The organism is Patescibacteria group bacterium (assembly GCA_041650995.1).
In the GTDB taxonomy this organism is placed as follows: domain Bacteria; phylum Patescibacteriota; class Patescibacteriia; order XYB2-FULL-38-15; family XYB2-FULL-38-15; genus JAHIRI01.
The window spans coordinates 395,217-567,161 of record JBAZJZ010000001.1; the positions used below are offsets into that span (position 1 = coordinate 395,217).

Annotated in this window: 165 protein-coding genes, 7 tRNA genes and 2 pseudogenes (1 of these 174 cut by a window edge); 45 read left to right on the top strand and 129 right to left on the bottom strand. The window is 42.1% G+C overall.

The features are described from left to right. The 7 genes from gpmI to WC445_02280 form a co-directional block, all read right to left on the bottom strand. A protein-coding gene (gene gpmI, locus WC445_02250) for a 2,3-bisphosphoglycerate-independent phosphoglycerate mutase (protein MFA5128770.1) crosses the window boundary here: on the bottom strand, window positions 1–1,132 show its 5' portion. It extends 431 nt beyond the left edge of the window; 1,132 of the gene's 1,563 nt are visible here — the first part of the coding sequence; the start codon lies at window positions 1,130–1,132; its stop codon lies off the left edge, out of view. Window positions 1,133–1,185: 53 nt separating this feature from the next. Beyond that, window positions 1,186–1,965 carry an SIMPL domain-containing protein gene (locus tag WC445_02255; GenBank protein ID MFA5128771.1) on the bottom strand — a complete coding sequence of 260 codons (780 nt, stop codon included), beginning with the start codon at window positions 1,963–1,965 and terminating at the stop codon, window positions 1,186–1,188. A gap of 75 nt (window positions 1,966–2,040) precedes the next feature. Further along, entirely contained in the window at window positions 2,041–3,237 is a 1,197-nt protein-coding gene (locus WC445_02260; GenBank protein ID MFA5128772.1) for a phosphoglycerate kinase, read from the bottom strand. Between the two features lie 89 nt (window positions 3,238–3,326). Beyond that, window positions 3,327–3,584 carry a hydrogenase/urease maturation nickel metallochaperone HypA gene (locus WC445_02265; protein MFA5128773.1) on the bottom strand — a complete coding sequence of 86 codons (258 nt, stop codon included), beginning with the start codon at window positions 3,582–3,584 and terminating at the stop codon, window positions 3,327–3,329. A gap of 37 nt (window positions 3,585–3,621) precedes the next feature. Beyond that, window positions 3,622–4,887, bottom strand: coding sequence for a nickel-dependent hydrogenase large subunit (locus WC445_02270; GenBank protein ID MFA5128774.1), 1,266 nt, complete (start codon window positions 4,885–4,887; stop codon window positions 3,622–3,624). 278 nt (window positions 4,888–5,165) lie between these two features. Beyond that, window positions 5,166–5,627: a hypothetical protein gene (locus WC445_02275; GenBank protein MFA5128775.1), complete on the bottom strand. Its 462-nt coding sequence runs from the start codon at window positions 5,625–5,627 to the stop codon at window positions 5,166–5,168. A gap of 400 nt (window positions 5,628–6,027) precedes the next feature. Further along, window positions 6,028–6,786: a hypothetical protein gene (locus WC445_02280; protein MFA5128776.1), complete on the bottom strand. Its 759-nt coding sequence runs from the start codon at window positions 6,784–6,786 to the stop codon at window positions 6,028–6,030. Between the two features lie 143 nt (window positions 6,787–6,929). On the opposite strand from WC445_02280, the gene WC445_02285 reads away from it, so the two are divergent. Then, window positions 6,930–7,571: a phosphoribosyltransferase gene (locus tag WC445_02285; protein ID MFA5128777.1), complete on the top strand. Its 642-nt coding sequence runs from the start codon at window positions 6,930–6,932 to the stop codon at window positions 7,569–7,571. A gap of 102 nt (window positions 7,572–7,673) precedes the next feature. Here WC445_02285 and WC445_02290 read toward each other — a convergent pair whose 3' ends face one another. From WC445_02290 to WC445_02340, 11 genes are all read right to left on the bottom strand, one after another. After that, window positions 7,674–8,393, bottom strand: coding sequence for a DUF6390 family protein (locus tag WC445_02290; protein ID MFA5128778.1), 720 nt, complete (start codon window positions 8,391–8,393; stop codon window positions 7,674–7,676). Further along, entirely contained in the window at window positions 8,390–8,626 is a 237-nt protein-coding gene (locus tag WC445_02295; GenBank protein ID MFA5128779.1) for a HypC/HybG/HupF family hydrogenase formation chaperone, read from the bottom strand. The genes WC445_02290 and WC445_02295 overlap by 4 nt, the downstream gene beginning before the upstream one ends. An 8-nt stretch (window positions 8,627–8,634) precedes the next feature. Next, on the bottom strand, window positions 8,635–9,546 hold the full coding sequence (locus tag WC445_02300) for a DMT family transporter (GenBank protein MFA5128780.1): 912 nt from the start codon (window positions 9,544–9,546) through the stop codon (window positions 8,635–8,637). Between the two features lie 15 nt (window positions 9,547–9,561). Next, window positions 9,562–10,380: an FAD/NAD(P)-binding protein gene (locus WC445_02305; GenBank protein MFA5128781.1), complete on the bottom strand. Its 819-nt coding sequence runs from the start codon at window positions 10,378–10,380 to the stop codon at window positions 9,562–9,564. Then, window positions 10,377–11,342, bottom strand: a complete 966-nt coding sequence (locus tag WC445_02310; GenBank protein ID MFA5128782.1) for a 4Fe-4S dicluster domain-containing protein — start codon at window positions 11,340–11,342, stop codon at window positions 10,377–10,379. The genes WC445_02305 and WC445_02310 overlap by 4 nt, the downstream gene beginning before the upstream one ends. Window positions 11,343–11,422: 80 nt before the next feature. After that, complete coding sequence (locus tag WC445_02315; protein MFA5128783.1) at window positions 11,423–12,067, bottom strand: hypothetical protein; 645 nt, start codon at window positions 12,065–12,067, stop codon at window positions 11,423–11,425. A gap of 81 nt (window positions 12,068–12,148) precedes the next feature. Further along, window positions 12,149–13,162 carry a type I glyceraldehyde-3-phosphate dehydrogenase gene (gap, locus tag WC445_02320; GenBank protein ID MFA5128784.1) on the bottom strand — a complete coding sequence of 338 codons (1,014 nt, stop codon included), beginning with the start codon at window positions 13,160–13,162 and terminating at the stop codon, window positions 12,149–12,151. Window positions 13,163–13,193: 31 nt separating this feature from the next. Further along, entirely contained in the window at window positions 13,194–13,985 is a 792-nt protein-coding gene (gene ricT / locus WC445_02325; protein MFA5128785.1) for a regulatory iron-sulfur-containing complex subunit RicT, read from the bottom strand. A 6-nt stretch (window positions 13,986–13,991) separates the two neighbouring features. Then, window positions 13,992–14,582, bottom strand: a complete 591-nt coding sequence (gene tsf / locus WC445_02330) for a translation elongation factor Ts (GenBank protein ID MFA5128786.1) — start codon at window positions 14,580–14,582, stop codon at window positions 13,992–13,994. A gap of 84 nt (window positions 14,583–14,666) precedes the next feature. Further along, a complete protein-coding gene (gene rpsB, locus WC445_02335; GenBank protein ID MFA5128787.1) occupies window positions 14,667–15,464 on the bottom strand; it encodes a 30S ribosomal protein S2 in 798 nt (265 codons plus the stop codon). Window positions 15,465–15,724: 260 nt separating this feature from the next. Beyond that, window positions 15,725–16,417 carry a hypothetical protein gene (locus WC445_02340; protein MFA5128788.1) on the bottom strand — a complete coding sequence of 231 codons (693 nt, stop codon included), beginning with the start codon at window positions 16,415–16,417 and terminating at the stop codon, window positions 15,725–15,727. A 281-nt stretch (window positions 16,418–16,698) separates the two neighbouring features. Between WC445_02340 and WC445_02345 the strand changes: the two genes are divergently transcribed. The 4 genes from WC445_02345 (at window position 16,699) to prmC (ending at window position 20,035) form a co-directional block, all read left to right on the top strand. After that, window positions 16,699–17,118, top strand: coding sequence for a hypothetical protein (locus WC445_02345; GenBank protein ID MFA5128789.1), 420 nt, complete (start codon window positions 16,699–16,701; stop codon window positions 17,116–17,118). 9 nt (window positions 17,119–17,127) lie between these two features. Further along, window positions 17,128–17,385, top strand: a complete 258-nt coding sequence (gene rpmE, locus WC445_02350) for a 50S ribosomal protein L31 (GenBank protein MFA5128790.1) — start codon at window positions 17,128–17,130, stop codon at window positions 17,383–17,385. 76 nt (window positions 17,386–17,461) lie between these two features. Beyond that, on the top strand, window positions 17,462–18,499 hold the full coding sequence (gene prfA / locus WC445_02355; protein MFA5128791.1) for a peptide chain release factor 1: 1,038 nt from the start codon (window positions 17,462–17,464) through the stop codon (window positions 18,497–18,499). Between the two features lie 651 nt (window positions 18,500–19,150). Beyond that, a complete protein-coding gene (gene prmC / locus WC445_02360) occupies window positions 19,151–20,035 on the top strand; it encodes a peptide chain release factor N(5)-glutamine methyltransferase (protein ID MFA5128792.1) in 885 nt (294 codons plus the stop codon). 67 nt (window positions 20,036–20,102) lie between these two features. On the opposite strand, the gene WC445_02365 is transcribed toward prmC, so the two are convergent. The 6 genes from WC445_02365 to WC445_02390 all read right to left on the bottom strand — a co-directional run bounded on the left by WC445_02365 (window position 20,103) and on the right by WC445_02390 (window position 25,874). Next, entirely contained in the window at window positions 20,103–21,203 is a 1,101-nt protein-coding gene (locus WC445_02365) for a DUF3048 domain-containing protein (protein ID MFA5128793.1), read from the bottom strand. Between the two features lie 17 nt (window positions 21,204–21,220). After that, window positions 21,221–21,919, bottom strand: a complete 699-nt coding sequence (locus WC445_02370) for a 50S ribosomal protein L25 (GenBank protein MFA5128794.1) — start codon at window positions 21,917–21,919, stop codon at window positions 21,221–21,223. 70 nt (window positions 21,920–21,989) lie between these two features. Then, window positions 21,990–23,087, bottom strand: coding sequence for a rod shape-determining protein RodA (gene rodA / locus WC445_02375; GenBank protein MFA5128795.1), 1,098 nt, complete (start codon window positions 23,085–23,087; stop codon window positions 21,990–21,992). A 144-nt stretch (window positions 23,088–23,231) separates the two neighbouring features. Further along, complete coding sequence (locus WC445_02380; GenBank protein ID MFA5128796.1) at window positions 23,232–24,098, bottom strand: hypothetical protein; 867 nt, start codon at window positions 24,096–24,098, stop codon at window positions 23,232–23,234. A gap of 18 nt (window positions 24,099–24,116) precedes the next feature. Then, window positions 24,117–24,980 carry a hypothetical protein gene (locus WC445_02385; protein ID MFA5128797.1) on the bottom strand — a complete coding sequence of 288 codons (864 nt, stop codon included), beginning with the start codon at window positions 24,978–24,980 and terminating at the stop codon, window positions 24,117–24,119. 369 nt (window positions 24,981–25,349) lie between these two features. Beyond that, entirely contained in the window at window positions 25,350–25,874 is a 525-nt protein-coding gene (locus tag WC445_02390) for a hypothetical protein (protein MFA5128798.1), read from the bottom strand. 505 nt (window positions 25,875–26,379) lie between these two features. Here WC445_02390 and gyrB point away from each other — a divergent pair. The 15 genes from gyrB to gatB all read left to right on the top strand — a co-directional run bounded on the left by gyrB (window position 26,380) and on the right by gatB (window position 38,159). Then, window positions 26,380–28,413, top strand: coding sequence for a DNA topoisomerase (ATP-hydrolyzing) subunit B (gene gyrB, locus WC445_02395; protein ID MFA5128799.1), 2,034 nt, complete (start codon window positions 26,380–26,382; stop codon window positions 28,411–28,413). A 119-nt stretch (window positions 28,414–28,532) separates the two neighbouring features. Continuing rightward, window positions 28,533–28,730 carry a preprotein translocase subunit SecE gene (secE, locus tag WC445_02400; GenBank protein MFA5128800.1) on the top strand — a complete coding sequence of 66 codons (198 nt, stop codon included), beginning with the start codon at window positions 28,533–28,535 and terminating at the stop codon, window positions 28,728–28,730. Window positions 28,731–28,788: 58 nt separating this feature from the next. Next, window positions 28,789–29,334, top strand: coding sequence for a transcription termination/antitermination protein NusG (gene nusG, locus WC445_02405; protein MFA5128801.1), 546 nt, complete (start codon window positions 28,789–28,791; stop codon window positions 29,332–29,334). A 67-nt stretch (window positions 29,335–29,401) separates the two neighbouring features. Next, window positions 29,402–29,824 carry a 50S ribosomal protein L11 gene (gene rplK / locus WC445_02410; GenBank protein MFA5128802.1) on the top strand — a complete coding sequence of 141 codons (423 nt, stop codon included), beginning with the start codon at window positions 29,402–29,404 and terminating at the stop codon, window positions 29,822–29,824. 24 nt (window positions 29,825–29,848) lie between these two features. Beyond that, a complete protein-coding gene (locus WC445_02415) occupies window positions 29,849–30,283 on the top strand; it encodes a hypothetical protein (protein MFA5128803.1) in 435 nt (144 codons plus the stop codon). A 139-nt stretch (window positions 30,284–30,422) separates the two neighbouring features. Further along, a complete protein-coding gene (gene rplA / locus WC445_02420) occupies window positions 30,423–31,100 on the top strand; it encodes a 50S ribosomal protein L1 (protein ID MFA5128804.1) in 678 nt (225 codons plus the stop codon). Between the two features lie 140 nt (window positions 31,101–31,240). Next, window positions 31,241–31,771, top strand: coding sequence for a deaminase (locus WC445_02425; protein MFA5128805.1), 531 nt, complete (start codon window positions 31,241–31,243; stop codon window positions 31,769–31,771). Between the two features lie 83 nt (window positions 31,772–31,854). Then, window positions 31,855–32,403: a hypothetical protein gene (locus WC445_02430; GenBank protein MFA5128806.1), complete on the top strand. Its 549-nt coding sequence runs from the start codon at window positions 31,855–31,857 to the stop codon at window positions 32,401–32,403. Next, window positions 32,400–32,903 carry a GNAT family protein gene (locus WC445_02435; GenBank protein MFA5128807.1) on the top strand — a complete coding sequence of 168 codons (504 nt, stop codon included), beginning with the start codon at window positions 32,400–32,402 and terminating at the stop codon, window positions 32,901–32,903. Before WC445_02430 ends, WC445_02435 begins: the two co-directional genes overlap by 4 nt. A gap of 9 nt (window positions 32,904–32,912) precedes the next feature. Then, window positions 32,913–33,911, top strand: a complete 999-nt coding sequence (gene thyA, locus WC445_02440; GenBank protein ID MFA5128808.1) for a thymidylate synthase — start codon at window positions 32,913–32,915, stop codon at window positions 33,909–33,911. Window positions 33,912–34,007: 96 nt separating this feature from the next. Further along, window positions 34,008–34,505 carry a dihydrofolate reductase gene (locus tag WC445_02445; GenBank protein MFA5128809.1) on the top strand — a complete coding sequence of 166 codons (498 nt, stop codon included), beginning with the start codon at window positions 34,008–34,010 and terminating at the stop codon, window positions 34,503–34,505. A gap of 8 nt (window positions 34,506–34,513) precedes the next feature. Continuing rightward, the gene (locus tag WC445_02450; GenBank protein MFA5128810.1) at window positions 34,514–35,095 is read left to right on the top strand and encodes an AAA family ATPase; all 582 of its coding nucleotides are present in this window, start codon (window positions 34,514–34,516) and stop codon (window positions 35,093–35,095) included. A gap of 4 nt (window positions 35,096–35,099) precedes the next feature. Next, on the top strand, window positions 35,100–35,822 hold the full coding sequence (locus WC445_02455) for a hypothetical protein (protein ID MFA5128811.1): 723 nt from the start codon (window positions 35,100–35,102) through the stop codon (window positions 35,820–35,822). 36 nt (window positions 35,823–35,858) lie between these two features. Further along, window positions 35,859–36,584 (top strand): glycerophosphoryl diester phosphodiesterase membrane domain-containing protein, encoded by a 726-nt coding sequence (locus WC445_02460; GenBank protein MFA5128812.1) that lies wholly within the window; start codon window positions 35,859–35,861, stop codon window positions 36,582–36,584. Window positions 36,585–36,614: 30 nt separating this feature from the next. Further along, window positions 36,615–38,159 carry an Asp-tRNA(Asn)/Glu-tRNA(Gln) amidotransferase subunit GatB gene (gene gatB, locus WC445_02465; GenBank protein ID MFA5128813.1) on the top strand — a complete coding sequence of 515 codons (1,545 nt, stop codon included), beginning with the start codon at window positions 36,615–36,617 and terminating at the stop codon, window positions 38,157–38,159. Between the two features lie 406 nt (window positions 38,160–38,565). On the opposite strand, the gene miaA is transcribed toward gatB, so the two are convergent. After that, the gene (gene miaA, locus WC445_02470) at window positions 38,566–39,498 is read right to left on the bottom strand and encodes a tRNA (adenosine(37)-N6)-dimethylallyltransferase MiaA (protein MFA5128814.1); all 933 of its coding nucleotides are present in this window, start codon (window positions 39,496–39,498) and stop codon (window positions 38,566–38,568) included. 46 nt (window positions 39,499–39,544) lie between these two features. Between miaA and WC445_02475 the strand changes: the two genes are divergently transcribed. Continuing rightward, entirely contained in the window at window positions 39,545–39,769 is a 225-nt protein-coding gene (locus WC445_02475) for a hypothetical protein (protein ID MFA5128815.1), read from the top strand. Window positions 39,770–39,776: 7 nt separating this feature from the next. Continuing rightward, on the top strand, window positions 39,777–39,980 hold the full coding sequence (locus WC445_02480; GenBank protein ID MFA5128816.1) for a hypothetical protein: 204 nt from the start codon (window positions 39,777–39,779) through the stop codon (window positions 39,978–39,980). Window positions 39,981–40,009: 29 nt separating this feature from the next. Here WC445_02480 and miaB read toward each other — a convergent pair whose 3' ends face one another. Then, on the bottom strand, window positions 40,010–41,287 hold the full coding sequence (gene miaB / locus WC445_02485) for a tRNA (N6-isopentenyl adenosine(37)-C2)-methylthiotransferase MiaB (protein MFA5128817.1): 1,278 nt from the start codon (window positions 41,285–41,287) through the stop codon (window positions 40,010–40,012). A 90-nt stretch (window positions 41,288–41,377) separates the two neighbouring features. Here miaB and WC445_02490 point away from each other — a divergent pair, with 90 nt between their 5' ends. From WC445_02490 to WC445_02500, 3 genes are all read left to right on the top strand, one after another. Beyond that, entirely contained in the window at window positions 41,378–41,542 is a 165-nt protein-coding gene (locus WC445_02490) for a hypothetical protein (protein MFA5128818.1), read from the top strand. A 130-nt stretch (window positions 41,543–41,672) separates the two neighbouring features. Next, window positions 41,673–42,092: a hypothetical protein gene (locus WC445_02495; protein ID MFA5128819.1), complete on the top strand. Its 420-nt coding sequence runs from the start codon at window positions 41,673–41,675 to the stop codon at window positions 42,090–42,092. 143 nt (window positions 42,093–42,235) lie between these two features. Further along, on the top strand, window positions 42,236–43,615 hold the full coding sequence (locus WC445_02500) for a protein phosphatase 2C domain-containing protein (GenBank protein MFA5128820.1): 1,380 nt from the start codon (window positions 42,236–42,238) through the stop codon (window positions 43,613–43,615). A gap of 46 nt (window positions 43,616–43,661) precedes the next feature. Here the strand turns inward: WC445_02500 and thrS are convergent, their stop codons facing one another. From thrS to WC445_02555, 11 genes are all read right to left on the bottom strand, one after another. Next, on the bottom strand, window positions 43,662–45,428 hold the full coding sequence (gene thrS / locus WC445_02505) for a threonine--tRNA ligase (GenBank protein MFA5128821.1): 1,767 nt from the start codon (window positions 45,426–45,428) through the stop codon (window positions 43,662–43,664). 127 nt (window positions 45,429–45,555) lie between these two features. Continuing rightward, window positions 45,556–46,737, bottom strand: coding sequence for a hypothetical protein (locus WC445_02510; GenBank protein MFA5128822.1), 1,182 nt, complete (start codon window positions 46,735–46,737; stop codon window positions 45,556–45,558). Between the two features lie 24 nt (window positions 46,738–46,761). After that, on the bottom strand, window positions 46,762–48,216 hold the full coding sequence (locus WC445_02515; GenBank protein MFA5128823.1) for a thrombospondin type 3 repeat-containing protein: 1,455 nt from the start codon (window positions 48,214–48,216) through the stop codon (window positions 46,762–46,764). A 97-nt stretch (window positions 48,217–48,313) separates the two neighbouring features. Next, entirely contained in the window at window positions 48,314–51,910 is a 3,597-nt protein-coding gene (locus WC445_02520; protein ID MFA5128824.1) for a DNA polymerase III subunit alpha, read from the bottom strand. Window positions 51,911–51,913: 3 nt separating this feature from the next. Continuing rightward, the gene (locus WC445_02525; GenBank protein MFA5128825.1) at window positions 51,914–52,576 is read right to left on the bottom strand and encodes a hypothetical protein; all 663 of its coding nucleotides are present in this window, start codon (window positions 52,574–52,576) and stop codon (window positions 51,914–51,916) included. A gap of 106 nt (window positions 52,577–52,682) precedes the next feature. Continuing rightward, window positions 52,683–52,964, bottom strand: a complete 282-nt coding sequence (locus tag WC445_02530; GenBank protein MFA5128826.1) for a hypothetical protein — start codon at window positions 52,962–52,964, stop codon at window positions 52,683–52,685. Window positions 52,965–53,000: 36 nt separating this feature from the next. Next, a complete protein-coding gene (pheT, locus tag WC445_02535; GenBank protein MFA5128827.1) occupies window positions 53,001–55,427 on the bottom strand; it encodes a phenylalanine--tRNA ligase subunit beta in 2,427 nt (808 codons plus the stop codon). Window positions 55,428–55,519: 92 nt separating this feature from the next. Continuing rightward, window positions 55,520–56,545: a phenylalanine--tRNA ligase subunit alpha gene (pheS, locus tag WC445_02540; protein MFA5128828.1), complete on the bottom strand. Its 1,026-nt coding sequence runs from the start codon at window positions 56,543–56,545 to the stop codon at window positions 55,520–55,522. 4 nt (window positions 56,546–56,549) lie between these two features. Next, the gene (rseP, locus tag WC445_02545) at window positions 56,550–57,659 is read right to left on the bottom strand and encodes an RIP metalloprotease RseP (protein MFA5128829.1); all 1,110 of its coding nucleotides are present in this window, start codon (window positions 57,657–57,659) and stop codon (window positions 56,550–56,552) included. 150 nt (window positions 57,660–57,809) lie between these two features. Beyond that, window positions 57,810–58,595, bottom strand: coding sequence for a glutamate racemase (gene murI / locus WC445_02550; GenBank protein MFA5128830.1), 786 nt, complete (start codon window positions 58,593–58,595; stop codon window positions 57,810–57,812). Between the two features lies 1 nt (window position 58,596). After that, complete coding sequence (locus WC445_02555; protein MFA5128831.1) at window positions 58,597–59,946, bottom strand: phosphomannomutase/phosphoglucomutase; 1,350 nt, start codon at window positions 59,944–59,946, stop codon at window positions 58,597–58,599. Between the two features lie 144 nt (window positions 59,947–60,090). Here WC445_02555 and WC445_02560 point away from each other — a divergent pair, with 144 nt between their 5' ends. The 7 genes from WC445_02560 (at window position 60,091) to WC445_02590 (ending at window position 68,930) form a co-directional block, all read left to right on the top strand. After that, window positions 60,091–60,654: a LemA family protein gene (locus WC445_02560; GenBank protein ID MFA5128832.1), complete on the top strand. Its 564-nt coding sequence runs from the start codon at window positions 60,091–60,093 to the stop codon at window positions 60,652–60,654. Between the two features lie 109 nt (window positions 60,655–60,763). Further along, window positions 60,764–61,660 (top strand): M48 family metallopeptidase, encoded by an 897-nt coding sequence (locus WC445_02565; protein ID MFA5128833.1) that lies wholly within the window; start codon window positions 60,764–60,766, stop codon window positions 61,658–61,660. A 42-nt stretch (window positions 61,661–61,702) separates the two neighbouring features. Beyond that, window positions 61,703–62,950 (top strand): hypothetical protein, encoded by a 1,248-nt coding sequence (locus WC445_02570; GenBank protein MFA5128834.1) that lies wholly within the window; start codon window positions 61,703–61,705, stop codon window positions 62,948–62,950. A gap of 33 nt (window positions 62,951–62,983) precedes the next feature. Beyond that, window positions 62,984–65,227 carry a GDSL-type esterase/lipase family protein gene (locus WC445_02575; protein MFA5128835.1) on the top strand — a complete coding sequence of 748 codons (2,244 nt, stop codon included), beginning with the start codon at window positions 62,984–62,986 and terminating at the stop codon, window positions 65,225–65,227. Window positions 65,228–65,244: 17 nt separating this feature from the next. Further along, a complete protein-coding gene (locus tag WC445_02580) occupies window positions 65,245–66,948 on the top strand; it encodes a pilin (GenBank protein ID MFA5128836.1) in 1,704 nt (567 codons plus the stop codon). A 19-nt stretch (window positions 66,949–66,967) separates the two neighbouring features. Next, on the top strand, window positions 66,968–68,350 hold the full coding sequence (gene radA / locus WC445_02585; protein MFA5128837.1) for a DNA repair protein RadA: 1,383 nt from the start codon (window positions 66,968–66,970) through the stop codon (window positions 68,348–68,350). Next, window positions 68,337–68,930 carry a DNA-3-methyladenine glycosylase gene (locus tag WC445_02590; protein ID MFA5128838.1) on the top strand — a complete coding sequence of 198 codons (594 nt, stop codon included), beginning with the start codon at window positions 68,337–68,339 and terminating at the stop codon, window positions 68,928–68,930. Before radA ends, WC445_02590 begins: the two co-directional genes overlap by 14 nt. Window position 68,931: 1 nt before the next feature. Here WC445_02590 and recG read toward each other — a convergent pair whose 3' ends face one another. The 15 genes from recG to WC445_02665 form a co-directional block, all read right to left on the bottom strand. Further along, entirely contained in the window at window positions 68,932–70,980 is a 2,049-nt protein-coding gene (gene recG / locus WC445_02595; GenBank protein MFA5128839.1) for an ATP-dependent DNA helicase RecG, read from the bottom strand. Window positions 70,981–71,013: 33 nt separating this feature from the next. Continuing rightward, window positions 71,014–71,085: transfer RNA gene (locus WC445_02600), tRNA-Arg, on the bottom strand. A gap of 216 nt (window positions 71,086–71,301) precedes the next feature. Further along, window positions 71,302–71,796 (bottom strand): hypothetical protein, encoded by a 495-nt coding sequence (locus WC445_02605; GenBank protein MFA5128840.1) that lies wholly within the window; start codon window positions 71,794–71,796, stop codon window positions 71,302–71,304. 154 nt (window positions 71,797–71,950) lie between these two features. Next, window positions 71,951–72,041, bottom strand: a tRNA-Ser gene (locus WC445_02610). An 11-nt stretch (window positions 72,042–72,052) separates the two neighbouring features. Further along, window positions 72,053–72,142, bottom strand: a tRNA-Ser gene (locus tag WC445_02615). Window positions 72,143–72,183: 41 nt separating this feature from the next. Continuing rightward, window positions 72,184–72,837 carry a ComF family protein gene (locus tag WC445_02620; protein MFA5128841.1) on the bottom strand — a complete coding sequence of 218 codons (654 nt, stop codon included), beginning with the start codon at window positions 72,835–72,837 and terminating at the stop codon, window positions 72,184–72,186. A 37-nt stretch (window positions 72,838–72,874) separates the two neighbouring features. Continuing rightward, on the bottom strand, window positions 72,875–73,471 hold the full coding sequence (locus WC445_02625) for a hypothetical protein (protein MFA5128842.1): 597 nt from the start codon (window positions 73,469–73,471) through the stop codon (window positions 72,875–72,877). A 40-nt stretch (window positions 73,472–73,511) separates the two neighbouring features. After that, the gene (locus WC445_02630) at window positions 73,512–75,419 is read right to left on the bottom strand and encodes a DUF87 domain-containing protein (GenBank protein MFA5128843.1); all 1,908 of its coding nucleotides are present in this window, start codon (window positions 75,417–75,419) and stop codon (window positions 73,512–73,514) included. 25 nt (window positions 75,420–75,444) lie between these two features. Then, window positions 75,445–76,122 carry a hypothetical protein gene (locus WC445_02635; protein ID MFA5128844.1) on the bottom strand — a complete coding sequence of 226 codons (678 nt, stop codon included), beginning with the start codon at window positions 76,120–76,122 and terminating at the stop codon, window positions 75,445–75,447. An 8-nt stretch (window positions 76,123–76,130) separates the two neighbouring features. After that, window positions 76,131–76,556, bottom strand: coding sequence for a PrgI family protein (locus WC445_02640; GenBank protein ID MFA5128845.1), 426 nt, complete (start codon window positions 76,554–76,556; stop codon window positions 76,131–76,133). An 85-nt stretch (window positions 76,557–76,641) separates the two neighbouring features. Further along, window positions 76,642–78,222, bottom strand: a complete 1,581-nt coding sequence (locus WC445_02645) for a hypothetical protein (protein MFA5128846.1) — start codon at window positions 78,220–78,222, stop codon at window positions 76,642–76,644. A 20-nt stretch (window positions 78,223–78,242) separates the two neighbouring features. After that, entirely contained in the window at window positions 78,243–79,481 is a 1,239-nt protein-coding gene (locus tag WC445_02650; GenBank protein ID MFA5128847.1) for a hypothetical protein, read from the bottom strand. 8 nt (window positions 79,482–79,489) lie between these two features. Then, window positions 79,490–80,575 (bottom strand): hypothetical protein, encoded by a 1,086-nt coding sequence (locus WC445_02655; protein ID MFA5128848.1) that lies wholly within the window; start codon window positions 80,573–80,575, stop codon window positions 79,490–79,492. Window positions 80,576–80,580: 5 nt separating this feature from the next. Further along, the gene (locus tag WC445_02660) at window positions 80,581–83,124 is read right to left on the bottom strand and encodes a hypothetical protein (GenBank protein MFA5128849.1); all 2,544 of its coding nucleotides are present in this window, start codon (window positions 83,122–83,124) and stop codon (window positions 80,581–80,583) included. Window positions 83,125–83,191: 67 nt separating this feature from the next. After that, entirely contained in the window at window positions 83,192–83,830 is a 639-nt protein-coding gene (locus tag WC445_02665; GenBank protein MFA5128850.1) for a hypothetical protein, read from the bottom strand. Between the two features lie 282 nt (window positions 83,831–84,112). Between WC445_02665 and WC445_02670 the strand changes: the two genes are divergently transcribed. Further along, window positions 84,113–84,490, top strand: coding sequence for a hypothetical protein (locus tag WC445_02670; protein MFA5128851.1), 378 nt, complete (start codon window positions 84,113–84,115; stop codon window positions 84,488–84,490). A 153-nt stretch (window positions 84,491–84,643) separates the two neighbouring features. On the opposite strand, the gene WC445_02675 is transcribed toward WC445_02670, so the two are convergent. Then, the gene (locus WC445_02675; protein MFA5128852.1) at window positions 84,644–85,129 is read right to left on the bottom strand and encodes a hypothetical protein; all 486 of its coding nucleotides are present in this window, start codon (window positions 85,127–85,129) and stop codon (window positions 84,644–84,646) included. Between the two features lie 448 nt (window positions 85,130–85,577). On the opposite strand from WC445_02675, the gene WC445_02680 reads away from it, so the two are divergent. Continuing rightward, on the top strand, window positions 85,578–86,048 hold the full coding sequence (locus tag WC445_02680) for a hypothetical protein (protein MFA5128853.1): 471 nt from the start codon (window positions 85,578–85,580) through the stop codon (window positions 86,046–86,048). Between the two features lie 81 nt (window positions 86,049–86,129). Here the strand turns inward: WC445_02680 and WC445_02685 are convergent, their stop codons facing one another. From WC445_02685 to WC445_02820, 28 genes and pseudogenes are all read right to left on the bottom strand, one after another. Beyond that, window positions 86,130–94,475: a hypothetical protein gene (locus tag WC445_02685; GenBank protein MFA5128854.1), complete on the bottom strand. Its 8,346-nt coding sequence runs from the start codon at window positions 94,473–94,475 to the stop codon at window positions 86,130–86,132. 20 nt (window positions 94,476–94,495) lie between these two features. Further along, complete coding sequence (locus WC445_02690; GenBank protein MFA5128855.1) at window positions 94,496–94,885, bottom strand: four helix bundle protein; 390 nt, start codon at window positions 94,883–94,885, stop codon at window positions 94,496–94,498. A 5-nt stretch (window positions 94,886–94,890) separates the two neighbouring features. Further along, on the bottom strand, window positions 94,891–95,652 hold the full coding sequence (locus WC445_02695) for a hypothetical protein (GenBank protein ID MFA5128856.1): 762 nt from the start codon (window positions 95,650–95,652) through the stop codon (window positions 94,891–94,893). A gap of 116 nt (window positions 95,653–95,768) precedes the next feature. Then, the gene (gene rsmA / locus WC445_02700; protein MFA5128857.1) at window positions 95,769–96,614 is read right to left on the bottom strand and encodes a 16S rRNA (adenine(1518)-N(6)/adenine(1519)-N(6))-dimethyltransferase RsmA; all 846 of its coding nucleotides are present in this window, start codon (window positions 96,612–96,614) and stop codon (window positions 95,769–95,771) included. 149 nt (window positions 96,615–96,763) lie between these two features. After that, complete coding sequence (locus WC445_02705; protein MFA5128858.1) at window positions 96,764–97,249, bottom strand: transposase; 486 nt, start codon at window positions 97,247–97,249, stop codon at window positions 96,764–96,766. 51 nt (window positions 97,250–97,300) lie between these two features. Beyond that, a complete protein-coding gene (locus tag WC445_02710) occupies window positions 97,301–98,455 on the bottom strand; it encodes an MFS transporter (GenBank protein MFA5128859.1) in 1,155 nt (384 codons plus the stop codon). 47 nt (window positions 98,456–98,502) lie between these two features. Continuing rightward, a complete protein-coding gene (locus tag WC445_02715) occupies window positions 98,503–99,465 on the bottom strand; it encodes an NAD-dependent epimerase/dehydratase family protein (GenBank protein ID MFA5128860.1) in 963 nt (320 codons plus the stop codon). A 36-nt stretch (window positions 99,466–99,501) separates the two neighbouring features. Beyond that, a complete protein-coding gene (prfB, locus tag WC445_02720) occupies window positions 99,502–100,605 on the bottom strand; it encodes a peptide chain release factor 2 (GenBank protein MFA5128861.1) in 1,104 nt (367 codons plus the stop codon). Window positions 100,606–100,638: 33 nt separating this feature from the next. Then, on the bottom strand, window positions 100,639–101,886 hold the full coding sequence (locus tag WC445_02725; GenBank protein ID MFA5128862.1) for a trypsin-like peptidase domain-containing protein: 1,248 nt from the start codon (window positions 101,884–101,886) through the stop codon (window positions 100,639–100,641). A 129-nt stretch (window positions 101,887–102,015) separates the two neighbouring features. Further along, complete coding sequence (locus tag WC445_02730; protein ID MFA5128863.1) at window positions 102,016–102,330, bottom strand: MGMT family protein; 315 nt, start codon at window positions 102,328–102,330, stop codon at window positions 102,016–102,018. A gap of 253 nt (window positions 102,331–102,583) precedes the next feature. Further along, on the bottom strand, window positions 102,584–103,648 hold the full coding sequence (locus WC445_02735) for a radical SAM protein (protein MFA5128864.1): 1,065 nt from the start codon (window positions 103,646–103,648) through the stop codon (window positions 102,584–102,586). Window positions 103,649–103,707: 59 nt separating this feature from the next. After that, window positions 103,708–104,382, bottom strand: a complete 675-nt coding sequence (locus WC445_02740) for a hypothetical protein (GenBank protein ID MFA5128865.1) — start codon at window positions 104,380–104,382, stop codon at window positions 103,708–103,710. A gap of 59 nt (window positions 104,383–104,441) precedes the next feature. Then, the gene (locus WC445_02745; protein MFA5128866.1) at window positions 104,442–105,149 is read right to left on the bottom strand and encodes an anaerobic ribonucleoside-triphosphate reductase activating protein; all 708 of its coding nucleotides are present in this window, start codon (window positions 105,147–105,149) and stop codon (window positions 104,442–104,444) included. 71 nt (window positions 105,150–105,220) lie between these two features. After that, window positions 105,221–107,433, bottom strand: a pseudogene (locus WC445_02750) (ribonucleoside triphosphate reductase). A gap of 145 nt (window positions 107,434–107,578) precedes the next feature. Next, window positions 107,579–108,799, bottom strand: coding sequence for a cell division protein FtsZ (ftsZ, locus tag WC445_02755; GenBank protein MFA5128867.1), 1,221 nt, complete (start codon window positions 108,797–108,799; stop codon window positions 107,579–107,581). An 83-nt stretch (window positions 108,800–108,882) separates the two neighbouring features. Next, a complete protein-coding gene (gene ftsA, locus WC445_02760) occupies window positions 108,883–110,118 on the bottom strand; it encodes a cell division protein FtsA (GenBank protein ID MFA5128868.1) in 1,236 nt (411 codons plus the stop codon). A gap of 144 nt (window positions 110,119–110,262) precedes the next feature. After that, on the bottom strand, window positions 110,263–110,628 hold the full coding sequence (locus WC445_02765; protein MFA5128869.1) for a diacylglycerol kinase: 366 nt from the start codon (window positions 110,626–110,628) through the stop codon (window positions 110,263–110,265). 42 nt (window positions 110,629–110,670) lie between these two features. Next, window positions 110,671–111,096, bottom strand: a complete 426-nt coding sequence (gene ybeY / locus WC445_02770) for an rRNA maturation RNase YbeY (protein MFA5128870.1) — start codon at window positions 111,094–111,096, stop codon at window positions 110,671–110,673. Between the two features lie 19 nt (window positions 111,097–111,115). Continuing rightward, window positions 111,116–112,099: a hypothetical protein gene (locus tag WC445_02775; GenBank protein MFA5128871.1), complete on the bottom strand. Its 984-nt coding sequence runs from the start codon at window positions 112,097–112,099 to the stop codon at window positions 111,116–111,118. Window positions 112,100–112,284: 185 nt separating this feature from the next. Further along, window positions 112,285–112,449, bottom strand: a pseudogene (locus tag WC445_02780) (type IV secretion protein Rhs). A gap of 427 nt (window positions 112,450–112,876) precedes the next feature. After that, window positions 112,877–121,597, bottom strand: a complete 8,721-nt coding sequence (locus tag WC445_02785) for a DUF4215 domain-containing protein (protein MFA5128872.1) — start codon at window positions 121,595–121,597, stop codon at window positions 112,877–112,879. Window positions 121,598–121,659: 62 nt separating this feature from the next. After that, window positions 121,660–122,559, bottom strand: coding sequence for a hypothetical protein (locus tag WC445_02790; protein MFA5128873.1), 900 nt, complete (start codon window positions 122,557–122,559; stop codon window positions 121,660–121,662). Between the two features lie 19 nt (window positions 122,560–122,578). Further along, on the bottom strand, window positions 122,579–124,459 hold the full coding sequence (locus WC445_02795) for an Ig-like domain-containing protein (GenBank protein ID MFA5128874.1): 1,881 nt from the start codon (window positions 124,457–124,459) through the stop codon (window positions 122,579–122,581). 44 nt (window positions 124,460–124,503) lie between these two features. Beyond that, on the bottom strand, window positions 124,504–124,956 hold the full coding sequence (locus tag WC445_02800; GenBank protein MFA5128875.1) for a GatB/YqeY domain-containing protein: 453 nt from the start codon (window positions 124,954–124,956) through the stop codon (window positions 124,504–124,506). Window positions 124,957–124,970: 14 nt separating this feature from the next. Then, window positions 124,971–125,222, bottom strand: coding sequence for a hypothetical protein (locus WC445_02805; GenBank protein MFA5128876.1), 252 nt, complete (start codon window positions 125,220–125,222; stop codon window positions 124,971–124,973). A 54-nt stretch (window positions 125,223–125,276) separates the two neighbouring features. Beyond that, window positions 125,277–126,659: a histidine--tRNA ligase gene (gene hisS, locus WC445_02810; GenBank protein MFA5128877.1), complete on the bottom strand. Its 1,383-nt coding sequence runs from the start codon at window positions 126,657–126,659 to the stop codon at window positions 125,277–125,279. Between the two features lie 6 nt (window positions 126,660–126,665). Next, a complete protein-coding gene (lepB, locus tag WC445_02815; protein MFA5128878.1) occupies window positions 126,666–127,301 on the bottom strand; it encodes a signal peptidase I in 636 nt (211 codons plus the stop codon). Between the two features lie 37 nt (window positions 127,302–127,338). Continuing rightward, a tRNA-Val gene (locus tag WC445_02820) sits at window positions 127,339–127,415 on the bottom strand. 216 nt (window positions 127,416–127,631) lie between these two features. Here WC445_02820 and WC445_02825 point away from each other — a divergent pair. From WC445_02825 to topA, 5 genes are all read left to right on the top strand, one after another. Continuing rightward, entirely contained in the window at window positions 127,632–129,077 is a 1,446-nt protein-coding gene (locus WC445_02825; protein MFA5128879.1) for an LCP family protein, read from the top strand. A 6-nt stretch (window positions 129,078–129,083) separates the two neighbouring features. Continuing rightward, the gene (gene der / locus WC445_02830) at window positions 129,084–130,445 is read left to right on the top strand and encodes a ribosome biogenesis GTPase Der (protein MFA5128880.1); all 1,362 of its coding nucleotides are present in this window, start codon (window positions 129,084–129,086) and stop codon (window positions 130,443–130,445) included. Between the two features lie 7 nt (window positions 130,446–130,452). Beyond that, the gene (pth, locus tag WC445_02835) at window positions 130,453–131,025 is read left to right on the top strand and encodes an aminoacyl-tRNA hydrolase (GenBank protein MFA5128881.1); all 573 of its coding nucleotides are present in this window, start codon (window positions 130,453–130,455) and stop codon (window positions 131,023–131,025) included. Window positions 131,026–131,347: 322 nt separating this feature from the next. Then, the gene (gene dprA, locus WC445_02840) at window positions 131,348–132,448 is read left to right on the top strand and encodes a DNA-processing protein DprA (GenBank protein MFA5128882.1); all 1,101 of its coding nucleotides are present in this window, start codon (window positions 131,348–131,350) and stop codon (window positions 132,446–132,448) included. A gap of 156 nt (window positions 132,449–132,604) precedes the next feature. After that, entirely contained in the window at window positions 132,605–134,818 is a 2,214-nt protein-coding gene (topA, locus tag WC445_02845; GenBank protein MFA5128883.1) for a type I DNA topoisomerase, read from the top strand. 105 nt (window positions 134,819–134,923) lie between these two features. Here the strand turns inward: topA and WC445_02850 are convergent, their stop codons facing one another. Beyond that, entirely contained in the window at window positions 134,924–135,223 is a 300-nt protein-coding gene (locus tag WC445_02850) for a hypothetical protein (GenBank protein ID MFA5128884.1), read from the bottom strand. Window positions 135,224–135,561: 338 nt separating this feature from the next. Here WC445_02850 and WC445_02855 point away from each other — a divergent pair, with 338 nt between their 5' ends. Next, complete coding sequence (locus tag WC445_02855; GenBank protein ID MFA5128885.1) at window positions 135,562–137,043, top strand: RelA/SpoT family protein; 1,482 nt, start codon at window positions 135,562–135,564, stop codon at window positions 137,041–137,043. Window positions 137,044–137,095: 52 nt separating this feature from the next. Here the strand turns inward: WC445_02855 and WC445_02860 are convergent, their stop codons facing one another. After that, window positions 137,096–137,956, bottom strand: a complete 861-nt coding sequence (locus tag WC445_02860) for a ParB/RepB/Spo0J family partition protein (GenBank protein MFA5128886.1) — start codon at window positions 137,954–137,956, stop codon at window positions 137,096–137,098. A gap of 18 nt (window positions 137,957–137,974) precedes the next feature. After that, window positions 137,975–138,739, bottom strand: a complete 765-nt coding sequence (locus tag WC445_02865) for an AAA family ATPase (GenBank protein MFA5128887.1) — start codon at window positions 138,737–138,739, stop codon at window positions 137,975–137,977. Between the two features lie 87 nt (window positions 138,740–138,826). On the opposite strand from WC445_02865, the gene WC445_02870 reads away from it, so the two are divergent. The 4 genes from WC445_02870 (at window position 138,827) to WC445_02885 (ending at window position 139,752) form a co-directional block, all read left to right on the top strand. Next, a tRNA-Leu gene (locus WC445_02870) sits at window positions 138,827–138,910 on the top strand. Window positions 138,911–138,961: 51 nt separating this feature from the next. Next, a tRNA-Met gene (locus WC445_02875) sits at window positions 138,962–139,036 on the top strand. Between the two features lie 170 nt (window positions 139,037–139,206). Further along, a tRNA-Met gene (locus WC445_02880) sits at window positions 139,207–139,283 on the top strand. A 7-nt stretch (window positions 139,284–139,290) separates the two neighbouring features. Continuing rightward, window positions 139,291–139,752 (top strand): hypothetical protein, encoded by a 462-nt coding sequence (locus WC445_02885; protein ID MFA5128888.1) that lies wholly within the window; start codon window positions 139,291–139,293, stop codon window positions 139,750–139,752. A gap of 44 nt (window positions 139,753–139,796) precedes the next feature. Here the strand turns inward: WC445_02885 and WC445_02890 are convergent, their stop codons facing one another. From WC445_02890 to WC445_03110, 45 genes are all read right to left on the bottom strand, one after another. After that, entirely contained in the window at window positions 139,797–141,008 is a 1,212-nt protein-coding gene (locus tag WC445_02890; GenBank protein ID MFA5128889.1) for a glycosyltransferase family 1 protein, read from the bottom strand. Window positions 141,009–141,027: 19 nt separating this feature from the next. Next, window positions 141,028–141,996, bottom strand: a complete 969-nt coding sequence (locus WC445_02895) for a serine hydrolase (protein MFA5128890.1) — start codon at window positions 141,994–141,996, stop codon at window positions 141,028–141,030. Further along, window positions 141,993–142,565, bottom strand: a complete 573-nt coding sequence (gene scpB, locus WC445_02900; GenBank protein ID MFA5128891.1) for an SMC-Scp complex subunit ScpB — start codon at window positions 142,563–142,565, stop codon at window positions 141,993–141,995. The genes WC445_02895 and scpB overlap by 4 nt, the downstream gene beginning before the upstream one ends. 7 nt (window positions 142,566–142,572) lie before the next feature. Continuing rightward, the gene (locus tag WC445_02905) at window positions 142,573–143,283 is read right to left on the bottom strand and encodes a segregation/condensation protein A (GenBank protein MFA5128892.1); all 711 of its coding nucleotides are present in this window, start codon (window positions 143,281–143,283) and stop codon (window positions 142,573–142,575) included. 18 nt (window positions 143,284–143,301) lie between these two features. Then, window positions 143,302–143,769, bottom strand: a complete 468-nt coding sequence (locus tag WC445_02910; GenBank protein ID MFA5128893.1) for a YbaK/EbsC family protein — start codon at window positions 143,767–143,769, stop codon at window positions 143,302–143,304. Between the two features lie 4 nt (window positions 143,770–143,773). Beyond that, the gene (locus WC445_02915) at window positions 143,774–145,195 is read right to left on the bottom strand and encodes a DUF2330 domain-containing protein (GenBank protein MFA5128894.1); all 1,422 of its coding nucleotides are present in this window, start codon (window positions 145,193–145,195) and stop codon (window positions 143,774–143,776) included. Window positions 145,196–145,222: 27 nt separating this feature from the next. Further along, the gene (gene lon, locus WC445_02920; GenBank protein MFA5128895.1) at window positions 145,223–147,586 is read right to left on the bottom strand and encodes an endopeptidase La; all 2,364 of its coding nucleotides are present in this window, start codon (window positions 147,584–147,586) and stop codon (window positions 145,223–145,225) included. Window positions 147,587–147,621: 35 nt separating this feature from the next. Continuing rightward, window positions 147,622–147,918, bottom strand: coding sequence for a hypothetical protein (locus WC445_02925; protein MFA5128896.1), 297 nt, complete (start codon window positions 147,916–147,918; stop codon window positions 147,622–147,624). Between the two features lie 79 nt (window positions 147,919–147,997). Further along, window positions 147,998–148,411 carry a hypothetical protein gene (locus tag WC445_02930; GenBank protein ID MFA5128897.1) on the bottom strand — a complete coding sequence of 138 codons (414 nt, stop codon included), beginning with the start codon at window positions 148,409–148,411 and terminating at the stop codon, window positions 147,998–148,000. Between the two features lies 1 nt (window position 148,412). Beyond that, window positions 148,413–149,804, bottom strand: a complete 1,392-nt coding sequence (aspS, locus tag WC445_02935) for an aspartate--tRNA ligase (GenBank protein ID MFA5128898.1) — start codon at window positions 149,802–149,804, stop codon at window positions 148,413–148,415. Between the two features lie 9 nt (window positions 149,805–149,813). Beyond that, window positions 149,814–151,106 (bottom strand): asparagine--tRNA ligase, encoded by a 1,293-nt coding sequence (asnS, locus tag WC445_02940; protein ID MFA5128899.1) that lies wholly within the window; start codon window positions 151,104–151,106, stop codon window positions 149,814–149,816. 83 nt (window positions 151,107–151,189) lie between these two features. Next, entirely contained in the window at window positions 151,190–151,534 is a 345-nt protein-coding gene (locus WC445_02945; protein ID MFA5128900.1) for a hypothetical protein, read from the bottom strand. A gap of 82 nt (window positions 151,535–151,616) precedes the next feature. Continuing rightward, window positions 151,617–152,297: a DUF5701 family protein gene (locus tag WC445_02950; protein ID MFA5128901.1), complete on the bottom strand. Its 681-nt coding sequence runs from the start codon at window positions 152,295–152,297 to the stop codon at window positions 151,617–151,619. 90 nt (window positions 152,298–152,387) lie between these two features. Further along, window positions 152,388–153,149, bottom strand: coding sequence for a DNA repair protein RecO (gene recO, locus WC445_02955; protein ID MFA5128902.1), 762 nt, complete (start codon window positions 153,147–153,149; stop codon window positions 152,388–152,390). Beyond that, on the bottom strand, window positions 153,146–153,538 hold the full coding sequence (gene ruvX / locus WC445_02960; GenBank protein MFA5128903.1) for a Holliday junction resolvase RuvX: 393 nt from the start codon (window positions 153,536–153,538) through the stop codon (window positions 153,146–153,148). Before ruvX ends, recO begins: the two co-directional genes overlap by 4 nt. Further along, window positions 153,535–154,323 (bottom strand): type I methionyl aminopeptidase, encoded by a 789-nt coding sequence (gene map / locus WC445_02965; protein MFA5128904.1) that lies wholly within the window; start codon window positions 154,321–154,323, stop codon window positions 153,535–153,537. Before map ends, ruvX begins: the two co-directional genes overlap by 4 nt. 4 nt (window positions 154,324–154,327) lie before the next feature. Continuing rightward, the gene (locus tag WC445_02970) at window positions 154,328–154,975 is read right to left on the bottom strand and encodes an adenylate kinase (GenBank protein ID MFA5128905.1); all 648 of its coding nucleotides are present in this window, start codon (window positions 154,973–154,975) and stop codon (window positions 154,328–154,330) included. A gap of 166 nt (window positions 154,976–155,141) precedes the next feature. Further along, window positions 155,142–155,426, bottom strand: coding sequence for a hypothetical protein (locus WC445_02975; protein MFA5128906.1), 285 nt, complete (start codon window positions 155,424–155,426; stop codon window positions 155,142–155,144). A 44-nt stretch (window positions 155,427–155,470) separates the two neighbouring features. Then, window positions 155,471–156,742: a preprotein translocase subunit SecY gene (secY, locus tag WC445_02980; GenBank protein MFA5128907.1), complete on the bottom strand. Its 1,272-nt coding sequence runs from the start codon at window positions 156,740–156,742 to the stop codon at window positions 155,471–155,473. 24 nt (window positions 156,743–156,766) lie between these two features. Then, complete coding sequence (gene rplO, locus WC445_02985; GenBank protein ID MFA5128908.1) at window positions 156,767–157,207, bottom strand: 50S ribosomal protein L15; 441 nt, start codon at window positions 157,205–157,207, stop codon at window positions 156,767–156,769. A gap of 4 nt (window positions 157,208–157,211) precedes the next feature. Next, entirely contained in the window at window positions 157,212–157,706 is a 495-nt protein-coding gene (gene rpsE / locus WC445_02990; GenBank protein MFA5128909.1) for a 30S ribosomal protein S5, read from the bottom strand. Window positions 157,707–157,724: 18 nt separating this feature from the next. Beyond that, complete coding sequence (gene rplR / locus WC445_02995; protein ID MFA5128910.1) at window positions 157,725–158,138, bottom strand: 50S ribosomal protein L18; 414 nt, start codon at window positions 158,136–158,138, stop codon at window positions 157,725–157,727. Window positions 158,139–158,161: 23 nt separating this feature from the next. Then, complete coding sequence (rplF, locus tag WC445_03000; protein MFA5128911.1) at window positions 158,162–158,716, bottom strand: 50S ribosomal protein L6; 555 nt, start codon at window positions 158,714–158,716, stop codon at window positions 158,162–158,164. 21 nt (window positions 158,717–158,737) lie between these two features. Beyond that, window positions 158,738–159,121, bottom strand: coding sequence for a 30S ribosomal protein S8 (rpsH, locus tag WC445_03005; GenBank protein ID MFA5128912.1), 384 nt, complete (start codon window positions 159,119–159,121; stop codon window positions 158,738–158,740). Window positions 159,122–159,168: 47 nt separating this feature from the next. Then, entirely contained in the window at window positions 159,169–159,354 is a 186-nt protein-coding gene (locus WC445_03010; GenBank protein MFA5128913.1) for a type Z 30S ribosomal protein S14, read from the bottom strand. A 12-nt stretch (window positions 159,355–159,366) separates the two neighbouring features. Beyond that, window positions 159,367–159,918 carry a 50S ribosomal protein L5 gene (gene rplE / locus WC445_03015; GenBank protein ID MFA5128914.1) on the bottom strand — a complete coding sequence of 184 codons (552 nt, stop codon included), beginning with the start codon at window positions 159,916–159,918 and terminating at the stop codon, window positions 159,367–159,369. Between the two features lie 19 nt (window positions 159,919–159,937). Next, window positions 159,938–160,249, bottom strand: a complete 312-nt coding sequence (gene rplX, locus WC445_03020; protein MFA5128915.1) for a 50S ribosomal protein L24 — start codon at window positions 160,247–160,249, stop codon at window positions 159,938–159,940. A 4-nt stretch (window positions 160,250–160,253) separates the two neighbouring features. Next, window positions 160,254–160,625, bottom strand: coding sequence for a 50S ribosomal protein L14 (gene rplN, locus WC445_03025; protein ID MFA5128916.1), 372 nt, complete (start codon window positions 160,623–160,625; stop codon window positions 160,254–160,256). A 22-nt stretch (window positions 160,626–160,647) separates the two neighbouring features. Next, window positions 160,648–160,890 (bottom strand): 30S ribosomal protein S17, encoded by a 243-nt coding sequence (gene rpsQ / locus WC445_03030; GenBank protein MFA5128917.1) that lies wholly within the window; start codon window positions 160,888–160,890, stop codon window positions 160,648–160,650. An 11-nt stretch (window positions 160,891–160,901) separates the two neighbouring features. After that, window positions 160,902–161,135: a 50S ribosomal protein L29 gene (gene rpmC, locus WC445_03035; protein MFA5128918.1), complete on the bottom strand. Its 234-nt coding sequence runs from the start codon at window positions 161,133–161,135 to the stop codon at window positions 160,902–160,904. 12 nt (window positions 161,136–161,147) lie between these two features. After that, entirely contained in the window at window positions 161,148–161,558 is a 411-nt protein-coding gene (gene rplP, locus WC445_03040) for a 50S ribosomal protein L16 (protein ID MFA5128919.1), read from the bottom strand. A gap of 5 nt (window positions 161,559–161,563) precedes the next feature. Continuing rightward, window positions 161,564–162,205: a 30S ribosomal protein S3 gene (gene rpsC, locus WC445_03045; GenBank protein MFA5128920.1), complete on the bottom strand. Its 642-nt coding sequence runs from the start codon at window positions 162,203–162,205 to the stop codon at window positions 161,564–161,566. A 23-nt stretch (window positions 162,206–162,228) separates the two neighbouring features. Then, window positions 162,229–162,783 (bottom strand): 50S ribosomal protein L22, encoded by a 555-nt coding sequence (rplV, locus tag WC445_03050; protein MFA5128921.1) that lies wholly within the window; start codon window positions 162,781–162,783, stop codon window positions 162,229–162,231. Window positions 162,784–162,786: 3 nt separating this feature from the next. Further along, on the bottom strand, window positions 162,787–163,125 hold the full coding sequence (gene rpsS, locus WC445_03055) for a 30S ribosomal protein S19 (GenBank protein MFA5128922.1): 339 nt from the start codon (window positions 163,123–163,125) through the stop codon (window positions 162,787–162,789). A 10-nt stretch (window positions 163,126–163,135) separates the two neighbouring features. Further along, complete coding sequence (rplB, locus tag WC445_03060) at window positions 163,136–163,966, bottom strand: 50S ribosomal protein L2 (protein ID MFA5128923.1); 831 nt, start codon at window positions 163,964–163,966, stop codon at window positions 163,136–163,138. A gap of 22 nt (window positions 163,967–163,988) precedes the next feature. Next, on the bottom strand, window positions 163,989–164,387 hold the full coding sequence (gene rplW, locus WC445_03065; protein MFA5128924.1) for a 50S ribosomal protein L23: 399 nt from the start codon (window positions 164,385–164,387) through the stop codon (window positions 163,989–163,991). Between the two features lie 6 nt (window positions 164,388–164,393). After that, window positions 164,394–165,026, bottom strand: a complete 633-nt coding sequence (rplD, locus tag WC445_03070) for a 50S ribosomal protein L4 (protein MFA5128925.1) — start codon at window positions 165,024–165,026, stop codon at window positions 164,394–164,396. Between the two features lie 3 nt (window positions 165,027–165,029). After that, entirely contained in the window at window positions 165,030–165,635 is a 606-nt protein-coding gene (gene rplC, locus WC445_03075; GenBank protein MFA5128926.1) for a 50S ribosomal protein L3, read from the bottom strand. A gap of 264 nt (window positions 165,636–165,899) precedes the next feature. Further along, complete coding sequence (rpsJ, locus tag WC445_03080) at window positions 165,900–166,244, bottom strand: 30S ribosomal protein S10 (GenBank protein ID MFA5128927.1); 345 nt, start codon at window positions 166,242–166,244, stop codon at window positions 165,900–165,902. 53 nt (window positions 166,245–166,297) lie between these two features. Further along, the gene (tuf, locus tag WC445_03085; protein ID MFA5128928.1) at window positions 166,298–167,488 is read right to left on the bottom strand and encodes an elongation factor Tu; all 1,191 of its coding nucleotides are present in this window, start codon (window positions 167,486–167,488) and stop codon (window positions 166,298–166,300) included. Window positions 167,489–167,596: 108 nt separating this feature from the next. Then, on the bottom strand, window positions 167,597–167,914 hold the full coding sequence (locus WC445_03090; protein ID MFA5128929.1) for a hypothetical protein: 318 nt from the start codon (window positions 167,912–167,914) through the stop codon (window positions 167,597–167,599). Window positions 167,915–167,952: 38 nt separating this feature from the next. Beyond that, entirely contained in the window at window positions 167,953–170,034 is a 2,082-nt protein-coding gene (gene fusA / locus WC445_03095) for an elongation factor G (protein MFA5128930.1), read from the bottom strand. A 15-nt stretch (window positions 170,035–170,049) separates the two neighbouring features. Continuing rightward, entirely contained in the window at window positions 170,050–170,520 is a 471-nt protein-coding gene (gene rpsG / locus WC445_03100; protein MFA5128931.1) for a 30S ribosomal protein S7, read from the bottom strand. 28 nt (window positions 170,521–170,548) lie between these two features. Further along, window positions 170,549–170,965 carry a 30S ribosomal protein S12 gene (gene rpsL / locus WC445_03105; protein ID MFA5128932.1) on the bottom strand — a complete coding sequence of 139 codons (417 nt, stop codon included), beginning with the start codon at window positions 170,963–170,965 and terminating at the stop codon, window positions 170,549–170,551. 190 nt (window positions 170,966–171,155) lie between these two features. Continuing rightward, window positions 171,156–171,788: a site-2 protease family protein gene (locus tag WC445_03110; protein MFA5128933.1), complete on the bottom strand. Its 633-nt coding sequence runs from the start codon at window positions 171,786–171,788 to the stop codon at window positions 171,156–171,158. A 69-nt stretch (window positions 171,789–171,857) separates the two neighbouring features. Between WC445_03110 and WC445_03115 the strand changes: the two genes are divergently transcribed. After that, a partial coding sequence (locus WC445_03115) for a L28 family ribosomal protein (GenBank protein MFA5128934.1) occupies window positions 171,858–171,945 on the top strand: 88 nt, incomplete at its 3' end.

Genomic DNA, 171,945 nt, shown 5'->3' on the forward strand with positions numbered 1-171,945 from the left:
TTTCCGGCCTATCTTCGTAATGCGGTGTTGCAAGCGACGGGATTCTGATGCGTTCTTCGCCGTAAAGCGCGTCAGCGTTACCGCCATTAAAAAAATACGTGACGTGCGCATATTTTTCTGCTTCAGCAATGTAAATTTGTTTTTTATCGCGAAGAACCGCCGGTAGGGCGCTTAAAATATTACGAGACGGATAAGCTGTCAAAAGATAAGGAAGATCCGGACCAAAGTCCGTCATCGCCGCGAAAATAATATTTTTAGGAATTTTTTTTCTTTTGAACGAACCTGGATTTTTCCCCGTAAAATCTTTTTGCACAAAGGTTTTTGTGATTTCTCTCGCTCTGTCTGAACGTAAATTAAAGAAAATTATCACATCATTATCACCTATTGTCGCGACGGGCTTATGATCATTTGTAATAACCGTAGGTATAATAAATTCATCTGTCTCGCCGCGATTGTATGCGGAAGAAATCGCCGCTTCGGCCGATTCCGCCGTCGCTCCCTCGCCCGCGACCATTGCGTTGTAAGCCGCTTCAATTCTCGGCCATCGCTTAATGCGATCCATGGCATAAAAACGCCCCATAATTGATGCGATCTTTTCGCCATTATGAAAATGCGTTTTTAATTTTGGCAACAATCTGATCGCGGCGAAACGCGAAGAATCGCGGCCATCGGTAAAAAGATGCAAGAAAACTTTTTTTATTTCGTGCCGACTCAATAAATCTAACACAGCGTAAAGATGACCTGGGGAAGAATGAGCGCTCTCGCCATTTGATAATAAGCCCATTACGTGAACTTTACTCTGATACTTTTCTGCATATTTTATGGCTTCAAGGAAAGCGGTATTTTTAAAGAATGTCCCATCTTTAATACTTTCATTAATATAAACCGCATCTTGCTTAACAACCCAACCGGCAGACAAGTTCATATGGCCCGCCTCCGAGTTTCCCTCCTGATTGTGAGGCAATCCAACATTTTTTCCGTGCGCCAAAAGAAGGGTGTGGGGAAATTCTTTCCAAAGCGCTGACATGGTCGGCGTCTTGGCCAACGTCACGGCATTGCCAGGGCCTGGCGGCGCGATTCCCCAACCATCGAGAATAACTAAAACGATTGGCTTTTTATTATTTTTAGCCATAAATTAAATCTTAAATCTGGAACTTTAACTTTCTGGAACTTTAACTTTTCAATCTATTTTATCTCGTAACTCACAGTCACATTCACGACAATATCCATGCTGCCGCTTTCTACGGTAGGCGCAACTGCTTCTTCACCCCCTCCGCCATAACCAAGTGCGTCAAATGATTTATACGCCGAATATGGAGTTGACGTGTATTCGCTAAAAGATACTATTTTTCCAAGATCCACGCCAGCCACGCGCGCCAAGGCGTCTGCTTTTTCTTTCGCGTTTTCTAAAGCCTTCACTCTCGCTTCTTGCCGCAAAGCTTCAGGGTCATCAATATTGAAAGATAAGCCGCTCACTTGATTCGCGCCATTTTCACCAGCTGCCGCCAAAATGTCTCCAATTTTTGTCAAATTTCTAATTTTTACCGTAACGCCCTGGCTCACTTGGTAACCTCGTAAAATCTGTTTTCCGTTCGGCCAATCATACTGAGGATAAATATTGTAATAACTTGTTTGGATATCTTTACTCTCCACTCCTAAATTTTTTAAATTCGTGATAAGCCTGTTCATTTTATCAGTATTTTCTTTTTGGGCACTCTTCACGTCAGGTTTTTCGGTCTGCAGCCCCACGCTAATCGTAGCAATATCCGGGATGCCGGTAACTTTCCCTTCGCCGGAAATGGCAATTGTGTCTCGCTCCGCCGTCGGTTTACCGATGTATTGGTAGCTCTTTAGATTGTTCGCGACGAGCGTCCCTAAAAATACCAAAAATCCGAGTATCACGAGCGAGACAAACACCGCGAAAACTTTGTTGTTTTTCCACGATGGCCAACAACAATTTTCCATATTTTTGACAAACGACAGACAGCTCGCGACGAACAATAAAGTGTTGGTCGTTAGTTGTTAGTCGTAAGTTGTTAATTATTTTAATAATGGTTTAACTCCGGGCAAAATTTTCCCCTCCAGGAATTCCAACATCGCTCCCCCGCCAGTGGAAACATGATCAATATATTCGGACATACCGGTTTTTTCTATTGCTTCAATTGTTTCCCCTCCACCCACGACACCAAAAACTTTTCCCTTAGATCGCGCCGCAATAAGCCGTCCGAGCGCAACCGACCCATGACTATATTTTGAAATTTCAAAATACCCCATTGGCCCGTTCCAAACAATAGTTTGCGCTTTTCTGATAATTTCAGAATATTTTTTAATAGTTTCCGGACCGATGTCTAAAAGCGCATAAGGTTTTTTACAAAGTACTGTTTTATTTTTCAGCACACCAGCCACTCGCGCTTTCTTCCCTTTAAAATCCCCTACTACAAAATCTACGGGCAAAATAATCTTTTTGTTCTTCAAAAGTTTTTTTGCCGTTTTTAATTCTTTTGCCTCATACACCGAGGCGCCGATGCCATAGCCCTTTGCGGCAAAAAAATTATTAACCAGCGCTCCGCCCAAAAGAAGCGAGTTAACTTTTTTCAATAAATTTTCTATTACGGAAATTTTTGTGGAAATTTTTGCTCCGCCAATTAAGGCGACAAACGGTTTTGACGGCTTCCCGACCAGACTACTTAAAACGCTGATTTCTTTCTTCATTAAAAGTCCCGCATAGCTCGGCAAAAATTTTGGGACGCCAACAATAGAAGCGTGCGCCCGATGTGCCGCGGCAAAAGCGTCATTTACGTAAAGATCTGCCAAACTCGCGAGTCCCGCGGCAAATTTTTTATCATTTTTTTCCTCGCCTGGATGAAAGCGCAAATTTTCTAGCATCATCACTTCACCGGTCTTCATCGCGTCAATTTTTTTCAATCCTTTTTTACCAACCCAGTCGGTAGGCACTCTCCCTTTCATTAATAAAAATTTTCCGAGCACAACGCCAATCGGCTTCAAACTTAAATTATTCTTCACTTTCCCGCCCGGATCCCCCAAATGGCTCATCAATATTACCTTAGCTCCTTGCCCTAAAAGATATTTTATTGTTGGCAAAGCCGCCCTGATTCTCGTATCATCGGCCACAACAATTTTTGTCCCGGATTTTTTAAGCGGAACATTAAAATCAACTCGGACGAGCACCCGCTTGCCTTTTAGACTTTTGATTTGGTCAATCGTTTTTAATCTCATAATATTTGATAAAAACAACCAATTACTTAATTACTACCAATTACTTAATTACAACGAGGTAATTAGGTAATTGCTATTTTATTATTTTGCTATTTATCCCCCTCAATTTCTTCAAGTTCCCACGTGTCGGCTTTTATTTTTTTTACCACCACCTCTGCGTTTTCCGCTTTTGTCCCACGCGCGAGCGTGCCGACGTTAAATTTCAAATTCTCCGGATTTATTTCCGAACCATGTTCAATCACGCTGCCAAGGCCAATGACAATTTTTGTCACCTTCTTCAATTTATTTTTCTCGGCATGATCCAAAACTAATTTTAAAATTCTATCTGCTTCATGTAAGTCGTGCATACAATAAATTACGTATTAATAAATTTAAAGTAACAATTTAATGCGTCGCGCAAGTCATGCAAGGATCATAAGCGCGGACCATCATATTTATTTTCCATCTTCTGTCTCGTTCATCTTTAATGTCTGCCTCATTCAAATATTTTTCTAAATCATTTTCCAAATTGTCCAAAAACTGCGCTGTTGGCGTGACAATATTGCAAGCGCGAACAATGCCGTATTTATCAATTTTATAATAATGATAAAGCGTGCCTCGCGGCGCCTCGGTCGCGGCCAAACCTTCAGAATTTTTTAAAGTATGTTTCACCATTAAAATTCTTGATTTCTCACGCAAATATTCTTTAAGTAGTTTTCTAACTTCTTCAACGCAATGGACGAGTTCCACGGCCTGCGCGTAAATATTATGGAAAGTGTTGTAAGTCAAAATTTTTCCTGATGGCTTGTCAAAAAAAGTTAAAAATTTTTTTGCTTCGGGATTCAAATAGCGATGGCTCAAATTCAATCGCGCAATCGCGCCAGGCATAAAACTTTTTCCAAGATGGCGCGCGCGTTTTGTCGGATCACCGCTTGTTTGCTTCTCCACAATTTCTTTATAAAATTTTTTCACCGGACGGGACGATTGCACAGTTGATCCAATTATCCCATCATAAAACGGATATTCCCGCGGCGCGACAAGCCCAGTGTATTCCGTTTTCCTCTCATATTTTGGATAGTCAAGCGCCCGAAAAAATTTTGCCGCGCCAATCGCCGCTTCAAGTACCGACTCGGTTTCGTCAATTAATCCTCTAATAATTTTATCATCAAGCACTCTTCTAAATCCGCCGATCTCCGTCACAATCAAATGCATATCCCGGCCGCCGACCACATCTTTAATTTTATTCCCAAAATCTCGAATTAAAATAATTTTTTGGGCGAGGTTTGGATATTTTTTTATTAAATCAACATCGCTTTCATATTTAAAAAAATCCCCGAGCGATAAAAAGAAAAGATGCGCCGCGTGGCTTTGAATCGGCTCGGCAAGGACCAAAACTTTTCGGAGCCGCTCAATCTGCGGATTAATTTTCACGCCAAGAGCGTTTTCAATCGCTTTAATGCTTGTGATATTATGCGCCACCGAACATATTCCACAAATGCGCGAAGTAACAATCGGCGTCTCAATATAATTTCGATTTAAAATTATTGATTCAATCAATCGCGCGCCAATCGTAACTTTCATTTTAGCGTTTTTAATGTCGCCAGCGAGCATGTCGGCAAAAAAACTGGCGTGACCTTCAATTTTCGCGAGATGGCTTATTTTTATTTTCATATTTTCTTATATTTACTGATTAGACAATTATATCAAAAAATTAAAATTAAAACAAAGCCCCCGAGTGATGCCCGGAGTGACACGCTTTAGCGTGTTACTTACCGAAATAACAGCCTAAAGGCTGTCAGTCCGATTTATTAAAAATAAAAAAATGCCCCGTTCCATTTCTTCGGCTTTGTGAAAGCTTCAGATTTGAAACGGGGCCAAGAGACCGAAAGTCCAAGGATCCGAGTGACCCGGCCTTTTTGAAGGGCCGAGTTACCCAGGATCCAAGGACCCTACTTGCGACGGAGCACCCGGAAGCCGCCGCCCCAGTCGTAGCCGAGCCAGCGCCAGTCCTGGCACCAGCCGTCGTCGTGCCAGCGGACGCACGCCACGAGCCCGCGGTCGACCGGGAACCGCCAGTCCGGGAAGACGAAGACGACCTTGCCGCGGAGAGCGGCAGGGACCTCGTCCTGGTGGGCGAGGAGGAACTCGCAGTCCTCCTTGCCGAGGTTGGCGCCGAGCCTCTCGGCGCGGGCGACCATCACGCGGCCGACCACCGAGGTCTCGCCCTCCCAGAGGAAGGAGAGGATCTCGTAGGTGCGGCCGCCGATGGTCATCTCGGTGGGGAGGGAGGACTTGACGAGCGTCTCGGCGAACTCCCGCACCGCCTCGGTGTTGTCCGAGGAGACGAGTGCCGAGAACAGTTCGTCGCCGATCTCGCGCTGCAGATGGGCCGTAGAACGCAGAGTATCCATTGCCGTTTCCTTTTGCCTCCTCTTTCGAGAAAGCGCACTCCTCGCCGACCTGGCAAAGAGGAAGCGCCGGTTTCCCAGCCTTCTTTCCAAATTTTATTATTCTTCGAGCGGAACGGAGCGAAGTCGAGAAGCGGTTCTCGACACCCCGCCGAATTGGCGGGTTGCTCGAACAATAAAATAGAGAAAGAAAACCGGGAAATTAACCAAAATTTCGCTTAAAAAGAACTATTTACTAACAATTAAATATACCATATTTTAATGGTTTTGTCAACCCCATTTTTCTATGTCATTCCCGCGAAAGCGAGAATCCAGATTACTGGATCCCCGGGTCAAGCCCGAGGATGACAAAATAAAAACCCGACTTTCGTCGGGACTCCGCCTTTAAAATCAAATAAAAAAATTATTTTTCAATTCTCAAAAAATCATCCTCCGCGCCATAGGTTTGCATAATTTCCCGGAGATATTTTTTTCCGACTAATTTCTGAATATTTTTCAAATGTTTTTTAATTTGCGGTCCGGCTCCGGGAAGCGGTCCGCGGCAACCATAACAAAATCTTTTACTGCGCAAACATATTGCTTTGCATCCGCCAAGAGTGATCGGCCCCATGCATGGCTCCCCTTTTTGCAAAAGACACTCATAACCTTGAGCCTGACACTCGAAGCACACCGGTCTTTGAGGAATTCTTGGCTCCCGTCCAAAAATAATATCTGAAATAACTCGATAAAATTCATCTTGATCAATCGGGCAGCCTGGAACAGTGTAATCAACTTTTACCACCTTAGAGAGCGGCACAACTCTGGAATTTTGAATGCGCTGATATTTTGGATAGACGTATTTGACCTTTTCGTTTTTCAATTGCTCTGAATAATTTTTTATCTCCTGAACTCCGCCCAAATGAGCGCAACTGCCGATGGCCACCAAAATTTTTGATTTTTTTCTCAACTCCTTTAAATATTTTATGTCTTCCTTGGTAAGCGGCGTCCCTTCAATCACGGCCACGTCATAACTCGGACGCTCCCGTTTTTCTTCCGCCCAAGAAAAATTTCCCAAATCAAAAACCTGAAAAAGATCCAATAATCTTTTTCCCAAATTTAGGATTTCCACCTGGCAACCCTCACAACAAGTCATACTGGCAATGGCAAGTGTCGGCTTCGGCATATGTTTCATTATAGCACTTTTTAAAGGGTATGAAAAACTGTATAATTTAATCAGGATTATGGCCTGAGCCTGTCGAAGGCCAACTTATCAATAGCACCCCCTTCGACTTCGCTACGCTTCGCTCAGGGAATAAATGGATATATATGATATTCAAAAATCGCGTGGAAGCTGGCCAAAAATTAGCCGAAACGCTCAAAAAATTTAAAGACGCCCAAGGCACGCTTATTTTAGCGCTTCCCCGCGGCGGGGTTGTTGTCGGTTTTGAAGTAGCAAAAACCTTAAGCTTGCCGATGGATATTATTGTCCCGCGAAAAATCGGCGCCCCGGGAAATCCGGAATTTGCCATTGGCGCGATTACCGAACAGGGCGTTGGAATTTTTGACGAGATGGTAATTGGCACTTACGGAATAACCGAATCGTATTTACAAAATGAAATAAAAAAAGAAAAAGCCGAGGCGGAACGGCGGTTGAAATTATACCGCGGGACTCGTCCGCCACTAGATTTAAAAAATAAAACGGTCATTATTGTTGATGACGGATTAGCAACCGGAATGACAATGCGCGCGGCCATTAAGACGGCCAAAAAACTCAGAGCGGAAAAGATTATTGTCGCAATCCCCGTTACCTCGCCCGAAGCGGCAGAATTAGTTAAAAAAGAAGTTGATGAAATAATTTATCTTGAAGCTCCGGCATTTTTCGGCGCTGTTGGATCTTTTTACGAAGAATTCGGACAAACAACAGATGAGGAAGTAATAGATTTGTTAAAAAAATCGGAAAATTTTTAAAAATAAAAAACCACCTCGCCATATCAGTCGTTCAGGCTCGCGCAATGACAAAAAAACAAAACTCCGCCAACCAGCGGAGTTTTAAAATCTATTTTATTAAATTTATAAATACTTTAACGTCCTCCCAGTCCAATATTCAAGCCGTTGCGCCGTTTCCCTTGAAATAATTTCGACCGCTCTACCCCAATGGTAAGAAACCGTATCCCCAGCTTTAACTCGCGGAAGAATCAACGGGTCGCGTTTTATTTCTATCAATTTTTCCTTGCCGATTTTTGGTAAATATTTACCCCGTAATTTTATAAGCGTTTTTGCGCGTATAACAAGCGCGTCACCCTTAATCAACTTTACTTTTCCCCACCCGATACGGCAAAGTTCTTGGCCAATCGTACCGCGTTCTACCCTGCCGGTAATGCTACCAACCACAAAAACGTGAAAGCTATGGTGCGGCCTATGCCTTTTATGAACCCGCGAAGCAATCTTCTCGGCCGCGGCAGCAGTCATTCGTCCTTGATTAGCAAAACTGCGTACAAGATCAGCTAAATCCTTAGAGCTAACATTTTCTAATAAATTATTTCCAATCCAATAAGCATCAAATACTCGCGGATCAAACCAATCGGCGATTTTATTGCTCTCGGCGATAAGTTTAAGATAGGGAGCTAGGGCAATAAATTCTCGAAGAATTTTTTTTAGCTGTGCGTCACTGACTTTATCTGTCGTCAAATATCGATAAAGTTTCCCCTTCCCTGCTCCCTGCGGCCCGCAAAGACCAAGCTCGTGTGGATGCAGGGAATATTTAACTCCCCTTTTAAGATATTTTTTCATTTTTTAACCCCTCTATTTTTTATTTTTGAAGGCTCACGAAATAATGCCAAAAATTCCTTTGCTTCTGCTTCGGAAATTTTTTTAATCCCCACATCTCCCTGTACCAATATCCACTCTCCCTTCTTTGTCCCCGATAAAAGCGACGTATCAACATTAAAAACCTTGCCACCATTTTTTATGGTGGCCTTATTTTTAGAAATTTTTTCAATTTTACAGGGGATCCCAAAGCACATAAAAAATCTCAAACCTTAAAACTCAAAACTTTTTCTTTTTTAAATTTTGACATCAAATCTACGACGACAATCACCCCCAAAAATATTATCAAGCTACCAAAGAAAATTTGCCAATCAAAAATTCCTTTCTGCGCCATTTCAAGTAAACTCGTTATCGGCGCGCCAAGCGCGAGAACGCAGGCCGCCGAAGAAACCGGGATATATTTTAAACCGGCATACCAGGTTAAAACATAGCCCAAGAGGAAAATCGCCGTTATCCAGACCCAACTTAACTCTGCCACGCTCATACTTCCGAGCAGTTTCATCTGCCCGGTCGCCGTCCAAAAAATAAAAATAAATAAAAATCCAAAAAACATTCTGCCCCAAGCAACAATTTTTGGAGAAATATTCTCCAATGCTTTTTTAGAAATAATTTGTTCTGCCGCCCAAAATAACGTAGCAACTAAAACTAAAAACTCACCATACCCGAATTGTAATCCATTAAAAATTTTCAAAAGAAATATGTTGCCCAAAAGAAGCAATGAAGCACCAATCACTAAATTTTTACTTACTTTTTCTTTCAAAACTAACACCGCTAAAACAATTACATAAATAAATAAAGTTTTATGGATAAAAGATGTACTCGCCCCGCTTGTCGCGGCCAATCCCTTAAAAAAAAGTAAAAACGGAATACTGCCGCCAACCAAACCGATTAAAACCAACACCCCCCATTCTTTAATTTTCAATTTTGCCAACAACTTCCATTCCTTAAACCAAAAAATTAAGCACAACAAAATTACGGCCACAACTATATTTTTCAAGCCGGTGAAAATATCTGAATTAATAACTTTAACACCGAATTGATTTATAAAAATAGAAACGCCGGAAATTATTGCTGTTCCTAAAACTAACAAATATCCCTTCTTCTTATTAATGTTCATAATAGTTGTTTAATATTAAATCGCGCCTTTGATATCCTTCAACTCCGCCCAGGAAAAAACCGGACCGTCTTGGCAGACGAAAAAACTGCCGACGGCGCAATGGTTGCAGACGCCAACGCCGCAATGCATCCGCCGTTCAAGCGAAAGAAAAATATCACTATCTAAAAAAGCTGATTCTTTTAATTTTTTGATAACAAATTTATACATCACTGGCGGACCGCAGAGAAATGCGACTGGATTTTCGGCAAGAGGCTCCTTTTCAAACAAAACCGTAACCAATCCCTGGATTACCGGGCAAGATAATTTAAATTTATCCGTGGGTTTATCAAGACATAAATGAAAATCAATATCATTTTTCATCCACAGATCATATTCATTGCGGAAAAGTAGATCATCTTCAGTTCTCGCTCCGTAGAAAATTTGGACTTTTTTATATTGATTTCGGTTTTTTACGATTTCAAAAATTGCCGTCCGAACCGTTTCAAGTCCCAAACCGCCAACAACAATAAGTAGATTTCTTTGTTTAGCCAATTCTAAGGGAAACGGCCGGCCATACGGCCCGCGCACCCCGACTTTATCCCCCACCTTTAGAGCGTGCATCGCTTCTGTCACCATTCCGACATTTCTTGCGCAAACCTGAAATTTATTTTTCAATGAAGCATCGGAACAAAGACAAAACGGCGCCTCTCCATATCCCGGCAGAGAAATTTCCACAAATTGACCGCTTCGAACCATAAATCCGCGCGGGGCAACAAGGGTAAATAATTTTGAATTTGAACCCTCGTCCTCAATTTTTAAAATTTTTACCGATTGCGTTTCGTATTGATTTTTCATAACTCCGCCAACACTTTAAAAATATTTATATTTACCGGACAAACCTTCGCGCAGCGGCCACAACCGACGCAACCCATAATTTGAAATTGATCGGGAATTCTAACAAATTTATGGTAATACCAAAAATGAATTCTCTCGGCCGTAGTGCGCAAAAACTTATGCCCGCCGGCAACTTCCGAAAAATCATTATAAAAACAAGCGGACCACGCGCGCTTGCGAACACCACTGCCATTGATTAAATTTGGCTGATCTTTTATATCAAAACAAAAACAGGTCGGACAAATTAAAGTACATTTGCCACATTCAATGCATCGCGCCCCAACATCTTCTTCCCAAATTTCTTTTTTATAAGTTTTCCGAAGCGCGTCGCGATATTTTACCATCATCGGATCTAATCCCTCTTCCTTAATCGGCCCGGCGTACGCGATATGTTCGTAATTCTTATATCCAAAATCCTCTAAAATTTTTTGTCCTTCTTCCGAGCCGGTATAAACAAAATATTTATTATTCTGCACTTCCAAAAAGATATCAAACTGCAAATGTTCCAAAATATTTTCTTCATATTTAACCTGAAAAAGATTTTGCTCCACATTTTCCGGAATCAAACTTTGGCCAATGATAAACGTCTGCCGCATTCTCTCCTGATACCATGGATCGCGTTCAAAAACTTGATTCAACAGTACAACCGCTTTCAAATCTATTGGATTAATGCCAAATATTACCTGCTTTTCCGCTTTTTTAACTTCAGCCATTTTTTCCTTTTTATATTCAAAAAGAGTTTCCTCAGGCGGAACTAAAAATCTTTTGAATGAGTGTAGGGGCGGTTCAGAAATAAGTTTCACTTTCTTCGCGTCGTCAACTTCAGCGTAAACAACTTCTCCCGGCCGTTTTTCCGGCGCCCAAACTTTATAACCGCGCTTCATTAAAAAGGCAATAAATTGTTGTAACTCGCCGTGGGTCATATTTTGAAATTATAGCATAAAATCGCTCGAAAATAAAAATGGGCTCACAACGTCCCAATCTTTCCACGCGAAAACATCTCTCACAAATCGTTTGTCGTCAGTCGTTTGTCGTCAGTCGTTTTCAACCATTTTTTATTCCATTTTTCCCAATTTTTAAAAATTAAAACACAACCAGCAAAAACTCCGAAGACATCAGCCACTAAATCATTTGCAACATCAATCGCGATCGGCTGGTTGGAATCAAAAAACATCTCTGTCCCCCACCAAATATCCCCTTGCTCCTGAAAAATTTCCCAAAAAAACGATAAAGCCAAAATCAAAATACTGCTAATCAAAATAACCTTCACTTTATCCGACACACCATTTTTTATTTTTAAAATTTCATAAAACATCGCCGCCATCACCACAAAAGCAGCCGGAATAATCATGTGGACAAGAAAATCATATTCAAAAAATTTTATGTATTTATAAAAATATACAGTGCCGAGGGATGTCGTAAAAAAAATTAACCCGCCGATGCCCAACAAAGTTTCCCCGAAGGCCTCGGAATAATATTTTTTGACCCGACTTGATTTTGAAATTAAAAATAAAATAAATAAAGAAAAGGCTCCCAAGAGGAAAGTAGTAACTAAATAAAAATTTTCAAAATACCAATAAACCCCGGCCAAAACAAAAGCCGAAAAGAAAACCGACCAAAAAATAACTTTCATTGCGCGATAAAACATATTCAGAAACATCAAATTTATTTTATTATAGCACAAAAACAAAAAGCCGGCCTTTTAGACCGACTTCTGTTTTACCTAAATTTATTTTAATTTTTTTCCGACCATTTCCGTAAATTCCACCAGTCGCGTGCTGTATCCCCATTCATTATCATACCAGGCAATCACTTTCACCAAATTTTCACCGACTACCGCCGTCAGTTCGGCGTCAACAATTGAGGAATATGACGATTTTCTATAATCAACTGAAACAAGCGGTTCGTTTGAGACATCCAAAATTCCCTTTAATTCTTTTTTCGCCGCATCGGATAAGGCTTTATTCACTGCTTCAATCGTTGTATTTTTCCCAACCATCAAAACAAAATCCAGAAGCGACACAGACGGCGTTGGAACACGGATAGACAGACCGCTCAATTTTCCTTTCAAATCGGGAATAACTTTTTCTACGGCTTTGGTCGCACCGGTTGTTGTCGGAATCATGGAAAGCGCGGCGGCACGGGCTCGGCGCAAATCTTTATGTGGTAAATCCAAAAGGCGCTGATCATTGGTGTAACTATGGCAGGTCGTCATCGTGCCTTTTAAAATTTTAAATTTATCGTTCAAAACTTTAGCAACCGGCGCCATGGCGTTTGTCGTGCAGGATGCCATGGAAATTACAATATCTTTTTTGGGATCGTATCCTTTTTCGTTACAGCCAATCACATAAGTCGGAATTCCCTCGCCTTTGCACGGCGCAGAAATTATTACTTTCTTCGCGCCGGCTTTTATGTGCGCAGAAGCACCAACGTAATCCGTAAAAACACCCGTTGACTCAACCACAATATCAACGCCTAGTTTTTTCCACGGCAGTGCCGCCGGATCCTTTTCCGCAAAAATTTTTATTTTTTCTCCGTCAACTTCTATAAAATCTTTTCCGGCCGCGACTTTGCCCGGATGCACGCCATAAACTGAATCGTATTTATAAAGATGAGCCAGGGTCGCCGGGTCCGTTAAGTCGTTAACTGCGACAATATCAATATCCGGATGGTCTTGGGCGATGGCAAAAAATTGTCTGCCAATTCGGCCAAAACCATTAATCACGACTTTGATTTTTGGCATATTACCTCCTAAATTTATTAATTTTAAAAATTTATTTTTTAATAGGAACTTCAATAATCGTCCCCTCTTCTAATTTTACATCAACTGACTGTTTTAGGGTATGCCAACCGATTACTTTTCCCCGACCGTGGTCGGTCCGGACATTCGTACCGATGGGTGGAAGTTTTTTTGCCGCCTCCTCATAATTTTTTTGCTCATATGCCAGGCAGCACATCAGCCGGCCGCAAACGCCGGTTAAGCGATCCGATCCGCGATGAGCGATTTGCTGGAGATCGGCAAGATCGGAAGAAATATTTCCTAAATCTTTTTTAAATTTTTGGCAGCAAAGATGACGGCCACAAGCCCCGACATCACCGGAAATTTTTGCTTCATCGCGAATGCCCAATTGCTGAAGGCGAATTGATTTTTGAAAAGTTTTGGTTAAGTCTTTTACCAAATCGCGAAAATCAACTCGTCCATCGGCCACAAAAGCAAAAGTAAGACGCCCACCATCAAAAGAAAAATGGGCGTCGATTAATTTTATCGGCAAATTATATTTTTTTATCAGCTGTTTGCAAGCCGCGAGCGCTTCTGTTTTTTGTTCTTCTTTCTCTTTTAATTTTGCCAAATCAGCCGTGCTGGCTTTTCTGAAAATCGGTTTGATCTCAAGTTTTGCCGTTTCAATTTCTTTCGCGTCAATTTCTTTTACACCGACTATTTTTCCCATTTCCACTCCAAGGTCAGTTTTAACTACCACAAAATCCCCTACCGGAAAATTTAATTCCCCGGCGTCAAAATCGTAAACTCTCCCCCAGGGCGTAAATTGAACTTCAACAATTTTCATGGCGACTTATATTTGGAATCTTACAAATCTCTTCACCTCAATCTTCTCTCCGATTTTGGCTATTTTTTGATTTATCAATTCCTCAATCGTCACGTCTTCATCTTTCACAAACGGCTGCCTTATAAGACAAACATCTTCAAAATATTTTTCTAATTTCCCTTCAAGAATTTTTTCCACCACTGCCGGCGGTTTTTCCTGCCCCTGAAGCTCTTCAAGATACATTTGTTTTTCCTTAGCAACAACTTCTTCCGGCACATCTTCCGGTTTTACGTATAAAGGATTTGTCGCCGCGACTTGCATCGCGATATCATGAACCAATGCCTGAAATTCTTCTGTGCGCGCCACAAAATCGGTTTCGCAACTTATTTCAACCATTGCTCCGACTTTGCCGTTCGCATGGACATAGGCGTGAATCAAACCTTCTTTAGTTTCGCGCTCAGCTGATTTTTTCGCGGCTTTTATTTCACCTTTTTTTCTTAAAATTTCAATTGCCTTTTCAATGTCTCCGTCTGCTTCATCCAGGGCATTTTTACACTCAACAATCCCTGCGCCAGTCCGTTCACGGAGTTGAACTACGAGTTTTGAATCGATTGCCATATTTTTGAAAGTAACGGGTAACGCGTAACGGGTAACGCGTACAAGCGTATCAAAAATTACCAATTACTAATTACCAATTACCAATTACTCCGATAAATTATTTTTTTCTTCCTTCACCTCTTCTGCTTTTGCTTCTTCCTCTTCCACAACGACCGGGGCTGCCGGTTTTTCCGGAGCCGCACCTCTTTTTGCTTCAAACTCCGCCTTCCCTTCTTTCACGGCCGCGGCCACGAGCCCAACCATCATTTCAATTGCTTTTACCGCGTCGTCGTTTGAGGGAACCGGATAATCAACGTCATCCGGATTGATATTTGTGTCACATAACGCGACAACCGGAACCTTTCTTTTTCTCGCTTCAGCCACCGCGGTTTTTTCCGCTTTGACATCAACGACAAAAATCGCTTCAGGCAATTTTTTTAAAGTTTCAATGCCGCCAACCAATTCTTCCAACTTCACGATTTCTTTTTGAAAATTCAGCTGCTCTTTTTTGGTGTATTTCGCGAGTCCGCCGGTCGCTGTCTTATTTTTCAAATCAGTGAAGCGGTCCGTTACGGTTTTGATGGTTTTGAAATTCGTGAAAGTTCCTCCGAGCCAACGTGTCGTGACATAAGGCATGCCGGCATCTTTCGCGTAGCGTTTCACAATTTCTTTGGCCTGCTCTTTTGATCCAACAAAAAGAACAACTCCGCCCGCGGCTGTTGTTTTTTTAATAAAATCTAGCGCCTCTTTTAATTTTTTTGCCGTTTCTTCTAAGTTGATGATGTGGATATCGCTCCGCTCTCCGAAAATATACGGCTTCATTTTCGGATGCCATTTAGAAGCCTTGTGCCCAAAATGAACACCGGCCTGGAGCATTTCCAACATTGTTGGGATCTCTGACATAAGTTTTCCTTTTCGCCTCTGTTTTGCCAAAACTTGCGGGTCCCGCCAGGGCGGGATCAGGAACAAGTTTTTAAGAGCAAAACATGTGGGATTATTTAAATTTAAGATTTTAGATTGTAGATTGTAGATTTAAAACAAAAATCCATAACCCATAATCTATAATCCATTCTCGCACAAAACTAAAAATCGCGCAAGGGTTTAATAAAAAAACGCCCTGCCGAGCCAAGCGTCGAAACACTTGACCTCGGCAGGGCTGAAGGTCAGGGCCCGTCGTGACCGTAGACCCTGAAGCGCTCACCGGTCTCCGGCCGTTCGTAGGCCAGATACCAGGAGACGCCCACGCTGAGCGGATCCTCGCCCGGACGACGTGAACGTGTCGCGTCCACCTCACCGAGCATCAGATCCGTCGGTCGGACCTCCTCCTTGCGACGCGACGGGAGAAGGAGAATCTCCTCGCGCTTGAGTGCGGTCGGCAGCATGGGTGAGGTGTAGTAGAAGTCGCCCTGGGCCGTCACGTAGATCTTGAGCGGCCAGAGCGACTCGCCGCCGTCGTGCGTCCGCAGAACCTTGATCTTGCGAACCAGGTGATCGGTCGGCTGAACCTGATCCATCGGACGGCCCGGCCGCGGACAGAGTCTGTCCCACTCATCGTCCGAGAGAGGGACATCACAGAAGAAGTTCGGGCAGACACCCAGGATAAGCGGACTGCCGCAGTTCCTACAGCGTTCCGGCGTACCACCACAGGTGTGCAGCATCACGCCCCCGCCGATGACGATCTGGCTGGCCTGACACTGAACGTACCGAGCCACCTTGACCACTCGTACGAAGGGCTCCACGCACTCATTGCCGTAGATGCTGTTCTGGAACAGCACCCGGGCGTAGTGGGCCATGACGCGCCTCTCGGCCGCGAAGCAGCCGACGCAGATCTCGTTCTGGCTCATCTTCTCCTCCATCCTCTGGCTGTTCCTCAGCCAAGGTCCAAGTCCATCTTGGAACTTATAAAAATATCACAGAAAATTATTTTTGTCAACCCCGTAGTGAAATTTCGGATCTCCGCCCGAAGGCGGAAAAAAATATTTTAATTTTAGAAATATTTTAATTAGAAACACTGTTCCCTTGCTTGCTTAAACCAATTTTACCATTCCGAAATTCTACTACGGGGCAACCCCCTAATTAACCCTTGCTTTTTTAACGTATTTTTGCTAAATTAAATACACAATTGTTCATCAAAAATATGAACCCGCTACAAACGGAAAAATCAAACGACAAAATCTGGAGGCAACTTTCCAATCTCTGGACTTTCGCAGCCATGGGATTTTTCATGTTTGATTTTTTCACGAACGATAAATACAGCGGATACGCCGCGGCGATCTCAATTATTTACATTTCTATTCTCGGCCTTTACGCCGGAACCAAAGAATTTGACCGCTGGCAAGATTCTCATTTTTCAAAACGCAAAGGCGAATTATTTGTTATTCTCTGGACAATTTTAATTTTTTTCTTTATCATTACCGCGATTGTCTCCGGCGGAAAATACAAAATGCCATCGGAATTCACGGCGACCTACATCGCGCTTTTATCCATTTTCGCCTTGACACAAAGGTCTAAATTCCTGCATAATCAAAAAGAGAAAGATATTAATCAAAAACAATAATCAATAATTATGAAAAAAGACATCCACCCTGAATATTATCCAAAAGCAAAAGTAACCTGCGCCTGCGGCAATGCTTTTACTGTTGGCTCAACCGTGAAAGAAATTAAAGTTGAGTTGTGTTCTGCCTGCCATCCGTTCTACACCGGCAAACAGAAACTTGTTGACTCAGCGAGACGCGTAGAAAAATTCAAAGAAAAAATGGAAAAAAAGGCGGCTATTTCCGCGACGAAAAAAGAAAAGAAGCCGAGAGCGAAAAAAACCAAGTAGCTATTCCAATCATAAAAAACATGGTAACGTTTTTGTTATCATGTTTTTATGTTAGAATAAACTAATAATTTAATTTATGATTCCTGAAATCACTAAAACCGAAGAAAGATTTAAGGAACTCGAGGCCGAACTTGCCCGCCCCGAGGTGGTTTCCAATCCGGAAAAATTAAAAACCGTTTCCCGAGAATACAGTGACTTAAAAGAAGTTATGGAAAAAATAAATAAATTTCATAAATTGAAAAAGGCCGAATTGGAAACAGAGGTTATCGCCAAACAGGACGTCGACGAGATGGCGGCCATCGCTAAAGAAGAATTAGAAAAAATTCGGCGGGAAAAATCAACGCTTGAAACGGAAATTAAAGAAGAATTAACGCCGAAAGATCCGCTGGACAAAAGAAATATTATCGTGGAAATTCGGGCCGGCGCCGGCGGCGATGAAGCCGCTCTTTTTGCCGCGCAATTATTCAGAATGTATTCGCGCTTCGCCGAGCGCAAAGGCTGGCAGACAAAATTGATTTCCGCAAACCGGACAGACCTCGGCGGATTCAAAGAAATTATTTTTTCAGTTGAGGGAAAAGGCGCTTGGGGAAATTTAAAATTTGAAAGCGGCGTGCACCGCGTTCAGCGCGTTCCGGAAACGGAAAAAAGCGGACGAGTCCATACTTCAACCGCCTCTGTCGCCGTTCTTCCAGAAGCCGAAGAAATTGATATAAAAATTGAACCAAAAGATTTAAGAATTGATACGTTTTTATCCGGCGGCCACGGCGGTCAAAGCGTGCAGACAACTTATTCGGCCGTGCGTATTACTCATATTCCGACCGGTCTTGTTGTCGCCTGCCAAGACGAACGCTCACAGGCGCAAAATAAAGAAAAAGCCATGCAGGTTTTGCGTTCCCGGCTTTTTGTAATGGAGCAGGAAAAACGGCAAGCGGCGGAAGTCGCGGCGCGACGTTCGCAAATCGGTTCGGCCATGCGGGCGGAAAAAATCAGAACATATAATTTTCCCCAGGACCGCGTTTCCGATCATCGCGTTAAAGAAAGCTGGCACAATATTAATAATGTTATGGATGGCGAACTGGATCAAATTATTGAAGTGTTGAAAAAGGAAGTGTAAAAAATAATAAATATAATAAAAAAACCGGCCGCAAGGCCGGTTTTTTGTATAGAACTTGACAAATTAATCTTTTTATAATATTCTAAAAACATCAAACAGGGTGGCCTTTCGTTTTTGGCGCGCGCCGAAAACGTGAAGGAAGGTGGCCCTAAATCTCGGCCCGACGGACGGGACGAGTTAAAATAGGGAAGGTTGAGGAGGATAGGGAATGTTGAATCCGATTTGGGTCGACGGAATACGCCTCGTCGACGACAATGGCCAACCGCTTTGGGCGGATCGTGGCCCCATCGAAATTTCGTCGAGGCGACCGCATCAGCCCGGTGGCGAAGGGAATGACGACATGTTCTTCCCGGACGACGAAGAAGCGGCCAGGCGGCGAAGCGACGCCCGGAAGAGAGACCGTCGGCGCCAGCAGTAGTATCCCGTCCCACCATCAACGTGAGAGCTGCGAGCTTCGCTCGCCCACTCTCCGTTTCAAGTTCGCGCCCCCCCTCCCGGAAGCGGCGCGAAGCCCGCGTAGCGGAAAACGGGGAACACGAGTTCCCCGCCCCCCCCTCCTCGCTACCGGGCCCCAGCCCGTGGATTGTTTTGGAGAGATCTCCCCTCCTTCAAGCAGTCCACGGGCTCCTTTTTTTATGCTACAATAATCGCATGACAATAAAACAATCTCTCATTTTGGCGACAAAAATTTTACAAAAAAATAAACTATCCTCCCCTGCTCTGGACGCCGAAGTCCTCCTATCTTTTGTTATAAAAAAACAAAAAGAATTTTTGTACGCACATTCTGAAAAAAAATTAACCGCGGCGCAATTTTTAAAATTTAAAAAACTGATCGCCCGGCGTTCTAAACATGAGCCTATCGCCTACATCATTGACCACAAATTTTTCTACGGCCTGAATTTTTTTGTTGATAAAAATGTTTTAATCCCCCGCCCGGAAACGGAAACACTAGTTGAAACTGTAATCGATAAAAATCCAACTGCAGTCGTTGACGTGGGAACCGGCAGCGGCGTTATTGCCATCTCACTCGCTTATCATCTACCCAAAACGAAAATTTTTGCCACGGAAATTTCGCCGTCCGCGGCCAAAATTGCGCAAAAAAATATTCTTCATCATAAAGTCACCATTACTTTGCTTCGCGGAAATCTTCTTGAACCTTTTTTAAAAAATTTAAAATCAAAAATAAAAAACTTAAAATCTTTAATCGTTGTCGCCAATCTCCCCTATCTCAAAACTCGTCAATGGAAAAAAACTCTGCCAGAAATAAAAAAATATGAGCCACGGCAAGCTCTGGACGGCGGTGAAGATGGTTTGAATTATTACCGCGAACTTTTACAGCAAATCGAATTACTAATTACCGATTACCAATTACCAATTACTTCAATCTTCGAAATTGATCCATCTCAAAAAAAAACCATTGCGAAATTGGTCAACTGCCGCTTCCCTGCCGCGAAAATTGAAATAAAAAAAGACCTCGCCGGCCGAGATCGGGTTGTTATATTTAAAATAAATCCCAAAAAACAATCAATTACTTAATTACTATTTACCAATTACTGAAATCTGCAAATGGTAATTAGTAACTGGTAATTACGGCACTTAAAAATTAAAACTCCACTTCAGTATTTATCGGCACCACTTCAACCCAGGTCACTCCCGGGTTGAATTTTATTTCCGCGCCTGTTGCGTCATAAAATCTCGTCCGCTCACCACGCGCATCTTTTCTCCAAGTTCCATCAATCCGAATTCCATCCTGAAAAATAATTGCCTCGCCACTACCAATCGTATCAATTTTTTTTCGACCAACATCATCTAAAACCACCATTTTAGTAAACTGCACAATAATATTTTTTGCCCGAACTTCCTCGCCATTTCTGTCTTGCTGGATTGCTCCCGCTTGATATCTCAAATAGTCATTTGTCTCGCGATCATACTGCCAACCGGCTTCGTAAGTTTTCGTGGAAAAATAAATTTTAACTCTTTTTTCTTCATCGGGTCGCGACTCTTCGGGTATTTCATTCTTAAACTGCCATGGCGTAAAATTTTTCACTTCACCATTTTTCGCCGTAAAAGCTTCATTTAATAATTCTGTTGAAGTGTAAAGATTGTGCGGCGCATATCTTGATTTTGATCGCCAAAAGAATCTGCCGTAAGCGAATTCATTCAAATCCAAAATGTCATATTGCGGAATTAACCTCAGCGCTTCAGGACTGCCGCCGGAATGGACATAAAGCGTGCCAAACTCCTCCGCCCAATCAAGAAAATATGGCCGCGCGCTTCGAACTGGACCGATTTCCGGGACATCGCTATCTGCTGTGTAAATTGCGAGCAATCTTGTAATCCCCGCTTCGGCTAAAGTTTCGTAAACCAAATTAGCGCCCGAGACTCCCGAAAGCGGCCGGGCGTCAATCATGTTTTCAATTTGCACGGCAAAAAGCGCGGGATTAATTTTTATTTCTTCGTCCACTTCCACTCCATCAACCAATCGACGAAACCCAGGAAGAGATACTTCTTTATTTTCTTCATTGCTTTGCTCCGCCCTCGCCCGAGAAAAAAAATCCAAAAAAGAAGTCCTGGACAAAAGCAAATAGCCGCCGCCGACCACCACAAAAACTGAAATTAAAAGCAAAGAAACAACCAGCCAAATACGCGGTTGTTTCTTCACAAAAACAATTATTTTTGAGAATAATTCCTTTATTAACTTCATAGCTTCGAGTATAATTCCTATTTTTTCTCTTCTTTTTTCTCGCCCGCAGCTTCGGGCGCGGCAGCTTCTTCTTCGCCCTCTTTCTTTTCTTTTTCCACAACTTCCACTTCGTCAACTTTTTCCGCGACTGGAGTTTCAAGTTCAGCTTTTAATTCTTCTTCAGTCAAAGGTGCTTCAACTGTGGCAATGGTCGCGTTCATATCATCTAAAATTTTCACTCCCTCCGACACCTTTAAATCTTTAATCTGAATGCTGTCTTCAAAAGTTTTAAGGCCGGAAATATCAACTTCAATTTCGTGCACCAAATCTTGCGGCAAACATTCAATTTCTATTTTTTCCATACTATGGACAAAAGTACCGCCGAGTTCTTTAACTGCCGGCGCTTCGCCAATAAATTTCAAGAGCGCGTCAACTTTAAGTTTTTCCGTCATCTTAATCTGGCGAAAATCAACGTGAGAAAATTTACCTGTGCGAGGATCCATTTGTACTTCCTGAACCAGAACTTTAACCGGCGCGGCTTCATCAATTTTTAAATCAATTAAAGTGCTTTCTCCGGCTTCTTTGTAAAGTTTGTTGAAAGGAAGATACTCCACAACCAAATTTAAGGACGGCACGTCTTTACCGTAAATAACGGCCGGAATAAAATTTTGTTTACGGAGATTCTTTACTCCCCTTCCAGTCACCTCTCGCTTTTTGACATTTAGACTTAAGGTCATAAGAATTCTCTGTTTAGAGATTAATTAATAATGATTAGATTCTAACAATAAACCCGAAATTAGTCAAGAATTAACCGTTTCTCACCGCAATACTCTCTAAAATCCCTACCATTGCCAAATTTGTGACCAAAGCGCTTCCGCCGTAACTTATAAAGGGGAGGGAAATACCTGTTACTGGCGCCACACCAATTGTCATCCCAATATTAATAAAAATCTGAATCAAAAAAATAATTGCCGTGCCTGCCGCGAAAAATAAACTGAAATCATCACGCGCGCGCCTCGCGATTCGGACAATCCGCCAAAAAATAATTCCAAATAGAGCAAGGATCAAAGCCGAGCCCAAAAAACCCAACTCTTCGGCCAAAACGGCAAAAATAAAATCTGTTTGACTTTCCGGAACAAAGCGCAATTGACTTTGCGGCCCAAAACTAATTCCCCGTCCGAGCATTTGTCCCGACCCGACGGCGATTTGCGCCTGAGCAATGTTATAGCCGCGGCCGAGTGGATCGCGCGAAGCGTCCAAAAAACTTAAAATTCTTTCTTTTTGATAATCTTCAAAAATAAAAAACCATGAACCGGCAAGGAGAGTCGCGATTAAAAGTAAAAGGAGCGCGAGATGCGATCGTTTGATTCCTATTAAAAATAGCATGCCAAGCCACAGAAAAAAAAGAACCAAAGCTGAACCAAAATCCGGCTGAAGCAAAACTAAGCCAATCAGAACGCCCGAAAAAATACCGCTCACTGTGATATGCTTGAAATTAAAAATTTCATGCGCCCCGCGGGAAAAATATTTCGCCAAAAAAATAATCAAGGCGAGCTTTGCCAATTCCACCGGCTGAAAATTAAACCATCCAAAGCCAAACCAACCTTGAGTTCCTCGGATGACCTGGCCGAAAATTAAAACCGCAACCAAGAGCGCCGCGGCCAGACCATAAATGGGAAAACTATAAAATTTCAACCACTTATAATCAATCATGCTCGCGGCAAAAAAACCAACCAATCCAATCAAAATAAAAATTGCTTGTTTTTTAAAATTCAAAAAATCCGGATTAGCTTTGCTTAAAGAAATGCCATAAAGCGCGACCAAGCTTAAAACCAAAAGCAAAAATACTGAAGTTACGAGCACCCAGTCAAAACGTCTTAAAAATGAAAAATACCGGGAAAGCATAAAATAAAAAATCCAAATGTCAAAATCCAAATACCAAATCAAGCCCAAAATCCAAAAATTTAGTCATTTGGATTTGATTTGACATTTGAGCTTTGGGTTTTGGATTTTAAATAACAAAGACAGTAAAAAATCACTTAAAAACTATCAATCCACCGGCATGTATACCTTTGAATCAAAGATATTCACTTCTGGTACGACTTTCACTTGCGTAATAGACGGCAAAGTCTCAAACCAACTTACTTCAACTAAGCGGTTTTGTCCAGAACGAAACTCTTCAAGAGTTACATAATTCACACTGGCGATGGAACTTCCTCGATAAAGAAAAATTTCAAAACCAACATCCCAAAAACTGAAAGCCGAGGCATTTCTAACCGTAAAAGAGGCGCGGCTGATAGGAATATTTTCCCCGACCGCGGCTGGCGTAAATTTTACATCAGAGACGGGAAAATTGAGGCGGTCTTCCTGCCAGGTCGCGTAATCGGGAATTTCATGAGCGTCAATTTTTTGCCATTTTAAATTTTTTATTTCCAAAGTCGCGGAGCGAGGTTTGGCCGCCGCCGAAACTCCAAGATCAAAAATATATTTTTCCTCGCCAGGCAAAATAAATCCGCTCTTCTCCAAACGCGATACCCCGTCAACTAAAAAACTGTAAGTAAATTCCGCTCGCCAATTAAGAGAAGGATTAAAAACTTTTCCGACAAAATCATATCTTCCTTTTCCGGAAGAAAAAATTGTTGTCGTGCCAAGTTCAAGACTTTTTGGCTGGAGCGCGCTATTTACGGCCGAATAATCAATCCCGCGGCTCAACTCTCTCATTGCCAAATTAAAACTTGGTCCTTCAATAAAATAATAATTAATCAAGCCATAAAGACCAAACCCCCAAAAAATCACGCAAATAAATATTAAAAAACCAATAAAAATTTTCTTCAATAAAATTTTATGGGAAACATACCACGTGGCGAATTTTAATTGACCTTCAGTGAAGTCTGTCGGCTGATCTTCGTAAGCCATATTTTTATATAGTTAAGTTTAATGCAAAGGCTTCGGCGCGGCCAAGGTAATAAATTGCAAAACATCCGCGTGATCTGAAACTATTTTTATCGTCTTTTCATCTAGATCTTCGTTGTGGCGCGCCATAAATTCCAAAACTTCTCCATAGTTTTTAAGGTCTCTTCCTTCGCCGAGAAATCCGCTGCGAATCAGAATATAATTTATAAATTTAAGCAATTGCTTTTCAGCTGAAGCAAGAAATTTATATTTTTCTCCCGCGTCCTCTGTTAAATTCGGCTTTTCCACCATTAATTTTTGCAGAGCAACTGTTTTTTCAGGACTAAGCGCCAAAACAACACGCGGCATTTGAACTTCGCCCGCTATTCCGTCCGGATCTTCAAAATATTTAATCGAAGCCATTTTTCTTCCGGCCAATTTTTCAAAATTTTTATCCGCCTTGCGGCGTAAAACCATTTCATCCGAAGAAGTCGTGGCATCAATCGCGAGATTTATAAATCTGTCTGTGTCTTCATCATGAAAAGTTACGACAAAATCCGCGCCATTCATTACATCGTCATATTCTGAAGTTTTTTGGATTGAAAAAACATTGTCACCAAACCAGCCGTGAACTTTTATCCCTTCCATCAAAACATACTCCAAAGCGACCGCCTCGCTTCCTCGTTCATGAATATACCTCGGCGATTTTTTAATTTCAGAAACTTTTTGCAAATCCGCGGCTACCTCTTCTCGCTTATACGGCCGATCAACAAAATCTTCCGGGACAAACGCAGAGTCTCTCCAAGACCGAGCAATCTCCCGATTAAAATTTTCGTCGTCGGTTTGACCCCAAACTCTCCGGCGATCCAGCGCCGCCACCATTCTTCCTTCAATTCCTACTGCCATAATTGGAATAGCAGGCTTTAGCCTGCGCTTATTTTTCTTACTTCGACGCGAGCTAAAGCTCGCTAATCTATTTTTATATTATATCAAAAAAATTAAATTAAAACAAAGGCACTCTGGCAAAAAAAATTCGGCGTGACACCCGGAGTGACACCCTTTAGGGTGTTATTTCAAACAACATTGTAACAGCCTAAAGGCTGTCAGTCCGATTTATTAAAAAATAAAAAAACGGCCCCGCTTCATTTCCTTTGCTTTGTGAGCATTAGATTTGAAACGGGGCCAAGGAACCTTCTGTCTGTCATTCCCGCGAAAGCGGGAATCCAGATTACTGGATCCCCGGGTTAAACCCGAGGACGACATTGAGGTTGTGGGCTACGCGGCTTTGCGACGGAGCACCCGAGCGCCGTCGTCCCAGCCGACGTCGAGCCAGCCCCAGTACTGGTACCAGCGGTCGCCGCGCCAGCGGAGGTACGCCACGCACTCGCGGCCGACGGGGTACCGCATGTCCGGGAAAACGAAGACGATCTTGCCGCGGAGTGCGGCGGGAATCTCGTCCTGGTGGGCGAGGATGAACTCGCAGTCCTCCTTGCCGAGGTAGGCGCCGAGCTTCTCGGCGCGGGCGACCATGGTGTGGCCGTGGACGCGCTCCTCGCCCTCCCGGAGAAAGGAGAGGATCTCGTAGGTGCGGCCGCCGACCGTCATTTCGGTGGGGAGTTCCAGCTCCGTGGGCTTCGCGGGCTGCCTCGCGATGAGTGCGCCATCGAGCGTCGTGGCCAACAAATCCTGATGCAGAATCCAAAATTGGGCCAACTCCGGCTCCATGTCCCGCGGCAGAGAGCGCAGCACTGCCGCACCGAGTTCCGCAAACTGATCCGTTCCGAGTTTCTTCTTTCCCATCGCTTCCTCCTTGGCTTATCCTGGTTCATCTCTTTAGGAGAGGCAGGACTTAAGGAGAGGCAGGACTTACCAAAAGCGGCTGGAACCCTTTCCCAGCCTTGTTTTGATTGTGCTCCCCTCTTAAGATAAGAGGGGCTGGGGGCGTTATGAATCTTTGTTTTTAAATCTACAACTCATAACCCCTCTTAATCTCCCCTTACCTTAAGGGGAGAAACCAGAGCACTGCCAAAAGAAAGGTAGAAACTTCCAACGTTTCATAATATTCCATTATTACCTTTTTGTCAATCCCTCTTTTGATGTCATTCCCCGGCTTGACCGGGGAATCCAGAAATAGGAACTGGATCCCCGATCGGGTCGGGGATGACAAAAAACAAACTTCTGGCGAAGCTTGTTTTCTCAAAAACATTATGGTATAATTAAGATAATAAAACTTAGCAAATTATACCCAATTTCCAAGCTCAAAATTCAATAGATTTGAGCTTTGAGTTTTGAGTTTATTTTTATTATGTCTCCAAAAGTTAAAACCAAAAAAGAAGAATACGGCGCGAAACAAATTACCGTTTTGGAAGGATTGGAAGCAGTCCGTCGCCGGCCGGGTATGTACATTGGTTCCACCGGCCCGGAAGGTTTGCATCATTTAGTTTGGGAAGTTGTTGATAACTCAATTGATGAAGCCATGGCCGGACACTGCACGGAAATTCAAGTCCGTCTTTTGCCAGGAAATCGCGCCTCAGTTTCAGATAACGGCCGCGGCATTCCGGTTGAAATTCATAAACAAACAAAAAAATCAGCCTTGGAAACGGTTTTAACAATCCTCCACGCCGGCGGAAAATTCGGCGAGGGCGGATATAAAGTTTCCGGTGGTTTGCACGGCGTCGGCGTTTCAGTTGTAAATGCACTTTCAAAATACATGCGCGCCGAAGTGAGGCGCGACGGAAAACTTTGGGCGCAAGAATATGCCAAAGGAAAACCTCAGGGAAAAGTAAAACCGGTTGGAAACGCCCGTGGCACTGGCACGACAATTATTTTTGAACCTGATCCGGAAATTTTTACCACAACCGATTTTGATTTACAAACTATCCTCACCCATCTTCGCCAGCAGGCCTATCTCACCAAGGGCGTAAAAATTTTAATTTTTGATGAACGAACGGCGGAGAAAGGAAAAAAGAAAGACCAACCGACTTATGCTTTTTATTTTGAAGACGGCGTCGCTTCTTACGTTGGTTTTTTAAACCATCATAAAGAATTAAAACAGGAAAATGTTTTTTATGTTCAAAAAGAATCCGCGGGCGTTGGCGTGGAAGTGGCCGTTCAATACACTGCTGATTTTAAAGAAACTGTTTACGCGTTTTGCAATAATATTTTTAATCCGGAAGGCGGATCGCACATGGTTGGTTTTCGCACGGCTCTAACTCGTGTTTTAAATAACTACGCAAGAACAAAGGGATATTTGAAAGAAAAAGATGAAAACCTGACTGGCGAAGATGTGCGCGAAGGTTTGACTGCCGTCGTCTCCGTTAAAGTTAAAGATCCGCAATTTGAAGGCCAGACTAAAGCAAAACTCGGCAACCCCGAAGTACGGCCGGCGGTTGATACAATTTTCTCCGAAGCTCTTACAACATTTTTGGAAGAACATCCGCGCGACGCCGAAGGAATTATTGAAAAAAGTATTTTGGCATCCCGCGCGAGAAACGCGGCTCGTGTCGCGCGCGAAACAATTTTAAGAAAAGGTGTTTTGGAAGGATTAACTCTTCCTGGAAAACTTTCCGACTGTTCAAGCCGCGAGTCGGAAAAAACTGAACTCTACATCGTTGAGGGCGATTCCGCCGGCGGTTCGGCAAAACAAGGCCGCGACCGAGATTTCCAGGCGATTTTGCCTCTGCGCGGAAAAATTTTAAACGTGGAACGGGCGCGCTTGGATAAAATGCTCGCGAACAATGAGATAAAATCATTGATCATTGCCATGGGCACAAACATCGGCGAACAATTTGATATCACAGGCTTAAGATATGGAAAAATTATTATTATGACTGATGCCGACGTTGACGGTGCCCACATCCGCACACTACTTTTGACTCTTTTCTTCCGATATTTTCCGGACTTAATTACCAAAGGACATATTTTCATTGCCCAACCGCCGCTTTATAAAGTTCAATCCGGTAAAGAAGCCCACTATGTTTTCAGTGATGAAGAAAAAGATAAAGTTGTCGCCGAATTACAGAAGAATAAAAAACCTGATACTAAAAAATTAAAAAGGGAAACTGAAGAAAAAGTAGAAGGTGAGATCGCGGAAGGCGAAGAAGCAACCGCGACTATTTCCGGCATCAATATTCAGCGCTACAAAGGTTTGGGCGAAATGAATCCTGAACAACTTTGGGAAACAACCATGAATCCGGCCAGCCGTCTTATGAAACAAGTAAACGTTCAAGACGCCGCGGCAGCTGATGAAACTTTTAGTATTTTAATGGGCGACGAAGTTGAGCCGCGAAAAAGATTTATTCAGACTCACGCGAAAGCAGTGAAAAATTTGGATATATAAGTGTTAAAGACTTTAAACTTGCGTTATTTTTCCCCTGTGCTATACTTTAGATAAATAGCCCCCAGGGCTGTTTTAAATACCATAAATTTCGCTAAAAATCGTTTAAAATACATAAAAATATGCAAGTCTCCATTCCCAGCAACAAATTAACAAATTACTTTCGCGATTCTTACAGAGAATTAAAGAAAGTTGTCTGGCCAACAAAGCGTGAAACCATAAACCATACTCTGGTTGTGATTGGCATAAGTTTGGGCGTGGCCATTTTTTTAGGAGCTCTTGATTTTCTCTTCACCCGGATCCTGGAAAAATATTTATAATAAATTTGAAAACATAAATTTTTAACTTTTAATTTGACTGAGCGGAGCGAAGGAATATATGCCTAAACAAATAGCTCAAAGAGGTCGACTCTGGTATGCGATTCACACTTATTCCGGATACGAAGAAAACGTCGCCCATAATTTAAAACAAAGAATTGAATCCATGGCAATGCAGGACAAGATTTTTAATGTCTTGATTCCTACCGAGAAAAAGATAAAAATAAAAAACGGCAAGCGCCGAACGGTCATTGAAAAAATCTTTCCCGGTTATGTTTTGGTGGAAATGCTTGTCACCGACGATTCGTGGTATGTAGTCAGAAATACTCCGAACGTTACCGGCTTTATCGGCACGGGCACAATCCCCACTCCCCTTTCTGAAGCTGAGATAAAAGTTTTGCAAAAAAGAATGGGCGAAGAAGAACCGCAATATAAAATTGATGTTACGGTTGGCGCGCCGGTTAAAATCAATGACGGACCGTTCAAAGGTTTTGAAGGAAAAATTTCCGCCATTGACGAAGCTCGCGGAAAAGTTAAAGTACTGGTAAGTATGTTCGGCCGCGAAACTCCGGTGGAATTGGATTTCTTACAAGTTAAAAAAATATAAAATAAAAGTGCATTGTTAAATTGCTAAAGGCTTCTAGTTTAGCTCTTAACAATCCAACTTAAAAAGTATGGCAAAAAAAATTAAAACAATTATAAAATTACAAATCGAAGCTGGCAAAGCAAATCCAGCGCCGCCAATCGGCCCGGCACTTGGTCAACACGGTTTGAATATTGCTGAATTCTGCACGAAGTTCAACGCCGCGACTGCTAAAATGGCTGGTGATGTTATTCCCGCGGAAATCACGGTTTTTGAAGATCGCACCTACACCTTCATTCTAAAAACCCCGCCGGCAGCTGAACTTTTAAAAAAAGCTGCTGGAATTGAAAAGGGTTCGGGAAAACCGCTTCAGGAAAAAGTTGGAAAAGTGACAAAAGCCCAGATTCGGGAAATCGCCGAGAAAAAAATGCCGGACTTAAACGCGAATGATATTGAAGCGGCGATGAGAATTATTGAAGGCACGGCAAGACAAATGGGATTGGAAGTAGTTTAAAAAATTTAAATTTAAATTTTGACTATGGCTTTCAAATTTAGCTCAATTCGAACTGTCTATTTCTACCTTATTGCCCTGATTTCCTTGATGATGATTGTTTGGGGAACGGTTGATCTCGCGAATCTCGGACTTAGAACTTGGGTTTTTAAAAACGCTGATAAAGCTGATGACTGGTCAATGCCCGCTCCGTATTACATGACAGCTGAAATAAAAATGGGAGAAACAGCAGAACGCTGCGCGGAAAAATGCGATATGACTGCCGAGGAAAAACAACAAATTCAAACTTGGCTTGCCGATTACAAAAATTGGCAGGATCAAAATAATCTCCGAAATGCGAGAAAACAAAAAAATGCCGTTCGGGATATCTCCATGCTCGTTGTTGCCATTCCCCTATTTATTTGGCACTGGAAAATGATTAGCAAAGAAACTAAAGAGGCAAAAGAAAAGATGGAGTCATAGGCTCCATGTTGTCTGCGACGCTCGGGAAAAGCGCAAGCGCTCTTTCCTCTCGCTATCCTCGACAATAATAAAAAGTTTAATTAAAAAAATAATTTCGTGGGAGTCCGCCAAGGGCGGACGTTATTACCACCAAAAACTTATGCGCGGAAAACGTTACCAGGAGGCAAAAAAATCTATTGACCCCAAAAAGAGTTATTCTCTCGCTGAGGCCCTGGACTTAATTAAAAATGGCCCTAAAGAAAAATTTGATGCCGGTGTGGAAGTCCACATCAAACTCGGCATTGATCCTAAAAAGGGCGACCAGTTAGTGCGCGGCACTTTAGTTTTGCCGCACGGAATCGGTAAGACCAAAAAAATCGCGGCTTTCGTTGAACCGGCTTTGGAAAAAGAAGCAAAAGAGGCCGGAGCGGAAATTGTCGGTGGCGAAGATTTAATTAAAGAAATTAAATCTTCAGAAAGAGCTAATTTTGAAATCGCCGTGGCCACTCCGACCATGATGGCTAAATTGGCGCAAATCGCGAAAATTTTGGGTCCAAAAGGTTTGATGCCAAATCCAAAAACAGAAACCGTTAACCCAAATATCAAAAAAATTATTGGTGAATTAAAAAAGGGCAAAATCAACTTCAAAAATGATGACGGCGGAAATATCCATCAATTGCTCGGCAAAGTTTCTTACGATAAAGAAAAGCTTTTGGAAAATTTAACTGCTTTTGTTGAAGCGGTGAAAAAAGCAAAACCCGCCGCGGCCAAAGGCGTTTACATTCAAACCGCGGTGCTTTGTACTACAATGGGTCCGGGAATAAAACTCAGTGTCTAATCAAAATTTATTTAAAAAACACCCTCTAAACCGGGGTGTTTTTAGTTTGTTTTTAGATGCCATTTTATTCCTAAAATTTTAATTGCCTATTCTTTTTCATTTTGCTAAAATGTAAGGGCTAACTAACATATAAAATCCATATGGGAAATTTACAAAATCCTAGAAAAAATCGTTTATCTTGGGATGAAACTTTTATGAATATGGCGCTGATCTTGGCACAACGCACCGCCTGCAAATTTCATACCGCCGGAGTCGTCTTGGTTGATAATAACAAAAGAATTGTCTCGGTCGGCTATAACGGTCCGACTGCTGGCGACGACCATTGTATCGAAGTCGGCTGCGCCAAAGTTGACGGCGATCCGGTCACTGGAAAATTAAAGCGCTGCCGCGGGGCGCACGCTGAAATAAACAGCATTATCAACGCGCAGGATACAAGAAGATTAAACGGCGCGACGGTTTATACCGCGCTTTACCCTTGCTACGACTGCATGAAGGCATTTAACAACGTCGGTATAAAAGAAATCGTTTATTTTGAAAAATATGAACGGATAAAAACTGGCGGCGAAGGAAAAGAAGAAGAAAACGAAGCGCAGGAGTTGGCCGACAAACGCGGGATTATAATTAGAAAATACGACGGGCCGGTTTATTGCAACATTGATTTTACTGTATAAATACGATTTTTATCAATGTCATCCCCGACCTGATCGGGGATCCAGTAATCTGGATTCCCGCTTTCGCGGGAATGACAAATCATATGATTCTTGGAATAAAAAAACTACACGAATTAGTTAAAGAAATAAATTTAGTAGAAAATTTATGCGACCGGGAAAAAAATAATCCCGAAGGCGCCGGTTTTGATTTGCGGCTCGGAGAAATTTACGAATTGGAAGGCGACGGATTTTTGGGTGTGGAAGAACGCAACACGCCGACCATTAAACTTGTGGCAAAAAATGAAGAAGGAAAACCGGAGAGCGAAAATTATTTTGTTTTTGAACCGGGAAAATATTATTTAGTAAAAACAATGGAAAAAGTAAATTTGCCGGTCACTGTCTCCGGAATTATTTTTCCGCGCACAACTCTTTTCCGCTCTGGATTGGGTCTTTTTAACGGCATTGTCCAGCCAGGCTATCAAGGCGAACTGACTTTTGGACTTTGCAATCTCGGAAAATCAAATATTAAAATTTCTTTCGGCGCGCGAGTTGTCCACATTACTTTCCACGAAGTGCTGGGTGAAGGTAATCAATATCGCGGACAATGGCAAGGCGGTCGAGTCGCGACCGGCGGTAAAGAAATGCAAGTATGATAAAAATTAGAAAACACTTACGAAAAGACATCCCCTACCGTGTAAAATGGTTAAATAATCCCGAGGTAAACAAGTTTATTGGCGATGAAATGGGGCAAAAGACAAATCTGAAAAAAGAAAAAGAGTGGTTTTCTAATTATCTGAAAGATAAAAACAAAAAATTCTTTACTATTTGTGATGATTCTAAGCCAATAGGCTTTATGGGATTATCACATATTAGCAAGTCAAATAAAAACGCAGATCTATTTATTGCTATTGGCGAAGATGACTATCGCGGCAAAGGAATTGGAAATATCGCCATAAAATGGTTGACTGATTACGGATTCAAAAAATTAAAACTTCATAAAATCAACTTAGGTGTTGTTAAAGACAATCGCCATGCGGTTAAAATATATAAATCTTTGGGCTTTGTTGTTGAGGGCGAGATGAAAGACGAAATTTTTTATAAAAGCAAATATCATGATTTTTTATCCATGGCAATTTTTAACAGAAAAAAATAATCTAACTCTATGGAAAAACACCCCGAATACCAATATTTAGATTTGCTCCAAGATATTTTGGATCACGGTTCGGATAAAAAATTATTTTTTACTCCGGAGGTTTTGGAGGAATATAAAAAGAAAGGCGAAGAGCCACCTTATATCCGTTCTGTTTTTGGCCGGCAAATCCGTTTTGATTTGAGAAAGGGTTTTCCGATTCTGACGACAAAGAAAGTTTTTTTCCGCGGAATCATTGAAGAATTAATTTGGTTTTTATCCGGCAGCACAAATGTTAAACCGCTCGTGGACAAAGACGTGCATATTTGGGATGAATGGGCTTGGAAAAGATATCATAAATATTGTTTGCAAAATAAACCCGAGGAAGATTTGACCCAGGAAAATTTTATAAAAAAAATTAAAGAACTGCCGGCGGACGATGAATTTGTAAAAAAATGGGGCGACCTGATTTGTGTTTACGGAAAAATGTGGCGACGCTGGCCGGCCTCGGACGGTCGCGAGATTGATCAACTCGGCTGGTGCATTCAAGGTTTGAAAGAAAAACCATTTAGAAAATCTTATGTTGTTTCCGCCTGGAATCCGGATTTTATTTATGCCATGGCTTCAAAAGGCAACGCTAATGAAGTCCCGCCTTTTTGCCACACGATGTATCAATTCCAGGTCACGGGCGACGGCGTTTTGAACTTAGGATTATACCAACGAAGCGCTGATGTTTTTTTGGGCGTCCCGTTTAATATCACAAGTTACGCTCTCCTGCTTTTGATGGTCGCGCAAATTACCGGATTAAAACCCGGCGAATTTGTTCACACTTTTGGCGACGTGCATATTTATTCCAATCATTTTGATCAAGTCAAAGAACAAATAAGCCGTGAACCAAAACCGTGGCCGACAATGAAACTGAATCCTGAAATAAAAAATATTGATGATTTTAAATTTGAAGATTTTGAATTGCAAAATTACGAATCTCATCCGGCAATTAAAGCGGAAATCGCCAACATCGGCGGGTTCTAAAAATTCCCCTCCTCTTTGAGGAGGGGTTAGGGATGGTGCGGATTTCAAAACCACCCCAGCCCCTCCTTGGAAAGGAGAGGAAAATATATTTAATCTATGACTATCTCAGCCATCGCTGTCACAAACAAAAACCGCGCGATCGGTTTTAAAAATAAATTGCTCTGGAATCTTCCGCCCGACCTGGAACATTTTAAAAAAATCACTTCCGGCCACACAATAATTATGGGCGGCAATACTTTTGTCTCGCTCGGCCGTCCCCTTCCGAAACGCGTAAATATTGTTATAACCAAAAATAAAAATTTTTCTGCGCCGGGATGTATTATTGTTTCTTCGCCAGAAGAAGCCTTAGAGCGCGCGAAGGCGGAAGAAGAAAAATTTCCCACCAAGCAAAAAGAAGTTTTCGTAATCGGCGGCGCTTCAATTTATGCGCAAATGTTGCCGCATGTTGAAAAACTTTATTTGACTATCGTGGACGATGAGCTTGCGGAAGCCGACACTTATTTTCCGGATTATTCTGCATTCAAAATCACAAGTGAATCCGAACCGCAAGAATATAACGGATTGAAATATAAATTTATTGAATTAACGAGATAATTTTTAAAATGAATAAATTTGTCGCTATAGTCGGGATGCCCGGCGCGGGAAAAAGCGAGGTGGCCGACGAACTCATCAAACACGGCTACCAATACATCCGTTTTGGCCAAATCACTTTAGACGAAGTTAAAAAACGCGGCCTCGCACCGACAGAAGAAAATGAAAGGCCAATCCGCGAAGAGCTCCGAAAACAATACGGTCCGGGAGCATTTGCCACTTTGAATATTCCAAAATTTGATGAGGCATTAAAAATTGGCAATGTTGTTGGCGACGGACTTTATAGCTGGTCTGAATATAAAATTTTAAAAGATAAATACAAAGAAAATTTAATTGTCATCGCGGTTTACGCGCCGCCAAAATTAAGATGTGAGAGATTAGCAAATCGAGCCGGGCGACACGGCGATGATCCAAAATTAAAATATCGCTCCTCCACTCCAGAATCTGCAAAAGCCCGCGACTACGCGGAAATTGAAAATATAGAAAAGGGAGGACCAATCGCCATGGCCGATTACACAATTATAAATATTGGAACGTTGGACGAACTTCGAACCCAAGCAGAAAAAATTTTGGAAGAAATAAATAATTTTTAAAAATATGAAAAAGGGCGCCTTCGTTTTGGTCGATGGCATTGATGGCTCCGGCAAGGCGGCGATTATTAAATCTCTGGCTGCTTGGGCTGAAAATAAAAAATTGAAAATTTTGGATTTAAAAGATTATTGGAAAATAAAACACACTTTTCCGGAGCCGGAAGAAATTGCCGAATACGACGTAATAATTTCCGCCGAACCGACTTATTCCATGGTCGGCCAGGCAATCCGCGAAGAAATTGTCCGTGAAAACAACCGACAATATTCAGCCTGGACTACGGCTGAAGCTTTTTCTCTTGACCGCGAAATTTTATACCGCCGCGTAATTCTTCCAGCGCTGGAACAAGGAAAAATAATTTTTCAGGAACGCGGCGTCACAACTTCCATAATTTACCAACCAATCCAAAAAGAATTCCTGGAACTTGAAAAAATTTTAGAATTGCCCGGAAACAAATTAGCGCTCGAATACCGGCCGGATTTAATTATCATCGCTCTTGTTGATCCGAAAGAAGCCGTGAAGCGGATTACTGAACGGGATAAAAAAGATTATTCAATTTTTGAAAAACTCCCCTTTTTGGAAAAAATCGCCGAAAGATTTGCCGCGCCGTGGTTTCGAAAGCTTATGGAAAAACACAGCAGTGAATTTGTTTATTTAAAGACAGATAAAACCGTTTATGATACAATAAAGGAAACTACCGATATTTGGGAAAATTTTTTAAAAAAAATATAATTAATCGCGAATTTTTCTTAAAATCCGCCAAAAACTATGCTTATCAAAGTCGCCGATCTAATACGCGAAAGCTGGGCACTTTACAAAAATAATTTCGCCCTTTTCGCGAAAATTATTGCCTGGCTCCTTATTCCTTCCGTCATTTTATCTTTGTTGCCCTACTTCATTTCAAACCCCGTGGTTTTCATGGCGACAAACTTTCTTCTTTCGCTTGCCTCGTGGATGCTGAGTGTTTTAATTATGATTGCTTTAATTCTGGCAATGGATGCTGTTCTCAAAAAAGAACCAGTTAATCTAAAAAATATTTATAATTTAAGTTATTCAAAAACTTTTTCCGGAATTATCATCTCCATTTTGGTTTCCCTCGCGGTCGGCTTTGGCACGCTCCTTTTAATCATCCCTGGCATAATTTTTTCCGTCTGGTTTTCTTTCAGTCTTTACATCTTAGTGCTGGAAAATAAAAAAGGAACTGAAGCTCTTTCCGCCAGCCGCCAATTGGTAAAAGGGAAATTTTGGCCGATTCTCTGGCGCTGGATTGCTCCAAATTTTGTCTACGGCATAATTCTTCTCATCGTCATTCTTATTCCCGTTTATATAATTGATTTTGCCGTCGGCCAGCCAGGCGCAAGCTTCACCGCAACTTCAACATGGTGGTCAATGATTATTGCCAATGTTATTCCTGTTTTTGCTGCCCCATTATTTTACGCATTGGGATTTATCCTCTATAACTCTGTTAAAAAAAGCGCGGCTCTGCCGCAATAATAAATTGCGAAGCAATCTGATCTGAATTTTATGCATCTGGTCCCGGTCATTGGACTTGAAATTCATGTCCAATTAAAAACAAAATCAAAAATGTTCTGCGGTTGCGACAATACCGGCGAAGATCAGCCGCCGAACACAACCGTCTGCCCTATTTGCATGGGTCATCCTGGCACGCTCCCCGTCATCAACGAGCAGGCGTTGGAGTGGGCCGGACTTATGGCCCTGGCTTTAAATTGTAAAATTCAAAAATCTTCAAAGTTTGACCGCAAACAATATTTTTATCCCGATCTGCCAAAGGGTTACCAAATTTCCCAATATGACAAACCTGTATGCTTGGACGGTTTTTTGGAAATTGATATTCCGACCAAAGATGAAAAAAAACAACGGCCTTGGGCGAAGATAAAAATAAACCGTGTTCATCTCGAAGAAGATGCCGCAAAAACATTCCATAGCGAAGATGGAAAAAATAGTCTTGTTGACTATAACCGTTCTGGCACGCCACTTCTGGAAATTGTCACCGAGCCGGACATTGCCTCGCCCCTTGAAGCAAAAATTTTCATGCAGGAATTGCGGCTTATCGCCCGCTATCTTGGAATTTCCGACGCGGATATGGAAAAAGGTCATCTCCGCTGCGATGCTAATATTTCTCTCCGAGAAGTTCTTGACGACCCAACCAAAGAAAAAAAATTAGTAAAACTTAACGCAAAAACCGAAATTAAAAATTTAAATTCTTTCCGAGCGGTTGAACGCGCGCTGGAATACGAAATCAAAAGGCAAACCGAACTTTGGGAAAAAGGAAAACCGCCGACCATTACCACAACTCGCGGCTGGAACGATGTAAAACAAATAACTATAGACCAACGCACGAAAGAAGCTGAAAACGATTATCGCTATTTCCCCGAACCAGACTTGCCTCCGCTTGATTTGAGTAAACTAGAAGAAAAAGTTAAAAGCAAACTTCCTGAACTGCCTCGCGCTAAAAAAATAAGATTTGTGTCTCAATACGAATTTACTGACGAAGAAACAAAAATTTTGATTGAAGACAAAAAACTCGCTAACTACGCGGAAAATATCATTTCCGAACTGCAAGCATGGCTCCTTTCACTAGAAGGGATTGAAGGAACAGAGGAAGAAATCTGGGAAAAAAATAAACACAAACTTGTCCGTCTTGTCGCCGGATGGCTCATAAATAAACTCTGCGGATTAATGGCTGATAATAAAATTGATATACGCCGCCTAAAAATCACTCCGGAAAATTTTGCCGAGTTTATCACCATGATTTATCAAAATAAAATTTCCGGGCCGACAGCACTGAAAATTCTTGAAGAAATGATGCTAACAGGCGGAGATCCTTCGCAGATTATGGAAAGTAAAAATCTCGGCCAGATAAGCGACGCTGGCGAGATAGAAAAAATAATTGACGAACTTCTCACCGACCACCCCGAAGAAACTGTAGAATACAAACAAGGAAAAACCGCCCTGCTCCAATTCTTCATCGGCCAAGTAATGAAAAAAACCCAAGGCAAAGCTAATCCTAAAATCGCCGAAGAAATTATTAAAAAGAAACTCGGATAGAAAATCAAAAACTGCTCAAATTTCCTGGGCAGTTTTTGGTCTTGCTATCCTCTCCGCGATTTCCGCGGAGGGTCCGAGCCCATGGCAAAGAAAGGAGGAACGCCATGACTCGACATGCTGAAGAGGCGCGCGTTGGAGAGGAAGGTGACGTCCCAGAGTGCATCCACAAGAAGCCCTGGGCCAAATGCGCCTGTTGCCGGGGAAAATTCGGCATGCTGGTGATCGACCTGGACATTTTGCTCAGTCGAAACCAGCCGCCGGAAGTCGTCGGCAATCTGGTGGCAGAAGGCATCCGGAGGATGCGACGCGGAAAGGAGGAACTGGAAAGACGTGGGGCAAGTCCCAAGTAGAATAAAACACATGAGACCAAAAAGGGCGTTTTGCTTTAAGCACCACGCCCTTAATTTTATTTAATCCACTTTTTTATTTTTTCTTCTATTTCTTTATAATTTTTTATCCACTTAATTCTTTTATCACGGCGAAACCAAGTCATCTGCCGCCTGGCATACGCATGCGTCCTATATTTTATTTTTTGAGCTGCTTCTACGAGATCTTGTTTGCCCAATAAGTATTCGCCAATTTCCTTATATCCAATCCCGCTCATGGACGGAAGATTTGGATTATATTTTTTTAATAATTTTTTTGTTTCGTTAACCAAACCGTCTTTTATCATTTTCTCCACCCGCCGGTCAATGTTTTCATAAAGTTTTTGCCGCGGAACATTTATTCCAATTTGTAAAACATCAAATAGCGGCTCACCCTTTTCTCGCAATTTGGAAAATTGTTTGCCAGTCGCAAGACATACTTCAAGGGCGCGAATTATTCTCCGCGGATTATTGGCGTCCACTGCCTCGGCCGCGCCAGGATCAAGTTTTAATAATTTTTTATACCATTTCGCGATAGCGCCGGGTTTTTTAATTTCTTTTTCAAATTGTGCTCGCAATTTTTTATTTGGCGGCACCGCCGGAATTTCCAAATTATCAACAATAGATTGAATATATAATCCGGTTCCCCCAACTAAAAACGGCACCTTGCCGCGCTTCAAAATATCTTTAATCGCCGCAAGCGCCTTCTTCTTATAATCCGCCAAAGTAAATTCTTCGTCAGGCTTTAACACATCAAGCAAATAATGTTCCACGCCTTTTTTATCAATCACCTTTCCTGTCCCAACATTCATTCCTTGGTAAATCTGCCTTGAATCGGCATTTACAATTTCTCCCTTAAATTTTTTCGCCAATTTCAAAGACAAGCCCGTCTTTCCCGACGCCGTCGGACCCAAAATTACTATCAGTTTTGGCAACTGGAGTCCCGCCTTTAGGCGGGGTTTAGATATTGACATATTATCTTTTTTATATTAACTTAAAGGCAGCAAAGGAGGAAAAATAATGACCAAGAAGACTATCCGCATAGTCGCCGCAACATTATTCGGCTTACTGGCATTGACATTTGCCTGGGCTGCGGACAGCTACGGGGACGGACCATCCTTCAGCTCTCCACCGCCACTCGCCTACTTCGTGGTGTTCGGTGGCTTTTCTATCGCATGTCTGGTAATGGCCGTTTTGTTCATTTGCAAGCCGCCGCCCTGCATGAAAGATTCGCCAAGGGAGTAACAAGGTCATGAAAAAACTCAAGGGTGTGGCCGGCGGGATTGGCTACCTCTTGCTCGCGCTGATTTTTCTCGCTGGTGCCGGAGGAATGGCGACCGTTCCCAATCTCGCGCTCGCCGAACGAGCGTTCATCGTCATCGTTACGATTATCGCGGTGGTTTGCCTCTTCGCAAAAGCCATCGGTGTGGTTCGTGACGCTTGGAAAAAAGAATAGGTAAGGCTCCACCTCAAACGGGCCATTTTTTATCCTTCCAAAATCCATTCAAACGCTTTTTTTATTTTAACATTAAAAATTTTTCCAATCATATTCTTCTTGCCGTTGAATCTCACTCTTTTCATTTCTAAAGAATTTCCAATGCACTTTCCGTTTTTATATTCATCTACTAATACCGACACGACTTTCCCGACATATTTCTGATTTTTTTCAAAAACAATTTTCTCCATCAAATTCTGTAAAACATCCCGCCGCCGTTTTTTTTCGGCGCGCGGCACATCGTCCTTAAACTTCGCGGCCGCTGTTCCCTCTCGCGGCGAATATATCGCGAGATACGCAATATCAAAATCTGCTTTTTTATAAAGTTCCACCGTGTTTTGAAACGATTTTTTTGTTTCACCGGGAAAACCGACAATAATGTCTGTGCCAAGCGCGATGCCTAGCCTTTTTTTATTTATTTTTGCGACGAGTTTTAAATAATCTGCAGTAGTATAACTGCGATTCATCTGTTTTAAAACTTTATCATCCCCGGCCTGAAGCGGCAGATGAAGATAATTTACCATTTTGGGCAAAGTCAGGGCGTCAATAACTTCATTTGTCATATCGCGCGGATGTGGCGCGGTAAAAAAGATTCGTTTAATTCCTCTTATTTGATTTACCTCCCAGAGTAATGCGGCAAAAGGATGTTTATATGGATTTTTTTTGGAAAAATTTTTAGTATCATCCGGCCAATAGGCATTTACGTTTTGCCCTAAAAGAGTTATTTCAAGACATCCCCTTTTTGCTAAATTTTTTATTTCCGCCACCACCTCAACGACAGGCCGACTCACTTCCCTGCCTCGGACGTATGGCACGGCGCAATATGAACAAAAATTATTACAGCCGGTCATGATCGGAACAAACGCAGAAAATTTTGTTGAGTATCTTGGCTCAATTTTAAAATAATGCTCGTGCCAACTTTGGCAATAATTTTTAAACTTTTCTAAATCAATAATTTGTTTTAAATCCAAAACTAAATCAAATTTATCAATAAATTTTTTCTTGTCCCGCGGCAAAATACAGCCGGTTAAAATTGTTTTAAAATTGGGATTAACATTTTTTATTTTACTTAATTCCCTCGCCCGGCCGTATAAGCGATCCACTGCCGCCTGACGAACAGAACATGCTACGAGCACGGCCAAATCAGCCTGCTTTTCGCTTCTAGCAGGCTTATAACCAATCTTTTCAAGCACAGCCGCCACTCGTTCCGAATCGGATTTATTCATCTGACAGCCGTAAGCAATAATGTGATATTTATTTTTTCCCATAGCAATACTTTAACAAAATCATTGATTATTGACAAACCCCACTTTTTTTGCTAAAATATTGATATTAATCCATTTTTATATTATAATTTTATGTCAGAATTCAAAAGAGGTTATGAAGAGCCGCGCCGCATTGAGCCCGGCGATTGCCGACATGGCAATAAAGAAGCTACTTGTCCGGAATGTTTAAAGGACATTGAGGCCGCTGCCGAATCTCTTAAAAGATCGCGAAAACCAAAAAACCCCGAAGAAAAATAAAAATATCAGAATACAAAAAACTAGACAGTCCAACCAGGGCTGTCTTTTTACTCTTGACAAATTTATGATATCATTGTAAGGTGAGGGGTTCCCTGGAAGAAGTACGAGGAATTCCGAAAGGAGGGTAACCATGGGCAAGGTAGTAAGCATCTTCGCCGATGGTCGACTCCATCGGCAATTCCTAGACCGAATCACGAGGCTTGACCTCGAGTACATGAATGGTAACCTTTACCTCAAGCTGACTACCAGCGGTAACGAACTCCCCGGCGGGCTAGATGAGTGGCTGAGAAAATACGCGAGGTTTCTCTTCGTTGTAAATAACGGAGAAAAGATCTTCGTAGGACGAAGCTCCGGCAGGACGAGCTTCACTGGCGATCCGGACAATGTCCGCTACGTGGGGATCGAATTCCGCGGCCCTAAAGGGGGAAGTGTGAATCTCCTCAAGGAGCATACGCTAGAAATCACCTTGGCAGCTGGCAAGGAGCAGAAGTCATTCACGGCTATCAAGGAGGGCAAGAAGGACACACCCGAGATTGAGATAATCTCGTAGGCGCATAGGACCGACGCCAAGAACCGCTTCGGTCCTCTTTTTATCTTATTATCTTATCCCCGCGATTTGCGAGGATTGACTATTCTCTTCAAATACGCTATAATTTTATGTTAAAATTAAAGAATAATTCTTGATCAATTTATATGCCACGAATTCCAACGGCAGAAAAAATTTCCGGACCAGAAACAGAAAAAATTGCGACTCATATTGCACTAACTTCCGAAGCCTCAAAAAATCATCCCGATCGTAACGAGGATGCCGCCTTTGTTGACCCAGCACAAGAATTAGCTGGCATTTTTGATGGCATGGGCGGTGGCTTAGACGGAAAACAGGCTAGCGAATTGGCGGCTAAAATCTCTTTTGAAGAACTATCTAAAGTTCCCGAAGGAGCTGATGCGAAAAAATGGGAAACGGCTATCAAACGAGCCCTGGAAAAAACTCAGGAAGAAGTTATAAAATTAGGCAACCAACTATTTTTTGAACAACTGGATGATCCATTTATTGAAGCAACTTATAGAGATAAACCTCAAGATAAAATTCAGGAATTAATTATAGAAAAAGGAAAATCCCCTGCCGGAACAACAGCTTCTATCGTAAAAATGATTGAGCGGCCAGACGGCGGCGCTGACTTGGTGTTTGGCCATACTGGCGACAGTAGAATTTATGTTTTGAAAAAAGGTGAAGAATTAAAAAAATTAACAAAAGACCAGGGAGCCCTTGAAGAGTCTGTTCAAAATAAATATATTACCCAAGAAGAAGCTGATTTTATTGATCAGGCAACTAGTAAAGAAGAAATAATTCAAAAGTTCGGACCAGAAAGAGGCAACACGGTAGCCTTTCTTTACAAAGATTTGAGAAGAGGTGTAAAGAGCGCCCTTGGACTTAGCGGAAGCGAATTCCAAACAGGTATTGAACACCTTGAACCCGGCGACCTAGCAATTGTTACTTCCGATGGTATTCATGATAATTTGACTGATAAGGAAATCCGAGCAGAAATAATTAAAGGCGGAACGCCCGAAGAAATTTCCGCGCGGCTAGTTAAAGCCGCCAGAAAACGTGTTGCCGGAAAAGTTTTAAGATCTAAGGAAGATGATATGACTGCGCTGGTTATGGAAACTCCGGAAATTGTTGAAGCCGCCGAAGCGGTTGAAGAACCTGCCCTTTCCCCGGAACAAGCGGCAAAAATTGAGGATGATTTAAGAAAACTTCAAGAGATGGCAAAATATCTTAAGAATTTATTGACCGTGGCTAAAACCATAGAAAAAGGCCTTAAGCCGATTACCAGCAAAAAAAGAGTTGAAGAAATTATGGGTCTGGGCGGAGCAAGAGGTGTTGAGGATGCTCTTTACACGACCGAGACGGAAATTCTTAAAGCAGAGCGCGACTTAGCCGGACATAAAGGAGACATTGCGATCGTACGAGAAACTACCACAAAACTTCGCCAAACTCGAGAAGGAAGAGAAAGACAACTTAAGGCGCGAGACCAGGAAGATATCGAGCAAATAAAATCCAGGGTAGCATAAATATATTAAAAGACCCGCCTAACTTGGCGGGTCTTTTTTGATCTACTTATTTTCTTTTTTTAATTTCCGTTTTCACCTTTTCAATAAATTTATTCACCGTCATCGCCACGGTTTTTTGTTTACCGCGAACACGGACATTTAATTTCTTGCCGCCCATTTCTTTATCACCGATCACGAGCATATACGGTGCTTTTTGTTTTTCCGCTTTTCTAATCTTGTATCCAACCGTTTCATTAACATCATCAAGATGAACTCTAATCCCCTCTTCACGAAGAGTTTTCGCGAGTTTTGCCGACGGTTTCACGTGGCGCTTGCCAACAGGGATAATTGCGACTTGCACGGGAGCAAGCCATGTCGGAAAGGCGCCGGCATAATGTTCAATTAAAACAGCTATAAAGCGTTCCAACGATCCCAGAAGAGTTCGATGCAACATTATCGGCGTTTCTTTCTGTCCTTGCTGATTAACAAATTCCATTTTAAAACGCGCCGGGAGATTCAAGTCAAGCTGCAGGGTTGAACACTGCCACTCTCGACCCAAGGCATCGCAAATTTTAATATCTACGGCCGGCCCATAAAATTTTGCTTCGCCAATGTCTATTTGATATTTAAACTTAATTTTATCTAAAACCTTTTGTAAAGTTTTTTCAGCAAAATCCCAAACCTTATTTTCTCCAACATATTTTTTTGTATCCTTCGGATCACGCAAGGAAAGATAAATTTTGTAATCTTTAAAACCAAAACTACCAAGTATTTCTTTGGCAAATTTCAAAACTAACTCTAGCTCTTTTTCAAATTGATCATGACGACAAATGATATGGGCATCATCCTGAGTGAAACCGCGGACACGAGTCAAGCCATGCAAAGTGCCCGAACGCTCATATCGATAAACCGTCCCTAGCTCTGCCCAACGCAAAGGAAGGTCGCGATAACTCCTCATCCGCGATTTATAAATTTTTATATGGAATGGGCAATTCATCGGCTTCAAGAGATATTTTTCTCCCTCTATTTCAATCGGCGAATACATATTTTCGCGATAAAACCCCCAGTGTCCCGAAGTTTCCCAGAGCCTTAAATGCCCAATGTGCGGAGTACGAACAAGTTCGTAACCGTTTTTGTAATGTTTTTCTATCCAATAATCCTCAATTAACTGCCGCAAAAGCGCTCCCTTCGGATGCCAGAGAGGCAATCCAGCACCAACGTCTTCGTCAATGTGAAATAAATCCAACTCTTCTCCGATTTTACGATGATCCCGCGCCTCAGCTTCTTCAACCATTTTTAAATATTCATCCAATTCTTTTTGTGTTTCAAAAGCTACGCCATAAATTCTCTGAAGCATTGGTTTATTTTCGTCACCGCGCCAATACGCGCCGGCGACAGTCGTCAACTTAAACGCGCCAATCGCTTTTGTAGTCGCGATGTGTGGCCCGCGACAAAGATCAGTAAATTTTCCAGTTTTATAAATCGTCACGCGTTCGCCGAGCGATTCCATTTTTCCTTCTTCGCCCACTGTGCCCTCGCGCAATAATTCTAATTTGTAAGTCTGTTTAAATTGTTCAAAAAGTTTTATTGCTTCAGCGCGAGACATCTCTTGCTTTTCAAAAGGTAAACTTCTTTTTATAATTTCTCTCATCTTACTTTCAATTTTTGGCAAATCAGCTGTGGTTAAATTTTTTCCCAACTCAAAATCATAATAAAATCCATTTTCCACAACCGGTCCCACGCCAAATTTCGCGGTTGGATACAACTCCAAAACAGCGGCTGCCAAAATATGAGCCGCGGAATGACGCATTATTTCTAATTTTTCTTTATTCATAAATAAAACTTTGTCTCCTCTGTTTACAAAGATTCTATAAATATAAATTTTATTATTATCAAACGAGTGAGAGAAATGAAGTTGCTTTCATTTCCGAGCGAGCGCAGATAACAAAGGGCGAAGCCCTTTATTTAACAATAATACTCACATTATTCTTTATCTGCGGAACTTTTTTCACCCAAAAAGGTGAAAATTTTATGGTAATGCGCTCAATCTCCGGATAAATGGATAAATATTGAATTATTTTTTCTTTCGAAAGTCCGATAAATTTATCTTTGTCAAAAATCGAGCTGTCTGACTTTAGAGACATTTCTCCTGAAAGATGAACCATAATATTAGCTTCGCCGCTCGTAACATTATATTTTTCCACTAAGAAAGTCATACCATTATAATCAACACTTGTCAATTCTTTATCAGCCGGAACTTTGGCTCCCAATTCTTGCCGCGCCAAACTCTCTAAATCTCGCTCATAAAAAGCTACTCCTACGACTTTCATTTTCAAATTAATGGTAAACTTATCGCCTGTCGCACCCGCCTTAAGATCGCTGCGTTTTTCGGAAATTTCTTTTATCACTACTTTACCAAAGATTTCTCCGGCCGAAGGCATTTCCTCTTTTAAACCCTCCATCACTTGCGTTGAAAGAGTTTGAGTCAAATCGTTATAGGCATTATCTAAATCAGCTTGTGCAACAAACCGCTCTTCATGTTCTCCACCATGCATTGGGGAAAAGCTCTGAGCATAAATTTTATCCTGCAGCCCCTCCCAAAGTCCCGGAATAATAAATTTTGTGGGCCCGAGTTTCGCAGCAGCCTCCGAGGGAGTATCGGCATAAACTTCCACATTCTCTACTTTACCCCCGGCTGGAACGCTAACTCTATTTTTTAAACGATACAAAATTCCTTCCGGAGATAAAAGACGCGTCGTAGCCACAAGAGGCTGATCTTTGTTGTAATTATTAAAAATTGTAACGGTTCCACCGACATCCCCTTGGACTTTTTTTATTCCAGTAGTTGGATATTCCTGACTACCCGAAACATTAGCTTCCTTCACTTTTCCTGAAATGGTAGCGGCACCCGGCACGGCAACTGATGGTTCGGCCGGATTTTGGATAGCGACTTCTTTCAAATCCGCGATAAAATCTGCGCTAACCGGCTCTTTGGCAACAGTCACCGCGATTTCCGCTCTACTCAAAACAAAATACGCCGCGAGAATTACCAAAATACTTGTCAGGGCCACAAAAATAAAAGCGATTCTCCGATAAAAACTAACTGGCGCTTCGTGTTTCCGCGATGTTTTACTTTTTGCCATATTACCTCCTTAAAATATTTTAATCTATTTAATTTCTCCGTCTATCTCATTCAACTCATTTTTCTTTTTGAGCCATCTTCTGGTTCCAAAAAGAATCGTTAACCCAAATAAAATTCCTATTGGAAAAGATAAATACGGATTTTTTGCCGACAAGAAACTGACGCGCACGGTGGTTGGGACTTTTTTCACAGTATTATTCTCACCATCAGTAACATTTAAAATTACAAGATAAGTCCCTGACTTTCCGTACGAGTGTTGCACCTCACTGCCAGCCGCGGCTTTACTGTCTCCCAAATCCCAGTTATAACTTAAATTCTGCTCACCGGAATTATCCCTGACTTTAAAAATAAAAGTATTCCAACTTAATTTAACAGAATCAACAAAAATATTTTCCAAATCCGCGCTCTGCTCCGACAAATTATCGCTTCCCGCCTGATTTGTCTCAAACGCATTTTCATCCTCGTCTCCAGACGTAGCGCTTTCATCCTGATTCAATGGCGCAGCGTCATCTCCATCTTTTGTGCCATCCTGATCAGTATCTGGATTTTTAGGATCTGTGCCAATCTTGGCCTCATCAACGTCGCTCACCCCGTCATTATCATCATCGCTGTCACAGGCGTCACCAATTCCATCTTTATCAAAATCCGCCTGAGAAGCATTCGCTATCTTTTTACAATTATCACGACCATCGGGAACACCGTCCCCGTCAGTATCAGCCGGAGACGAAGAACCGCCTGAACTTGGAGGTGGCGTACTGTTATCCACCGAATCACAAACGTCGCCGACTCCGTCATGATCTTTATCGGCTTGATTTGAATTAACGGTTTTTGGACAATTATCTTGGCCATCTAAAATTCCGTCATCGTCAGTATCTGGATCAAGCGGATTGGTGCCAATCTCCTGCTCTTTAACATCTGTTAAGCCATCGTTATCGTCATCCGCGTCGCAAGCATTACCGACTTTATCGCCATCAAAATCAGCTTGGTCAAAATTTGCTAAATTTGGACAATTATCATTTTTATCAATTACTCCGTCTCCATCAGTATCCTTTTCCGGATGAAACATTCCCGTCAGGGCAGAATCATTGGCCGGATTTTCATCTGCTATTGGTTGATTCTCTTTATTAACTCTAGTAATATCAACTCTGATGTTAAAACTACCTTCGGGTACGACAAAATTTACAAAGACCTCGTCACTGACTCCATAAGCCCGTATTGAAACAACCTGTGAGGAACCTATCAACTGAGACCCAGTATAAAAAGAAGCATATCCGGGAATATCATACTTACCATAGTTCTTGATGGCGGCGTAAAGAGTAATTGTCTGACCCGCGATTAAATTTGATTCTGAGAAAAAAATGTCATTCGAGCTGATCCCCATATCGTAATTCAGCGTTTGCGCTCCAACGCCCTTAGGAAGAAACGCGATAACACAAATAATAACCCCTAAAAAAACGCTTTTCGTGAGGAAATTTTTCATATTTTTAAATTATATATATTAAGCTCCTTTCTGGAGCAAATATTAGTTTAACACGTTACTTAATTATACAGGAAAATAGAATTTTGGGCAAAATCCATTAACCATTTAAAATTTGCACATTTCCCTTGCCAATCACTCCTTCCAGCGCCTCGCGGCATTCGTCGCTTGGAAGAACAGCATAATCGGTTTGAATTTTTTTCCGGCCATCAGGACTTAAAACCGATAACAAAACTTTGTGGTCGCCCTTGAAACGAAAAAAAACGTCTTTTAATTTCTGCGTTGTTTCCACTCCTAATGAATTTATCCTGATACACACGGCTTTAGGTAAAATTTCAGACGAAGAGGTGTCTATCGGTGAGGAACCACTATTTTGAATTTTTGGCGCGTCATTTCCTTCCGCAAATGAAGATGAATGATAAAATTTTCCATTTGTCTGACCCGCGCTTTTTACTATTTTTTCAATGTTATCCTTATTAATTTCTTTCACGTCTTCACAAATCAATTTCATTTCCCCGTCCTTATCGGACAATCTGCCACTCGCGAGAATTATTCGGCCCGATTGGAAAATGTCATTCATGTTTTTTAAAGTTTTAGGGAAAACTAAAAGTTCGGTCGAGCCTCCAACATCTTCAATTTTAGCAAAAAGCATTGGTTCGCCGCTTCGCGTAATAACTTTTTTTACCTCATTAATCACTCCTGCGATTTTTATTTTTGTATTGGGCGGACACTGGCACAGTCTGGAACACGGCACGGCAATTTCCCGAAGACTTCCGGCAAACTCCGTTAAAGGATGCTCGCTAATGTAAAGGCCAATGTGTTCTTTTTCCCAAGAAAGTTTTTCTTCTTTTGTCGCGTCAGGAGCCGGCTCGAGGCGAAGTGTCGGAACGCCCGACGTTGTGGCCATAATGCCAAACAAACTGGTCTGTTGGCTTGCAGCCTCGCGGCCCAAATCTTTCGTAAAATCGAGCAATCTATCCGAATTATGAAGCATCTGGTTTCTTTCACCAAAACGATCAAGCGCCCCGCATTTTATCAAACTTTCCAAGGATTTTTTATTTAAATCTTTTGTCTGAACTCTTGTTAAAAAATCTTCTAAATTTTTATACGCCCCGTTCGCTTTTCTTTCGTGAATAATTATTTTAACAATATTTTCCCCGACATTTTTAACAGCCAAAAGCCCAAAGCGGATACGCGGCTGGCCTTCGGCTAATGATGCGGCCACGACCGTAAAAGTGGAAAAGCTTTCATTAATATCCGGCGGCAAAACTTCAATCTTCATTTGTTTGCATTCTTCAACTAAAACGGCAATACGTTCAATGTCACCTTGGTCTGAGGTTAAAAGCGAGGCCATAAATTCGGTCGGATAGTTTGCTTTGAAATACGCCGTTTCGTAAGCGATTCTCGCGTAGCAGGCGGCGTGCGACCGGTTGAATCCATAACCAGCAAAAGGTTCGATAAAAGCGAAAACATTTTCCGCTGTTTCTTTACTAATATTATTTTTTATACAACCATTAATAAATTTTTCTTTTTGCTCGCCCAAAAGTTTGGCGATTTTTTTACCGACGGCTTTACGCAAAATATCCGCTTCACCCAAAGTGAAACCGGCCAAATCGCGGGCAATCTGCAAAATCTGTTCCTGATAAACGGCGATGCCATGAGTTGTTGAGAGAATAGGCTCTAGTTTCGGATGAAGATATTTTATTTTTTTGTTGGAATTTTTCCCGGCAATAAAACTCGGAATCCAGTCCATCGGCCCTGGCCGATAAAGCGCGACCATGGCAATAATATCTTCAAAAATTGTCGGCTTCAATTCACGCAAATACCTTTTCATCCCCGAAGATTCAAGTTGAAAAACGCCGGTTGTATCCCCTTTTCTCAAAAGCGCGAATGTTTTTTCATCTTGGAGCGGAATTGATTCTATGTTAATTTTTTGCCCATGAATTTTTTCAACAATCCCCAGTGTATTTTCTAAAATCGTTAAATTTTTCAAACCCAAGAAGTCCATTTTTAGTAAACCTAAATCCTCAATCGGATGCAGGGAATATTGCGAAACTATGGTTTGGTCGCCGCTTGAAGCAAATTGCAATGGCGTGTGATAATCAAGCGGATTTTTGGTAATCACAACACCACAGGCGTGAGTTGAAGCATGGCGCGCCACTCCTTCCAATTTTCTTGCCGTGTCGATTAATTTTTTTGCTCCTTCGTCTTTATCGTATAATTCCTTAAATTCTAAAATATTTTTCAGGGCTTCATCCAGGGTGAACATCATCGGAATCAACTTTGCCACCTGATCACAAAAACTGTAAGGAAAATCAAGCACGCGCCCCACGTCGCGAATCGCCGCGCGCGCAGCCATGGTTCCAAAAGTTATAATTTGAGCCACGTGATCGCGTCCATATTTTCCTTCTACGTATTGAATTACCTCGCCTCGGCGAGTGTCGGTAAAATCTAAATCAATATCAGGCATGCTGATTCTTTCCGGATTTAAAAATCTTTCAAAAAGCAAATTATAAGTCAATGGATCAATATTTGTAATATTTGTTAAATATGAAACAATCGAGCCGGCTGCGCTACCGCGGCCCGGACCGACGACAATGCCGCTCGATTTCGCCCAATTAACAAAATCTTGAACAATCAAAAAATACGAAGCAAAACCGGTTTTATCAATCACCGATAATTCATAATTTAATCGTTCCATAACTTTTCCTGCATCTACATTTCCAACCCCATCTTTCACTTTATATTCTCCATCAACCTTTATAATGCCATATCTTTTTTCTAATCCCTTTTCGCATAATTCCCGAAGATAAACATTCGCCGTTTTCCCGTCCGGAACTTCAAAATACGGCAACATTATTTTTCCAAGTTCCAATTCCACGTTGCACATCTCGGCAATTTTTACAGTGTTAGAAATCGCTTCCGGCACATCTTTAAAATCATTCTCCATCTGTTCCGACGGTCTCATTGAATAATCTTCGCCCAGCATGCACATTCTGTCTTTCTCGCTGATCTTTCTTTTGGTTTGAAGACAAAGTAAAACATCCTGCGCTTCGGCATCTTCCGAGTTTAAATAATGAATATCGTTTGTCGCGACAAGCGGCACGCCTAATTTTTTAGAAAAATTTATTAATTCGCGATTTATAATCCCCTGCTCCTGGCTTGACGGATGATGTTGCAGCTCTAAGAAAAAATTTTCCGGACCAAAGAGATTTTGATATTTTAAAATTAATTCTTTAGTTTTTTCTAAATCGCCGTTTAAAACCGATGCCGGAACTTCTCCCTGAATACAAGCGGAAAGCGCGATCAATCCTTCATGATATTTTTCCAAAACTTCCCAATCAATTCTCGGTTTATAATAAAAACCTTCCAAGTGAGCGATGGTGGTTATTTTGATCAAGTTTTGATAGCCTATATTATTTTTCGCGAGAAGTACGAGGTGATACGGCCGCTCGTCAATTCTTGCCCGTTTATTTTGTCGGCCATTACGCGCGAGATACGCCTCCACTCCCAAAATAGGTTTGATCCCCGCCGCTCGGCATTTTTGATAAAATTCAACCACGCCATACATCACTCCGTGATCGGTAAGGGCAAGCGCCGGCATATTGTCCGCCTTGGCCTTGGCAATCAAATCATCTAATTTTGCCAAACCATCGAGCAGGCTATAATGGCTGTGAGTGTGGAGATGGACAAACATATATTACAAACTATCTATTTCTCTTTTTAAATTTTTCCTCGCCCGTTGTTCTAACTCTTTTCCCGCTTCTTCCGTAAAATATATTCTTGGTGTGTTTAAAAAATTTTCTAAAATTTTTCTTCTGCCCTCTCTGTACTGATCATCCGGAACCCACGCGTATTCTTGACGAATTTTTTTAGCATAGCTGTCATATTCGTCATCACTTGACCCGAGTATCGCCAAATCTCCATCCAAAAAAATTTCTGAATCTGGGTCATCCCCGATCAATTTATGATTTGCAGTCGCCCTGATCAACGCTATTACGTGATTTGTGATTTCTCCCGAGACGCCTAACGATTTGAGATAATCTTCCGCATACTTAGCGCTTTGTTCTTCATTATCCTTTGCTCTGGTATCATACACAACATCATGAAGCCATGCCGCTAATTTAAGACCCCGCGCGTCTTTTATTTTTTGTTCAAATTTTTCTAAAAAAACTAAAAAATTCTTAATGTGTTCAAGATTATGATAAGCACGATCTTCGGACTCATATTTTTCAACAATTTTTCCGAATAACTCCAACGCTGATTCTCTTTTATCAATATCAAACATCTCACAAAAATCGTATCGTAGGGTTTCTAATTCCATTTTTTCTTTGCCATCTGAAATTTCAGAAGAACGCAACATAAAATTTTATTTATAAAACTCAAAAGTCAAAATTCCCCCTTACATTATAAAAAAACTAAATAGGAATTTTGACTTTAAATTCTTTGTCTTCTATTCTTTATCTTTTCTACTTCCGGGATTTTTTCTTTCGCTCACCAACAAACTCAACCATTTTTTCTACCGCCTTACCAATCAACCCGAGATACGCTGAAGTATTTTCAAATTTTTCTTTTATCCTTTCCACTGTCTGGCTGATTTTTTCCATTTTTTCGCGAAAGCTCGTGATTACTTTATTGGCTTGCCGCAGCATCATTATAACATAATAAAGCATCCACGAAAGAAAAATCGTCAGCCATAAAACTGAAAAAGCAAGAACTACGTAAAGAAGATCCTTACTAGTTTCTATCATATTTCCTCCTATAAATTAATTATTTAAATTATATAATTAACTCCTTAATTTCGCGCCGAACCGCTGCTCCAATTTTTTGATAATTTTCTGTTCTATATTTTTCGCTTCTTCAAGTTTCAACGTCCGCTCGTCCGAACGATAAACAATTCTGAAAGCCAAGCTCTTTTTTCCTGGCTCCATTCCCCTGCCTTCATAAACATCAAAAAGTTTTACTTCTTTTACTAATCTGTTTTCTGTCTCAAAAATATTTTTTAAAACATCATCCCAAACCGTTTTCCCGGACACCAAAATAGCCAGATCAAGCTCAATCGACGGATACTTTGGAACTGGTTCGTAGGCTGCTTCTTCTTTACATAATTTTACCAGTTCTTTAAAATTAATGCCAAAAATTCCAACCCTATGTCGCACGCCCGAAGCCTGCTGCACTTGCGGCGCGAGTTCTGTTACGATGCCAAGGGTTTTTCCGCCCGCCATGATTTTTACGGTTCTCGCGGCATTTGCCCACATTGGAACATCTTTTTGCCAAATCTCAAATTTATAAGCGACATGCAGGGTATCGAAAATTTCTGCGGCTGCGGTCTTTGCATCATAAAATGGTGTCTCGTTATTTTTCATCAAAATCATCCCGACCAAAGATTCGTCTTGTTGCGGCAGGCGCAGGGCGCCTTTCCCATCTTTCTTTAATTCCCCTAATTCGCGAAAGAAAATTTTTCCGAGCTCAAAAATTTTCACCTCATCAACAAAATGCTGATTAGCCGAAATGTTCCCGACAAGTCCAGGAACCAAACTCTGCCGCAGATGTGTCAAATTTTTATTAATAGAATTTTTTAACCTAATATGCTCGGCCGGATTAAATCCAAACTTTTTTAAAACTTTTTCTTCAGTAAAAGAATAATTATAGACTTCAGTCATCCGAAGCCCGTTCGCCAAAATATTTTTTACTACTCGCTCCGCTTTTCGCGCGCGATTTTCTTCCGGCGCTGCCACGGCTGCTTCCGGCATTTTTACAGAAATATTTTCATAACCATAAACGCGCGCCACTTCTTCAACTAAATCGTCGGCAATAGCAATGTCTTTTGTCGCTCGCCAAGTGGGAATTTTAACATTCAAAACTTTTCCAACCCTTTTTACTCCAAAGCCCAAAGATTTCAAGATGTTTACTACTTTTGCCGGCGGTATGATCTCGCCGATTTTTTTATCCAAATAATCAAAACTTAATTTTATCGGACCCTGATTTAATTTAAAATTCTTTACGTCAACAATTTTTCCGATTTTTGCCCCAGGTATAACTTTAAGAATAAGCTCGAGTACCCGCGCCATTCCCAACTCTGCCAAATTCGGATCTAATCCTTTTTCAAAACGAATCGACGCCTCTGTCCGAAGCCCGAGTTTCATTGAAGTTTTTCTGACACTGATAAAATAAAAATCCGCCGATTCCAAAATAATTTTTGAAGTTTTTTCATTGACCTCAGAATTTTGTCCACCCATCACTCCGGCAAGGGCTATTGCTTTTTTATTATCCGCGATTACAAGCATTGATTTATCAAGTTTTCTTTGCGCGCCATCGAGCGTCACGAAGTTCTCTCCCTCTTTTGCCTCGCGCACCACGATTGTTTTTTGTTTCGCATCGCCGATTTTATCAAAATCAAAAGCATGGAGCGGCTGGCCAAATTCCAACATCACATAATTTGTAATATCAACAATATTATTTATGGAACGAACGCCGACCGATTCCAATCTGGCGGATAGCCACGTGGGTGACGGCCCGATTTTTATATTTTCCACCACCGCGCCGAGATATCGAGGACATAATTTTTTATTCAAAACCTTAACTTCAAATTTTACGGCCGGCTTAGAAAAACCTTTAGATTTTTTTATTTTATATTCTTTAAATTTTTGCCCAAGAATTGCCGCGACTTCCCGCGCCAAACCATAATGCCCCCAAAGATCTGAGCGATGCGAAAGAGATTTATTATCAATTTCATAAATTACATCTTTCAAGGGCATTAATTCGCTCACTTTTGTTCCGACTTTAGCCGCAGTATTTAAAACCAAAATGCCTGAATGGGACAAACCCAAACCTATTTCATCTTCAGAACAAATCATTCCTTCCGACATTATTCCGCGCACTTCCCGCCGCTCGAGCATCAAGCCGTTGGGCAAAGTTACGCCCGGCAGAGCGACAACGACTTTTTGCCCGGCCGCGACGTTTGGCGCGCCGCAAACAATTGTTAAAATTTTTTCGTTGCCAATATCAACTTTCGTCACGGAAAGCCGGTCGGCATTCGGATGTTTTTCACGAGTTTTAACAAAACCCACGACTAATTTATCCAAAACTTCACCACGCTTTTCTATTCCTTCAATTTCCGTTGTGGTCAACATCAATTTTGACGCCAAAATTTCCGGCGTGACGCCTTTGGGAATATTTACAAAATCTTTTAGCCAATTAAGTGATATTTTCATACCTTATAACAACTAATTACTTAATTACTAATTACCTAATTATACTTTTTTATCAGTAAGTACTCGGGTAATTGAGTAATTGGTAAATAAAATCAAAATTGTTGCAAAAATCTAATATCTCCTCCGCAAAATAGTCTGACATCATCAATGCCATATTTTAACATCGCAAGCCGTGTCAATCCAAAACCGAAAGCAAAACCGCTCCATTTTTCCGGATTTATTCCGCCCGCCTTCAAAACATTGGGATGGATTAGACCGGCGCCGAAAATTTCAAGCCATCCGGTATTTTTACAAAGCCGGCAACCTTTTCCATGGCAGAGAAAACAAGTTACCTCGCCGTTTACGCCCGGCTCGACAAAAGGGAAATATTTTGGCCTAAGCCGAACGCGCGTGTCTTTTCCATATAATTTTTGGGCTGTCACTTCAAGAATCGCTTTTAAATTTGCGAAGGAAATAGTTTTATCAATCATAAATCCTTCCAATTGATAAAAAGTGTGCTCGTGACGAGCGTCGGTCGCCTCGTTTCTAAAGCACCGGCCGGGCACAATCGCCCGAAGCGGCGCGCCATATTTTTCCATAGCCCTGACTTGCATCGGCGAAGTCTGCGTACGCATTAAAAGTCCCTCTCCTTCAACATAAAAAGTATCTTGCATTTCTCGCGCTGGATGCCATGCGGGAATATTTAACGCCTCAAAATTATAATACTCAGACTCAAGTTCCGGCCCGTCTAAAACCATAAAACCCATTGAAGAAAAAATATCTTCCAGCTCATATTGAACTTTTGAAACTGGATTTAAGTGTCCAGAGCCGTTACTTAACTTAGAAGCGGTCACATCAATCCAATCTTTTTCATCTACCGCTCCTATTCCTTTTCCACTAAATGTTTTTTTTACTCGCCCGATTTCGCTCGCGAGTGCCTGCTTAACTTGGTTTGCAAGATCGCCGGCTTTCCCCCGCTCTTCCGTTGGTAATTCGCCGACTGTCCGCAGAATTTTAGTCAACTCCCCTTTTCGGCCAAGATATTTAATTTCAAAATTTTGCAGTTGATTTTCTCCGCTGATTTTTTTAATTTCATCCAACGCTTTTGTTTTCAATTGTTGAAGTTGTTCCTGCAACATAAAGTTAATTTATAATTTTATCCCACAATCCCACAAATTTATCGCTAAATTTTATAACGTCGCGATAAGTAACGAGCAAAACTAAAAGCATTAAAAGACCAAATCCGATATTGTGAACCAAATTTTCAATTTTTTGACTAACCGGTTTACGGCGAATTTTTTCAATCAGAAGGAAAAGTAATCTTCCGCCATCCAACGCCGGGAAAGGTAAAAAATTTATCACTGCCAAATTTATGGAAAGCAATGCCGTGAATTGCAGAAGATAAATTATTCCCATTCTTGCCACTTGTCCGGTCAAAACGGCAATGCCAACCGGGCCGGAAAGATCAACGGAAACTTTTTGCGTGACAATTAAATTTTTAATTAATTCATAAAAAGCGACAGCTACTTCGCCGGTAAATAAAACCGCGCTTTCTGCTCCTTTCCATAAAGACAAATACCAAGGATACGAAACAATTCCAGTTTTTAAGAGCCCCACGCCAATGCCGCCGCGCCCAGTTTCGATCAAAAATGTTGGGCTAATTTCCTTATCAATTTTCTGGCTGTCTCTTTCCAGCACAAATTTTATTGGCACATCAATTTTTCCGGCAAGATAATTTTGCATAGATTCTACATCTTCCACTTTCTGACCATCTATTTCTAAAATTGTGTCTCCAGGGAAGATCCCCACTTCCGCCGCCGGCGTTTCTTCCAAAACCTGAACAACCTGGACTCTGGCGTCGCGGATTCTGGCATAGCCATTTTCTCCATTAATAACCTGCGGCAAACCAATCATAAAACCGATTGATAAAAGAACCGCAGCTAAAACAAAATTCATCAAAACTCCGGCACTTAAAATTACCGCGCGCCGCCAAATTTTTTTATGGGAAAAACTGTCTTCGTCTTCTTTATTTTCACCATCTTCACCTTTAATTTTTACAAAACCTCCAAGCGGTATCCAGTTTATGGAATAAATTGTTTCTCCTTTTTTTATTCCAAAAATACGCGGTGGAAATCCAAAACCAAACTCTTCAACTTTCACGCCGTTTTTTCTCGCGGCGACAAAATGGCCGAGTTCGTGAACGAATACGAGAAGGCCGAGAATTAGAACGAAAACGATTATGGTGATAAGCATAGTTAATTTAAATTTTTATCTTTATAAAATCCAAATGTCAAAATCCAAATTTCAAATCAATGACTAAAATTCAAATGACTAAAAATTGTTTTGGGTTTTGGATTTTGGATTTGATTTGACATTTGAGCTTTGGGTTTGGGATTTCATTATTTATCCCACTTCCGCCCTCTCAAACTTCACCACTTTCCCGAGTAACTTTTCCGCAATCCGCGGCACCTGTGCCGTAAGATCAGAAACAAAAAATTTATGATCCCCATCTTTTCCTAAACTCTTTTCCACACTATCATTTTTGATCAAAAATTTTTTCAGTTCGTGGACAACTTCCTCGGCGGAATCAACTAACTTAACTTTTCGGCCAATTCTCGTTTTAATAATATTTTTCAAAACTGGATAATGAGTGCAACCTAAAATCAAAGTATCAATTTGTTTGTTCTTGAGAGGCTGAAGATATTTTCTAACAATTTTTTTTGTTTCCGGCTGATTAAGCCAAGCTTCCTCAACCAATGGCACGAGCAACGGACAAGCCTGACTTTCTACTTGAATATTTATATTTTCTTTTTTTATCATTGCCTCATAAACGCCGCTTGAAATTGTGGCTCGCGTACCAATAACTCCGGCTTTCCCGCGCGTAGCAGAAATTGCCGCCCGAACCGCCGGCATAATCACTTCAAAAACCGGAACATTTAATTCTTTTCTTAAAATTTCCGCGGCGAAAGCTGAAGCGGTATTGCAGGCGATAACAATTATCTTCGCACCATGATCCAACAAAAATTTTGCGTCTTCGCGCGCGTATTTTATAATTGTCTCTTTGCTTTTCGTACCATACGGCGTTCGCGCGGTATCACCGAAATAAATAATTTTGTAATCTGGTAATTCTTTAAAAATTTCCCGAACGACTGTCAACCCGCCAACCCCTGAATCAAAAATGCCAATCATATTATTTGCCAATAATCTCCGTTAATTCCTTTTTCTTTTCCTCCATTAATTCTTTTGTTTTTGCTTCTAAATTCAATCTTAATAATGGCTCAGTATTTGACGGCCGAACATTAAACCACCAATCGGAAAAATCAAGGCGAACACCATCGAGATGAGATATTTCGCTCGCTGCCGCACCATATTTTTCTTCTAATTCTTTCATTTTTCTCGTCTTATCTCTAACTTCAAAATTTATTTCTCCAGAATGATAATATCGCGAAAGCGGCGCGACAATTTCCGAAAAACTTTTTCCAGACTGGCTGATAATTTCCAATAATTTAAGCATTGTCAAATCGCCAGATTCCACATTATAAAAATCCCGATAATAAAAATGGGAAGAAAATTCTCCGGCAAAAAACGCGCCATTATCCCACATCTGTTTTTTAATCAAAGCATGCCCAACGCGGCACATTTCCGCCCGACCGCCCGTATTCTCTACTTCTTCGCGGACCACCAAGCTTGAACGCACATCATAAAGAACCAATTCACCTGGATTTTTTTGAAGCAACTCCCGAGCAATTAAAGCCAGAATTAAATCGGCGCGAACTGTTTCTCCTTTTTCATCAACAAAACCAATTCGATCCGCGTCACCGTCAATCGCCACACCCATGTCCGCGCCCTCCTCCAAAACTTTCTTTTTTAAATCAACCAAAGTTTCTTCTTTCAACGGATTCGCTTCATGATTCGGAAAACTTCCATCCAATTCAAAATATAACGGAATTATTTTACACGGAATTTTTTTAAAAATTTCTGGCAATGGAATCACACCAACGGCGTTCGCGGTATCAACTACAATTTTTAAAGGTTTAATTTTTTCCGCATCAACTAAACTTAAAACTTTTTTAACATAAGCGTCTAAAATTTCTTTTTTAGCTATTTTACCGCGAGTGGCGGCCTCGGGAAATTTTCCTTCTATCACCATTTTTTTAAGCTCGGCCATGCCCGTGTTTTCGCCAATTGGCAGGGCATTCTCATAACACAACTTTAAACCATTATAATCTTTAGGATTATGTGAAGCAGTCACCATAATCCCCGCTTCATGTTCCTTATATTCAGCCACGGCGAAATTCAGCATTGGCGTCGTAACAAGGCCAATGTTAATGGCATCTGCCCCTTGTTCGGTAACGCCCTTCATAACCGCTTGGATCAAAGAATCTGACGAAAAACGGGCATCATGACCAACTACTATTGTTTTAGCGCCGGTAATTACGACCATCGCCCGTCCCACAAGATAAGCAGTTTCTTCATTTAAATCCCGTGGATAGACTCCACGGATATCGTAAGCCTTAAAAATTGATGAATTTATGGACATAAAACAACTTCAAAGATAACTTTGACTTTTGTGTTTTTTCATTATATAATAATAAAGGAATTAAGACAAATTTAACTTGCGACGCCGAACTTTCAACTTACGAATTTTCGTTAGTTGTTTGTCGCCAGTCGTTTATTGTAAACTATGGCTATTTACTGGGTAATCTTGGGTGTCCTGGGCCTAATCGTCGTTTGGCTCATCGCCACTTACAACGGACTAATTACTCTCCGAAACCGCACGGATGAAGCCTGGTCTGACATTGATGTCCAATTAAAACGCCGCTATGACTTGATTCCAAATCTTGTGGAAACAGTCAAGGGATATGCTGGACACGAAAAAGAAGTTTTTGAAAAAGTAACTTTGGCCCGCGCCGCGGCTATTAACGCGGAAAAAAGCGGAAACCCGGCCGAGATCGCGAAAACGGAAAATATGCTCGCCGGAACATTAAAAACACTTTTTGCCGTAGCGGAAAATTATCCCGATCTCAAAGCTTCGCAAAATTTCTTGCAACTGCAAGATGAGCTTTCCGATACGGAAAATAAAGTCCAGGCCGCTCGCCGCTTTTACAACGGCAATGTCCGCGACTTCAATATCAAACTAGAAAAATTCCCGACCAACATGATTGCCGGTATATTTGGTTTCAAATCAAAACAATTTTTTGAAATAGAAGAGGCGGCGCAAAGAGAAGCAGTAAAAGTCAGTTTCTAGCTCCGCGACGAAAGCAATAAATTACTCAATTACTCAATTACCAAATTATTTGATGGTAATTAAGTAACTAATAGTAACTGGGTAATTACAGCCCCTACTGTTTTTAATTATGTACAAACAGATTGTTTCTAATAAGCGAAAATCATTTTTGTTAATCGCGTTTTTTGTTATTTTTGTCGTTTTTCTTGGTTGGATTTTCGGACAATTTACCGGCGACTCGTATGGAGTATTAATCTTAGCTTTAATAATTTCTCTTACGATGGCGCTCATAAGTTTTTATAGCGGCGATAAAGTCGCGCTCTGGACGGCCGGGGCGAAAGGCCCAATCCAGAAAATCGATAACCCTTACGTTTATCGATTAGTAGAAAATCTCTGCATAACCGCGGGCCTCCCGACGCCCAAAATTTATCTAATCCCCGATCCGGCGCCTAATGCATTTGCCACCGGCCGCGACCCGAAACACGCTTCCATCGCCCTAACTACCGGATTGATTGAACGGCTGGAAAATGAAGAGCTAGAGGGAGTTATTGCCCACGAACTTTCTCATATTAAAAATTATGATATCCGCCTGATGATGATTGTGATTGTTTTAGTTGGAATCGTGGCCCTTCTCTCCAACTGGCTACTGCGATTTCGTTTTTTGGGAGGAAGGCGCGATGATCGCGAAGGTAGCGGACAAATTGGCGTGATATTACTTTTAGCCGGCATTGTCCTCGCCATTCTTTCGCCACTCATCTCTAAATTAATTCAGCTTGCAGTTTCAAGAAAACGGGAATTTTTGGCCGATGCCGATGGTGCTCTTTTAACGCGTTACCCCGAAGGGCTTGCCAGAGCTTTAGAAAAAATTTCCGTGTATACCGAGCCAATGGCAAGAGCCAACGACGCCACAGCCCACCTCTATATTTCAAATCCTTTTGGGGGGAGAAAAAATAAATTTTTTCATAAATTATTTTCTACTCATCCTCCGGCTGAAGAAAGGATCAAGGCACTACGCACGATGGCGTAATTAATTTTTAATTTTACATTTTTAATTTTTAACTTTCATAATATGGATTGGAAAAAAATTTTAGTTGTTGTACTTTTTGTCAGTATCACGCTGGGTATGGGCATTCTTATGTATTATGTTTTTTTCCGGCCGACTCCGCCGCTTACAAACGTCCCCATTACCAATGAAGCTGTCACGCCCGGCGGGCTCGGCCGCGCGCTGGAAGGTCCCCCAACACCGGTTGAGGTTTCTGCCACTCCAACTCAAATTTTGGCCCCATCTCTTACCCCTCCGCCACAATTGCCATCAGAAATTTCCCGAGTGGCCAAAGGCGACATAACATGGGTTGGCACCCTAGTTAATAAACCCATCTCCAACGCCAAACTGGCTTCAAACGGAAAAGATGTTGCTTACTATGATACCGCTGACGGAAAATTTTACCGCGTTGATGAAAACGGAAATGCCGTCAAACTGTCTGATAAAATTTTTCAAAATGTGGAAAAAGTAAGTTGGGCGCCGACAACTGATAAAGCAATCTTGGAATTTCCTGACGGAGCAAATATCCTTTATGATTTTACTTCCGAAAAACAATTCACTCTTCCGCAACACTGGGAAGATTTTAGTTTTTCTCCCGATGGAACTCAGATTGCCGGAAAAAGCATGGGCATTGACCCTGATAATCGTTGGCTTTTTATTTCCGACCCTGACGGTACGGGAATAAAAGCCATTGAACCTTTAGGCAATAACGCGAATAAAGTTGAGGTAAATTGGTCTCCTAATAATCAAGTTATCGCCACTTCTCGCACCGGCCAAGCAATGGGCTTTGAACGCCAACAAATTCTTTTAGTTGGGAAAAATCATGAAAATTTCCCAGGTCTTACTGTTGAGGGTCAAGGATTTCAGTCGCAGTGGTCTAAAACCGGCGATCGCCTTCTTTATTCCGTTTATAATTCCGCGTCAGATTACAAACCGGTTCTCTGGCTCGTCGGCGCGCAGGGAGATAATATCGGATCAGGCAGAAGAAGCCTTTCGGTTAACACCTGGGCTGACAAATGCACTTTTGCTGACAATGAAACTGTTTACTGTGCTGTGCCACAAGCAATGGAAACTGGCGCCGGATTTCAACCAGATCTTTTTAGCTCTGTCCCTGATTCATTTTATAAAATAGATTTATCAACAGGACTCAGAAGTCTTGTCGCTGTTCCTTATGGATCTTTTACCGCGGAAAACGTCGCGGTTACCTCCGACGGCCGATATTTAACTTTTACCAACAGTCAGACCGGGCGGCTGGAACGTATCCAATTGCAATAAATAAAATACCTTAAATACATTTTTAAAATAATTATGAAAAAAACAAAACGCCAAGATTTTTATCGCGTTCTCCTGATATTTTTTTCTTTCGCGTTTTTATTTTTTTCTAATCCTGTTTCAGCAAAAGAAGTCCCCTGCGAATACATCCCAAGGGACAGCAGCGGAAAAATCATTTACTTTGAGGGTACTGACGCCAACCACCAACCATGGAGTAGAGAAATGGAGGAAGCAGAATGTTTGGCAAAATGCAGTAGTGAGTCGCCTACCGGCTTAAAATTCGACTGCGCTGGAGGGTGGAGCGGCGGCTTATTCGAAAAACCAACTGGCTGTGATCCTGCTCGCACAACATGCGGCCCGGTTATTAATCCAATTCTAACAGTTAATTGCAAATTTACACCAAGAAGACCAGACGGCTCAACGCTTGATGACGCCTGGGAGAGACTAACTCCTTCAGAGAGTGAATGCCGAAGTCTTTGTGCTGATAGTACAGTGCTCTGCTCAGTCACTTGCGGCACAATTATGGACACTCTCTGCTGCGACGAAACAAAAACAACTTGTGAAGCGACAGCTATTGCAGCGACCACCTCTTCGACCACTTCCCCCTATCAATTTGACTCCATAACTCCAAGTCTAGAAATTCCCCTGCCCACCCTTCCGAGTTTTTCTGAATTCACAGATCTGACTCTTCAGGGAGAGGCACCAAACAGATATCTCTGGATTCCTTGGATTGGCCAATACATTGCTGCAATTTATAAATACGCGATTGGAATAGTAGGAGTTTTAGCTGGGATTATGATTGTAGTTGGAGGTCTTCTCTGGCTAACAGCCGGGGGGTCGGCTGAAAGAGTTTCCACGGCAAAAAGCTTTATTGAAAGTTCTTTGGTTGGCTTGGTTATTGCCCTGACTTCCTACATGTTGCTTTATGTCATAAACCCTAATTTGGTGGGGTTTGAGTCGTTGAAGGTAAAGTATGTTGAAAGGGTAACGCCCGAAGCGGGCGGAGGAGGAATGGAAGCAAGGGGTGAAATCACCTCAGGTGGTGCGGGATCTGCCCAGGCCTTCAGAGCTATAAGCTGCGATGGACTCGCAGAAAGCGGCGAAGAATTTGAAGCTTTTTTCACTTCTTATTATGTTCCTGCTCCTTACGGTAATCCTTCTGGTTATACAGGCATCGCTTCAAATGAAAGTACAGGTGCCCCTTTAAACGACTCTATGAAAGATTTCTTCTGCGCCGTGGCAATGGAGTGTTCTTGCCCCAATGGTGAGAAAGATCAATCATATAAATGTTACGCAAAAAGTGGCGTATTCGCCAAAGGCGGCGCGAGAAACGGCTGGTGGCCATGCAAAGCTTTTTCTCGAGATACAAGCTATTGCGGAACAAGCGATACTCTGCCTGACGGACAGCTTCGCCACCGTCCGGGAGAAACTGTTGCTGCGGATTGCAACTGCACTTCCCATCGCTCTGGCGACTGCAAAATTGAAATAACTTTACGAAATGGCAGTAAAAAAATATTACAAATTACCGATACGGGATCAGGTATTAGAGGCAGGCGATTTGATTTTTTCACTACCATCGGTGGGGAAAAATTAAGTGGTGTTTTTAAAGTAAAATTTCTGCCCGGATGCACTCCAGCCGGAGAATATGGCGTCCCCCGTGGCAGTGCTTGCACTTTTGCGGCGCCTCCTCCCGGTCCGCTTGGCCCCCAACCAGCCAGTGCGACGAGCACGACTAGTGAAGGAAAAATTGCTGTTATTGGCGATTCAATAACAGCTGATGGCACTCAATATCAAAGTTACCTGCGATCCAACTGCGTAGGAAAAACCATGGAAATTTTCGCGCAAGTGGGTCAACAAACTTCTTGGATGCTCGAACAATTTAGAAACAATGTTAAAGGCAAAGGATTTGACGGATTAATTATCCTGGGCGGAGTTAATGATTTATCTAGCGGAAGAACTTCTTCTCAAATTCAAACTAATTTAAATGCTATTTATTCTGAAGCTAAAACAGACGGAATAAAAGTAACTGCTGTCACGGTCTTACCATGGAAAGACTATTCGAGATGGGATACCACCAAACAGACAAATACTGAAGCACTTAATCGCTGGATTCTCGGTTCGTCAGCTGACGTGAAGGTTAACGCCTATGCTGAATTCGGAGATTCAAGCGATTCGGCAAAACTAAAAAGTATTTATGATCCTGGAGATCATTTGCATCCTAACGCCGCTGGTTCAAGAAAATTGGGTGAAATCATTGTTAACGCAGGAGCCTGCAGGTGAGAGATTAAATTAAAAATATGATAAAATACCGCCGCAAAATTTTCCTGCTTATTTTTTTAATTCCTTTTTTATTTATATTTTTTTATGAGACAACTTCAGCGGTAGAAGTCCCCTGCGAATACATCCCAAGGGACAGCAGCGGAAAAATCATTTACTTTGAGGGTACTGACGCCAACCACCAACCATGGAGTAGAGAAATGGAGGAAGCAGAATGTTTGGCAAAATGCAGTAGTGAGTCGCCTACCGGCTTAAAATTCGACTGCGCTGGAGGGTGGAGCGGCGGCTTATTCGAAAAACCAACTGGCTGTGATCCTGCTCGCACAACATGCGGCCCGGTTATTAATCCAATTCTAACAGTTAATTGCAAATTTACACCAAGAAGACCAGACGGCTCAACGCTTGATGACGCCTGGGAGAGACTAACTCCTTCAGAGAGTGAATGCCGAAGTCTTTGTGCTGATAGTACAGTGCTCTGCTCAGTCACTTGCGGCACAATTATGGACACTCTCTGCTGCGACGAAACAAAAACAACTTGTGAAGCGACAGCTATTGCAGCGACCACCTCTTCGACCACTTCCCCCTATCAATTTGACTCCATAACTCCAAGTCTAGAAATTCCCCTGCCCACCCTTCCGAGTTTTTCTGAATTCACAGATCTGACTCTTCAGGGAGAGGCACCAAACAGATATCTCTGGATTCCTTGGATTGGCCAATACATTGCTGCAATTTATAAATACGCGATTGGAATAGTAGGAGTTTTAGCTGGGATTATGATTGTAGTTGGAGGTCTTCTCTGGCTAACAGCCGGGGGGTCGGCTGAAAGAGTTTCCACGGCAAAAAGCTTTATTGAAAGTTCTTTGGTTGGCTTGGTTATTGCCCTGACTTCCTACATGTTGCTTTATGTCATAAACCCTAATTTGGTGGGGTTTGAGTCGTTGAAGGTAAAGTATGTTGAAAGAATCCCTACCAACGAAATTGTAAGTAACCTTTTAAGTACAACTGAGACTTTCACGGGAGATCCTGAGTCGAATAGACCTGCCCCGCAATCGTTTCCTGACTGCCCAATTGACCTTAGCGCCCCCCATGTCGAAGGCGAGGGACCGAATAATCCTCGCGCACAAGAATTTAAACAAAAAATAATGACTGTAATAACAGGGGTAACCCCAAGAGAGAAAGTTGTGCAACTTGCCCAAGCAGCTTTAAAATGCGGAGTAACACTCGGAAGCTGTGGAAAATTTAGTGAAAATATTAATGCTCTAGCCGGAATCTCCGGTAGAGGAAGTTCTCTTCATGAAATTACTGGAGATCAAATGAAATTCTTATGTAAACTAAATTGTGGGGATCGTCCTGGCGTAAGTAATATTTGTGTTTCCCCCAGAGAAGCTCCTTGTCTTTCCGAAGCTAGAAGCATTCCGACCGCAGAAAAGAAAAAAACCGTCTACGATAAATTAAAAAATGAAATCTCGGGAAGTAGGGGTTGCGCCACAACATGGCCGGACTGCTGGGCAAACGATTTAGAGATAGGCGATTCATTTGTGATTTTCAACGCTAATTCCGATCCGCCAGGCAATCATACAGCAATTTTCTTAGGGTGGGCTTCTGAGGGAAAGGCATACACGATTAATGGTGCCGCCGGAAGAGTTCCGTGGGAACATGCTTGGTGTATAAAAAGTACCTGTCCTAACCCATATCCTCTCGTAAGGGTTTATAAAGCTCAATAAATCTTACTAAAATAAAAGGATGCCCATAAAATCTCTAATTTACGAGTGTTCCAAATGCGGAGCTCAATCCACTAAGTGGGCTGGGCGGTGTTTGGAATGCGGTGCATGGGGAACCTTGGCGGAAGTAATGAAATCTGAAAACCAGAAAACACGAGAATCGGAAAAAATGCCAATGGGCAGAGTTATCAATTTTAATGAGGTTACGGGAAAAGATTTTGCGCGGATTAAAACCGGCATTAATGAACTGGATCAAGTTTTGGGCGGCGGGATTGTTCCTGGATCGCTCATACTTCTAGGCGGCGAACCGGGAATCGGAAAATCTACGCTTGTGGCGCAAATGGCTGCGGTCGCAAAAAATGGAAACACTCTTTATGTTTCCGGCGAAGAATCTGCCGAACAAATAAAAATGCGTCTGGACCGACTAGCGTTAAAAACTAGTTCACTCCAATTTTTGGGTGAAACAAATATTGATATGATTTGCCGAACTATAGAAAAATTAAAACCTGTCATGGCGATAATTGATTCAATCCAAACAATGGCCACTCCCGATCTTCCTTCCGAGGCTGGCAGTGTAAATCAAGTCCGCGCCTGCACCGTAAAACTTCTTGAAGTCGCCAAAAAAAATAATATTCCGATTTTCATAATTGGCCATGTTACGAAAGAAGGCCAAGTCGCCGGACCAAAAACTTTAGAACACTTGGTTGATACTGTCCTCTATCTTGAAGGCGATCGCTTTCATGCTTACAGGCTACTGCGCACCGTAAAAAATAGATTTGGCGGAACAGACGAAGTGGGAATTTTTGAAATGCAATCGGGCGGTCTCCAGGAAGTTAAAAATCCGTCGGCAATTTTTCTTGAAGAACGTGACGAGGAAATCGCCGGCTCGGCCACGACTTGCGTCATTGAAGGTTCGCGGCCATTGCTCGTTGAAATTCAATCGCTTGTTTCCCGCACGTATTTTGGATATCCGCAACGCCGTTCCGGCGGTTTTGATTTAAACCGGCTGCAGTTACTTCTCGCGGTTTTAGGAAAAAGAGCGGGAATAAATTTGGGGACGCACGACGTTCATTTAAATGTCGCTGGAGGCTACAAAATCCAGGAACCGGCCTGCGATTTAGCCGTCGTGCTCGCTGTGGCATCAGCTTTTAAAAACAAACCTCTTCCGCGCGAAATGCTCGCTTTTGGCGAAGTTGGTTTGGGAGGTGAAGTCCGCGCTGCCGGCCAAATTGAAAAAAGAATAAATGAGGCGGAAAAAATGGGATTTAAAGAAATTCTGGCGCCGAATTTTAAACAGCCGGTTAAAGGACAAATAAAAATTACAAAAATAAAAAATATCGCCGAAGCAATAAGATATCTTCATCTTGAAGGAAAAAACACTGAAGAAAAAAATGAAGAAAATTAAAAAAGATTTTTATAATAGAAAAACATTAAAAGTTGCCCGGGAAATCCTGGGTAAATTTTTAGTTATAAAAATTGACAATAAAATAATCGCCGGAAAAATTGTGGAAACCGAGGGCTATGTCGGACCGAGTGATTTAGCTTCACACGCCTCCCGAGGAAAAACAGCCCGCACCGCACCGATGTTTGGCCCTCCCGGCCATGCTTATATTTATTTGGTTTACGGATTAAATTATTGTTTTAACATCGTCACGGAAAAAGAAAATTACCCGGCCGCGGTTTTAATCCGCGCCATAGAGCCGGCAGAGGGTATTGATTTAATGAAAAAAAACCGCAAGATAAATACTCCTACTTTTAATTTAACTAACGGCCCGGGAAAACTTTGCCAGGCATTTAAAATTGATAAAACATTAAACGCGCTAGATCTTACCAAAAATATTTTATGGATTGAAGACCGCGGCGTAAAATTAAAAAAATCTGAAATTTTTTCTGCGAAAAGAATCGGCGTAGATTACGCCGGAAAATATAAAAATAAACCCTGGAGGTTTTATATCAAGGGCAACCCATTTGTCTCGAAAATATAAACTATTCCAGATGAACTTTTTCTAAAAAATTACCTAATTTATCACGAAGGTCCGGATATTTCACCAAATCCGGATCTTTTTTTATAAAATTTTCCGCCGCCGCCTTAGCTTCTTTTATAATCGCGTAATCCGTGAGTGTCGCGATTTGTAAGTCCGGCATCCCCGATTGCCTAACCCCCCAAACTTCTCCAGGACCGCGAAATTCTAAATCTTTCTCTGCCAGGGCAAACCCATCATTACAAGTCGTCATTACGAGTAATCTTCTAGCTGCTTCTTCACTATCACTATCCGAAAATAAAAAACAATATGACTGGAAATCTGAACGGCCTACTCTCCCCCGAAACTGGTGCAATTGGGCCAGGCCAAATCGCTCGGCCCCCTCAATCATCATAATTGTCGCGTTTGGAACATCAACACCCACTTCCACAACCGACGTGGAAACCAAAATATTTATTTTATTTTCTAAAAATTCTCTCATTGTTTTTTCTTTATCTTCTGATTTCATTTTTCCGTGCAAAAGACCTATTTTCAATTCCGGAAAAATTTCCTGGCTCAACTTTTTATATTCTTCCTTCGCTGATTTAACTCCTAACTTGTCGGATTGATCAATTAACGGACAAATCACAAAAACTTGCCGACTATCTTTTATTTCTTTTCTGATAAAATTGTAAGCCGCGTTTCTTTTTTCCGGAGACACAACTTTAGTCAAAATTTTCTTTCGTCCAACTGGCAATTCCTTTATGACTGAAACATCCAAGTCGCCGTAAAAAACTAAAGACATTGTTCTTGGAATCGGCGTAGCGGTCATGGAAAGGAAGTGCGGACTTTCTTTATCGCCTTTCAGGGCTTGCCGCTGTTTTACGCCAAAACGGTGCTGTTCATCAACAATCGCCAAACCTAACTTATCAATTTTAACATCATCTTGAATCAACGCGTGCGTGCCGATAATAAGATCTGAATTATTAATAATAAATTCCGTATCATTATTTTTTTCTGTCTCACAATTTATTTTCTTTTCACTACGAGTTACCAAACCAATTTTTAAATTACTAAACAATTTACAAAAAGTATTAAAATGCTGTTTCGCTAAAATTTCCGTCGGGGCCATTAAAATTGTCCTGTACCCGTTTAGAAAAACATTCAAAATAGCTATTGCCGCCACCACCGTTTTACCAGAACCAACGTCCCCTTCCAAAAGACGATTCATCGGCTTCCCCGCCCCCATATCCTGTAAAATTTCCCAAGCGGCCTGGCGTTGACCATTAGTTAATTTAAAGGGCAGGCCCGCAGTAAATTTTTTTGTTTTTTCCTCCTGGAAAGAAATCCTCGGCGCTACACTTTTTTGTAAATTATTTTTTAGCAATAAATTTTGCAGCTGGACTAAAAACAATTCGTTGAATTTAAGACGATGGCGGGCAGCCTTTACCAGATCAACACTTTCCGGAAAATGAATCTGCTTCAAAGTCCGATTTAAATCAATCAGCCTAAATTCCTTTCTAATTTCCGCGGGCAGCCAATCACGAATCTTAAGGGCCAATGGCGCGATTAATTTAACTAAAAATCTTAATTGCTTATTGGTTAAATTTTCCGTTGTGCCATAAACCGGAACAATTCTCGCCGTATGAATCGCCTCCCCAACCGCTCCAACTTTTTCGTATGATGGAGAAGTTAAGTGTATTCCAAAACGATCAAAATCAACCTTGCCCGACAAAAATATTTCATCTCCCACTTTCAAAATTTTTGTGAGAAATGGCTGGTTAAACCAAACAACTTTAATTGACCCCGAATTATCAGAAACCAGGGCTTCGGTAATATTTTTTCTTTTATGAAAGCTTCTCGTATTTTTTATTAACTCCACTGTCCCCCGACAAGTCCCCGCTGAACCATAAGTCATCTGGCTGATCGGCAAAATTTTACTCCAATCTTCATACCGGAAAGGAAAATAAAAAAGAAGGTCTTCGGCAGTTCGGAGACCTAAATTTTGTAATTTTTTTGATGTCGCCTTTCCAACCCGTAGCAGATTCTCCACTGGCGTTTCCAGGGTAATCATTTTTATAATCCTTTTTAATTCAGATTAGTTCTATGCGCCCGCGAGGAATCGAACCTCGATCACAAGCTCCGCAAGCTTGTACTCTATCCGTTGAGCTACGGGCGCAAAAAAATAATCTCAACTAAACAAAATGCCTTTATCTATTTAAACAAAAAAGATGATTTTTGTCCATCACATACAAAATCTGGTTTTTAGCGCTACGTTCATTGGATCTTACAAAAATTTCACTGGACCCTACGGACAATTTACTTAGAACCAAATTTTGTACGTGATCCAATCAAAGAACGAGCCGCCAAGGCTCGTCTTTTAGTTTAAATGCAATTAAATTTTTAAAAATCTTTCGTATTCCTCGGATAATGGTTCGCGCTCTTCATCCAAATTTTCCGCCAGATACTTTAAAAGAATTTCTCTTACTCTGACTGGATTTTGGTTGTTGAGAGGAATTGATAATCTCGACCTCAAACCTTTTAAGTTAAAATACAAATTTTTTACTTCCGGCGGTTCGTAAATAATGTAAAAACAAACAAAATCTTTCCAAGTATGAAATTTTTTTCCGACGCCAATCCCCTTTTCAGAAATATTAAAATCGATTTCCATCGGCTCCTCGCGCGCCCGAATAAAAATAATTACCGCTGCTAAAATCAAAATAACCGCAAAAAGAAAATCTAACGTATAAATAGCGTACAACAAAAGCAACGCAAGCACTATCCCCGCCCAAAGATACCAGTGACGACCTCTTTCGTGCTTAGTGTATTCGGGTATTTTCCACCCGGCTAAAATTGCACCATATTCTACATTTTTTGTTTCTTCGGACATATTTTTATCAGCTAATCAAAATAAAACAGAAAACGGAGAGGGAGGGATTCGAAGGCCCCTCGGTGCGCAAGCGCCCATAAAGGACTTGCGGGGCGCGGTTTCTTCCCGATCCCTCAGGTTTTTTGAAATCTGCCTGAAGACAAATTTCAAAAAACGGAGAGGGAGGGATTCGAACCCTCGATACGGACTTTCGACCGTATAACGGTTTAGCAAACCGCTGCCTTCAGCCGCTCGGCCACCTCTCCACTTCAAGGCATGGCGGAGAGGGTGAGATTCGAACTCACGGTCCCCTTGCGAGGACTCCGGTTTTCAAGACCGGTGCAATAGTCCACTCTGCCACCTCTCCATACCAGATGGGATCAATTTATCATCTTTTTCTTAAAATGTCTATCCCTTTGCCAACGCTAAACCCAAGACTTCTCTTGCCCCGACGTTTTTCAAAACCCTCGCGCATGCTTCCATGGTCGCACCGGTTGTAAAGACATCATCTATTAAAATGATTTTTTGATTTAAAATTTTTGATATATCAACCGCTAAAAAAGCTTCTCTCATATTTTCTTTTCTCCCAGCCCCATCCAAACTAACCTGCGACGCGGTCAGCCTAGAACGCGCTATAACATCTTTTTCCACGGAGCAACCAAAATATTCTGAAATTTTTAAAGCAAGCAATTCGGACTGGTTAAATCCTCTTTCCAGTAATCTTTTTTTGTGCAAAGGAATCGGTGTAATAAAATCAGGTTTCCCCACCTGCCCCTCAACTTTTTTCAATTCTCTAAATAAAAGTGCGCCAATCGGCAGAGCTAACTCTTCCACAAATCTATATTTCATCCCATGAATCAAATTTTTTATAACCCCGTTATTGTAAGAATAGAGAGTAATAATTTTATCTAAATTTTCACCACGAGTAAAATGTATGTCTGGCATTATTTTTTCAAAACAACTTTCACAGAGCCACTCTCCTTCTCTCCCGCAACCCAAACACTCGATCGGAAAAATAATATCAAAAATAAACTTTTTGACTCGAGCCAATCCAAAAATCATTTCCCCTCCACGGATTGTTAAAATTATTAACCAACAATTATTGCTGCACCCATTTTGCTTCGTCAACCTTCCATTCGCCGTTCACTTTTTTAAAAATCAATTCCAAATCTTCATAATTTATAGTTGAGCTGTCCGCCATGCTTCCGGACGATTCTCGACGCTGAGTCCCGACCGTAATTTCTGCCATGCCAGACCCTTCGTCAATTGATACTATATTTACGGAAATAGCTTTGGTGGTTATTCCAAAATAAGCTGAGCTATCGCCGGATGATATTTTATTCTGTTGTATAAAATTATCTGTTTCGACCCACATCTTTTCTGTCATTAAAGATTCCAAATCCAGAAGATTTTCAAAATTTCCCTGATTTGAGTAACTGCCGTATCTTTCTGCAAAAGCTGCGGCTAGACGCGAGATGGACGATCTTAATTTTTCTTCTGCGGAAGCCTCCGGGACGGTAGCGCTAACAGTCGTGCTATTGGGCAACGCAATCGGCGGTAAGGCCACAACATTGACATTCGTTTTTGTTGTCGGAGATTGCGGCGCGAAATTTTCTCTTAAAAAAAGCCAATAAAATAAAGCTAAAATAACTAAAATGCCAACAATCACAATTAAAATTTTTTGTTTCCGAGACATAATATTTTTATAATTAACAGTTATCAATTAAGAAACATCCTTATTTGCCTTCTGTGGCCATTTTTTCATCAAATTCTTTTTTTGCGGCTTCAATTTCCAGAAGTTGCCTTGGATCGGAAGTAATCAATTGATCCTCGGAATATGAAGCAACTACTTTAATTGCCGCGTGTTTGGCGCCAGCAAAGAAAATCCCTTCTCCAACTCCACACTCCAGAAGCAGATATTTTTCTCCTTGAGTTAATAAAAAGGTTTTTTGTATCAAATCAATGGAAGCTGGAGATTGTTTCAGGAGTAATTGAAGGGACGAGTTTGTCACAATCGCCTGACCGTACGGCGAAGTCAAAAAGTCGTTGACGTCTTGGGTAATAGTCGTAACTCCTAAATAATATTTGCGGCAACGCTTAACCAAGGCAAAAATAAATTTCGCGCTGTCTTCGTGCTGCATCAGCCACCAGGCCTCATCAACCACAAGAACTCTCTTCTTTCTTTCTGAACGGACGACATTCCAAATAAAATTGACGACGTTGTAAATAGCGATCGGCCGCAATTCATCTTCTAAATCGCGCACGGAAAAAATTACTAAAGGATTTTTAACGTCGATCGTGGTGGGCGAATTTAAGAGACCGGAAAAAGTTCCTTCGGTAAATTTTCTAAGCCGTTCAACCAAGCTTTCCGCGCCAGTCATACCTTCTAAAATATTTTGCAAATCTTTCATTACCGGCGGATCAATTCCCATTTTTAAATCCGTATCGGCCGTAATATCTTTTTTCGCGTAAGTTTCAATTAAAGCCCGATCTAAAATAGAATCTTCTTCCGGAGAAAAAATAAGTCTGCCGCCTTCGCCCGGCCGCGCAAGCATTAACCGCAAAAGACCTTTTAGGGTAATCACCGCGCTTCTGATAATATCTTCCGCGCTCACCTCTTCTCCAACCGGCCGCGGCAAATCAAATGGATTAATTTTTGATTCCGAAGCCAGGGAAATATTGACATAAGCCCCGCCCACCGCGTCGGAAAGATGTTTATATTCCATTTCCGGATCAATGACAAGGACCTCCACGCCCATCATCAAGGAGCGCAGTACTTCTAGTTTGATGGCATAACTTTTACCCGCGCCGGAAGTGGCGAATACCACGGCATTGGCATTTTGCAAAGAAAATCTATCAAACAAAATTAGACTGTTATTGTGACGGTTTATTCCGTAAAGAATTCCATTATCAGAAGTCAGCTCCGCCGACATAAAGGGGAAAGACGAAGCAATCGGCGACGAATTCATGTTAAAGGTAATCATTAATTCGTCATTGCCGAGTGGCAGAGTTGAATTAAATCCTTGTTCCGCCTGATAAAAAACTCGTTTGGTGTAAATTAATTTTGAACCGAAGATTGATTCAATTTCTTCGGAAACTTTGTCCAATTCTTCTTTGCTCCCGGCATAAATTGTGACGTAAAGAGCAAATTGGAAAAAATGTTCAATTCCCTGTGTTAAATCGTCGCGTAATTGTTCAATGTCCCGAAGCGCCGTTTCGCGTAATGGATCGCGCGGCGCGCCTTTTTCGGCGTCGGATAAAATTTGCGCTTCAAGCGCTCCGGCTTTCTTCTTTAATTGTTTCAAAATTATTTCTGCCTTAACCGGGTAAAAAAACATTCCCACGTCAACGGTCGTATTTAAATTAATAATCGGCGTAAACCAACCAACGCTGATATAACGAGGATAAGTAATAACAAATATAGTCCTGACGAATTTATCGCCAAGTAAAATGTGCGACGACTCCACTTTCATTGATGCCGGAGCGATCAAATCCTGGACAGATACAACGCCCTTACGGTAAATTCTTTCTTCTTCCAGGACGATTTTTTCTTCTTCTAAGCGACGCTTCTGCTCTTCTGGAGAAACGGGCGGCGGCGCGGCAGTTTTTTTCCGCTGAATTGCTGCGGCTGGTTTAAAAGCCATGATCAATTAGATAGTTATTAATTTATTATTCCACTTGGATTTTATCCACATCCGCTAATTTTTCCGTCTCGGCAAGCTCTGGATTATAAATATTATAATAAAGTTCAATCAAGCTCTGCGTGTCCAATATAACGGAAGTGAGGCCCATCCCTGAAAGCAACATCTGGACATGTTCAACGCGGGCAAAAAGATCTCTCCGACGACGTTTAAAGGTTTCCGAACCAAGGCGCAAAACCGCACCCGGTCGCAAAACCTCACTAAACCTTGACCAGAATCCTTTTCTTTTATCTGATAGCGGATCGTATGGAACGGTAACATAAAAACGTTTACTCATAATATCACCCATTTCCACTAACTCTCTAACATATTCACGATAATCGGCAATTTGAATTTTGAGTAATTCATTTGTCTGTTCTTTTTCCGCTTGCTTTAATTTTTCTAAATATCCGTCAATATTTAACTTTCTTGATTGAATAACAATCTGCAAGGGAAATTCCAGGGCGTTTAAAAAAGAAACATACGCCGCAATAATGGCGTTCTGTTCATCTTCCGACTTTAAGGCAAAATTGATACTTGAAACTAAAAGCACGGCGCGCAGGGTTCCGTCTTTCAAAATAACGCTGTCTTCTCTGATTTCAGCGATGTCGAGACGCGCGCGGCTTGCTACCCCCGCTTTCGCCCCGGCAAGTTTTTTCGACTGCATAAAATAATTTATTCGCCTTTATATACTCCGCCCGTATTTACAATTAATGATAATTCCGCCAATTTTGTAGCCACCATGCGTTCTTTAACCGGCCTCGGTGGGATTATTTTAACTTCTTCTTTTTTTAAAAATTGCCTCAGTTCGTCTGCAGTTGATTCTTTATTCCAAACTCTTAATTTGGGTCGGCGCGTAGTTTGGATAAGATTTAGAAGAAAAAAATGAAATGGCTGGCCATTAACTTTAATGAAAGCCAATACTATGCCTAACCCAAAAACAGGAATACCGAAAGCTAAAAAATAAAAAAAAGTAAGAAGTTTATAGGCAATAAATAAAATAATCGTTACGGCTAAAAGAATGATAAACTGACGGGAAGTAATTGGCCCGATTATTTTATCTTCCACGTCAATAAATTGAGGGATGACAAACTGCTGCATACATTACCTTGCCACATTGTTAACAATTTAATCATTTAGCAATTTAACAATGTGTTTACTATTAACTTTATTATATCATTTTTCTTTAATACCTCAAAGCGCGGTTTAGCTCCATTATCGCCTTATATTCTTCAACAGTAAGTATCAGTTGACCCGCTGCCTGACGACTGGAAATGATCTTATCCACAGGCAATCCTTTTTGCAGACTTTCACGGCCAATTTCAAGATAAATTTTATTAACTTCCGATTCTTGCCAGGCCTTAATGCCAGCTATTCTTTTAGCAAACGTTTCTCTTTCCAGAAGCTCTATTTTCTCCTTAACTTTCGCCGCGGCTAAAACAGGGTCGGGAGAAAGCCGTCTCCAATCAACTAAAGTCATCTCTCGAAGTTCTTCGACGGGGCCAACAAGTTTCGGCACGTATTTTACGTCATCAAGCCGCGGCCGATTATCTCTTGGAGGGATTGGCCTTCGCATCTGCTGTTGCGGAGAAACGGGTTTAAAAATCTGAAGCGGTTTTGGTTTTTCTTCTTCTGGCAAATCAAACGGTGTTTTTGATGGACGAGGAGATATACCCAACGATTCTTTTTGAGTAGAAGGCGGCGCGGGGAGGTTTTCCGCAATAGACGGCGGAGGAGCTTTGGATATTTTAGGAAGCTCTCCGACCGCTTTTACCTGCACGCCAATGGGCGGCGCGACTAACTCTTCTGGCACTTCCATGGACGGCGGCGATGCCTTTCTTGTAATTTCCCGCCAGCGGACATCCATTTTATTTTTTATTTCATTAATTGTTTTTTCTTTAACCTCTCCTAATTTTATTTTCTCTTCATCTGTGGCTATTTTTATTTTCTGAAGCTCTGTTTCTTTTATCTTATCTCCCAATTGCTGAAATCTCTTGCGCGCCAAAACGAGAATTTTTTCCACTTCCCCTGACGTCAACGGAATTCCTGCCGGACCAGCCGCTCCACTCAAAGTTTCTTTAGTTTCAAAACCGTCGCGAATATCTTTAAAATGAGTCAATAAAATTCTTTCCAATTTTTGACGCGCTTCCTCGGATAACGACACTCCGCTCGCCGCAATAATTTCTTTAATAATTTTATTTGTTTCAGCTGGTTTGGTGCCAAGAGAAATTTTTGGCAATCTATCTTTCGCCGCTAAAATTTCCGCCTCATCGGTTGGGGAAAAAACAAATTCCGCCACTCCGGGCGGCAAAGCCGACATTGGCTTCTTGGCTGGCTCCGGGACCCTTTCTTTGATCATGCCCCTTGCCGGCAATGGCTCTCTCCCGGCGGGAATGCGTTTTTTCTCCGCTTCGACCGACGTTGATTCTCGCGGTTTTACAGTTCCAATTAATTTAATAACCAAGTCTGCCTGCTCTGGTAAAATTCCGAGTCCTCCTTGATCAACTTGCTTCGCTAACGCGCTTTTAGTTTCAAATTTATCTCGAATGTCTCTCGAGTACGCTTCAACAATTTCCGTAAATCTTTCTTTTAAATCTTCTGCCAAAACAAGGCCACTCTTCCCTAAAACTTCCTCTGCCAATTTTGATACTGGCACCGCGGCTCGAGCTTTTGGCTTTTCCGCCAAATCATAAAGTTTGCCGCCTCGTAAAATTTTAAACTTGCCGGTTGGGTCTTTAATGATAATTTCATCTCCAAAATCGGCCATGCCAAAATATTTAATTTTTATTAACTCCAATCAAATTCTTTTTTCTCCAAATCGAAGTAAACTATTCCTTGATATTTTTCTCCCGCTCCTTTTTTAGCCAAAGCATTAAAAATTTGCATGCCGAGGCGGCCTGAATCGTCATTTGTCATTCCCGCGACATCCTTTAGGAGATATTGCAAAAGAACGCTCACGTATTGCGCCGCCCGCGGATTTGTTTTAAAACCACTCAACTCCGAGGACCGACCCATTTTTTTAAGATAGGAGGTCACCATCTCGCCAAACCTTTTATCATCCAATAATTTTTCCAACTTTCCTTCTTCAGCTAAAACTTTTAAAATCGCTGCGAGCTGGATTCGATTCGCCGCCCGCCCAGGACCGGGAATAGCGTGAAGTAGGGCGTCAACCATTTTTTTAAAATCTCCGCCCGTGGCTTTCTGAATTTTTTTCATTTCCGCTGCAATTTTTTTCTCTTCTGTTTCATTTCCCCTATATTTAGCTTGAACCTCATCTTTAATATCAGTCGTAGTTTCAATGCTCTGGAGCTCAACGACTTTATCTCTTATTTCTTTTCCAATTCTCTCGGTTATCCCCTCTTCATAAGCGTCAAGCGCGCCGTCCACTTCAAAAATCATTACTTCCTCCATTCCCCCGAACTCGATGGATGATTCTTTTGTTTTTTCGTAAAATTTTAAAAGATAATCAACCTTGCGCCGGTCTTCTTCACTCAATTTTTTTGTGTTCGCGCTATTGATTAAATATTGCGATAATTGCACAATTTCCACTTTTCCCGAACCCAAAGTCTGGCGAGCGTCCGCTAACCAAGCTTTTATTGTTCCCTTAACTTCCGCGCCACCCAAAACAACCCCGCTACCAGTCAAAGATTCTTCATTGGCGGAAAACGCCGCGCCAATTTTCTTTTTAAAATTATCTCTATCTTCAAATTTTGCTATAGCTATTAATTTCGTTTTTATTTTTCTCCAAAGATCATAATCAGGAATTTCAAAAATTAAAGTAAAATTTTCTTGCAAAAGATTAATTATTTCCTCCGCATCAAGCGTTGGAAGGGCGATAAACTTTGCTTTTATAAATACTTCTTGATAAGTCAATTCATCCTCCGGCTGCTCTATTGCGCTCGATGATAAATTTTTTTCCAAAAAATCAACCAAAGCCCGCGCTTCACGAACCAAATCAAAAGTGATAGCCCGCTCCGCGCGCCATTTTATTGCTTCAAGAATTTTTGGACTATTGAAATCAATCATAAAAAAAATTATTTTTGCACTTCCTGCCAAACTTCATCCGCTCCTTCCGGTTTATTTTTTATTTCATCAAGATATTTTTTGAGAGCCGCGACAAATGATTCAGACAAACCCAAGCTCACTAATTCTTTCTCAGATTTTGCTAAAACCGCCGCGGCAGCAGGATTAAAATTATTTTGCGCTAATTGTTTTTCAAAAACTTTGGCGTGAAGCGTGAGAATTAATTTTCCCTCCAAGCCAAGCTTAAAATCGCCCGCGGCCAAATTTCCTTTTTCGCGCGGCGTAAAATATCCGTAAGCAGCCGGGCCAAAATGCCGCGCCGCGACTTCCGGTCTAATTTTTTGAACTACCCAAAGCACGGCGGCCAAATGATCTTTCTCTTCAAGCTCATGCCAAATTCTCGCTTTTCTCCCGACAGAAAAAGCTAATGCCCAATTATTTTGATTCGCGGCAAGCGAAGAAATTTCCTGCTCTAAAGCATAAACTTTTTGCTGAAATAATAAATTATCATAAGCTTTTTCACCCGAAATCGGTCGGTCGCCAATAATCATTTCATTAAAAAATTGATGCATGCCCGAAACACTCGACGGATAACCGTAGAAATTTAAAATTCCTCCCATATCTCCTGTCACAGCGATTTTTTTCAATACCGCGCCGACTCCGGCCAAATCGTTTTTTGCCAAAAATGATTTTAAATTTTCCAAAAGTTCTTCTGTCTTTGTTCCAGAAATTGTTTTATCTGCTCTCGCTTCGTTTTCTCTTCTTGCTACATCTTCTTCAATTAAAATCGGGGCGATGGCCGCCATTGTTTCCTCCCATTCTTTTTCCGCTGTTTCTTTTTGTTTTTTAGCTTCGTCTTTCCGACGCGCCAGCTCCGCCTTTCTTTCCTCCTCATTCATTTTCAAAATTTTCAGTTGCTCCTCGGCCAAAGCCGCTTCTTCTTCTGTTTTTTTCAGTTCTGCGGTAACTTCTGCTTCTGACATTTTTTCAAATATCTTTGCTTCTTCCAAAACTTTTGTAAAAAAATCTCTCTCCTTTCCCGGAGGTAGAGATTTAATTTGGTCTTCCATTTCTTTAATTGTGTTTATACCAGCCATATTTTTTACGAAGTTTGGACCTTGGCGGCTTTAGCTGCCTTAATCCTCTCAAACTCAGCAATTGCCGCCTCTGGACCCTGCTTTTTCCAGACCTCTCCCAGTTTATCGTAGTTATTAAAATCCTTCTCCTTTATTAGCTCTGCCATTTTTTGAGATAAACTTTTTTCTAAAGTAGATTCGGCACTCTTGACTGCTTGTTCTAACTGCTGTTTATATGATTTTCCAAAAAATTCCTGCGCCCCCTTAACCTTTTCTGCACCAGCCGCTTGCTCAATAGACTTTAATTCTACATCAATGTTTTGAATAACCTGTTGATCTTGTTTAATATCAACATCAATCTCTTTTTGTCTTGTTTCTAAATCAAACTTTTTATCTCGTTCAGCCGGCGTTAAAAATCCACCAGGAGCAGACGCTTTTTCTATTAATTTATTCAACTCAAGCTGGTTATTTTTCTTCTCATTAGACAATCGAGAAATGCTCTTTTCTGCGTCGTCCCTATCCGATCTTGCCGCGTCGCGCGCCGCATCCGGATTTTCCAACCTCAACTTAACTTTTTCCAAATTACTTGCGTCGATTTTCAACTTATCTTCCAATTTTCCTTTTTCCAAAATCCACTGGCCTTCCAATTTTTGAGCGGCGCTAACTCCGCCCTTTTCCTTGAAAAATTTTTCTAAACCCTTCCTCTCCTTATCAACATCAATATCTGATAAATTTTGATTATATAATTCTTGATATCTTTGCTGCCTCTCTTCTGGCGTCATCGGCGTCTTTTTTTCTTCCTCGGCAACTTGCATTTCTGCGCGCTCATTCGCTAAATCTTTCCTCAATGCAGCATCGCTCATACCCTGCCTTTCACGAGATTTGGCAATACCTTGAATTCCTCTCTCTAATCCAAACACATCTGCCTCTCCCCGCCTGACTTTAAGTTCCAATCCATCCCTTTCCGCAATCTGCCCGGCCGCCTGCCTCTCGCCAATCGCTGCTTCAGTTCTCTGTTTTAATCTTTCCGCCTGCAACGGATCAACCGACCGCATTTCCGAAGCCGCCGCGCCGGCCAAACTATCCGCCGCGCGCCGCACTTTTCCCTGCGCTTCTTTGCCGCCCAAAGTCGCTTTAGCCATTTCCCATCTGCTCATTTTGGAAGCGGCTCGCGGATCAATAACCGAAGCCAAAAACGCCCGGCCGCCGGCCATACGCTCGGCAGTTTTTGCCATACCTTCTGCTTCGCGCATCGCGGAAATATTTTTTCTTCTCTTTGCCCTTGCCTCTTTTCTCCGCTCGGAAAAAGGCAACGCCACGCCGGTTTTGGCATATGTAAGTTCTGAAACCTGACCCGCGCCAAATTTTGCCGCGCCTTTTGTCCCACGCCAGGCCAAACCAACTCCGCCTTTTGCCCCTCTCCAGGCTGTTCTAAACGGGGCAGTCCCCGCTCTTCTTAATCCCGACAAAGCCGCGCCAGCCGCGCCAGAGCCAATAATCCCTAACTTTTGTGTAAACATTAAACCAACTAAAAGCATCGTCACTCCAACCACAAGCGATGATAAATTATTATATTTTCCAATGTCACCCAAACCATTGGCCGCGTCCAGCGCCGTGGAATCAACTCCTATTTCTGTATTAGCCGTTCCCCCGCCGGCCACAATCAAGGCCAACCAAATAAAAAAAGCTAAAATCGGCCCAGAAATTACATATTTAGAAAATTCATCCCACCATTGTTTGGCATATTGCTGGCCTTGCGGAAAAGAAGCCAAAAGATATGCCAAAGGCGAGAGCACTATTAGGGTCCAAAGAATAACAATTCTCGCCACAAGCACAACCATCAAAACTCCTACGGTTATAGTCGCGATTAGAACGACAATCAAGGCTAAAAAAGCTGTACCCACCAAATCCCACTGCTGGTCAGCCGCACCCGCCTCATTAGCAAGGGTCTCAAAACTAAACATCTGATTAATGCCGAGTGCCTGAAAAAAATTCGCCCCGGCCGCGGCCTGAAAAGCATTCACAAAAGTCAGCATGATGACTTGCGCGAAATCGATGATAATGCCGCAAATTGTTTTGCTGAAGTTAATTAAAACTGCCATCAACAAAAGTTTTGGCAGTAATTTTTTGTATGAATATGCTTCAACCCGCAAAATTGTGGCAATGGAAATTACAAGTAAAATCAAAATGAAAAACATATTGGCCAGGTCGCGAACAATTACCCAGCCGGTGACGACCGCCGTGGCATCCAAAAAATTATTATACGCCGCCACTTGAACCAACATTCCCACTACCCAAGTAAAAAGTTTACCCAAAAGTTTAGCTAATCCGCCAAGCAGATTGATCATTATTATATCAAAACTGGCAATGGCGTTTTGAATGCCCTCTGAAACTTCTGAAATACCCCAAATTGCAAGTGCTCCCGCTCCAACCCAGCCAAGCGCTCTGGCAGCCCCTGCTTCTGCCGGTTTAGAAAAACTGAAAAGGCCAAAAAGCAAGATCCCTGCGAATCCGACCAATACTAAAATTGTCACCAAGACTCTTCTTTTTGGGCTAAAAAATTCAAACATAATTAGTCTGTTGTTCTTTTACTTCTTCTTTGTAATATTATACTACAAAAATTGATGCAAGCCAAATTTAACTTACAATAAACATCACAATCGCCGCTATAAAAAGAAATCCCGAAAATAATCCTAAAAATGAACACCCGATGGAAATAAACACTCCGGCAAGAAAACCTGAGGCTTTTTTTGCGACCTTAGCCGCCTCTGCCGCTTTTTCCGAAACATCAAGCATTCCTTTTCCTCCGCCCCCTCCGGCTTTGGCAATTTTTTTCTCTTCTTTTTTAGCTTTCTTTTCCATCGCTTCTCCGGCCATAATAGTTGCCTGCGAGGCCATTGAAGAAAAAATTCCGATAATGACGATAACAATGCCGATTAATAAAAGCGGCAAACCAAAAATCAAACCGATTATGGATATTCCGGCTCCCGCGCCAAAAGAAATAAGAATTCCGCCAATCCGCCGCAAAAGAAAAGACGCCCCTTTCCCTACCTCTCCGGCCTTTTGAATCCCTTGCCCGATTTTTTTCTCCGCCGCGGCTTGAGCTTTTTTGCCTGAGAGCGATGCCTGCGCCACCTGTTCATCTTCGGGCGATTCTAACGTTTCCGGCTCTTCGTCCAGCTCCTCCTCCGGCGCTTCTTCATCCGGCTGATTCGACGAAGCAACTTGCGCCTGGCGCAGTTCATTTTGAAAATCTTGTTCTTCGAAATTTGCCATGGGAAAGGGATAAGTAAAAATTGTCTGCGATGATTTCCGCAAACTTTGAATTATTTTATTATAACACAAAAACTCCCGATTTGGGAGGTTAACATTCCTTGACAAAACCTTGAAAATAAGGTATATTAAAAGGTGTTTTAAAGCTTGGGCGAAAGGGCGTAAATAGCGCTTTTTCGCTTGGGCTGTATAGCCCCAGACACGGAATGAGCCGTGTTTGAAACAAAAAAATCCGCCGAAGAGGCGGGAAAGAAGAATCCGCCAGAGGCGGAGGAGGGATTGACAATGAAGAAGTTCTGGATGGTGACGATGATCGCGATCCTGTTCGGTCTCACGACGACCGGCTGCCCGGACGGTGACGACGACTACGACACGGATGCGGACATGGACTCCGACAGCGATGCCGGCTCCGACGCGGACGCCGAGACCGACACGGCCGAGGACGGCACGACGGACGAGACCGCCGACTGCCCGAGCGTGGCTGGCGAGTGGGCGTTGACATACCACAGTGATGCGACGGGTTTCGATGAGCACTACATCCTCACGCTCGAACAGAGCGGCTGCTCCTTGAGTGGCTACGACGATGATGGCGGTGCGTTCTCCGGCACCGTCAACGAAGACGGCTCTCTCTCTGGCGCGATTACGGTGGTACCCGTACACTGACTGGCAATCTCGTGAGTCCTCCTCGACTGGAGGGAAACTGGACTTCTACGGGGGGTGGATACGGCCAATGGTGGGCCGATCGCCAGTAATGCCAAAGCCCCGCAAACTGCAAAGTGCAGAATGCGGGGCGTTTTTTTATCTGAAAATATTTTATTATTTCGGCACAACTATGACACGGCCAGCGAAGGATGTCCAGTGCGGTTGGACATCACCGATGTCACAATCACTCAGATAACACCCTCTTCCCGTCCCCGTACAATCTCCATTACACCACCCCCAGTTGTCAGTAAGCTGAACTCTTGGTTTGAAGACGCAGCAGGAGCCGTTGCCGGCAATAGCGCCATCTACGTTTTCAGGGCAAACTGCGGCGAAACAGTTGGAGTCTGAATCAGAAACACAGGCGCGGACAGTACTCGCGGCGTTAGAAGGGCATTTATAAGTATGGGTAAAGTAGAAATAATCATCAGTGCAGGCACGATCTTCGGAATGGGCAAAATCTGAGTTATCACAGGCATCTTTGCCAAGATGGTTTTTGTAGCGAGCGTTTCTTGTTCCGGCGATATCGCTATCATCATTCCAGTCGACTTGAACGGATCTGATCGGACCGGTATCTTTATCGGCCGTGCCGAAGAATTGCATGGTGGCGACGTATTGGCCGCCGTAACTAACGACATTTTTAGGTTCTGTAGCACCGGATGCGGTAAAGCCAAAGCCGGAGATAAAAATTTTCCCTCGCCCCTTGGGGGAGAGGGTTAGGGTGAGGGGTTCCGTAAGACGACCGTTATCTTTTTGGGATATAATGATATATAATGAAGAAAAGGGATACTTTCATAACTCCCCTTAATCCCCTCTTACCTTAAGAGGGGAAACGTCAACGGGTCTTGACAAAACCTTGAAAATATAGTATATTAAAAGGTGTTTTAAAGCTTGGACGAAAGGGCGTAAATAACGCTTTTTCGCTTGGGCTTTATAGCCCCAGACACGGAATGAGCCGTGTTTGAAAACAAGGGTGTTATTCCCTGAGCGACGCGCAAGCGGAGTCGAAGGGAGGCCTTCGACAAGCTCAGGCCATAACTGGAGGAAAGTCATGACGAAGTTCTGGATGGTGGCGATGATCACGATCCTGTTCGGTCTCACGACCGGCTGCCCCGACGGGGACGACGACTACGACGCGGAAATGGACGCCGACAGCGATGCCGGCTCCGACGCGGACGCGGACGCCGATCCCGACACGGCCGAGGACGGCACGACGGACGAGAGCACGGCCTGCCCGAACATCGCCGGCGACTGGGCGCTGACGTACCGGAACGACTTGGGTTACGAAGGATACTACACCCTCACGCTCGAGCAGGACGGATGTCTTGTGATTGGGTTGGATGACCTTTGCGAGTACTCCGGCACCATTTCGGAGAGTGGCTACGTTTCACTTTTCCGAGATTGTGCTGCTTCCGATCGTACGATCACCGGCAACTTCACCCAGACCCCCCCCCGCATGGAAGGATTGTGGGATGAATCGGAGGGAACTTCCCACGGCACATGGTGGGCTGATCCCCAGTGAACCGAAACCGGCGACGCGAACTTGAACACCTGTTCAGGTTTGCGTCGCCGGATTTTTTTTCTTTTCGTAAATTTTTTTCTATTACCTGGGTACTACAATGACCTTGCCGGAAAAATATGTCCAATGATTTATACCCGATTCTCCTTCCCGCTCTGGAGAGCACTCTGAATCATAACACCCATTCACTCTTCCAGTACAACTCCCATTACACCAACCCCAGTTGTCAGTAAGCTGCACTCTTGGTTTGAAGACGCAGCAGGAACCATTGCCGGGGATAGCGCCATCTACGTTTTCAGGGCAAACCGCGGCGAAACAATTGGAGTCTGAATCAGAAACACAGGCGCGGACAGTGCTCGCGGCGTTAGAAGGACAGTTATAAATATTTGTAAAGTAGAAATGGTCTTCAGTGCAAGCGCCGGTTGAATGGGCAAAGTCTCTATTATCACAACCTTCCCGGCCAAGATGGTTTTTGTAGCGGCCAGTGGTGGTGCTTGAAGTGCCCGGACCGGCGTTCCAGTCTACAACCACCTTGGTGATAGGACCCGCGTTTTTATCGGCTGTACCGAAGAACTGCATAACAGCGTAAAGCTCTCCGCCATAGCCGACGACGTTTACTGGTTCGCTGGCGCCGGACGGAGTTAAACCCGTGCCGTCTATCCCGTTTACGGAAATCCCTTGAATTAAATTAGGCCCTTCCTCCATTAAAGGTTTGCACTTGTCGCCCTGGCAGTCGGTGATGGGCCAAATTTGTGGCGGAGAGGGCCACGCAGTTACACCAGCCGGTAACGCTCCGCTCTTTGAAGTATCTGTAATATCGGCTGGCGGAACATCGGAGCCTGAATAAACGGCCGTTAAACTATCCCACGTAAATAATCCGTAACGTTTGGCGAAAAGCTGCCTGATTCTTTCGTGTGCCGCTCGGCTTGTTTCTTTTTCAACGCTGCCAGCCGGCTCGCTCCCCGCCTGGACACAAACGCCGCTAATACAATCAAAATTACGGCACTCTTCATGAGTGGTACACTGACGCGGCAAAGCCGTTCCTCCAATTGTTTTACACTCGCCAATTGGCGCTGAAGGGCTATAACCGGCAATAAAATTACATTCTCTTACCAAATCACCAGTAAAATCTGAATCAGCTAAAGGCGTGCTTGCCTGACAATAACCTCTGCCCGTGCTTCCACCAAAGACGCATGGACCCATGGCTCCGCATTCTGCGTCATCAGCACACGATTTATGACACTGGACATTGCCGCAAATCCAATTACGCGTGCAATCTTCCGCCACCCTGCATGACGTTCCTCCTGCTGCCGGAGAACGATAGACGGAAGTGTAAGACCTATCTTCATTTGGCACAGTCAAACCAACACCTTCTTCCGGATACTTTGTAAAGCCAGACGCCGGGCAACTTAAATCAGGATTTGTTAAACTAATTGTCAAATTATCTGTATCCTTTCGGCAAGTAGGAATAGTTAAGAAATCATTTAACGGGTCGCTGCTGGACGCGCCAAAAGGTCGGGGCTCTACATCATAAAAATAGCCAAGCAAAGATTGATACGGATCGGCGACCACTGGGTGTCCGCCATCTTGCCAGATCCTGTCAGTCCACGCCTTATTTGCGTCTCTATCACTCGTGCCCGCGACTTGATAAAAAACCTTGCAACCAATGAACGGGTCTGAATGACTGGCGTATTTGCGGTATCCGGCCCCCTCTTCAACGCCGCCTTCTCGGCGACAATCTTTAAACTGATCAAAAGTCTCGCGTAAATTATCAACATAATAAACTTCTAAACCATTGCTATTTATGCGATCTGCAGCGCGAGTTAAATTACAGCTTGAATCATCTGGCCGCTTTGAATTTTTTGGCACGCAACGATACGGACAATCATTATCTCCTATATCTTCTTCACACCATCCTTCGTATTCGCAATGAGTTATTAAAGCAAAATCATTTACCGGATCACATTGTGTTATGTTTTTAGCGCAAGCTCCTAGAGCTTCGCCTCGTTCAGCATGGCAATAGCAATCTTCTCCTCCGACACAACCGCTATATCCTCCTAATTCCGCACATTCACGATCATCTTCACTATCAAAACCAACCGGACTTAAATTTCTAAAAACACCGGCCTCTAAACAATAATATTTATTTCCCAACGGGAACCCTGCTGTTTCATAATTATTATATAAATCTGGCATGCCGGGAATTTGATCCATTGGATACCAAGTAAGACAGGCCAACTGATCCGGCTTCCCGTTAATTGAAGTTGATGTATCGCGTTCTAAACAAAATCCACTCCAGCCAAGAACAACATCTATTTTTTCAGCGGAATAACATTTGCCATCGCCCAGGCACTCACTATCATCGGCACAAGTTTTACCCGGCTCTTTTCCGCCTACACAAATACTTGGCAAAGAAACGTTATCTTTATCAAAATATTTTGTTAACGCGCCACTACCATAGCTCGCTTTCTTGTATGAACATTCACAATCTTCCCCATTTTCGCAAATATTCGCGCCGCTAAACCCGGGTTGTTTACTCAAGGGCGACCAATTCTTTACTACGCTATTTGGAAAAGGAGATGATTGTTCCGGATAAGCGCGGCAGGAAATTTTTTCCGCGTTTTCCTCGGTCATCGCCAGAAGCGCGCCTGGCGCGAATGGATCACCGCGAAAATTAGTTATACAAATATTGTTGAAGCATTTACCATTATCACCGCATCGTGAACCATTTGTCTCGCTAGCGCAAAATCCCGGAGGATGCGTGGCACAAGAAATAACGCTACCAGCGGCGTCAAAACAGCGATCGTCAACAAAACCCAAGGTCTGGACTGGACTTTCTTCTGTGCCAATATTTACCGCGCGCAAATCAAATGCCTGATATTGGTTATAAATTGAATCGCCCGAATAATCCATTCCCTTGAAAGTAACGTCACGAGAAACATACAAATCTTTACTTAAAATCTTGCGCGAGGTTTCCGGCGTAAAATTGGAATCAGTACATTGCGCCGTAGCCTGTCCTACTTTTGCGTATTGTCGGCAAGATGTAACCGTATTGCACAAAACTTTCTGTCGTCCGGTTTGCGGATCAAAAGTTGAAGTCGTGCCAGAGCACGTCAGCCATTCCCCGCAAACGCGATCGCGGCGGACTTGGATAAGAGTGTTAGAGTCGTTCGGGTTAACAGCGATACGTTGTGGCCCGCCAGATGTATAAATAGAAGTTTGCCCCCTGTAAGTTATCCTGCACTCCGGGGCTGGTGAGCCTATCGGACAAGAAATTTGAACAACTCTCTGTCCTCCTAAATCAAAAGTGCTTAAACATCTCCAACCCGACGCGCCAGGCCTTGGTGCCGGATCGCCTGGGCAATCGGCGTCTGTATTGCAAGTGACACCCGAGATTTCATACGTATCCAAACTTGATCCCCTGATTGAGCCATTGACACAAAGCTTACAATTTTGTTTTGTGCAATCAATCGGCGCGACTAACCCGCCCGGATCACCCGTTTTCTTTTCCGAGCTTAAATATGTCGCGTTGGCATTGTAAGTCAACTGCGGATTGCTTGTATCATTAAACAGAGCACAACCAGTTTTTTGCGAAGCCATGCCATTACAGTTCCCTGAACTGATTTTGTCATTCTTAATATAATAATATGCCGCGCCTAGAGGGTCATCTGAAGTATCGGCCGGATCAACAAATTTTGTGCACCGGTCAGCCTGCGGAATACACTCGCCTACCCAACCGGAGTACGGGCAGGATCGTTTGTTATAAGAAACTGTGCAAGTTGTTCCGGTCTTGCCGGTAGCCCCGGCTGTACCAACAGTGCAAGCGCAACCCGCGGTATTCTGGCAAACGTAAGGCAGGCTGCAATTTGCGTCGCCATTTTTCCAAATATTGTAATACCCGCCGCTGAAATTCGCCGGATCGCAAGGTTCAAGCGGATTGCTTCCCTTTTTAAACCATCCGGAAACGTTTTGTCCGCTGACCGTCACATTATCTTTCCATTCACAAAGCCGAACGCCCGGATCTTTAAAATACATTTTTCCGCCGTCGGTCGTGGTGTATTCTTCACAGGACAAAAACCCGACTTGACAGAGAATTCTTCCCGTCGGGGAATTATAAAGCGCCGGATTGGCCAAGAGATTGACGGTATCATACTGCGGTTTGCCGTCATCCCCCACCTTCACGTTTCCGGCGGCGTCCAAGGTCGGCGAACCAAATTCAGCGCAACCTTTATTTTGCGCGGCGCATTTATATTCGTCGTTTACCACGATGTATGCGTAGGAATCCGTCGGAATCGTAACATTGTCGGACAATCTTTCTTCTTCCGAAAGAGCCGGCTCGCTGTCATTTTCCGTATTGAAAGTTTCCGCGGTCGCCGAGGTGTTATTATTAGTTTTTAATAATTTCGCGCAGCCGGCAGCGTCGGGCGAACAAAGCCTTGAAAAAGATTTTAGATAATGCAAACCATTCGCGCGATCATAATAACTTGCGCAGCCAAGCTGGGCTTGTGGCAAAAGCGCGGAAATAATACACTCACTGCGGTCTGAACTCCACGAACCCCCGGCAGTAGCGCAATCTCCTTGATCAGCAATTGAAAAATCAACCGCAAAAGACCGATCACAGGAAGCTGGCGTATTCCATGAATTTTTAACCACGTAAATATACGACTGAATTTCTCTCAAAATAATATTATCAATATAAACTGGGGTTGTTCCGCCCACCGAGGCAATCCGCAAAGTTTCACCTCCGCCGGCAACACTCCAATCAACATAAACCGGACCGAGCGAGAAATATCGCCAGTCAAAAGAAAGATTTGTCGGACTCTTGGTCGCTGAACTAAATTCTTTGCCGGAAGACGTGGCGCCCAAAAATTTAATATCTAATCTGCTATTTCCTTTAGCCCAGAAAGATAAGGTGTAAAGGCCATTCTGTCTAACCGCGGAGCCCAAATTTTTATCTAGTGTTCCCGTAGCGCCAAAGGATAAGGACTTCCCGCCGACAACAAGCGATTCAGAACTTATAACCGGCAAATCTGCTTCGTCCCAGTTGGCTATTGAAGAATCATCAAAATTATCATTTAAAATCACTGCCGTATTTGCTCCGGCATTGCCGCGATAAGCTCGGCAACCAACTGCTTCGTTTGAACAAGTACGAGACTCGGGCAAATAAACATTGTAAGCACACTCACTTTTTACCGCATCCCATCTTCCGCCCGAAGTTCCGCAATCAGCCGTGCTGGAAATTGTTTTGCGGTACGGGTGGCAATCGTCCGTCATGATAATTGTTTTTGAATACAACCTATAATGTTTCAATCCGGCAGAATCGTAAAATTCACGGCAATCAGGATTAATTAAAGAATCTGCCTTGGTGCAAAGACCAACAAATGAAGCGCTGTCGCAAGTTAAACCGTCCGAGAGAAGCGCGGTGCATGGAGGAACTCCGCCACTCGGATCGCTATCCGGGGTCGTGGCTCCGCCCATCTTCAAATTCCAAGTTTTCAATTGATAACCGGTTGTGTCGCTTCCTTCCCAGGTGTAGAAAGCCGCTCCTGTCGCGCCGGGTTTTTCGCAGCGGCGAATCACGCTGAAATTTGCCACGGCTTCGTTTTCCAAACTCGTGAACTGATCGCAGCCAACGTCCGCGGCGTTACAAGTTCTGCCTGTCGTCGGGATAAAATAAACCGGGAATTTATCTTGTTCAAAATCAGTCGCGACTTGTTTAAATGTTTGATAGCCAACGCATTCGGCCGGGCAATAATCATCCGGATAACTGGCTACGCCCGGGACAGACGGGTCGCCGTTTGTCGGACGGAATTCGTCACAACCCACGTCTTTTTCTTCGCAGGCTTTGGCGTAATTTTGGCATTGTTCGGCGTCGTTTGTTTTATTCAAGGCACCGGTTGAAGTGTAGTCATAACAAGAGTAATAATCTGGCGCGGCTTTCAAATAAAGCGCTTCGCCGGTTCTTCCCCAGCCTTCGTGGTATTGCGAAGCAAAAAATCCCTCTTCAAGTTGCACGGCGTCAATCAAACATGGAGCAGATGGGGACATTGAGGCATTGTAAAAAGCGATACTGACTGTTGTCGCCGTATCTCCACTTGGAAATGAATGAGTAACCTGATATCTCTGCCACGACGTTTCCGAAGGTGCTGGAGTATTTCTTGCAGTGATCGTTCCGCCAAAATCAAACGTGCTGGACGCAGCGCAACCTTTGGCATAAAGGGAAAGAGTAAAAGTTCTGCCGCCGCGCTCCTTATCCAATCGAACCGTTTGACCGATGACTCCGCTTGCCTTTATTGCGGTTCGGCCGAAATAGGTGTCCGAAGCAGCTTCCGCGTTTGGATCGCCGTACACCCCCCAAGGAATTGGCCAAGAAGCAAATTCATCTTTAACACCATCACCAGCCGTTCCGGTAAAATTTTCAAAACTGCTGTTACTAACTAAATTTAATTTTGTATCCGACGTTGTCCGTAAAAATTCATTACAACCCGGCTCGTCGCATTGAGTAATATTTTTATTAAAGAAAATTCTGTCTGATCGGCGGGCCGCGGTTCCCGAACCAGTAAGCGTATCTTGCCAGAGCCAGTCGTCCCCGACTTTTGATTGTCGAGTTGAATACCAACGGCAGCCAATGTCATCGGCATTGCAAGGCGGACCATAATCAACCGTGTTTGTGACATAAGAAACATTTTGCCCGTCGCTTCGTTTTAAAAGCTTACAAGTATCGTATTGCGCATCACACTTATCTCCGTCCAGCCGCCAGATATTTTTTTCTCTGGTGCAATAACCCCAGCCGCCTTCGCAATTTCCTTGGTCATCTTCAGCAATACAAGTCGGTGAATCAACACATGTTTCCTGGCGGAAACTGTTTTCCGTGGTTTGAAGCAACGGCCCATAAACCCGCGCGCGGCATTGCTCGGCCGGCGCTTTCAAAATCCAGTCTGGATCAATTAAATGACAATACGGATGCTCAGTATCGGCTTTACCTTCTGGATAAGCCGGATCGGTATAATTACAATCATGAAACCGATCAACTACTTCTTTTAAACTTACGGGTTCGCTGCTTGTTTGACTTTGCGCGGCAATTTCCCAACCAATGGAAATAATTCTCGCCTTTCTTAATTTAACGAGATTGCTATAGCAATAGCCATAAGTGTAACAATTTGGATCCTGATTTTTTGCTGTGTTTGAAGGAGGAAATAGTGGCCACTCGCCGTGCAAATATTCCTGTTTGATCGCCTCGCTAATCGTGAGCGCCTCTCCGGTTTGCGCCTGCCGGACCGCGGCTTCAAATTTTCCATCCATCACGCAATTATTTGTGCCTTTAAATTTTTCAGGACAAACAATAAAATCAGATAAGATATCGTAAGTGCCGCCTTCTTTAATTTGCGGCACAAGCAAATCGGCAAAAGCCAGCTCCGCGGCACGCCGTCCGCCCCAGGCTGTTCCCTCTTTTGAGGTCGCGTCCTCACCCTTCGGAAAAAGATCCGCCAGAGAATACATCCCTTTACTAAAAATATTCTCCATTGTTTTGGAAAGCAGGGTACTTACAAAAGTTGATACCATCACCGAAAGTATTCCCTGTGCCCCAGCCGAGAGCGCCTGGCCAGAAAGACTCCACTTTAATTGTTCCGCGTCAACCGGACCCTCAGTTTGAATTTCCGAAGTTTGGCGAATAACTTCCGCCGGAGTTTTTACTTTTCCGCTGATAAGTTCTGATGAAGGTAAAAAACCTTGCCCTTCTTCTCTGGTTAAGGCTGCCGTATCAGAAGCGCTTCTTTCCGCATTGAATGCTCCGACATACGCGCTCATTGCTAAATCAAGATCCGTGCCTGCTCCGTAACCAATTTGAAACTGCGAAGCTGCTTCCCGTAAAAAATCTTCTGTTTGCACTTCAGCGATAAATGACTCCCAGTTTGAACGAATCGACGACCATTCGCAAGTTGGTGGCGGCAATCCGTCCGCGTATGTTTGGGCTAACTGCAGCTGAAGAGCAAGTCCCAGTCTCGGATTTGGCGGAGCGCAAAAATTAACACCAACCATTTCGCCAAAACTTCCGATAAATTCACCTGCCGCGTCTAAAGCGGCGTTACCTAAATAATCTCCCCAACCTTCAGTGGAAAAAAGCGGCATCTGTCCGCCCCCGCCGGAAGCCAGACTAACAGCCAAATCATACGATAATTTTTGCATGAAGCGCGAGGCGGCGTTAATCAAAGCCATTGTTCCCGCATTCACTACCAGAACTTTCAAAAAATCTTTTATGTTTTTAATTGTTGTTTGGGCGCCAGTTACCGGGTCGGAAACAACCATTTGCGCCTCGGCCGGACGAGCATATAAAAAGACGCCGGAAACAACCTGGGTCAAAATAAAACAAATCAAAACCGCGCTAACAGTCCATTTTTTTACTTTATAATTTCTCTGGATAACAGACATAACTGAAGATGAATTATGAATCAGGAATTATGAATTATGGTTTTTGATTTTTTGATTAAACCGTTAGTAATTTTATTCACCTTAATGGTCTGTTCGGCAATTCTATTAAAATCTGCTCCGGCAATATAACCAATATCTCTGGCCACTAATAATTGATTCTGAATTTCCGTTAAAGAGCCAAGCGCCATTGAATAAAATTGTAATTTTTCTTTGAAGGACTGCCTACTAAATCCTTCGGCAATATTTGATGTAAAAGAAATTCCCGCGCGGCGCAGTTGATTTGTCAAACAAAATAATTCCTCCCTGGGAAATATCTTCGTCAATTTGTAAATGTCCAAAACTAATTTATGTCCTTCTTTCCACGCATCGAGGTCGGTAAAAGATTTTATCTTCCCTGATTCCTGATTCATAATTCCTAATTCCCCTTATTCACCGTCTCTTCAAAAATTTTCATCAAAGTTGCGTCATCAACGCTATTTAAAGTTGCATCGTCAACTCCGGCCTGCCGTAAAAGTTCTCGGAGTTGGGACGGCGTCATCTCGCTAATGTTAACATTTGTTGGCAATGTGGAATTCGTGTTTGTATTGCTTGGTACTACCGCCCCGCCTGATTCGCGGAGGGTTTCGTTATAAAGTTCTAAAAGAGTTTTATCATCAAGTTTATTCAAAGTTGCGTCATCAACTCCGGCCTGCCGCAGGGCGTCGCGCACTTCTTCCGCCGTGGCTGTTCCGGCTAATAATCCTCCCAATTCTTCCTCAACGGGCGGCGTGACTATTGGCTCGGCTTTTGCCGCCCCCTCCTCTCCGGCCTTGGAGCAAATTTTCCCCGCCGGGCAATTCGGATCGTTTCCTGAAGAAATTTCTTCTTTATCAGAAAACCCGTCTGAATCAGAATCGGCTAAATATGAACTCGTTCCATAAATATAGATTTCATCATAATCGGTTAATCCATCTCCATCTGTATCGGTCTCTTTCATGGCGGCCAATTTTTCCGCGTCTGCTTCAAGCTGCGATTTCCATAACCCTATATCTTGGCCGTATCTGGCGAAAGGGGCGCGCAAATATTTGGGATATTGCCAAATTATTCCTAGAACAGCAATCACGCATAAAATCACCAAAATCGTCACCCCAATTTTGATTCGGCGTTCTTTTTCGGGTTCATTTTTTATTCCTTCCATACTTTAATATAGTATAGCATAAAAGAAATACACAATCAAAATCAAATAATTACCTAATTACCAATTACTTAATTACCAAATTTGACACGCTATTTAGCAATTGGTAATTGAGTAATTTAGTAATTAAGCGCTTGAACCAGCTTTACCCAATTATCCACACCCAAATCCTGGGCGCGTACTCGTTCATCGAAACCCAAATTGACTAAAACTTCTTTAATTTTTTTATTCGACAACCGCAAACCCCCGGCTAAATTATTTTGCAGCTGCTTGCGCCGCGAAGAAAAACCAATTTTAGCCAGACGAAAAAATTTTTCCGGGGCAATTTCTTTTTTATTTCTTTCGTAAATATTTTTTATGTTAGAAATTTTTATAATCGCCGAATCAACTTCCGGTTCCGGCCAAAAAGCGCGTCTAGGAACAATGTCCACAATTTCCGGCTGACCGTAAAATTGAACCGAAAGAGAAAGCAAGCTCATCTCGCCGGGCGCGGCGCAAATCCGCTCGGCCACTTCCTTTTGCACCATCACCGTAATTTCCTCCGGCCGCGGCTCTTCGCTTAAAAATTTTCTAAATACTGCTGACGTAATTTGATATGGGAGGTTGGCGACAATTTTATATTCATAATTTTTAACTCCCAATTCGTCATTGGCAATTTTTAAAATATCCTTTTCCACAACTTCTAAATTTTTTGGGATGTCTAAAATTTCTCCCAATATTTTCGCCATTTTTCTGTCTGTCTCTACGGCCACAACTCTTTTCGCTCGCCCGATCAACTCTGCGGTCAACACGCCAAACCCGGGACCGATTTCCAAAACAGTATCATTATTTTTTAAATCGGCCGCCTGAACTATACTTTCCAAAACTTCGCGATCTATTAAAAAATTTTGCCCGTATTCCCGTGACGGACGGACGCCGTATTTTTTACAAAGCGATTTTATTACGGTAAGTGAATATAATTCCATAAAAACACATTATCGATGCGGTAGCCGCGGGCTTTAGCCCGCGCTCTATTTGACGACGCAGCCTAAAGGCTGCGACTACCAAAATAAATAATCAATTATCACGGCTGGGGCTACCAAAATTAAATCATTCGCGCCGGTAGCCGCGGGCTTTAGCCCGCGAAAATCCAATCATCAAAATTATACAGTGTAGAGCCCCTAAAAGGATACCCAAGCCAGTCACGCGCCAAACCTTTTCTTTGGACATTTTCCAGAATATATTTAACTTGTTTAATGATGTCTTCATCTCTTCTTAAAATATGATCGTAAAAATCTTTTTGCCACTTAACGCCAAATTTTGAACACGAAAACCAATAGCCTGATCTTTGCTTAAATTCCACAATACACTTATACAGATTGGAGGACTCTTGTTTCCCTTCTATCACGAAGTGACAGTGATCGGGCATGAAATAATAAATATGGGCCTCACAACAAATTTTTTTTAGTGTGCTTAATAAAATATTCTCTAATTGATTAAAAACATCCGGAGAAACAAAAAACGGTTGTCTATCCTCCAAACAAATTGTGAAAGCGCAGATTATTTGGCCGATGTAAAGATCCCTTGGTAGCCGATGCTTTCGTTCGTTAATTTTAAACATTGATTGCTCTTTTAACTCAGGCTATAAAGCCTGCGGCTACCTATATCAAACCTACATCAACGCGTACAACGCTGTCATCGCCGCGCCCAAAATAAAAAGCGCGACCCAACTATCCGGAAAAAAGAAAAGAACAACAAGGGCAAGAACACTTACAATAAGTTTTCCTAAAACTAAAGCCATCTGAAGAAAAACAACTGAGTTCATCACACTGGTTTTTTTCGCTTCATCATAGATAATCGCCGCGAGCGGAACGCCGACTGTTCGTCTTGAAACCCGATACAGCGAATCAGACATAAAAACGCCGACACCGGAAACCACCAAAACCCTCATAAGCCAAGTAAAAGCGGTAAAAATAACCCCTATTTTCAAAACCTCGTGCCTTGATTCTTCGTCAGTAATCCTTCCGATGTATAAAGTTAAAATTGTCGCCACAAAAACTGAGGCGGAAACTAAAAATCCGATGGAGGCGTAAGCCGGAATCATTAAAAAAATAAAAATTGGCCAAAGGTAGCCAGCCAGATGTTCTTCGCCAAAACCAAAATAAGAAAAAAGTCTCCGGCGATTTTCCGGCGCGACGAGCCGCTTCATGGAATCCTTATAAGAAAAAGGCACGGGCACAAATTTTTCCGGAGTGGTAAGAAGCGGAATGTTTGAAACTAAAATTAAAAAAGCGACGATAATAAATAAAACTTTAAATCCCATGGTCGCGATAACAACGCCGCCAAACGCCGGACCCAAAATCATAACTATGGAATCGAGCACCACTAAATTGGAAATTTCCCTGCCGCGCGATCCGTCTTTTCCGAAACGGGCAAAATCGGCGTGATAACCAGGCCAATAAAGAGTTTTTTGGATTGCCAGAGAAATAATCGCGCTTACAATAAAAAACGGGTGATAGGGAATGGCAAATAAAGACAAATAAAAAAGAATTAAAAAGGGCGTGGAAAAAAGAATCGCGTGTTCGTAGCCGCGGGCCCGGGCAAATTTTCCACCAAGCGGCACTAATAAAAAATACAACGCGTAAACGGCGATGTAAAAAACTAATATTTTAGATAAAGAAAATCCCAATGTGTAAAGATAAATGGGTTCAAAAACACCAACAGCAGAAATGGCAAAATCCAAAATTGCTGTTGACCAAAAAAGTTCTTTCAACTCCCGCGCCATGCCGTCGGCGAAATAACGATGAAAAATTTTTTGTAAAAACATCTGATTACGGCTCAATTTACGGCTCAATTATCAAATCCGATCTATTTTCAGCAACTTGCTTTTTTGTTTCCCTGAAACCACCTTACCGTCATCTCTAATCCTTCATCTAAATTTACGTTTGGCTTCCAGCCAAGTTCGCGACGAATTTTTGAAGAATCTAAAACGCTACGCATTTGTTCTCCGGCAACTTTGCCGGCGGCCTTGCCCTGCCCGACCGGCGCGCCAAAAATTTCGGAAGCGCGGGAACCGGTTAATTTCTTTAAAGTTTTAAAAAGCTTTAGAACGCTTGTTTCGCGAGCCGTTCCAACATTAAAAGGTCCTACCTTTTTTGATCTCAACGCCAAAAGATTTGCCCGAACAACGTCACCGACGTAAATGTAATCTCTGGTTTGTTTGCCATTGCCAAAAATAACCGGCTGCTTTCCTTGGAGCATTTTATTGGTAAAAATGGCAACTACTCCGGCTTCGCCATGCGGCGATTGGCGCGGTCCATAAACATTGGCTAAACGCAGAGCAATATATTTCATGCCATAAGTCTTCCAAAAATAATGCAAATACATTTCCGTGGAAAATTTTGCCGCGCCGTAAGGAGAGGCGGGCAAAGAAATTTTATCTTCCGGAGTCGGCAAAACTGTCTCCTCGGAAGAAAGATTACCGCCGCTTGAAGCAAAAATTATTTTCTTCACGCCCGCATTAGCGGCATTCTGTAAAATATTTATTGACCCAAGCACGTTTACTTCCGCGTCAAACATTGGATCGCGCGCCGAAGCCCGCGCATCTATTTGAGCGGCATAATGAAATACCGCCTGGGGCTTTTCCTTTTTAAAAATGCTGCCAATTTTTTTATCACGAATATCAACTTTATAAAACTTTGCTTTTGGATTAAGATTTTCCTTTCTGCCTGTAGACAAATTATCAAGCACAACGACCTGGTGACCGCGTCCGACAAGCGCATCCACAATGTGAGAGCCGATGAATCCTGCGCCGCCAGTGACAATAATCTTTGCCATAAATATAAATTTTCAATTTTTAAACTATATATAATTTTATTTATTATTCTGTTCCTTTTTCCATTTTAAATATGCCTCCATAAACTGTTCCAAATCTCCATTAAGCACCGCGTCTGTATCCGCTGTTTCAAGTTTTGTTCTGTGATCTTTAACCATTCGGTACGGCTGCAAAACATATGACCGAATTTGATTTCCCCACGCCGCCAAAACTCCGGCTCGTAATTTATCAATTTCCTTTGTTCGGGTCTCCTCCTGCAGATGTAAAATTTTTGCTTTCAAAATTTTTAGGGCGGTTTCTTTATTTTGAGCCTGTGAACGTTCGCGCTGGCAGCTTACGGTGAGACCCGTGGGAAGATGAACAACTCTAACGGCCGAATAAGTTGTCTGCACGCTTTGTCCGCCGTGTCCGCTTGATAGATATGTGTCGATCCGCAAATCTTTCGAATCCAATTTTATTTCTGAGACATCGTCAATTTCCGGCAAAACTTCAACTAAAGCAAACGAAGTATGCCGCATTTTTTCCGCATCAAAGGGAGAAATACGGACTAAGCGATGAACACCGGATTCACTCCGAAGCCATCCATAAGCCATCCGACCGGTGACTCTTACTGTTATGCTCTTAATGCCCGCTTCAGAACCACGCGTTTCATCAATAATTTCTGTTTTCCATCCCTTCTTCTCGCAAAACCTAAAATACATTCTGAGAAGCATCTCTGCCCAATCCTGGGCTTCAGTGCCGCCCGTTCCGGCATGAATACTCAAAATGGCGTTCGCTCGATCGTGCGGGCCGGAAAATAAAACAAAAAATTCCAACTTCCTAAATTGAACGAGAAGCTCATTATATTTTTTTTCAATCTCTTCGCGCAAAGAAACTTCTTTGTCCTTTTGATCGAGCTTGGCCAAATCCAAAATATCCCCCACTTCTTTTTTTAATTTTTCCCAAACTTCAACCTCTTCTTTCAAATCATTCAATCTCTGGTTCGTTTCCTTCGCCGCTTCCTGATCTTTCCAAAACTCCGGCGCCAAAGTTAATTTTTCCAATTTGACGATTTCTTTTTTACTATTTCCTAACTTTAAAAGTTCAAAGGCCTTTTCTATCCTCTGCTCCAACTCTTCTATGCTTTTAACTAATTCGTCCATTTTCATAATTTACAACTAACCTCCCGATTAAAGTTATTCTTTATACTCGGCAAGTGTTACTCTCACATCTTTTTCTTCGCCTTTGTGCAAAACTTTCAAAGTTATTTCATCGCCCGGCTTAGATTTAGCAATTTCCTTGGCTAAAGGATGATCTTCGTCTATTTTTTGACCATTCATTTCCAAAATTATATCATTCTCAACCAAACCCGCTTTGTCGGCCGGTGAGCCGGGCACTATGGCTAAATCCGTCTGCTTTTGGCCGCGGACAATTAATGCCCCATAATCTTTTTCCAATTGATTTTCCTTGGCTATTTCTTGATTAATCAAAACATAACGAACGCCGAGCCATGGCCGAATAATTTTTCCATTCATTTTTACGCTCTCTATATCCTGCTTGGCCGCATTAATCGGAATAGCAAAACCGATCAACTGTCCTTCCTGGTTCATCGCTGTGTTAATGCCAATAACCTGCCCAGCGAGATTCACGAGCGGTCCGCCGGAATTTCCCGGATTTATAGCCGCGTCAGTTTGAAGCGCTTCTTCAATAACCTCTGAACCACCAAGTCGATCACTCGCCACGATCCGTCGCCCTATGCCAGAAATTATGCCTTTAGTCACGGCATTTTTATATTCCCCGAGAGAATTACCGATGGCAATAACCGTCTGACCAATTTCAATTTTATCGGAATCTCCCAATTCCACGGTTGGCAAATCTTTGGCGTCAATTTTTAAGACGGCAATATCCAAAACCGGATCAGTGGCTAAAATTTTCGCGTCATATCTTTGATCGTCATTTGTAATAACCGTATATTCCGCCGCTGTGTCTGAGACCACATGTTTATTAGTTAAAATCAACCCATCCGAAGAAATTATAAAGCCCGTTCCCCCGCCAATTTCCGTTTTGCCCGTGCCGCCACTATTACCGCCCGTGTTTGGCTGCTCAAAACCAAAAGGAAAATTAAAACCAAACAAATCGTAAGGAAAAGTATTTGAATTATTAATTTTACTTAAATCTTTAGAAATAATTATTGAAACAACGGCCGGAGCAACTTTTTTTACGGCGCTAATTGTTGCCGACTCCTCAATAACCGCCTGAGTAAACACTCTCTCACTTTCATCGTTTCCGATTACAACGTCTTCACCTAAAAAATTCTTTTGAAACCATGGAACAATATGGCTCTTACCATAAAGCCCGCCGAGCACACCACCCACTCCGCCAAAAATTAAGCCAACGAGCGCCGCAACAGCAATAATTTTTTGAAAAGATTTATCTTGAAACATAGGTTTGAAAATTCCTAATTGACCTAATTAACCTAACGTCTAAATAAATCACAGTATCCAATAACCAAAACTTTAGACATTAGACATTTTAGCATTTGGTCATTTATTAAAAATTAGAAATTGGGTTAATTATTTATTCATCCTTTTATTAAATCTATAAATTACTTGCGCAAAATTATTTATTTTATTTTTTCTGACCTCTATCCCCTCTTCTCCAAGCAGTTCTGCCTTTTTTCTGATTCCACCGGCATATCCACCCAAACTTCCATCTGCTTTTACCACCCGATGACAAGGAATTTTTATGGGATGAGGATTTTTATGAAGAGCATTTCCAACCGCCCGGGGGCTGGTCTTTAAAATTCGCGCGATTTCTCCATATGTCGAAACTTTTCCCTTCGGAATTTTTTTCACCAACAATAAAACTTTTTCCTGAAACGGAGTCATATTAATTATAGCAAAAAAATGGGTAAAAGTTAATAAAAGAGAGAGCACCCTTTACTGCTCTCTCTCAAGGCTGACCTACCCCACACCGACTAGCACTTGCAGTCGCAACTGCAATCGGCGCAATCGCAACAGTCGCAATTGCTGCGGTCGCCGGAGGTCTGTGGGCCTCTCGAAGTCCGCCGCAGGTCCTTCTTCGACAACGGCTTGGCAGCCGCCCTCTTGCCCTTGAGGGCACGGACCATTTGCACAGCGCTCATTCCTTTACCTCCTTTCTACTGATAATTTCCTCTGGGTCGAAATGAGTCCAGAGGAAAGGACAGCCTCCTACACACTTCCCCCAGTGACGACAGCCCTTACACTTCTCGTGAGGATATCGCCATATCTCACGCCGGAAGACTCCGTGGATGCCCTTCCTGCCGTACCAGACCTTGGCAAAGTCTGTCGCGGTTTTTACGGATTGCTCGCTCAGGTTGAAGAGCGGCCGCCCGACGAAGTGAGTGCACGGCAGAACATTGCCGTTAGGTTCGAACACCGCACCCGAGCCATAGAAGATGTGACAGTGGACACCATCGGAGATGCAGCCGATGGTCATCATCTCGTCCAGCAACGATTGATCAAACAAGCACAACGGAATCGTCGCGAAGAACTTCACCTTGATTCCTTTCGCCTTTAACGCCAAATAGGCGTCGGTGACGATTTGAGCCGTATGGGCCGGAGACAAGGCGAAAGACTCAGTTTTCTCTTGGCTACCGCCAGCCGAAGGCAAACCAACGTTAAAGAGGATGTTAACCACTCCCATTTTGTGCATCAACTCAGCTAGCGGAATCACTTCTCCGAAGTTGTGTCTGCTGACAGTCAGCAGAGTGTTGAACGACAGACCAAGCCTGAGACAATTCTCCACGCCCGCCATCGTCTCTCGAAAACTCAAGGTTCTGGTCACCGCGTTGTGGACTTTGGCGCTAGATCCCTCTACAGAGATGCTAGCGTGCTTTAGCCCGACATCGACAAGCGACCGTATGTACAGAGGATTGGCTAGTCTGCGTCCGTTGGTCACCAACTTGAACTCGATGTCAAACTGACTGCCTGCGCGTATCAGTTCAGCCAATCGGGGGTAGAGTGTTGGCTCACCGCCGATCAACAAACAGTCAGACGCTCCCATCTCTTTCATCATTCCACAGATTCTGATAGCCTGGTCAAAATCCATTGGCCGATCAACGAACTGACTGTGTTCGGCATAGCAACCGGCGCAATGATTGTTGCAGCCATAAGTCAACGCCAACCAGAACGTCTTGATCTGCGGTCGTTCTGTCCTTCCCATTTTTCTCTCCTTGCTTCTTCGCCAAGAACTCACGTTCATGTTACATTAGCGTATATTCGCTATGTCGTCAACACCTCAACTCCGTATTTAACTAACTGATTAAAATTCTTATTTTTTTGCCACAAAATTTCCAATTTTTTTCTAAAAGCCTGATGCAGATCATATCCCTTATCTTTTTGGCATAGATATTTTTTAAACTCATAATTTAAAATAACCGTGAGAGATTCCTTTAAATACTCAAATTGCCGAGGAGAGAGATTTTTAACCGGCTGCTTATTTTTACAATAAGCAATAAATTGAAAGTGCAACAATTCGTGCAGGAACGTTCCTAAATAACATTTAGCTGACCATACCGCGCAAAGCCACACGTACCCTTTTTCATAGTTATAAGGACAACGCGGAAAAGTGGTTAAAAAACAAGTAAACTTTTTTCTGTACAATTGTTTTCCGGTTATTTTTTCCATCAGGCTGCACGCTTCTTGGGCATTATCATCAAATAATTTTTGAGCCTCCGCCAAATTTTTCTCCAAAACTTTTTTATGTTCTTTATAATATTTTTTCAAATAAGGTATTAAAAATTTAAAAGCTTCTTTTTCGGTTTTGCCATAAATTTTTTTCCACAGACTCTCCCCTACTCTTTGTTTCCAATCAACGCCGTGGGAAATTTTATTGCAAGCATTCCACCAATTCCAGGCGTCTTTTTTAATGTCTAGCTTGATGTTTATAGTTACCATAAGTATAAATCTTTTTTATTTAACTTCTATATCCGGCCTACTGTTTATGGTTAGACTGTTCACCCCCGCACTTCACAAATTTCAAAATTATCTTTTATTTCATCACGCAATTTCTTTAAAAATTCTATTGAATACGGTTTTATTTCACGAAATTCCGGACTGAAAATTTTCTCGCCTGATCTAAATTGCTGCAAATAATATTTTTTTGCTCCCCTGATAAAATTCGCAAGGTCCAAAATATTTTCTTCATTATGCAGCCCCGGAACGACTGTGGTACGAAATTCATATTCTAAACCGCTTTGCATAATAATGCCAATACTTTGTTTAATATTCTCTATATCCACTGTGGCGCCAGCAACTTTTTCATATGATTCTTTTTGCAATAAAGTTTTTATATCCATAGAAATATAATCAATCATTTTTTCCGCTATGAGCGCCTTAAGCATTTCCGGATTTGTTCCATTGGTATCTAATTTTACCAAAAAACCAAGAATTCTAATTTTTTTTATAAACTCCGGCAAATCTGGATGAAGAGTCGGCTCTCCTCCTGTGATGCAAACCCCGTCAAGCAAACCGTGGCGCGAATTTAAAAAATCAAAAAAAACTTTTTCTTCAATAATTTCCGATAATTTAAATTCAGCCGGATCAATTAATTCCGGATTATGGCAAAAATGACAACGAAAATTACAACCGACAGTAAAAACCGTGCAAGCAATTTTGCCGGGGTAATCAATCAAAGTTAGTTTTTGTAATCCACCGATAATCATAGGGACATTTTATCACAAAACACGGCTCCCATCAATGGAAAGCCGTGTTTTAAGATTTCATCATTTTTTACTTAAACTTCTTCCAGCTGTTTATCATAAGTCTTTCTCTCTCCAAATTCCGCCTGCTTGCCATCGTTCCATTGACTTACCGGTCGAAGATAGCCGACGACGCGGGAATAAATTTCACACGCCTGCCGTTTTGATTGTTTTTCCTCCGTCATATATTTATTGTTATTTATTATTTTGTGATTAATTAATCTTTATAACCAATTTCTTCGTCACACTTCGGACAAAACGGATGTTCACCGGCAAGGTATCCATGTTTCGGACAGACACTAAAAGTCGGGGTCAAAGAAAAATAAGGAAGATGAAATTGGCTCGCGATTTTTTTAACAAGTATTTTTGCCGCGTCACCAGAAGGCAATCTTTCTCCGATAAATCCATGAAGCACTGTTCCTCCAGTATACCGCGTTTGCAGGTCGTCTTGCAAGCGCAAGGCTTCAAAATAATCATTAGTAAAGCCAACGGGCAGATGAGATGAGTTTGTGTAATAAGGAGTGGCGCCTTTTTCCCGATGAGCCTTTTCGTTGGCGACAATAATATCCGGATATTTTATTTTATCTTTTTTCACCAAACTGTAGCTCGTGCCTTCTCCGGGAGTTGCTTCAAGATTATAAAGATTATTTGTTTCTAGTTGATAATCCATCAACCTTTCCCTCATAAAATCAAGAACGGATTTGGCAAAATCATGGCCTTCCTCCGTAGTGATATTCCTACCCAAGAAATTGAGGCATGCCTCGTTCATACCAATCAAACCGATCGTGTTGAAATGGTTTCTCCAATATTCATTAAATCTTTCTTTTATTGGCGCGAGATAATGTCGGCAATAAGGATAAAGTCCTTTTCCGGTTAGAGTTTCCACAACTTCTCTTTTTATTTCAAGACTCTTTTTGGCCAAATCCATTAAACGCGCCAATCTGTCAAAAAATTCTTTTCTTGTTTTTGAAAGATAACCGATGCGAGGCAAATTGATTGTTACAACGCCGATTGAACCGGTTAAAGGATTGGCCGCGAAAAGTCCGCCGCCGCGTTTTCTAAGTTCGCGGTTATCAAGGCGCAAGCGGCAACACATTGATCGCGCGTCTTCAGCTTTCATATCTGAATTTACAAAATTGGCAAAATAAGGAATGCCGTACTTGGCCGTCATTTCCCAAATTGAATCCAACTCTTTCTTCTCCCAATTAAAATCTGGCGTGATATTATAGGTCGGAATTGGAAAAGAAAAAACTCTACCCTTCGCGTCACCAGAAATCATCACTTCGGCAAAGGCCTGATTAAACATATCCATTTCCGCCTGAAATTCTCCGTATTTTTCTTTTTGTGGCACTCCGCCAACAATCACTGCTTCATCCGCCATGTTTTTGGGCGGGGTAAGATCCATAGTGACGTTGGTAAACGGCGTCTGAAAACCAACGCGAGTGGGAACATTAACATTAAAAACAAATTCCTGCATGGCTTGTTTCACATCTTTGTAGGACAAACCATCATAGCGAATAAAAGGAGCAAGAAGCGTGTCAAAATTGGCAAACGCCTGCGCGCCCGCTACCTCTCCCTGAAGAGTATAAAAGAAATTAACAATCTGCCCCAACGCGCTCCTCAAGTGTTTTGCCGGTTTTGATTCTATCTTTCCGGCAACTCCCCCAAAACCGCGCGTCAAAAGATCATGGAGATCCCAACCGCAACAATAAGCCGCCAAAATTTGCAAATCATGAATATGAAAATCTCCATCCACGTAAGCATCTCTGATTTCGGGCGGATAAACCTTATTTAGCCAATAATGAGAACTTATCGCTGAACTAATATGATTATTCAATCCTTGCAAAGAAAACGCCATGTTGCTGTTTTCTCGAACCAACCAATCCAATTTATCCAAATAATTGCCCATTATCTGGTTTCCATCAACCAACGCATTCAGTTCGCGAATTTTTGCGTGCTGATCGCGGTAGAGAATATACGCTTTAGCCACCCTAATCTGTCTGGCTCTAATCAAAACTTCTTCTACAATATCCTGAATTTCTTCCACGGCCGGTATTGAACGATGATGAAATTTTTTATTTAAAATTTTCATCACCTGGTCAGAGAGCCGATTCGCTAATTTTTCGTCTTTTTCTCCGATTGCCTCTATTGCCTTTCCAACAGCTACCGTAACTTTTCCTTGGTCAAAATCAACAATGCGGCCATCTCTTTTTCTTATTTGGGTGACTTTATTTTGACTATAAATCATAAATTAGGCGAATAAAATAACAAGATAACCTTAAAGAACATTGATTCGAGAATCTGGCAATAAATTTTCAAAACCTGTCTAAATCCTCCTTCTCAAATCTGCTCTTGCTATCTTGCTATCGTATTATCTCTTATACTAAATTTATTTACATTATTTTTTTTCGAAGAAACGCGGGAATATCCAAATCTTCCGTTTCTCCCCCTTCAGCCGCGCCGACTTTCTTTGCGGAAAAATTTTTACCACCTGATTCTTTCTCGTCATTTCCGTCAATATCTCCGAACTCGGTAATTTTTTTCACCGGTCTTTTTTGAAATTGGCCGACAGATGATTTTTCGGCTTCTTTTGCCTTTCCAATAGTTGGAACGGAAAACGACCGTGGCGTCGGAGCTTCCGCGTCATAAGAAGATTTTCTTCTTTCCGTAAATCCTGTCGCAATAACAGTTATCCTTACGCTATCTTTCATGTTTTCATTTATCACCGCGCCGAAAATAACTTTAGCGTCAGGATCAGCTGAACCGGTAATAATTTTCGCCGCCTCGGCCACCTCATGCATGCCCAAATTCGGACCGCCTGTAACTGTAAAAAGTATTCCTCGCGCTCCATCAATGGACATTTCCAAAAGCGGGGAAGAAATCGCAGCTTTAGCTGCTTCGTCGGCTCTACTTTCACCACCCGCCTCGCCGATTCCCATCATTGCCGTTCCCGCGTCTTTCATAATTGCCCGCACATCGGCAAAATCAACGTTAATCAAACCGGGAATTGTAATTAATTCGGAAATTCCCTGAACGCCGTTTTTTAAAACCTCGTCGCAAGTCATAAAAGCGTCCAGAAGGGAAGTTTTTTTATCAATAATTTGTAAAAGACGGTCATTCGGAATAGTAATCAATGTATCAACCTTATCTTCAAGTTCTTCGAGCGCCCGTTCAGCAATAGTCCGCCGTTGAGCCCCCTCAAAAGAAAAAGGTTTGGTCACAACTCCCACGGTTAAAGCTCCCTGGTCGCGCGCAAGCTGGGCAACAATCGGCGCCGCGCCCGATCCTGTGCCTCCGCCTAAACCGCAAGTCACAAAGACCATGTCCGCGCCTTTTAGGGCGTCTCTAATTTCATTTTGACTTTCTTCGGCAGAACGCCGACCAACTTCCGGATCCATACCCGCTCCCAAACCGCGCGTGATAGTTTTTCCGATATGCAATCTTACGGGCGCTTCCGAATAATGAAGAGCCTGAACATCGGTATTGGCGGCAATAAATTCAACACCTCTTATTTTTGCTTTGACCATACGATTTACCGCCGATCCGCCCGATCCTCCGACGCCAACAACCTTGATCTTGGCAAAGGTTTCAATTTCTGGTTTTATTTCTGGCATAAAATTGGATTATAGATTATAGATTATAGATTTTGGCTATTTTATCTTTTATTTAAAATCTACAATCTATAATCTGAAATCTATTATGGCATCAAAGATTTAAACCACTTTTTGACTTGGCTTGTAACTTTATCAATACTTTTGAAACGAGAAGTAAATCCGCCGCTTCTTTCATCATATACTGCATTGCCCCAAAGAACCAGTCCCAGGGCCGGTACAAACGACACATCATTAACCTTATCAACCACGCTTGTGATATTTTGAGGATAGCCCAAAGAAACCGGCAGACGCAATTTTCTCTTAGCGACATCTAAAATTCCCGGGAGCTTGGCGGTTGAACCGACAAGGATCACGCCTGAAGGCAAAAGGCCGCTGCGTCCAATTTTTTTCAATTCGTCATCAATTTTTTCAAAAATTTCCTCAACCCTGGCCTCAATAATTTCCGCAACGTATTTTTTAGAAATTAAAGTATTTTCCCCTGGCTCATAATCACCAAGATTAAGCTCATCTTTTTTACTAATATCTTTTGGCAGAGCTGTGCCGTGTTCCAATTTTATTTTTTCCGCGGCATCAAGCGACGTGCGAAGGCCAATGGCGACATCCGACGTGATATGATCGCCGCCGAGTGGCAAAAAAGCCGTATGCATAACATCCCCGCCTTCAAAAACTGCGAGCTCTGTAGATGTCCGCCCGATATTGGCCACGGCTACACCCAATTCTTTCTGGCGAGGACTCGTAACCGCTTCTGATGCGGCGAGAATTGAAAAAACAACATCCTCAATATCCACGCCCGTGCGATAAATGCATTTGGTTAAATTTTTTATATGTGAACTTAAACCTTGAATAATTTGAGTTTCTACTTCAAGCCTTACTCCGCTCATGCCGATCGGATCGCGAATATTAACTTGACTATCGATAGAAAAAGTCCTGGGTATAACATGTAAAATTTCAAAATTGGGAGGAGTGGCAACGGCACGCGAAGCTTCGATTGATCTTTCCACGTCACCATCATCAATTTCACCGTTAGGCTTTGCCACGGCAATAACTCCTTTGCTTTTTTGGAAAATAATGTGATCACCGGAAATACCAACCCAAACCCCGTCGACAGGAACGCCCGTGACTCGCTCAGCTGCTTCAAAAGCCGCCGCAATGCTTGAGGTGGCGTTTTCAACGCTCATGACCGTCCCGCGAGACATCCCCTCTGACGGCACCTCTATCGCAGCTAAAATTTTTGGCGCTCCGGCCAGATCCCGCTGCCCCACGACTACTCGCGCTGCAGTTGAGCCAAGGTCTAAACCGGTGATTATTTCACTTCTCATATATTGACGCTTATCTGTTCTTCGCAAGTCTTTTATTATAAATAATCCTGGAAAATTTTGCAACTTTGTTAAATTGCCACATTATTACTCTGCCAAATGGTTAATGACGTAATCAGCTTTTCACCCGAGACAACAACTTTAGGCTTAAAATAATTTAATCAGATACGGACCCAAAATCAGAACGCCAACTATAATCGCTCCGAGTGAGGAAAGCAAAACTACCGCGGCCATAATATCCTTGACCGTTTCAACATAAGGATGCATTCTCGGCTTCAAAACATCCACCACTCTTTCAAAAACGCTGTTGATTAACTCTAGCACCAAAACCATCATAATGACAAGCAAAAGAGCTACCGCCTCCCAAACTTTAACATTAAAAAATAAGGCTAAAATTAAAACCAGAAACCCCAGTAACACTTGAACGCGAAAACTTTGTTCTTCCTTGAAAACCCTGACCAATCCCCTGCCTGCGTAACGAAAACTTTTTATCAAACGGCTTAAACTAAACATTGCCGCATTGTTATATTGTTACATTATTAAATTGCCAACAATTTAACCATCTAACAATTTAACCATTTTATTTTGTAAATTTTCCATCCTCCTGGATTCTCTTAAACTCTTTTCGTGATCATACCCCGCCAAATGCAGAACGCCGTGGATTAATAACATTTTTATTTCTTCCAACGCGGTGTGCTTTTGCTCCTTCGCCTGCCTCACTGCCTGCGGATAAGAAATTATTATTTCGCCCTCTACTCCCCCGCCAACTTTTGATTCGTAGATAAAACTCAAAACATCTGTTGTCTTATTTTTCCCACGATAAAAATTATTTAGCTTTTTTATTTCCGCATCGCCGACAAAGGCAAGTGAAATTTCCGCATTTTTAACTTTTACACTCTTAAAAACTAATTCTACAATTTTGCTGATCCATTTTTTATCTAACTTTCTACCGACACGCTGATTTATTTCAATTTTAATCATTTTTACATCCTTAAAAACTTTACAAACTCAACTTAAAACTTTTTATCATCATTTCAAAAGTACTTTTATAATTTATCTCTGTTTTACTTCCGACGCTATAACTAATTGCATAAATTTTATCTCCCGAGGCAAAGTAAGTCGTAAGTCCATCAGGGCTCTTTTTTCCCAAAAGACCGCTTTTTGTTGTAATATCGGCAAGCTCAGAAGGATTTGTTTCCGGCGACTCAAACAAATACCAATCTAAAAGCGGCAGGCGGTTAAGATTCTCATCAACTATAACCTGAAAAATCTCTCCCGTTGTTGAAGTAAGAAGTATTTCTCTTTCTGTTTCATCAAGGGCTCTTGCGATCCAAAGTGAAGGGTAAAAAATAGAATATTTATAAATTTGGTTGTCATAAATTTTTACTAGATTTGTTTCTTCAATTTTCTGTGGAGCAAGTCCTGTCGGATTGTATAAATTTATAATTTCCAGGGTGTCGGGATAACCATCTCCATCTGTATCTGCTTTAGTCGGATCAGTGCTAAACAAAGTTTCCTCCACGTCTGTCATGCCATCTTGGTCTGTGTCTGTTGCCGAAGGTAGCGGAGTTGCTGGTTCAGGCAGTGGTGCGGGACAATCAGCAAGGCACGTAATGGAATTTTCTCCTGATTCACATATTCCATTACCACAAACCGGCGCAGGCGGTACATTTACAGGCACGTTAACGGGAACATTAACAGGCGGTACATTTACAGGCACGTTCGTCACGACGTTGGTATTAGCCGGCAATGTAGTGGTTTTTGGTTCGTTGGTCAAACTTTGAGTGAAAAGATACGCCGCCACAGCCATCAAGCCAATAACAACAATCCCCACCACAATAATCAGGGTTGTTTTCGACCCGCCACCCTTCCCCTCTTTCGGCACTTTTACTTTTTTAAAATAAAACTGCTCTGGCATAGCCTTAATTTCCACGGGCGGCTCTTCGGCGATATTTATGGGTTTCGTTGACTCTCCGTTTGACATAACAAATAAATTAAAAGTGTAAAGTTAAAAGTGAAAAATTACAGTTAAAAATTAAAAGTTACAAAATTAAAATCAAAACTTTACACTTTTAATTTATAACTTTTAACTTTCTAGGGCTGTTCCAGTAATCTCCCCGGCCCTTTTGGATCATAGCCGTTTTCTACCTCACTACCATCTAAAAAGGTATCTCCGTCCGTATCGGAATTTAAGGGATCAGTGAAATAAAAATTCACTTCCATACCATCATTTAATCCATCTTCGTCTGTATCAACCTTTGTCGGGTCAGTTCCAAGAGCTGCCTCTTCCGCGTCGGTTAAACCGTCATCATCTGAATCAATGCTTTCCGGCGGAGGAACGACAGGCGCGGTTTCAAGAACTGCGGGCGGTATTTCCACGGGAGTTTCGTTAACGATTGGTTCTATTTCGGCCGGGATATTTTCTGGAGGCAAGTTGGCATTAAAGTCAGCAACTACGGGAGTTTCAGTCTCTTCTGGCGCGGCAGAAAACTGCCGCCAGACAAGGTAACCTCCGCCGCCAAGAATTAAAACTAAAATTCCCGCGGCCAAAATTAAAAGTATTTTCTTCTTACCCGAACCCCCGCTCTCTTCTCCAACATCTTCTGGGGTTGCGCCAACCGGAGCGGCGCCTCCGGGCATGCCGGGCACGGTCGGCGAAAGAGCGCCAGACGGTCTTAAGGTTTCGGGTTTTGTCGGCTCAACGCCGGCAAACATATCTTCTGGTTCTTTGTCAAACATAATTTTTAATATTAATTTTAATTTATCTTACGGTAAAGTAAATACTGCGTTCTCCGCCAATACTTTCGATTGGCGGCGCTGGTGCCGGAATAACTGGTGAGGAATCAAGTCCAAAGTCAACCGTACCGTCTAAATTATAAGTAACATTATAATTACCACTCGGCGTTCCACTCACATAAACAATTCTGAGATGATGCCGGCCTCTTGATAAGGTGTTTACTGCTGCAAACGTTGATCGACAAACTTCATCACCCCACGCACAAACTCTCCACTGGACAACTTTATGATTATCAATGTAAACGTCGAAAATATCATCGTCGACGCCAGTGACGCGTAAATTTACTGTCGCACAATTTGTCTCGCCGTCCATACAACCATCAACATTACTATTATCATTTGGATCGCAAGCGTCAATTATTCCGTCATTATCAGCATCCGGATTTCTCGCACCGCTAGGCCCATATTTTCTATTGTCGCAAGCTTGGCCAGCGGCGCAAGTGATAGCACAAGATGCCGGACTACAAGTCGGCGCGGCTAAATCATATGGTTTTGCCCAAGGATTTGAAGTATCAACGCAGATCCAATTCGCGGGATAGGCCGGTAAATGGCTATCGCACTGCTCTGTTCCATTAACTGTACCATCGCCGCAAGTCGGACCGCTTGCAGTTCGCAAGGTGCATTCGCGGCTGCAATAATTGCAAGTTGAACCATATGGCGCCGTGCACGGCGTGCCATTGACCGCATCTCCGGAATCGCACGCCTCTATTCCGGCTCTTGTAAACCCGTCGCCGCAACGGGAACTTTGACAATTAACGCAAGCATCAGTATTTATGTCATTACCATCGTCACATTGTTCGCCACCCTGCACAATTCCGTCACCACATTCCCCTGTCACGGTGCAAGAGCTCCAGCCTTCGTCTTGCCAACGGCATTGTCTTATATCACCAGGTATTTCACAATTTAAAGTTCTGACCCTTGGATAACCCGTTCCTGTCTCTGGGGCACATAACAGACATTCCTCACCTGACCCGCAATCCGCGTTACTTTCACAAATTACAGTATAATAGCTAGGAAGGATTGGACTTTCTGGACTTAAATATTCCTCAACCGGAACACAAACACCTCTTGAGGAAATTTGATTTCTATCACACTCCTCTTGCGGTTCATCCACCACTGTATTCCCACAATATGGCGCCGAGCCAACACAACCCGCGGCGCAATACGGCGTGCCGTCAGGTTTTTTTCCATATCGGCCATTATCCGCTCCATCGTCGCACCGTTCACCGTAAGCACTTTGCAAAATTCCATCACCACAATAACCGCCGCTCATTCGGCAAACCGTGGAGCACTGATATTGATTTGTCGGCAATGTCCCGCCACCCGGAATTCTTCCCCCTCCCGGTCCGCGGTCGCAGGCTTCGCCAGTATCAATAATTCCATTACCACAAGTGGCAAGACATGTCCCCCAATCATTCCAGCGGCAAGTAGCTAAATTACAAGTACGGCTTTGGCGGCCGTTTGCGCCGCTCGAGGCGGTACAAACTTGTTCGTTAACGCGGCATGTTCCGCCGCCACAATCCGCGTCAGTCCGGCAAGAAATTGTCGGATCATTAGAGCACGTATTTGCCAAACTTGGTTCGCATTCTTCGCTGGCGTTAATTATTCCGTCGCCGCAAATTCCGCCCACGCTGTAAATTGTGTTATTGCAAACGTCTTCATATTGGATTCTTGACGGATGCGCTGCCCGGAACCAATGCCAGCTTGGATTTGTTTCCGGAGGAATCATGTATTCTAAATCACTACCAATATTATAAAATCCCGTTTCTGACTCATAACGATATTGATAAATATGCGATAAGCCTGGGCAAACGTAAGACTCTCCACTTGTATTCCAGCAAGTATCGGCGCTGTAAGGATCCAGACAACCTTGAAATTTATTTAATGGGTCAGTCGGCAAGCCGCCGCCGAGCTCCTGGCCAAGGGTTGCCCAAGAGTCCCATTTGCTAGTGGAAATCCCGCGGACATACGAACCCGCTTCCAATTTTGGCGGATAGCCTCGCATGGCCATATATCTTTCCACTGCCTCTTTAATTTTATCCAAATCAGATAAACGCTGGACATCGCGCGCCAGTTTATCTTTTGGCGAATCACATAAAAATTGTGTCGGAGTTTGTGGACAATCTAAATCCGCTGAACAAGAAATTACCGCGCCATCCGCATCTCGCGCCACGACTCCCTCGGCGTTACGGCACACTTTGTTGTTCGCCAAATTAATATTAAATTTCCAATTATCCACTAACTGATTATAAATATCAATCGTGTCTTGGCTCGCGCCTTCATTATATGAAATTAAATAAACATTTGTATAAATATCCGGTTCGGAACCAGAACCGTCCGCACCTCTCGGTTGATTGGCCGCTGAAACATAAATCGTCCGGCCGTCTTCCGCCGCTTGATATTGGTCAATTGTTTTTCCGCCCGAAGCTGATGGCCTGAATCCCTGAGCTAAATACCAATCAAACAAAGCCAGGTGATTTTTGTTTGTGTAAATTCTAATGCCAATCGCGTCAGACGAGCTTTGACATGAGCCGCCCCCTGGGGCGCAAGGACTTTCCGTGTTGCAAGGAAGTTTGGAAAGAGTGCAGTAACTTCCGCCGACAAACAAGAAATATTCCCTGAGCAAAAAATCTGTCGAGCCGACAGGCGCGGGCGGATTATTTACAACCGGCGGATCGCTAATTGTCGGCAAATCGTCGCCAAAACCAATTTCTCCCCTATCCTGACAATAATATGTTTCAAAGTTATATGTTTCATCAATCAATGCTTCCCCGGTCACACCAAACCTGTCTGGCCACGGATTTTCACAAAGGAAAACTGTTATGTCGGCTCCGCTGCTTATAACTTTCCCCACGGTGCGCGGCGACAAAACTGTATCCGTCGTAATTTTTGCCGAAACCAAAATTCTTGCTTCGCCATTTTTATTTTGCGCTGTCGCTGTCTGGCGCTCGCTAAATTGGCAAATACCCCCTGAACCACAATCACTATTTCTATTACATCTAGTTCCTGTTTCAACGCAAGATCCCTCGGGAACCAAGTCAACTACAGTTAAATCGTTGGACAACCAATCCTGCCATTCCCAGTAATAAACATCCGGAAGGCGAGAAAGCATTCTCCCTCGCGCGTCACGGGCCGTGGCAAGAAATTCATGAGTTTCTTCGCTTCGCGTAAAGACATAAGAAGCGGGAGAAACTACTACTTGGCTCAAAGCACAAATACTGCTTCCAGTTTCAAAATCCCACCGATAAATTTCCCTGCCACTATAAGCTTCTGGATATTCACCATACAACCTTCCGCCTCCCAAAGCCACACCTTTTGAATTTCTAATTCCTTTAATTTCCGGCGATCCGGGATTATCACCTAAAAGTAAAACTCTATACCTGCGTCCGCCGTCAAAAGCTTTAGTCGGGCTAAAGCTTGCTTCGGTCACCAAATCACTGCCCTTACTTACAACTGTAGATGACGCCGTTCCTGGCCAGACACACCATGGAGAGGGCGGAGCGGCGCTCACTGGCCGGCCAAACAATGCTTGGCTTAACTGGTTAATTACATTTTTAACTTGACTCAAAATTTCTAAATCTTTTTCTATTTTGGAAATCGGCTTGATTAATAATCTCGCGATCGGCACTGGCAGCCATTTTTTTATTTTTTGAACAAAGTGGAAACCACCCGTTTCTTCTCCGGTCCACAAAGCCAGAGAAGTTGTCCCCTCAGGGCACGCGCCGCCGTAATCGCCAACCACTAAAATATTCCCTGTTATGCTTGCCGTTTCCATTATTTGATCAAAAGTCACGGAAATTTTAGCATTGCGGCAGACATCAACCGCTCCGGATTCACAAGCAGTTGCGCCATCCCGAGTAGGATCGCAGTTTGCTACTTTCGGTTTAAAATAGCAGCAAGTATTCCGACCCACTCCTAGCACACAATCAGCATCACTTGTGCAGGTTTGCGAAGTCGTCCCCTCGCACACATGAGATGGCATACATGACAAATGAATCGCTCCACAATCTTGTCCGCCGCAGCGCAAAGTTAAATCACCGCTATCAGATTTTCCTTCGGTCTCAGCAAAAATTTCCGTAGTGCTGGAATTTACTCCGGCAGCCACAGCTTCTGGCGCAAGATCAATTGCTGTTGCCGTTTGGTATGGATCAATTCTCGTATCTCTAACTGTTCCCTCGTTTAAACAAGTTACGCTGCAACCATCACCAGAAACCGCGTTCCCGTCATCACAATCTTCGCCGCGTTCTACTGAACGATTTCCGCAAACTCCCCCGCCGGCTACAGATCCTTCGTGCTGACAGATATTATTACATCCGTCGCCCGAACGAGTATTTCCGTCGTCGCAGTCCTCGCCCACGTCAATAACTCTATTGCCACAATGAGTTGATCCTTCATTTAAACAAGCTCCCGCTCCGCCGCAGGGCGTACCAATTCCTGGCGGACAGCCAGTGCACCCGTCGAGAGAAACTGTGTTGCCGTCATCACAATCTTCGCCAAATTCTTTTACACTATTTCCGCAAGACGGATAATTATTGTTATTTGTAATCGTCGCTACTCCCGGATCGGCCGAAGTCCATCTCCAATTGTAGTCCATAACAGAAAGACGCTGACCGATCGGACTGCAAAGATCTGGATTACTAAAAGGCGTGGAAGAATAATTTTGTGTTTCGCCGATAAAATTTAAAATTGCATTTTGCGGATTAACCACGACACGATCCACAGTGCAAGGATTGGTATCATCTTTAGTCTTGAAAGACCAAGAGTATGAATTTGGACTCCCGACCGGATAATTTAAATCAGTCAAATGAACACCGCTTGCTGATGTTACATCATCGGAAATTACCGCGCGATAAAAAGTATTGGGTAAAAATAGTGTGCCTGCGGGTGGAGCAATTATTAATTTCTTTGTCGTATCATTATAAGAAAGACCCAAAGGAAGAACTTCTGTCAACGGCCGTGTCCCTTCATTTAAACAAGTTATTGTGTTACAACCTGCGGGAAATGGCGAACCATCACAATCCTCACCCTCTTCAATAATTCCATTGCCACAATTTGGTCCGAGATTTCCCTCATTTAAACAGGTTACGCGATTACAACGCTCCGGAAACGGCACGCCATCGCAATCTTCTCCTGTCTCCCGGCGGTCATTACCGCAATATGATCCATAACGCGCGTTTGATCCTTCATTTAAACAAGTCTCACTGCAACCATCACCAGAAACCGCATTCCCGTCATCACAATCTTCGCCTGGCTCAAGCACACCATTACCACATTTCCAAATATAAAGATGAACATTCGCCGCGCTCTCCACGCTCGCCCGATTCATATTTGTATTAAATTCCGCGCCGATTTCCGCGTTAATACAAGCGTCGCTGCAATTCGGCCAACTATCTTTTACCTTTGGATCAGTAAAATCTATGGTCAAATTTCCCGAGCCAGACTTTATTTCACTCGGAATCTCGCCAGTAATCCGAACCGGCGAGCCAACTTCTGTTTCTGCCCGAGCTGTAGCAATGGTACGCGGAGTCGCACTGATTGCAACTACTGCCCTTATAATATCTGATGAAGTCCAGCGCCAATCATACGGACTACAGTCAATAGTTAGACAAACATCACCGGCGGCGTAACAAAGGCCATTATAATCTTGCGTCGCGTCAACACTCGTCAATGTCATTTCATAAGGCAAAACTCCCACCAAACCAATCGCGCAAGTTTCGTCACTGTCGCGAGTTTTAAATTGCCAAACATAGTCCCCGCCTTCCACACCGTCTCGATCGCCGTCCAAGAAAAATCCTCCGTCCGGACATCCGACGCCGCCGAGACAACTTTTTATTCCTGTGCCTGCAGCCACATCACTTTTTAAAGTTACTTGATACCAAGTATTTCGCGCCCAGCTGGTTGCAGGTTGAAAAACAAAACCATCCCGATCAGAAGAAATGGCCTCATGTTGAGGATAAAGCGCTCGCGCGGGTTTTATAGTTCTGGCTACACATGTTTGGTCAGCGCACTCTTCTACTAAAATATTTTCACTATTTATTGACGCTGAATTTATTTTTGTCGTAAAATGAGCTCTAACCTCGGCGTTAACACAAACCCGGTCTCCGCCATCTCGTCCAATCCAGGGCGAGGGAGAAGGCGGTGGCGGTGGCGGATTACTACAACTTTCCACCACTTGCGGATAAATCGGAAGCTGACCAGTAGAAAATTGCCAGAAATAATATCCTCTACCAGCGGCAGCCGCGCAAGCCACGGCGCAACTGCCATCGCGGCAGCATTGCTCCCCCGAAGGACAAGCCGCGCCCGCGCGGCAATCTTGAACTATAAAATTAACGCTATTACCCGTGGCTCCCCCGGAAGTAATATTAACCGGACCAGTTTGGGCTCCTGTTGGCACGGCCGTAGAAATCTCTGTGCCATCAATCGGCGTAACCGTCGCGGGAGTCGCGCGATAAAAATTAACTAAAGCGGACGCTCCAAATCTCTCTCCATCAATTCTCACCGGTAAATCAATCGGCCCGTTATCTAGAGTAATTTTACAAATGCCCGGCCCGGCCGTCCCTATATCAACCGTAAAATCTGAGGTGGTTAAATCACTTGTATCATCAGACTGGCCGCCCGCGGTTCCCGCGGTTGTAATTTTCAAAACATCTGTTACCGCACCGGCCGGTACCTTTACAATAATTTGATCATTTTTCCACCAATCTGCGCCGCAAGCCGCGGGAAAATCAGTCGCGGCTAAAATATCCGCGCCCAAAGCGTTCTTAAAAAATACCTGACCAGTCGCGTCCCCGAAATTGGCGCCGAAAATCGTCACATACTCGCCCACCGGTCCGTGCGTCGGAGAAAAACTTAAAATTCTCGGAGCGGCGGCCGTCGCGACAACTCTAAAATTAATTGGATTGCTATTTTGTCCGCCAACCACGACCTGAGCCGGAATGGTCGCCGGAGCAATTAAAGGGACAACCGCGCCAATACTTGTGGCCGTCCAAAGAATAACTCGTTCGGCTCGCGTACCGCCAAAAAGAATTTCACTTGTTCCTTGTGTTCCGCCAAATTGTGTGCCGGCAACAACGACTTCGAAACGGGGTTCTCCGCTGTCTGGCGTGATGGAACAAATTCCCGGCCGGCTTGTATCATTCACATCAAAATTCGGCAAAACCGGACCGCGTTCATCATCAGTTTGGTCAGTGTAGTCGGCCGCAGTCGCGCCGGTTGGCGGTGGAACAACAACTTTAATCGGACCATCAGTCGCACCCGCGGGCACAACCACAATAATCTGATTATTTTGCCATGTGGCTGAAGCGGGACAAGCAGGCGACCCAGCTAATACAGTATTAAAATAAACCTGTCCGAGGACATCGCCAAAACCTTCCCCATAAATTGTCACATAATTTCCCACTGCGCCGTCATTTGGCAAAACCGCGGTAATTGTAGGCAATGTTCGGCAAACCCCGCCAATGCACGTGCCGCTTCGGCAGTCGGCGCCGCTCGTGCAAGATCCTCCATCACAAGTTCCGCAATCAGCTCCGCCGCAATCAAGTCCGGTTTCGTCTCCATCTTGGCTACCATTAAAACAATGTGCCGCTCGGACAATAACATCCACGCCGCCGGAAGTCGTATTATTTGAATCAATATCAAAAGCTTTAGCAGTTAAAGTATGCCGCGAACCAGCCACGATGCCGGTCGTATCCCAGTCAAAAATTGAAGAATAATCACGCGGCGTTGGGCCACTTGGCGCGTCTGTGCCGAGCGTTCCGCCATTTGAAAAATATTCCAAATAAGAAACTCCCGCATCATCAGTGGCGTGCGCTTCAATTGAAACTATTACGTCCGCGGAAACCGATTGCCCCGGATCAGGATAAGTAATTCTCACTTCCGGTCCGGTCACGTCAACTAAATTTCCTGTTGTAAAATTGGCAATACAATTTGGCGCGAGCCCGCCGCAAACCAAATTTCTGCCATCAGCGCTTCTGAGCCCTGTTGTCGCTTCCACGGTAAATTCCGTATCCCCATCAAAACACTTTCTATCTTCATTCGGCGCCGGACAATTAGCGCTCGGAGTAAATTCCACGACCGTGCCGGAAGCACTCGCCGTTCCGTCCACCAAACTTCCGTCAGTCGTTTTTTTCACGGTTAAATTTCCAGTTAAAGTTGTCGCGTCAACATCTTTATTAAAGACAACCCGCACAACAACATTACGAATTGGAATCGCGCCATTCGGCTGAATACCGCGAATAACAAAAGAGTCTGAAGGCAAACCACCGCCGCCTCCGCCTCCACCGCCGCCTCCGCCTCCACCGCCGGGAGTTATGCCAGTCGCTTCCATTAATCTATTTAAAACAAACTGGGTAATCCCAAAAGAAAAAATAATAATAATCAAACCAATCACGCCGTTTACCAAAATCTTTTTTGCCTTACTGATTCTTTCTTCATTGCCGGCTGCCGTCATCCAAACAAAACCGCCGTATAAAACAATGGCCACAGCCACAATTCCCAAAAACCCAAGCGCCACGCGAATAATCTGCGCTGCGACAACTCGAGGATCTTGGGTTGGCAAAGCGATTTCATTCCCCACTTCGTTCACGCCAAAATCCTGGGCAAAAATCGTTGTAGCAAATAAAAATCCACTTGTGATTAAAAACAAGGTGAAAAGGATTTTTAAAATTTTTCTCTCGTGTGGTTTCATAATCTGGCCACACTAAAAATTATTGATAACCTGAAACTTTAAACTTTTTTGTTATTCTAAATCTATTTTAATGTGAATGTCTTAATAATCTGTTTGATTTCATCGGCAATCACAGACCATTTTTGGTTCTCCATCCCCGGCGCTCCTGCAAAATCTCCCGCGCCCTGGTAATAAAATGCGTATTGATTATTTTCTTTAATAAAAGTATGAGGATAATCAATATTTTCCGGATCATTTTTGTCTTCCAATCTTACAATATCAATTTTTATCCAACGATCTTTGTTTATTTTGGAAACGAGATCCATCGCCTTCACAATTTTATCCGCCCCAAGATTTAGGACATCTTTTTCTTCAATCGCTCCCCACTCCACGGGAAAAACCAATGAAAATCCATATTCACTATTTGTATAGGTGGTGGGTGTCGTAGCTGGTTTTAAAGTTAACTTAAAAGAATCGCTCTTTGCTTCATCCGGGGCGCAAAATACGCCGTTTACCCAACTCAATTGATATTCTTGATTTTCATCAAGCGAAACCACGACAAACTCGCTCGGCCAACTTTCCATCTCACCTGTCGGTTCATAAATGATTTCAAAATTTCCGCCAGCATCAACTTTATCTCCTCCGGTCAAATTTGACGCCATACTCAAACAACTCGGATCCATTTCGGAAACTGGAAATAGCCAAACTGTATAATTCGGCGTAGCTTTTCCCGTAATTTTTATACCTTCCGGAGAATTTTCCACTGTTGCTCCGCTTAACGGTGAAGTTACAGTCGGTTTAACAATTGTGGTTTGGACCGAAGCCGATTCTGGCACAGTTGGCTCGGCTTCTTTTGATTCCATATTTTGCCACCAATAAACTCCCCCGCCGACGATAAGAGCCGTGAGAACCACGGAAATTAACACCGCAATGACGGGAAATTTTTTAGGACTGGCTGGCTGCGTGATCGGCTGGTTTTCCATAAAATTTTAAATTATAAATTTATTCTATTGGCCACGTGCAACCCGCGCCAGTTGGGTCAGTACAACTTGTTCCCCCGGCCGGGCCAATTGGCTCATAAAAACAATTTTGATAAATATCTTTTATTCTATGCGTTGCCCGCGGAAAATATCTTACAAGCCGCTCAAGAACATCTTCCCCATCGCAAGTCGGCGCCGGAGCGGGCGCCACGGTACTTTCAATAAAATTTCCATGGTAAATTATGGCTTTGTGTTTTTCCGGCGTTCCTCCACGCGGTGTGGGCGTGCCAAGAGCGTCTGTCCCCTCTCCCCCCAAAGTAAACCAAATCGCGCATTTTTCTTGCTCGTTGTCGTCCAAAATAATATTCTCCGAAGAAAAACTTGTCACACTCATTTGTTTGCTAAACTGCATTTCAACAGGCGCATCGAGCGGGACATCGCCTACCTCCGCCGGCACATTGGGCGGACCGGGTTTTACCGCTTCAATCCGCGGCGGAATTAAATCAATTGTATTATTGGTAGAAAAATCCCAAGGATAATTATCAGCGGTCGGTCCTTCGGCCGTGCCGTTTCCATTGCCATCCAAAGAATTGCCGACGACATCGGTCGTGCCGGTGTAGGGCATTTCCGCTTCCGGCGGAGTTGTGCCAAGCCGCGCGGCTTTTACGGTCACGGCAATATCCGCATCAGAGGGCAAACAGAAAACATCGCCGCCGCAAGAATTTGTTCCGCACCGAAAATCCGTTGTAAATTCTATTGTTTTATATTGATTGCCAATTGCCCAAGTACCGGCAACCGGCCCGGGAACTGGCACTCCGTCGGCCAAAACTTCAATTTTATCAAATCCTTCTGAAGTTTTTCCGGCCACGGTCGTTGGATCCATGGCTTCATCAAAATTTACTTGTACTAAAATATTTCTGGCATTTTCTGTCCCATCTCCCGGAATCACGCTTTCCACTTTTGGCGGCGTAACATCAACAAAAGTGCTTACTTCAAAATCCCAGGCGTATCCATCGCCAAACGCGCCGGTGAACGCATCGCCTCCGTCGGCCTTTTTCAATCCAGGTTTCAATGCTACCGTATACCAAATATTTTCCGACGGACTTCCTAAAAGTTCCGCGGGATCAAAAGTGAAATTTTTCAAATCAGTGGTAAAACCGACTCTTGCCTGATTTGGCTGCAAAAAATTCTCTGGTTGTGGCGCGCCCGGCGTCGGCGGCGTACCGTATTCACCTTGAAGTGATTGATAAATTCTGATATTTTCACTTTTTATCGGTAAAATCGTAGCTGACGTAATAAGTACTCCCCCGAGCGTGTCATCACCAGGATTGGCTGGATCGTTAATTTCATAACCTTCAATAATCGTATCCAATGCCATCGGTTCTTTAAAAGTAATAATTACTTTCGTATTTCTCGCGATGCCCGTGCCGCCGCGCGGCGGATAATGACTTTCAATAATGCTGTTGCCGAGCGCTCCGCTGTAACGGCCCACTGCCGGCGGACCAGTCGGCCCTCCTCCGGGACCACCTCCGCCCGTAAGCGCACCTATTAAAGTATTTAAAACAAATTGCGTAATGCCAAAAGCCATTAAGATAATAACTAAACCAATTATTCCGTTCGTCAAAATCTTTTTGGCCGTGGCAATTTTTTCTTCATTCCCGGCCGAGGTCATCCATACAAATCCGCCGTAAAGAACAATGCCCACCGCGATGATTCCCAAAAAACCGAGCGCCACTCTTACGATTTTAGCGGCGATAACTCGAGGATCGCCTTCTACTAAATTAATCTGATTACCCACTTCATTCAAACCAAAATTTTGAGCTAAAGCTATTTGGACAAATAAAAGACTGACCGCGAGGACGGCTAAACAAGCTAAAATCTTTAACGCTTTTTTAACTTGCATGTGCGGCAAAGTTAAATTTTTTACTTTTGCGTTTTTGTTTTGGTTTACTTTTTCTCTAAAAATTCTTTCACCATTTTACTTACCGCGTCTCCGCTTGCTCTTCCGCCGGCCGCCTTCATCACCGCGCCCATTACTTTTCCAAAATCTCCCGGGCCAGAAGCGCCGAGCTCTTTAATTTTTTCTTCAACGATTTTTCTGAGCTCATCTTCCGGAAGTTCTGCCGGCAAATATTTTGCCAAAATTTCCATTTCTGATTTTTCTTTTGACGCTAGCTCAGCCCGCCCGCCTTTTTCGTAATCAGCGATCGAGTCTTTGTGTTTTTTGACTTCGGAATTTATGACCTTTATTACTTCATCATCTCCAAATTCTTTTCTTCCGCCGGCAATTTCCGCGTTCAAAATCGCGGCCCGAAGCAGGCCGAGGGTGGAAACCACGGCTTCATTCTTTTCTTTTCGGGCACCAACAAAATCTTTTTCGATTTGTTCTTTCAAAATCATGGTAGAGAACAAACTTACCTTCTAAATTTATTTCTTGTTTCAAACTCGTCTTTGAGTTTGCCGATTTTTTTCAAGTATTCGCGTTTTTTTTTGATTTCCTCGCGGCGAAGCGCTGAAGCGCGCTGCAAATTGCGGCTTTTTCCTGATGTATGGAATCTGATTTTTTTCGCTTGCAATAATTTTCCGCTTTGCTGAACGCGACGGCTAAATCTCCTCATCATGCTTTCAAAAGTTTCTCCCCTTTTTCTTTTTACTTCTTGAGCCATTCTTTCACCTCTCTTTCTTAAGATTATGATTATTTTATTATATGATAAATTTAATTATTTGACCACACCGTTTGTTAATTTCTTTTTCATTTCCTGAACAATCTTAACAAAATCCACGATTTCTTGAGAACCACCCTCCATATCCCTAATGATAATTGTGCCATCAAGCACTTCTTTTTGACCTAAAAGCAACGCGTACTTCGCGCCAAGCTTATTGGCAATTTCAAGCTGCTTTTTTAATCCCTCTTTAGTCAAGCCATGAGTAATATAAAATCCGGCACGACGCAAATCCTCAATCAGGGCAAAACTTTTCTTTCTCGCTTGTTCACCAAGCTGCGCCAAGAAAATATCCGGAACGGTAAGTGGAGGAACTTCAATGTTGTTTTCTTTTATTTTCAAAATCAACCGTTCCACGCCGAGCGCCACGCCGCAAGCCGGAGTAGGTCGACCACCCAAAATCTCAACCAGGTTGTCATATCTCCCCCCTCCACCCAAAGCTTCTAATTTTTGGTCCGTAGCCTGATTTTCTTCAGAAAAAAATTCAAAAACGGTTTTAGTGTAATAATCCAGGCCGCGCACAAGATATGGGTTCAAATTATAAGGAACAGCCGCGTCGTCAAGATATTCCAAAACTCGAACAAAATGATTTTTACAATCATCACAAAGATAATCAACAATTTGCGGCGCACCTTCTTTCAACGGCTCACAACCCGCTTCTTTACAATCTAAAATGCGCAAAGGATTTTTAATTAATCTTTTTTTACATTCTTCGCAAAGCGAGCTCCGGCGCTCGCGATAATAATTTACTAATTTATTTTTATAAGACTCACGGCACTTGGAGCAACCAATGCTATTTATCTGAACATTAATTTTTAATCCCAAAGACTGGATCAAGTTGTAGGTTAAAAAAATTATTTCCGCGTCAATCACAGCATTGCCATCACCCAAAGATTCAAAGCCAAACTGATGGAACGATCGAAGCCGGCCAGCTTGCGGACGTTCATGGCGAAACATCGGACCAAAATAAAAGAATTTTACCGGTTGCGGAAGATTTATCATGCCATGCTGAACATAAGCTCTCGCGATAGAAGCCGTTGCTTCGGGCCGCAGACATACATTTTCTCCGCCGCGATCAGTAAAGGTAAACATTTCCTTGCCAACAATGTCTGTTTCTCCGCCAACCGCCCGGTTAAATAAAGCTGTTTCTTCCAAAATCGGCGTCTCAATAAATTCATAACCGTAATTATTAGAAAAATTTTCCGCCCGAGTTTTAACTAAATGCCAATACTTATATTCTCCCGGCAAAAGATCTTTCATCCCCCGAAGCGTCTGAAAAACTCTTGTTTTTTGCGGACCAACAGCTTTACCTTTTTTCTGCTTTTTAACCGCTACTCGCGGCTTTTTTGCTTTTTTTTGAATTTTTACTTTTTTTGCCATACTTAATTACTGATTATACTCGGGTGTTTCAAAAACTTTTAACTTATTGAATGGCCAACCCCTAAACCACACCTTACCAACAATACTTTCTCTTTTAATCGGGCCAAAACTTCTTGAATCAAAACTCGCCAGACGGTTGTCGCCCATTATAAAATACTCGTCCATACCAAGAGAAATCGTCCGATCACCAAAAGTTTTAACATCATCATCTAAATAGTCTTCTTCAAGGCGTAATCCTTCTCGATTTTCGCTGTTAAAAACCGTAATTTTTCCGTCTTTTATTTCCAGCGTCTCGTTAGGTAAACCAAGAATTCTTTTTATAAAATACTGGCTCGGGTCCCGCGGATATTTGAAAACCACAATATCTCCCCTTTCCGGTTCGTTAAAGCGATAACTTATTTCATTAATAATCAAATATTCATGATCGAAAAAATTCGGCTCCATGGACGCGCCCTTGACGTAAAACGGCTGGATTAAAAAATATCGCACCGGCACGATGATGGCCAGAGAAATCAAAATCACCTTTATTATTTCCAACGTATACTCTGTAAAACGCTTTATAGTATTTTCTTTTTTAATTTGATTTCCGGATTCTACCGGCGGTTCAGCTTGTTCGGGTAAATTTTTATTTAATATTGGCATAATTTATTAACGTTAAATTAATATCAGGAAATTTTTTTGGTGGACGATGGAGGATTCGAACCTCCGACCTTTCGAATGTGAATCGAACGCTCTAACCAGCTGAGCTAATCGTCCGCAAGGGACGAAGTAACAAAATTTAAGCAAGACTCTCTTGCCTTTACCAAATTTATATTTTAATATCCACATTATAGCACGCGAACTTTATAAAAGCAAGTTATTTTTTATACCCGAAATATAGTCGATTTTAACTTAAAAAATATTAAAATTTCGCCTTTTACTGATTTTGTTATATAATGGAAAAATACCAAATAATTTTTACCTCAAAAAATAATGAAGATAAATCTCCTGGAAAAAAATCTAGCGCCAACTCCCAAAAAGGGTCTGTCTATTTTCTGGAAATCGGCGATTGCCTGCGCGGTTATCGCCCCGCTTTTTTTGGTTCAGACAACTTTCTTAAAAGGAAATTTCAATCCCTTTTTAAAAATTGGCGCGGCGCTGCAAACTTTTGAATTTAGCAACATTACCGAGTGGGTTAGCCAGATTGGAAAGTTAATCAGAAGCGAAGATAAAATTTTAAATGGAGAAAAAGACGGCCGAATAAATTTTTTACTGCTGGGCATGGGCGGGGCGGGACACGATGGCGCGTATCTTACCGACACAATGATTGTTGCCAGCTTCCAGCCCAAAGAAAAAAAAGTTGCCATGATTTCCATCCCCCGCGATTTAGCTGTTCCCATGTCTGGCTACGGCTGGCGGAAAATAAATAATGTTAACGCTTTTGCCGAAGCCAAAGAAAAAGGCAGCGGCGGTGAAGCTGCTATGGCGGTTGTAAGTGAAGTATTGGATATTCCTATACATTATTATATACGAGCCGATTTCCAGGGCTTTGAAACTTTAATTGATAAACTGGGTGGAGTTTCTGTATATGTTGACCGATCTTTCACTGACTACAAATATCCGACTGCCGACGAAAAATATCAAACTCTTACCTTTGAAGAAGGCTGGCAAACAATGGACGGCGATACGGCTTTAAAATTCGTCCGCTCCCGCCATGGCACGAATGGCGAAGCATCAGATTTCGCTCGAAGCAGGCGCCAGCAAAAAATTCTCGTGGCCTTAAAAGAAAAAATTCTTTCTTTCAGCACACTTTTAAATCCCATTAAAATCCAAAGTATTTTTGACGCAGTAAAAAATTCCATTGATACAAATATGGAAATGTGGGAAATTGTGCGAATGAGCCACTTGGCGCGCGACGTTGATACGGAAAAAATTATCCATCAAGTTTTAACCGCCGATCAAGAAGGACTGCTTGTGGCCGCGAACATTGACGGCGCCTATGTCCTGGAACCGCGGGCGGGAAATTTCAGTGAAATACAATTTTTAGTAAAAAATATTTTTAATGTCGCCTCTGAAATAAATTTTGAAGATAAACCCAAACCAACTTACCTTGAAATTCAAAATGGAACAAAGATAGCTGGCTTAGCTTCACGCACTGCTGAAATGCTCAAAAAATTTGATTACAAAATATCAAAAGTAAGTAACGCCGCCGAACAAAACCATGAAAAGACCATTATTTACGATCTGACCGAAGGGGCAAAAAATGACAACCTGAATTTTTTAAAAGAAAAATTAAACGCTGAGGTTTCTCTTTCTATTCCCTCATGGCTTACAAATTCAACTACTCCTGGAGAAATCGCCCTTTTTGATTCTTCTACAACGGCGGCAAATAATTCAACTGACTTTTTAATTATCCTTGGTAAAAACGTCACTTTCTAAATAACCATGAAATTTACTGTTGCTATTGTTGGCCGAGCCAACGTGGGAAAATCAACCCTCTTTAATCGCCTGCTTGAACGGCCGAAAGCAATTGTCTCCCCCCTGGCCGGAACAACTCGCGATCGAAATTACGGTCAAGCTCGTTGGCGCGGCCGTGATTTTGAAGTTGTTGATACCGGCGGTCTGGAAGCTGCGGAATTTTTTTCTGGAGGCATAAAAAAACAAGTGGATATTGCCATCCAAAAAGCCGACCTGGCGCTTTTTTTGGTTGATTTAAAAGATGGCCTTATGCCTCAAGACCGCGCCATCGCGAAATTTTTAAAAAAATTAAAAAAACCTGTTCTCCTGGTTGGCAACAAAGCTGATACACCGAAACTTTTTGACGAAGTAGAAAATAAAGAATGGTTAAAACTTACTTTCGGAAAACCCCTGGCCGTTTCCGCCGCGAATGGCGCCGGAACGGGAGATCTGCTTGATAAAATTTTTAAATTTTTAAAAAAAGAAAAATTTGACGAAAAAACACCTGAAGAAATCTCCGCCGTGACACCGATTAAAGTGGCAATTGTGGGAAAACCAAACGCCGGAAAATCTTCGCTTCTAAACTCACTTTTGGGAGAAGAGAGAGTTCTCGTCAGTGAAGTTCCTTTTACCACCCGCGAACCGCAGGATATGATTTTGCTTTATCGAGATCAACCATTTCTTTTAATTGACACTGTGGGAATGAGAAAGAAGGCGCGAATTGATCCTGGCTTGGAAAAAGTTGGTGTCCGAAGAAGCATTGCCGCCCTGGATCGGGCTGATGTTATTCTTTTTATCACTGAAGCTCAAGAACAAATGACCTCGCAAGATAAACATCTCTCCGAATTGATTTTAGAAAAAAATGCCGGTCTCATCATTGTTGCCAATAAATGGGATTTGGTAAAAAAAGAAGGACCGAAAACCATGAATCTTTTTGTGGACTACTACCATCGCTTCTTCCCCTACCTCGATTGGGCGCCCGTCGTTTTTGTGTCGGCGAAGACCGGAGAAAAAGTTGGAAAAATTCTTGACCTTGTTCTTGAAATAAAAAATAAGAGAGAAAAATTTATCAAATCTGAAGATTTAAAAAAATTTCTAAAAGAAACTTTAGCCAAGCACTGGACAATTATTCATCGCCGAAAAAAATCCGGCGCGGGCGCGCGGCCAAAACTAATCAATCTTGTCCAGGAAGGGATAAACCCCCCGAAATTTCATCTCGTCACTACTTCTAAAGCAGAGCTGCCTGAAGGTTTTATAAAATTTATTGAAAAAAAATTCCGCGAACGTTTTGATTTTACCGGCACGCCAATAAAATTGGGCGTAAGACATATCAAAAAAAATAAAGAATAATAATTTTATGAAAATTATTGTCGGCCTGGGAAATCCTGGGGAAAAATACGAGAACACGCGGCATAACGCTGGCTTCTTTATAATTGAAAATTTAAAACTAGAGAATGAAAATTTTTCCGGATGGAAATTAAATAAAAAATTCAACGCGGAAATTTCCGAAGGAAAGATTGGCGGGGGAAAAATTGTTTTGCTAAAACCCCTCACTTTTATGAATAACTCTGGACAAACCGTTGCCGCCGCCGCGCATTTTTACAAAATAAAACCGGATAATATTTTAGTAATCCACGACGACATCGATTTGCCGCTCGGGAAAATTAGAGTAAAAAAAGACGGGTCGTCTGGCGGCCACCGCGGCGTGGAATCGATTATTACGGCGCTCAATTCGGAAAATTTTTCCCGATTAAAAATCGGCGTCGGACCAAAGGAACGTCCAAAAAATTTTGACGCGGCAAATTTTGTTTTAAAAAAATTTAGCAAAAGCGAAGAAAAAACCGCCGGCGATATTACCAAAAAAGCAACCGAGGCGGTCGCTATGATTTTGGCCGAGGGAGTTAGCGCGGCGATGAATAAATTTAATTAAAAAAATAATCCCGCAGTACTGCGGGATACCAAAATTTTTAATTTTTCGTTTTTAACTTTTAATTTGAGGAGTGTGACGACGATTTTGTCCGTAACACTGCCTGCAAGCGTAAAGTCTATTCCGAAAACGGAAAAAACTTTAACTTATGGTTACTTGCTAGATCAGGAGGGGTGATCATCGCGTTCACCGCTCACAGGCAGAGGCACAAACACAATCTCAAATATCTTGATATCTTAACAGAAATTGCTGTTTTTTGTCAAGACTCAAGCTTCGAGATTTTACAACGGTTTTCATACTCTATCTGGAAATAAAATATCCTTCCATGAACTCCCAAGACGACTTAAAATACTGGGTCGCTATCTCCAAATATCCGAAAATTGGCGCAATCCGCCTCATGAAACTTTTTAATTTTTTCCATTCCATGAAAGAAGCCTGGGCGGCTTCTTTTTCTGATCTGCGAAGAGCCGGACTTGATGAAAATATTATCCATGATTTTCTGGCTCAAAAAATGATCATTAATCCTGACGCTGAATGGGAAAAGCTGGTTAAAGAAAACATCTCCATCCTAACAATAAACGATCCCGGATATCCAAAATTACTAAAAGAAATCTGGAATCCGCCCGCGATTTTATATGTTAAAGGCACTCTACCGGCTGATGATGAATTTAACTTAGCCGTTGTTGGCACAAGAAAAATTAGCACATACGGCCGACAATTAACCTCACTTTTAACCGGCGAATTAGTACAAAATGGTTTTAATATTATAAGCGGCCTGGCTTTGGGAGTTGACGCGCTTGCCCATCAAACAACCGTGCGGCTCGGCGGGAAAACCGTGGCCGTGCTCGGTTCTGGCATTGATAGTGAAAGTATTTATCCAACAGGAAATAGATTTCTGGCTTCGGAAATTATAAAAACCGGCGGAGCCATAATTTCTGAATATCCCCTGGGTACTGTTGCTCTGCCGGGAAATTTTCCCCACCGAAATCGCATCGTTTCTGGACTCTCTCTTGGCACGCTTGTAATTGAAGCGGCCGAAGAATCCGGCGCCCTAATCACTGCTCAATGCTCCTTGGAACAAAATCGCGAAGTTTTCGCCGTGCCTGGCAGTATTTTTAACCCCACTTCTGTTGGACCGAATAAATTGATAAAACTGGGTGCCAAAGCTGTAACGGAAGTCCGCGATATTTTGGAGACACTGAATTTAGTCCAAGCGGCCGATTTTACCCAAAATAAAAAAATTCTCCCCTCCTCCCCAGAAGAAGAGAAAATTTTATCAAATCTCTCGGCCGAACCGACTCACGTTGATAAGCTTATCGCCGCCTCAGGCCTTGACACAGCCAAAGTTGGTGCTATACTAACCCTTATGGAAATGAAGGGAATGGTAAAAAATTTGGGCGGAATGAACTATGTGCTCGGCAAATAAACATTAAAAATCAAAAAATAGTTTAGGCCAAAATTACTAATGCCTAATTCCTAATTTCTAATAAATGTCCAATGACAAAATGTCTAATGTCTAAATTTGGTCATTTGAAATTTGGGATTTGTTTAGAAATTAGATATTAGAAATTAAAAATTAATTATGAATCTAGTCATTGTCGAATCTCCGACAAAGGCAAAAACTATCAGTAAATTTTTGAGTAAAGACTTCGTAGTTAAGTCTTCTTTTGGTCATCTTCGCGATCTGCCACAAAAAGAAATGGGCATTGATATTGAACATGATTTCGCGCCCCATTATGTCGTGCCGAGAAAAAATCAGAAGACAGTTACTGATTTAAAAAAATCCGCCGCGAAAGCTAAATTCATTTACTTCGCGTCTGACGAAGACCGCGAAGGAGAAGCCATCTCTTGGCACTTAACTCAAATATTAAAGCCGAAAACCGGACAGGCTCGCCGGATTGCTTTTCATGAAATTACCAAAGATGCGATCTTAAAAGCCCTAGAAAATCCCCGCGACCTTGATTTAAATATGGTTGATGCCCAGCAAGCCCGTCGGGTTTTGGATCGCCTGGTTGGCTATGAACTCTCCCCCTTTCTCTGGAAAAAAGTCGCCAAAGGTTTATCCGCCGGCCGCGTCCAATCTGTCGCCGTCCGTTTAATTGTTGAACGCGAACGGGAAATTCAAAAATTTGTTCCTGAAGAATATTGGAATATTGAAGGCGATTTTCAGAAAGATGATGGTAAGGAAAAATTTTCCGCGAAATTGAATAAAATTAATAACAAAGTTTTAGAAAAATTTTCAATTAAATCAAAAAATGAAGCCGATAAAATTTTAAAAGATTTGGCAGGTCGGAATTATCGCGTGGTCAATATTGAAGAAAAAGAGACAAAACGCACTCCCCCGCCGCCTTTTATCACTTCAACCTTGCAACAAGATGCCAACCGCCGTTTAGGTTTTTCGGCGAAACAAACAATGCTCATTGCCCAACAATTATACGAAGGTGTGGATTTAGGCAACGAAGGTTCGGTTGGTTTGATTACCTATATGAGAACTGATTCAGTCAATCTCGCAGAAAAATTTCTGTCTGAATCGCGAGCATTCCTTAAAAAATCTTTTGGCGAAAAATATTTGGCTCCGAGTTCGCGGCGCTTTACAACCAAATCAAAACTCGCGCAAGAAGCTCACGAAGCAATACGCCCGACCGACGCCGCTCGCGATCCAGAATCCGTCCGGCCTTATTTAGATGATCACCAATTCAAACTTTATAATCTGATCTGGCGGCGGGCTATGGCTTCGCAAATGTCCGACGGGGCGCTTATTGGCACAGCTATAGACATTGAAGCAGAAAAATCCAGCGCAAAAATTTCTTATACTTTCCGCGCCAACGGCTTGACTATAAAATTTGATGGCTTCTTAAAAGTTTATGGCACAAGCCAAGAAACAATTTTACCTGTTTTCAAAATAAAAGAATTATTGGAATTATTAAAGTTAAATCCGAATCAGCATTTCACCGAACCGCCGGCCCGATATTCTGACGCTTCGCTTGTCAAAACGCTTGAAGAATATGGAATCGGCCGGCCATCAACTTACGCCCCAACAATTTCCACAATTATTGATCGCGGTTATGTTGAAAAAATTGAAGGACGAAGATTAAAACCAACTGAAATTGCCTTCACGGTGAACGATTTATTGGTGGAACATTTTCCAAATATTGTTGATTTTAAATTCACGGCTCGCATGGAAGACGACCTGGACGAAATTGCCGAAGGAAAAAAGAAATGGGTCCCGGTAATTAAAGAATTTTATATGCCATTCAAGGAAAACCTTGACCAAAAATACAAAGATGTCAGCAAGGCCGAAGAACCGACTGAAGAAGTTTGCGAAAAATGCGGATCGCCTATGGTTATTAAAACGGGACGTTATGGAAAATTTTTAGCTTGCAGCGGATTTCCCAAATGTCGAAATATCAAATCGCTCAGCGGCCAAACTGACGGCGGCCCGGCCGAACCGGAAACAACTGACGAAGTTTGCGACAAATGCGGCGCGCCCATGGTCATAAAACACGGACGCTTCGGAAAATTTTTATCTTGTTCAAAATATCCTGAATGTAAAAACATGAAGCCGCTCGTGAAGTCCACGGGCGTTGCCTGCTCCGAATGTGGCAAGGGAGAAATTGTGGAACGGCGTTCAAAGAGAGGAAAAACTTTCTATTCCTGCAACCGTTATCCTGACTGTAAATTCGCTCTCTGGTCAAAACCGACCGGAGAAAAATGTCCAAAGTGCGGAAGTTTATTGGTCTACGGAAAGGGCGACACCGTTACTTGTTCCAGTAAAGAATGCGATTATAAAAAATAATTTTCCCCTCCTGCCTGAGGAGGGGTTAGGGGTGGTGGGAGAAAAACATAATAGGACACAAAAAACACCTCGGCCTCCGCCGGGTGTTTTTATTATAATCAAAATTTATCTAAGTTCTTTGAGCTGTGATAGAGCCTGGCTCAACGCTGTAGTTAATTCTTCCAAGCCACTGATCAATTTTCGCTTTTTTTCTTCACTGTCTTTCTCTCTTTCGACAACGTTCATCAACTTCTCAAGACTGCCCTGATGGCGAATTAATATAGCCAGGGATTCCGTTGCTTCTTCCGGAGAAAAACCAAACCTATCTCCCCCGTGTTCAAGAATCCATTGCTGATCTCTTAGCGCCCGCATTTTTTCTTTACCGCCCTCCTCCATTATAACTGGAGACTCTCTGCCCTCTGTCATAAATTTAAAAAATTAATAATTAATTCCTCCACTTCCTATAGTACTCTCTCTGATTTTGTCAAAAATAAAAAAGACAGGGCCGAGACGGACCGTAACCCCTAAACCTATGGTGATGCTAGGGTGGTTGCTCGGACCCCGCCAATTTTATTAAAACATAAAAAAGAATAAAAATAAACACCCCGCCTTGCGGCGGGGTGTTTTGATTTGGGGTTGGTCCTCTATTTCACGAAGTGGAACAAAGGACTTACCTAGCATCACAAAGATATCATAGCATAGTTTCTGTCATTTTGTCAAGGGTTATTTACAAATTCCCCGTTTTAATCTAAAATTAATTTGTTATGATAACGATTGACGATTTAATCCAAAAAATTAAATTCTACGCGCCAAATGCCGACCTAGATTTGGTGCGCTTAGCTTTTGATTACGCCAAAAAAGCGCACAACGGACAAAAGCGACTTTCCGGCGAACCATATATTAATCACCCGCTTGCCACGGCCATGAATTTAGCGGAAATGAAATTACATCAAGATATTATCATCGCCGGTCTCCTGCACGATATCCCCGAAGAAACTCGTCCGGAAAACCCGGAAATCTCTATCCGAGAAATAAAACACAACTTTGGCGAAGAAGTGGCTTTCATGGTCCGCGGAATTACTAAACTAGGAAAAATAAAATATCGCGGCATGGAACGGTATTTAGAAAATTTGCGCAAAATGTTTATAGCTATGGCCGAAGATGTCCGAGTGATTTTCATCAAATTCGCTGATCGGCTGCATAATTTGGAAACGCTTGAAGCCCAGCCATCGGCAAAACAAAAACGCATTGCCATGGAAACAATGGAAATTTATGCCCCAATCGCAAACCGTCTCGGTATGGGTGAAATAAAAGGTCGTCTCGAAGATCTATCTTTTCCCCACCTTTATCCTAAAGATTTTGAAAAATTAAGAAAAGAAGTTGCGCCGCGCTACAAAGCCAAAGAAGAATATTTGAAAAAAATAAGGGTAAAACTTTTAAAAACCATTGCCAATTTTTCTTTAGGCGCACCAGGAGAAAAGAGCAGTGAACAGCGGATTAAAGTTTATTCGATCCACGGCCGAACCAAGCGTCTTTGGAGTATACATAAAAAATTACAGCAAAAAGGATATGACGATCTTTCAAAAATTTATGATTTAGTCGCCCTTCGAGTGATTGTGGAAACAGTGGCTGAATGCTACACGGTCTTGGGTATTATTCACCAATTATGGAAACCATTAAAAGGACGCATCAAGGACTATATCGCTCAACCAAAACCAAACGGCTATCAATCTCTTCACACTACAGTTTTTTGCGATGACGGTGAAATCGTGGAATTCCAAATCAGAACGAAAAAAATGCACGAAGAAGCCGAATTTGGTATTGCTTCGCACTGGTATTATGACGAAAAAGGATCAATGCCCGTTGCAAAAGATTTAAAATGGGTTAAAGAACTGACAAGGTGGAAAAAAGAATTTGAAGAGAATCAAAGATATTTAGAATCTTTAAAAATTGATGTTTTCCAAAACAGAATTTTTGTTTTCACGCCAAAAGGCGATGTTATTGATTTACCAGAAAATTCCACGCCGGTTGATTTCGCCTATACCCTACACTCTGATCTTGGAGACAAATGCGCTGGCGCTAAAATTAATGAGCAAATGACAAAACTTGATACAAAATTACAAAGTGGCGACGTCGTGGAAATTATAATTGATAAAAATAGAAAAACTCCTTCGTCCGATTGGCTGAAATTTGTAAAAACCAACGCCGCCCGGCATAAAATTAAAAGCCGACTGAAAACAAAGTAAAAAAATTAAAATAAAAATCACCCGCCGATTTGGCAGGTGGTTTTTTTGTATGTTATCTTTTGGAAATTTTTTTAATTATATCACTATATTCTTCATCACTATAAAAATGAATTATTATTTGGCCTTTCGCGCCTCTTTTCTTTATTTCCACCTTTGTCCCGAAAACACCGCGTAATAATTCTTCTTTAGCCGCGAGTGCCGGATCAACTTTTCTTTGTCTCACTCCTTTTACTTTTTTTACCGCGCTCTCTGTGTCGCGGACAGTCATTTCATTTTTCAAAATTTTAGAAAAATATTTTAATTGTGATTTCTCGTCGGGTAAAGACAAAAGTGTGCGACCGTGGCTTTCTTTTATCTTTCCACTTCGGAGCGCTTGTAAAATTTCTTCCGGCAAACTAAGCAAACGCAAAGTATTGGCAATAACTGGCCGACTTTTACCAACTCTTACTGCTACTTCTTCCTGTGTTAAATTAAATTCATCCATCAATCTTTGAAATGCCCTGCCCTCTTCAATCGGATTTAAATTTTTCCGTTGGATATTTTCAATTAAAGCCAGCTCTAATTTTTCCTGATCCTTGGCTGTCCGGACAATCGCCGGTACAGTTTTCAAATTCAAAAATTTCGCGGCGCGGTAACGGCGTTCGCCGGCGATTAACTCATAGTTTTCTGCGTCAATTTTTGTGACGACAAGGGGCTGCAAAATCCCATGTTCCTTGATGGAATTTATCAAATCCTCCAAATCCTGATAGCCAAAATCTTCGCGCGGCTGTTTCGGATTCGGCCGGATGTTTTTCACAGGAACGTCAACGAGGCGAACACCCTGTGGCGCCGCTTCAGCTCCGGAAGAAAACGCTTGAACTATTCTTTTTGGAGGAATTAATGAATTTAGTCCTCTGCCCAGACCATATGACATATATATAATTTAAATTTTTTAAAATTTAATTTCCAAAATTTCTCGCGCCAATCTTTCATATGCTTTAGCTCCCTTGCTTTTATCATCATAATGCAAAATCGTTAAACCATGAGATGGGGCCTCGGCTAATCTGACGTTTCTCGGAATAACCGACCGAAAAATTTTATTTGGAAAATATTGATACAGCTCTTTTAAAATTGCGTCCGAAAGTCCGACGCGGCTATCAAACATAGTAATGACCGCGCCCAAAATTTTTAAATCCGGCTTGAGGTTATCTTGGACCAATTTAATTGTTTCAAGTAATTGACCAAGCCCTTCCAGGGCGTAATACTCCGCCTGAACTGGGATAAAAACATGATCGGCCGCGGTTAAACTATTTATTGTCAAAAGCCCAAGCGACGGCGGGCAATCAATAATGATGTAATCAAAATCATTGCGTGCTTCAAGCAAAGCGTCATATAGACGAAATTCCCGCCTATCAGCACCAACAAGTTCCACGTTCGCTCCGGCCAAAGAAACCGTGGCTGGAGCAACTTTATAACCCTGAACAGGAGTATTTACAATAATATTTCTAAATGGTGATGCCCCGGCAATGGCTTCATATACACCCTTTTCTAAATTGCGATGATCAATACCAAGCCCAGAGGTAGCATTGGCCTGCGGATCCATGTCCACGAGAAGAACAAATTTTCCAAGGTGTGCCAAATAAGCGCCCAAATTTACGGCAGTCGTCGTTTTGCCCACTCCGCCTTTTTGGTTGACAATAGAAATAATTTGAGCCATAATAAATTATCTGCTCCTTAAGATTTAATCATTATACCCAACTATTGCTTTTTTGACAACTTTGTCGTAAAATAAGACTAAACTGACGCCGATGTGGCGGAACTGGCATACGCGTGCGACTCAAAATCGCATTCCCTTACGGGATTGTGGGTTCAACTCCCACCATCGGCACTTTGACAAAATATTATATATTAGTTATTCTAATATATAATATAAAATTATAGCGGGGTGGAGAAGTAGCATCTCGCCTGGCCCATAACCAGGAGATCGCCGGTGCAAATCCGGCCCCCGCAACCAAAAAATAATTGAATTATATAAAGCCGGGTTTGTAGGAAAGGGGTCGGGAAAACGTAGTTTTCCCGATTTGCGGAAATATTAAAACCGCGGGGTTTTAAAGAGCGAGGCGATAAATCCGGCCCCCGCAACCAAGTTTTTTTGTCTTTTTTAAATAAATCCAACGGTAGCGAGGCTGGGTAGCTCAGTTGGTTAGAGCGAGGGACTCATAAGCCCTAGGTCGTCGGTTCGATCCCGACCCCAGCCACCAAAGTTTTATGCTCTTAACAGTCCACGCTACAACCGGCGCCTTAATCGGCCAACAAGTAAATAATCCAATTTTAGCTTTTGTTTTAGGGTTCATATCTCATTTTGTTTTAGATATGATTCCTCACGGCGATCAAGATTGGATTGAAGAATATAAGAGCGACCAAAAGTCCAAAGCTAGAAAAATCATCTGCATTGTAGCCATAGATGCAATAATTTTATTTACTTTATTGGTTTCGCGATATTTCTACGGCGACTCCTTTGCTCCGAGTTTAAGTATCGCTTCAGGAATTCTCGGTGGCATTCTTCCTGATTTCATAGTCGCTTGCCATGAATTATCCGATAGACTCTTTAAAAATTTCTATCGATTCCATTTTATTGTCCATGATTTAATTAAAGTCAAACCAACAACTGCTCAAGGCCTAGCTTTTCAAGCCATTGTTACTGCCATTCTTTTATTAAATTTTATTTAGACAAAAACCCGACCTTGCGGTCGGTTTTTTTAATTTATTTTTTATTAAACGTTTGCGACTTCTCCGTAAACTTTAAGTGTTTCCTCAGCGCATTTCTTCCAGTTAAATTTTTCAGCCTGGATTATCCCTTTTTTACTAAGTTCTTCCCGTAAATTCCGATCCACTAAAATTTTTTCTAACGCACTGGAAATTTCTAAAACTTTTTCTGGATTAATAAGTATGGCAGCTTGACCGGCAATCTCTGGCAGAGAGGATTTATTTGATGTAATTGTCGGAACTCCAAGAGACAATGCCTCAAGCACTGGCAAACCAAATCCTTCATAGAAAGATGGAAAAATAAAACAAGCGGCACCTTTCATTAAAGAAAATTTTTCGCGACCGGGAACATAGCCAATATATTTTATCTCTCCGCTTTCCCCTAACTTTTTTTGGCACGCCTCAATTTCTTTAAAAACATTTTTATACTTCCATCCTCTAACCCCAGCTAAAATGAGCTGGTATTTTTTTTCTAAATTTTTATTTTTATAAATTAAACCGCAAAACGCCTGAACTAAGGCAACGATGTTTTTCCTCGGCTCAATCGTCCCTAAAAATAGGGCGTAATCATCTTTAAGGCCGTATTTTACCTTTAAATCTTCAAAACAAATTTCTGACTCTACGCCGCAGGCGGTTTCTTTTTTCGAAGGCAAATTTCTAAACTCCACCCCCTCATAAATCACTTCTACTTTCCCGGGATTTATTTTGAAAATTTCCGTAATATCTTTTTTGGTATTTTTTGAAACAGCGATAATTTTTTCTGCCTTTTTTAAACTTTTCGGAACCAACGTTTTAGTTGAAAAATTTTGACCTATCAAAAATTTTTTTGGAAACCACTCGGGATTTTTATATATAGCAAGATCATGAACCGTTACAACGGACTTTCCCTTGTAAGCCAAGGGCAAAGTATAGGCCGGCGAGTGGAAAACATCCAACTTTTCTTTCTCAATGGCGTTTGCCGTTAAAAGATGAGAAAAGGCAAAAGGTAGATAATGTTTATATTGATGAAATGGAAAAAATTTTATTTTTACATTTGGTGCGCCAACAATCATTTCTTCGGCGGCGTCTTTGGAAAGTAAATTATCAAAAAAAAGAACGTACTCGTTCTTTTTATCTATCTTCAGGAGATTTTTTATCAAAAAAAATGTGTAATGTCCAACGCCGGCAGCTTCTCCATAACCCGGATTTAAAATTGTTCTACAGTCAATGCCAATGCGCATAATATAATATTGTATGATTTTACCATTGATAATTTACAAATGCCCAATCAACCAAACCCTTAATTTCTTTAAATCTGTCTTCCGCAGTCGCACTGCCTAAAACCACGGCAATTATTTTATGTCCTCCGCGCATAACTTCCACCGCTAAATTATACCCCGATTCTTCTATATAACCAGTTTTTCCCCCAATAAAATTATATGGTTCATCATTTAAAAAACTCCAAAGTAATTCATCTGTACTTTTTACATAATAAGTTTTCCCACTTCCGATCGGGTTGAAGACATATCTTTTTTGCAATGTTGCTGACCTGACCTCTTCCCGCGCCAAGGCCGTAGCAACAAGTTTTGCCACATCACGAGCCGTTCCCTGATTTTCTGGCAAAAGGCCCGTTGGATCAACAAAAATTGTATCTTTTAAGCTAAGCTCCTCTGCTTTTTTATTCATTTCCGCGACAAAATCTTTTTGCTCCAAACCGGTGGAGCGCGCCAGGGCAATCGCGGCGTTATTAACTGACCCAACTAAAGCCATATTAAACAAATCCTTAACAGTCACTTCTTCCGGCGAACGAGCGTAAACAATGCCACCTTCACGATCGTCCGCTCTTGTCAAACGAATTACCTTATCCCAATCTGGGTCTTGATCCAAAAAAACCAAAACAGTCATCAGCTTGGTCAAACTGGCCAAAGGTGTTTTTTCCTGAGGATTTTTTGCAAATAAAACTGTACCCGTACCTTCGTCAAAAACCAATACTGATTTAGCCGTTGTTAAAATTCCAATACTCCGGCTATCTTCTTTCTTCCAAGGAGCGCGAGGTTCAGCTCTTGGTAAGCTAAATTGCTGGCCATCACCTTCACTTTGTGTATGGAGCGCCTCTTCCGCAATAATTTCGTCTGTTAAATCCGAAACAGTCGTCTCGGTGCTCCCTGGGGAATACGCAACAAACGGAGTAAAAATTAAGATTATACTTAGAATGATGGAAAACATCATACAGTAACTTTATCTTGCGACGGCGCGTCGGTTGATAAATTTAAAATTTTATCTAAAATTTCGCTCTTTGATAATTTATCATAATCAGGCAATTCACTTTGTTTAGTAATTCCGAGATAACGCATGAAGTCGAAAGTAATATTGAAAAGTGGCTCTCCGCCTTTGTCGGAATTTTTTGATTCCGCCAACCCCTTTATCATGAGGTTTCGTAAAATTAAACTGCAATTAACTCCGCGTATTTGTTCAAGATCGGATTTCGCGATTGGTCCACGATAAGCAATAATTGTTAACGTCTCAAGCGCCGGACGAGTCAATTCCCCAGTCATTTCATCTTTTAAAAAATCTTTTACCATTTTTGAAGAATCCCCACGGGTGGCCATTTGATATTCACCATCAATTTCCATGATTTGCACTCCTCTTTTATTATTTTCGCAATCGTCCGCCAAATCTGCTAATAATTTTTTAACCTCTTCTTTTTCCCCACCGACCTGCTCACATATTTTTTTCAAACTTAGGGGCCGACTCGCCACAAAAAGCAAACTTTCTATTTTTGATTTCAAATTAGCCATAAATAAATTATATTTTTATACTATCTCCTTTTTTAATATTAATTTCACCAAACATTTCCTCTTGTCGAACAACAATGTGTCTATGCTTTAAAAGTTCCAGTACGGCTAAAAAATGAACAATGATTTCTACCTTATCTTTTGCTTTAGAAATTATGGTATGAAATCTAACTTCAAGATTTTTTTGGATTAGATCTCTGATGTGCTGTATTTTCTCTTGGATAGAAATAGCGCTTTTAACTACGCCGCGCGGCAAACGAACAATCGGTTCAAGGTCTTCTATAATTTCGCGCATCACTAAGATTAATTTTTCTTTCGTAAGCCAGGCCGGTGGATTAAATAATATATCCCCCGCTCCAAGCGACGGCCGCTCACGGACAAAAGCAAAATGTTTTTTTAAAATCATTTTATGAATTACAAGCGATGCGTCGCGGTATTCTTTATAAATTTTAAGTTGTGCGGCCAAATCTGACCCATCACCTCCTTCAGGTTCGAGCGAAGGAAAAAGAGCTTTTGATTTTATCCAAAGAAGTTTTGCAGCCACCACCAAAAAATCTGCCATCTCTGCCGGATTAAGATTATCCATCCGCTCAATATATTCAACAAATTGATCGGCAATATAAGCGAGAGAAATATCCGTGATATTCATCTCCTCTTTCTCGATCATCTGTAGAAGAAGGTCGAACGGACCTTCAAATTTTTCTATTTTTACCTTATACATTTTTTAATAAACTCCTTCTTATTTTTTCTTCCCAAAAACTCCCATAATTCCACTTGTTGCTTTAAGAAAATTTTTTGCTGTCATTGCAACTGATTCTTCAAATGTTCCCGCTCCTGCAATGATCTGTTTTGCCCTAAGAATAGTTTTATCTATATAAACCGGAACTTTATAAATTTGGCCAAAGGGCGTTACGGCGCCAGGCTTAATTTTAAATACTTTTTTCATTATTCCTTCTCTGGTAATCTCGATTTTTTTCGCTTTAACTATTTTTTTTAACTTTCCTAGATCTAACTTATGCGAAGCCGGCAAAACCGCCAAAAGATAAATTTTATCCGCCTTTATCACCAAAGTTTTAGCAATTTCACCAAGCTTCACGCCAAGCGTCTGGGCCGCGTCATAAGCCGTATAAACAGTTTTGTGTCTAACTATTTTATACTTAATTTTAGCTTTGTCAAGATAACTCAAGAGTTTTTTTGGTATGGCCATATTTTTACTTTTTTTTATTTTTTCTTAAACGTGAAATCTGCCAAACCATAACTCCAATCATCGCGGCCGTAAAAATAATCCAAACAACACTAATCGCCGCCGCCATACTTGAATCATAAATTGTCCCCGTCCAATAATCAGCTCTATACGCCGACCATCCTAAAAAGAGAAGCGCGCCCAAAGAAACTGTAGTCAAAAGGGCTAAACTCTGAAGAATCCAGGCGACAATTTTGACGACCTTATGTTTAGAAAAAAACTGCAGCAAGGCGCAAAGAATAAAAACCAAACCAACGGGCGAGAGCACCCCTATCACAACAGAAATACTAAGAATTATTAAGAAAAGTAAAATGCCTGTCAAAACATTTTCCCAATCTGCTTCTGGTACTCCGATTTCATCGTTGTCATCCGCGTCACGAAAATACAAATCGTAAGTCATTTCTGACGGCTGCATATAACGCGATAATTTTGTCAGATAATATTTTCCCTCTTCTGGCTGGATCCAATAATCACCATTTGATTCAACTGCCAATTTTTCGATATCTTTTGATTTGATCCAACTGGCATAATTCGTAGTAAATCCAGGCAAATCTTTTTTATGGTCAGAAAAAACGTAAAGAAGAATATTCACGCCCGGCTGCCGTGGATAGTAGTAATCCGTAACCGGATAAGCTTCAACTGTGGCAGTATTCGCACCGACCGCAACACCCGCGCTCGCACTTCCGGCCTCGCCACTTTCCATCATGAGCGGAGTTGGTTCGGGATTAGGATATTTAAAATATTCAGCAATGCCGGAAATTTTTAAAGGAAAAACAATTTTTGAAGAAGCAAAAATAAACTTAAGCGGCACGGCATGGCCCTGTCTCAATTGCGCTTCAACTCCCCCGCTTATTGATTCAGTATCAAGTTTAATCGCGGTAAAATACCATTTATTATTAATGTAATCATCAAACAAATATTTCCCCTCTTCTGGAAATTGGTAATTATTATCTTTAAGCCATTTTGTTAAGGCCTCGGGATCATCAGCTTCAAGAACAGTGATGTCATAATACTCCACCTTTTTTGTTTCAAGAACCACTACGCCACCTTCAGCTGTTGCCGCGTCCCGCGCCGCGCCACTATACATCGGCGTAACCCGATAACTATATTCTGGAGCCGTTAATTTGTCCAAGGCGGTAAAAAGTTCATCAGTAGATTTAGAAACTTCGGGACGGGAAGGCGTGGGAACAATCCAGCTAAAATTTTCCGCGTCTCCTCGGAAAGTTACGGAAAGAATCATTGTTTCCGTGTTTTCATTGTGAAAAATCACGGCTTTTTGATCTGTTTCTTGAATCCAATAATCTGGCGGCGGAAAAATAGCGCCGTCGGCGGAGACAGCTGTCGGCATTACAAGAAGGATGAGGCTGATCGCGAGAATGATTTTTTTCATAAATTAATAAAATAAAATCGTTAATTATTATTTACTAAGGATTAATTGTTTTCCCATTGCCGCCCTTAACACATCATCCACGTCTTTGGCAAAAATAAATTTTAAATCTTTTCTAACATTATTTGGAAGCTCTTCCAAATCTTTTTCATTATCTTTTGGCAAAACTATCGTTTTGATGTCAGCCCGATGCGCAGCCAAAACTTTTTCCTTAACGCCGCCGATTTCCATAGCTCTGCCGCGGAGAGTCACTTCGCCGGTCATGCCAACATCTTTTTTAATAGGTCTTCCGGTCAGAACTGAAATAATTGCCGTAGCCATAGCCACGCCGGCCGAGGGACCGTCTTTCGGAATAGCCCCTGCAGGAACATGGATATGGATATCCGAATCTTTATAAAATTTATCTTTGATCCCGAAAACCTTAGCGCGTGAGCGAGCATAAGAATAAGCCGCTTGGGCCGACTCCTGCATCACTTTGCCCAATTGGCCGGTCAAAATTAACTGCCCCTTGCCCGGCATTTTAGTCGCTTCAATCAAAAGTATTTCTCCGCCAGCCTGTGTCCAGGCAAGCCCGGTTGCCACGCCAACTTCATCCTTTTTCTCGGCCATAGTCGTGTGATATTTGGCTGGCCCCAAGAATTGATGGAGATCGGAAATACCGACCTTATAATTTTTATGATCACCCTCGGCAATTTTTCGCGCCACCTTTCGGCAAACGGCGGCAATATTTCTTTCAAGTTCACGAACGCCAGCTTCCCGCGTATATTCTCTGATAATCGTCTTTAAAGCTGGTTCGGTAATTATCAATCTGCTACCGTTCTCGAGCCCATTTTCTTTTAATTGTTTTGGGAGTAAAAATTTTTCCGCGATATGAAATTTTTCTTCCTCAATATATCCAGGAAATTCAATCATCTCCATGCGGTCGCGGAGCGCCGGCGGGATTGTGTCTAAAATATTAGCCGTGGTAATAAACATCACATCCGATAAATCAAAGGGAACTTCAAGATAATGATCAGAAAAAGAATAATTTTGTTCCGGATCAAGCGCTTCTAATAATGCCGCTGATGGATCGCCGCGAAAGTCCGCGCCAACTTTATCAATTTCATCAAGCATAAAAACCGGATTTTTTGTACCAGCCGTATTTATCCCCTGGATAATCCTTCCGGGCAGAGCGCCAACATAAGTTCGGCGATGGCCGCGAATTTCAGCTTCATCGCGAATACCGCCGAGCGACATTCTAAAAAATTTTCTGCCAAGAGCTTTGGCGATAGCTTTACCGATTGAAGTTTTGCCTGTCCCCGGCGGACCGGAAAAACAAAGAATCGGGCCTTTTATTTTTCCCACTAATTTTTGCACTGCTAAATACTCAAGCACTCTTTCTTTAACTTTGTCTAAACCATAATGGTCGTCATCCAAAATATTTTTAGCTTTTTTAATATCAACTTTACTTTCGGTTTTTCTTGACCACGGTAACATAGCCAACCAATCCAAATAAGTTCTGATGTAAGAAATTTCCGGACTAAAGGAAGGCATTTTTTCAAGACGAGCCAACTCTTTTAAGGCTTGCTCTTTTGCCTCGGAAGGCATTCCCGCCTTTTCTATTTTTGCTTTTAACTCCTCAACTTCTGTTCGGCCGCCGGCCATCCCCAATTCCTTTTCAATCGTTTTCATCTGTTCACGCAAAAACATTTCTTTTTCCATTTTTCCCAATTCCTTTCCGGTTTCCGCCTGAATTTTTTGGGCCATGCGCAAAACTTTCAATTGCCGACCGATAGATTCCCCTAATTTTCCTAACTTCCCCTCAATGTTATCGGCCTCAAGAATTTCCTGCTTCTCTTCCACTTTAAAATCCAAATTTATGGTCATCAAATCCGCTAACTCCCAAGGATCGGTAATATTTAAAATTACTAAAAGTACATCAAACGGAACTGTCGCGCCGAGAGAAATACATTCCTTAAATTGATTAATCAGGCTATACATCAAGGCTTCAATCCGTTCGGTTTTTTTAACCATTGGTTCCGGCGCCGGTTCAACTTTAACTCTAACAAACGGATCAAATGATAAAAATTCCGTAATTTTTGCACGCATCATTCCTTCAACCACGATTCGGACAGAACCATCGGGCTGTTTTGTAATTTCCCTTATTTTAGCAAGCGTGCCGATGGAATAAAGATCGTCTTGGGTGATTTTGTCTCCCACGTCTCTTTTTTCCGCGACACAAACCGCTATTTGATCATGCTGCATGGCGTAGTCCAACGCCTTCATGGTCTTTTCCTTTTTAACTATCAAGGTCAATGCAACTCTCGGAAAAACAACAACGTCAACCAGCGGGATGACTGCTAATTCCTTTTTTGCCTTACTATCCATCGTGCCTGAAAATTTTTCTGCCTCCATAGTATAAATATTCTTTAATATTTAATACGAAATTTTTATTTAAATGGTAACACCGCTTGTTTACCCCGCAGACTTCTCGCCGCCTTTCTTCCGGCCGCTGTTAATTTTATTTCTTTAATAAACCACTTTTTAGGCGTCCGGACTCCGTAGCCAATAAGAAAACCCTTGTCAATTAATCTTTCCAGGGATTTTGTGACAATATTTACTCTATCATCCAGCTTGGGCGGCCGTTTTTGTTTGTCGTAAAACCTTAAAATTTTTCCACGGCCAAATTTGTCTTTTTCCGCGTAACCCAAGCCCAAAACATACCTTTGGAGATGGGATATTTTCATATATTTATGATAGCAAAAAAATGGCTTAATGTAAAATAAAAAAACGGCCATTTTGGCTGCTGATTTTACGCTTAACTTACTATTCAATTTTACTTAAATCTCCCTCTAAAACAATCGGCTGCATGGCGATGATTTCATCTTTATAGCCCATTTCTGGAATTGGATTTAAAAGAAAAATTTCTTTATTCAAAACATGAGCAAAACCCATTTCAAGTAATGAATTTCCGCCAATATAATTTGGAATACCATGACGTTCATTATTCAAAACCAAAATTGCATCACCACCCTTTATTTCATCAAAATAATAACGGATAAGCCCATGCTTTATTTTGTTGGCAGCTGATTCGCGATGCACTATTTCAGATGTCCCCATATCAGCATAATCGTATGTAAATTTTGGCAGGATAACTTCGTGACCATACTTCCGTAATTCTTTTTCCGCCGCCACCATTTCCTTGGCGAAAGTCATACTGCCGCAAATAACGATTTTCATATTATTTTTCCACAATTTTAATGTGCGCTTCTTTCAATTGCTGCTCCGGCAAATCCGACGGGGCCCCCATCATTAAATCGCGGGCATCGGAAGTTTTTGGGAAAGCCATCACTTCACGAATATTTGGTTCGCCGGCAAAAATCATCGCCAACCGATCAAGCCCCGGAGCAATACCGCCATGTGGCGGCGCGCCATAAGTAAAGGCTTCAAAGATATGGCCAAAACGCGCTTCGGCGTCATCTTTACCAACGCCAAGCAATCGGAAAATTTTTGACTGCAACGTTCGGTCATGAATTCTGATACTTCCTCCTCCAACTTCATAACCATTTAAAACCAAATCATAAGCATAAGCGCGAACATCAAGCGGATGTTCCTCTAAATCATCCATATCTTCCTTGTGCGGCATAGTAAATGGATGGTGGGAAGAAACCAATTTTTTTTCCGACTCAGACCATTCAAAAAGTGGAAAATCAATCACCCAACAAAAAGCTAATTCATTAGAATTTTTTTTATCTTCACGCAAATCCGGCTTGTCGGTTTTATATTTTTTCATTGCCTCGTCATAAGTCAAAACTGGAAAAGGCATCTTTTTAATTTTTTTATCCGGCACCACGGTTTTTGCCAAATGGATCATCAATTCTTCGGTTAATTTCATCACGTCCTCCTGTTCCGCAAAAGACATTTCCATATCAAGCTGAGTAAATTCCGGCTGGCGGTCGCCGCGCTGATCTTCATCGCGAAAACATCTGGCAATTTGAAAATATTTTTCAAAACCAGCGACCATCAATAACTGTTTAAATTGCTGTGGTGATTGTGGCAGAACATAAAATTTTCCGGCATGTAAGCGCGCCGGCACAATATATTCACGCGCGCCCTCTGGCGTGCCTTTGGTAATGTAGGGCGTTTCTATTTCTGCGAAATTACGCTCGTGCAAAAATTTTCTTATTTCATCAAGCATTTTGCTCCGCAATAAAATATTTGTTTTCATCCGCTCGCTTCGTAAATCAAGATATCTATATTTCATACGTAATTCTTCGCTGACGGGTGTTGTATCTTTATCAATTTCAAAAGGCAGCGTTTTTGATTCATTTAAAATCTCCAAATTTTTTGCTTCAAGTTCTACTGTGCCAGTTAACATTTTTGGGTTGATCATTTTCTCCGGACGTTTATTCACTTTCCCGGTAATGGCTACAACAAATTCTGACCGCAACTTGTCGGCTAACGTCATAAATTCTTTATCTTTGGAAGCAAAAACTATCTGAATTAAACCACTCGTATCACGAAGATCAATAAAAATAATTTTGCCCATATCTCGCCGGACATGAACCCAACCCTTAAGAATAACTTCTTCGCCAATTTTTGAAACTGTGTCTTTTATAAGCGTGCGAGTCATAAATAATTTTTATGGTCTTAATCTATTAATCATTCTTGGAAAAGGGATCGTTTCGCGAACATGATGAATGCCGCACATCCAGCCGGTGATGCGCTCCAACCCGTAACCAAAGCCTGAGTGAGGAACCGAGCCGTATTTTCTTAAATCTAAATACCATTGAAAATCTTCAAGCAGCATTTTTTCTTCTTTCATTCGCGCAAGCAATAAATCATAATTGTCTTCACGCTCCGAGCCACCGATGATTTCTCCGTGGCCTTCCGGCGCGATTAAATCTGAACCCAAAACCAGTTCGGGATTTTTTGGATCGCGTTTCATATAAAAAGCTTTAATTTGCCGTGGCCACTTTTCCACAAAAATCGGTACGTCGGAATCTTGAGTCAGCAAAGTTTCATCGTCAGCACCCAAATCTTCGCCATCTTTAATATCAGACCCTAACGCTTGAACTTTTTTAACCGCTTCATGATAAGTCATTCGCCCAAAGGGAGCTTGAACTTTTTCTAATTTGGAAATATCTCGTTCCAAAATTTCCAATTCTTTTCTATTTTTTTCTAAAACTTTTTTCACGATATGGCAGATCAATTCTTCCTGAATTTTCATATTGCCCTCGTGATTAACAAAAGCCGCCTCGGCGTCCATCATCCAAAATTCCGTTAAGTGTCGGCGAGTTTTTGATTTTTCCGCCCGGAAAGTCGGGCCAAAGTCAAAGCATCGGCCAAAACTCATTGCCGCGGCTTCAAGATAAAGTTGACCTGACTGCGCAAGATAAGCTTTTCCTAAATCAAAATACGGAACTTCAAAAAGGGTCGTTGTTCCCTCGCAGGCGGTCGGGGTCAAAATCGGCGTGTCAATTTTTATAAAACCATTCTGATTAAAATATTCATAAGTCGCGTTGATGACAGTATTTCTAACGCGAAGCGCCGCCCATTGTTTTGATGAGCGAAGCCAGAGGTGTCTTTGATCTAACAAAAAATCCGGGCCATGTTCTTTTTTTCCAATCGGGTACTCTTCAGCAATTTGAAGTATTTTTAAATTTTTAACTTGAAGTTCATACTCTTCTTTTTTGGGATGTTTACTGACAGTTCCGGAAATTTCTATCGAACTTTCTATAGTTATTTTTTCGCAAGCTTCCCAGATTTCTGGAGCTACTTCTTTTTTAGAAACAATCGCCTGGACAAAGCCTGAACCGTCACGAACTTGTAAAAAGAAAATGCTACCCGAGGAACGAAAATTAAAAATCCAGCCGCGAATCGCGACTTCCTGGCCTAAATATTGGCTAATATCTTTCAATAAAATCGTCTGCATATAATTGTTTAATTATAGATTATTTACCCAACAAAATCAAGATAAAAAGACCGACCAGTCGCTGCTGATCGGCGTACATACTCTCACTCCCTTCCTTCCGCGACTCGACCATCTTCGCCGCGGTCATTCTGCGCCTTGATGACTGCGAGTTCTTGTTTGAACTCACGCCACCATCGATTGAACTTGAAACTCGCCTTTGCAACTAAGATAAACCAAACGCCGAGGAAAGTGAGAGGCAGCGCGATGCTTAAGAATACCCACCCGCTCATTCCTCCGGCGATGTAATCCCAGTTCACGATGCCGATACACACCCAGACGAGCGCGGCCAGAAAGATTGCTAACCATGACGGAAAAGTCGCGCCGATGTTTAGTTCGGCGTTCTCTTTCTCGTTTTCCATCTCGCCCTCCTTCTGCCTCAACTTTATCATAAAACCAAAAAACGTCAATTTATTTTATAAAAAAGCCGATCCAGAATATTTTTCTGAATCGGCGAGAACGTTGGAACTGCTCCTATCTGTCAAGGAACAGCCGGCGGCGACAGGAAGGCACACCGCGGTCTTCTCTCCGACTATCCAACTGGCTAAAGTTCTGTGTCGGACCGCCAGAACTAAGCCAAAGTTCTGGCACGCATTGCCGGCGAATGCCGTTTCCTGACCACGGTTCACTCTGGTAGTCCGCATCAATCAACGCGAAGGCGTGATGAATGAGCGATTCCGGTGAGTGGAGAGCGAGAGCGATCGCTTCTTCCATAATGAGGCCGTGCCGGCAAGCGCGTTTGATCTCGCCCGTAACTTCGCCCGTAGTCCGGCCCACATTCCCAGCGCCGTCGTCCACGTCGCAAATGAGATGGGGCGATTTCGACTCACCGATTCCCTCGGGATTCCACAATTTGTCACACTCGAGACTCGAATAACCGTGCTTCTTTGCCACGACGAGCAGTTCCATTTGCTTCGCGACAGAAAGCATGGCGTGAGGAATCACGACAAGAAACGGGGTACGCTCGGGAATCGTCTCGCCGACCGCATGAAGAAGGCCCGTGGGCGAATCGGCGAGCATGGAAAGATAGAGTCGAAGATCTCTCTCTGCCCACCCGAGCGCCGTATGCCAACCACCTGCGACGAGTCGCTCCACCTGCCGATCAAACACCTGCCGAAGCAGAGTTCCTTCATCCGGACAACTCATCGGAAGCATTTACTCCTTCCTCCCAATTCCTTGGGTACAAAAAAACGGCGGAGGATTCCTCCTCCGCCGCCCCCTTTCAACGTTCTGAAATTGAGTTTATCAAATCTTTAATGTTTTGGTCAAATAGTTTATCCACATAAGGCTTTTTAGCTCTCTATCCCGATGAACCTCGGTAAAAATATCAATAATTTTTGCCAACTCCCCGACATGCGCTTTGGTAATTTTAAGCACCACTATTTTTTTAAAATTATTTTCTAAAACAAAACGTGAAATTTTTATCGCCGCAGTGGAAATCGGTAGCTCACCCCCGCCACACTGACCGCAAGTTAGTCCTCCTCTCCCCGCGTCAAAAAAATTTCTGCTCGGGGTAATTTTATTTTTACATTTAACGCAAGTATAAAGTTCTGGCATCCAACCGAGAATGGTTAATAATTTTAAAACAAAAAATTTTGATAAGATATATAATTTTAAAAAACTTTTAATTTTCACCTCATTAAAAATTTCTAAAATTTCCAAAAGCAATTCATAGATTTTTAAATCCGGATGATCAGTTTTAGTAAAAACATCCACTATTTCTAGACAAAAACTTGCAAGCACGGTTTTTCCTAAATCACTTTTGATATTTAAAAAATTTTTTTCTCTGGCAGCACCAGCAATTTGATAGTTTGTTTTCCCTGGTGCCACCATTAAATCAATCACGGAAAATAGTTCCAGGTGCCCAGCCATTTTACTTTTTATTTTTCGTACGCCCTTTGCCACCGCGGAAATTTTACCGAGCTCGTCGGTATAAATTACAAAAAGACGATCGCTTTCACGATAGTCTTGTTTTCTTAAAATTATACCTCGGACAAGACGCGTCATTTTTTTCTATCAAAAAAACTCTGCAAAATAATCATCGCCGCCACGGCGTCGCGTTCTTTCACGCCGGATTCTGCCATCAGTTTATCCACCATGGCGCTTGAAAATCTTTCATCTTCCATTTCTGTTGGCACCGCTAAATTATTTTTTAAAAAATCCACAAAACGCATAATTTCTTCTGCTTGCGGTCCGGTCTCGCTCGCCATGGTGAGCGGCAGACCGACTACAATTTTTCCAATATTTTCTTCAACACAAACTCTTTTAATCTCTGCCAATAAAAAATCTCTTCCCTTGTTTTCTAAAACGAAAAACGGCGAGGCTATTTTTGTCTCATCACTGCCGGTGGCAAACCCAACTCTTTTTTCACCGTAATCAATTCCTAAATAATTCATAATCTCGTCAAAACTTCATGGCCATTTTTAGTTACAGCTATAGTGTGTTCAAAATGGGCCGCAAGACTGCGGTCGGAGGTAACTACAGTCCATTCATCGTCTAAAGTTTCAACTTCCGCTCCGCCGGCGCAAACCATTGGTTCCGGGCAAATCGTCATGCCTTCCCGTAATTCAACTGGTTTATAAAAACGATCCAAAAAATTAGGAACATAAGGGGGTTCATGCACGCGTTTTCCGACACCATGCCCGACAAGGTCGCGCACTACAGAAAAATCATTTTTCTCAACATGCCCTTGAATGGCTCCGGCTATATCAGAAACAAAATTTCCCGGCTTGATTTGGGCGATCCCGGCTTCTAACGCTTCAGCTGTCACTCGAACTAATTTTTCTTTTTCGTCACTAATTTCACCTACAGCTACGGTAATCGCCGCATCAGTAAAAAGCCCTTCTGATCCGGCGGGATATTTCACTCCCAAATCAAGGCTAATAATATCACCTTCTTTTAAAACTCGTGATGGCAGCGCCGGCGCGTGAATAACTTCGTCATTAATTGAAGTGCAAAGTGTTGTTGGGAACGGAGTTGAGTTTGAATTTGACTGGTAATGTTTAAACGCTGGCACTGCTCCGTGCTCGGAAATTAATTTCTCGGCTAAAGAATTAAGCTCTCCGGTCGTTATGCCTGGACGAACCGCCTTACGCAATTCTTCCAAAACCATCGCTAAAATTCTGCCGCTTTGCCGCATAATTTTTATTTCTTCTGAAGTTTTTATGATTATTTTTTCCATGAATTTATTTAACTTTTTCTTCGAGTTTATTATCTATTTCCGCAAAAACTTTTTCAATGGGGCCAACCCCGTTTACCCTAATAATTTTTTCTTTTTTGCCATAATAATTTATAATAGGCTCTGTTTCCGCGTGATAAATTTGAAGCCTCTTCGCAATCGCTTCTGGCTTGTCGTCGTCGCGCGCTGTAAGTTTTTCTCCACAAACATCGCAAAGTTCATCCCGATGCGGAGGTTTATTTAAAATATTATAAATCGCACCGCATTTTGGGCAAACTCTCCGGCTGGCCAACCTTTTTTGAACTTCATCATCGTTTATTTCAAGTAAAATCGCCCAATCCAAACCAATATTTTTTTCCAAAACCGCCAGTTGATTCATATTCCGCGGATAGCCATCTAAAATAAACCCATGTTGATATTTTGAAGTAGCAAGTTCTCCGAGAACAATTTTATCCGTAATCTCATCGGGAACCAATTGTCCTTTATTAATTAACGCGGCAGCCAACCTACCAAGTTCTGTTTGTTTTTTAATTTCCTGGCGAAAAACCTCTCCGGTTGATAAAATTTCTAGGTTATATTTTTTTGCCAGCATTTCCGCCTGCGTGCCCTTTCCGGATCCTTGCGAGCCAAAAAGCGCTAATTTTAATTTTCCCATACCCCGTTAAAAATCTGACAATTTAATTTTGAGTAATTGTCAGAGTTAAAAATATTAATAAACTATAATGCGCCGCTATTTTATGCAGAAAAATTTTAATAATTTTTCTACCAAAGATTTCTAACGGGGCATAAATTCAGAAAACCCACACTAAAAACTGTGTGGGTTATTTGTAAATTAAATTTTTTAATTTTTGATAATCAACCGAAGAAATTTTTCCGGCTTTTACCATTCTAGAAAGTTCCGGTAGAACATGCAACCGATATTCTTCAACCGTTACTCCGCCAGACCCCATAAATCTTACAATAATGCTTTTTACGAACAACCGCTGTTCTTGATTCAAAGTTCCGATACGGAAAAGTGTTTTTTCTACCTCAATTGAAGTAGTAAAAAGCATTCCTTGCTTTTTAGCTCTACCGTTACTGCCGAAAATAATGTCTAAAAAACCCATACGATTTTAATTTAGATTTTAGACTATATTTTCCAAACTATAAATTACAACCCATCATACTCCCGCATAGTAAGCTGAGAATCAATTTGTCTGATAGTTTCAAGCACAACAGAAACAACAATCAAAACGCTTGTTCCGCCAAATTGCAAAACTTGCACGCCGGTAATTTGTTGTAAAATCATCGGCAAAACCGCGATAATCGCGAGAAATAGCGCTCCGGCCAGAATAATTCTTGAAGTCGTCGCACTAAGATACTGGGCAGTTGGCGCTCCCGGCCTTATGCCTGGGATAAAGCCTCCATTTTTTTGAAGATTATCGGCAATTTGCTGCGGATGAAAAATAACTGCTGTATAAAAATAGGTAAAACCAAAGACTAAAATAAAATAAAGCAAGCCATAAATAAATTGATTACGAAAAATATCAATCACCCATTGTGCTCCTCCGGCAATCCAAGCCGACTTAGCTTGCACAAAAAATTGAGCAACCATCGGCGGGAGAAGAATCAGGGAAATTGCAAAGATAATCGGAATTACACCAGCCATATTAACCCGAAGAGGCAAATGCGTTGAAGCGCCGCCATACATTTTTGTCCCGCGCACCTGTTTGGCGTAAGAAACCGGAACCTGCCGTTGACCCTCGGTAATAATTACTACTCCGACAATCGTGACTATCGCAATGATCGCAAAAATTATAAAGTTAAAAACTTGAGAAGCATCAAACACTACCAAAGCCTGCTGCACGGCGGCTGGCAAACCGCTTACAATTCCAGCAAAAATCAAAAGTGAAATACCATTTCCAATTTTTTTCTCGGAAATCAATTCACCTATCCACATCAGAAAAATCGTACCAGTGGTAATGGTCATAACCGTGCTAAAAAGGCGCCAAGGAGAAACGTCCGTAATAATAGGATTCGCTGATTGGCGAAGCATCGCAATCATGCTATAAGCTTGCAATGCCGCGAGCGGCACAGCTAAAATTCTTGTCCACTGATTTATTTTTTGTCTGCCATATTCTTCTTTCCCGAGTTCCTCCAAACGAGGGATAATCATCATTAATAACTGAAAAATAATTGATGCCGTGATGTACGGAGCAACGCCCAACATCACTACGGAAAAATTTTCCATGCTTCCGCCGGAAAAAACATTCAACAAACCAAGAATCTGGTTTGATTCAAAAAATTTTTTTAAATTTTCAAGGTCAACTCCCGGAACCGGAATATGCGCGGCTAAACGAAAAATGCCCAACATCAGAAGGACAAAAAGAATATTTTTGCGTAAATCAGGAATTTTCCAAATTTGGATAAATTTTTGCCACATATTAATGATTGGACAATATAACTATTATTGAATGATTTTTCCGCCTGCCTTTTCTATTTTTTCTTTGGCACTCCCAGAGACAGAACAATCCTTGATGATCAATTTCTTTTTTATTTCCCCACTACCTAAAATTTTCACCGCTACTTTCATTTTACCAACTAATCCTTTTTCTAACAATGTTTTCGGCGTAACACGTTCCCCGTCATTAAATTTCTTTTCCAAGTCTTTAACATTTACGGCAATCATTTTAGGATAAGGACTATTAAAACCGCGCAACTTCGGGGTGGACATAATAATCCTTCTCATACCCAAAATTTTGAGGCCTTTTCTACCACCTGATCTTGCGCGCTGCCCCTTCTGTCCCCTGCCACTATATGTGCCCGTGCTTCCAAGACCTCTCCCAACTCGCTTTACTTTTTTCCTTGATCCCGAAGATGATTTAATTGTGTGTAATGTTAACGCCATAAATTTATTTTCGCAATTCTAATTTCAACTTGCCTAAAGCATTAATCGTCGCTCTGCTATTATTAATTTTATTTTTTGATCCTAAAATTTTTCCAACTACGTTCGGCACGCCAGCCAATTCAAAAACATTCCGCATGGCTCCGCCCGCTTTAACACCCGTGCCTTTTGGCGCAGGTTTCAAAAGAACAACCGCTGCTCCGAATTTTTCTTTAATTTCGTAAGGAATCGTTTCGTTTTTTAACGGCACGGTTACTAAATTTTTTTCAGCCTTGATCCCTGCTTTAGCCACTGCTTGCGTCACATCTGATCCTTTAGCTACAGACATGCCGACGCGGCCTTTTTTGTCACCAACAATAACGCAGGCGCGAAATTTCATTCTTTTTCCGCCCGCCGTTACTCTCGTAACACGCGCTATCTCAAGAATTTTTTGTTCAAATTCTTTTTCCTTGTCAAATCCTTTTTCTCTTCTTTTTCCCTGGCCTCTTTTGTTAGGCATCATATATTAGACTTTATAAAATTAAAATTTAATTCCACCTTCTCTCGCGCCATCAGCGACCGCTTTTATTCTGCCATGATAGGCAAAACCGCCTCTATCAAAAATCACTGTTTCAATTCCTAATTTTTTTGCTTTTTCCGCAATTAATTTTCCTATCTCAAAAGCAATCGCAACTTTATTGGTTTTATCGCCAAGATTTTTCGGCGCAACCGGAACAACTCTCTTATTTTTACCCACCGCCTTTTTCCCCAAAGCAAAATCAGAAGCAGAGGCGAGCGTCTTACTATTAACATCATCTATCAGCTGGGCACTTATATGTTTGTCACTTCGAAAAACTGCGAGCCTTGGTCTTTTTTGGTCACCAAAAATTTTTGCCCTGACGCGTGACTGGCGTCTTGCTCTTTTTTTCTCTTTTATTTGCTGTAAATTTTTCATATCTCTAAAATTCTAAATTATTTTTATGCTCCAGCGCCGGCCGCTTTGGCCGCTTTTCCAGCTTTCTTAACAATCACTTCATCAACATATTTTATACCTTTTCCCTTATATGGTTCCGGTGGTTTTAATGCCCTGATCTCTGAAGCTACCGCCCCGACCAATCGTTTATCAATTCCGCTGATGGAAATAATATTTTTATCAATTCCTGCGGCGATACCCTTGGGGAGGGGAAAATCTACCGGATGAGAAAAACCGAGATTTAAAACAATTTTTTCTCCACTTAAAGCTGCTTTATAACCAACTCCGTTTATTTCTAATTTTTTTTCAAAACCAACTGTCACACCTATAATCATATTTTTTATCAAGCTACCATAAAGACCCCAAAGCGCTTTATCCGACTTCAATTCTGGATCTTTAACGGTTATTTTCAACTCATTATTTTCCAAAACAATAGACACTCGCGGATGGATAGTTTCTTTAAGTTCTCCCTTCGGCCCTTTGACCAAAACAAAAGCTTGCTCGATTTTTACCTCGACTCCCTTTGGAACTGGAATTAATTTTTTACCTATTCGAGACATTATCGCTTAAATTAATTTTAATTAATATATTTCACAAAGCACTTCTCCGCCCAATCCTCGCTTCCTGGCTTCAGCAGCGGTTAAAAGTCCGGACGACGTGGAAATAATCGCGACACCAATCCCTCCCAAAACTCTTGGCAAATCCGCTTTTGACGCGTAAACTCTTTTGCCCGGCTTGCTCACTCTTTTCAAACTTCTAACAGCAGGCGCACCATCTGTATCATATCTTAAAATAATTTTCATTTGCCTTTCTTTTTCCAAAACTTCTATCCCACCTACAAATTTTTCTGCTTCCATTATTTTGGCAATTTCAAACTTAATCCTTGAAAAAGGGATCTTAACCTCGTCCTTTTTTACAAGAACGGCGTTTCTAATTCTGGTAAGCATGTCTGAAATTGGATCCATAGTATTGATGCGATGTTTAATTTGTGTTTTTAAATAATTAACCGATTCTACCAGCTCGATTTCGTCACACCAGGAAGCTCTCCGCGATTGGCAAGTTCCCTAAAACATATCCTGCATAACTCAAATTTTCTCATATATCCCCTCTTTCTTCCACAACGCCAACATCGCCGAACTTCGCGTGTTTTAAATTTCGGTTTTTTAAGGGATTTGGAAATTTGTGCTTCAGTAGCCATATTTTGTTTATTCTATGCTTCCTGCATGGGAAAACCCATCAATTTTAATAAAGTTAATCCTTTTTCTCTGTTCCGCGCTGTGGTTTTAATTGTCACTTGCAAACCATGGATTTTCTCAATTTCTTCTGATCTAATTTCAGGAAAAGAAATGTTTTCCCTGAAACCAACTGATAAATTTCCTTCTTTGTCTAAAAATTTTTGAGAAATTCCACGGAAATCGCGAACTCGAGGGAAAGTAATGTTAATTAATTTATCAACAAAGTCATACATTCTCTGGCCGCGCAATGTCACAACTATACCGACCGGCATTCCTTTTCTTATCTTAAAATTAGAGATTGATTTTTTTGCTAAGGTTTTAACGGGTTTTTGTCCCGTGATTTTTCTTAAAGTGTCTTCAACAATATCCAAAAATTTAGCGTCTTTCAGCCCAGCGGATAATCCGGCAGTCACCACTACTTTTTCTATTTTAGGCACGGCTAAATTGTTTTTATAACCAAAAAGCTTCTTCATTTCCGGAATAACTTCTTTGGTATATTTTGTTTTAATCCTTGATTCGTTTTCCATATATTTAATTAATCTCGATTTATTCAATTACCTCTTTGCATTTCTTGCACATTCTTATTTTTTTACCATTCTCCAAAATTTTATAACTAACCCGCGTCAATTTATTACATTTACTACAAATCAACATCACGTTCGAAGCGCGAAACGGTGCTGGAAACTGAATACGCTGTCCTTTTTCTCCACCACGGCGGGGTCGCATGTGTTTAATCACCAAATTCAAACCTTCAACCACAATCTTTCTTTCTTCCGGAAAAACCTCAAGAACCTTTCCCTCCTTTCCCTTGTCTTTACCGGTGATAATTTTTACTTTATCTGATTTTTTTAATTTCATATATTTATAAAACCTCGGGGGCTAAAGAAATAATTTTTGTAAAACCTTTGGCGCGAAGTTCCCTCGCTACTGGCCCAAAAATTCTCGTCCCTTTTGGCTCCTTGCTCTTTTTATCAATAATAACCGCTGCATTATCATCAAATCTAACATAGGTTCCGTCCGGTCGACGCGTTTCCTTTCTTATTCTAATAATCACAGCATGGACCACATCGCTTTTTTTAACCATTCCGTGCGGCACCGCTACTTTCACAACGCAAGTGATGATGTCTGCGAGGCGCGCATATCTTTTTTTGTAACCGCCCAAAACTTTAATGCACTGGAGTTTTTTTGCTCCAGTATTATCTGCGACGGTTAACATTGTGCGGTGCTGAATCATATTTAATAAATTAAACTTTTATCTATTTAACAATTCTCCATCTCTTCTCTTTTGAAAGTGGCCTACATTCTTCAAAATTAACCTTATCTCCAATCTTGCATTCATTTTTTTCATCATGAACTTTGTATCTCTGGCTCCTCTTGTAGCGCTTGCCATACTTTGGGTGGACCTTAATTTCTATCACTTCAACGACGGCTGTCTTATCCATTCTATGAGAAACTACCACTCCTTTAAACTTTCTTTTATTTTTCTTTTCTGCTGACATAAGCGAATAAATTAATTATTTGAAACAATGGCCGGTTCATCTTTCACCACATTTTGCGTTTTTCTCTGTTTTTGCAAAGTCAAAATATGTGCAATCAGCTGTTTTTGAACTCTAATTTCGCGGACATTTTTATATTGCCGACCAGCCACCCTGAATTTAAGCGTCTGCAAATCTTCCTTTGCCTTGGAAAGCATGGCGCCGAGTTCTTTGTCACTTTTATTTTTTAATTCTTTAAACTTTGTCATATGAGTCAACTTCTATTTTGAAACAAAAATAGTTTTTATTGGTAATTTATGCGAAGCTAATCTCATTACTTCTTTTGCTGCTTCTGGGGTAATGCCATCCATTTCAAAAAGCACCATGCCGGGCTTTACCGGAACAACATAATGATCTACCGAACCCTTTCCGCCACCCATAGGAATTTCATTTCCTTTTGTGGTAACGGGTTTATCGGGGAATAATCTGATCCAAATTTTACCGCCCTTTTTCAAAGCTCTGATTAAAGTGCGTCTGACCGCTTCAATCTGTCTTGCTGTTATCCATGCGTATCCCATTGATTTCAAACCGAATTTTCCAAAACTAATCTCAGTCTTGCGGCTGGCAATACCTTTTGATCTTCTTCTTCCCTTAAAAACTTTTCTATGTTTTACTTTTTTAGGCGTTAACATATTTTTTACTTAAACACTTCTCCTTTGTAAATCCAAACTTTGAGGCCTACGGCGCCATAAATAGTGAAGGCCGCTCCGCCCGCGTAATCAATATCTGCGCGCAAAGTATGTAATGGAATTTTACCCCAAGAAAGAGTTTCTTCTCTCGCGATTTCCGCTCCGTCCAATCTTCCGGAAGCAACAACTTTAACTCCCTTGGCTCCAGCTCGCTCAACTCTTCCAATAGATTGTTTTAGCACTCTTCGAAAAGGGATTCTTTTTTCAATATCAGCAATCATTGATTGCAAAACCACTTCCGCCGAAGTGCTTGGATTCTGAACTTCCTGAACATTTAAATTCAACGTTGTCTTCTTATCCAAAAACTTTTCTTTGATTTTTTTTCTCAAATCTTCAATACCTGTTCCCGCGTGGCCAATAATCAAGCCTGGTTTTGCCGAATGAATAATAACTGTAACGGCGTTAGCTGTTCTTTCTATTTCTATTTTCGCCACCGCGGCTTCTTTAAGCGTCTTTTTCAAAAAATCTCTAATATCTACGTCCTGCCGCAATCTGGCCACGTAGTCTTTCTTGGCAAACCATTTTGAATTCCAGGTATAAATCTGGCTTTGCCCTGTTCTGAAAATTTTTGGATGCACTTTCTGTCCCATTGTGCTTGTAAATTAATTGTTTTTTATTTTGAACCCGTTTTACGCGGAAAAATCTTTTTCAAAAAACCTCTTGTTTTTTTCGCTTCTCCCTTTACTGGTGCTGATTTTTCTATTTGCTTTTTGGATTCCGTCTCTGTCTCGCGAGCTTCTTCTTTTGTTTTTTCTTTAGTAAAAGTTTTCAAGGTTTCTACTACTTTAGGTTTCTCTATCGTAGCAACTTTTGCTTCCGCTGGCTGTTTACTCTCCACTCTTTCACCAAGAACTAAATTAATATGTGCGGATCTCTTGCGAATAGGCGCTGCTCGACCAAAAGCGCGAGGGCGCCATCTTTTTAGAACCGGGCCGCCATCGACCGAGATTGATTTAATATACAAATTTTCTTTTTTTAACTTAAAATTATTCACCGCGTTAGCGATGCCGGAATTCAAAAGTTTCAAAACCGGCGTGGCAGCGGCCTTTGTCATAAACTGAAGCTGATTTATTGCTTCCGAAACGTCTAAACCGCGGACCAAGTCAATCACCCATCTTGTTTTCCGCGGAGACATTCTGACAAATTTTACTTGAGCTTTAATTTCCATAAATTATTTTTTAGAAGCCTCTGTTTTGGCCGCTGATGTTTCCGCTTTCGCAGTTTCGACCTGCTTCTGCTCTAATTCTTTTTGCATTTTACCGCCATGTCTAATAAATTTTCTTGTCGGAGAAAATTCACCCAATTTATGGCCAACCATATCTTCCACAATCAAAACCGGCAGATGCATTTTCCCATTATACACACCAATAGTAAAACCAACCATTTCTGGAGTAATTGTTGACGCTCTGGCCCAAGTTTTGATTATGGTTTTATCATTCGGTTTCAACTTTGAAACCTTGGTGAGTAATTTGGGGTCTACAAATGGACCCTTTTTCAGACTTCTCGACATATTTAATAATTTACTTTCTGCGTTTAATAATGAATTTATTCGACCATTTGTTAGCTTTCCTTGTTCTAACACCTAACGCGTGTTTCCCCCATCTTGTTTTTGGATATTTCAAACCAATCGGGGAAAGACCTTCTCCACCACCATGCGGATGATCAACTGGATTCATGGCTTTACCGCGGACAGTTGGTCTAAACCCCCTATATCTCATTCTTCCAGCCTTGCCCCAACGAATCAAGCGTCTATCTTTTGCTCCAACTTCTCCCACGGTTGCCATGCATTCTTTTTTAACAATTCTCACTTCTTTCGAAGGCATCTTGAGCTGCGCGTAAGGACCATCAACTGCCAAAAGTTGAACGCCCATGCCCGCGCTTCTTGCCAAAACTCCACCCATGCCCGGTTGTAACTCAATATTATGGATAATAGTACCAATCGGGATATTTTCGAGAGGCATGCGATTTCCAACTTTAACATCAATTTTATTTTTTGAAGAAATGATTTCTTCTCCAACCGCGAGCCCAAGAGGCGCGACAATATAACTTTTTTCTCCGTTACTATATTGCACAAGAGCGATGCGCGCGGTTCGATTTGGATCATATTCAATAGCTAAAACCTTTGCCGGAATATCGAACTTGCCGCGGATAAAATCAACATCGCGCAAATATCTTCTCGTTCCGCCGCCTCGATGCCGGACAGTAATTTTCCCGCCATTATTTCGACCAGAATTTTTCTTCTTGATAGAAATTAAAGATTTTTCTGGTTCAAACTTTGTAATATCTTCAAAAGTGTCCCCCGATGATTTTCGGCGGCCGGGACTTGTTGGATTGTGGACTTTAATCGGCATCTTTTAAACTTAAAATCTTAAATTATACTCCTTCGTAAACCTCAATTTTATCTCCTGGCTTTAACGTGACAATCGCCTTCTTCCATTTCTTTGTAGCCCCCAGAGTTTTTCCATATCTAACCTTTTTTCCTTTAACGCGGACAATGTTTACGCTTACTGGCTTGACTCCGTATGCTCGCTCAATTGCTTTTGCAATTTCAACTTTATTAGTTCGCAAGGAAACTTCAAAGACATATTGACCAAAAGGAGAAAGGTAAGAAGATTTTTCAGTAATCAAGGGTTTAATAAGCACGCCCAAAGTCTTTCCCATTTCTTTTTTAATCGTCTTTTTTTCCCTCGGTTCGGCGGCGACAACTTTTTTTTCTTCCTTTTTGCCTTCATCCTTGGGTGATTCTTTTTTTGTTCTAGAAAAAAGCGACATAATTGATTATTTCTTTAAAATTTCCTGCACGACTTTCAGTGTGCCGACCGGCAACATTAAATATTCATTATTTAACACATCTATCACGTTCAGATTTACCGATTCTATTGTTTTAAGGTAAGACAGATTAGCAGCTGATTTAATTATTTTTTTATCATTATCGGCTAAAACAAGCAACGTCTTTTTTCCTTTATTCGGTAATTTATTTAAAATTTCTAAAAACTTTTTAGTTTTAAAATTATCCAATTCTAATTTATCCAAAAGAATAATTTTTTCTTCTCTCGCCCGATCAGACAAACACATAAGCAGGGCTTTTCTTTTCATTTTCTTATTAATTTTTTGATGAAAATTTCTGTCATTTCTTGGACCAAAAACAACGCCGCCACCGACCCAAAGAGGTGAACGGATTGAACCTTGACGAGCTCGGCCAGTACCTTTTTGCCGCCATGGTTTGATGCCGCCGCCGCGGACTTCACCGCGATCTTTTGTATGGGCTAAAACTTGCCGGCGATTGGCCATCTGGGCGACTACGGCTTGATGAATCAAACCTTCTTTTGCTTCAACTTCAAACAAAGCGGAATCAAGTTTTTCTTCACCCACTACTTCGCCACTCATGTTGTAAACTTTTGCTTTCTGCATATATTATTTCTGGCTGATTAAAACTATCGCTCCCCTTTTTCCCGGAACAGCACCCTTAAGAGCTAAAATATTTTTCTCTACATCAACTTCTACAACTTCCAAATTTTTAATGGTCACGCGTTCTCCGCCCATTCGGCCAGCCATTCTTGTACCTTTAAAAACTCTCTGCACGCCACCGGCGCCAATTGAACCTGGCGCTCTCAAATTATCTTTGTGACCGTGCGTTGCCGGACCGCCGCGGAAATGGTGACGTTTCACTACACCAGCAAAACCCATGCCTCGAGAAATTCCAATCACCTGGACCTTTTCGCCTGGCGTCAAAATAGAAACATTAACCTCCTGACCGCGCGTATACTCCGCTGGTTTCTCCACGCCGATTTCGGTCAAATGTCTAAAATTTTCTAAATCTTTAAGATGTCCCGCTTTTGGTTTATTTAATTTTTTAACAATGTCAAAACCAATCTGTACCGCATTCACTCCGTCTTTTTCTTCAGTTTTTATCTGAGTCACCTTGCAGGGACCGGCTGAAATCAAAGTCACGGGAACGACCGTTCCGTCTTCCTTGAATTTCTGCGACATCTCTAATTTTTTACCCAGTATAAATTTCATAGTTCTTAAAACAATTTGCCCTCTATCTTGTTTTTTTAATTAACCCTCATTCCCTCTTTCAAAACAAAAAACCGAACTTAAAGCCGGTTTTCTATAACCCGGATTCTAAGTTGTTATAATTTCTTGGTTAATTGTAAAACCTTCCAAATAGTTAAAAGGCTAGTAGAGGTTTTGCATGCCCAAGTTTCTGGATTGATTTTTTAAAAATCACTTTTCCAAAAATTCGGGCACACATCTTTCTTTACTCTCCCTAAACTAATTAACTTACATCTTTATTTCCACGTCTACTCCAGCTGGTAAATTCAAATTAGTTAAAGCGTCTATTGTCTTCGGCGTGGGTTCTAAAATATCAATCAATCTTTTGTGTGTCCGCATTTCATACTGCTCCCGAGCGTCCTTATGGACGAAAGTTGAACGGTTGACCGTATACTTTCTAATCTCGGTAGGCAGAGGCGTTGGACCAGAAATTGAAGCGCCAGACCTTAAGGCTGTTTCAATAATAGTCTTTGCTGATTGATCAATGATTTTATGATCATAGGCTCGGATCTTGATTCTGATCCTCGCTCGCGCTTCTTCTTTTTCTACTTTTTCAGGAATTTTGTTTTCCATTTTATATTTGTCAAGTCCCGTCCCGCAATATTGCGGGACGGGATAAAACGATATTATTTTATAATTTTAGTCACTACGCCAGCACCAACAGTCTTACCGCCTTCGCGAATGGCAAATTTCTGTTTTTCTTCAAGGGCAACTGGCACAATTAATTTAATTTTCAGACTAACGGTATCGCCTGGCATAACCATTTCTGTGCCCGCGGGCAATTCCACTTCTCCGGTAACGTCAGTAGTTCTGATATAAAATTGCGGTTTGTAACCTTTGAAAAATGGTTTGTGGCGGCCACCTTCTTCTTTGGTTAAAGCAATAACCTCGGCTTCAAATTCTGTATGAGGAGTAACTGAACCTGGTTTTGCCAAAACTTGACCGCGTTCAACATCTTCTTTTTTAGTACCGCGGAGCAAAATGCCAGCGTTATCACCAGCTCTGCCTTCATCCAAAGATTTGTTAAACATTTCAATCCCAGTCACAACCGTTTTTTGAGTATCCTTCATGCCGATAATTTCCGCTTCGTCATTCAATTTAACCATACCTCTTTCAATTCTTCCTGTCACGACAGTGCCGCGGCCTTCAATTGAGAAAATATCTTCAATCGGCATCAAAAAGGGCTGATCAACTGGGCGTTGCGGCTCTGGAATATACTCATCCAAGGCTTTGGTTAGTTCCAAAATTGGCTTAGCAGCCTCTTCGTCGTTCGGATTTTGAAGAGCTTTTAGGGCTGATCCGCGGATAATCGGAGTGGTATCGCCAGGAAATTCATATTTTTTCAATAAATCCCTTACTTCTTCTTCCACCAAATCAATCAATTCCTTGTCCTCAACCATATCAACCTTATTTAAAAAGACGACAATATAAGGAACGCCAACTTGACGAGCTAACAAAATATGTTCTCGAGTCTGCGGCATTGGGCCATCGGTAGCTGAAACAACCAAAACAGCTCCATCCATCTGAGCCGCGCCGGTAATCATATTTTTAATATAGTCAGCATGGCCTGGACAATCTACGTGTGCATAATGGCGCTTTTCGGTTTCGTATTCAACGTGCGCAGTAGCAATAGTAATACCTCTCGCCTTTTCTTCTGGGGCGGAATCAATCTGGTCAACACTTTTATCAGAAGCTTTCATGCCGTGTGCTTTAAGCACACTTAAAATAGCCGCCGTTAAAGTGGTTTTGCCATGATCAACATGGCCGATAGTTCCCACATTCACGTGGGGTTTTGCTCGTTCAAATTTTTCTGCCATATTTTAAAACTCCTTACGCGACCCCTGATTTCTTCAGGGTTTTATCCAGCCGCAAATTAATAATTTTAGACTAATTTTAATTATAATACTTCCCTTCCCTTTTGGCAACTACTCCACCGGTTCAAAATAAAACTGGTTTTCTTCCTCTTTTCTTTCCGAGGTTTCATTCTCTTCTTGCGGCGGAATCATATCAATAACATTCTTAACCTCTTCACGCCACATAGCGATATCCTGATTTATTTTTTCTATTTTATCGGGTGCGCGGAAATTTGTCAAGTCTTCTGCCACCGGCCCCTTTTCCGCCAGTTTTTCATAATCTTCCATTTTCATCATTACATAAGCATCACCTTTTGCTGAATCGTAAAAAACAACCTTGTCCCCTGTTTTTTTTATTAGACTAAATAGTCTTTCAAAAATTTCTTTCATAATAGTTGTTTTAAAAAAATTTCCTTGAAATTTAAACTTTATTTTTTCCCTCTTTCTCCAATGATCGTTTCAGCGACATTTCTCGGAACTTCTGCATAATTTGCAAATTCCATATTATAAGAAGCTCGGCCCTGCGTCATAGAACGGAGAGAAGTGGCGTAGCCAAACATTTCCGCGAGCGGCACCATGGCATCAATAACTTTAATCCCGCTCCGGTCACGCATTTCCTGAATTTGGCCACGCTTGGAATTTAAATCGCCGATCACTTCACCCATAAATTGCTCTGGAGTCAAAACTTCCACTTTCATCATTGGCTCAAGCAAAACCAAGCCAGCTTTTTTCGCGCCATCTTGAACAGCCAAAGATCCGGCGATTTTAAAAGCCGCTTCCGAAGAGTCAACTTCATGGAAGGAACCGTCAAAAACTGTAGCCTTCACGTCAATCACGGGATAGCCGGCCAAAATGCCTTTTTCCAAAGCTTCTTTGGCACCTTTTCCAATCGGTGCGATGTATTCTTTTGGAATAACGCCGCCTTTAATTTCATCAACAAATTCAAAACCTTTTCCTTTTTCATTTGGTTCAACTCTAAGCCAGCAATGGCCATATTGACCGCGGCCACCCGATTGCCTGATATATTTTCCTTCGGCCTCTGCGGACTTTTTAATGGTTTCTTTATAAGCAACTTGCGGTTTGCCAACATTGGCTTCCACTTTAAATTCTCTTTTCATGCGGTCAACAATAATATCTAGGTGCAATTCACCCATGCCTGCAATAATGGTTTGCAAAGTTTCTTCATCAGTTCTGACGCGGAAAGTCGGATCTTCTTCAGCTAATTTTTGAAGGGCAGTACCCATTTTTTCCTGATCGGCTTTGGTTTTCGGTTCAACAGCAATGTCAATAACCGGTTCTGGAAAGACAATTGATTCGAGCATAACTGGATGATCCGGGTCGGTAAGAGTATGACCAGTAAAAGTGCTTTTTAAACCGACAGCCGCGGCAATTTCTCCGGCGTAAACCTCATCCACATCTTCGCGGTGATTAGCGTGCATCCGGACAATACGGCCGATTCTTTCTCGTTCGCCATTACTAACATTTAACACATATGATCCGGCTTTTATTGTTCCTGAATAAACTCTAAAAAAACAAAGTTTTCCGACATACGGGTCAGAGGCGACTTTAAAAGCCAGAGCAGTAAATGGTTCATCGTCAGTCGGCCGACGCGTAATTTTTTTCTCGTGATCCTTGGGATCAAAAGCTTCAATCGGCGGCACGTCGAGCGGGGACGGCAAATAATCGGCCACCGCGTCAAGCATAAATTGCACGCCTTTATTTTTTAGCGCGCTGCCACAAAGAACTGGAACAATATTATTCGCGATGACGGCTTTACGTAAAACTTTTTTCAAATCTGCAACCGGGATATCTTCCCCTGCTAAATATTTATTCATTAAAATTTCATCATTTTCCACGATGGCTTCAAGTAATTTCGCCCGATGTTGCTCAACCTTATCTTTCATGTCGGCAGGCACTTCTTCTTCGGAAATATCTTTGCCCATTTCGTCGTGATAAATATAAGATTTGCGAGTTAAAAGATCGATAATTCCCTTAAAATTAGCCTCCGTCCCGATTGGTAATTGGAGAGGATAAGCATTTTTTGTCAGCCGTTCGTGAATTGAATCAACGTCCTTGTAAAAATCGGCGCCGGTGCGATCCAATTTATTTATAAAACACATGCGCGGAACTTTATAGCCATCGGCATAATGCCAGTTAGTTTCTGATTGTGGTTCAACACCTGCCACGCCGTCAAAAATAACTACCGCGCCGTCCAAAACGCGCAACGATCTTTTAACTTCTACCGTAAAATCAATGTGGCCTGGAGTATCAATCAAATTGATGCGGACATCTTTCCAAAAACAAGTGGTAGCGGCCGACTGAATCGTGATGCCGCGTTCGCGCTCCTGTTCCATCCAATCCATTTCTGCGGCGCCTTCGTGTACTTCACCGATTTTATGTTTTTTCCCAGTGTAATACAAAACGCGTTCGGAAACAGTCGTTTTCCCGGCATCAATGTGAGCGATGATACCAATATTCCTTGTTTGTTCTTGAGTGTATTGTCTAGGCATAAATATTTGCAAAAATTAAAAACGTGCGAAATGAGCAAACGCTCGATTAGCTTCGGCCATGCGGTGGACGTCCATTTTCTTTTTCACGGCATCACCTTGATTTTGATAGGCGTCATTCAATTCATTAGCTAATTTTTCCGCCATTGGCTTGCCCTTTTTATGTCGCGCGGCGTCAATAATCCAATGATACGCTAAATAAATTTTTCGTTCACCGCGAACAGGAATTGGAATCTGGTAATTAGCGCCACCAACGCGTCGGCTTTTGACCTCAAGTGCCGGAGTAACATTTCTTGTCGCCTGATCAAAAATTTCTAAAGGATCTTGTTTCGTTTTTTCTTTAAGAATATCAAAAGCTTCGTAGACAATTCCTTGCGCTACGGTCTTTTTTCCCCTTTCCATAACATAATTAATAAACTTGGCAAGATTCATGCTTTTATATTTTGGATCGGGTAATATTTTTCTTTTTGGTGCTCGTTTACCGCGCATAAAATTATTTTTGTTTTATCAAATTAAATTATTTTCCTCTTTTCGCGCCGTAAATTGATCGGCCACGCTTTCGACCTTCCACGCCCTGGGTGTCATAAACTCCGCGAACTACGTGATATCTAACACCAGGTAAATCTTTAACACGACCGCCGCGGACCAAAACAATTGAGTGTTCCTGAAGATTATGTCCAACGCCAGGAATATAAGCAGTCACTTCCATACCGTTTGATAATCTGACTCTGCAAATTTTCCGCAAGGCAGAGTTTGGTTTTTTAGGCGTAACAGTTGTTACCTTAAGACAAACACCACGCTTAAAGGCGCTACCTTTTTTCAAATCTTTTCTCTTTCGGTGTAGTGTATCTAAAGTAGACTGAAGAGCCGGCGTCTTGGTCTTTTTAAAATTTGGTTTTCTTTTTCTTTTAACTAATTGATTTATAGTTGGCATATGCCTATTTTTCTTAACAATTTTTTTGTAAATTAAAAATGACAAAAAATCGAAAAATTTTGTCATCCTGATGCAGGGCAAAGTTTTAGCCACGCTTCGCCCATTGATAGTGGAACTCGTTCAAGATGAACCTATCTTTTTCTTACATTGTAAATATTACACAAATCCCTTACGGCCGTCAAGGGTAATTTTAAAAACCAAAAATTCGATCAATTAAAGATAAAACCGGGTCAATAACAAAACTGAAAATTGGAATATTCAAAAACCAACTCATAACCACAAGTCCAAGCAAAATTTGCGGCCCGTAAATATCCATAAATTGGCTAATATTTGGCCAACGGCGATCTACGATCAGATGTAAAAGATGGGAGCCATCAAGCGGCGGAATGGGAATTAAATTAAAAACCATCAAAACACCGTTAAAACCGACCAGGGCTCCTAAAAATAATATTAAAGAGCTTGACCCTAAAAATGGATAGGAAAATTTTAAAATTAAACCAAAAACAATAATTAAAAGTAGGTTGGACGCCGGCCCGGCCAAAGCCACGAGTGCCGGCCCATATTTTTGATTTTTTAAGTTATATGGATTGTAAGGCGCCGGCCTACCCCAACCAAAACCAATAAATAAGATTGCCAAAGTGCCCCATGGATCAAGATGAGCTAAGGGATTTAAGGTTAGCCGCCCCATTCGCTCGCCAGTCTGGTCGCCCTGCAGCCGCGCCGCCAAAACGTGGCAAAATTCATGAAAAGTTATGGAGATAACAAGAGCAACAAAGATGGCGAAAAATTTAACTGGCTCTACAAAAAGTAGACTGATAAGCATAATTTTATTGACACGTTTAATCGGCTATGATAATCTAAAAAAATCTTTATTAAAATAAACAAACAATATATGGCACGTAGATGCGACATTTGCGGCAAAGGTCCGCTCAGTTCTGCTTCAAGAAGCCACTCCAATATCAAATCCAAAAGACGGCTTT

Coding starts and splice junctions, on each gene's coding strand:
- WC445_02860 (MFA5128886.1), bottom strand. CDS start 137,956: ATGTCATATGGTCTGGGCAGAGGACTAAATTCATTAATTCCTCCAAAA.
- rpsH (MFA5128912.1), bottom strand. CDS start 159,121: ATGGATCCAATTTCAGACATGCTTACCAGAATTAGAAACGCCGTTCTT.
- aspS (MFA5128898.1), bottom strand. CDS start 149,804: ATGACTCGCACGCTTATAAAAGACACAGTTTCAAAAATTGGCGAAGAA.
- tsf (MFA5128786.1), bottom strand. CDS start 14,582: ATGGCAATCGATTCAAAACTCGTAGTTCAACTCCGTGAACGGACTGGC.
- WC445_03090 (MFA5128929.1), bottom strand. CDS start 167,914: ATGAAAGAAATTTTTGAAAGACTATTTAGTCTAATAAAAAAAACAGGG.
- WC445_02605 (MFA5128840.1), bottom strand. CDS start 71,796: ATGTCCGAAGAAACAAAAAATGTAGAATATGGTGCAATTTTAGCCGGG.
- WC445_02710 (MFA5128859.1), bottom strand. CDS start 98,455: ATGTTTTTACAAAAAATTTTTCATCGTTATTTCGCCGACGGCATGGCG.
- rplA (MFA5128804.1), top strand. CDS start 30,423: ATGCGCGGAAAACGTTACCAGGAGGCAAAAAAATCTATTGACCCCAAA.
- WC445_02950 (MFA5128901.1), bottom strand. CDS start 152,297: ATGCTTCCGATGAGTTGTCCGGATGAAGGAACTCTGCTTCGGCAGGTG.
- WC445_02305 (MFA5128781.1), bottom strand. CDS start 10,380: ATGAAAAATCAATACGAAACGCAATCGGTAAAAATTTTAAAAATTGAG.
- rpmC (MFA5128918.1), bottom strand. CDS start 161,135: ATGACAAAGTTTAAAGAATTAAAAAATAAAAGTGACAAAGAACTCGGC.
- rodA (MFA5128795.1), bottom strand. CDS start 23,087: ATGCTTTCCCGGTATTTTTCATTTTTAAGACGTTTTGACTGGGTGCTC.
- WC445_02280 (MFA5128776.1), bottom strand. CDS start 6,786: ATGCCGAAGCCGACACTTGCCATTGCCAGTATGACTTGTTGTGAGGGT.
- WC445_02855 (MFA5128885.1), top strand. CDS start 135,562: ATGATAACGATTGACGATTTAATCCAAAAAATTAAATTCTACGCGCCA.
- WC445_02500 (MFA5128820.1), top strand. CDS start 42,236: ATGCCACGAATTCCAACGGCAGAAAAAATTTCCGGACCAGAAACAGAA.
- topA (MFA5128883.1), top strand. CDS start 132,605: ATGAATCTAGTCATTGTCGAATCTCCGACAAAGGCAAAAACTATCAGT.
- rpsS (MFA5128922.1), bottom strand. CDS start 163,125: ATGTCGAGAAGTCTGAAAAAGGGTCCATTTGTAGACCCCAAATTACTC.
- rplF (MFA5128911.1), bottom strand. CDS start 158,716: ATGTCTCGAATAGGTAAAAAATTAATTCCAGTTCCAAAGGGAGTCGAG.
- WC445_02850 (MFA5128884.1), bottom strand. CDS start 135,223: ATGACAGAGGGCAGAGAGTCTCCAGTTATAATGGAGGAGGGCGGTAAA.
- ruvX (MFA5128903.1), bottom strand. CDS start 153,538: ATGAATTATTTAGGAATTGATTACGGTGAAAAAAGAGTTGGGTTTGCC.
- asnS (MFA5128899.1), bottom strand. CDS start 151,106: ATGCAGACGATTTTATTGAAAGATATTAGCCAATATTTAGGCCAGGAA.
- rseP (MFA5128829.1), bottom strand. CDS start 57,659: ATGCTTATCACCATAATCGTTTTCGTTCTAATTCTCGGCCTTCTCGTA.
- rpsJ (MFA5128927.1), bottom strand. CDS start 166,244: ATGGAAAACAAAATTCCTGAAAAAGTAGAAAAAGAAGAAGCGCGAGCG.
- rpsE (MFA5128909.1), bottom strand. CDS start 157,706: ATGATGCCTAACAAAAGAGGCCAGGGAAAAAGAAGAGAAAAAGGATTT.
- WC445_02265 (MFA5128773.1), bottom strand. CDS start 3,584: ATGCACGACTTACATGAAGCAGATAGAATTTTAAAATTAGTTTTGGAT.
- WC445_02310 (MFA5128782.1), bottom strand. CDS start 11,342: ATGACCCACGGCGAGTTACAACAATTTATTGCCTTTTTAATGAAGCGC.
- WC445_02590 (MFA5128838.1), top strand. CDS start 68,337: ATGAAGAAAATTAAAAAAGATTTTTATAATAGAAAAACATTAAAAGTT.
- ricT (MFA5128785.1), bottom strand. CDS start 13,985: ATGAAAATTGTTGAAGTTCAATTTACGCCCTGGGGGAGAGTTTACGAT.
- hisS (MFA5128877.1), bottom strand. CDS start 126,659: ATGGCAAAAAAAGTAAAAATTCAAAAAAAAGCAAAAAAGCCGCGAGTA.
- ftsZ (MFA5128867.1), bottom strand. CDS start 108,799: ATGCCAGAAATAAAACCAGAAATTGAAACCTTTGCCAAGATCAAGGTT.
- WC445_02680 (MFA5128853.1), top strand. CDS start 85,578: ATGACGAAGTTCTGGATGGTGGCGATGATCACGATCCTGTTCGGTCTC.
- rplR (MFA5128910.1), bottom strand. CDS start 158,138: ATGAAAAATTTACAGCAAATAAAAGAGAAAAAAAGAGCAAGACGCCAG.
- map (MFA5128904.1), bottom strand. CDS start 154,323: ATGGAAAAAATAATCATAAAAACTTCAGAAGAAATAAAAATTATGCGG.
- WC445_02270 (MFA5128774.1), bottom strand. CDS start 4,887: ATGAAAATAAAAATAAGCCATCTCGCGAAAATTGAAGGTCACGCCAGT.
- WC445_02570 (MFA5128834.1), top strand. CDS start 61,703: ATGGATTGGAAAAAAATTTTAGTTGTTGTACTTTTTGTCAGTATCACG.
- rpsG (MFA5128931.1), bottom strand. CDS start 170,520: ATGCGCGGTAAACGAGCACCAAAAAGAAAAATATTACCCGATCCAAAA.
- radA (MFA5128837.1), top strand. CDS start 66,968: ATGCCCATAAAATCTCTAATTTACGAGTGTTCCAAATGCGGAGCTCAA.
- WC445_02370 (MFA5128794.1), bottom strand. CDS start 21,919: ATGACCTTAAGTCTAAATGTCAAAAAGCGAGAGGTGACTGGAAGGGGA.
- WC445_02795 (MFA5128874.1), bottom strand. CDS start 124,459: ATGCAAGTTAAAAAAGCGTTAAAGATTTTAGCTTGTTTAGCCGTCCTC.
- WC445_03010 (MFA5128913.1), bottom strand. CDS start 159,354: ATGGCTACTGAAGCACAAATTTCCAAATCCCTTAAAAAACCGAAATTT.
- WC445_02890 (MFA5128889.1), bottom strand. CDS start 141,008: ATGCGCATTGGCATTGACTGTAGAACAATTTTAAATCCGGGTTATGGA.
- fusA (MFA5128930.1), bottom strand. CDS start 170,034: ATGCCTAGACAATACACTCAAGAACAAACAAGGAATATTGGTATCATC.
- WC445_03110 (MFA5128933.1), bottom strand. CDS start 171,788: ATGCTTATCAGTCTACTTTTTGTAGAGCCAGTTAAATTTTTCGCCATC.
- prfA (MFA5128791.1), top strand. CDS start 17,462: ATGATTCCTGAAATCACTAAAACCGAAGAAAGATTTAAGGAACTCGAG.
- WC445_02620 (MFA5128841.1), bottom strand. CDS start 72,837: ATGATTTTTGGATTGGCTCGAGTCAAAAAGTTTATTTTTGATATTATT.
- WC445_02660 (MFA5128849.1), bottom strand. CDS start 83,124: ATGTTTGAATTTTTTAGCCCAAAAAGAAGAGTCTTGGTGACAATTTTA.
- WC445_02490 (MFA5128818.1), top strand. CDS start 41,378: ATGTCAGAATTCAAAAGAGGTTATGAAGAGCCGCGCCGCATTGAGCCC.
- WC445_02775 (MFA5128871.1), bottom strand. CDS start 112,099: ATGTCAAACGGAGAGTCAACGAAACCCATAAATATCGCCGAAGAGCCG.
- lepB (MFA5128878.1), bottom strand. CDS start 127,301: ATGCCAATATTAAATAAAAATTTACCCGAACAAGCTGAACCGCCGGTA.
- WC445_02685 (MFA5128854.1), bottom strand. CDS start 94,475: ATGTCTGTTATCCAGAGAAATTATAAAGTAAAAAAATGGACTGTTAGC.
- WC445_02450 (MFA5128810.1), top strand. CDS start 34,514: ATGAATAAATTTGTCGCTATAGTCGGGATGCCCGGCGCGGGAAAAAGC.
- rplX (MFA5128915.1), bottom strand. CDS start 160,249: ATGAAATTAAAAAAATCAGATAAAGTAAAAATTATCACCGGTAAAGAC.
- WC445_02365 (MFA5128793.1), bottom strand. CDS start 21,203: ATGAAGTTAATAAAGGAATTATTCTCAAAAATAATTGTTTTTGTGAAG.
- rplC (MFA5128926.1), bottom strand. CDS start 165,635: ATGAAATTTATACTGGGTAAAAAATTAGAGATGTCGCAGAAATTCAAG.
- rpsB (MFA5128787.1), bottom strand. CDS start 15,464: ATGTCAGAGATCCCAACAATGTTGGAAATGCTCCAGGCCGGTGTTCAT.
- WC445_02475 (MFA5128815.1), top strand. CDS start 39,545: ATGACCAAGAAGACTATCCGCATAGTCGCCGCAACATTATTCGGCTTA.
- WC445_02340 (MFA5128788.1), bottom strand. CDS start 16,417: ATGGAGGAGAAGATGAGCCAGAACGAGATCTGCGTCGGCTGCTTCGCG.
- WC445_02515 (MFA5128823.1), bottom strand. CDS start 48,216: ATGAAAAATTTCCTCACGAAAAGCGTTTTTTTAGGGGTTATTATTTGT.
- WC445_02930 (MFA5128897.1), bottom strand. CDS start 148,411: ATGAAAATCGTTATTTGCGGCAGTATGACTTTCGCCAAGGAAATGGTG.
- ybeY (MFA5128870.1), bottom strand. CDS start 111,096: ATGATTAAAATTGAAATAAATCAGCGTGTCGGTAGAAAGTTAGATAAA.
- WC445_02565 (MFA5128833.1), top strand. CDS start 60,764: ATGTACAAACAGATTGTTTCTAATAAGCGAAAATCATTTTTGTTAATC.
- rplD (MFA5128925.1), bottom strand. CDS start 165,026: ATGCAGAAAGCAAAAGTTTACAACATGAGTGGCGAAGTAGTGGGTGAA.
- WC445_02800 (MFA5128875.1), bottom strand. CDS start 124,956: ATGATTTTGAAAGAACAAATCGAAAAAGATTTTGTTGGTGCCCGAAAA.
- WC445_02865 (MFA5128887.1), bottom strand. CDS start 138,739: ATGGCTCAAATTATTTCTATTGTCAACCAAAAAGGCGGAGTGGGCAAA.
- nusG (MFA5128801.1), top strand. CDS start 28,789: ATGCCTAAACAAATAGCTCAAAGAGGTCGACTCTGGTATGCGATTCAC.
- WC445_02645 (MFA5128846.1), bottom strand. CDS start 78,222: ATGGCCGATTTTGGAGATGAAATTATCATTAAAGACCCAACCGGCAAG.
- WC445_02925 (MFA5128896.1), bottom strand. CDS start 147,918: ATGAAAATATCCCATCTCCAAAGGTATGTTTTGGGCTTGGGTTACGCG.
- WC445_02635 (MFA5128844.1), bottom strand. CDS start 76,122: ATGCAGTCGAAAAAACTTGCCGGGGCGAAAGCGGGGGTAGCAAGCCGC.
- rpsC (MFA5128920.1), bottom strand. CDS start 162,205: ATGGGACAGAAAGTGCATCCAAAAATTTTCAGAACAGGGCAAAGCCAG.
- prmC (MFA5128792.1), top strand. CDS start 19,151: ATGACAATAAAACAATCTCTCATTTTGGCGACAAAAATTTTACAAAAA.
- rpmE (MFA5128790.1), top strand. CDS start 17,128: ATGAAAAAAGACATCCACCCTGAATATTATCCAAAAGCAAAAGTAACC.
- WC445_02345 (MFA5128789.1), top strand. CDS start 16,699: ATGAACCCGCTACAAACGGAAAAATCAAACGACAAAATCTGGAGGCAA.
- WC445_02895 (MFA5128890.1), bottom strand. CDS start 141,996: ATGATGTTTTCCATCATTCTAAGTATAATCTTAATTTTTACTCCGTTT.
- WC445_02695 (MFA5128856.1), bottom strand. CDS start 95,652: ATGGAAGGAATAAAAAATGAACCCGAAAAAGAACGCCGAATCAAAATT.
- WC445_02790 (MFA5128873.1), bottom strand. CDS start 122,559: ATGGAAAACCAGCCGATCACGCAGCCAGCCAGTCCTAAAAAATTTCCC.
- WC445_02385 (MFA5128797.1), bottom strand. CDS start 24,980: ATGGCAGTAGGAATTGAAGGAAGAATGGTGGCGGCGCTGGATCGCCGG.
- WC445_02765 (MFA5128869.1), bottom strand. CDS start 110,628: ATGTTTAGTTTAAGCCGTTTGATAAAAAGTTTTCGTTACGCAGGCAGG.
- WC445_02785 (MFA5128872.1), bottom strand. CDS start 121,597: ATGAAACCACACGAGAGAAAAATTTTAAAAATCCTTTTCACCTTGTTT.
- prfB (MFA5128861.1), bottom strand. CDS start 100,605: ATGGACGAATTAGTTAAAAGCATAGAAGAGTTGGAGCAGAGGATAGAA.
- WC445_02520 (MFA5128824.1), bottom strand. CDS start 51,910: ATGTTTGTCCATCTCCACACTCACAGCCATTATAGCCTGCTCGATGGT.
- WC445_02730 (MFA5128863.1), bottom strand. CDS start 102,330: ATGACTCCGTTTCAGGAAAAAGTTTTATTGTTGGTGAAAAAAATTCCG.
- WC445_02705 (MFA5128858.1), bottom strand. CDS start 97,249: ATGTTTAAAATTAACGAACGAAAGCATCGGCTACCAAGGGATCTTTAC.
- WC445_02580 (MFA5128836.1), top strand. CDS start 65,245: ATGATAAAATACCGCCGCAAAATTTTCCTGCTTATTTTTTTAATTCCT.
- rplW (MFA5128924.1), bottom strand. CDS start 164,387: ATGTCGCTTTTTTCTAGAACAAAAAAAGAATCACCCAAGGATGAAGGC.
- WC445_02825 (MFA5128879.1), top strand. CDS start 127,632: ATGAAGATAAATCTCCTGGAAAAAAATCTAGCGCCAACTCCCAAAAAG.
- WC445_02945 (MFA5128900.1), bottom strand. CDS start 151,534: ATGATAAAGTTGAGGCAGAAGGAGGGCGAGATGGAAAACGAGAAAGAG.
- miaA (MFA5128814.1), bottom strand. CDS start 39,498: ATGTCAATATCTAAACCCCGCCTAAAGGCGGGACTCCAGTTGCCAAAA.
- WC445_02290 (MFA5128778.1), bottom strand. CDS start 8,393: ATGAAAAAATATCTTAAAAGGGGAGTTAAATATTCCCTGCATCCACAC.
- WC445_02740 (MFA5128865.1), bottom strand. CDS start 104,382: ATGGTAACTATAAACATCAAGCTAGACATTAAAAAAGACGCCTGGAAT.
- gyrB (MFA5128799.1), top strand. CDS start 26,380: ATGTCTCCAAAAGTTAAAACCAAAAAAGAAGAATACGGCGCGAAACAA.
- WC445_02435 (MFA5128807.1), top strand. CDS start 32,400: ATGATAAAAATTAGAAAACACTTACGAAAAGACATCCCCTACCGTGTA.
- WC445_02640 (MFA5128845.1), bottom strand. CDS start 76,556: ATGCAGCAGTTTGTCATCCCTCAATTTATTGACGTGGAAGATAAAATA.
- WC445_02630 (MFA5128843.1), bottom strand. CDS start 75,419: ATGGCTTTTAAACCAGCCGCAGCAATTCAGCGGAAAAAAACTGCCGCG.
- rpsL (MFA5128932.1), bottom strand. CDS start 170,965: ATGCCAACTATAAATCAATTAGTTAAAAGAAAAAGAAAACCAAATTTT.
- scpB (MFA5128891.1), bottom strand. CDS start 142,565: ATGGCTAATTTGAAATCAAAAATAGAAAGTTTGCTTTTTGTGGCGAGT.
- WC445_02625 (MFA5128842.1), bottom strand. CDS start 73,471: ATGTCTCGGAAACAAAAAATTTTAATTGTGATTGTTGGCATTTTAGTT.
- WC445_02525 (MFA5128825.1), bottom strand. CDS start 52,576: ATGTTGCGTTCTTCTGAAATTTCAGATGGCAAAGAAAAAATGGAATTA.
- WC445_02445 (MFA5128809.1), top strand. CDS start 34,008: ATGACTATCTCAGCCATCGCTGTCACAAACAAAAACCGCGCGATCGGT.
- rsmA (MFA5128857.1), bottom strand. CDS start 96,614: ATGGAATTATATTCACTTACCGTAATAAAATCGCTTTGTAAAAAATAC.
- WC445_02970 (MFA5128905.1), bottom strand. CDS start 154,975: ATGGGAAAATTAAAATTAGCGCTTTTTGGCTCGCAAGGATCCGGAAAG.
- WC445_02495 (MFA5128819.1), top strand. CDS start 41,673: ATGGGCAAGGTAGTAAGCATCTTCGCCGATGGTCGACTCCATCGGCAA.
- WC445_02390 (MFA5128798.1), bottom strand. CDS start 25,874: ATGGGAAAGAAGAAACTCGGAACGGATCAGTTTGCGGAACTCGGTGCG.
- WC445_02650 (MFA5128847.1), bottom strand. CDS start 79,481: ATGATTGATTTCAATAGTCCAAAAATTCTTGAAGCAATAAAATGGCGC.
- WC445_02735 (MFA5128864.1), bottom strand. CDS start 103,648: ATGGGAAGGACAGAACGACCGCAGATCAAGACGTTCTGGTTGGCGTTG.
- der (MFA5128880.1), top strand. CDS start 129,084: ATGAAATTTACTGTTGCTATTGTTGGCCGAGCCAACGTGGGAAAATCA.
- recG (MFA5128839.1), bottom strand. CDS start 70,980: ATGATTACCCTGGAAACGCCAGTGGAGAATCTGCTACGGGTTGGAAAG.
- WC445_02655 (MFA5128848.1), bottom strand. CDS start 80,575: ATGGCTGGTATAAACACAATTAAAGAAATGGAAGACCAAATTAAATCT.
- WC445_02255 (MFA5128771.1), bottom strand. CDS start 1,965: ATGGAAAATTGTTGTTGGCCATCGTGGAAAAACAACAAAGTTTTCGCG.
- murI (MFA5128830.1), bottom strand. CDS start 58,595: ATGATTGGCATTTTTGATTCAGGGGTTGGCGGGTTGACAGTCGTTCGG.
- WC445_02425 (MFA5128805.1), top strand. CDS start 31,241: ATGGGAAATTTACAAAATCCTAGAAAAAATCGTTTATCTTGGGATGAA.
- WC445_02455 (MFA5128811.1), top strand. CDS start 35,100: ATGAAAAAGGGCGCCTTCGTTTTGGTCGATGGCATTGATGGCTCCGGC.
- WC445_02575 (MFA5128835.1), top strand. CDS start 62,984: ATGAAAAAAACAAAACGCCAAGATTTTTATCGCGTTCTCCTGATATTT.
- WC445_02315 (MFA5128783.1), bottom strand. CDS start 12,067: ATGTTTTATCGCGCAATGAAAGTTATTTTTTGGTCGGTTTTCTTTTCG.
- dprA (MFA5128882.1), top strand. CDS start 131,348: ATGAACTCCCAAGACGACTTAAAATACTGGGTCGCTATCTCCAAATAT.
- miaB (MFA5128817.1), bottom strand. CDS start 41,287: ATGGGAAAAAATAAATATCACATTATTGCTTACGGCTGTCAGATGAAT.
- WC445_02805 (MFA5128876.1), bottom strand. CDS start 125,222: ATGGCTCAAGAAGTAAAAAGAAAAAGGGGAGAAACTTTTGAAAGCATG.
- WC445_02910 (MFA5128893.1), bottom strand. CDS start 143,769: ATGGCCATACCAAAAAAACTCTTGAGTTATCTTGACAAAGCTAAAATT.
- secE (MFA5128800.1), top strand. CDS start 28,533: ATGCAAGTCTCCATTCCCAGCAACAAATTAACAAATTACTTTCGCGAT.
- WC445_02670 (MFA5128851.1), top strand. CDS start 84,113: ATGAAGAAGTTCTGGATGGTGACGATGATCGCGATCCTGTTCGGTCTC.
- WC445_02975 (MFA5128906.1), bottom strand. CDS start 155,426: ATGGGTTTTTTAGACATTATTTTCGGCAGTAACGGTAGAGCTAAAAAG.
- thyA (MFA5128808.1), top strand. CDS start 32,913: ATGGAAAAACACCCCGAATACCAATATTTAGATTTGCTCCAAGATATT.
- WC445_02480 (MFA5128816.1), top strand. CDS start 39,777: ATGAAAAAACTCAAGGGTGTGGCCGGCGGGATTGGCTACCTCTTGCTC.
- rplO (MFA5128908.1), bottom strand. CDS start 157,207: ATGGCGTTAACATTACACACAATTAAATCATCTTCGGGATCAAGGAAA.
- thrS (MFA5128821.1), bottom strand. CDS start 45,428: ATGAATAAAGAAAAATTAGAAATAATGCGTCATTCCGCGGCTCATATT.
- WC445_02260 (MFA5128772.1), bottom strand. CDS start 3,237: ATGAGATTAAAAACGATTGACCAAATCAAAAGTCTAAAAGGCAAGCGG.
- tuf (MFA5128928.1), bottom strand. CDS start 167,488: ATGGCAGAAAAATTTGAACGAGCAAAACCCCACGTGAATGTGGGAACT.
- WC445_02295 (MFA5128779.1), bottom strand. CDS start 8,626: ATGTGCTTTGGGATCCCCTGTAAAATTGAAAAAATTTCTAAAAATAAG.
- rplP (MFA5128919.1), bottom strand. CDS start 161,558: ATGTTAACGCCTAAAAAAGTAAAACATAGAAAAGTTTTTAAGGGAAGA.
- WC445_02745 (MFA5128866.1), bottom strand. CDS start 105,149: ATGATTATCGGTGGATTACAAAAACTAACTTTGATTGATTACCCCGGC.
- gatB (MFA5128813.1), top strand. CDS start 36,615: ATGCATCTGGTCCCGGTCATTGGACTTGAAATTCATGTCCAATTAAAA.
- rplV (MFA5128921.1), bottom strand. CDS start 162,783: ATGGAAATTAAAGCTCAAGTAAAATTTGTCAGAATGTCTCCGCGGAAA.
- rplE (MFA5128914.1), bottom strand. CDS start 159,918: ATGGAAAACGAATCAAGGATTAAAACAAAATATACCAAAGAAGTTATT.
- recO (MFA5128902.1), bottom strand. CDS start 153,149: ATGACGCGTCTTGTCCGAGGTATAATTTTAAGAAAACAAGACTATCGT.
- WC445_02905 (MFA5128892.1), bottom strand. CDS start 143,283: ATGTATAAGGTAAAAATAGAAAAATTTGAAGGTCCGTTCGACCTTCTT.
- WC445_02715 (MFA5128860.1), bottom strand. CDS start 99,465: ATGGCAAAGATTATTGTCACTGGCGGCGCAGGATTCATCGGCTCTCAC.
- rplN (MFA5128916.1), bottom strand. CDS start 160,625: ATGATTCAGCACCGCACAATGTTAACCGTCGCAGATAATACTGGAGCA.
- WC445_02510 (MFA5128822.1), bottom strand. CDS start 46,737: ATGGCAAAAAGTAAAACATCGCGGAAACACGAAGCGCCAGTTAGTTTT.
- rplB (MFA5128923.1), bottom strand. CDS start 163,966: ATGCCGATTAAAGTCCACAATCCAACAAGTCCCGGCCGCCGAAAATCA.
- WC445_02675 (MFA5128852.1), bottom strand. CDS start 85,129: ATGCAATTCTTCGGCACGGCCGATAAAGATACCGGTCCGATCAGATCC.
- WC445_02560 (MFA5128832.1), top strand. CDS start 60,091: ATGGCTATTTACTGGGTAATCTTGGGTGTCCTGGGCCTAATCGTCGTT.
- WC445_02430 (MFA5128806.1), top strand. CDS start 31,855: ATGATTCTTGGAATAAAAAAACTACACGAATTAGTTAAAGAAATAAAT.
- ftsA (MFA5128868.1), bottom strand. CDS start 110,118: ATGAGAAGTGAAATAATCACCGGTTTAGACCTTGGCTCAACTGCAGCG.
- pheT (MFA5128827.1), bottom strand. CDS start 55,427: ATGAAAATATCACTTAATTGGCTAAAAGATTTTGTAAATATTCCCAAA.
- WC445_02530 (MFA5128826.1), bottom strand. CDS start 52,964: ATGATAGAAACTAGTAAGGATCTTCTTTACGTAGTTCTTGCTTTTTCA.
- rpsQ (MFA5128917.1), bottom strand. CDS start 160,890: ATGTCAGCAGAAAAGAAAAATAAAAGAAAGTTTAAAGGAGTGGTAGTT.
- pheS (MFA5128828.1), bottom strand. CDS start 56,545: ATGTTGCAGGAACAACTTCAACAATTGAAAACAAAAGCGTTGGATGAA.
- WC445_02555 (MFA5128831.1), bottom strand. CDS start 59,946: ATGTCCATAAATTCATCAATTTTTAAGGCTTACGATATCCGTGGAGTC.
- WC445_02690 (MFA5128855.1), bottom strand. CDS start 94,885: ATGAATCAGGAATCAGGGAAGATAAAATCTTTTACCGACCTCGATGCG.
- WC445_02460 (MFA5128812.1), top strand. CDS start 35,859: ATGCTTATCAAAGTCGCCGATCTAATACGCGAAAGCTGGGCACTTTAC.
- WC445_02665 (MFA5128850.1), bottom strand. CDS start 83,830: ATGGCAAATTTCGAAGAACAAGATTTTCAAAATGAACTGCGCCAGGCG.
- gap (MFA5128784.1), bottom strand. CDS start 13,162: ATGCCAAAAATCAAAGTCGTGATTAATGGTTTTGGCCGAATTGGCAGA.
- WC445_02275 (MFA5128775.1), bottom strand. CDS start 5,627: ATGGATACTCTGCGTTCTACGGCCCATCTGCAGCGCGAGATCGGCGAC.
- WC445_02285 (MFA5128777.1), top strand. CDS start 6,930: ATGATATTCAAAAATCGCGTGGAAGCTGGCCAAAAATTAGCCGAAACG.
- WC445_02300 (MFA5128780.1), bottom strand. CDS start 9,546: ATGAACATTAATAAGAAGAAGGGATATTTGTTAGTTTTAGGAACAGCA.
- rplK (MFA5128802.1), top strand. CDS start 29,402: ATGGCAAAAAAAATTAAAACAATTATAAAATTACAAATCGAAGCTGGC.
- WC445_02725 (MFA5128862.1), bottom strand. CDS start 101,886: ATGTTTCAAGATAAATCTTTTCAAAAAATTATTGCTGTTGCGGCGCTC.
- WC445_02380 (MFA5128796.1), bottom strand. CDS start 24,098: ATGGCTTACGAAGATCAGCCGACAGACTTCACTGAAGGTCAATTAAAA.
- secY (MFA5128907.1), bottom strand. CDS start 156,742: ATGTGGCAAAAATTTATCCAAATTTGGAAAATTCCTGATTTACGCAAA.
- pth (MFA5128881.1), top strand. CDS start 130,453: ATGAAAATTATTGTCGGCCTGGGAAATCCTGGGGAAAAATACGAGAAC.
- WC445_02415 (MFA5128803.1), top strand. CDS start 29,849: ATGGCTTTCAAATTTAGCTCAATTCGAACTGTCTATTTCTACCTTATT.
- WC445_02915 (MFA5128894.1), bottom strand. CDS start 145,195: ATGAAAAAAATCATTCTCGCGATCAGCCTCATCCTTCTTGTAATGCCG.
- lon (MFA5128895.1), bottom strand. CDS start 147,586: ATGGAGGCAGAAAAATTTTCAGGCACGATGGATAGTAAGGCAAAAAAG.
- WC445_02885 (MFA5128888.1), top strand. CDS start 139,291: ATGCTCTTAACAGTCCACGCTACAACCGGCGCCTTAATCGGCCAACAA.